The organism is Wolbachia endosymbiont strain TRS of Brugia malayi (assembly GCF_000008385.1).
Taxonomy (GTDB): Bacteria; Pseudomonadota; Alphaproteobacteria; order Rickettsiales; family Anaplasmataceae; genus Wolbachia.
In genome coordinates, this window is record NC_006833.1 from 346029 (window position 1) to 576714 (window position 230686).

At 34.0% G+C, this 230686-nt stretch carries 211 protein-coding genes, 6 tRNA genes, 2 other RNA genes and 11 pseudogenes (1 of these 230 running past the window's edge); 82 read left to right on the plus strand and 148 right to left on the minus strand.

What is annotated here, in order from left to right; genetic code table 11:
• On the minus strand, nucleotides 1-6 hold the 5' end (the start) of the coding sequence (locus WBM_RS01570; RefSeq protein ID WP_041571420.1) for a hypothetical protein. It extends 228 nt beyond the left edge of the window; 6 of the gene's 234 nt are visible here — the first part of the coding sequence; it begins with the start codon at nucleotides 4-6; the stop codon falls past the left edge of the window.
• 425 nt (nucleotides 7-431) lie between these two features.
• Nucleotides 432-1427, minus strand: a complete 996-nt coding sequence (locus WBM_RS01575) for a ribonucleotide-diphosphate reductase subunit beta (RefSeq protein WP_011256466.1) — start codon at nucleotides 1425-1427, stop codon at nucleotides 432-434.
• Between the two features lie 132 nt (nucleotides 1428-1559).
• Here WBM_RS01575 and WBM_RS01580 point away from each other — a divergent pair, with 132 nt between their 5' ends.
• The gene (locus WBM_RS01580; RefSeq protein WP_011256467.1) at nucleotides 1560-1895 is read left to right on the plus strand and encodes an outer membrane protein assembly factor BamE; all 336 of its coding nucleotides are present in this window, start codon (nucleotides 1560-1562) and stop codon (nucleotides 1893-1895) included.
• A gap of 1220 nt (nucleotides 1896-3115) precedes the next feature.
• On the opposite strand, the gene WBM_RS06825 is transcribed toward WBM_RS01580, so the two are convergent.
• Together WBM_RS06825 and WBM_RS01595 are read right to left on the minus strand one after the other, a co-directional pair.
• Complete coding sequence (locus WBM_RS06825) at nucleotides 3116-3322, minus strand: hypothetical protein (RefSeq protein ID WP_011256469.1); 207 nt, start codon at nucleotides 3320-3322, stop codon at nucleotides 3116-3118.
• Between the two features lie 951 nt (nucleotides 3323-4273).
• Nucleotides 4274-7411 (minus strand): AIR synthase-related protein, encoded by a 3138-nt coding sequence (locus WBM_RS01595; RefSeq protein ID WP_011256470.1) that lies wholly within the window; start codon nucleotides 7409-7411, stop codon nucleotides 4274-4276.
• Between the two features lie 97 nt (nucleotides 7412-7508).
• On the opposite strand from WBM_RS01595, the gene WBM_RS01600 reads away from it, so the two are divergent.
• The 3 genes from WBM_RS01600 (at nucleotide 7509) to WBM_RS01610 (ending at nucleotide 13669) form a co-directional block, all read left to right on the plus strand.
• Nucleotides 7509-10175: a PD-(D/E)XK nuclease family protein gene (locus tag WBM_RS01600; protein WP_011256471.1), complete on the plus strand. Its 2667-nt coding sequence runs from the start codon at nucleotides 7509-7511 to the stop codon at nucleotides 10173-10175.
• 807 nt (nucleotides 10176-10982) lie between these two features.
• Entirely contained in the window at nucleotides 10983-12290 is a 1308-nt protein-coding gene (locus WBM_RS01605) for an adenylosuccinate synthase (protein WP_011256472.1), read from the plus strand.
• A gap of 1184 nt (nucleotides 12291-13474) precedes the next feature.
• Nucleotides 13475-13669, plus strand: coding sequence for a hypothetical protein (locus tag WBM_RS01610; RefSeq protein ID WP_011256473.1), 195 nt, complete (start codon nucleotides 13475-13477; stop codon nucleotides 13667-13669).
• A 424-nt stretch (nucleotides 13670-14093) separates the two neighbouring features.
• Here the strand turns inward: WBM_RS01610 and WBM_RS01615 are convergent, their stop codons facing one another.
• Nucleotides 14094-14822 carry a glutamine synthetase gene (locus WBM_RS01615; RefSeq protein WP_011256474.1) on the minus strand — a complete coding sequence of 243 codons (729 nt, stop codon included), beginning with the start codon at nucleotides 14820-14822 and terminating at the stop codon, nucleotides 14094-14096.
• A 306-nt stretch (nucleotides 14823-15128) separates the two neighbouring features.
• Between WBM_RS01615 and dnaA the strand changes: the two genes are divergently transcribed.
• A complete protein-coding gene (gene dnaA, locus WBM_RS01620; protein WP_011256475.1) occupies nucleotides 15129-16511 on the plus strand; it encodes a chromosomal replication initiator protein DnaA in 1383 nt (460 codons plus the stop codon).
• A gap of 23 nt (nucleotides 16512-16534) precedes the next feature.
• Here the strand turns inward: dnaA and WBM_RS01625 are convergent, their stop codons facing one another.
• Entirely contained in the window at nucleotides 16535-17785 is a 1251-nt protein-coding gene (locus WBM_RS01625) for a metallophosphoesterase family protein (protein WP_011256476.1), read from the minus strand.
• Between the two features lie 191 nt (nucleotides 17786-17976).
• Here WBM_RS01625 and WBM_RS01630 point away from each other — a divergent pair.
• The 8 genes from WBM_RS01630 to WBM_RS01665 all read left to right on the plus strand — a co-directional run bounded on the left by WBM_RS01630 (nucleotide 17977) and on the right by WBM_RS01665 (nucleotide 26255).
• A tRNA-Leu gene (locus WBM_RS01630) sits at nucleotides 17977-18064 on the plus strand.
• 29 nt (nucleotides 18065-18093) lie between these two features.
• Complete coding sequence (locus WBM_RS01635; protein ID WP_011256477.1) at nucleotides 18094-19176, plus strand: GTP cyclohydrolase II; 1083 nt, start codon at nucleotides 18094-18096, stop codon at nucleotides 19174-19176.
• Between the two features lie 72 nt (nucleotides 19177-19248).
• Entirely contained in the window at nucleotides 19249-19932 is a 684-nt protein-coding gene (locus WBM_RS01640) for a virB8 family protein (protein ID WP_011256478.1), read from the plus strand.
• The gene (virB9, locus tag WBM_RS01645) at nucleotides 19919-20725 is read left to right on the plus strand and encodes a P-type conjugative transfer protein VirB9 (protein WP_011256479.1); all 807 of its coding nucleotides are present in this window, start codon (nucleotides 19919-19921) and stop codon (nucleotides 20723-20725) included. Before WBM_RS01640 ends, virB9 begins: the two co-directional genes overlap by 14 nt.
• 16 nt (nucleotides 20726-20741) lie before the next feature.
• A complete protein-coding gene (locus WBM_RS01650; protein WP_011256480.1) occupies nucleotides 20742-22238 on the plus strand; it encodes a TrbI/VirB10 family protein in 1497 nt (498 codons plus the stop codon).
• Between the two features lies 1 nt (nucleotide 22239).
• Nucleotides 22240-23247, plus strand: a complete 1008-nt coding sequence (gene virB11, locus WBM_RS01655) for a P-type DNA transfer ATPase VirB11 (protein WP_011256481.1) — start codon at nucleotides 22240-22242, stop codon at nucleotides 23245-23247.
• Nucleotides 23248-23260: 13 nt separating this feature from the next.
• Nucleotides 23261-25291 (plus strand): type IV secretory system conjugative DNA transfer family protein, encoded by a 2031-nt coding sequence (locus WBM_RS01660; RefSeq protein ID WP_011256482.1) that lies wholly within the window; start codon nucleotides 23261-23263, stop codon nucleotides 25289-25291.
• Nucleotides 25292-25412: 121 nt separating this feature from the next.
• Entirely contained in the window at nucleotides 25413-26255 is an 843-nt protein-coding gene (locus WBM_RS01665) for a P44/Msp2 family outer membrane protein (protein WP_041571428.1), read from the plus strand.
• Nucleotides 26256-26441: 186 nt separating this feature from the next.
• Here WBM_RS01665 and prmC read toward each other — a convergent pair whose 3' ends face one another.
• Nucleotides 26442-27281, minus strand: coding sequence for a peptide chain release factor N(5)-glutamine methyltransferase (prmC, locus tag WBM_RS01670; RefSeq protein WP_041571551.1), 840 nt, complete (start codon nucleotides 27279-27281; stop codon nucleotides 26442-26444).
• Between the two features lie 1304 nt (nucleotides 27282-28585).
• Here prmC and WBM_RS01675 point away from each other — a divergent pair.
• The 5 genes from WBM_RS01675 to WBM_RS05720 all read left to right on the plus strand — a co-directional run bounded on the left by WBM_RS01675 (nucleotide 28586) and on the right by WBM_RS05720 (nucleotide 31670).
• On the plus strand, nucleotides 28586-30574 hold the full coding sequence (locus WBM_RS01675) for a heme lyase CcmF/NrfE family subunit (RefSeq protein WP_011256485.1): 1989 nt from the start codon (nucleotides 28586-28588) through the stop codon (nucleotides 30572-30574).
• Between the two features lie 183 nt (nucleotides 30575-30757).
• Entirely contained in the window at nucleotides 30758-30880 is a 123-nt protein-coding gene (locus WBM_RS06925; protein WP_225416158.1) for an ankyrin repeat domain-containing protein, read from the plus strand.
• Nucleotides 30870-31160 carry an ankyrin repeat domain-containing protein gene (locus WBM_RS01680; protein WP_225416159.1) on the plus strand — a complete coding sequence of 97 codons (291 nt, stop codon included), beginning with the start codon at nucleotides 30870-30872 and terminating at the stop codon, nucleotides 31158-31160. Before WBM_RS06925 ends, WBM_RS01680 begins: the two co-directional genes overlap by 11 nt.
• A gap of 72 nt (nucleotides 31161-31232) precedes the next feature.
• Nucleotides 31233-31379 carry an ankyrin repeat domain-containing protein gene (locus WBM_RS05715; protein WP_136132037.1) on the plus strand — a complete coding sequence of 49 codons (147 nt, stop codon included), beginning with the start codon at nucleotides 31233-31235 and terminating at the stop codon, nucleotides 31377-31379.
• A 120-nt stretch (nucleotides 31380-31499) separates the two neighbouring features.
• Nucleotides 31500-31670: a hypothetical protein gene (locus WBM_RS05720; RefSeq protein ID WP_158676326.1), complete on the plus strand. Its 171-nt coding sequence runs from the start codon at nucleotides 31500-31502 to the stop codon at nucleotides 31668-31670.
• A gap of 52 nt (nucleotides 31671-31722) precedes the next feature.
• Here WBM_RS05720 and recO read toward each other — a convergent pair whose 3' ends face one another.
• The gene (gene recO / locus WBM_RS01685) at nucleotides 31723-32445 is read right to left on the minus strand and encodes a DNA repair protein RecO (RefSeq protein ID WP_011256487.1); all 723 of its coding nucleotides are present in this window, start codon (nucleotides 32443-32445) and stop codon (nucleotides 31723-31725) included.
• Between the two features lie 28 nt (nucleotides 32446-32473).
• Complete coding sequence (locus tag WBM_RS01690) at nucleotides 32474-33004, minus strand: gamma carbonic anhydrase family protein (protein WP_011256488.1); 531 nt, start codon at nucleotides 33002-33004, stop codon at nucleotides 32474-32476.
• 125 nt (nucleotides 33005-33129) lie between these two features.
• On the opposite strand from WBM_RS01690, the gene WBM_RS01695 reads away from it, so the two are divergent.
• The 3 genes and pseudogenes from WBM_RS01695 (at nucleotide 33130) to WBM_RS01700 (ending at nucleotide 35929) form a co-directional block, all read left to right on the plus strand.
• Entirely contained in the window at nucleotides 33130-34236 is a 1107-nt protein-coding gene (locus tag WBM_RS01695) for a D-alanyl-D-alanine carboxypeptidase family protein (protein ID WP_041571552.1), read from the plus strand.
• A 318-nt stretch (nucleotides 34237-34554) separates the two neighbouring features.
• Nucleotides 34555-34671 (plus strand): annotated as a pseudogene (locus WBM_RS06220) (type II toxin-antitoxin system RelE family toxin); the annotation flags it as partial.
• Nucleotides 34672-34900: 229 nt separating this feature from the next.
• Entirely contained in the window at nucleotides 34901-35929 is a 1029-nt protein-coding gene (locus tag WBM_RS01700; RefSeq protein WP_011256490.1) for a hypothetical protein, read from the plus strand.
• A 6-nt stretch (nucleotides 35930-35935) separates the two neighbouring features.
• Here the strand turns inward: WBM_RS01700 and dcd are convergent, their stop codons facing one another.
• From dcd to mgtE, 4 genes are all read right to left on the minus strand, one after another.
• A complete protein-coding gene (dcd, locus tag WBM_RS01705; protein WP_011256491.1) occupies nucleotides 35936-36493 on the minus strand; it encodes a dCTP deaminase in 558 nt (185 codons plus the stop codon).
• Between the two features lie 249 nt (nucleotides 36494-36742).
• Complete coding sequence (locus WBM_RS05355) at nucleotides 36743-37084, minus strand: hypothetical protein (RefSeq protein ID WP_083750412.1); 342 nt, start codon at nucleotides 37082-37084, stop codon at nucleotides 36743-36745.
• A gap of 1030 nt (nucleotides 37085-38114) precedes the next feature.
• On the minus strand, nucleotides 38115-39131 hold the full coding sequence (locus WBM_RS01715) for a substrate-binding domain-containing protein (protein ID WP_011256492.1): 1017 nt from the start codon (nucleotides 39129-39131) through the stop codon (nucleotides 38115-38117).
• Between the two features lie 174 nt (nucleotides 39132-39305).
• Nucleotides 39306-40676: a magnesium transporter gene (gene mgtE, locus WBM_RS01720; RefSeq protein ID WP_011256493.1), complete on the minus strand. Its 1371-nt coding sequence runs from the start codon at nucleotides 40674-40676 to the stop codon at nucleotides 39306-39308.
• 154 nt (nucleotides 40677-40830) lie between these two features.
• Here mgtE and prfB point away from each other — a divergent pair.
• Both prfB and WBM_RS01730 read left to right on the plus strand, forming a co-directional pair.
• Nucleotides 40831-41935, plus strand: a protein-coding gene (prfB, locus tag WBM_RS01725) for a peptide chain release factor 2 (protein WP_179943610.1) whose coding sequence is annotated in 2 segments (ribosomal slippage) — nucleotides 40831-40905 and nucleotides 40907-41935 — 1104 coding nt in all. Because the reading frame shifts where the segments join, the coding sequence is not laid out codon by codon here.
• A gap of 523 nt (nucleotides 41936-42458) precedes the next feature.
• Nucleotides 42459-43781, plus strand: a complete 1323-nt coding sequence (locus WBM_RS01730; protein ID WP_011256495.1) for an ankyrin repeat domain-containing protein — start codon at nucleotides 42459-42461, stop codon at nucleotides 43779-43781.
• 1789 nt (nucleotides 43782-45570) lie between these two features.
• Here the strand turns inward: WBM_RS01730 and tatC are convergent.
• Nucleotides 45571-46338 (minus strand): twin-arginine translocase subunit TatC, encoded by a 768-nt coding sequence (gene tatC, locus WBM_RS01750; protein ID WP_011256496.1) that lies wholly within the window; start codon nucleotides 46336-46338, stop codon nucleotides 45571-45573.
• Nucleotides 46335-47321: a type I glyceraldehyde-3-phosphate dehydrogenase gene (gene gap, locus WBM_RS01755; protein WP_011256497.1), complete on the minus strand. Its 987-nt coding sequence runs from the start codon at nucleotides 47319-47321 to the stop codon at nucleotides 46335-46337. Before gap ends, tatC begins: the two co-directional genes overlap by 4 nt.
• Before the next feature lie 372 nt (nucleotides 47322-47693).
• Between gap and WBM_RS06225 the strand changes: the two are divergent.
• Nucleotides 47694-47896: pseudogene (locus WBM_RS06225) on the plus strand (hypothetical protein); the annotation flags it as partial.
• A gap of 194 nt (nucleotides 47897-48090) precedes the next feature.
• Here WBM_RS06225 and WBM_RS01760 read toward each other — a convergent pair.
• Both WBM_RS01760 and WBM_RS01765 read right to left on the minus strand, forming a co-directional pair.
• A complete protein-coding gene (locus tag WBM_RS01760; protein WP_041571436.1) occupies nucleotides 48091-48333 on the minus strand; it encodes a hypothetical protein in 243 nt (80 codons plus the stop codon).
• A 109-nt stretch (nucleotides 48334-48442) separates the two neighbouring features.
• Nucleotides 48443-49894, minus strand: a complete 1452-nt coding sequence (locus WBM_RS01765) for a replicative DNA helicase (RefSeq protein WP_011256498.1) — start codon at nucleotides 49892-49894, stop codon at nucleotides 48443-48445.
• 111 nt (nucleotides 49895-50005) lie between these two features.
• Between WBM_RS01765 and WBM_RS01770 the strand changes: the two genes are divergently transcribed.
• The 6 genes from WBM_RS01770 (at nucleotide 50006) to WBM_RS01800 (ending at nucleotide 53752) form a co-directional block, all read left to right on the plus strand.
• Nucleotides 50006-50088: transfer RNA gene (locus WBM_RS01770), tRNA-Leu, on the plus strand.
• A 22-nt stretch (nucleotides 50089-50110) separates the two neighbouring features.
• Nucleotides 50111-50734, plus strand: a complete 624-nt coding sequence (locus WBM_RS01775) for an RDD family protein (RefSeq protein ID WP_011256499.1) — start codon at nucleotides 50111-50113, stop codon at nucleotides 50732-50734.
• Nucleotides 50735-51764: 1030 nt separating this feature from the next.
• Nucleotides 51765-52106 carry a DUF721 domain-containing protein gene (locus WBM_RS01785; protein WP_011256500.1) on the plus strand — a complete coding sequence of 114 codons (342 nt, stop codon included), beginning with the start codon at nucleotides 51765-51767 and terminating at the stop codon, nucleotides 52104-52106.
• Nucleotides 52107-52143: 37 nt separating this feature from the next.
• Nucleotides 52144-52458, plus strand: coding sequence for a 50S ribosomal protein L28 (gene rpmB, locus WBM_RS01790; RefSeq protein ID WP_011256501.1), 315 nt, complete (start codon nucleotides 52144-52146; stop codon nucleotides 52456-52458).
• Nucleotides 52451-53314, plus strand: a complete 864-nt coding sequence (gene lipA / locus WBM_RS01795; RefSeq protein ID WP_011256502.1) for a lipoyl synthase — start codon at nucleotides 52451-52453, stop codon at nucleotides 53312-53314. Before rpmB ends, lipA begins: the two co-directional genes overlap by 8 nt.
• 201 nt (nucleotides 53315-53515) lie before the next feature.
• Entirely contained in the window at nucleotides 53516-53752 is a 237-nt protein-coding gene (locus WBM_RS01800; protein WP_041571440.1) for a phage tail baseplate protein, read from the plus strand.
• A gap of 1369 nt (nucleotides 53753-55121) precedes the next feature.
• On the opposite strand, the gene WBM_RS01815 is transcribed toward WBM_RS01800, so the two are convergent.
• The 6 genes from WBM_RS01815 to WBM_RS01840 all read right to left on the minus strand — a co-directional run bounded on the left by WBM_RS01815 (nucleotide 55122) and on the right by WBM_RS01840 (nucleotide 65016).
• On the minus strand, nucleotides 55122-58073 hold the full coding sequence (locus tag WBM_RS01815) for a DUF3971 domain-containing protein (RefSeq protein ID WP_011256503.1): 2952 nt from the start codon (nucleotides 58071-58073) through the stop codon (nucleotides 55122-55124).
• Nucleotides 58066-58503, minus strand: coding sequence for a ribonuclease HI (rnhA, locus tag WBM_RS01820; protein WP_041571443.1), 438 nt, complete (start codon nucleotides 58501-58503; stop codon nucleotides 58066-58068). The genes WBM_RS01815 and rnhA overlap by 8 nt, the downstream gene beginning before the upstream one ends.
• A gap of 193 nt (nucleotides 58504-58696) precedes the next feature.
• Entirely contained in the window at nucleotides 58697-59584 is an 888-nt protein-coding gene (locus WBM_RS01825) for a heme o synthase (protein ID WP_011256505.1), read from the minus strand.
• Nucleotide 59585: 1 nt separating this feature from the next.
• Complete coding sequence (gene ctaD / locus WBM_RS01830) at nucleotides 59586-61136, minus strand: cytochrome c oxidase subunit I (RefSeq protein WP_011256506.1); 1551 nt, start codon at nucleotides 61134-61136, stop codon at nucleotides 59586-59588.
• 16 nt (nucleotides 61137-61152) lie between these two features.
• Complete coding sequence (coxB, locus tag WBM_RS01835; protein WP_011256507.1) at nucleotides 61153-61917, minus strand: cytochrome c oxidase subunit II; 765 nt, start codon at nucleotides 61915-61917, stop codon at nucleotides 61153-61155.
• A gap of 1653 nt (nucleotides 61918-63570) precedes the next feature.
• Nucleotides 63571-65016, minus strand: coding sequence for an HlyD family type I secretion periplasmic adaptor subunit (locus WBM_RS01840; RefSeq protein ID WP_011256508.1), 1446 nt, complete (start codon nucleotides 65014-65016; stop codon nucleotides 63571-63573).
• A 302-nt stretch (nucleotides 65017-65318) separates the two neighbouring features.
• Here WBM_RS01840 and fabG point away from each other — a divergent pair, with 302 nt between their 5' ends.
• Together fabG and WBM_RS01850 are read left to right on the plus strand one after the other, a co-directional pair.
• Nucleotides 65319-66053: a 3-oxoacyl-[acyl-carrier-protein] reductase gene (gene fabG / locus WBM_RS01845; protein WP_011256509.1), complete on the plus strand. Its 735-nt coding sequence runs from the start codon at nucleotides 65319-65321 to the stop codon at nucleotides 66051-66053.
• Nucleotides 66054-66155: 102 nt separating this feature from the next.
• Nucleotides 66156-66497, plus strand: a complete 342-nt coding sequence (locus WBM_RS01850; protein ID WP_041571444.1) for a TrbC/VirB2 family protein — start codon at nucleotides 66156-66158, stop codon at nucleotides 66495-66497.
• Between the two features lie 25 nt (nucleotides 66498-66522).
• Here WBM_RS01850 and WBM_RS01855 read toward each other — a convergent pair whose 3' ends face one another.
• The 41 genes and pseudogenes from WBM_RS01855 to WBM_RS02050 all read right to left on the minus strand — a co-directional run bounded on the left by WBM_RS01855 (nucleotide 66523) and on the right by WBM_RS02050 (nucleotide 92861).
• A complete protein-coding gene (locus tag WBM_RS01855; protein WP_041571445.1) occupies nucleotides 66523-67803 on the minus strand; it encodes a M48 family metalloprotease in 1281 nt (426 codons plus the stop codon).
• Between the two features lie 71 nt (nucleotides 67804-67874).
• Nucleotides 67875-68528, minus strand: a complete 654-nt coding sequence (gene ribB / locus WBM_RS01860) for a 3,4-dihydroxy-2-butanone-4-phosphate synthase (protein WP_011256511.1) — start codon at nucleotides 68526-68528, stop codon at nucleotides 67875-67877.
• Between the two features lie 3 nt (nucleotides 68529-68531).
• On the minus strand, nucleotides 68532-69026 hold the full coding sequence (greA, locus tag WBM_RS01865) for a transcription elongation factor GreA (RefSeq protein ID WP_011256512.1): 495 nt from the start codon (nucleotides 69024-69026) through the stop codon (nucleotides 68532-68534).
• Between the two features lie 8 nt (nucleotides 69027-69034).
• Nucleotides 69035-70576: a F0F1 ATP synthase subunit alpha gene (gene atpA, locus WBM_RS01870; protein WP_011256513.1), complete on the minus strand. Its 1542-nt coding sequence runs from the start codon at nucleotides 70574-70576 to the stop codon at nucleotides 69035-69037.
• A complete protein-coding gene (atpH, locus tag WBM_RS01875) occupies nucleotides 70573-71133 on the minus strand; it encodes an ATP synthase F1 subunit delta (RefSeq protein WP_011256514.1) in 561 nt (186 codons plus the stop codon). Before atpH ends, atpA begins: the two co-directional genes overlap by 4 nt.
• Nucleotides 71134-71162: 29 nt before the next feature.
• Nucleotides 71163-71507, minus strand: a complete 345-nt coding sequence (locus WBM_RS01880) for a YraN family protein (protein WP_011256515.1) — start codon at nucleotides 71505-71507, stop codon at nucleotides 71163-71165.
• Between the two features lie 18 nt (nucleotides 71508-71525).
• Nucleotides 71526-71954 (minus strand): 50S ribosomal protein L17, encoded by a 429-nt coding sequence (gene rplQ, locus WBM_RS01885; protein WP_011256516.1) that lies wholly within the window; start codon nucleotides 71952-71954, stop codon nucleotides 71526-71528.
• Nucleotides 71955-71961: 7 nt separating this feature from the next.
• Nucleotides 71962-73029 (minus strand): DNA-directed RNA polymerase subunit alpha, encoded by a 1068-nt coding sequence (locus WBM_RS01890; protein ID WP_011256517.1) that lies wholly within the window; start codon nucleotides 73027-73029, stop codon nucleotides 71962-71964.
• 21 nt (nucleotides 73030-73050) lie between these two features.
• Complete coding sequence (gene rpsK / locus WBM_RS01895; protein ID WP_011256518.1) at nucleotides 73051-73437, minus strand: 30S ribosomal protein S11; 387 nt, start codon at nucleotides 73435-73437, stop codon at nucleotides 73051-73053.
• 21 nt (nucleotides 73438-73458) lie between these two features.
• The gene (gene rpsM, locus WBM_RS01900) at nucleotides 73459-73827 is read right to left on the minus strand and encodes a 30S ribosomal protein S13 (protein ID WP_011256519.1); all 369 of its coding nucleotides are present in this window, start codon (nucleotides 73825-73827) and stop codon (nucleotides 73459-73461) included.
• A 58-nt stretch (nucleotides 73828-73885) separates the two neighbouring features.
• Nucleotides 73886-74536, minus strand: coding sequence for an adenylate kinase family protein (locus tag WBM_RS01905; protein WP_011256520.1), 651 nt, complete (start codon nucleotides 74534-74536; stop codon nucleotides 73886-73888).
• A complete protein-coding gene (gene secY, locus WBM_RS01910; RefSeq protein WP_011256521.1) occupies nucleotides 74533-75861 on the minus strand; it encodes a preprotein translocase subunit SecY in 1329 nt (442 codons plus the stop codon). The genes WBM_RS01905 and secY overlap by 4 nt, the downstream gene beginning before the upstream one ends.
• A 3-nt stretch (nucleotides 75862-75864) precedes the next feature.
• Nucleotides 75865-76335, minus strand: coding sequence for a 50S ribosomal protein L15 (gene rplO, locus WBM_RS01915; RefSeq protein WP_011256522.1), 471 nt, complete (start codon nucleotides 76333-76335; stop codon nucleotides 75865-75867).
• Between the two features lie 3 nt (nucleotides 76336-76338).
• Nucleotides 76339-76851 (minus strand): 30S ribosomal protein S5, encoded by a 513-nt coding sequence (gene rpsE / locus WBM_RS01920; protein WP_011256523.1) that lies wholly within the window; start codon nucleotides 76849-76851, stop codon nucleotides 76339-76341.
• Between the two features lie 12 nt (nucleotides 76852-76863).
• Nucleotides 76864-77235: a 50S ribosomal protein L18 gene (gene rplR, locus WBM_RS01925; protein ID WP_011256524.1), complete on the minus strand. Its 372-nt coding sequence runs from the start codon at nucleotides 77233-77235 to the stop codon at nucleotides 76864-76866.
• Between the two features lie 5 nt (nucleotides 77236-77240).
• Nucleotides 77241-77786 (minus strand): 50S ribosomal protein L6, encoded by a 546-nt coding sequence (rplF, locus tag WBM_RS01930; RefSeq protein WP_011256525.1) that lies wholly within the window; start codon nucleotides 77784-77786, stop codon nucleotides 77241-77243.
• Nucleotides 77787-77802: 16 nt separating this feature from the next.
• Entirely contained in the window at nucleotides 77803-78198 is a 396-nt protein-coding gene (gene rpsH / locus WBM_RS01935; RefSeq protein ID WP_011256526.1) for a 30S ribosomal protein S8, read from the minus strand.
• A gap of 21 nt (nucleotides 78199-78219) precedes the next feature.
• The gene (gene rpsN, locus WBM_RS01940) at nucleotides 78220-78528 is read right to left on the minus strand and encodes a 30S ribosomal protein S14 (RefSeq protein WP_011256527.1); all 309 of its coding nucleotides are present in this window, start codon (nucleotides 78526-78528) and stop codon (nucleotides 78220-78222) included.
• 16 nt (nucleotides 78529-78544) lie between these two features.
• On the minus strand, nucleotides 78545-79078 hold the full coding sequence (rplE, locus tag WBM_RS01945; RefSeq protein ID WP_011256528.1) for a 50S ribosomal protein L5: 534 nt from the start codon (nucleotides 79076-79078) through the stop codon (nucleotides 78545-78547).
• 6 nt (nucleotides 79079-79084) lie between these two features.
• Nucleotides 79085-79402, minus strand: a complete 318-nt coding sequence (gene rplX, locus WBM_RS01950; RefSeq protein ID WP_011256529.1) for a 50S ribosomal protein L24 — start codon at nucleotides 79400-79402, stop codon at nucleotides 79085-79087.
• Nucleotides 79402-79761, minus strand: coding sequence for a 50S ribosomal protein L14 (rplN, locus tag WBM_RS01955; RefSeq protein WP_011256530.1), 360 nt, complete (start codon nucleotides 79759-79761; stop codon nucleotides 79402-79404). The genes rplX and rplN overlap by 1 nt, the downstream gene beginning before the upstream one ends.
• Nucleotides 79762-79770: 9 nt before the next feature.
• Complete coding sequence (gene rpsQ, locus WBM_RS01960; RefSeq protein ID WP_011256531.1) at nucleotides 79771-80004, minus strand: 30S ribosomal protein S17; 234 nt, start codon at nucleotides 80002-80004, stop codon at nucleotides 79771-79773.
• Complete coding sequence (rpmC, locus tag WBM_RS01965; RefSeq protein ID WP_041571446.1) at nucleotides 79997-80200, minus strand: 50S ribosomal protein L29; 204 nt, start codon at nucleotides 80198-80200, stop codon at nucleotides 79997-79999. The genes rpsQ and rpmC overlap by 8 nt, the downstream gene beginning before the upstream one ends.
• An 11-nt stretch (nucleotides 80201-80211) precedes the next feature.
• Nucleotides 80212-80625 carry a 50S ribosomal protein L16 gene (rplP, locus tag WBM_RS01970; RefSeq protein WP_011256533.1) on the minus strand — a complete coding sequence of 138 codons (414 nt, stop codon included), beginning with the start codon at nucleotides 80623-80625 and terminating at the stop codon, nucleotides 80212-80214.
• Nucleotides 80626-80636: 11 nt separating this feature from the next.
• Nucleotides 80637-81257 carry a 30S ribosomal protein S3 gene (gene rpsC, locus WBM_RS01975; protein WP_011256534.1) on the minus strand — a complete coding sequence of 207 codons (621 nt, stop codon included), beginning with the start codon at nucleotides 81255-81257 and terminating at the stop codon, nucleotides 80637-80639.
• A gap of 38 nt (nucleotides 81258-81295) precedes the next feature.
• A complete protein-coding gene (rplV, locus tag WBM_RS01980) occupies nucleotides 81296-81646 on the minus strand; it encodes a 50S ribosomal protein L22 (protein WP_011256535.1) in 351 nt (116 codons plus the stop codon).
• A 5-nt stretch (nucleotides 81647-81651) separates the two neighbouring features.
• Nucleotides 81652-81936 (minus strand): 30S ribosomal protein S19, encoded by a 285-nt coding sequence (gene rpsS, locus WBM_RS01985; protein ID WP_011256536.1) that lies wholly within the window; start codon nucleotides 81934-81936, stop codon nucleotides 81652-81654.
• A gap of 3 nt (nucleotides 81937-81939) precedes the next feature.
• Nucleotides 81940-82764 carry a 50S ribosomal protein L2 gene (gene rplB / locus WBM_RS01990; protein WP_011256537.1) on the minus strand — a complete coding sequence of 275 codons (825 nt, stop codon included), beginning with the start codon at nucleotides 82762-82764 and terminating at the stop codon, nucleotides 81940-81942.
• A gap of 1 nt (nucleotide 82765) precedes the next feature.
• Complete coding sequence (locus WBM_RS01995; RefSeq protein ID WP_011256538.1) at nucleotides 82766-83053, minus strand: 50S ribosomal protein L23; 288 nt, start codon at nucleotides 83051-83053, stop codon at nucleotides 82766-82768.
• Nucleotides 83050-83664 carry a 50S ribosomal protein L4 gene (gene rplD, locus WBM_RS02000; protein WP_011256539.1) on the minus strand — a complete coding sequence of 205 codons (615 nt, stop codon included), beginning with the start codon at nucleotides 83662-83664 and terminating at the stop codon, nucleotides 83050-83052. Before rplD ends, WBM_RS01995 begins: the two co-directional genes overlap by 4 nt.
• Before the next feature lie 2 nt (nucleotides 83665-83666).
• On the minus strand, nucleotides 83667-84392 hold the full coding sequence (gene rplC, locus WBM_RS02005) for a 50S ribosomal protein L3 (protein WP_011256540.1): 726 nt from the start codon (nucleotides 84390-84392) through the stop codon (nucleotides 83667-83669).
• Nucleotides 84389-84754: a 30S ribosomal protein S10 gene (rpsJ, locus tag WBM_RS02010; protein WP_011256541.1), complete on the minus strand. Its 366-nt coding sequence runs from the start codon at nucleotides 84752-84754 to the stop codon at nucleotides 84389-84391. The genes rplC and rpsJ overlap by 4 nt, the downstream gene beginning before the upstream one ends.
• Complete coding sequence (gene tuf, locus WBM_RS02015; RefSeq protein WP_011256542.1) at nucleotides 84754-85953, minus strand: elongation factor Tu; 1200 nt, start codon at nucleotides 85951-85953, stop codon at nucleotides 84754-84756. Before tuf ends, rpsJ begins: the two co-directional genes overlap by 1 nt.
• An 11-nt stretch (nucleotides 85954-85964) precedes the next feature.
• Nucleotides 85965-88031, minus strand: coding sequence for an elongation factor G (gene fusA, locus WBM_RS02020; protein WP_011256543.1), 2067 nt, complete (start codon nucleotides 88029-88031; stop codon nucleotides 85965-85967).
• Between the two features lie 21 nt (nucleotides 88032-88052).
• Nucleotides 88053-88532: a 30S ribosomal protein S7 gene (rpsG, locus tag WBM_RS02025; RefSeq protein ID WP_011256544.1), complete on the minus strand. Its 480-nt coding sequence runs from the start codon at nucleotides 88530-88532 to the stop codon at nucleotides 88053-88055.
• A gap of 6 nt (nucleotides 88533-88538) precedes the next feature.
• Nucleotides 88539-88913 carry a 30S ribosomal protein S12 gene (gene rpsL / locus WBM_RS02030; RefSeq protein ID WP_011256545.1) on the minus strand — a complete coding sequence of 125 codons (375 nt, stop codon included), beginning with the start codon at nucleotides 88911-88913 and terminating at the stop codon, nucleotides 88539-88541.
• Between the two features lie 207 nt (nucleotides 88914-89120).
• Nucleotides 89121-89264 (minus strand): hypothetical protein, encoded by a 144-nt coding sequence (locus WBM_RS06230; RefSeq protein WP_225416070.1) that lies wholly within the window; start codon nucleotides 89262-89264, stop codon nucleotides 89121-89123.
• 100 nt (nucleotides 89265-89364) lie between these two features.
• Nucleotides 89365-89553: a hypothetical protein gene (locus tag WBM_RS06235; RefSeq protein ID WP_225416071.1), complete on the minus strand. Its 189-nt coding sequence runs from the start codon at nucleotides 89551-89553 to the stop codon at nucleotides 89365-89367.
• Between the two features lie 766 nt (nucleotides 89554-90319).
• Nucleotides 90320-90727, minus strand: a pseudogene (locus WBM_RS06830) (DUF3168 domain-containing protein).
• Between the two features lie 359 nt (nucleotides 90728-91086).
• The gene (locus WBM_RS06245) at nucleotides 91087-91269 is read right to left on the minus strand and encodes a phage head-tail connector protein (protein WP_011256546.1); all 183 of its coding nucleotides are present in this window, start codon (nucleotides 91267-91269) and stop codon (nucleotides 91087-91089) included.
• Between the two features lie 794 nt (nucleotides 91270-92063).
• The gene (locus tag WBM_RS02050; RefSeq protein ID WP_011256547.1) at nucleotides 92064-92861 is read right to left on the minus strand and encodes a YgfZ/GcvT domain-containing protein; all 798 of its coding nucleotides are present in this window, start codon (nucleotides 92859-92861) and stop codon (nucleotides 92064-92066) included.
• A 156-nt stretch (nucleotides 92862-93017) separates the two neighbouring features.
• Between WBM_RS02050 and WBM_RS02055 the strand changes: the two genes are divergently transcribed.
• From WBM_RS02055 to WBM_RS02065, 3 genes are all read left to right on the plus strand, one after another.
• The gene (locus WBM_RS02055) at nucleotides 93018-93299 is read left to right on the plus strand and encodes a co-chaperone GroES (protein WP_202943180.1); all 282 of its coding nucleotides are present in this window, start codon (nucleotides 93018-93020) and stop codon (nucleotides 93297-93299) included.
• Between the two features lie 101 nt (nucleotides 93300-93400).
• Complete coding sequence (gene groL, locus WBM_RS02060; RefSeq protein WP_011256549.1) at nucleotides 93401-95053, plus strand: chaperonin GroEL; 1653 nt, start codon at nucleotides 93401-93403, stop codon at nucleotides 95051-95053.
• A 264-nt stretch (nucleotides 95054-95317) separates the two neighbouring features.
• Complete coding sequence (locus WBM_RS02065; protein ID WP_011256550.1) at nucleotides 95318-95821, plus strand: protein-disulfide reductase DsbD domain-containing protein; 504 nt, start codon at nucleotides 95318-95320, stop codon at nucleotides 95819-95821.
• A 177-nt stretch (nucleotides 95822-95998) separates the two neighbouring features.
• Here WBM_RS02065 and terL read toward each other — a convergent pair.
• The 7 genes and pseudogenes from terL to yihA all read right to left on the minus strand — a co-directional run bounded on the left by terL (nucleotide 95999) and on the right by yihA (nucleotide 102981).
• Nucleotides 95999-97364, minus strand: a pseudogene (gene terL, locus WBM_RS06835) (phage terminase large subunit).
• Between the two features lie 530 nt (nucleotides 97365-97894).
• Nucleotides 97895-99067: a porin gene (locus tag WBM_RS02085; protein WP_041571447.1), complete on the minus strand. Its 1173-nt coding sequence runs from the start codon at nucleotides 99065-99067 to the stop codon at nucleotides 97895-97897.
• Nucleotides 99068-99795: 728 nt separating this feature from the next.
• Nucleotides 99796-99951 carry a hypothetical protein gene (locus WBM_RS06270; RefSeq protein WP_225416074.1) on the minus strand — a complete coding sequence of 52 codons (156 nt, stop codon included), beginning with the start codon at nucleotides 99949-99951 and terminating at the stop codon, nucleotides 99796-99798.
• Between the two features lie 285 nt (nucleotides 99952-100236).
• Entirely contained in the window at nucleotides 100237-100611 is a 375-nt protein-coding gene (locus WBM_RS02095; protein WP_041571448.1) for a hypothetical protein, read from the minus strand.
• Nucleotides 100612-100934: 323 nt separating this feature from the next.
• The gene (gene dut / locus WBM_RS02100) at nucleotides 100935-101396 is read right to left on the minus strand and encodes a dUTP diphosphatase (protein ID WP_041571555.1); all 462 of its coding nucleotides are present in this window, start codon (nucleotides 101394-101396) and stop codon (nucleotides 100935-100937) included.
• 75 nt (nucleotides 101397-101471) lie between these two features.
• Nucleotides 101472-102383, minus strand: a complete 912-nt coding sequence (gene argB, locus WBM_RS02105; RefSeq protein WP_041571556.1) for an acetylglutamate kinase — start codon at nucleotides 102381-102383, stop codon at nucleotides 101472-101474.
• A 4-nt stretch (nucleotides 102384-102387) separates the two neighbouring features.
• A complete protein-coding gene (gene yihA, locus WBM_RS02110; protein WP_041571449.1) occupies nucleotides 102388-102981 on the minus strand; it encodes a ribosome biogenesis GTP-binding protein YihA/YsxC in 594 nt (197 codons plus the stop codon).
• Between the two features lie 122 nt (nucleotides 102982-103103).
• Between yihA and prfA the strand changes: the two genes are divergently transcribed.
• On the plus strand, nucleotides 103104-104183 hold the full coding sequence (gene prfA, locus WBM_RS02115) for a peptide chain release factor 1 (protein ID WP_011256556.1): 1080 nt from the start codon (nucleotides 103104-103106) through the stop codon (nucleotides 104181-104183).
• A gap of 16 nt (nucleotides 104184-104199) precedes the next feature.
• On the opposite strand, the gene WBM_RS02120 is transcribed toward prfA, so the two are convergent.
• Entirely contained in the window at nucleotides 104200-105366 is a 1167-nt protein-coding gene (locus WBM_RS02120; protein ID WP_011256557.1) for a multidrug effflux MFS transporter, read from the minus strand.
• A gap of 1205 nt (nucleotides 105367-106571) precedes the next feature.
• Here WBM_RS02120 and WBM_RS06275 point away from each other — a divergent pair.
• Complete coding sequence (locus tag WBM_RS06275; RefSeq protein WP_011256558.1) at nucleotides 106572-106952, plus strand: SGNH/GDSL hydrolase family protein; 381 nt, start codon at nucleotides 106572-106574, stop codon at nucleotides 106950-106952.
• A 129-nt stretch (nucleotides 106953-107081) separates the two neighbouring features.
• On the plus strand, nucleotides 107082-109709 hold the full coding sequence (alaS, locus tag WBM_RS02135; RefSeq protein WP_011256559.1) for an alanine--tRNA ligase: 2628 nt from the start codon (nucleotides 107082-107084) through the stop codon (nucleotides 109707-109709).
• A 4-nt stretch (nucleotides 109710-109713) separates the two neighbouring features.
• Here the strand turns inward: alaS and WBM_RS02140 are convergent, their stop codons facing one another.
• The 7 genes from WBM_RS02140 to icd form a co-directional block, all read right to left on the minus strand.
• Complete coding sequence (locus WBM_RS02140; RefSeq protein WP_011256560.1) at nucleotides 109714-112371, minus strand: hypothetical protein; 2658 nt, start codon at nucleotides 112369-112371, stop codon at nucleotides 109714-109716.
• 60 nt (nucleotides 112372-112431) lie between these two features.
• Nucleotides 112432-115836: a class I tRNA ligase family protein gene (locus WBM_RS02145; RefSeq protein ID WP_011256561.1), complete on the minus strand. Its 3405-nt coding sequence runs from the start codon at nucleotides 115834-115836 to the stop codon at nucleotides 112432-112434.
• A 64-nt stretch (nucleotides 115837-115900) separates the two neighbouring features.
• Nucleotides 115901-117229: a tRNA (N6-isopentenyl adenosine(37)-C2)-methylthiotransferase MiaB gene (gene miaB / locus WBM_RS02150; RefSeq protein ID WP_041571560.1), complete on the minus strand. Its 1329-nt coding sequence runs from the start codon at nucleotides 117227-117229 to the stop codon at nucleotides 115901-115903.
• Between the two features lie 620 nt (nucleotides 117230-117849).
• Complete coding sequence (nth, locus tag WBM_RS02155; RefSeq protein ID WP_011256563.1) at nucleotides 117850-118488, minus strand: endonuclease III; 639 nt, start codon at nucleotides 118486-118488, stop codon at nucleotides 117850-117852.
• Nucleotides 118489-118679: 191 nt separating this feature from the next.
• A complete protein-coding gene (locus WBM_RS05395; protein WP_011256564.1) occupies nucleotides 118680-119183 on the minus strand; it encodes a hypothetical protein in 504 nt (167 codons plus the stop codon).
• A 431-nt stretch (nucleotides 119184-119614) separates the two neighbouring features.
• Complete coding sequence (locus WBM_RS05730; protein ID WP_158676327.1) at nucleotides 119615-119758, minus strand: hypothetical protein; 144 nt, start codon at nucleotides 119756-119758, stop codon at nucleotides 119615-119617.
• A gap of 131 nt (nucleotides 119759-119889) precedes the next feature.
• Entirely contained in the window at nucleotides 119890-121317 is a 1428-nt protein-coding gene (gene icd / locus WBM_RS02165) for an isocitrate dehydrogenase (RefSeq protein ID WP_011256565.1), read from the minus strand.
• A 280-nt stretch (nucleotides 121318-121597) separates the two neighbouring features.
• Here icd and WBM_RS02170 point away from each other — a divergent pair, with 280 nt between their 5' ends.
• The 5 genes from WBM_RS02170 (at nucleotide 121598) to uvrC (ending at nucleotide 127617) form a co-directional block, all read left to right on the plus strand.
• Nucleotides 121598-121828 carry a hypothetical protein gene (locus WBM_RS02170; protein WP_011256566.1) on the plus strand — a complete coding sequence of 77 codons (231 nt, stop codon included), beginning with the start codon at nucleotides 121598-121600 and terminating at the stop codon, nucleotides 121826-121828.
• 229 nt (nucleotides 121829-122057) lie between these two features.
• On the plus strand, nucleotides 122058-122816 hold the full coding sequence (locus tag WBM_RS02175) for a hypothetical protein (protein ID WP_011256567.1): 759 nt from the start codon (nucleotides 122058-122060) through the stop codon (nucleotides 122814-122816).
• Nucleotides 122817-122860: 44 nt separating this feature from the next.
• Nucleotides 122861-123700, plus strand: coding sequence for a glycine--tRNA ligase subunit alpha (locus WBM_RS02180; protein WP_011256568.1), 840 nt, complete (start codon nucleotides 122861-122863; stop codon nucleotides 123698-123700).
• A gap of 3 nt (nucleotides 123701-123703) precedes the next feature.
• On the plus strand, nucleotides 123704-125812 hold the full coding sequence (gene glyS, locus WBM_RS02185; protein WP_011256569.1) for a glycine--tRNA ligase subunit beta: 2109 nt from the start codon (nucleotides 123704-123706) through the stop codon (nucleotides 125810-125812).
• Entirely contained in the window at nucleotides 125797-127617 is a 1821-nt protein-coding gene (gene uvrC / locus WBM_RS02190) for an excinuclease ABC subunit UvrC (protein ID WP_011256570.1), read from the plus strand. The genes glyS and uvrC overlap by 16 nt, the downstream gene beginning before the upstream one ends.
• 669 nt (nucleotides 127618-128286) lie before the next feature.
• On the opposite strand, the gene WBM_RS06930 is transcribed toward uvrC, so the two are convergent.
• The 15 genes and pseudogenes from WBM_RS06930 to WBM_RS06295 form a co-directional block, all read right to left on the minus strand.
• Nucleotides 128287-128508, minus strand: coding sequence for a recombinase zinc beta ribbon domain-containing protein (locus WBM_RS06930; RefSeq protein ID WP_083750415.1), 222 nt, complete (start codon nucleotides 128506-128508; stop codon nucleotides 128287-128289).
• The gene (locus tag WBM_RS05735) at nucleotides 128466-128678 is read right to left on the minus strand and encodes a hypothetical protein (RefSeq protein ID WP_041571451.1); all 213 of its coding nucleotides are present in this window, start codon (nucleotides 128676-128678) and stop codon (nucleotides 128466-128468) included. The genes WBM_RS06930 and WBM_RS05735 overlap by 43 nt, the downstream gene beginning before the upstream one ends.
• Nucleotides 128679-128681: 3 nt before the next feature.
• Nucleotides 128682-128846 (minus strand): annotated as a pseudogene (locus tag WBM_RS05405) (recombinase family protein); the annotation flags it as partial.
• A gap of 359 nt (nucleotides 128847-129205) precedes the next feature.
• Nucleotides 129206-129343, minus strand: coding sequence for a hypothetical protein (locus WBM_RS05740; RefSeq protein ID WP_158676328.1), 138 nt, complete (start codon nucleotides 129341-129343; stop codon nucleotides 129206-129208).
• 680 nt (nucleotides 129344-130023) lie between these two features.
• The gene (gene hemB / locus WBM_RS02200; RefSeq protein ID WP_041571452.1) at nucleotides 130024-131016 is read right to left on the minus strand and encodes a porphobilinogen synthase; all 993 of its coding nucleotides are present in this window, start codon (nucleotides 131014-131016) and stop codon (nucleotides 130024-130026) included.
• Between the two features lie 111 nt (nucleotides 131017-131127).
• Complete coding sequence (locus tag WBM_RS02205; RefSeq protein ID WP_011256572.1) at nucleotides 131128-132081, minus strand: Rpn family recombination-promoting nuclease/putative transposase; 954 nt, start codon at nucleotides 132079-132081, stop codon at nucleotides 131128-131130.
• A gap of 87 nt (nucleotides 132082-132168) precedes the next feature.
• Nucleotides 132169-133194: an NADH-quinone oxidoreductase subunit NuoH gene (gene nuoH / locus WBM_RS02210; protein ID WP_011256573.1), complete on the minus strand. Its 1026-nt coding sequence runs from the start codon at nucleotides 133192-133194 to the stop codon at nucleotides 132169-132171.
• Nucleotides 133178-135226 carry an NADH-quinone oxidoreductase subunit NuoG gene (nuoG, locus tag WBM_RS02215; RefSeq protein ID WP_011256574.1) on the minus strand — a complete coding sequence of 683 codons (2049 nt, stop codon included), beginning with the start codon at nucleotides 135224-135226 and terminating at the stop codon, nucleotides 133178-133180. The genes nuoH and nuoG overlap by 17 nt, the downstream gene beginning before the upstream one ends.
• Nucleotides 135227-135239: 13 nt before the next feature.
• A complete protein-coding gene (locus WBM_RS02220) occupies nucleotides 135240-135452 on the minus strand; it encodes a hypothetical protein (protein WP_011256575.1) in 213 nt (70 codons plus the stop codon).
• 967 nt (nucleotides 135453-136419) lie between these two features.
• Entirely contained in the window at nucleotides 136420-136599 is a 180-nt protein-coding gene (locus tag WBM_RS06280) for a hypothetical protein (RefSeq protein WP_225416075.1), read from the minus strand.
• A 191-nt stretch (nucleotides 136600-136790) separates the two neighbouring features.
• Nucleotides 136791-137318 (minus strand): phospholipase D family protein, encoded by a 528-nt coding sequence (locus tag WBM_RS02230; protein ID WP_041571453.1) that lies wholly within the window; start codon nucleotides 137316-137318, stop codon nucleotides 136791-136793.
• Between the two features lie 40 nt (nucleotides 137319-137358).
• The gene (locus WBM_RS02235; protein WP_011256578.1) at nucleotides 137359-138846 is read right to left on the minus strand and encodes a UbiD family decarboxylase; all 1488 of its coding nucleotides are present in this window, start codon (nucleotides 138844-138846) and stop codon (nucleotides 137359-137361) included.
• Between the two features lie 26 nt (nucleotides 138847-138872).
• Nucleotides 138873-139214: a hypothetical protein gene (locus tag WBM_RS06285; RefSeq protein ID WP_011256579.1), complete on the minus strand. Its 342-nt coding sequence runs from the start codon at nucleotides 139212-139214 to the stop codon at nucleotides 138873-138875.
• Nucleotides 139215-139468: 254 nt separating this feature from the next.
• Nucleotides 139469-139690, minus strand: a complete 222-nt coding sequence (locus tag WBM_RS06290; RefSeq protein ID WP_225416077.1) for a hypothetical protein — start codon at nucleotides 139688-139690, stop codon at nucleotides 139469-139471.
• 423 nt (nucleotides 139691-140113) lie between these two features.
• Nucleotides 140114-140320 carry an ATP-binding protein gene (locus WBM_RS06295; RefSeq protein WP_225416078.1) on the minus strand — a complete coding sequence of 69 codons (207 nt, stop codon included), beginning with the start codon at nucleotides 140318-140320 and terminating at the stop codon, nucleotides 140114-140116.
• A 328-nt stretch (nucleotides 140321-140648) separates the two neighbouring features.
• On the opposite strand from WBM_RS06295, the gene WBM_RS02245 reads away from it, so the two are divergent.
• Both WBM_RS02245 and WBM_RS06300 read left to right on the plus strand, forming a co-directional pair.
• Entirely contained in the window at nucleotides 140649-141407 is a 759-nt protein-coding gene (locus WBM_RS02245) for a DsbA family protein (protein WP_011256580.1), read from the plus strand.
• A gap of 414 nt (nucleotides 141408-141821) precedes the next feature.
• Nucleotides 141822-142055 (plus strand): annotated as a pseudogene (locus WBM_RS06300) (DUF2460 domain-containing protein); the annotation flags it as partial.
• Nucleotides 142056-142123: 68 nt separating this feature from the next.
• Here WBM_RS06300 and WBM_RS02255 read toward each other — a convergent pair.
• The 4 genes and pseudogenes from WBM_RS02255 to WBM_RS02270 form a co-directional block, all read right to left on the minus strand.
• Nucleotides 142124-143033 (minus strand): annotated as a pseudogene (locus WBM_RS02255) (Rpn family recombination-promoting nuclease/putative transposase).
• Between the two features lie 122 nt (nucleotides 143034-143155).
• Nucleotides 143156-143809: pseudogene (gene sucA, locus WBM_RS02260) on the minus strand (2-oxoglutarate dehydrogenase E1 component); the annotation flags it as partial.
• Nucleotides 143810-144190: 381 nt separating this feature from the next.
• Nucleotides 144191-145087 (minus strand): cation diffusion facilitator family transporter, encoded by an 897-nt coding sequence (locus WBM_RS02265; RefSeq protein WP_011256581.1) that lies wholly within the window; start codon nucleotides 145085-145087, stop codon nucleotides 144191-144193.
• 27 nt (nucleotides 145088-145114) lie between these two features.
• Nucleotides 145115-145187, minus strand: a tRNA-Val gene (locus WBM_RS02270).
• Between the two features lie 271 nt (nucleotides 145188-145458).
• Between WBM_RS02270 and WBM_RS06305 the strand changes: the two genes are divergently transcribed.
• Entirely contained in the window at nucleotides 145459-147900 is a 2442-nt protein-coding gene (locus WBM_RS06305; RefSeq protein ID WP_011256582.1) for a metallopeptidase, read from the plus strand.
• 109 nt (nucleotides 147901-148009) lie between these two features.
• Here WBM_RS06305 and WBM_RS02280 read toward each other — a convergent pair whose 3' ends face one another.
• Complete coding sequence (locus WBM_RS02280; RefSeq protein WP_011256583.1) at nucleotides 148010-148906, minus strand: aspartate carbamoyltransferase catalytic subunit; 897 nt, start codon at nucleotides 148904-148906, stop codon at nucleotides 148010-148012.
• Between the two features lie 1495 nt (nucleotides 148907-150401).
• Here WBM_RS02280 and WBM_RS02285 point away from each other — a divergent pair.
• The 8 genes from WBM_RS02285 to rpoD all read left to right on the plus strand — a co-directional run bounded on the left by WBM_RS02285 (nucleotide 150402) and on the right by rpoD (nucleotide 155102).
• Nucleotides 150402-150701, plus strand: a complete 300-nt coding sequence (locus WBM_RS02285) for a helix-turn-helix domain-containing protein (RefSeq protein ID WP_011256584.1) — start codon at nucleotides 150402-150404, stop codon at nucleotides 150699-150701.
• A 62-nt stretch (nucleotides 150702-150763) separates the two neighbouring features.
• Nucleotides 150764-151192: a DNA-directed RNA polymerase subunit omega gene (gene rpoZ, locus WBM_RS02290; RefSeq protein ID WP_011256585.1), complete on the plus strand. Its 429-nt coding sequence runs from the start codon at nucleotides 150764-150766 to the stop codon at nucleotides 151190-151192.
• Between the two features lie 37 nt (nucleotides 151193-151229).
• Nucleotides 151230-151472, plus strand: a complete 243-nt coding sequence (locus WBM_RS02295; RefSeq protein ID WP_011256586.1) for a monovalent cation/H+ antiporter complex subunit F — start codon at nucleotides 151230-151232, stop codon at nucleotides 151470-151472.
• 6 nt (nucleotides 151473-151478) lie between these two features.
• Nucleotides 151479-151766 (plus strand): monovalent cation/H(+) antiporter subunit G, encoded by a 288-nt coding sequence (gene mnhG, locus WBM_RS02300; RefSeq protein WP_011256587.1) that lies wholly within the window; start codon nucleotides 151479-151481, stop codon nucleotides 151764-151766.
• A 1-nt stretch (nucleotide 151767) separates the two neighbouring features.
• Nucleotides 151768-152295 carry a DUF4040 domain-containing protein gene (locus tag WBM_RS02305; RefSeq protein WP_011256588.1) on the plus strand — a complete coding sequence of 176 codons (528 nt, stop codon included), beginning with the start codon at nucleotides 151768-151770 and terminating at the stop codon, nucleotides 152293-152295.
• Nucleotides 152288-152704 carry a Na(+)/H(+) antiporter subunit B gene (locus WBM_RS02310; RefSeq protein ID WP_011256589.1) on the plus strand — a complete coding sequence of 139 codons (417 nt, stop codon included), beginning with the start codon at nucleotides 152288-152290 and terminating at the stop codon, nucleotides 152702-152704. The genes WBM_RS02305 and WBM_RS02310 overlap by 8 nt, the downstream gene beginning before the upstream one ends.
• A complete protein-coding gene (locus tag WBM_RS02315; RefSeq protein WP_011256590.1) occupies nucleotides 152704-153030 on the plus strand; it encodes a cation:proton antiporter subunit C in 327 nt (108 codons plus the stop codon). The genes WBM_RS02310 and WBM_RS02315 overlap by 1 nt, the downstream gene beginning before the upstream one ends.
• Before the next feature lie 122 nt (nucleotides 153031-153152).
• Nucleotides 153153-155102 carry an RNA polymerase sigma factor RpoD gene (gene rpoD, locus WBM_RS02320; RefSeq protein ID WP_011256591.1) on the plus strand — a complete coding sequence of 650 codons (1950 nt, stop codon included), beginning with the start codon at nucleotides 153153-153155 and terminating at the stop codon, nucleotides 155100-155102.
• 424 nt (nucleotides 155103-155526) lie between these two features.
• Here rpoD and WBM_RS02325 read toward each other — a convergent pair whose 3' ends face one another.
• The 10 genes from WBM_RS02325 to rpmE form a co-directional block, all read right to left on the minus strand.
• Entirely contained in the window at nucleotides 155527-155985 is a 459-nt protein-coding gene (locus tag WBM_RS02325; protein WP_011256592.1) for an ankyrin repeat domain-containing protein, read from the minus strand.
• Nucleotides 155986-157337: 1352 nt separating this feature from the next.
• Complete coding sequence (locus WBM_RS02330; RefSeq protein ID WP_041571561.1) at nucleotides 157338-159986, minus strand: 2-oxoglutarate dehydrogenase E1 component; 2649 nt, start codon at nucleotides 159984-159986, stop codon at nucleotides 157338-157340.
• A 110-nt stretch (nucleotides 159987-160096) separates the two neighbouring features.
• The gene (locus WBM_RS06310; RefSeq protein ID WP_225416080.1) at nucleotides 160097-160288 is read right to left on the minus strand and encodes a hypothetical protein; all 192 of its coding nucleotides are present in this window, start codon (nucleotides 160286-160288) and stop codon (nucleotides 160097-160099) included.
• Nucleotides 160289-160469: 181 nt separating this feature from the next.
• Entirely contained in the window at nucleotides 160470-160709 is a 240-nt protein-coding gene (locus WBM_RS06315; RefSeq protein WP_225416164.1) for an ankyrin repeat domain-containing protein, read from the minus strand.
• 978 nt (nucleotides 160710-161687) lie between these two features.
• Entirely contained in the window at nucleotides 161688-163574 is a 1887-nt protein-coding gene (gene mutL / locus WBM_RS02340; protein ID WP_011256594.1) for a DNA mismatch repair endonuclease MutL, read from the minus strand.
• 4 nt (nucleotides 163575-163578) lie between these two features.
• Nucleotides 163579-164073, minus strand: a complete 495-nt coding sequence (purE, locus tag WBM_RS02345; protein WP_369799983.1) for a 5-(carboxyamino)imidazole ribonucleotide mutase — start codon at nucleotides 164071-164073, stop codon at nucleotides 163579-163581.
• 992 nt (nucleotides 164074-165065) lie between these two features.
• Nucleotides 165066-166097: a Fe(3+) ABC transporter substrate-binding protein gene (locus WBM_RS02350; protein WP_011256596.1), complete on the minus strand. Its 1032-nt coding sequence runs from the start codon at nucleotides 166095-166097 to the stop codon at nucleotides 165066-165068.
• A 129-nt stretch (nucleotides 166098-166226) separates the two neighbouring features.
• Nucleotides 166227-167504, minus strand: coding sequence for a hypothetical protein (locus WBM_RS02355; protein ID WP_011256597.1), 1278 nt, complete (start codon nucleotides 167502-167504; stop codon nucleotides 166227-166229).
• A gap of 95 nt (nucleotides 167505-167599) precedes the next feature.
• Entirely contained in the window at nucleotides 167600-168394 is a 795-nt protein-coding gene (locus WBM_RS02360; RefSeq protein ID WP_011256598.1) for an NAD kinase, read from the minus strand.
• Between the two features lie 31 nt (nucleotides 168395-168425).
• Nucleotides 168426-168638 (minus strand): 50S ribosomal protein L31, encoded by a 213-nt coding sequence (gene rpmE, locus WBM_RS02365; RefSeq protein ID WP_011256599.1) that lies wholly within the window; start codon nucleotides 168636-168638, stop codon nucleotides 168426-168428.
• A gap of 128 nt (nucleotides 168639-168766) precedes the next feature.
• On the opposite strand from rpmE, the gene fabD reads away from it, so the two are divergent.
• Nucleotides 168767-169747 (plus strand): ACP S-malonyltransferase, encoded by a 981-nt coding sequence (gene fabD, locus WBM_RS02370; RefSeq protein WP_011256600.1) that lies wholly within the window; start codon nucleotides 168767-168769, stop codon nucleotides 169745-169747.
• 58 nt (nucleotides 169748-169805) lie between these two features.
• On the opposite strand, the pseudogene gpmI reads toward fabD, so the two are convergent.
• From gpmI to WBM_RS06935, 6 genes and pseudogenes are all read right to left on the minus strand, one after another.
• Nucleotides 169806-171308: pseudogene (gene gpmI, locus WBM_RS02375) on the minus strand (2,3-bisphosphoglycerate-independent phosphoglycerate mutase); the annotation flags it as partial.
• A gap of 21 nt (nucleotides 171309-171329) precedes the next feature.
• Nucleotides 171330-171401 (minus strand) — tRNA-Asn (locus WBM_RS02380).
• A 1212-nt stretch (nucleotides 171402-172613) separates the two neighbouring features.
• Nucleotides 172614-172937 (minus strand): ankyrin repeat domain-containing protein, encoded by a 324-nt coding sequence (locus WBM_RS02385; protein ID WP_041571455.1) that lies wholly within the window; start codon nucleotides 172935-172937, stop codon nucleotides 172614-172616.
• Nucleotides 172938-173318: 381 nt separating this feature from the next.
• On the minus strand, nucleotides 173319-173507 hold the full coding sequence (locus tag WBM_RS02390; RefSeq protein ID WP_041571456.1) for a hypothetical protein: 189 nt from the start codon (nucleotides 173505-173507) through the stop codon (nucleotides 173319-173321).
• A gap of 114 nt (nucleotides 173508-173621) precedes the next feature.
• Nucleotides 173622-173807: pseudogene (locus tag WBM_RS05420) on the minus strand (ankyrin repeat domain-containing protein); the annotation flags it as partial.
• Nucleotides 173774-173929 (minus strand): hypothetical protein, encoded by a 156-nt coding sequence (locus WBM_RS06935; protein WP_369799986.1) that lies wholly within the window; start codon nucleotides 173927-173929, stop codon nucleotides 173774-173776. The pseudogene WBM_RS05420 and the gene WBM_RS06935, both read right to left, overlap by 34 nt.
• 49 nt (nucleotides 173930-173978) lie before the next feature.
• On the opposite strand from WBM_RS06935, the gene WBM_RS05075 reads away from it, so the two are divergent.
• Both WBM_RS05075 and WBM_RS05080 read left to right on the plus strand, forming a co-directional pair.
• Nucleotides 173979-174224 (plus strand): hypothetical protein, encoded by a 246-nt coding sequence (locus tag WBM_RS05075; RefSeq protein ID WP_050707667.1) that lies wholly within the window; start codon nucleotides 173979-173981, stop codon nucleotides 174222-174224.
• A gap of 680 nt (nucleotides 174225-174904) precedes the next feature.
• Nucleotides 174905-175228 (plus strand): hypothetical protein, encoded by a 324-nt coding sequence (locus WBM_RS05080; RefSeq protein ID WP_011256602.1) that lies wholly within the window; start codon nucleotides 174905-174907, stop codon nucleotides 175226-175228.
• A gap of 1383 nt (nucleotides 175229-176611) precedes the next feature.
• On the opposite strand, the gene WBM_RS06725 is transcribed toward WBM_RS05080, so the two are convergent.
• The 3 genes from WBM_RS06725 to WBM_RS02405 all read right to left on the minus strand — a co-directional run bounded on the left by WBM_RS06725 (nucleotide 176612) and on the right by WBM_RS02405 (nucleotide 177742).
• Complete coding sequence (locus WBM_RS06725) at nucleotides 176612-176746, minus strand: hypothetical protein (protein ID WP_255324097.1); 135 nt, start codon at nucleotides 176744-176746, stop codon at nucleotides 176612-176614.
• A 371-nt stretch (nucleotides 176747-177117) separates the two neighbouring features.
• Nucleotides 177118-177276, minus strand: coding sequence for a hypothetical protein (locus WBM_RS05750; protein WP_158676329.1), 159 nt, complete (start codon nucleotides 177274-177276; stop codon nucleotides 177118-177120).
• Between the two features lie 393 nt (nucleotides 177277-177669).
• Nucleotides 177670-177742 (minus strand) — tRNA-Val (locus WBM_RS02405).
• Nucleotides 177743-177875: 133 nt separating this feature from the next.
• On the opposite strand from WBM_RS02405, the gene gyrA reads away from it, so the two are divergent.
• Both gyrA and petA read left to right on the plus strand, forming a co-directional pair.
• The gene (gene gyrA, locus WBM_RS02410; RefSeq protein WP_011256603.1) at nucleotides 177876-180578 is read left to right on the plus strand and encodes a DNA gyrase subunit A; all 2703 of its coding nucleotides are present in this window, start codon (nucleotides 177876-177878) and stop codon (nucleotides 180576-180578) included.
• Nucleotides 180579-180682: 104 nt separating this feature from the next.
• The gene (gene petA, locus WBM_RS02415) at nucleotides 180683-181285 is read left to right on the plus strand and encodes a ubiquinol-cytochrome c reductase iron-sulfur subunit (protein ID WP_011256604.1); all 603 of its coding nucleotides are present in this window, start codon (nucleotides 180683-180685) and stop codon (nucleotides 181283-181285) included.
• Between the two features lie 527 nt (nucleotides 181286-181812).
• Here petA and rsmA read toward each other — a convergent pair.
• A complete protein-coding gene (gene rsmA, locus WBM_RS02420) occupies nucleotides 181813-182598 on the minus strand; it encodes a 16S rRNA (adenine(1518)-N(6)/adenine(1519)-N(6))-dimethyltransferase RsmA (RefSeq protein WP_011256605.1) in 786 nt (261 codons plus the stop codon).
• Between the two features lie 85 nt (nucleotides 182599-182683).
• Here rsmA and WBM_RS02425 point away from each other — a divergent pair.
• The 3 genes from WBM_RS02425 to ispF all read left to right on the plus strand — a co-directional run bounded on the left by WBM_RS02425 (nucleotide 182684) and on the right by ispF (nucleotide 185471).
• A tRNA-Thr gene (locus WBM_RS02425) sits at nucleotides 182684-182756 on the plus strand.
• A gap of 664 nt (nucleotides 182757-183420) precedes the next feature.
• Nucleotides 183421-184122 carry a triosephosphate isomerase gene (locus WBM_RS02430; protein ID WP_011256606.1) on the plus strand — a complete coding sequence of 234 codons (702 nt, stop codon included), beginning with the start codon at nucleotides 183421-183423 and terminating at the stop codon, nucleotides 184120-184122.
• 35 nt (nucleotides 184123-184157) lie between these two features.
• The gene (gene ispF / locus WBM_RS02435; protein WP_410543183.1) at nucleotides 184158-185471 is read left to right on the plus strand and encodes a 2-C-methyl-D-erythritol 2,4-cyclodiphosphate synthase; all 1314 of its coding nucleotides are present in this window, start codon (nucleotides 184158-184160) and stop codon (nucleotides 185469-185471) included.
• Between the two features lie 445 nt (nucleotides 185472-185916).
• Here ispF and WBM_RS05755 read toward each other — a convergent pair whose 3' ends face one another.
• The 3 genes from WBM_RS05755 to WBM_RS06320 all read right to left on the minus strand — a co-directional run bounded on the left by WBM_RS05755 (nucleotide 185917) and on the right by WBM_RS06320 (nucleotide 189165).
• A complete protein-coding gene (locus tag WBM_RS05755; protein WP_158676330.1) occupies nucleotides 185917-186093 on the minus strand; it encodes a hypothetical protein in 177 nt (58 codons plus the stop codon).
• Nucleotides 186094-187333: 1240 nt separating this feature from the next.
• A complete protein-coding gene (locus WBM_RS02445) occupies nucleotides 187334-188617 on the minus strand; it encodes an ABC transporter ATP-binding protein (RefSeq protein WP_233417537.1) in 1284 nt (427 codons plus the stop codon).
• A 50-nt stretch (nucleotides 188618-188667) separates the two neighbouring features.
• Entirely contained in the window at nucleotides 188668-189165 is a 498-nt protein-coding gene (locus WBM_RS06320; RefSeq protein ID WP_011256608.1) for an ABC transporter ATP-binding protein, read from the minus strand.
• A gap of 1149 nt (nucleotides 189166-190314) precedes the next feature.
• Between WBM_RS06320 and WBM_RS06325 the strand changes: the two genes are divergently transcribed.
• The gene (locus WBM_RS06325) at nucleotides 190315-190506 is read left to right on the plus strand and encodes a hypothetical protein (protein ID WP_225416082.1); all 192 of its coding nucleotides are present in this window, start codon (nucleotides 190315-190317) and stop codon (nucleotides 190504-190506) included.
• A gap of 679 nt (nucleotides 190507-191185) precedes the next feature.
• Here the strand turns inward: WBM_RS06325 and purH are convergent.
• The 5 genes from purH to WBM_RS02475 all read right to left on the minus strand — a co-directional run bounded on the left by purH (nucleotide 191186) and on the right by WBM_RS02475 (nucleotide 196500).
• The gene (purH, locus tag WBM_RS02455; protein WP_041571563.1) at nucleotides 191186-192706 is read right to left on the minus strand and encodes a bifunctional phosphoribosylaminoimidazolecarboxamide formyltransferase/IMP cyclohydrolase; all 1521 of its coding nucleotides are present in this window, start codon (nucleotides 192704-192706) and stop codon (nucleotides 191186-191188) included.
• 139 nt (nucleotides 192707-192845) lie between these two features.
• On the minus strand, nucleotides 192846-194087 hold the full coding sequence (hisS, locus tag WBM_RS02460; protein WP_011256610.1) for a histidine--tRNA ligase: 1242 nt from the start codon (nucleotides 194085-194087) through the stop codon (nucleotides 192846-192848).
• The gene (locus WBM_RS02465; protein WP_011256611.1) at nucleotides 194084-194656 is read right to left on the minus strand and encodes a NifU family protein; all 573 of its coding nucleotides are present in this window, start codon (nucleotides 194654-194656) and stop codon (nucleotides 194084-194086) included. Before WBM_RS02465 ends, hisS begins: the two co-directional genes overlap by 4 nt.
• Before the next feature lie 486 nt (nucleotides 194657-195142).
• A complete protein-coding gene (locus WBM_RS02470) occupies nucleotides 195143-196015 on the minus strand; it encodes a hypothetical protein (protein WP_041571457.1) in 873 nt (290 codons plus the stop codon).
• Between the two features lie 116 nt (nucleotides 196016-196131).
• Nucleotides 196132-196500 (minus strand): glutaredoxin, encoded by a 369-nt coding sequence (locus WBM_RS02475; RefSeq protein ID WP_011256613.1) that lies wholly within the window; start codon nucleotides 196498-196500, stop codon nucleotides 196132-196134.
• Between the two features lie 70 nt (nucleotides 196501-196570).
• Here WBM_RS02475 and ribF point away from each other — a divergent pair, with 70 nt between their 5' ends.
• The 5 genes from ribF to WBM_RS05760 all read left to right on the plus strand — a co-directional run bounded on the left by ribF (nucleotide 196571) and on the right by WBM_RS05760 (nucleotide 201481).
• Nucleotides 196571-197599: a bifunctional riboflavin kinase/FMN adenylyltransferase gene (ribF, locus tag WBM_RS02480; RefSeq protein WP_011256614.1), complete on the plus strand. Its 1029-nt coding sequence runs from the start codon at nucleotides 196571-196573 to the stop codon at nucleotides 197597-197599.
• Nucleotides 197596-198060: a signal peptidase II gene (lspA, locus tag WBM_RS02485; protein WP_011256615.1), complete on the plus strand. Its 465-nt coding sequence runs from the start codon at nucleotides 197596-197598 to the stop codon at nucleotides 198058-198060. The genes ribF and lspA overlap by 4 nt, the downstream gene beginning before the upstream one ends.
• Before the next feature lie 48 nt (nucleotides 198061-198108).
• Nucleotides 198109-199449, plus strand: a complete 1341-nt coding sequence (locus WBM_RS02490; protein WP_011256616.1) for a M16 family metallopeptidase — start codon at nucleotides 198109-198111, stop codon at nucleotides 199447-199449.
• The gene (locus WBM_RS02495; protein WP_011256617.1) at nucleotides 199436-200746 is read left to right on the plus strand and encodes a M16 family metallopeptidase; all 1311 of its coding nucleotides are present in this window, start codon (nucleotides 199436-199438) and stop codon (nucleotides 200744-200746) included. Before WBM_RS02490 ends, WBM_RS02495 begins: the two co-directional genes overlap by 14 nt.
• 585 nt (nucleotides 200747-201331) lie before the next feature.
• Nucleotides 201332-201481 (plus strand): hypothetical protein, encoded by a 150-nt coding sequence (locus WBM_RS05760; protein WP_158676332.1) that lies wholly within the window; start codon nucleotides 201332-201334, stop codon nucleotides 201479-201481.
• Nucleotides 201482-201643: 162 nt separating this feature from the next.
• Here WBM_RS05760 and purN read toward each other — a convergent pair whose 3' ends face one another.
• Entirely contained in the window at nucleotides 201644-202222 is a 579-nt protein-coding gene (gene purN, locus WBM_RS02505; RefSeq protein ID WP_041571458.1) for a phosphoribosylglycinamide formyltransferase, read from the minus strand.
• Nucleotides 202223-202801: 579 nt separating this feature from the next.
• Here purN and WBM_RS06330 point away from each other — a divergent pair.
• The gene (locus WBM_RS06330; protein ID WP_225416084.1) at nucleotides 202802-202957 is read left to right on the plus strand and encodes a hypothetical protein; all 156 of its coding nucleotides are present in this window, start codon (nucleotides 202802-202804) and stop codon (nucleotides 202955-202957) included.
• A 253-nt stretch (nucleotides 202958-203210) separates the two neighbouring features.
• Here WBM_RS06330 and WBM_RS02510 read toward each other — a convergent pair whose 3' ends face one another.
• On the minus strand, nucleotides 203211-203732 hold the full coding sequence (locus WBM_RS02510; RefSeq protein WP_011256619.1) for a Na+/H+ antiporter subunit E: 522 nt from the start codon (nucleotides 203730-203732) through the stop codon (nucleotides 203211-203213).
• A 639-nt stretch (nucleotides 203733-204371) separates the two neighbouring features.
• Between WBM_RS02510 and WBM_RS06335 the strand changes: the two genes are divergently transcribed.
• The 3 genes from WBM_RS06335 (at nucleotide 204372) to WBM_RS06345 (ending at nucleotide 205644) form a co-directional block, all read left to right on the plus strand.
• Nucleotides 204372-204545 (plus strand): hypothetical protein, encoded by a 174-nt coding sequence (locus WBM_RS06335; RefSeq protein ID WP_225416085.1) that lies wholly within the window; start codon nucleotides 204372-204374, stop codon nucleotides 204543-204545.
• Nucleotides 204546-205237: 692 nt separating this feature from the next.
• A complete protein-coding gene (locus tag WBM_RS06340) occupies nucleotides 205238-205507 on the plus strand; it encodes a hypothetical protein (protein ID WP_011256620.1) in 270 nt (89 codons plus the stop codon).
• Entirely contained in the window at nucleotides 205504-205644 is a 141-nt protein-coding gene (locus tag WBM_RS06345; RefSeq protein ID WP_225416086.1) for a hypothetical protein, read from the plus strand. Before WBM_RS06340 ends, WBM_RS06345 begins: the two co-directional genes overlap by 4 nt.
• Nucleotides 205645-205732: 88 nt before the next feature.
• Here WBM_RS06345 and plsY read toward each other — a convergent pair whose 3' ends face one another.
• From plsY to WBM_RS06940, 3 genes are all read right to left on the minus strand, one after another.
• Entirely contained in the window at nucleotides 205733-206308 is a 576-nt protein-coding gene (gene plsY, locus WBM_RS02520) for a glycerol-3-phosphate 1-O-acyltransferase PlsY (protein ID WP_011256621.1), read from the minus strand.
• Between the two features lie 239 nt (nucleotides 206309-206547).
• Nucleotides 206548-208014 (minus strand): alanine/glycine:cation symporter family protein, encoded by a 1467-nt coding sequence (locus WBM_RS02525; RefSeq protein ID WP_041571459.1) that lies wholly within the window; start codon nucleotides 208012-208014, stop codon nucleotides 206548-206550.
• An 898-nt stretch (nucleotides 208015-208912) separates the two neighbouring features.
• On the minus strand, nucleotides 208913-209044 hold the full coding sequence (locus WBM_RS06940) for an alanine:cation symporter family protein (protein WP_410543180.1): 132 nt from the start codon (nucleotides 209042-209044) through the stop codon (nucleotides 208913-208915).
• Here WBM_RS06940 and WBM_RS06945 point away from each other — a divergent pair.
• Entirely contained in the window at nucleotides 208992-209123 is a 132-nt protein-coding gene (locus tag WBM_RS06945; RefSeq protein WP_410543184.1) for a hypothetical protein, read from the plus strand. The genes WBM_RS06940 and WBM_RS06945 overlap by 53 nt on opposite strands.
• A 227-nt stretch (nucleotides 209124-209350) precedes the next feature.
• Here the strand turns inward: WBM_RS06945 and WBM_RS02535 are convergent, their stop codons facing one another.
• The 3 genes from WBM_RS02535 to recA all read right to left on the minus strand — a co-directional run bounded on the left by WBM_RS02535 (nucleotide 209351) and on the right by recA (nucleotide 212119).
• A complete protein-coding gene (locus WBM_RS02535) occupies nucleotides 209351-210121 on the minus strand; it encodes a CDP-alcohol phosphatidyltransferase family protein (protein ID WP_011256623.1) in 771 nt (256 codons plus the stop codon).
• Nucleotides 210118-210810 (minus strand): phosphatidylserine decarboxylase, encoded by a 693-nt coding sequence (locus WBM_RS02540; RefSeq protein ID WP_041571460.1) that lies wholly within the window; start codon nucleotides 210808-210810, stop codon nucleotides 210118-210120. Before WBM_RS02540 ends, WBM_RS02535 begins: the two co-directional genes overlap by 4 nt.
• 241 nt (nucleotides 210811-211051) lie before the next feature.
• Nucleotides 211052-212119: a recombinase RecA gene (gene recA, locus WBM_RS02545; protein ID WP_011256625.1), complete on the minus strand. Its 1068-nt coding sequence runs from the start codon at nucleotides 212117-212119 to the stop codon at nucleotides 211052-211054.
• A gap of 231 nt (nucleotides 212120-212350) precedes the next feature.
• Between recA and truA the strand changes: the two genes are divergently transcribed.
• A complete protein-coding gene (gene truA / locus WBM_RS02550; protein WP_041571564.1) occupies nucleotides 212351-213088 on the plus strand; it encodes a tRNA pseudouridine(38-40) synthase TruA in 738 nt (245 codons plus the stop codon).
• Between the two features lie 9 nt (nucleotides 213089-213097).
• On the opposite strand, the gene dnaN is transcribed toward truA, so the two are convergent.
• From dnaN to ffs, 7 genes are all read right to left on the minus strand, one after another.
• Nucleotides 213098-214195: a DNA polymerase III subunit beta gene (gene dnaN / locus WBM_RS02555; RefSeq protein WP_050707686.1), complete on the minus strand. Its 1098-nt coding sequence runs from the start codon at nucleotides 214193-214195 to the stop codon at nucleotides 213098-213100.
• A 179-nt stretch (nucleotides 214196-214374) separates the two neighbouring features.
• Nucleotides 214375-214872 carry an invasion associated locus B family protein gene (locus tag WBM_RS02560; RefSeq protein ID WP_011256628.1) on the minus strand — a complete coding sequence of 166 codons (498 nt, stop codon included), beginning with the start codon at nucleotides 214870-214872 and terminating at the stop codon, nucleotides 214375-214377.
• Entirely contained in the window at nucleotides 214865-215758 is an 894-nt protein-coding gene (locus WBM_RS02565) for an RNA polymerase factor sigma-32 (protein WP_011256629.1), read from the minus strand. Before WBM_RS02565 ends, WBM_RS02560 begins: the two co-directional genes overlap by 8 nt.
• Nucleotides 215759-216042: 284 nt before the next feature.
• A complete protein-coding gene (locus WBM_RS02570; protein WP_011256630.1) occupies nucleotides 216043-216765 on the minus strand; it encodes a P44/Msp2 family outer membrane protein in 723 nt (240 codons plus the stop codon).
• Between the two features lie 829 nt (nucleotides 216766-217594).
• Complete coding sequence (locus tag WBM_RS02575) at nucleotides 217595-217909, minus strand: YbaB/EbfC family nucleoid-associated protein (RefSeq protein ID WP_041571566.1); 315 nt, start codon at nucleotides 217907-217909, stop codon at nucleotides 217595-217597.
• Between the two features lie 21 nt (nucleotides 217910-217930).
• A complete protein-coding gene (dnaX, locus tag WBM_RS02580) occupies nucleotides 217931-219415 on the minus strand; it encodes a DNA polymerase III subunit gamma/tau (protein ID WP_011256632.1) in 1485 nt (494 codons plus the stop codon).
• Between the two features lie 15 nt (nucleotides 219416-219430).
• An RNA gene (ffs, locus tag WBM_RS05440) (signal recognition particle sRNA small type) lies at nucleotides 219431-219530 on the minus strand.
• 58 nt (nucleotides 219531-219588) lie between these two features.
• Between ffs and WBM_RS05765 the strand changes: the two genes are divergently transcribed.
• Complete coding sequence (locus tag WBM_RS05765) at nucleotides 219589-219861, plus strand: hypothetical protein (RefSeq protein WP_148669374.1); 273 nt, start codon at nucleotides 219589-219591, stop codon at nucleotides 219859-219861.
• Nucleotides 219858-220511 (plus strand): glutathione S-transferase family protein, encoded by a 654-nt coding sequence (locus WBM_RS02585; protein ID WP_011256633.1) that lies wholly within the window; start codon nucleotides 219858-219860, stop codon nucleotides 220509-220511. The genes WBM_RS05765 and WBM_RS02585 overlap by 4 nt, the downstream gene beginning before the upstream one ends.
• Before the next feature lies 1 nt (nucleotide 220512).
• Here the strand turns inward: WBM_RS02585 and WBM_RS02590 are convergent, their stop codons facing one another.
• Entirely contained in the window at nucleotides 220513-221163 is a 651-nt protein-coding gene (locus WBM_RS02590) for an O-methyltransferase (RefSeq protein WP_011256634.1), read from the minus strand.
• A 249-nt stretch (nucleotides 221164-221412) separates the two neighbouring features.
• Between WBM_RS02590 and WBM_RS02595 the strand changes: the two genes are divergently transcribed.
• Nucleotides 221413-221691 carry a DUF2671 domain-containing protein gene (locus tag WBM_RS02595; protein ID WP_011256635.1) on the plus strand — a complete coding sequence of 93 codons (279 nt, stop codon included), beginning with the start codon at nucleotides 221413-221415 and terminating at the stop codon, nucleotides 221689-221691.
• Nucleotides 221692-221719: 28 nt separating this feature from the next.
• On the opposite strand, the gene WBM_RS02600 is transcribed toward WBM_RS02595, so the two are convergent.
• The 3 genes from WBM_RS02600 to ssrS form a co-directional block, all read right to left on the minus strand.
• Nucleotides 221720-222421 carry a thioredoxin domain-containing protein gene (locus WBM_RS02600; RefSeq protein ID WP_041571567.1) on the minus strand — a complete coding sequence of 234 codons (702 nt, stop codon included), beginning with the start codon at nucleotides 222419-222421 and terminating at the stop codon, nucleotides 221720-221722.
• 52 nt (nucleotides 222422-222473) lie between these two features.
• Complete coding sequence (locus WBM_RS02605; protein ID WP_041571461.1) at nucleotides 222474-222935, minus strand: type II toxin-antitoxin system RatA family toxin; 462 nt, start codon at nucleotides 222933-222935, stop codon at nucleotides 222474-222476.
• Between the two features lie 18 nt (nucleotides 222936-222953).
• Nucleotides 222954-223115: non-coding RNA, 6S RNA (gene ssrS / locus WBM_RS05445), on the minus strand.
• Between the two features lie 121 nt (nucleotides 223116-223236).
• On the opposite strand from ssrS, the gene WBM_RS02610 reads away from it, so the two are divergent.
• The 5 genes and pseudogenes from WBM_RS02610 to WBM_RS02630 all read left to right on the plus strand — a co-directional run bounded on the left by WBM_RS02610 (nucleotide 223237) and on the right by WBM_RS02630 (nucleotide 228361).
• Nucleotides 223237-223827, plus strand: coding sequence for an MlaC/ttg2D family ABC transporter substrate-binding protein (locus WBM_RS02610; RefSeq protein ID WP_011256638.1), 591 nt, complete (start codon nucleotides 223237-223239; stop codon nucleotides 223825-223827).
• A 62-nt stretch (nucleotides 223828-223889) separates the two neighbouring features.
• Nucleotides 223890-225074, plus strand: a pseudogene (locus WBM_RS06840) (bifunctional folylpolyglutamate synthase/dihydrofolate synthase).
• Between the two features lie 62 nt (nucleotides 225075-225136).
• A complete protein-coding gene (locus tag WBM_RS02620) occupies nucleotides 225137-226294 on the plus strand; it encodes an aspartate kinase (protein ID WP_041571569.1) in 1158 nt (385 codons plus the stop codon).
• A gap of 814 nt (nucleotides 226295-227108) precedes the next feature.
• A complete protein-coding gene (locus WBM_RS06845; protein WP_338062943.1) occupies nucleotides 227109-227324 on the plus strand; it encodes a hypothetical protein in 216 nt (71 codons plus the stop codon).
• Nucleotides 227325-227644: 320 nt separating this feature from the next.
• On the plus strand, nucleotides 227645-228361 hold the full coding sequence (locus WBM_RS02630; RefSeq protein ID WP_011256640.1) for a TerC family protein: 717 nt from the start codon (nucleotides 227645-227647) through the stop codon (nucleotides 228359-228361).
• A 1-nt stretch (nucleotide 228362) separates the two neighbouring features.
• Here WBM_RS02630 and guaA read toward each other — a convergent pair whose 3' ends face one another.
• Nucleotides 228363-229925 carry a glutamine-hydrolyzing GMP synthase gene (guaA, locus tag WBM_RS02635; RefSeq protein ID WP_011256641.1) on the minus strand — a complete coding sequence of 521 codons (1563 nt, stop codon included), beginning with the start codon at nucleotides 229923-229925 and terminating at the stop codon, nucleotides 228363-228365.
• 339 nt (nucleotides 229926-230264) lie between these two features.
• Nucleotides 230265-230456: a hypothetical protein gene (locus tag WBM_RS02640; RefSeq protein ID WP_011256642.1), complete on the minus strand. Its 192-nt coding sequence runs from the start codon at nucleotides 230454-230456 to the stop codon at nucleotides 230265-230267.
• Between the last annotated feature and the right edge of the window lie 230 nt (nucleotides 230457-230686).

Consider the following 230686-nt stretch of genomic DNA (forward strand, 5'->3'; position numbering starts at 1 on the left):
AGGCATATAACGACTTTTATGGTTCGCTTAATTGCAATTATGTGGACCTTGGGGTGAGTGAGTTTGTTATGAGAGCTGCAATTAACGTTACTACAGAGATGCTATCAACGATCCACCTTTATCAAAGGTGAAAGACTGATCAAGGTACTTAGTGTAAGACCTATTAAGATGCTTACTATAGCTTCTATTATTTCTGCTATTCCCACTATCATTAAATAATTCGAACTAAACACTTTGCTCCTTTTTTATACTTACAGTTTTTTAGGTTTATCTTGTATTCTAAAATTTATATAAGTATTTTGCATGCTATAAACAGTATTTCATCAGTTTATTTTATAGAACTGTTAGTTCTCAGTTTAGTGCTATTTGCGTAAGTTCCAAGTGCAAGTGTCAAGCTAATCAGATTATAGTAGGTAATGCAAAAAGACTAATTAGCGCTCTTTATTATTGGTATCGTCTTCAGTAAAAGCTTCCTCCCATGTGCCTTGGGTTGCTGCACGGCTATATTCTGTTACTCTATTTTCAAAGAAATTCGTATGTTCAACACCATTTAGTATTTCATCAAGCCAAGGAAGAGGGTTGTCATTAATATCATATATGGGCTTCAGGCCCAATTGCATTAACCGTCTGTTTGCTATATAGCGTATGTAATTACGTACTTCTTCTGCAGATAGTCCTTCAACGTCTCCTAGGTCAAAGGCAAGCTTTATGAATTCATCTTCAAGTCCAACGATAGTGCGACATGCAGAATATAGTCCCTCTTTGAACTCATCATTCCAAATTTCATTATTCTCTTTAATAAACGTATTGAATAAATTGATAATTGAGTTGGTATGCAAGGTTTCATCACGTGCTGACCAGGCGATTATTTGTCCCATGCCTTTCATTTTTCCAAAGCGTTGGAAATTGAGCAAAATTGCAAATGATGCAAATAACTGCAATCCTTCGGTGAATGCACCAAATACTGCCAGAGTTTTGGCCACATGCTTTTTATCGTGTTTTTTACTTTCCTCAAATTCTAGCATATATTCATATTTCTTTCTCATAGCATCATATTTTAAAAATGCTTGATATTCACTTTCTGGCATACCAATTGTGTCTAAAAGATAAGAATAAGCTGCAATGTGTATGGTTTCCATGTTGGAAAAGCTTGCGAGCATCATACATATTTCTGTTGGTTTAAATATGTTTGAATAATGCCTCATGTAGCAGTTGTTTACTTCAATGTCTGCTTGAGTGAAGAACCTAAAAATCTGAGTCAGTAAATTTTTTTCCACATTCAAGAGTTTAATTTTCCAATCTTTCACGTCATCAGCAAGCGGAACTTCTTCGGGTATCCAATGTATTCTTTGCTGCTGTAACCAAGCATCATACGCCCAAGGGTAATTAAAAGGTTTATATATTGGATCTGCTTCTAACAATGACATAGAACACCTATTATTTTCTGAAGTAAATAATTATATTAAGCGATATCAAAAATCAGTCAATTTAACTTTTACAAAATTTGACGACAGATAATTTATTAGTGTATTGTAACTTTAAGCTATTTATTAATAGAGATGCGAGTACTAATATTTCTTGTTTTGTTGTTTTTAGTAAGCTGTCACACTATTCACAATCACGGAGCTCCAGGCATTAGTATTGAATTGTGGAACAAGATAAAAGTAGGTGATGATAAAGAAAAAGTGATTCACACTTTAGGATCACCGACATTGATATCTAAATTCGATGAACATATCTGGTACTATATCTCATATAAAATTAAACAGATTAATTTCTTAGGAAAGAGAAAATATAGTAGTAAATCTCTGCAAATTTCATTCGATCAGGATGATAAAGTTACAAGTGTAGAAGAAATTGACGTTTTAGAGAGGTCTTTGGCTGTTGTTGATTGAAAATTTGCTGCTGTGGAGTTTCTTTATAAAAAATGAAATTTTACTGTGCACTACTGATGTTATTCCAGTGTATGACACACAACTGCACGAATATTGTGATTTGATATAGACCAGATAGCTCATAGAAATGCAAAAATTTGCTTGACAGGTTTAATAGTCTTCTTATCATAGTATTAAAGCTATTTATTTATCTTCATAATCTGTGCAGGTCAATGACAAAAAATTTAGGGTATTAGGTGTATTATATTTAATTTTTTGTACTATATGTACCTTATGTCTTTGTAAATCTGGGTTTTTATCTATATAAGCATGAAATATGCTTATATAGCGTTTAAGATAGTAGAAAATGTCAAATTGATAAGGGAATACTTGAATACTAGCTATCTTAGGGTTTTTTGCCTTTTTTCCTGCTTAGATAAGTTTCTTAACATTAGGTTAGATAAAAATAGCCGAATCACAGCGTTTAGAATAGAAAACGCCAATATTTGAGGTACATATGGATAACTAGCCAACCACAGGGGTTTCTTTTACCTTCTTTTCTATTTGTTAAATTTCTTAGTATTTGTAGCTGAAGCAATTTAGGAACAAACGAAAATAGTGTCACGCACTAGTATGACAAGAAGAGGGTACTGGAATGACAGGAGAAGGAAGCACTGAGGTAACAAATAAAGAGATATTAGAATTACACTCTTCCCCTTTAGACGGTTAAATCACGACATTTATGTAGTCATGTGTCAGCTATTTTCATGACAGGAAGAAAGTGCTGAATTACGTATCCATTCAGCGGAGTAGCTATTTTGTAGCTACCATCATTCAGCTACTTGTCAGCAAGATCTAGAGATACCGCGAATGAATCGCGGTATGATGAACTATGCCCAGTGCGTGACGCTATAAAAGAAAACAGTGTTACTGCTTGGATGATATGTGTGTTACAAGATTTTACCCGTTTAAAATAAAGTCTAGTATTACTTCATGCTAAATGTGGTAGTATTCAATGGGCAAGTCGGTTATAGGGCTGCATTTTATATGCTGCACGCATTGCGTTATCGCTATTGACCTAAAAAGTGGATTATTTTTATAGGAACTACTGTCTGCTACATCAGCCATGATTATTTCGCCTTGATTGGATAATAATAAGTTAATTTTTATACTAAAATTCTCTTTGTAAGCTATGCTTTCAGGAAAGTTCCAGTATTTTGTAAGCTTGTTTCTTAATAGAGTCAATAAATTTTTGCTATGACTAACTCATTCTTTTTATTGTCGATACTTTTTTCGCTTTTTATTTCTCTAGGCTTTGCAATATCTCTCGATTTTTCATCTACGCTTTTTTTTTCTTCTTGGAACCTGAGTAGATTCTTCACTTTTGTCAATAGTGACTTCTTCTTGCATTTCAATGATTTGCCTAAGTTGTACTGTTTTTGTTTCATAGTAGCAGTACTGAGTTGCTCAACTATCTTTTTTTTCTTTGTGTGTAGGAACAAATTCTGTTATTGACGTATCATTTGTATGGCCTTTTGCTGAAAGTAATGAAAAAAGCAAAACACAACATAAGGATAGAAAAGGAACATAGTTAGAACAAAGAAAACGCATATGTTGAAATCTACTTTACTGGTTTAAAGCTAATATTGTGCATAAAGTTAATATATTTCAGTTAGTTTGCTGTGAAATACCCTACCACCAAAGCAAACAAAAGACCCTGGTGTTGTAAAATTATTATAGCTGATTTAAACTTGCAGTGGCTGCACCTTGCTAGTATGAAATAATCAACTTTAGGAACATGAAGCTACTGTTAGGAAACAGGTTAGGTATAAAGCTTAATATATTTTCTTTTTGCTAGGTAAAATAAATGTGCTGCTATAAATAAGCAGATGCTTAATATTGATGCGTAGGAAAATTTAAGAGTTAAGTCTCTGATATATATTAATAGACACTTATCTGCAGAAAATTTGTATAATAGCCCAAAATACGTAACGGTACTATCAATTACTGATACTGTAATTAAGGTGATGAAATTTGTTATATGGAACCCGAACTTGGATTTCAATTTTTCAAAAATGATTATACTTGAGAAGAGGGATACTAAAATTGCAATGTATGAAATGAATATCATCAAGCTAAAATTTTGCCATTTAAGAACACAACATAACACTGTATACGTTATTAGGCTGTACATAGCTTTTCTCTTACCATAAAACTCAACTATTGAATTTACAACTAAAGCAGCTCCTATGACTAAGGCAGCACATATTATCAATTTATTTGAACTGTTGAGTAAAGAAAGAATAATAAACAAAAGAATTGATAAAATAAACATAATTACCTACCCAAATGTAACAATATACATTTATTCTAAGTAAATATTACACATAGTGAAAGAATTATTTATCATAATCAAAAATATTTATATTAGTATACCATGATCTTAAGTCTTTTAAATCTACTTTTAAGATATCCCTGATACTTAGAACTTTCTCCTCTGTTACTCTACCAATACATGAATAAACTGTACCTTTTAACAATTCTTCAAACCTCTTCTGGTTTTGTGGTGCGATGGTAACTAAAATTCTACTTTGTGATTCAGAAAACATTATTATTTTGTTTATTGTATCTGTGTTTTGTGTTTTCCCTACTGGCACTAATGGAAAATCAATTTCGGCACCGAGATCTCCTGCAATTAGCGATTTTACTAAAGCAATAGCCAGCCCTCCCAGGTTTAGTGCAATTGCGGAAGCAACGATGCTTTCTTTTATTGCCTGGTTGAAACACTTGTATAACTTTCTGGCGTTCTTTGCATCAACTTTTGGTACATTGTTATTGTCTATTCCACTATATAATTGATATTCAGATCTACCAAGCTCATCATGGGTTATACCAAGCATATATATCAAGTCCCCTGGCATTTTCACGTCAAGCGATACTGCATTTTCAATATTTTCTATAATCCCAATTGCTGAGATGAGTAATGAAGGTGGTGCAGAGATTATCACTTTCTTGCCATTTTCATCATATCCCTTAAAGTCATTAAACATACTATCTTTTCCTGATATGAATGGTGTTTTAAATGCGATTGCATAATCATAGCAAGCTTCTGCAGCTCTCTTTAGTTGCCACAGCCTTTCTGGATTGTAAGCATCACACCAGCAAAAATTGTCGAGCAACGCTAGATGTTCTATATTTCCTCCTGCAGCTACATAATTACGTATAGCAGTGTCAATTGCACATGCTGCCATATGATAAGTGTCGATTTCTCCATAACTTGAGCCAAATCCTTGAGATTTCACAACGCCTTTATTTGAAGAAAGAATTGGCCTTAAGACAACAGCTTCGCTGCACACTCTTCCCTTGCCCTGCAATGGTTTCAACACTGACGACCCTTGAACTTCATGGTCATATTGCACCACTATAAACTCTTTGCTGCATATGTTTGGTCTGCTCAGCATTTCTTTTAGTTCGACTTCTTGGCTTAGTGTTATTCCAGCACGTGACGCTAAGGTAGCAGTAGTCTCCTTAAACCATGGTTTTGTTTTTAAGTGCATCTTAGGGTTACCATCATGCAAAAACTCAGTTTCGATATTCATTATTGGTGAGGCAGAGTGGATTCGAACTGTCGACATACCTGTACTATTGAACTCTCCGATTACGCTGACCTCCACGTCATGTTTTTTCATGATTTGCTTAAACATAGGCAGATTTTCTTCTGGCACTGCTAAGGTCATTCTCTCTTGTGATTCTGATATCCATATTTCCCATGGAGCCATACCATCACTTTTGAGTAGAACCTTGCTTAAATCAACCTCAAATCCATCCTTTCCCATTTCACCAATGGACGATGATAGGCCACCTGCTCCGTTGTCTGTTATTGCATTGTAAAGACCGAGGTCTCTTGCTTCTATGACGGCATTGGATAATTTTTTTTGTGTTATGGGATCTCCGATTTGCACGACTGTTGAGGGGCTGTTTCCTGATAATGCCTCTGAAGAAAACGTTGCACCATGAATTCCATCTCTTCCAACTCTTCCACCAATAATTACAATTTTATCGCCATTTTGGGGCTTTTTGATGTGTGAAGGTGCGTTGTTTATATTGCGTGGGATAATTCCTACACTTCCAACAAAGACTAATGGCTTTCCACAAAATCTGTTATCGAAGTATACCGATCCAAGTTGTGTTGGAATGCCAGAGCAATTACCAGCAACATTAACGCCGTGAATCACTTCTTTCATGATATATTTTGGTAGTAAAATCTCATCAGTACGCTCCTTGTCCCTATAAAATTTACCTTTTGCTTCTTTGGCAAAGCAAAAATAGTAGGTATTCATTATAGGCTCCGCACCTTTGCCAAAACCCACTATATCACGATTAACTCCAAGCACTCCAGTCATTGCTCCACCAAATGGATCAAGAGCTGAAGGGCTATTGTGAGTTTCAACTTTATCTACAATCAAGTAATCGTCATCAAAGATTATTCCTCCTGCATTATCAGAGAAGACTGACATGCATATGTTGGAGTTTATCTCACGCGTTGCACGCTTAATATAATGCGCATATAAGCCGTCTTTTATTTCATCAATGGGAGAGCAGAAAATGTTGTGCTTGCAGTGTTCAGACCAGGTCTGTGCTAGAGACTCAAGTTCAATATCGTATGGGTTTCTACCGAGTTTGTTGAAATAATCCTTTATGGCTTTCATTGCTGTGAGAGAAAGTCCTAAGGTGCCATTACCATCGATTCCATCTCTACTGATTTTTTCAAGCTCTTGATCACTTACATTGAGGTCAATAGGCTTAGCTACGACTTCCGTGCAAAGTGCTTTAGTATGTGAATCTTGTAATTTACAGATAGTTGGTATAGAGGATAGTGTCATTCCAGTGCTTGACACTGAAATCCAGTTTTCATTATACAATTGCTTGGTTGCAGTTAAGTTTTCTGGATCCCAATGTCTGGGCACTGGGATGATATCTTTTAATTTACCATAATGCCTACAATAGCAATTGCCGTTTTCTTTATAAATAAGTGTGCAATACTCAGTGATTGGGTTGAATTCTATGTTGTCTTCAGTTGGCAAATTTCCTTGCCCTAGAATCAATTTTGAACTTCTTGCTTTTATCTCAATTGATATCATTCCAGCGTTTGACGCTGGAATCTGCGCCCTCCCTTTCTGGATCCCAGTGCTTGATACTGGGATGACAGATGGGTCGACATAGCCCTTACTTATTAGGTACTCTCTAACAATTTGCCTTGCTGTGTTACCGATATTATCGGTCATGCCAGGTAAGAAGCTTACTTCTAAGCCCCACTCAGCTTGTGGTTCTATGAAATCATATCGAATTTCTTCGAAGTTTTTACTGTAGGAGTAATAACGGCAGTCTTGTATGGTTTCATTATAAAATAGCTTACAAATTTCTTTATATAGTTTTGATGGTAATTCTTTACTTATGTAGATCGAATAAACGTTGACTAACCATCTGTTACCAACTTGTTCGCATTTATTTAAAACTTCTATTCTGATGTTTGTCATATAATGTTAAAAGATTTTAACGTATAATAACATAAGAAATTGTGAGCACATTTATATTTTGCTATACAATAAAGCATCGTGTTAATTGCTATCTTTCGTGGGAAGAATTTTTACTGTTAGTGTGGATGAATCCTTTTTCGATACGCTGGTCCAGCACATATTTTTTGAATATGAGAAAGAAAAAATTTCCAAGATAAAAATAATACTTCCTTGCAGAAGCGATGTGATAGCAATGCTGAGTGCGTTCAAGAATTATGATTCTAAAAAATGTATAATTTTGCCAGAGATAGTTTCACTAGAGAATATTGATGAGAAAGATTTAATATTAAATCTTGATAGGATTAAATTTATCAAACCAACAAAAAGGATACTACTATTGATTCAATTCATATTGGAATGGAATAAAAAAAATAACGACTATTTTCCCATAGATTTAGCTTATAGCTTGCCATCCTTGCTTGATAAGGTTCAATGTATTCAAATAACGGATGATTATCAACTCAATGACCATTCAAAGAAAATGGAGAATTTCATAAACTTGCTTGTTGAAGCTTGGAGTAAAACTTTAAAAAATCTAGGAGTAATGGATATATTAAAATATAAGAGTGACTATATAAACAATATGGTAATCTCTTTGCAGGAAGATCAACATATAATCTTTGTTGGAATTGGAAAGGGTGAAATCTATAAGTTATTGATTAAGGCTATATATGAATTGCCGTTTGGGAAGATAATTTTGCCTAATCTTAATTTGAAAATTAAAGAGAAAGATTGGAAATCGCTTGATAAAAGACACTATCAATACTGCCTAAAAAATCTGCTGGATTATTTAAGTGTAAGCAGAGAGGATATAAGTTTCCTACCAGAAGCACTCCCTCCAGCACATGGTGCTAGAATCTGTGACCAGAGGACTGGGATGACTGCAGAATATCTGGATTACATCTTTGATACCACCGCTGACCTAAGCAAGGTTAGTAATGGGTACATCGAAAATATTGAAGTTATCACTTGTGATTCTAGGGAAGAAGAATCACAAGTGATGTCATTAATTATAGAGAATGAAGGTTATGAAAACGTTTCTTTAGTTGTCTTTGATAAATTGCTTGCAGCTCGCATAACATGTTCCGCATCAGAAAATTACCCTTATGTAACGCTCTTGCTCTATAGTATCGAAGTTTTGACTTCGAATTGGAACAGTGTAGCATTGCTTTCGCTCCTTAAGCATAGGCTAGTGACTTTTGGTTACGCTCAAGAAGAGTACAGTAAAATTTTATCTGAGTTTGAAATAGAAATATTACGTAGCTTTAATACAAGCGGCCTTGATGACATTGTAAAAGTTATTAATATCCATAAAAAGTTAAGATATAAAGAAGATATATTAATCATTATCAATAAGTTAGAAACTATACTTAATCCTTTACTCAATTCTACGAATTGTCCTATTTCTGATGTAGTAACAGCTCATTTGCGGTGTGTTAGTATACTCTCTAGTGTGGATTTTTTAGAATTGAGTAATGAAATGGGTAATTTTACCCATGATTTCTTAAATGCGTGTGAGGGCGTTGCAATTGAATGCTCCTTGGAGTTATATAGCCAGATTCTGACCTTATTTTTAAGAAAAGAGTTTTTTCTTGCAGTAAGTGACTTAAGTAAATTTAGTTTATATCACAATAAAGTTGTAATACTTGCTGGATTCAATGATATACCGAGTTTTCAAAGTCCATTTTTGAATGCACTGACAAGAAAAAGATTCAGTCTTCCTTCCGTGCGAGAGGAGCAGGGGTATTTTTTGTATAATTTACGCAATTTGTTTTGTGCGAGTAAAGTTTATATTATAAACTTGCTGAGCAATAGAAAGACGATTCTATTGCGTCGTCTGGAAATTCTATTACAGAAGTCAAAATATCCTTATCGCGATTGGCTAAGAGTATTAAATATGCCTGAATATGTTACTCCGTGTATTCAACCTATGCCGAAACCTCAAACTAAAATCAGAGAAGAAAAAATGCAAGTGATGCCTTGTAGTGCGGTAGAGAAACTGATCCGCGATCCTTACTCATTTTACATTGAATATGTACTAAACCTTAAGCAATTAAAAGACTTAAATTTCAAGCCGTCGATATTAGAATTTGGCAATATGGTGCACAGCATTCTTGAGAGGTATTTACGTAACAGAAAATCGCCAATGAGCATTGCACAGGAGGTGTTCTCAACTAGTCGGTTTAATTTTTCAAATATGTGGTGGGTAAGGCTGCAAGGGATAATTCAATCTTTTGTTGAATTTGATAAGGCTAGAAGCAATCGTGTTGAGTTGGAGAAGAGCTTTTCCTATCGCGTTCCTGTGCATAATGTTAAAGCTACTTGGAAGCTGCAAGAAGTTTCTCTGACAGCAAGATGCGATAGAGTTGAGTATCTGCCAAATGGACAAGCGGTAATTATAGACTATAAGCTTGGTTCGCCGCCATCCAATGAGGAAGTTATGTCAGGATTTTTTCCGCAATTAATTTTACAAGCTTTAGCGGTGGAATACACAACCGGAAAAGAAGTTTCAGAACTTGCTTATTGGAAACTTGACTATGATAAAATAAAAGTTATTTCTCTAAAAAATTACAGACAGAAAGTACAGGAATTTCAGAGTGATTTACCGGATTTTTTATCTAATTATTTAAAAAATACTACTCCTTTTATTGCATCTCCATATTTTGATAAATTCCTAAGGTTTAACAGCTATAAACAACTAGAAAGGATAGGAGAGTGGTTATAAAGTTCTCAATGCCCCTTGTCCCAAATTTCTTATCAAATAGCTGGCACTGGTTTGCCCTACAATGGTGTCATGTAAATCTGGTATGACAACAACTGCTCTCCCTCGTCATACCGCGATTCATTTGCGGTATCTCTAGATTCCGCTAACAAGCAGCTGTTGTCAGTAAATTTTCAGCTACAAATATTTAAGAAATCCACCAAGTAAGAAAAAGACAAAAGAAGCCCTAGTTAATATCTATTTAAAAACACTAGCGTTTTTTTATGTTTTAAATACTTAGTAATCGCGACTTAGTTGTTTTTTATTGCAACTAACCTTTAGTCATAAATGTTTTAGAAATTTACTAGGCAAAAAAAAGGCAAAAGATATATTATGGTGATAGTATTTACTCTCTAATCCTGCAAATTAGTATATTATACTGTCCTAAACGCTTTATAAGCGAGTTTCAACTTATATAGGTAAAAAATTAGAAATATTGTGAAGACATAAGGTACATATAGTGCAAAAAATTAAACATAAGATGCTAACTATATAACACTTTATTATTTTAATCTGCACAGATTGAAGGTAACTTAATACCTCCAGTATCGGGATAAGGGGGCTAGCGAGGTTTGTCAAGTAGTTTTTTGTGTTTCTGTGAGCTACTTGAATTTCTAAAATCACAATATTCATACAGATGTGGGCTAAGTATCACTAAAATTATTTAAACAATTGTTTAAAGAATTACAAAAATCTAGAAGCTCAGAACATTACTCCTTGTCATTTGTAGAGTACTACATTAATATTTATATGTTAATTCAGAAGATATTTATGAATAATATTGTAATTGTTGGTCTACAATGGGGCGATGAAGGCAAAGGTAAAATAGTAGATTATCTTTCCGAAAATGCGGACACAGTCGTAAGATTCCAGGGAGGAAATAATGCAGGACATACTATAGTAGTAGATGATGAGGTTTATAAGTTAAATTTGCTACCTTCCGCTGTTTTAAGGACAGGCAAAATATCTATAATAGGAAACGGCGTTGCCCTTGATCCATATGCTCTAATTTCAGAAATAGAGTCATTGAGAGTTAAAGGAATGGATATCAATCCTAACAATTTGATGGTATCGGAAAGCTGCCCATTAATACTCAGCGTGCACAAGGAAAAAGAAAAGCTGTTTGAAGATCTAAATGGAAATCACAAAATTGGCACGACAAACAAAGGAATAGGGCCATGTTATGAAGATAAAGTTGGAAGAAGGGCTATACGCCTTTGTGACTTAGAAAACGCAGATGAGCTCAACAAAAGGTTAGATACTCTTTTGAATTACCATAATGCTATCAGGAAAGGCCTAAGCTATCGAGTGATAAAGAAAGAAGAAATGTTAAGGGAAATTGAAGAGATTGCAGAAAAGATCATTCCATATAGAAAACCAGTGTGGAAAATATTGAATGACTTTGTGAAAGAAGGTAAGAAAATAATATTTGAAGGCGCCCAAGGGACATTTTTAGACATTGACCATGGAACGTACCCTTTCGTTACTTCAAGTAATACCATAGCATCACAAGTAATGACAGGCTCAGGATTATCCTCCAATGCTTATGTTATTGGTGTAGCAAAAGCTTACACAACAAGAGTAGGCAATGGCCCATTCCCTACTGAGCAAAGAAATGAAGTAGGAAATAGCTTATTCACTATAGGCAAGGAGCTTGGAACAGTAAGCAATAGAAAAAGACGCTGTGGGTGGTTTGATGCAGTTTTAGTACGCCAGGCAGTACAACTCTCTGGAGTTTCAAGTATTATATTAACTAAATTAGATGTCCTCGATTCTTTTGATAAAATTAAAATATGTACTGGTTATCAGTACAGTGGAAAAATATATGATTATTTACCCGCATCACGTTCAATACAAGAAGAATTAGAGCCAATATATGAAGAATTTCCTGGCTGGAAAGAAAATACTCAGGGTGAAAAGTTAGCTGAGAAGTTACCTGTTAACTTGATAAAATATGTAAAAAGAGTAGAAGAATTAATAGGTATACCGATTCATCTGATTTCGGCCGGTCCAAAAAGAGAGGATGTCATTAAACTTAAAGATTTTAAATTTTCTGAGAGCGTTCTTGTATCTTATTGACTGTTACCTAATAAAAAACACTTAATTTACAAAAAGACACTCGCATAACTTTAAATGTGAGTTTATTACACAAAACGGCATTGTATTATGAATGTATGGTAAGGATAAATTCAGCGTATAATGAAAAGCAAAGAAGTTAAATTCAAGTCCAACACTTGCAGTTATTTTCAATACTTCATCATCAAAGTTAGTGTAAAGCAAGGCTTTAATAGCTTGGTTGTTTTTAAAGGGGAAACATATTGTTAGAGTAATGTATAGATAGGAAGTGTGATATGCTGAATGCAATTAATAGTTATTTTAAGAGTTTCTTTAAAGAAAATAAAGCAACAAAAGTAGAAGAAATAAATAATCAGCTATAGATACTGGACGAGCTGTAGGATTAGAAAAGAATATATCTTTACAGATGTCTGTTCTTTAGTAGACGATTTATATGTATTGCAAGAATCTTGTTTTTCATAATGAAAAAGAACTAGGCGAATACGTCAATTCTATTGTGCTGCCTACATTTACATGTCTTGAAGAAAAGGTCAAAAAAGTAAAAGAAAGTTCTTCCAGTAAAAACCTTGCGCTCTAGAGCTTTGCTGCCTAATCATAGAAAATAACAACTTTCATAAAAAGTTAAATAATTTTGCTAAAAATTTTAGCAGCATACCTGGTTATGTCCATTCTCAATTAAAAAAATAATGACAAGTTTTAGACTAGGAAATCTGGGAAACAAAATATGTTTTTTAGGATTTTTAAGAGAAAGAACGAGCTTCGATGTTGTATTGTCGAATTTTTGAAAAAGCTCTGGATGGTGTGTTTATAGCCTAATAACTGATACAGACTTTAAACAAACTCATATGGAAAAAGCAGTGGATGAAGAAGGTGAACCTTTTAGTGAAAACTTTAGAAGAGGTATAAATAAAATTAATACAGGAGGGAAAAAGTATTGCAAATAGGTATTTTGAAGAAAAAGAAGTAGCTTTTCAAGTCTACTGTGAAGAAACTGATAATGCTAGTAGAGCCTTAAACGTTAATCTTATTAACCATAATGGAAATGAGCCAATAAGAATCAGTGATATTTTACAGTAAGAGAAAAATGTTGGCGAGTTGAAGATTTATTGCAATAAAAAGTATGACATACGCGCTCGTTAAGAAGATAAAAAAAGATATTATGAATTTGAGAAGGTGCGTGCTATGAAATGACAAGCAAGTGGTCCATAAAAGATGAGTCTGGGAGGGTGGTTTTAATTTTTACCATGGTTATGGGTGTGAGTAGTGAAGGCATAACTAAAATAGCAAAGTTTGGTGGTGAGAAACCTAATGGAGAAAATTCTGAACTATCGCTAGAGAAAAATAAAGAATTAATAGAACGAAATGAGGAGTTGTACATTTAAGGTCTTTTTTTACATAACGCTGCAGGGAAATTCCTAGGATCTCAATGTGGAAAAAGTTTAATAGATAAGAAGCACAATCCTGCATCATTGCCTGGTATGATACCTACTAGAGGGAATACTAACAGTAACCCTACCACTTTTCTTCTATTGGATAGTAGTACATCAACACCTAATGACAGTGTGGTACAGTAAGCTGCAGCTCAAGTTAATCGACGAGATGAAACTACTTTACAGGATAAAGAATTACCAAATTCAATAAGTGAAGTTATAAAAGATTTGGAGGGCATCACTTACGTACCAAATAATAATATAAGCTTGATTATATCAACCAAGTTAATAATAGCTGTAATGGACGTGAGCCAGGGGTATGATAAAAGTAAGCAGTGCAACTTCCGTTGTTAGATGTATATCTGGTGGTTGGAGCTTATACTAAATTCTCCATCTTATATTGAGGGTCAGATGCGATACCATATACTCTATTTGGTGGGGCAATTTTGTTTTCTATACCAAAAGTAATACCTTCAATTATTGCTATAAGTACTTTTTCAAGGTTACAATCTGCCCCGGGAACACGGTGTTCTAGACGGCACTTGCTGCCGAGACAGGGAATCCTTATTGCGGCAGTTCTATTGTTCACGCCCCAACTAATTGTAGTTGGTGTGTGAATATCTGGATATTGAAACCTTAAATACGAATCGTCACTTGGAGCGAAGAATGACATATGTTCTTTCATCATAGCACATAACCCACCAATACCATAAATCAAGTAATCACTGTACTTTTGTTCATTACAGTAAAATAAATTACTGTTGTTTGAATCCACTAAATTAACATGCACATTTAATGCACTGCCTGCTCTATCTAAATAGGGCTTTGCTTTGAAAGAAGTATTCCCGCCAAGTTTTTGTGCTGTTTCAGTAAGTAATTCTTTTGCTAAATCAAAATGCTTGATTAAGTTATTAGAATCATTATAACAACCACTTTTTATCTCATATTGATGTGTAGAACTCTCTTTCTTGCAGGAAAAACCAAGCAAAGCTATTTTATTTTTAACACTATTAAGAAATAAATGCTCTCTCTCTATTCCTTCAGTATAAAATTCTAATTCAATACCAAATTTAGTACAACAATTCAAATTATTTAATGTAATCATAGATTTGTTTCAGTAAATTCGCATTAAGTTAGCTATATTTATATGAATACTTTACTTTTTTATCAATAAATTTAATATCTCATTTATACATAATATATTATAATTTTTTAACATACTGCTAATCCTTGACACGAGCGACGTTTTATTTATTGAAATAAAAATGATCAATTTTAGTGCTTTTATACCCTTTACAACTCATTAAAAATCACCATAATTTTTAGTGTGTATTAAGTAGTATTAGCTTTTCGCAGTAGGCTATTGATTATCTTATATTTTTCTAGTATTGCTTTTGTCTTGGTGTAGTGTATGAGCTTAATTAATCCTAAGGTTTCTGCTATGTTTTTCGATCAAATTGTTACAGCAACAGATCATAATATTGCTTGGGAAAAAATCCAAAATCTCCTTTATAACCTTTATGGGGAAGCAACATATAACAGTTGGTTAAGTTCACTTAAATTTGTTAGTAGTAGCAATGGGGAAGTTTTGTTATCTGTGCCAACAAGATTTATAAAAGAGTGGATTACAGTTCACTACATGGAAAAAATATTATTATTATGGCAGAATGAAGATAAAAGTATATGTTCTATTGATATTCAAGTAACCGAAGAAAAGAATTCAAGTTCTAGCATCATATCAAAAAATAAAGAGGAAAGTGTTAATAATCTTGGTTCGCCACTAGATCCAAGATTTACCTTTGATAACTTCGTAGTGGGAAAGCCAAATGAATTAGCATTTACAGCCGCAAAGCGTGTAGCAGAGTCCATAGATCCAATACCTGGTAGCAATCCTCTGTTTCTATATGGCGGAGTGGGGCTTGGTAAAACACATTTAATGCATGCTATAGCTTGGCACATAGTTAATTCTCCATCAGCAAAAAGAAAAGTGGTATATTTATCAGCAGAGAAATTCATGTATCAATATATTACAGCACTACGAAGCAAAGACATTATGTTATTTAAAGAACAGTTTAGATCGGTAGATGTACTGATGGTAGATGATGTGCAATTTATCAGTGGTAAAGATAGTACACAAGAAGAATTTTTTCACACTTTTAATGCATTGATAGATCAAAATAAACAATTGGTTATATCAGCTGATAGATCTCCTAGTGATCTTGATGGAGTAGAAGAAAGAATAAAATCACGGCTAGGTTGGGGATTAGTAGCAGACATTAATGAAACAACTTTCGAATTAAGACTTGGTATACTGCAAGCCAAAGTGGAGCAAATGAATATGTATGTTCCACAGGATGTCCTAGAATTCTTAGCAAGGAACATAAGATCTAATATAAGAGAATTAGAAGGGGCATTAAATAAAGTTGCTCATACTTCACTGATTGGAAGGAGTATGACAGTAGAATCGGCTAGTGAAACTCTAATGGACCTTCTTAGATCAAATCATAGGTCAATTACAATAGCAGAAATACAAAAGAAAATAGCTGAGTTTTTTAATATAAAGGTTACAGATATGCATTCCAATAGAAGACTCCGCAGTCTTGTAAGACCAAGGCAAATAGCTATGTACTTTGCTAAGAAATTTACACATAAAAGCCTGCCAGATATTGGAAGGAGCTTTGGTGGCAGAGATCACGCTACTGTTATACATGCAGTGAAACAAATAGAAAATTTCATAAAAACTGACTCAGAATTTGCTGATGAAATCAATCAATTAAGAAAAATGTTTAAGTAGAGTTCTTGAGGTTGTAGCTTCACTCAATTTATCTCAAGCTTAAAGTCTTCCGTTAGCTTTGCAGAATACATTTCCTCATTATTTTGATCATAGAAAGTAAATTCATGATTATCTAAGTTTAATATTGAAAAACCGAAGCCAAAAAAGTTTTTAATTTCATGTGCTAAGTAGTTTTTACCATTTGAGTAACTAAACTCTATGTTTTGGTAAACAGGTTCCTGATCTTGAGCGTGTAATAACGCACCACCATTTCCAACTATAATCTGGTCTGGCACATTGTTCATTAATAAAATCTGAGCTATATGAATATGTCCAGAAACTATGGTAGCGACATTGTTGGGAAATTTATCCCCAAAAGCTTCAATCTGTGTAAGATTGCCATGGCTTTTTAATGTCAGAAATTCCTTTTTTGGAGATCTCCAAAGCGGTCTGTGAGTTAAAAACCACGTAGGCTTATCAGAACTATCTTGTGTTAATTTATCGAATTGTTTCTCAAAAGCATCAATTGTACTTTGAGTTGTAAAAATATCTTCACCAGACGAAGAGTCAAAGATAAAAAACTTCATCGGTCCAATATCTAAAAACCAGCCAGGAACAAAGTTTTCACATTTTTCAGACGAGAAAGGGTGTGAATCTAGGTACCTAAACCATCCTTCATAAGCTCTATCACAATTCTCATGGTTTCCTCTAACAAAAAGAAAGGAGGATTGTAATAAAATGTCTTTCGCAGGCTCAAACCAATCGGCGTACCAAGCTTCTTTATTGTACCCATAAATATTGCCACACTTCTGTGCATTTCTACATTTCGTTTTTCTATAATGATAATCGCCAACGTGAACAATTAAGTCTGGCTCATGAAGAGCAATAGAATCTAAATTTTTTTTAAAAGGCCAGCTATCTACTGAATTACATTCCTGTTGAAATAACGCATTTATTCTGCAGCCTGTATCACCAATAAAAGCAATTCTGCTAATCTTTTCTGGTAATATAGGAACTTGTATACCGTCAATACTAATGTTTTGAGCACCCGTTTCTACTATCATTTCACAAATTGTTTCAGTATGATCACCATTATTAATTGAGCTGCGATTTAACATCTCTACTCCTTTGCCATCAACATAAGCAACAGGACAAGTATTACTGTCTATGATTGCACGTACGCTTAATTTATTGTCTGGAATAACCTGAGACCACGTGTATAATATTTGTGCCTGGATAGAATTAAAGCTGGTTACAAAAGATAAAGCTAAAAAAACAAAGATATTAATATTCATTTGTATAGAAGCTCAAATTAAAAATTAGTGATAAAATCATCTTAAATAATTGAAATTTATGATCACAAAATTCACAAACTGAATTATACAGGCAATTCTTAAATTATTCTAGTATCAGATTGACACTTTAGATGAAAAATTCTAAAATGATTAAGTAATTTAAAATGATTATATAAAAACTAGAATAAAATGCGGTCGTGGTGAAATTGGTAGACACGCAGCGTTGAGGTCGCTGTGGCTCATAAGGCCTTGGAAGTTCAAGTCTTCTCGGCCGCACCATATTTTCGTCGTTGTTTAATGTAGGTGAAATGTTTATAGGAAACCGAAATAGAAATAAAGTAGAAAGGGCCATCAGCGAAATTAGGCGCGGCCTACCAATTATAATATATGATAAAAGTAATTATCTATTGGTTGCTGCTGCCGAGACTTTAGAAAAAGACTTGTTTAATCAGTACGGGCTTATCTCAGGTAAGATATATGTTATTCTACCTTCAAGTAAGGTAACGTGCATATCTCAAAACGTGGAGCATAGTAGCAAACGCTTATTGATAAACAATTTTGATGAACTATTTCATTTAGTAAACTGTTCAAAAGAAGATCATACGAAGGAATTACAACGTTCAAAGGCAATAGATGAATGCGCTATTACTTTGCTAAAATCTTCAGAATTGTTGCCATACGCATTAGTGGTTGACGTGAACTTCAAAGATGAATATGAAATGCGAGGCTGGTGTGAAAAAAGTGATGTAATTGCACTAGACGTGCTATTTATAAATAACTTTCAACAAAATCAGGATATATATGAAGTATGCAAAACACCATTATTTTTAAAACAGACTCAAAAAGTAAACATCATATCTTATAGGACCTGTAATGGCAGAAAAGAACATTACGCAATTATTATTGGCAATCCAGGTAAAAATAGTGAACCATTAGTAAGAGTTCATTCTTCATGCTATACAGGCGACTTATTAGATAGCTTATCATGCGATTGCAGAAGTCAGTTACATCAAGCAATTCAAATAATGACTGACTCTGGGAATGGTATTATACTATACCTGATGCAAGATGGTAGAGGCATTGGTTTAACTAACAAGTTAAGGGCATATGATATGCAAAGAAAATATAACCTTGATACTGTGGATGCAAATAGAATATTGGGTTTTGAAGATGATGAGAGGAGTTTCGCTGTTGCAGCTGAAATGCTCAAGAAATTAGGCATCAAAAAAATCCAGCTACTTACAAATAATGGTAGAAAGCTATCAGAGTTGAAAAATAATGGTATAGAGGTCACAAGATGTCTACCACTTATTATGGAACGTAACAAGTATAACGATTCGTATATAGAAACAAAATTTAGCAGGTTAGGTCACAGATTAAGAACTTTTTAGCTTTTTTGTTGTAAATACTTTGTTAATTTACTATGTTCGTTAATATAGGTTAAGATTTTTAAGAATATTAAGATGCTAAAATTCTTTAAACGCGAAAAAAGTAATGATTCATTAGATAAGGATATAGATTGGAATTCAAGTCGCTACAGCACAATTATTGCTCAGAGAAATATTTTACTTCTATTTACACTAATATTATTAGTGGCTATTTTTATAGGCATATTAGCTATATTTAAGATTAGCACTAGCAGCACTATTGAACCGTTCGTTATAGAAATTGAAAAAAAATCAGGAATAGTGCAATTAGTTGACCCTGTCACAGTAAAACAATATTCTGCGGATGAGGTACTAAACAATCATTTTATTGCAGAATACATAAAAGCAAGAGAAGTTTTTGATCCATATAACTACAATTATAACTATTATACAAAAGTGAGATTATTTTCCTCGCCTAATGTATATAATGAATTTAAGAATTACATAAGATTACAAAATATGGATGACCTTTTGAATTTATATTCAGGCTTCGTCAAAAATGATTTTAAGATTCGCTCAACTCAGAAATTAGATGACGATACTTTTCAGGTGAGATTTACTGTAGAATTTACACGAGAAGATGGAAGTTCTATAAGGAAAAACAAGATAGTTATCATGTCATACAGGTATGCACCACTTGAAATGAATGATCAGCAAAGATATGTTAACCCATTAGGGTTTCAAGTTACTTCTTATAGGGTAGATGATGAATATGTATAGAGTATTATTAGTTTTAGCTTTACTGACAAGTAGCAATTTAAATGCATTAATCAACTACAGTAAGCCCATTTCCGTAGACAGTAGAATAAAAACTTTTGTGTACAGCCCTAACGAAGTGTTCACGGTTATTTTTAGTCAAGGTTACTATTCTTATATTGAGTTTGCAGAAGGAGAGAAAGTTAAAAATATTGCTGTTGGAGACGCATCAAGTTGGAGGATTAGTCCTTATGACAACAAATTGCTTATTATGCCATTTGAAGTTAGTAGCCGCACTAATATGATTATTACGACAACTAAAAAAAGGAATTATATTTTTGATTTAATCTCAAGGCCAAACTACGATAAATACCCAGATACTGATGCTGAGAAAGTGAGTCATGATTATTCTGCTGAAAAAGATATATCTTACGTAGTACGTTTTTATTACCCTAAAGAAGAAGATGAATTTGATATTGATTTAGATGAAATATCAGCACCTACTCAAATGCAATATGTTGTAGATAGGCCAGAGAAGATAATACAGGAAAATGATACGAAATACAATTATACATATATCGATGAAGGTGGCAATGCGGATATGATACCGATTGAGTTATTTGATGATGGCTATTTAACCTATTTTAAATTCAGGGATAGTAATAAGATACCTCAGATTTTTGCAAAAGATGGTAAAACTAGACTGCCTTGTAAAAGGTTGTTGTTTGATGGTTATGTTATAATAAAAGGGGTACATAAGAAGTTGTTCATGCGTTATGAAAATGATGAAGTTGAGATCATAAACAGGTCACTTTAGTTGTGGTACGTGTAATATGAATAAAGAAGGGCGTAATAATTCAGAAGATGAATCAGAAATAGAAAGCAAGGTAGTAACAGTTGGCTCTAATCAAGGTCACAGAGCATTAATGGTTATTATTTTAGTGATTCTGGTCGTCGGGGTATATTATTTCTATTTTAGACCTTCTCGCAACGAAGAGAATGTAGAGATCATTAAAAAAGAAGAAATAAAGCAAAATATTCAAGAGTTGAAAGGAAAGTTGGAACAAGTTCCAGAAAATACAATAGTTCCTGAAAGGACGATTACTGATTCATTGCCACCTTTACCTCCTCTTACTATGCCACAAGTTATACCAGAAGTAAAGCAGACTAAAAAAGAAGGAGTAGTAAAAAAAGAAGAAAAATCAAAAGAAGCCTCTGTATCCAATATACCAGTCTTGCCAAAGCAAAACTTTCCTTATGGTAGTACTACTAGCAACTTACCTACCTCATTTCCTACGATAGGAAGCGGTGGTTACCCTAAAGATAGGCGTAGCACACAAATGTTAGCAATTTCAGCTAGTGATAACAAAGAAGACAAGACTGCCGATACCATTTTATCCAACACCTCGGCACAGGCAAGCATAGCTACCAGAGTGGGAAAACTCGTGTTTATGATCACTCAAGGCAAAATTATTGATGCTGTTCTTGAAACTGCAATAGATTCTGATCTACAAGGAGTGCTGCGTGCCGTAGTTAGTAGCAACGTTTATGCAGAAACTGGTGATACAGTTTTAATACCCAAAGGTTCAAGATTAATAGGCGGTTATTCATTTGACTCGGATGTTACAAGAGCCCGCATAAACATAAATTGGAATAGGATCATTCTTCCTCATGGAATAGATATTGCTATTTCATCACCTGGTACCGATGAGCTTGGTAGAGCGGGTATAGCTGGAATAGTTGATAACAAAATAACAAGTGCATTATTTTCTTCAATATTGCTTGCAGGTGTCTCAATTGGTTCAGCTGTTATAGGGCAAAAGGCCCCTAATCTTATCGATACGTTAACTGCCATAGATGCAATACAATCCATCACTGCAACTGAAATAGATACTTTTCCACTCAAAGGTACTGTTATTAAGGGTCTACAGGACGATAGTACAGCTAAAAGTATAGTCGAGAACGCACTAGGAGAAAAGTGGAAACTGGACCTTGGGGCTATTGGAAGAGTTCGTAATGCTCAAAACGAGCAAGATTTGTTGAGGATATTTAAAAAGGAAATAGCAGAGTTGCTAGGAATTGGGGAAGACAAGGTGAACATAGGCCTAGAAGATGTAAGCCAACTGTTAAGACCTATTCAGAGAAAAAACAAGTCTGTTTATGAAGAAGCAATTGGAAAATCAATCGATGATTTCTCTAAAGATATGCGAGATATAGTCAACAGATCTACAGATAAAAAACCAACTGTTTACGTTGATCAAGGCACCGCATTAAAAGTATTCGTTAACCAAGATATAGTATTTCCTCCACAAACAATATTAAATCAGTGAAATGAACTATGCTGCACTTGACACATATTTAGAGCCATTACAAGGCATATTTCAAGAGGAAGGCGTAAATGAAATATCAATAAATAAGCCAAAGGAAGTCTGGATTGAAAATCGCAGTGAAATAAGGTGTGAAAAACTAGAAATATTCGATCTTAACCATCTAAAATCTCTTGGCAGACTAATTGCTCAAGCTACAGAACAAAAGCTTAGCGAAGAAGCACCATTACTTTCAGCCACACTACCAAATGGTTATCGTATACAGATAGTATTCCCGCCAGCATGTGAGCCTGATAAAGTAGTCATGTCAATTCGTAAACCCTCTGGTCTACAATTAGCATTGGACGATTATGAAAAAATGGGAGCTTTTTCTGAAACTGCTATAGAAGTAATTGATAGTCCAGTGAATCGCCACCTGAATTTGCTGTTAAAGCAAAAGAAAATAAAAGAGTTTTTAGAATATGCTGTAATGAACAAGAAAAATATCATAATTAGTGGTGGAACTTCTACCGGTAAAACCACTTTTACTAATGCTACTTTACGTGCTATTCCGGCTGAAGAAAGAATTATCACTGTTGAGGATGCAAGGGAAATCGTTTTGAATGATCATCCAAACAGAGTGCACCTCATTGCCTCCAAAGGAGGGCAGGGTAGGGCAAAAGTGACCACTCAGGACTTAATAGAAGCGTGCTTACGTTTAAGGCCAGATAGAATAATAGTTGGTGAGCTCCGTGGAGCGGAAGCTTTTAGTTTTCTTAGGGCAATAAATACTGGCCACCCTGGGTCAATATCGACCCTTCATGCGGATAGTCCAACAATGGCCCTCGAGCAAATAAAATTGATGGTCATGCAAGCAAATCTTGGTATTCCTCCAGATCAGATTATACCATATATTAGAAATGTGATTGATATTGTTATCCAGCTAAAAAGAACTAGTGGGGGAAAAAGAAGCGTTTCTGAGATATTATTTACTAAATCTTCGATGAAAATGCTTAAATTTACACATAATTAAGAAAAAGTAGTTTATGAGTCATAGCGGGAATCATCTACGCAATATTTTAATAGGGGGTGTTGTGGCTTTTAGTATACTAGAATTTTGTTTCTATTTATCTGGTATACTGTTTTATCTATTTGTTGATGGTCCAGATGGTTTAGACTTTAAGGCAATTCGCCCTGGATTGACGCCTTTTCCTCAAGCTCTTTGGCCAACAATTTTTGATCATATACAAAATTGTTGGCATCATCCAGAGTTATATAGTCTCGAGCTTAAGATCAAATTAATTATATCTTCTGCATTGCCTGTTGTTGTTTTAATGATTATTTTGTGGAATTTAAGAGAAAGAATAATCGAGTGGCGGCCGTTTAGAAAGAAAGAATCACTCCACGGAGACTCAAAATGGGCGTCAGAAAAAGAAATACGAAAGGCAGGATTAAGAAGTAAAAAGGGGCTATTGCTTGGTAAGGATAAAAGAGGCTACTTCATTGCTGATGGATATCAACACGCGTTGCTATTTGCGCCTACAGGTTCTGGTAAGGGTGTTGGTTTTGTAATTCCTAATTTATTATTTTGGACTGACTCAGTAATTGTACACGACATAAAATTAGAAAATTATGAAATAACAAGTGGTTGGCGAGAACGACAAGGGCAAAAGGTATACGTATGGAACCCAGCGCAGCCAGATGGAATAAGCCACTGCTATAATCCATTAGAATGGATTAGCGAAAAACCTGGACAAATGGTTGATGATGTGCAAAAAATAGCCAACTTGATTATGCCTGAACAAGACTTTTGGCAAAATGAAGCAAGAAGCTTATTTGTTGGAGTAGTATTATACCTACTTGCTGCACCAGAAAAAGTTAAATCTTTTGGTGAAGTTGTGCGTACGATGCGTAGCGATGACGTAGTTTACAATCTTGCTGTTGTTTTGGACACAATGGGCAAAATAATACATCCTGTGGCATATATGAACATTGCTGCTTTTTTGCAGAAAGCTGACAAAGAAAGGTCAGGTGTCGTCTCAACCATGAACTCATCTCTTGAGCTATGGGCAAACCCATTGATTGATACTGCAACTGCATCAAGTGACTTTAATATTCTAGATTTTAAGAGGAAGAAAGTTACAGTTTATGTTGGGTTAACTCCAGACAACTTAAACAGGTTAAAACCTTTAATGCAAGTTTTTTACCAGCAAGCAACTGAGTTCTTGTGTAGAAAATTGCCGTCGGATGATGAGCCTTATGGCGTGTTGTTCTTAATGGATGAGTTTCCTACACTTGGAAAAATGGAGCAATTTCAAACAGGTATTGCATATTTTCGTGGCTATAGAGTTAGATTATTCTTAATTGTTCAAGATACTGAGCAACTTAAAGGAATATACGAAGAAGCAGGAATGAACTCCTTTTTATCAAACTCAACTTATAGAATAACTTTTGCAGCTAATAACATTGAGACAGCTAACTTAATATCGCAACTTATAGGGAACAAAACTGTACAACAAGAATCATTGAACAAACCTAAATTTTTAGACTTGAATCCTGCATCAAGATCGTTGCATATCTCTGAAACGCAAAGAGCATTGTTGTTACCTCAAGAAATTATTATGTTGCCACGTGATGAACAGATAATTTTGATAGAATCGACTTACCCAATTAAATCAAAGAAGATCTTATACTACAGTGATAACACTTTCACAAGAAAACTACTCAAGCAGACTTATGTACCTACACAGGAGCCATATGACCCAAACAAAGTTTTTTCTGGTGCTAACAAAAGTAAGGTTGATAACAAAGAAAACGACGCTACTGAAGGGCCTAACGCTGCTGATTATCTTGTTGAGGCTCAAACTAAAGATGCAGTATACGATGAATCAGAGATCGATGATGAGCTTAAAGAAGAAGAGATCGATGATGAAGATGTTGACGGGTTTGATGATGAGGAAGATTATGGCAAACTTAAAGGCGACGGTAAACCTAAAGAAGAAAAATATGATGATGAATTCGATAACGAATTTGAAGATGAAGATGATGGTGATAAACCAAAAAGTAATGGAAAGTAAAGTCAATTTTGTCTTATTCTTTTAGCTTAGAAAACAGGTTATGTAAATCGTTAAGCTTTTCACATTAAGCCATTTTTAATTAATTAGTATTAAATTAGCTAATTTAAATTAGGGGAGTATGATGAGCAATAAAAAAACATTAGCGGTTACAGCATTTACTTTACTGTTGTTACAACAGTCTTTTGCAAGTGAAACAGAAGGATTCTACTTTGGTGGTGGATACCATGGTCAATTTTTTAATAGCATGAGTGAACTACAAGCAAAAGGTGATAAGATATCTGTAAATGATGTGGGTAATTTGAGAACAAAAGGTCAGTTTTTAAGCAAATACCAGCGAAGTTATAACCCTCTTTTTGCTGCAAACATGGCATTTGGTTATGAAAGAAAATTAGGGAACAACAGCTATAGAACTGAATTAGAAGGAATGTATTCTTCTATAAAAGTGGATAATATTGGCTTAGAAGGCAACAGAATAAGTATATCACACTTAAAAGATATTGGTGAAGGCAATAACAAAAAAACTTATGGGTACGGTATTCAAGTCAATAATGACAAAGTTGAGAATGCATCTGTAATGGCTAATGCTTATTACTATTGGAAAAATGATGGTCTCTCTTTTTCACCTTATGTTGGAGCTGGGGTTGGTGCAACAAGGATGAAGATGTTTGAAACAACATCAATAAGGCCTGCATACCAAGTGAAAGCTGGCTTAGGTTACAGCATAAATGAAAGTGTAAATATGCACATCGGGTATAGACATTTTGGCGTTATTGGCAGTAATTTTGACCTTACAACACAAGTATTGAACCAATTAAACAACGATGGTAGCCGTGTAAGCCAGGTATTCAATAAGAATCACCCAGCATCAGATAATCAGACAGGTAGCATAAATATAGGTAGTACATTATTTGCCACACACGGTATAGAAGCTGGTCTTACTTTTCATTTTGCTAGCAAGGTTTAAACATGTTGTTCTTCTAGAGAAGATGATAGCTTTTCTTGGTGTTATTTCCAGTCCCCTCTTCTTGTTATCCAAATAACCGACCTGGAATCTAGAAAAAAGGAAATATGAATGCCAGTGTCAAACACTGGCACAGCAAAGTAAGGGATGACAGTACAGGGTGACAGAGATAATACAAGAAAACATTAGCTATGTTCTTTTTATAACAATGCACCTTTTCATTCCTGCTAAATCATACATGTATTCCTGAAAAGCTAGCTCATAAGAGGGAACTATTTTGTCAATATCATTTTGATCTTCACCTATTTCCAGTATTGCAAACCCATTTTTCTTAAGGCACCTTTTCAATATTGGAAAAATACTCAAGTAACAGCTTAAGCCGTCAATTCCACCATCAAGAGCAATTTTTGGCTCTTTTTGCACTTCAGCTTGCAGGTCTTTTAATTTGTCTCTTCTAATATATGGAGGATTGCTGATTATAAGATCGAATAAGCCTTTGCACTCTGTCCAAGAACTTGGGAACATTTTAGCTCTGCCAAGCAGATTATGTTTTTCCATGTTCTGACAGGCAACTTTATATGCTTTTAAGCTTTTTTCAAAACCGACACCAACAGCATGTTCATATTCACTAAGTACGGATATCAATAAACAACCTGTGCCTGTACCAAAATCTGCAATTTCCATTTCCTGCTTCTTGTTTGGATAATATTTTAACGCTGCTGAGACTAGTATTTCACTATCTGCTCTTGGGTCCAAAACGTGCCGATTGACTATAAAATTCTTACTCCAGAATTCACGGTTGCCTATTATTTGCGATATTGGGTACCTTTCTGCTCTTTTTTTCGTCAATTTCCAAAATAGCTGTTCTTTTTTTATCGATACTTGATCAGCGTAGTTCATAATTATGAACGATCTTTCTACGTCAAGAACATGCTGCATAATAATTTCGCAGTCCAAATACGGTGATTCAACTTTATGAGATGATAATAGCTTTGATCCCTCTTGAATTAGAGTACCGATTGTTTTCATTATTTCAAAATTTTGCCTTTTAATCGTATGGTTGTAGTTTGAGTCTACTGAAGAAAAGCATTGCTTTTCTCTCTTGTCACCACCAGTATAGCGCATACAATGTGATGATACCCTATGAGAAATATAAAACCTAGGTTAGAGTAACTGCATCAGATCTCAGTGTCAAACAGGTTACAATCTAGTCACTTCAGTTTTACCATTAATGTGCGAAGTTTCTTCCAGCTCTGTTAAAGGATTTTCCATTTTTCCCAGCTAAGTGTCTAATTTGTTCTGTATGTTCGACAAGCAAATCAAAGCCAAGTCACAATTTTATCAAATTGTTTTGCTTCAGCACATTATACGGCTAATTCCTCGAATTCTTCTATACCACATGAGCTTCTTATTTCTTGCTGCATGCTTTTGAATATCTCTCTTATTTAGGTTAAATTGTAACAAATCTTCTCCTGATATCCAGCAATTCTCTTTTGATATATATCAATCATTTTTTGGCATGAGTTACCCCTAAGTGAATGCTCCTTTTTCTCCTGTATACAAAAACTTTGAAAATCTTTGCAGTTAAGTATTGCCTCTCTATTTTTTTATGTCATTAATTATGCTGACTATTGACCCACCTGTTTCCCTTAGGTTTTTTTCCGTTCTCTTCCTTCAAGTGCATACTTGGGTTTACTTTTTGCCTGGGATGCTATTTATATAATGCTTCTATCTCTACGTCTCTATTATAAACATTTCTTCACTCATCATTTGATAGTATTGCTATAGCATCTTCTCTTTTACCATGCGATTTAGGTACTTTTTTTGAACGAACTAACATGACTTAGTAAAAAGTCCTTTATGAGCTCTTCTTTTTTTACTTTAGATAATTTCTCTAGGGCAAACTGGTATTTTAAAAATTCCAAATGCTAGATACTTTTTTGCTTTAGTTATAAACTCTTAAGAAATTTACCAAGCGGGAAAAAAGGCAAGAAAAACTCATTAGCTAGTTATTCACTATCTATTTTATAATGTTGGAATTTTTAAGTTTAAGTCCCCAGTAGGTGCAATTTACAGCATTAGCTAACAATGTAGACAACAATGTAAAAGACATAAGGCACACATAGTGCAAAAAGTTAAACATGAGATGCTAAATACATTAAGTTTTTTTGTCATTTTATCTGCATAGACTGAAGATAAATAAGTATCTTCAATACTATGGTAAGGAGGCTGACGAAGTTTGCCAAGTAAATTTCTTATACTTTGTTCCTATATTAAAACTTTAACTTCTAACTTATTATTAGTAATATTATTTATACAAATAACTATGATTTATGCCTGAGCTTGGGAATATATTACTACTGTTGTCCTGCTTATTGTCCTTAACATATCTATTTCTACCGTTCAATTCTTACCGATTCATTACCACTGCCATATTCTTCTGTATATCAGTATCAATGGCTATTTTGATCTACTGCCACATTATAAACGATTTCTCACTCGAAAACGTATATTACCACTCTCATACGACAAAACCTTTGATCTATAAAATCTGTGGCGTTTGGGGAAATAAAGAAGGGTCTATGTTGCTTTGGACCTTAGTGCTTACTTTTTACCTATTTCTAATGGATATTTTTATTGGTGATAACAGTGAATTAAAGAAAGTATCCTTGATCACTCAAGGCTTAATCTGCTTTTGTTTTTCGCTGTTTACTTTACTTAAGTCCGATCCTTTTACTAAAATGCCAAGCATAGAAACAGATGGCCTTGGTTTTCATCCGATATTGCAGGACATAGGCCTTGCCATTCATCCACCAATATTATATTTGGGGTACCTTGGATTTAGCGTTCCCTTTTCGCTCTCTATAGCTGGGTTAATTATAAACATCGAAGGAGACATTTGGGCTAAAATTGTCAGGCCATGGGTACTTGTTTCTTGGTCGCTACTTACCTTGGGTATTAGCCTTGGCAGTTGGTGGGCATACCGCGAACTTGGGTGGGGTGGATTTTGGTTTTGGGATCCAGTAGAAAACGTTTCTTTAATGCCATGGTTAATTGCAGTAGCACTGACGCATCTGTTACTCGTGGTACGAAATTTCAATATTTTAAGGAACTTTGCCATTTTGCTTACGCTCACAACTTTCATATTGAGTGTAACTGGAACATTTTTAGTCCGCTCTGGAATACTTTCTTCAGTTCACACGTTTGCAGATGATCCAGGATATGGGCTGTATATACTGGCTTTACTTGGTGTAATTACAGCCAGTAGCTTAGCAATATTTGTGGCATTTACGAAAAAGAGTGGATCTCTTATTACATTACCATCTATCATCCAATTAGCTGATATTGGGATCCAGGGAAAAAGTATGCAGTCACATGCTGGCATGACACCAAAGAATACACCAAAGCAAAACTTTCCTATTTTGTCCCGCTTTACAATGATACTGATGAACAATTTATTATTAATTACTGCCTTTTTCATCGTGTTTATTGGCACTTTATACCCTACAATGCTTAAATATTTAACCGGTGAACTCATTTCAGTTGGAGCACCGTACTACAATTCCTTATTTAATCCTATTGCACTGGCTACTCTAGTGCTTACCATGGTAGGACAATACTGCCGTTGGCAGGGGAATAGCTTGTTACCAATATTCCATGAATATAGACTCTCATTCTGTAGTGCTGCAGCCATCTTACCGTTTATCTTTCATATGGAGCTAATGATTGTGCTATCAATTACAATCTCCATGGCACTATTAGCCTTTGTTTTAGAAGCATATAGCAAAAGAATTCGTTTATTTAAAGTGGCATTTAGTGAATCAATTTCATTAGTAAGAGGAGTTTCCAAGTCTTACTATGCTATGATGTTAGCTCATGCTGGGGTAGCAATTCTAGTACTTGGTATAGCCTATTCAGTCGGTTGGCAAGAAAAAAAAGAAAATTACCTAAAAATAGGAGATAGCATAACAGTCAACAAATTCAAAGTTACTTTACGAAATACTGAATTTATAAAAAAGAAGAATTTCCATGCAGTGAGAGGCACAATGGATATTAGAAATTTGTTGAACAACAAGATACTAGGTGAAGTAACCCCTGAATATAGATTTTATCTTGTGGAGGGTCAGAAAAATATTGAAAGCAGTATTTACCACAATTTATTTTCTGATATTTATATTGTAATTGGCGAGATTGATAAAAATAAAAACAAGATCGCCACTAAAGTACACTACAAACCTGGAATGCCTATAATCTGGTTTGGATCCTGCCTTATCGCTTTTGGTTCGCTCCTTGTTGCTTTGCCCTTATTGAGAAGATTTTGATGGGGCTCCTTTATACTACCACAAAAAGCACTTGACAAACCTCGTTAGCCCCCTTATCCTGATACTGAAGGTATTAAGTTACCTCCAATCTGTGCAGATTAAAATAATAAAGTATTATATAGTTAGCATCTTATGTTTAATTTTTTGCCATGTAAATGCTGTTGATTTTCTGGGATTACCATAATTACGGACCGAGGAGTAAGTGTTGATAGTGCTAGTACAGATGGTCATACACCGCTACACTACGCTTACCATTATAGCGAGTTGGAGGTTGTAAAATTTCTTGTAACAAAATATTTATGCTGAATGCAATGGGTTTAAGGCTTTAAATCTTGCTGCTATGCATGTTCACAAGAATGTTGTAGAGTTTTTCCTCAACCAAGAACTGAATATTAGTGACCCTGATAAAGATGGTTGGACATCATTGCATTACGCTGTTCAAAGAGGATGCTTAGAAGTTGTGAAATTTCTTGCCAGAAAGGGAAAAAGCATTAACGTTGAAAATGCTTATGGAAGTAAGCCAGTGCATAGGGCCGCTTCCGGTGGGCACAAAAACGTTGTAGAATTTTTCTTAATCAAGGAATAAGCATTAATGATACTGGAGAAATAGGTAATACACTATTACGTTTTGCTGCTCAAGAAGATTATCCAGAAAGTTATGAAGTTTCTTCTAGGTAGAGGTGCTAATGCTAGTATAAAAAACGATTGTGGTGAAAAGCCAATTGATACTGCCAGGAGGAAAGGTCATTCAAATGTTATGGAATTGCTTACTTGGAACTGTGTCCATACTATCAACATACTCTAAGAAAAAGGGCAAGAAAAGTTTTTACGTAGAATTTTTAATGCAGATGTAAAATAAAGTCTTTATTTACCTTCTCTTGAAGCAAGGAATATTAAAATTAACGTAAGTGTACTGCAATTACTCGTGGCTACCCCCAGGCTTTTATCACAGAGTGACAAGCCATTTTTAAGCAACTTAGAGGCTTCAGCTAAGATTTATGGAGCGTATAAGCACGGGGTAAGCAAGTATCTAAAAGAGAAGAAAGAGAAGTTTTTTCCTTTAGCAAGTTACTCAATAACTTTGAAAGACAGCTAGATCCTGCTACGAATAATCTACCTTCAAGCTTAATTCTGATGAAGATATAAGGTTAAAGTGATAGTATAAGGTTTCTTGATTCTGGAAATCTCATATTTAGCTGCGAAAATAGATACTTATTTAAAAAATATCCTGTAACTTTTAATCCTAATTGAAATTCTTGATATGAGTAGCTGTTTTGTAGGTTATTATTATACACGTCATGCAGCATTTGTGGAAAAGGTAATAGTTTATCCGCATAATAATCTCCTACTTTCTTTGACACCGCTCTGCCAGTTTTTGGAGAAATAAATTGTAAATTTTCCTTAACACCCGTTACAGCGCATTTAGATAGATCTAACTTAAACCCCAACTGTGCAAGAAGCAAAAGCTCTAAGTTAAGGTAATGGCCTTGCCAAGGTTCACTACCATGCTTAATTACATCAATGAAATACTGAAAGTTATCATATAGCACGGCACAAGGCTCGCTCTCTGGAAGTACTTTTTCCAAGATAGAAGAAAAAGAAACAATAGTGATGCTTTTTAAGCTATCCTGAAAGAAGTGGTGAAATGGAGATTCTATCAATTCACACTTAAAAAATCCTAGATTTTCAGGTAGCTTAGCACTCCATTCTGCATGTAATAGATTACTCACCTGAAATTTATAACTGCTATCGTTTGTCAACCGAGTTAGTCCTCTGCACTTTCCATGGTTTTTCATGAACAGAGAAAGAATTAAGCTTTTATCACCGTACTTTTTAGCAGCTATAATAATGCCTTCATCTTTCCATCTCATTTTAACTTGACGCATATGTTTTTAATCTTTAATTCTTATATTTCTTCATTAACATAATATAATTTTGTGCTGATTGTGTAATATATTTAACTTCTTCATCTGAAATCTTTTTAAAGAATTTTGCTGGCCTGCCAGCCCACATTTCTCCACTTTTTATCACTTTTCTATGTGTTACTAGTGAACCAGCAGCTACCATAGCTTCAGATTCTACAATTGCATGATCCATTACAATAGAACCCATACCAATAAGTGCTTTGTCATGCACCGTGCATGCGTGTAACATACAAAAATGTCCCACTGTTACCATATCGCCAATAATTGTATCGCCACCAGGATTTCTATCTACATGAATTACTGTGCCATCTTGAATGTTCGTTCCATCACCTATTTTGATTGACCCAATATCTCCCCTGATCACACAATTAAACCAAATGCTCGCCTCTCTTCCTATTTCAACCTTGCCTACAATATGCGAATCTCCTGCAATGAAAGCACTCTCGTCTATTTTTGGCTCACAGTTCTTATATTTTAAAATGTTTGAGCTTACAATTCTATACATTAATATCTGCAGCAGCTATACAAAATCTATTATACCGTACATATAAAAGTTTTACCTTAATTTCATTGAAATGCGCATACAAAATTATATATTAATTAGTGTATTACACATTTGAAATTATGAGTATATTAGACAAATTGGTAATCCTGCTGTTAGTTTCTACGCTTCCTTTTTCTTCATATTCATACCAATTTAGAACTAAAGCAAAGCAAGCAGTAGTTTTAGATTTAGCCTCAGACTTGTTCATTTTTGAGCATAATTCCGACGAAAAGATGTCTCCATCTTCAATGAGCAAGCTAATGACTTTATATGTAGCCTTCGATTATTTAAAAGCTGGAATAATAGACATGAAGGATAAATTTCGAGTAAGTAGAAAAGCGTGGGAAAGAAAAGGCTCTTCTATGTTTTTAAAGGAAGGTCAATCTGTTTCGGTGAAAGAATTGCTTGAAGGAGTTACAACGGTCTCGGGTAACGATGCCTGCATAACGTTAGCTGAGGGCATTGCCGGGTCAGAAGAGAATTTCGTGGTTGAAATGAACGAAGTTGCACAAAATTTGAACCTAAGCGACAGTTACTTTGTCAATTCAAGCGGGTGGCCAGATAAAGATCATTTCATGAGTGCAAAAGATTTGGTAGTACTAGCAAAAAGGATTTTTACTGATTTCCCTGAATATTATGATTTATTTTCTAAACAATATCTAACATATAACGATATCATACAAAAAAATAAAAATCTTTTACTTTTTCATGATATTGGAGTTGATGGCTTAAAGACCGGTTATACAAACGCTGGTGGTTACGGCATTGTAATTTCTGCAAAACGAAACGATAGGAGAATTTTCGCTGTTGTAAATGGCTTAAACACTGAAAAAGAGCGAATAGAAGAAGCAAAAAGACTGATACAATATTCCTTCAATCATTTTAATACTAAGAAGATATTTGCTAAGGATAGTGTAGTTGAGGAAATAAATGTTCTATACGGAAAGGAGAGAAAAGTATCTGCCACAGTTGCAAATGATGTCACCATAACTTATAACCGCAATCTACGTGATAAAATTAAGGTGCGTGTTGAATATAAAGATATGATACCTGCACCTATTAAAAAAGGGCAAGAAGTAGGTAAAATTTTTATAGAAATACCAGGTATAGAGCAGCAAACTATACCACTTTATGCAGTGAATGATGTACAGGAATTAAATTACGTAGAAAAGTTTTTTAGAATATTGTTTTAAGTCTAAATAGCATCTGCGTTGAAAATACCAATTTTAATATTATTAAGAGAATTCAGAGATAAGATTAATTGAAAGAATTTAAAATTTTCAACTAATGGATAAAATATCACATTTAAAGTGCTAAGCGAAGAATATTTTTTACTACTACCCTAAAATGGCTAGCAAGCACTTGAGGAGATAGAAAATATTGGATTGTCTAAAATTATTGAGGAATGTGATGGTGAGGAGGAAATAGAGATTAATGAAAAAGCCTGGAGAAAAGCCCTACTGAGTTAAATGTACTAAGCGTGCCCTCAAAAAAGATATTCCAGCTTTACCCCAGCAAACGTAAGGAAAGTAGTAGTTAAAAATTATCGCATCGTCTACCGCGTAAACACTGCAGAACATAAAGCAACTGTTGTTTCAGTAGGACATAGGCAAGGCATTTATAAATAACCAATATTGAAGTTACAAGAACACTAAAGGGTTACATATTTTTTATACACTCACTCTTTCTGATCCATTCTATAACTTAAATGGCTTTGCTCAGCTCAAAAAATCGAAACTTTTTTGTCCCTCTAATGATTAGAGACTTTAGAAACGGGAAAGTGCAAAGTAAAAATTTGGCTTGACAAGACGAAAGAAGATCAATATATAAAATATATTGATTATTAACTTAACTAGTATGCCAGCAAGAGTAAACGCAATAGCCAATACACAAGAACCATCAAAAGTAAAAAAAGTTTTGCTAGCTCCTGTAAGGTGGCTAGCTGTTGGTCTAATCATAGCATCTGTTATAGTATTTGTTATTTCTCTTCTAGTACTTTTTGTGATTGTTACAATATTGCGTAAACTATATTGCCTTGCAGGAGGCAAATTGCCAGAATGGCTAGAGCAAAGAGCTGCAGCATTTGAAGAAATAATACACGTCCCACAAACAACACATAATACCGACATAAACGATGCAATAAATATTAATATTAAAAAGCTAAAGGAAAACTATGGTGAACCTGATATTGAAGACGGGTTTACAAAAGAAATAGAAAATTTTATTAATAAACTAAAGTGTATAACAAATGACACAGAAAAAGCTGCAGATAAATATCAACTTAAAGAAGATGAGAAAAAACATGCACTTGAATGCTTGGAACGTATACAAAATAATCCTGATATACATAGTGGAAGTGGGTTAACATTAAAGCAAGTTTTAAATTTGGTTTGGAAAGCTTGTAATGACAAAGGTAAAAAAAGTGCTGGTTCTAACATAGATATTGATACACGAATGCTCCAGAGAAAATACCAACTAGTTCAGCATCTAATAGAATCGCAAACGGAATACGGGGTGTATGGTGATCATGGTTCAAGTGCATGCTTCACTGGGACTTTCAATAGCATCGTCTCTTCCTTATATATCTTTGAAGAGTTTTCCTTCTTGCAAAGAGTAAATAAGGACAATATAAAACAGGAATTTGAAGATGAGTTGCAAACAAAGGGCGAAGAATTATTTAATCAACTTTCCAATAAAGAGAAAGAAGAAGTTGCAAAAGCTTTAAGTAGTGCTCCTTCTACAAGGTTCTTTTCAGACTATGTAGAGTCGTTTAAAAATCACCCTGCACGTGCAGTTTTAGGCGATAAAGAATGTAATGAATTAGTAAGAGCACATCTTTATAATCTTCAGTACAATGAAGTAATATCAAACTTTTCTAAACAATAAAAGTCATTATTTCACCAACGGTAAGGTAATACCATGTTGGTTCATATACTTTCCTTTTATATCGTCGTATGATTTTTCACACTCACTTTCACCACTTAAAAACACAAATTGGCATGCTCCTTCATTGGCATAAATTTTTGCAGGAAGCGGAGTAGTGTTCGAGAATTCAAGTGTAACATGACCTTTCCATCCAGGTTCCAAGGGAGTAACGTTTACTATAATCCCGCACCTCGCATAAGTTGATTTACCAACACAAATAGCCAATACATCCCTTGGTATGTGAAAATATTCTACTGTACTTGCAAGTGCGAAGCTATTCGGTGGAATTATGCACACATCTGTTTCCTTATCTATAAAACTGTTCTTAGAAAAATCCTTAGGATCAACCACAGCTGAATTAACATTAGTAAAAATCTTAAATTTATTATCTACTCTTGCATCATACCCGTAAGATGATAGTCCAAAAGACATGACACCCTTACTGCTTTTATGATCCACAAAGGGCTCTATCATTCCAAAGCTTTCAGCTTTTTCCCTTATCCATTTATCAGGCATCACTGCCATAACTGCTCCCTAAAGTTGTATAATACTTACAATAATATAAAATAAAATTTAAATGTAAACTATAGACCTAACAGCTTTTTACGGCTCAACTGTATGACGATTTTCGAATCGTCAGGTACCATTCCAGCATTCCCTCCTGTCACAATCTCAGTGCCCATTTTTTACCATCCTTGTATCCTTTCTTTGTCATCTAAGTAGCCTCTTTTTTGTCATCCCAGTGTGCAGACACTGGAATCCAAGAAAGTTTGCTTATTTATATAAGCAAACTGATTTGTTGAGCATAGAAAGTAGCTTTTTTTGTAGCTTTGCTTCAAGCAGCATTAAAAACGACAGAGATAGTTTCACTTCTCCGCTAAAAAAAGAATAATTACCTGAATATCCTATTAAGTTACTGAATTCTGGGCCAGAGTTTGTGAGTGTTGTATAGGCTGAGCTAATGCTGGTTATAAAGTCTGTATTACTTAAGTAAGACATCACTACTGATAAAATAGTGAATATTAATATATAAATTGTAAAAAATGTAAAGAAAGAGTGAACCTCATCACTTTCTAGGGTTTTATCATCAAATTTTACTATATCGCTTATAGTCAATGGTTTAATAAAAGGCGAAACTGGTTTTCTATAGACCTTAGAAAAACGATCAAACGGAAGATTTTTATGCTACTGGGGCAGAGAGGCTGCATCTACCAACAAAAGTTAGAAAAAAACTAAGACTAAAATAAAGCCCTAACCTATATAATTACAAGTTGTATAGCCAGTTGATGTAATAAAGAGGTGATGGTAAATGTGCTGCATCTAAATGATAATGATACTTCTAAATCAACATTTTTATATAACCAAGAGCAAGTGAACAAAGATGAAACAATAGCTATTCAATAAAATAGGAAACCTGTTCGTCATGACAAATGTCTAACCGCCTTATGATCTTTAAATAGCTTAGAAAGGGATAGATAATCCAAGATTATAAAAATAATTGTTATGACTTCTAGTAAGGGATCGTTATAGTACCCTATGGAATAGTTATAATTAGCAAATCTACCAGTTAACATAGCAGACATAGTAAAATTAAGCCAATAATATATTGCCGTATAGCATGAATCACTTACACTTTGCGTGTGTTCAGTAACCTTCTCTTTATAGCATTTTTAAGTATTCAGAATAGAGTAGATTGTTTAGGCTCAGAACTTTAAATATAGGAAAAAACGCAATTCCTATAGTAATTAGGACGAAATTGCCTATCAACATCATTAAATACAGTTGCTCCTGTAGTTGTAATACCAGATATCGTTTCAAACAATGAACCGGCATAGCTGCTCAGATTATCAAGATAAAATAGAGTAGCTCCAAACAGAGAGAAAGCAGTCTAGGTACGAGTTGGTAATCGCAAAACTACCAGCATTTCATACAATCTACTTAAATCACCTAATAAAATAAAAATTTTGTGCCAGATGGCAAGTAGTTATAAACCTAGCCAGAAGTTTTTCCATTAGTAACCCAGATACTTATAGTAATAGCAGGAATAACCATTGTTAAGCTAAGTAGTAATAGGAGTATCTTAACAATAAATGCAATTGAACACAAAGTTTTACAAGTGCTGATTGATTTTCTAGAACAAAAGGTATTACACTATATCATGAACTTTTGCTAAAACTCTCTTTATATCTTCATTCGAAAGTGGAATCAGACCGAGCCTAGATAGGTACCCACCTTCAGTACTGATTGAATCTATAACTTCTCTAATGAATTCTCTTAGTCCATCAACTGTATTTAAGTGTTCTTTCTTTATGTAAAGATATAGAGGCCTTGCTAATATATATTTTCCTGATGATATATTTTCATAAGTTGGCTCAATTCCTGCAATCGTGCTCCCTTGTATCTTATCTTGGTTCCTCATTAAAAAGCTGAAACTAAATATTCCTAAGGCATTCTTGTTACTTTTCAATTTTTGTATTACTATGTTCTCATTGATTCCAACTTCTATATACCTTCCATCATCTCTTATATTACTGCATGCTTTCTTTCTTTCTTCTGGATCCTTATAACTTTCTTTAAAAATTCTTGAATTCATGCATGAGTATTGATCAGTCATAACAAAATTAACCAAAGTTTCGTATGTGCCTGTATTCTGATGTGGACCATAAATTTCAATTCCCGTTTTTGGTAAGGTTTGATTTACATCAGACCAAAACTTCTTGTTATTTTTTACTAGCTTACCATTATCTTGAGAATATGCAGATAAAGTTTCAAATAAATCCTTTTTTGTAAAATCAAATTTATGGCTTTGATTCGAATTTGCAACGACAATTCCATCATAGCCAATAATGACCTCTACCACTTCATTAACTTTGTTCCTTTTACATAGCTCTATTTCTGCCTCTTTTACAGGACGAGATGAAGTGGCAATATCTGGTGTATTTTCTCCTATTCCTGAACAAAACATTTTAAATCCCGGCCCGCTTCCTATTGATTCTACAACTGGAGTCTTAAAGGAGAATATACGATTAAAGTCCTCAGCTATAAATGAGATAAAAGGAAAAACGGTTGAAGACCCAACAATTCTGACATATTTCCTCGCATCAGCATTTGACAGAGGGATAAGTACTGTAAATACAAAAATTAAGAGAAAGCTTCTAAACATCATTTTCAATCAAGAACATAAACCTATAGTTATTATAATAAAAAGATCAAACTGAAAAGCCTTAATTTTCTCTTAACGGTTGATAATTCATTGGAAAAAATACTGTAATCCTTTAAAGGGCTAGGTGTGAAAGAAACACAAAAGTTGAAGCAGGATTTTTATAGCGCAATCTTTTTAGCTATTTAATAAAAAGAGTGTAGCTAAACCGAGAAATATAAAAGCTGAAAGAATATCAGTTGTTGCTGATGTTAGAATTGAAGAAGAAACTGCAGGATCAGATTTTAAACGGTGAAGCATTATAGGAATGAAAGTTCCGATAAACGTTGCAATGATTGACATCATAACCATGGAAGCCACAAAAATTATCTCCACTTTGAAACTATGAAATCTTATTGCCAATACCATTAATGAAATAGTAGATAAAATTATCCCATTTATAAGACCTATGAAAAATTCTTTTATCAGTATTCTGTTTGCATTTTGTTCAGTCAAATATTTTGTTGCAATTGCCCTAATGGTTAGCGTTACTGTTTGGGATCCAGCGTTTCCACTCATTGATGTAATTATTGGCATAACTATTGGTAGCACTACAAAACTTTTTATTATATCATCGAAGAAGCCAACTACTACAGAACATATTGTTGCAGCTAAGAGATTAAATAATAACCAAGGTAGCCTTTGAATTATAGTTTTATGTATAGGAGCATTTATATCGGCTTTAGACGACACACCACTTATTTTGAGTACATCTTCTTCTGTTTCTTGTTGAACAACTTTTATTACATCTTCAATCAAGATCACACCAATGATTTTACCACGCTTATTTACTACTGGAGCTGACAATAGAGAATAATCTTTAAATACCCTTGCTACTTCCTCTTGATCTACTCCGGTTTTAATAATCTTTATGTCTTGACTCATTATCTCTTTTATTATTGTTTCTCCTGAGTGAGATATTACCTTGTTCAAATTAACACTACCTATAGGCTCTAATTTTGAGTCAATAATAAAGATCTGATGAAATTTTTCTGGTATTTTTTTATAACTGCGCAAAAATTCTGTTAATTGGTTTATCGTCCAATAATATGGAGCTATAACCATATCTTTATGTATCAATCTTCCTGCACTTTCTTCTGGGTACGATAATAATTCCTCTACTGATTTTTGAGTTTCGTTGGGCAGGTATTTAAGTATATTTTCTATGGATTTTCTGTCCAAATCTTTCACTATGGCTACTATATCTTCCACATCGAGGAGTGTCAGTAACTTTGCCGCATTTTCTATTCCCAATGTTTCTATGATCTCCACTTGTAAGTCTGGTACTACATGCACTAGAGCATTACTTAATGAATATTGATCGAGGACACTAACTAACTGCTCTCTGTGATCACTGATTGAGGTGGATAAAAAATAGGCTAGCTGAACGCTATCTATTGTTTTTATAATATTATGAATGTTTTCTAATTTCTGATTATTGAGTGACTCTACCAAGCTATCAATAGCCTTTTTATCTAAATCATAGTGAAATTTTGTCTCAACACTCATTATTTTACCTTATTTTCTAACAAACGTATATGCTTGATTCCTTTAAACATTAGAGTATAATAAGATTGTTTTAAATTAACTATTATATGGTTAAATTTCTATTTTGTGTACTGTTATTGCTGTTAATAATAAATATATTAAAATCTAAAGCATAATGAAAACCTATCTAGAGATTCTTGAGTATTTTCAGAACTTAGATAAAAGTATTTCTGTTATCAGGAGGTGTCTTTGACGTAGAAAAACTAAAATTGCGCCTCGAAAAGTTGGAGTCTCAGACTGCGGATGGTAACCTATGGCAAGACAACCAAAAGGCACAAGAAGTTTTAAAAGAATATTCTAAAATTAAGAATGATGTAGAGTCGTTTTCAAAGCTAGAAAGTGATTATAATGATGCTATCAGTTTAATGAAATCCGCTATTGATGAAAACGATGAAGAGTTTTTCTCTGAAGTTGAAAATGAATTAGTAAAACTGGAGAAATTAATCAAGCGTAAAGAAACAGATTTCTTATTTACTGATGAAGCGGATAATAATGATTGCTTCTTAGAAATACACTCAGGAGCTGGTGGAACAGAGAGCAATGATTGGGCTGAAATGTTAATGCGCATGTATATAAGGTGGGCAGAGATTTATCACAATTTTAAAGTTGAAGTTGTAGAAAAGTTAGAAGGAGACTCAATTGGTATAAAATCTGCAATAATAAAAATCATTGGAGAGAAGGCATATGGATGGGCAAAAAGCGAAAGTGGCATTCACAGACTTGTTAGAATATCACCATTTGACGCAAACAGTAAACGTCATACCAGTTTTGTAAGCATAGGAGTGACTCCAGTGATAGAGGATTCAATTGATATTGCTGTGGATGAGGGAACTCTAAAGATTGACACTTACCGCGCTTCAGGGGCAGGCGGCCAGCACGTGAACAAAACTGAAAGTGCGGTGCGTGTTACACACATTCCAACAGGTGTTATAGTTCAGTGCCAAAATAACCGTTCCCAGCATCAGAATAAAAATGAGGCATTGAAATTACTTAAAGGGCGTTTATACCAAATTAAACTGGAGAAAAAAGAGCAGAAAATGGCTGAAGAGTACGGCAAAAAATGCGGCATAGGTTGGGGCAATCAAATCAGGTCATACGTTATGCATCCGTATCAAATGGTAAAGGATTTAAGGACCGGATATGAGGTGGGTAACATAAATTCCATCTTCGATGGCAATATAGACTGTTTCATAGTTAATGTGCTCACTAATAAAAATTAGGAATTTCACCTAGATAATGACAAAGTATTATATAGTTAGCATCTTATGTTTAATTTTTTGCACTATATGTACCTTATGTCTTCACAATATTTCTAATTTTTTACCTATATAAGTTGAAACTCGCTTATAAAGCGTTTAGGACAGTATAATATACTAATTTGCAGGATTAGAGAGTAAATACTATCACCATAATATATCTTTTGCCTTTTTTTTGCCTAGTAAATTTCTAAAACATTTATGACTAAAGGTTAGTTGCAATAAAAAACAACTAAGTCGCGATTACTAAGTATTTAAAACATAAAAAAACGCTAGTGTTTTTAAATAGATATTAACTAGGGCTTCTTTTGCTTTTTTTATTTAGTTAAAAATTTAACTAATTTTATCATGATGCTTATCTCCCATTCATTCAAGTAGCGTAACAATTCACCAACGAAAGAGTTTCAAGCTTTCCTCTCAAAAAAATGAATTGACTTTTTTTGCCGTAATCTACGATAATTAAAACATTATTTAAAAAGGGGTGACAATGGAATATGAACAGTGGAAAGAAATATTAAGTGCAATCGATAAGGAAACAGATTTAAGTAAAGATAACGTAATTGCAAAAATAAAAGAGAAGTTAAAAGCACTAGATTCAAGTACATATGAAGAGTGGAAGGAAACTAATTTTGATGTAAATCACTTATTTGCAGTAAAATATGGATTATTGCATTTAGCTGTTCACAATAATCTAAAAAATGTGGTGAATGCTTTATTTGGGGTAGAAGGAATTGATGTTAATGCAGTGGACAAAGATAAACATACTTCTTTACATTTGGCTGTTGAGAAGGGTCATATTGGTATAGTGAATAGTCTGTTAGAAGTAAAAGCAGATGTCAATGTAGAAGATGAAAATGGAAAGACTCCTTTGTACACAGCTGTTCAATTTGGTTGTAAAGGGGAAATAGAAGTTCTAATCGGAAAAATGATGATAGGAGCTCTGATAAGAGCAGGGGCAAATGTTAATGCAGAAGATAAAGATAAATGCACTCCCTTACACTTTGCTGCTCGATGTGGCCGTAAAGAGATAGTACAAACTCTAATAGAAGCAGGAGCAAATGTTAATGCAGCAAATGAAGATAAACGCACTCCTTCACATATAGCTACTCAGTTCTGTCGTAAAGAGATAGTAAAAGTTCTAGTAGAAGCAGGAGCAGATGTTCGTGCAGCAGATAAATATGGAATAACTCCTTTACATTTTGCTGACGGTGCAGAGACAGTAAAAACTTTAATAGGAGCGGGAGCAAATGTTAATGTAGTAGATAAAGATAAACGCACTCCTTTACATTGGGTCAAGGGTGCAGAGACAGCAGAAACTCTAATAGAAGCAGGAGTAAATGTTAATACAATAGATAAAGGTAAGCGTAATCCTTTACATATGGCTGCTCGATGTAGCTGCGAAGGGGTAATTAAGACTTTAATAGGAAAAAGAGCAGATCTTTTGTCAAAGAATAATGATAGTAAAATCCCGAGCAATTTTAACAAAAGTCACTATATAATTCGGCGTGTGAAATCACTTTGGTCTGAAGAGAGGATGAAGCGACTTGACCAACAGAGTAAAGTGTCTTTTGTTGTTTTTGGTTTAACAATATTATTTGGTACTGCTACAGCAACAACGCTTTTTGTAACTGAAACAATCGCATTCGGGCCATATCCTATAATAGGAACAGTAGTTATAGTTGCAGCGGCAGCATGGGTAGTGTCTTGTGCTGCGGATAAAATATTAGAACCTAGTACTAAAATAGATGAAATGAAAGCAGTACAAGTAGATGAAAATATGCAGAAAGCACCTCTTAACTTGAGCACATAGTTATAAAGCCTCACTATTACTAAAAGCTTTCTCTAGAGTTATATTTTATCTTCTTTGTGTGCCGCTGTGTTGCTCTATGGACAATATGCCATCATTGCCAAAGAGCAAAATTTATGCAAGCTCACTTTCTCTCAAAGTTTCATTGCTTGCTCCTTGTTAGCTCCAGTCCATGCATTAAGACCACATTACAAGTCTATACCACCCTCTTTAACAAGACTACACTGCAAGCCAAAGCTAGAAGCAAAACCTTCTGTTTGATCAGGGAGATTTTCAGCAATGATTCCTTTATAGCAACACTTTGGTCATTTGCGGTTGGTTCGTATCACCCCTTTACTGTCCTTTATATCATGATTTACAATCCTTGCTATAACAGTCTGATCTATAGCTCGTTTATCTTTCATCTCTCAAGATATTACTTTTATATCTGATTGATCCTAATCTGCGTCATTCTATTGCCCTAATTTATCAACTTCTTTATTTACCTTAATTTTCTCCACTGCTTGACCTTCTATACTCGTATTTTTTGGTCAAAGAAATCTTTATTGATGTAATAAAAAATAAGACCAGGTATTAGTGAAGTCATTAGATTTGATATAGTATGCGGAACTAAAACCATAGCAGCAACAATATGGATGAAGATTTTTACTAAAATTTTTGCTGTTTTAGCTAGTTTAGAATCGCCATCTTTAATACTGATAGCATCCAAAAAAAGGTAGACACACACAATTGATGCTATTGTTACAGCAGTGGGTACGATGATTGGAATAAGCAAAAAAGTATTAATTGAATTTTTCCCAAAACTAGTTGGCTTAACACTATTATTCAGTGATGTAAGATATTGCTATTGCCAAGCAAAACTTTTCTTTAAATGCTTCATAGTCAGTCTTAATATCTGTGTTTCTATTTGGTTTTGTTCCTGCTTAAGTAAGTCATTGCATTTTATAGTATAAATTTATATACCTGTGCTTAACGGTAAAACTGTTGGCAATCATTTGCACAATCATGATGATTTCTTGTTCCTTTCGTTCCTCACATCTCACTATTAAATCTTAACTATATTAGTATCTTAGTAAAAATTATAATAGTCTGTTAACTTGCGTTTCAGACTTATGAACTATCAAACGTTAGTAGGTAATAGAACCTATGGCTTTGTTATTTTAATTATTATGTAATTCTATTGTGTCTGTTCAGTGCAAATACCTATTTCTTGCGAGTGTGTGTGCTGTAGCTGCTGCTTTGGTAGTTGGATTTGCTGCTGGTGGTATTACATATGCAATATCAAAACCTAGTGATAAAAACTTGATGGAGTCTCATCACCAGCACCTGCTCCTGCTGCTAATAAACCCTGTAGTTAATTTAAAAAACAAGTAGGAAGAAAAAGGAAAGACAGTATCCATGAATGGATAATTCCATTATACTTAAACATGGGAAACAAAGGGGCTAAAAACCCTTTCCACGATCTTCTATCTATTGTCTTTCACACTGCTTAGCTGAACGGATACGGAAAGAAAATCTTTTTCCTTTAAGATCTTCTTGCTTATTTCTCAACCATTTTCTCGAACTAATACCAAAACACCAACTTTCTTATTTAAGTATATGTTGAGGTATTCACAGTATTCTGAATACCTCAGTTGATAATCCAGTAGAATACATAGTTTTATGCATTTGAGTACTTTGGAGACTTACATATATAAAGAACAAAAATTGCATTTTCTCTTGCTAAGTAACTGTGTTTATTTTCCATAATATATATTATGTAATTTTTATAGATGCCAATGGATAGAGTTTTTCATCTATTAGAATCCTTTGCTTTCTTCTCAATATATCTACACATTAGGATGGATAGCTCGTATAGAATTAACATTGGTACAGCAAGCCCTACTTGGCTTAACACATCAGGTGGAGTTAAGATCGCAGCAATAATGAAAATTGCTACTATCGCAACTCTGCGCTTATTCGACAAACTTTGCGTAGTAAGTAATCCAACCCTAACCATTAATGTAAGTATGACTGGAATTTGAAATGCAGTGCCAAATGCAAACATGAATTGGAGAACAAGGTCTAGATACTCGCTAACTGACGGCATAAACTCTATCGGTATGCCGAAGGATTTACCACTGTGTTCAAAGGCGATAAAAAACTTCCAGGCTAGAGGGAATATGTAGTAATAAACTACAGCAGCTCCTGTTATAAATAAAATCGGTGTTGCAATTAAGTATGGCAACAACACTGCCCTTTCGCTTTTGTATAATCCTGGTGCTAAAAACATATAGAATTGCCATGCAAATACAGGAAAAGAAAACAAAAACGCGCTCATTATTGCAACCCTGAGATACACAAAGAATGCTTCTGTTAGATCTGTATAGATTAGAGAAAAGTCGTTGCTATTTTTTGTAACTTCTATTAAGGGTGTAAGTAAAAAATAATATATATTTTCTTTAAAATAGTAGCAAAGACCAAAGACGATGAGAAAAAATAGAAAGCAAAAAATAACCCTTTTTCTGAGTTCTGTGAGGTGTTCATAAAAGGAAGCATATTTGTTAGGGTTTCTATTCATATTCTATTATAGCACAATAATGCTATGTCCAACATCCTTAGTGAAAAAGCCCATTCATTATCGTACCAAGCTGCAACTCTACAGATATCACCTGTAACATATGTGCCAGCTAAATCCACGATTGCACTATAAGGGTTATGCACGAAATCTATTGAGACTAAAGGTTCCTTACATATGGAAAGCACATCATTTACTGAGTTTTTAAATATTTCGTTTATTTCTTTAGCTGTTACTTTCTTGTCAGTGGTGAATTTAAGGTCAACCATAGAAACGTTAGCAACTGGAACTCTAATGGCAGTGCCGTCTAGCTTTCCCTTTAATTCAGGAATGACAGAACCTATTGTCTTTGCTGCTCCAGTTGTGGTTGGCACTATAGATAACCCACAGGCCCTTGCCCTGCGTAAGTCTCTATGGTTACCATCGAGAACATTTTGGTCATTCGTGTAGGCATGTACAGTGGTCATAAAACCGCTTTTCATATCTAAATTGAAGTGCAGAACCTTTACAACTGGAGCGAGACAATTTGTGGTACAAGAACCTGCTGATATTACTTTATGCTCTTTTTTGAGCATATCATTATTCACACCATAAACTATAGTTATATCAGCATCTGAAACTGGAGCAGAGACAATAACTTTTCCTGTATTATGCTTTGCTGCTTCTGCGCGCTTGTTAAATGCACCAGTGCATTCAAGTACTACATCAACATCCCAAGGAATATTTTCAGGGTTCCGTTCTCTGTATAAAGAAAACTTTTTGCCATTTGTAGAAATCCAATTTTCGGACTCATTAAACCCAATATCACCGTTAAATTTGCCGTGAACAGAATCATACCTAATTAAATGTGCATGCTGCTCAGTACTGAGTGATCCATTCACAGCTACAACTTCTATTTGTTCATTATATTTTCCTACTTCATGGATAGCACGCAATACACTTCTTCCTATTCTACCAAGACCGTTAATTCCTACGCGAATCTTCATTTCTTCATCTAAAAAATTTAATTATAGAAAATGTTGTTCAATTTTGCATTCTATTCTTTCGTTTTTTAGTCGGTAACTAACTAGAGCAAAATAGGTAGGCTTTTCCCTACTCTTTCCTTTGTTAGATCTTTCTTATATTGTCATCCCAGTATATAACGCATAGCTATACAAACATTGTAATTTTAGTCCACCAGAGGTGGTGTCATTCCAGCGCGTGACACTAGGCGCGGTTCGTCATCCGCGGATTCGTTCGCGGTATCCCTAGATCCCGCTAACAAGCGGCAGAATGACTGTAGTTACAATATTTAAGAAATTTACTAAACAGCACCAAACAGAAGAAATCTGTCAAACCAGGAAGAAATTCCTTAATTTAAGTTTTTAGGAGCCCCAAAGGCAATTATTGCTACTGCAAGAAAATTAGCACGTATCTTTTATCAAATGTTGAAATATGGACAAGAATATGCGAAAAGAAATATAGACTACTATGAAACACATTATTTAAAGAGAAAGTTGTAAAAAATTTGATCAAAAGGGTACGGAAATTTGGTTATTATTGGTTTAACAAGAAGAGTTGATTGAGGAGTTTTTTAGGAGAAAAAAAAGGCAAATGAGTCCTGGTTAATATCTATTTAAAAACATTGGCATTTTTTTATGTTTTAAACACTTAATAACTACGACTCGACTGCTTTTAAACCGCAACCAATCTAGACTATAATCGTTAAGAAATTTACTAAGCAGAAAAAAGGACAAAAGAAACCCCGTTAGCTAGTTATTCACTATCTATTTTATAATGTTGGAATTTTTTAATGTTTAAGTGCCCAGCAGGAAGATTTGCAGCACTAGCTGACAATGTAGACAACAATGTAAAAGATATGAGGTGCACATAGTGTAAAAAATAAAACACAGATACATTAAGTTTTTCTGTTATTTTATCTGCACAGACTGAAGATAAACAAATAGCTTCAGTACCATTATAAGGGGACCGGCAAAGTTTGTCAAGTAGTTTTTGCATTTCTGTAAGCTACTTTGAATTCTGTTTATCAAATCACAATGTTTGTGCAGTTCATTGATAAATCAAGAAGTCATAGTAAAGATAGACGTTGGCAAAAGATTACTGAAAGCTACAAACTATGCCTTTTCGTGTAATCTTTAAATGCACCTTGGTTAGAGTCAAAATATAGCTTTACACTGCCAATTGGCCCGTTTCTTTGTTTTGCAATAATGAGCTCTGCAACATTTCTAATTTTCTCCATTTTTTCTTGCCACTCTCGATGTTTATTGCTTCCCTCACTTGGCTGCCTTCTCAGTTCGTAATATTCTTCTCTATAGAGGAACATTACTATGTCTGCATCCTGCTCTATGCTTCCTGAATCACGTAAATCAGCAAGTTGTGGTTTTTTGTCGTCTCTTTGCTCAACAGAACGGGAGAGCTGCGACAATGCAACGACAGGAATATTTAGTTCCTTTGCAATTGCCTTTAAGCCTTGTGTCACTTCCGAAATCTCTTGCACTCTATTTTCATTACTTCTCTTTGTTGTTCCTCTGATTAACTGCAAATAATCAATAAATACTGCTTCTACGTTGTATAATTGATATAACAAACGTATTCTGGTACGAAGAGCGCTGATTGATAGCGCAGGAGTATCGTCTATGATGAAAGGCAACTCAGATAATTCCGCACTAGCATTGATGAATTCATGCAATTCAAAATCACTAATCCTTCCAGTTAATGCTTTATAATAGCTAATTCCTGAGTCTATAGTGATCAATCTTGTAGTTAGTTGTTCTGCTGACATTTCAAGTGAAAAAAACGCTACATAGTGTTGCTCATCCGCTCTTTTTTGCAAGACCTTACAAGCATTAAGCGCAATATTTAGTGCCAATGCTGTCTTACCCATAGAAGGCCTTGCAGCCAAAATTAATAGATCAGACTTCTGCAAACCACCAAGGAGCTGATTTAGATCTTGAAGTCCGGTTGTAATGCCTAGAGCCTCTGGATTATTTTTTAGCGTACTAATTTTTTTAACTACATCTTTAACTGAACTTGCAAGCTTTATATATGTTTTCTCACCTAGCCTTTTTACTGCTAAATTGAATAACTTAGTCATCACTTGCTCAATTTGCACCTGTGCAGAATTTTCGATGTCATAGTTGTAACTATCATTAACCATCTCCTGTCCGAGCTTGATTAAGCACCTTCTTAAGTAGGTATCGCGGATTATTCTAGTCAAACTATAGATATCGAGTGCAATACTTGCCTTTGCTGCAAGCTTTGCAAGATATTCAACTCCACCACATTCGATAAAAGCTTGGTCGTTTTCAAAAAACATTTTAAGGCTCAGTTCATTGGCAACTATACCGTGTTTTCTGGTTTTAGATATCTGTGTGAAAATACTTTGATGCAGTGGATCATAGAAATTCTCTGCAGTGATTGTGTCTTCAACCGCATCACAGATTCTATTATCACGAATCATTGCGCCAATAAGCATTTGTTCTGCTTCTAAATTATGCGGCAATTTACATATTTCCTTATCTACACTTTTTGAATTGATGAGACTAGCTAGTTTATTCATTTTAAGTTTTTAGAGTAACTGTCGATTATTGTAGAATATTTAGTATTCATTTGAAAGATGTAAGAGCAAAAAAATTTGACTAATCCTGTATTGTCTATACCATTTAAAAAGGCCCCCGTGGTGGAATGGTAGACACGGCAGACTCAAAATCTGCTGCTTGCAAAAGCATGCTGGTTCAAGTCCGGCCAGGGGCACTCAAATATCGGAAAGTGCATTATGTTACACAAATTTTTTGGTCGTTTATTTTCTGTTCTCTCTTCTATAAATATTATTCAAAGGGTAAAAAATGATGAAAATGGGGTATGTTATGTTACAGGACTTAGGCGCTATATCTCGGTATTGCTTGATTTTATTATTATCATTTTATTCTTGTTATTCTTTGGATTTTTTAGCCGAGTCTTAAATCATCTTTTAAACTCAAAAAATGAGACAACATTCAGCCAAATTGCTGCAAAATATCAAATGCAAGTGCCACTGTCTGTAGAAGAAAAAGCGGTGCAGAATAGGTTCATTAAATTATGGATCCTGAGTCAAATAGTCCAATTCATCATGCTCTTTAGCTATGTTGCATATATGTGGATAAAGTTCACTGCTACACCTGGAAAATTATTGCTTGGGCTCAGAGTTGTAGATGCGCAAACTTTTGGAAAAATGACCATAAGACAGGCAACTAAGAGGTTTTTTTCCTTTATATTGTCGGTTGCACCATTATTTTTAGGCTTCATATGGTCAAATTTCAACAAGCGCTGCCAAACTTGGCATGATAAGATCGCAGGCACAGTGGTTGTTACGAGTAAAAGCCTTAGAAGGCAAAGTAAGAAACTGCTTGACAAAATTTAACAACTTCCTTACCATAAATAGTAAAGGTATTTCTGACTCACAGCCGAATGGGTTCAATGGCAAAATTTAGTAAAAAAAAATTAAGGTGTTTTTTGGTGGTTACACCAAATTATAGTAGTTGTATATCTTTTAAGTTTTTCTGCACTCAGCCAAACAGCGCTTAAACTAAGCGTCAGCAAATTATTACAGTATCAATTTAAATTATTATAGGGTCAAAACCAGCACTACGGTATTTCTTTTGCCTTTTTTATTTAGTAAGTTTCTTAAATATTCGTAGCTAAAAGTTAATTGCACAAGATCTACCTTAAGGGTCCATTAAGCCAAGTAGCTGAAACTGAAATAGCATCTAGTTCAAAAATTCACTTAGGTTAATGATAGTTAAATATCCCTAATTAAAAACAAAGAGAGGTCAGTTAATTATAAAATGGAGGTGGTGGCACAAAAATTTGGTGAATGGAGCAATTGCGGTTTATCTGACAAGTGCTATTTTGACATGATTTTTTTATAAAAATGCTGCTTTTTGCGGTGTAAGACCGAAGGGTAGAGCTGCTATTCCAGCATGTAACGCTGGAATGCAGAGATTTAATCTATGGTAAGTAACAGAGTAACAAAAAATTGATTTTATAATGCAGGATATCTTGCTAATATATTTGTATGGCTTTTAGATTAAGGAATATCTTATTAATATCACTTGTAACTGGTTTACTTACTGGTTGTTTTACAACACTATTCTCTGATTCTGCATAAGCAATTCGAATGAAGGTAGTAGGTAGTGAAGGCGACTTAATAGAAAAAGTTGAATGCGTTATAAATGACCCACCTGGGGTGAGCCTTTTTATTACAGTTTGTTGATTGTGAAAAGGTAGATTAAAACAACTAAATATGATGATAGGTGAAAGTTTTAATAAGGTTGTTTTATTAAATCTACTATGGTGGTCTGGTTTTATTATCGACACAGCTACCGGATCTTATAAATAATATCTATCACACTATGTTGTAACCATGGAGAAATCTAGTTCATAGTGAAAAAATGCTTAAACGCAGTGGCCCGAAAAAATTAAAGTCTATAGTGGAAAGTTGTGCATTGAAATGCATAAAGAATAGAATAAGCAGAAATGAAATACGTCTTATTTTAAACTGGAAGAATATAGTTGGAATAGAAATAGCAGAATGTACAAAACCGAAAAAGATCTCATATGCACAAAATATAAATTCAGGTGTATTGCATCTGGTGGTAATAAATGGTAGTAAAGCATTGGAAATTCAGCATATGGTCTCTCTTATGATAGAGAAAATCACGATATTTTTTGGCTACAAAGCAGTATATGGTATAAAAATTAAGCAAGAGAGTATTGACTATTTCACTATATAAGGTAACCTAAATACATAGAATAACTTGGTATATCAAAGTGAGTAGAGTTTGCGAATTAACAAATAGAAAGAAATCTTTTGGTAATAAGGTATCACATTCAAATCGTAAAGCAAAACGCATCTTTCTTTTAAATTTACATAATGTTACATTGATAAGTAATATATTAAATAAAAAATTTAAGTTTCGTGTAGCAATAAGGACCTTAAGGACTATAGATTATAAAGGTAATCTTGACGCTTTTTTGCTCAATACAAGAACAGTTAAACTAAGCAAAAAAGCACAAAAAATAAAAAGAAAGTTGAAGAAAGTTTTAGCAAAACAAGAGGTAGAATTAGGCATCTCAGATGCATAGCAAGCCTCCATGGCTCAGAGCAAAAGCTCCGACTGGTGAAATATTCAATGAGACCTTAAATACTGTTAAACTGCATGGTCTACATACAGTGTGCGAAGAGGCTGCATGTCCAAATATTGGTGAATGTTGGAACAAACGTCATGCTACTGTGATGATTCTTGGTTCTGTTTGCACTCGTGCTTGTGCATTTTGCAACGTTGCAACTGGTATCCCTAATAAGTTAGATCCTCACGAACCAGAAAATTTAGCAAAAGCAATAAAAAAGTTAAACTTAAAATATGTTGTCATTACCTCCGTCGACCGTGATGATTTACCAGATGGCGGAGCAAGTCAGTTTATAAAGTGTATAGAAGAAATTAGAAAAATAACTCCAGAAACAACAGTAGAAATTTTAACTCCTGATTTTTTAAATAAGAAAGGAGCGTTTGAAGCAATCGCTGTTGCATCACCTGATGTCTATAACCACAATATTGAAATGGTGCCAAGATTATATGCAAGAATAAGACCGCGTGCTCGTTATTTTCATTCACTATATTTGTTGAAGATGGTGAAGCAAATTAATCCTAAACTCCTCACAAAGTCAGGGCTCATGGTTGGTCTTGGAGAAACGAAAGAAGAAGTACTTCAAGTTATGGACGATTTACGAAGTGCTGAAGTTGACTTTATCACAATCGGTCAATATCTTCAACCAACTCCAAAGCATGCAAAGATTGATAGGTATGTTACCCCAGAAGAATTTGAGCATTATAAATATATTGCTTATTCTAAAGGTTTCTTAGTGGTTGCATCTAGTCCACTAACTAGATCATCATACCATGCTGAAGAGGATTTTAATAGGCTCAAGGCTTGTCGTTAATACTAGATTTCTTCAAGATCTGAAACACGATTGTGTAAATCATATGTAGTTAAGTTAAGCAAGGTTGAAGAATTGAGAGATAAGCTTCAAGTTAAAGCGGCAGATTTAAGCTAGTAAAGTTGTTTTTTTACTTTTTTATGAATCCTGAGTGCAAGATGCACTTGTTTCACTTACCACTTTTAGCGGTTTATCACCTAAACTATGTTCCACTTTTGTCTCACATTACGTTTTGGTAAGCTACCAGACACGAGTCTAATTGCAAATTCAAATCTAGCACTAATTGGAAAAGAGGTGGTAGAATTCCAAAGTGCTGAACTTGCAGATAAAAATAAATATAAGATGAGTAATCTAATTAGAGGGCAAGAAGGTACCGAAGAATATGAGTATACTGCAGGTGAGAAACTCACTCTGCTTGATGATTCAATAGTACCTTTTTGAAGCTCCAAGGGGAAAAGAATTTTACCTTAAAGCAGTTACTTATGGTGATTCATTGTGCAATACGTGGGCAAAGGCATTTCTATAGTAATTAAAATTTAACAAATATATACTTAAATTAGTATTAATGATAGAGGTATGACATATTAAAGAAAATATTTAGTAAGTTAAAAGGTAAAGTGAGGAAGTATTAGTATACTAATCTAAGGCCTACAGAAGAAACGCTCAATTTTGGTTATAAATACATAAGGACCTAGATATTGATTTTAACAGCGAATATAAATTTGCTCATAATCTTATTATTAATGGAAAGATAATAACTAACAACTTTATTAAAAATCTATATTCAAAATATGAAAATCTAACTCCAAAGGATGGATAGGGGTGAAAAGGGGAATTACCGTCTATTCCTTAAAGAGGTTTTCACAGAAATGTTTGTGCGTGCTGGTGCAACAGCTCTCAATAACTCTATTATGGAAGAATTGATAACCTATTATAACAGATCTGGGTACATGAGATTTACCTCTTTACAGAATTTATTTTATCCTTTTGGATTATGCATGTACTCCTTAAAATTTCTAACTCCCTTCTACAAAGAAAGGATTTATATGGATTATAAAGGCCCTAATTGTTGGAATTTAGTTTTAGCGTAAACGAGTGTGTATACAATAACCAACAGGTTCTAGTATGCGATCTACAAAACTCAATGGAGTTTAAATTAAAAAGTAAAGATGAAAATGTAGCGTATGACATGGTAACGTATCTCTTACTATCCTAAAGAGTTAAAAAAACTACAAAGCAAATGTGTTCGGTATTATTGTTGAATATTTTCAGAAGTTTTGCAAAAAATTGGGCTTTAAATTTGAAAATAATTCCCTCTTTAGTAGACTCCATCGCATATCCATAGGTAGACTATTTACTTGTACTTGCAATAGGTTTATAATCCTTATCGTTTTCAGAAATAATAGAGTATTGCTCTTCTTCAACTCTTCTCTTCACTAGCCAAGTAAAACTTGCAATATTATCTTAATATGCGGTAAGTCAATCATTTCCATGGCGGTTTTGCCGATGTGAGAAGGAGGGTATTCTTTAAGCATAAGTGACCTCATTGAAGGAAAAGAAAGCTTATATATAACCAACACTACTTACTTGAACGGACATGCTTTCAAATTTTGTCTTTGTGATTCTTATAGTACATTTTTTCTCACTATCTGAAATAGCTATAATATTGCTTGGTGTAAGCCACACATATTTTAGCAGTACATTGCCTCGGCAGTTCATCATATTTGGCGTCAATTGGATAGCCAAAATAGAGAATTATCCTGAAATTCTTGCCATTTTTGATCTTGCAGAGAAGTAACTTTCCCTTTGGTTACACCGAGCTAAACTTCTTCTTCATACCACCTTTCAAACTGTTGGTAATAGCTTCGTTAGCCTTGGTCATAGCGCGATCAAATACTCCCAACAACCTCTTTAATAAGCTTGGAGTTAGCGAAGAGATAAAATTAACAAATATATTACTATTTTTATCATCTCCGCTTGCTTTGTAGTCTATCGAAATAATTCCCCTACTTTTCCCGCCAGTTAGAAGTTTCCCAACTATAGGAATTTTTAACAGAGACTTATTAATCGAATATGCCGGTATTACTTGTCCTTCAACTTGAAATTTATAACCTCTAATATCAAGCTTGCCACTAGTACTAATACCTAACTCCGCTCCTTCAAGCCAAGATTCTTCAATTTCAACAGTACCATCTTTATGTGAAAAAGGCGCGTTATACTTATAAAAGTATACACCTTCATTCTTTATAGTATTCACAATCCCAGGAAGCGAAGACATCGATAATAAAGTAGTGAGTAGTGGAGCATCTTTAATATAGAAATTACCAATAGATAGCATACCATAATGTTCTCCACTTTCCCTCTGAGGAGATAGGTAAAAAGATAATTTACCATTTTTGACTGATTTACTAATGCCTAAAGAACGCAAAAGCATACCTGAATTATCCGCATGTATTTCCAGTCCTATTTCACTGTACTCTGCTAGTATATTACTGTTATCTTCTAGAAACTGCCCTGTAAATTGACTTCCATTGCAATTACCTTTAGTGCAGCTTATATTTAAGCTAGCATCTTTTATAACAATGCCTTCCTTCATAATTACATTGTCAACATTCATACTAACTTCCACATTATTGCTTAATCCACTATCATTTTTGCCAAGTAAATCTAAAACATCACTTAAGTTAATTTTCTCACCACAAACGTTTATGATATTTTTTCCCTTACTTGACTTAATTTCTATACTAAGATCATTATTAGGCAACTTAAAGCTACTAGTATTTAAATACAAATCCCCATTTTCTACTCTTCCGCTAAATTTTATATCTAAATCGCTCCCTATAACATCTAACCTGTCTATTAACAACCTATTGGCCCCTTTTAACTTCACAGAGAACAAAATTTTATTGTGATCCTCAAAACGATTTTTCCACCCTAAATAACTTGAACGCAATTCAAACTCTGATAAATCTACATTACCATTAACATATCCAGTCTTATCTTGATTTATCACTGATTCTATATTCGCATTGAAGTAACCACCATTGAAATTAAGTATTTGAGCAGGTAAATCTCCGGTCAAACTCCAGGTAAAACTTTCATTTTTGTTACTACTTTTTAGGTCAAATAGCAGCTGTGTATTATTTACTATACCACTACCATTCAGATCTATAAAGTCACTGCCAAAATCAAGCTTAATATCATACCTACCAAGATTTGCATCATAGATAACTAGATTGTCAATTTCAGAATGAAATTTGGCAGAAAAGTTCACTTCTTTATCATCAGCGTTTATGTTAAAGACGCGAAAATTGAATACAGACTTTGCTGCTCCCCCTATTTTGTTCTTTTCAACCTTAATCACATCATCCAGCTTAAATTTTATAGGCTCATACAATCCATAAGCATCACTTACAGCTTGGCCATTAATGGTTAAAACTGAATCTTCCCTGTCAAGAGAATTCATTTCAATATTACAACCATTAATAGTGAAATTCTGAAACTTAGCGCTATTTACAGTAATTTTGAGACTGTCATTCTTAAGAACCAAGTCACCGCTTAATTCCCTTACTTGCTCAAAATCTTCATCAAATTTTACGCTGCCATTTTCTATATCAGCAACTACAATGACGTCTGACAGATCATTATTAATCAAATTGTTAATTTTGCCATTAAAACTTACAATTACATTTAAAATGTTTCCATCAATGTTATCACAATACCAGCTTTTAAATTCACTATTTATTATGTAATCTGGTACGTAAGTGCATAAATCCTTTGCAGCAAATTTACTAATATTAACTCTAAACAAAGCATGATTTGCACTAAAGTTCATCTTGCCCATTAAAGAGAGATACGTACCATTTAGATTAAAATGAAAGTTTTTTACACCAATGACCCCATCACTATATGTTAAATTTATATTCACATTAGTTATGGCTAAGTTTTTATTCACACGATTTTCTGTATTTAAAATATATACATTCCCATCTATAATCTCATTCTTTCCACTAATTCTCATCGAGAAGTTTCCCTTAAACCCTATATTTTTGCCTAAATTGTAATTTTTAATTAACGTGGAAAACTCACTAAATAGTTTCAATTTTAGGTTATAAAATATCCCATACACATTTAGCAAACCGTTGCGATTTTTTATCGTAATAGACAAATCATCCAAAAACCCCTTTTCATCTTTTGTATGAACACGAATATCTAAAACATTAAAATCTTCCCTTTTCCCTATATATAATTCATCAATAAATAATTCACCTTCCGTGCTTTTATTGATCGCAATGTTAGTAATTTCAATCCTCGAACCTGTATTTAAGTCAAAAAAGAATTCCCTTACTGCTTTTAAAGAATTTTTCAAATCAAAATCAACCACTTTAAAACCAGCTTTTTCCTGATCGACATACGCACACACACTATCAGCTAGAACTTGAGAAATTTTTACATTAGCTCTAAACAGGGAACTTAATTTGAAATGTACAAAAAGATTAGGAGCTTCTATAATAAAACCAGAATTTACTATTTTCAAATTTGTAATAACCAAATAGGGGTCCTTGCCGTCTTTCTGCAAAATAACTGAAGTACTCCCAATATCAACATCTGAGTTGGCAAATGTTTTCGATATTTTACTCTTTACATAAAAATTGATATAACTAATATTGATTTCTAAAGGACTTTCACCTTTAAAAAAAATAAAGAAGCAGAATATCAACAATAAAGCTATAGAAAATGATATAATAATCTTTTTAAGCATCGATTATCGCTTTTCTTGCTAAATTATTAGCCTCCTCATTATGTTTATCACCATTGTGAGCTTTAACCCACTTCCAATTAATTTTGTGTTGTGAAGCAATATTATCCAATTCTTTCCACAACTCTATATTTTTTACTGATCTTTTACTACTTGTCTTCCAGCCATTCACTTTCCACTTACTTACCCACTCTGTTATACCAGATTTAACATAGAGACTATCCGTATACAAATTAATATTACAAGAAAATTTTAACGCCTTTAGTCCATTGATCACTGCTGTTAACTCCATCTTATTGCTTGTAGTATTTTCTTCTCTACCATAAACATCTTTTCTATAATCTTGAAATAATATAATAGCCGCCCATCCTCCTGTGCCAGGATTACCAGAACATGCTCCATCCATGTATATTGTTACTTCCTTTCTATTCACCTTTAACCATAACAAATTAATAAAGTATATAATTGCTCCTATGAAAGTACAATTTTAATGAAACCTATAAATGCACAGGCAGTTTAAGCTGCACCTTTAAATTTTATTATAGAAACAAAGAAAAGTGCTACAATGAGCGTTATTAGAAGAAAAAGTAAAAAATAGTTTTTATATTTCTGCTGTTCTTTCATAGTTAAAACAAATCAATAGAACACAAAATAATACTAGCAAACAGAAAAAATAGATAAGAGATTGAGTAAGAAAACATTCTTTTCTGTGAGCTGTGATCCTTCAACTTCATAATGGACACAGCATGCCAAATAAAAATGCAACCTCCAAAGATTGCCATACCTAGATAAAATGGAGCCCTTTTCAAGAATAGAGCTGGAAGTAAGCTAGTTAACACCAGCAACACACTATAAACTAATATATATTTTCTTGTTTTCTCTGGGCCGTAAACAACATTGAACATTGGAACTGATGCTTTCTCATAGTCTTCAGACTTATTCAAAGACAAGGCCCAAAAGTGTGGTGGAGTCCACATAAAAATTATTAAGAATAGAACAAAACCCCTCCAACTCACAGAATCAGTCACAACTGCCCAGCCAATTACTGGAGGAAAAGCACCTGATGCACCACCGATAACGATATTCTGCGGAGTACGCCTTTTGAGCCAAATCGTATATATGAAAATGTAAAATAATATGCCAATTGCAAGCAAAATAGCAGAAATATAGTTTACTGCTATTGCCATAATAAATACTGATAATACCCCAATGGTTACACCAAATTCAAGTGCACTTTCCGCAGAAACCCTACCAGAGGGTATAGGACGAGCTTTTGTCCTCTTCATGAGCAGATCTATGTCCCTATCATACCACATATTTATAGCACCTGCAGATCCTGAGCCAAGAGCAATACATATAAGGGATATTAGTGCCAGAAAAGGGTGAATACTACCTGGAGCAGCAACCATTCCAGCAACTGCAGTAAATACTACAAGGTACATTATCCTTGGCTTCAGCAAACGCCAAAAATCCAGTACTGTCGATTCAACGTTTAACAAAGTATTTGCGTGCATTCTATTTTATCACTGGTGGTTTTTCGAAAGCATGAAAAGGCGGTGGTGAAGATATTGTCCACTCTAAAGTATCACCTCCCCAAGGACTATTTCCAACTTCCTTACCCCATTTGAAGAGGTGTATAACTATAAACACGAAAAACATAACTGAAGTAAAGGACATGTATGAACCAATTGAGGATATGTAATTCCAAGGTATGAACGCATCAGGATAATCAGGTATACGTCTTGGCATGCCAGCTAACCCCAGAAAATGCTGAGGTAAAAAAGTGATATTGGTACCAATAAAAGTAAGCCAAAAGTGTATTTTCCCCAGGCATTCATTATATTGTTTACCTGACATTTTGCCTATCCAATAATAAAAGCCAGCAAAAGCTCCGAATAAAGCAGCCAGCGACATGACATAATGAAAATGAGCAACAACATAATAGGTATCGTGCAAAAGCTTGTCTATTCCACCATGAGACAGAATTATTCCGGTTATACCGCCACCAACAAACATGAAAATAAAACCCAGTGCAAAAAGCATAGGTGTTTTAAACTCAATTGCTCCACCCCACATAGTTGCAATCCAGCTAAAGACTTTCACGCCAGTTATAACACCGATAAAAATTGTAGTGGTGCTAAAAAATATAGCAGCATCTTCACTAAGCCCAACAGTGAACATATGATGAGCCCAAACCATGAAGCCAAATATTGTTATACCTATCATAACATAAACCATTCCCATATAACCAAATACAGGCCTATGAGAAAAAGTTGACACAACCTGGCTTATGATGCCAAATGCAGGAAAAATAATTATGTAAACTTCAGGATGACCAAAAAACCAAAATAGATGCTGAAATAACACAGGATCACCGCCACCAGCAGGATCAAAAAAGGAAGTACCAATATTGCGATCAGTAAGCAGCATAGTGATAGCACCAGCAAGCACTGGTAAGGCGACAATTAGCATGAATGACGTTAACAAGATAGACCAAACAAACAATGGCATCTTAGTTAATGACATTCCTTTTGTACGCATGTTAAATATAGTAACTATAAAGTTGATCGCTCCAACAACCGACGACACACCAGCAACATGAAGTGCAAATATAGCAAGGTCAACTCCTGCACTTGGATGGGACATGACTTGTGATAAAGGTGGGTATAAAGTCCAACCTGTTCCAGGACCCTCACCAACAAACACTGAAAGGATAAGCAAAATAAAAGATGATACTAATAACCAAAAACTTAAATTATTCATACGAGGAAATGCCATATCTGGTGCACCAATCATAAGAGGCACAAACCAATTACCAAATCCCCCTATTAGAGCTGGCATTATCATAAAAAACACCATTATCAACGCATGTCCTGTAACCATTACGTTATATAATTGGTAGTTGTTGTTGAATATATTAATGTGCATTAGCTGAGTGCGAATAACTACAGATAATAATCCACCAATGATTCCAGATAATATGGAAAAAATGATATACAGAGTTCCTATGTCTTTATGATTAGTAGAAAATAGCCAACGTCTTATACCTTTTGGTATGCCACTCATAATCTGTACCCCAAATTTAACTTACTAATTTTTTATTTTCAATCCACTTATTAAAATCTTCCTTGCTTACTGCTTCAATAACAATTGGCATAAATCCATGACCTTGACCGCACAATTCATAGCATTGCCCATAATAAACACCAGGTTTTTTGACGTTAAACCATGCTTCATTAAGCCTACCTGGTATTGCATCGATTTTTATGCCGAAAGCTGGTACTCCCCAGCTGTGTATCACATCTCCTGCCGTCACTTGCAAACGAACGTTAGTATTAACTGGCAAAACTACGTTATTATCAACAGAAAATAGCTTCAAATCTCCTTTGACAAAATCATCTTTTTCCTTAATATAGCTATCAAACGACACACCTTGATATTCCGGATATCGATAGCTCCAATACCATTGATGACCAATAACTTTTAGTGTTATGTCAGCCTTCGGTATTTTTTCTTGTAGCTTAAGTAATTTAGCATTCTCAAAAGCCAATATACCAACAATAATCGTTGGTATAACAAACCAAACAATTTCTAAAAGAATACTATGATGAGTTTTACTTATATTTGTTACTTTGCTTTTACGAAAGCGAAACATTACATAAGCTAGTAATGCCCATACAAAAAGCATTATTGTAACCATCACACTCATCACAAACAAATGTGACTTAACTATAACCTCCATTATCTCAGTTGCAGGGGCAGGAAACCCAAATTGCCAAGAAGTAGGAGCAGAGGCAACTGATATGCCTGAATAAAACATTATCAACAGTGCTAATAACTTCACCATATTTGTTTACTGTAAAACTAAGTGACATACTGTATAATAGTATATATAAACTTACTATGCAAACAGAGATTAGTGATGGCTAATAATTTTTTAGCATTCAATAGCTATAATAACACAATACTAATTTGAGGAAAAAAGCATTTACATGAATCTATTTTAGGTTAAAATATTATAATATTTTAAATTAAGTATTTACTTTAAGTAAATTCTATAATAAGTTTAATAGTGTCTGTTACTGCTAATAACCCTCTAGCCTCACACCTAAAAGCAGTAACAGACACTATTAAACTTTATAGAAAATAATCATAGAACATACTATATATCAATACAAAATTTTCTATTCAGCATTGTTTCTATTATTTTAAAGAGTTGAAACACTGAAACTTTAAGCAAATGCGTTGCAGCTTTGTTTCAGTAGTAATTTAAACACATTCAGGACATTTCTTTATTTTGTAGGACATGTATAGTTTCTGATCATGATTTTTGTATAATCATGCAAATTTAGATTTTCTGAGCGCTGTATTTTTTTAAGACAACAAGCAAGGGTGTATAACCATGTAGATCTTAGCTTGTAATATTGCTCCACTCCTTTCCTTATGAACATATTAATAGCATCTTTATTTCCTCCAATAGCAACTGTGTTAAAGCTAAAGCAATATCTTCTTCTGTACTTGCCTTTATATACTTCTTAAATATATTATTTTCTTCATGAAGCGCAGCAAAAAATAGTGTTAACAGCTAAATAATTTCCTACATCACCATGATCTGGAATGCGAACTATGAAATCCTAAAAATTACGACAAATACGCACCTATTTCTTCAAATTTCTTAGCGTAAGAACATACTCCATAATATTTTTTATTAACTCAAAGCTACCCCTTCTAGGTCACTATCACTTATTAGCATAATTACCTTTTCTTTAATTGAAATACGTGGCAATTATGTAGCGCTGGGTTCACTATGTCAAATATATAGTGCTACATATTATTAATATTAGACTTCTTACATAACCTAAACTAAAGGGTAGCTGCAGTATTTATGCCCCTTTTAGGTTTTTTTATTCTGAATGCTATCTACTTTTTTGCAACTAGTCCTTAGCCATAAATATTTAAGGAATTCACTAAATAGCACCGAACAGAAGAAATCTGTCAAATCAGGAAGAAATTCCTTAATTTAAGTTTTTAGTAATTTTTTAGTATAGTTGATAGTAAAAGTGCATTAGATGCATATCATAGAAGATAAAAAAACAACTAGGAACCCCAAAGGCAATTGCTGCTACTGTAAGAAAGTTACTAGGCAGAAAAAAAAGGCAAAAGATATTCCGTGTAGATAGTGTTTACTCTCTAATCCTGCAAATTGGCATATTATACTATCTTAAACGCTTTATAAGCGAGTTTCAGCCTATATAGGTAAAAAATCTAGAAATGTTGTGAAGACATAAGGTACATATAGTGCAAAAAATTAAACATAAGGCGCCAACTACATAATACTTTGTCATTTAATCTGCATAGATTGAAGATAGCTGAACATCTTTAGGGCTATGGGGGACTGGCAAGGCTTGTTAAGTAATTTCTTCGTTTCTATATGTCAACGTGCTGTCAAAAGTTCAGAAGTTTACTATGAAAAAAAGTCCTCTCAGCTTTAATGAATTAGCTACCTTTCTATAAAAGACCTATCGACTGTTGCAATTATAGGCATAAATAAGAACGATAAGAGAGTACGGGATTGAGTAACTATATACACCTCAGCTGGCATACCAGGATACAGGTACACATTTTTAAACTGGACAAGCTCTGACTTTGGTATCACTACACGTACTGAATAATAACGTCCTAATCTTGGATCGTCGAGAGCATCAGGAGAAATATGGCTTACTATACCATTAATTAAGCTTAAACGACGTGAACTGTAAGCACTTAACCGAACTTTAACCTTCAGCCCTTTTAAACCGTCAATAGAGACTATATTACTATCTTTTTTTTGTGCAGAAATTATCTCCTCTATATTTCTAGTCTGGATTTTGGCGTCTATTATTAAGTCATCATTTGATGGCACTATACTCATAATCGGAACACCAGACTGTATTACACCACCTTCTGTATGGTACCTTATATCTGTGACTATTCCATCTTGAGGCGATCTAATTACTGTACGCGCTAATGCATCTTCTGCAACCATTAGTCTTTCTTTCAAATCAGCAATAGATGTGTCAACTTCTTTAAGTTCAGTATTTGCTCTTTCCTGAGAATCATTTTTTACATTTATAATTTCTAATTCGTTCTCTCCAATTTTTTGCTGCACTTGAGATATTGCAGCACGGTAATAACCGACTTTACCTTCAATTTCGGCAAACTGTTTTTCTAAAGCTAAAATGTGTGGTTTGCCTATGTGACCATTGATAAGAAGCTTTCTTTTTGTTTCCAGTTCCTCAGCTATTAAATTATATTGTTTGAATACTGCACCCAACTGAGAATTTAGTCCCACTAACTCATTATGCAACTGCTTTATACGTTGTTGTAGTATGTCAGTTTTCCCTAATATACTCTTGCGCTGAGAGTTTAACAATTTTATCTGATTTTTCATCACTTTATTTGCAAGTTCATCATTGGATAATTTTTTAACTTCATCAGGAAATTCAACTGTGTCAAAATCTCCCCTAATCGCAATAAGTCTTGCTTCAGTTACCAAAAGTGATAAGAGTTTTTCTTTGATTATGCTTAAATTTGCCCTCTCATTAACATCACTTAACAAAACTAAAGGCTCACCTTTTTTAACTACCTGGCCCTCTTTGACCAAAATTTTGCTTATTATTCCCCCACCTAAGTGTTGAATTACCTTCCTATTTGAAGATACAATCACCTCTCCACTTGCATGTACTGCCCCATCAATTGGAGCTACAGCCGACCAAATACCGCCTATTCCAAAAAAGATGAGTATCACTGCTAAACCAAAAAATAGAGGCCCCCATGTTACCCTCAGGACCTCATTTACATTATTACCCTCACGCTTTAAAATAAAATTTACCATTGCATCAATTAATGCAAACGTTTTATCTAAAAATTTTGGATACTTCTTTTTTTTATTTTTTGTTCCTTGCATGCTTACGTTATCACTATGGCCAAGTAGACCTGTAAAAAAAACAGCACTAAAATTTTTTTAACTTACTTATCATATACTACTGCAAACTTGCGTTAACGCAAGATAACACATAAAAACAAAGGATCCATGACTTAAGTACTTAATTTAGGCCGTGTAATATCAGAATAAACCATTTAGTAACAATCCCTGTGTTGTATTTTGATCAACTTAAGCTTTTGCGGATATCCAAGCTGCTCAATTTATGCAGAGATCTATTGCCAATCAGTCAATATTCTGTTAGTAGTCAGGAAAATAAAATTACCATGTTTAGATTAGAAGGCAGAAAATTCCTAGTTACCGGTGCATCAGGTGGAATAGGGCAGGCAATTGTAAAAACTATGCATAAAGCTGGAGCAATTCTATGCGTTTCTGGTACAAAAAAAGAAACCCTAGAAGGAGTTGCTAAACTATATGAAAAAAATATTTATATACTTCCTTGTAATTTATTAAATACTGAGGAAGTAAACCAGCTAATAAATAGAGCAAGTAAGTTGATGGGAGGCTTAGATGGGCTTGTATGTAATGCAGGCGTTACACAGGATAGTTTATTACTGAGAATGACAGATGAAGCATGGCAAAAAGTGGTTGATATTAACTTAAGTTCTACATTTAAACTCAACAGAGAAGCATATAAGAAACTAACTAAAAATAATTGGGGAAGAATTATAAATATTTCCTCAATAATAGGGCTGACAGGAAATGCTGGGCAAGCAAATTATGCAGCGTCTAAGGCTGGCATCATAGCTATGAGCAAATCTATAGCAAAAGAAGTTGCAAGCCGCAATATAACAGTAAATTGCATTGCTCCTGGGTTTATGGACACTAAGATGACTAAAATTTTAACTGAAGAACAAAAGAAAAAAATATTAGATAATATTCCAATGAAAAGAATGGGAACAGGAGAAGAAATAGCAGCAGGAGTTCTGTTTTTAGCAAGTGATGAGGCAAAATACATCACAGGACATGTGCTTAATATTAATGGTGGTTTATTTATGTAGTAACACCTTATGTATAGACAAGCCATAAATTTTACTTTAAAATAAATATATGTAAACTAAAATTGTCTTTATTAAGCTAGTTTATTATTTGAAGGGAAAAAAATGAACTCTATAACAAAAAAATTTTTTAGTGTTTTATGTGTAGTATTGCTTTTCTCTTTCTCAGGCTATGCAGTTACCACTGGCTCTGGTGTAGATGATACAACTGCCCAAGTAATATGTAACATTATTGGGTATGTTTGGGGGATAGGTGGTCCACTCATGACAGTAGTAATAATTGGTGCGTCTTTGCTTGCAATATTTGGCAGAATGCCTTGGCCAGCTCTCTTTGCTTTAGGTATGTTTTGCGGTGTATTTTTTGGTGCTAAGGCAATCATAATGAACATCATGCCTAATGTAAGTGATAATGTAAAAGTCATGTTGGAAAAGTGCGGAACAAAGTAACCTCTAAAAGTAAAGGCGGCTTTTACTATTCATTGAACCGTTTCATATCTTCAATTTGCAACAAGTAGGGGCTATCTTTTGGTAAATTTCTAACAGCTAACTCAGCATACTTTACAAATTGCTTTAAATTACCTTCAATACAAGCCTTCTTTGTTAAAGCAAAATAATGCATTGCTATATTAGCATCGCACTTATATGCAATGCCTAAATGTTTCCAGACAAAAGCATTGTTCGGTTCTACGCTTACAATTTGCTCTAGATGAAAAATTGCTTTCTTTATATCACCATACAATAATAAAGCATGGGATAATGCAAGTTTTACTAAGTAACTGTTTTTCTCAGATAAATACTTGAGTGATTCTTCATACATTTTTACTGCTTCATTTAAATTTCCAGTCTTGTACAGCATTTCTGCTTTTAATTCATATAAGTACGGATCATTGCTTGACTCTTGAATCAGCGAATTAACTTTAGCAATAGCCTTTTTTATCTTTCCTTGCCTGTAGTAAATTACAGCACTCACATACTCAGAATTATCTTCATACTTATTAGATAACACATGGATAGGAGAAAAGAACGAGTCTAGCTTTGCAACCATACGTTTAAACCTTAATAATTTGTCTACAAGAATTGGTTTTACTTCGTTCTTAACCTTATAATTCTGTACAGCAAATATGCGCTTACTACTAAGTGGATGAGTGCGGAAATACCCTTCAGCATTTTCATGTTCAATACCTCTAAAGTAGTCAAAAACCTCTTTCATACCTAAATTATCATAGCCAGATTCATCAAGGTACTTCAAAGCATAGCTATCTGCTACACTCTCTTGCTCTTGAGAATAGTTAAAAAACAGCCTTGAACTTAGCGTCATACCACTAAGCAAAATTGCGCTAGCAATCTGAGGATTAATGATAATAGTAGAAATCAGCCCTACCATATAACTAACTATTGCTATCGATTGAAAGTAACCCACAGCACTACTCATTTGTGATATATGACCAGCAGATATATGAGCAATCTCGTGTGCCAATATGCTAAGCAGAGCGTAAGGTTCGGTCGAATATTGCAAAAGCCCCAAGTGAATAAAAATACTATTATTATTAATTACGAAAGCATTGATCGAATTATCATTAATTATAAAAACTCTTATCCAGTTATCATCAATACCTGCAGCAGAAAATAAGGGGTGTGCTAGCTCTTTCACCACTGCCTCCACTTCACTATCTCTAATAACACTAATAGAGTAAGCGCTATTGCAATATACAAAAAAGAATAATAGGATAAAAAACTTAGCAACTTTAAACATGAGAATTCTGTACTTGTATAGTTAGCAGGAATCTTATATTTTAACACTTAAATTATACAAATTTATAAACGCTAGCTTAGTTTTTTAATGTAGCGTATAAGTTTATCGATGGTAGTTAACTTAATATTATGTTGTTCAGCAAATTTAAGCAATTCAGGCAAGCGCATCATAGAACCGTCATCATTTACTAATTCACACCCTACAGCTGCATGATTATAGCCAATTAACTTTGCTATTTCAACACTTGCCTCAGTATGACCATTACGTGCTAAAACCCCACCATCGTTTGCAATAATAGGAAAAACATGACCAGGAGTAATAATATCATCTTGAGTACTCTTCCCGTCAATAGCAGTAAGTATCGTATGCGTTCTATCATGAGCAGAAACACCAGTTGCAATACCATAACGTGCATCGATCGATGTAGTGAATGCAGTATGAGGAGTAAGCTTTTCATCTATATTACTTCTTCTCATAAACTCAAGACCAAGCCTACCCATATGAAGCCTTGTCATAGCTAGAAATACAATACCAGTACCATACCTAACCATAAAAGCCACATGCTCTGGCTTTAGTTTTTCAGCTAAGACGATCAGATCACCTTCATTTTCTCTATTCTCATCATCAACTAAAATAAACAACTTACCAAAACGAGCATCTTCTAACACATCTTCCACAGAAGAAATGCCGGGTAGACTTATTGATGCATACGTGGCCTGTACCATAATTTACTTAAATTCAATCTTAACTATTTTATACAATTTCTCTCCGCTTGGCACTGTCACTTCCACGTATTCACCAACTTTTTTGCCGATTAAAGCACTACCCAAAGGTGAACTAGTAGATATCAACTGTTTTGAAACATCAGCCTCGTACTCACCTACAATTTTATAAATATATTCTACTTCACTATCATCGTCATTTAACATGCTCAATGTTACGGTTGCACCAAACATTACTGAATCACCGGACAAGTTTTTCACTTCTATTATTTCTGCATGTGAAAGCTTGTTTTCTAATTCCATTATACGACCTTCAATAAAACCTAACCTTTCCCGTGCAGCATGATACTCCGCATTTTCGGATAAATCACCTTGATCACGAGCATCAGAAATAGCTTGTATAATGGAAGGTTTTTCTTCCTTTAATTTCTCAAGTTCAGCTTGTATATGTTCAAAACCTTCTCTTGTTATAGGAAACTTTTTAATAATGGATGAAGACATAACACTACCTAAACGCCATTAAATTGAGCAACAAAATTACTCACAATATTGAAAATATCATCTTTTATATCATCACTCATACTGTCTGACAACTTTTTTAAAACTTCAGGGTACGTAGTATGAAAATAATTAATAAGGTCATATTTGAATTTATTGATGTCACTTATTTGTATTCTACTTAACTGATCATACAGGTTAGAAAAAATGTACATCAGAACTACTTGCTCTTCCACTGGCATAGGTAAATGCTGTTTCTGCTTTAATAGCTCAACAAGATATTTACCCTTATTTAAAGACAATTGAACACTAGCATCAAGATCAGAACCAAACTTTGCAAAATCTTCTAATTCTCTATATTGAGCTAAACTTAACTTTATAGAACCAGCAACTTTTTTGACGGATTTCAATTGCGCAGCAGAACCAACCCGTGAAACTGATAAACCTATATTTACCGCAGGGCGAAATCCTTTATGAAACAATTCAGACTCAAGAAAGATTTGTCCATCGGTGATCGAAATCACGTTAGTTGGAACATATGCAGATACATCACCAGCTTGAGTCTCAATAATTGGCAAAGCAGTTAGAGATCCTCGTCCTTTCTCATCAGACATTTTAGCAGCCCTTTCAAGCAAACGGGAATGCACATAGAATATATCTCCAGGATAAGCTTCACGACCAGGAGGACGTCTCAGCAGTAAAGACATTTGCCTATATGCTACAGCATGCTTAGATAAATCATCATATACCACCAAGCAATGCATCCCATTATCACGGAAAAATTCTCCAATAGTGCAACCAGCATAAGGCGCCAAAAACTGCATAGGTGCACAGTCAGATGCACTAGCCACAACTACAGTGGTATATTCTAATGCTCCACTTTCTTTTAGCTTATTTACTACTTTTGCCACAGTTGAAATTTTTTGTCCAATAGCAACATAAACGCAGTAAACTTTCTGATTTTCGTCTACTTCATCATTAATCTTCTTTTGATTAACAATAGTATCAAGCGCAATAGTAGTTTTACCGATTTGTCTATCGCCGATAACTAATTCACGCTGCCCTCTACCTATTGGAATCAGCAAATCTATAATTTTAATTCCTGTTTGCAGGGGCTCATGTACAGATTTACGGTCAATGATACCCGGTGCTTTAGATTCCATATCCATTCTGTTCTTAGATCTAATCTCCCCACTGTTATCTATAGAATGGCCCAATGCATTTACAACTCTTCCCAATAACTCATGCCCTACAGGCACTTGCATAACATCACCACTGCATTTTACAGTATCCCCTTCTTTCACGTCACGGTCATTACCAAGTACCACTATTCCAGCTGTATCATGATCCAAATCAAGCACTATTCCTTCTACACCACTTGTAAAAAATACCTTTTCACCGAATTTTGCTTTTTCAAGCCCATAAACCAATGCAATACCATCAGTCACTGAAATCACTTCACCTATATTTTCCTTTTTTATAGGGTTATCAAATGCCTCAACCTTCTCTCTTATTATATTTACTATCTCAGAAGTATTTATACTATTTTTCATATAAAATTCCTTGTTTTTAATATTTCCACTTTACTTAAATCAACTAACCTATCTAAGTAACTTTTCAACGAAGCATCAATTAAATTAAAACCATACTTGACTATAAAACCACCTAGTATAGAAGGGTCAACCGCATTGTCCACTCTTACTATTTTACCAAGAAAGCTCAAAGATTCAGTAATTATTTTTATATTGGATTCGCTTAAAGTTTCCGCTGACTTTATAGTAATTTCTAATTCATTCTCACTTTCTCTTACAAGAGTTAAGAACTTTTCTAATACAGAGATTAATAAATTAGAGCGCTTATTTGCAAATATAACTGCAATAAATTTCACTAAACTCTCACTCAAGTGTTCATTTACAGAAAATATTACTTCTTTTTTGCGTGCAAAAGAAATCATAGGATGGGATAGATATATAAAGACATCATGTTGACTTTTAAAAAAAGCTAACAAAAATTCCACTTCTTTTCTCACAACACTTAGCTTATTCTCTGAGACAAGAAACAGCGCTCTAGCGTAAGATGAAACTAAATTATTGTATTGGGTCCTTTTCATACTAAATTATCTATATAAACCTTTCACTCTTAAGCCAAGCATTTTTTATATAGGCAGGCCCTCTTTGTTAAGGAAAGGAAGCATAAATCATATCTGATTGGATAATCTAAAAAACTAAGCTTCTCACTTAGGAAATATTTAGAGGAGTTTACAATAGATTGATACTGAAGATAAGATATTAATATATCTTCTCCAAGCAGGCTTGCTTTAACTTCTATAAAAATCAGCTCTTTTTTTTTAGATACAATTAAGTCAATTTCACTAAACTTACAACAATAACAGTATTTTATAACATAATACCATTTCAACTTCAAATATAATAAAATTAATAACTCATCAAAATAACCTACAAAACAGTGCAATCTACTCACCATAAGAAACTATGATAATAATTAACTTTTCGTCGCTACTTCATTTTTCTCTTTATTTTTATCACAAACCTTACCTTTTGCTGTAACATCCCTATTAACTAGTTCTATTACTGCCATTGAAGCACAATCACCCTTTCGAGTACTAAATTTCATTACTCTAGAATAACCACCTTTACAACCTTGATAACGGCTAGCTAAAACATTTAGCAACTTATCAACTACCAATTTATTATTATGAAGGCGCGAAAGTAGTAGCCTTCTACCATGTAAAGTATTCTTATTCTTAGCAATCGTAATAAACTTTTCCACATACGGACGAAGCTCCTTAGCCTTCGGTAAAGTAGTTATAATCTGCTCATGATTAATTAATGAAATAGATAAATTCTTTAACATCGATAATCTATGTTCAGTACAACGAGATAGCTTACGTTTTTTTATTTTATGTTTCATATATCACCTAATCTTCATCAGTATGTTGCCTAGCCAATTCATCTATGTCCTTAGGTGGCCAATCTGGTATATCCATACCCAAAGATAAGCCAAAATTATTTAAAACCGCCTTAATTTCATTTAAAGACTTTCTCCCAAAATTAGCAGTTCTTAACATTTCACTTTCTGTCTTTTGTACAAGATCACCTATATAAGTAATATTTTCATTCTTTAAGCAATTATGAGACCTGACAGATAACTCCATTTCATCTACTTTACGCAATAAGATAGGGTCATAACCCAAATCTTTATAACCACTAGGCGAAGAAACCTGTGATTTTTTATAACTTATATCAGAGCTAATAAAAGGCTGAAGTTGCTCCTGCAATATCCTTGCAGCAGAGTCAACAGCTTGACTCGGAGAAATTGTACCATCAGTTTCAACTGACAATATCAATTTATCCTTATCAGTAACTTGACCAACACGACTATTTTCTACTCTATACGAAACTCTGTTTATAGGACTATATAAAGCATTAACCGGAATAAAACTAATTAGATCCTGCTCATTCATAGGCTTCAAAAATTCATTTTCCTTATATTTAGTTACGGGAAGGTAACCTTTTCCGCTAGCCACATATATAGTCATGTTGAGCTCTACATCCTGTCCCAGTGTACATATCAGCAGATCTTTATTAACAATAGAGCACTGATCATCAGTTTCTATCATCCCAGCTAATACCTGACAAGGCCCTTTAGCACTCAAGCTTAGGCATTTATTAGAAGTGCCATTTAATTTACACCTCAACATACCCATATTCAATACTATATCAGTCACATCTTCTCTTACTCCTTGAATTGAAGTAAATTCATGAGTTATACCATCAATTTTTATCCCATAAACAGCACTACCTATAAGAGAAGACAACATTACACGCCTTAATGCATTACCTAATGTTAAAGCAAAACCACTTTCCAATGGTTCTAGCACTATATCACCCTTTTCACTTGAGTCACTTGATACTACTTTCATTGAATTAGGCTTAGTTAATTTATCTAAACTGTCAAAAACAGGAATACCGTCGTCATAATACATAAAATAACCTTTTCAAATATCTTATACCCTTCTTTTTTTTCTTAACCTACATCCATTATGAGAAATCGCAGTCTTATCCGCAATTGAGGTAACTGTTAACCCGCAGCTCTGAAGTGCTTTAACTGCAGCCTCGGTACCAAAACCAGGGCCACGAATTATTACAGAAACAACCTTCATACCAAATTTCTCTATCGCAGTTTTTGCAGCAACCTCTGAGGCTTTACCCGCAGCATAAGGTGTAGACTTTCTTGAGCCTGAAAAACCATGTGCACCTACGGAAGTTTGGTACAGAGTGTTACCTTGAACATCAGTCACATTTATGAAAGTATTATTAAAAGTTGCACGAATGTGAATAACCCCAGTAACAAACTTCTTTGCGCTTTTACCAACCGTTCTGACCTTTTTCATTAAAACTCACAATAATAAATTTCATTCTTTTCCAGCAATAGGCAAACGAGATTTACCTTTACGAGTTTTAGCATTGGTATGAGTCCTTTGCCCCCTTACAGGTAAACCTTTTCTGTGTCTCACTCCCCTATAGCACCCCATCTCTACTAAAGACTTTATATTCATAGCCACTTCTTTTCTGAGATCACCCTCTATGGAATAATTTTGCCTAATGAAGCTGTTAATTTTTTCTATATCTTTATCTCGCAATTCCGAAACACGTTTACTCTTGTCAATCCCGCAAGCATGGCAAATTATATTTGCAGTAGAAATACCTATACCATATATATAAGTTAATCCAAAAGGAATACATTTCTTTACTGGAACATTTACACCTGCAATACGCGTCACGATACTCCGATATTTTATTAATAATAATTCTTAATTTATATCATAAAACAACTCAGAGTCAAACTAAACTGCAAGAAATTTTACTTTCAATCTCTTGTTTTACCTGATCAACATTAAGATTAGCGTCAATCATTAATAATTTATCTCTGTAATACTCACGTAGACTCTTTACTTGGACGTGATATTCGCCTATTCTTCTATCAATTGCAGATAAGTCAGAATCATCAATTCTCTTTTCTAGTCTTGCACTTTTACATCTCGTACAAACAAGATTATTATCATCTTTGAAAGAAGATGTACTGTATACACTTTTACAGTCCAGGCACACGAGACGATTTTTTAATCTGTCAATTGCTACCTTATCGTTAAGCTGCAATTCAATTACGATATCCACATCTCTATTATATCTCTCCCGCAAAATCTGAGTTAAGAAATGAGCTTGATTTAGATTTCTTGGAAAACCGTCGAACAAAAAATTATCATCCATCAATGCAAGCTGGTCATATAATAATTCACATATAACTCCATCTTGAATTAAATTACCAGATTCTACAGTATCTTTTATTTTTTTGCCTAATTCACTACCACTAGATATAATATTCCTCAATAAATCCCCTACTGAAATTAACTTTAAGTTATACCTTTCTATTAACAAGCTTGACTGAGTACCTTTACCGGAACCAGGAGGACCAAAAATTGTAATAATCATCTTAATTTCTTTGTTTTAGACTCATATTTTTTTATCCAGCTATCATATCTATTCGAAAAGATATAGGATTGTATTTGCATAATAGTATCAGTAGTAACATTAACTATAATCAACAAGCTCGTCCCACCAAAAATAAATGGCATATCATAATAATATCTCATAACTTCAGGCACAGTACATATGACCACCAGATATGCGGAACCAATAAAAGTTAATTTAAAAACTATATCTTGAAGGTAATCAGAAGTGTGTTTTCCTGGTCTTCTACCAGGTATAAAACCACCATTTTTTTTAAGAAAATCTGCATTTTCTTCTGGATTAAATATAAAATTAGTATAGAAAAAGTTAAAAAACACTATAAGCGCTAAGTAAGCTGCAATATAAACTACTTTGTTTGCCATAAAGTAGTTTAAAATAAAATCAGAAAAAGCATGCCCCTTATAGAAGTTTGCAATTGAAACAGGCGTTAATAAAATCGCATTGGCAAAAATAGTAGGTATTACACCAGATAAATTAATCTTTAACGGGATATAAGTAAAGTCATCACTATGCAATCTTTTAAACTGCTTTTTAGGATACTGAACAGTGACTTTCCTATAAGAAGATTCTACAAAAATAATTAAAAGTAGCAGTAAAAAAAATAACACAAAAACAAAAAGGATAATAAGCAACGACATGCTACCGTTTTTATTTAATGTTAACAGGAAGGAAAAAGCATTGTGCAACTCTGATATTATACCTGTGAAGATGATTAATGAGATACCATTACCTATACCACTAGCGCTGATTTGCTCACCAAGCCATATTAGAAACATTGTTCCACCCAAAAGGCTGAAAATACCCACTGTACGAAACATAACACCAGGCTCGATTACAACTAATGTTCCTTCCCTGTTCATTCTTTCTAACCCAATCAGAATAGTAACTGATTGAAATATACAAAACACTATGGTCATATAACGTATGTAGGAATTCATCCTTCGACGTCCTAATTCTCCGTCATTTTTAACTTCATTAATTCCTTTAACGGCAGAAGATAATAATTGCATAACTATAGATGCAACTATATATGGCATAACATTCAATACTAAAATGGTCATCCTAGCTAATGCCCCACCCGAAAATAGATTAAATACTCCAAAAATACCAGCACCTTCTTTAGGGAATATATCATTAATTATATCAAGATTAATTCCAGGAATAGGTACATAAGTACCTAAACGATAACAAATTAAAGCTATTAGCGTAAAAAGCATACGCCTTAATAAATCACCTTTATATAATAAAGCAGGATCTAAACTATTAAACGCTGACTTGCTGCCCATTACTTATGATAGTATTTCCACACTACCACCAATTGAAGTTACAGATTTCTTTGCAGCTTCTGACGCAAAGTCAACATGAAATACACATCTCTCATTTAGCTTACCTTTATTAAGAAGCTTAATTTTATCTTTGATAGATTTTATAAAACCTAATTTATGCAGTATCTCCTTATCTATAACAGAGTTTTTTTCTATTTTTTTAGCCTCTATTAAGCGCTGCACATCACCAACATTAATTATAGAACATATGTTTCTACGTATGGGATTAAAACCTCTTTTAGGTAAACGTGTATATATAGACTGTTGTCCACCTTCAAATCCATTTATAGAGGTACCGCTTCTAGCCTTCTGCCCTTTATGTCCCCTACCAGATGTTTTACCTTTACCACAACCAATACCTCTACCTATTAATTTAGGCTTTTTTTTCTTCGATAATTCAGTAAATATAGAGTTTAACTTTATAGCATTATTCATACTTTACCTATTTCCGACTACCTCGCTAATCTTTTTACCCCTTTTGCTCGCCACTTGACGAGGAGATAACATATTATCAAAGGCCTTAAATACTGCACATATAACGTTATGAGGATTATTCGATCTAGTAGATTTAGCTACTACATCTTTTATGCCCAACACCTCAAAAACCGACCTAATCGCTCCCCCAGCAATAATGCCTGTTCCAGCTCTAGCTGCTCTTAAAACTATTTCACCAGAGCAAAATTTAGCCTTAATATCATGGTGCAAAGTTCTACCTTCACGTAAATACACTCTAATCATCGATTTTTTTGCAGCATTTACAGCTTTTATCCTTGCTTCAGCAACTTCTGCATGCTTACCCATTCCACATCCCACTCTACCCTTCTCATCTCCAACAACAACCAAAATTGAAAATGAGAACCTCCTACCACCTTTGGTGACTGTTGTTACTCTCCGTACTGAAACTAAAAGCTCTGACCAATCATTATTATTTTGGAAATTCTTTATAGTCATATTTAAAATATTCTAAAATTTAAATCCAGAGCTTCGTAAGGCTTCAGCAAACTGAGAAACCAACCCTGTATATTTATATGCTCCACGGTCAAATACCAATTTTTGTTCTAACTTCATATTAGATAGGCGTTCAATCATTAAAGAAGAAACCTGCTTTATAGTTTCAGTATTGATCCCCCTTTTACATACATCCTTAATTTTAGCATCCAAAGTAGAAACAGAAGTGAGAGTTACTCCTTTTTCATCATTGATTAACTGAGCATAAAAATGCCTATTAGATTTAAATATGGATATACGTAAACGCTTAACACCACTGTTGAGCTTCTTTCTATTACGTAAATTCCTCTTCTCAGAATTACTTAAAAAATTATACAATCTTCTCATCTTAATTACTTCTTTTTACTCACAACTTTACGCAACATAAACTTGCCTTTTATTACAATACCTTTACCTTTATAGGGGTCATATTTTCTAATTTTGCATATATCAGATGCTATCACATAGACCTTTTGCTTGTCCATACCATTAACCACCAAGTGAGTTGGCTTTATACACTTAATCTCAACATCTTTAGGCACTTTATACTTAATATTATGGCTATAACCAAGATATAGAGTCAAATACTTACCATCACACTCTGCTTTGTATCCAATACCGTTAATCTCAAGATCAACAGAAAAACCATTAACTATACCATTAATAATATTATTAATATTACTTCTATAAGTGCCCCATATAGGTTTTATCTCATTGTAACTATCTTTGCCTTGATCAACAGAAAGCACTAACTGGTTATCAGTAACCTGACACACAATATCACTACATAGCCTAAGCTCTTTTTCCGCCTTAGCACTTTTTATTAACACCTTACCATCATTACATTCAACTGAAACACCAGCAGGAATATTGATAGGTGCTGCACCTATACGAGACATAAATTTCTCCTATTACTTAAAATACACGACACAAAATTTCTCCACCAAACTTTAACTTATGTGCATCGTAATCAGTCATCACTCCCTTGGATGTAGATATAATAAAAATACCAAGTCCATTATATGCTTTAGAAATATCCTTGTACTTAGAATAACAACGACACCCTGGCTTCGATACTCTAACTATATCACTAATTACAGGTGATCTCTCATAATACTTTAATTTTACAACGAAAGATGGTATATTACCCACAACCTCTTTTTGGTAATCAAGAATATATCCTTCATCCTTTAAGATCTTTAGTATAGAAGAATTTACCTTAGAGAACAAAACTCTTGTCGTCTTATGCATCGCCAATTGAGCATTACGTATCCTTGCTAAAAAATCGCCAATACTATCAGATAATGCCACAATATACTCCCTATATTATACTTACCAACTAGACTTTGTGATCCCTGGAATTTTCCCAAAAGAACACAAACCACGTAAAACAATTCTACATAAACCAAATTTTCTATATACTCCTCTTGGCCTTCCAGTTAAAGCACATCTATTTCTAATTCTGATTTTAGAAGAATCTCTAGGTAATTCTTTTATTAACTTATTTTGAGCTGCAAACCTCTCGCCAATAGGTATATTCTTATTGTTTATTATAGACTTCAATCTTTCTCTTTTCTCTCCATATTGATCACATAATTTTATTCTACGAAGATTTCTCTGTACTATAGATTTTTTTGCCATATACCTCTTCTCTTAACTAATCAAAAAAGGGAAACTTAAAAGCTAGCAATAATTCTTTCGCTTCTTTATCACTGGCTGCACTTGTTACAATATTGATGTCCATACCTCTAATTTTACTTATTTTATCGTAATCTATTTCCAAAAATGAGATATGTTCTTTTATACCAAAAGAGAAATTACCATTACCATCAAATTGTTTCACACTAAACCCTCTAAAATCTTTTTCTCTCGGTAAAGCAACATATATCAACCTTTCTAAAAATTCATACATTTTATCTCTACGTAAAGTTACTTTACAACCTACTGTAGCACCTTTTCTTATCTTGAAACCAGAAATGGACTTCTTTGCAAATGTCGATACAGGTTTTTGTCCTGCAATTAAATATAGATCATCAAATGGTTCATTTATTGCTTTATTGTCTGTAGCAGCACCTCCAACACCCATATTAATACACACTTTGACAAGCTTAGGTACCTGCATTATATTGCCATAGTTGAACTTATCCTTTAAGGATTTTACTATGCTATCTCTATACAATTCCTTAAACATACCAACCTAGCCTATTACTTCTCCAGAAACTTTTGCAAAACGTACTTTTTTACTATCTATAACTTTAAACCCTACTCTAGTTGGAGCTTTATACTTAGGATCCAATATTGCAATGTTAGATATATCAATAGCTAATTCTTTATTTATTATACCGCCACTACTACCAGCTTTTGGCTTAGCATGTTTCTTGTGCACATTTATTCCAGAAACAACTGCCTTTCTTTTAGCACTACATGTTACAATTTTGATTACTTTACCAATTTTGCCTCTATCTCTACCAGTTAAAACTATAACATCATCACCACTTCTTATTTTTGCACTCATTATAAAACCTCAACAGCTAATGACATTATCTTCATAAAAGAACCAGAAGGCAGCTTCTTTACCGGGCCAAATACTCGAGTACCAAGCGGTTCACCTTGATTATTAACTAAAACTACAGCATTGCTAGAAAAACGAATTACAGAGTTATCAGACTTTCTAATACAGTTTTTCACTCTAACAACAACCGCTCTATATACTTTTCCCTTTTCGACCTTCCCCTTTGGGTTAACAGACTTAGTGGACACAACAATTGTATCACCTATGGATGCAGATTTTCTACCACCCAACAAGCCAATACAGAGCACTTCACGCGCACCAGAATTATCAGCTACTTCTAATAATGTATTTTTTTGAATCATGCAAATACCTTATTCCACTCGAACAATAACCCATTTTTTAGTAGCAGAAATGGGCCTATGCTCTTGTATAAAAACCTTATCTCCTTCTTTACAACTATTATTTTCATCATGCACTGTGTACTCTTTATACCTCTTTATAACTTTCTTGTACAGTTTATCTTTATACACCCGTAATACTGAAACCTTCACAGTTTTATCACATTTAGCTTTAGTTACAACACCACAAAAAACCTTCTTAGGCACTCTTTCCCTCTATTCTTCTTTCATTTAATACAGTTAAAATACGGGCTATACTCTTTCTTATCAAGCTAAAACGAGAAATATTATTACACTGCCCCAACTTTTTTTGAAAAATCAAATTAACAAATTCCTTCCTCAAATTTACAAGAATTTCATACAACTCTTGTGAGGACTTTGATCTAATATCAGCTATATCCACTGTAACTCCGCTTAACTATAATTAGATATAAACTTACACTTTACAGGAAGCTTAGCCATTGCCTTTTCAAGTGCTAGCTTTGCTAAATGCATGGGAACGTCGCTGCTAATTTCAAATAATACCCTACCAGGCTTAGCTTTAAACACCCAAAATTCAACACTACCTTTTCCTTTACCCATCCGCACATCTGTTGGCTTTTTACTAATAGGAGTATCAGGAAAAATTCTTATCCATATTTTACCAGAACGTTTCAATGTTCTAGATATCACACGTCTCACAGTCTCAATATGCTTAGACTGAACCCTACCTGCTTCTATAGTTTTTAAGCCATAATCTCCAAAAGACAATGTGCTACCACCCTTTGTATTACCCTTAATTCGCCCTTTAAATACCTTTCTATATTTACTCTTTTTTGGTACAAACATTTCAACACACCTTAATTAACAATATAAACCCAAACTTTAACTCCTATAATACCATATATAGTTTTCGCTTCACAAAAAGCATAATCTATATTAGCACGTAAAGTATGCAAAGGCAAACGACCTTCTTTATACCATTCAGTACGAGCTATCTCAGCTCCACCAAGACGCCCAGAACAACCTACTTTAATACCCCCACCTCCCATTCTTAAACAACTTTGAATGGCCTTTTTCATTGCCCTTCTAAACGAAACCCTTTTTTCTAGCTGTTGTGCGATGCTGCTTGATATTAAAGCCGCATCTATCTCAGGCCTTTTGATTCCCACTACATTTACTTCCACACTATTTTTTACTTTTTCAGCTATTTTTTGTTTTACCTTTTCAATATCCAAGCCTTTTTTACCTATGATCACCCCAGGTCTAGAAGAATGTATCGTCACAGACAATAAATCAACTTTGCGCTCTATAATTATTTTGGAAAGACCAGCATGCTTAAAAGACTCATTTATGTAACTGCGAATAAATAAATCCTGATGCAATTTCTCTTTGTAATCTTTATTAGCATACCAAACAGAATCCCAGGTATTATTATTTATTTTTAACCTGAACCCTATAGGGTTAACCTTTTGTCCCATATTTTACACTTTCTTCACTAATTTTTTACTCTTATAAATCATACTATTTGCCTTAATTTTATAGTTATATTACTATAATGCTTACTAACTCTATTAGCTCTACCCATAGCTTTTGGACATACTCTATGTAAAGTAAAAGACTTGCCTATTAAAATTTCTTTTATATACAAATTATCGATATCCAATCCATAATTGTATTGAGCATTGGCAATTGCAGAATTTAGTACCTTTCCTATAAGGCCAGCAGCCTTTTTTTCGCAAAATCTTAATTGCACAGTAGCAAAAGAAACTTTTTTATTACGTACCAAATCAGCAACCAAATTTAACTTACGAGGAGTCGACCTTAAAATCCTAGAACTAGCTCCAATTATTGGATCCATGCTCTTCATATCAACTACCTTCTTACCGCCTTTTTATCACCATTATGCCCAGCAAATTTACGAGTAGGTGAAAACTCACCAAACTTGTGGCCTATCATATTCTGATCATTAACACTGACAGGGATGTAATCCTTGCCATTATAAACAGCAAATTTTAAACCCAAACAATTGGGAAGAATTACAGAAGCCCTAGAATGAATTTTTATCACCTTATTAATAGAGCCCTGTTTTAAAGCTCTGTTTACCAACCTTAACACAGAAGGATGACAAAAAGGCGGTTTCCATGCAGATCTACTCATAAACTAACCTTTTAATTGCTTTATATACTTATCACTAAACTTATTTTTTTTTCGAGTTTTCTTTCCTTTTGTTGCAACACCCCAAGGAGTAACAGGATGACGCCCACCAGAAGTTTTTCCTTCTCCACCACCATGAGGATGATCTACCGGATTCATAGCAACTCCACGAACAGTAGGCCTAACTCCCAACCACCTACTTCTCCCAGCTTTACCCAATTTTCTATTTTTACGATCAGGATTAGACACTACACCAATAGTAGCCTTACAAGAAGACAAAACTAACCTAACTTGACCAGACCTTAACCGCAACAAAACATAATTGCCATCACGACCAACAACTTGTGCATAACAACCGGCAGCTCGAGCAATTACAGCACCACTACCTGGCTTCAACTCAACACCGTGAACAAAAGAACCAATAGGTATACCCTTCAACGGCAAACAATTGCCTGGCAATATGTCAATGCCACTTCCTGACATTACAATATCACCGGGCTTTATGCCTTGTGGAGCTAATATATAAGATTTGGTGTCATCACACTTATATGACACCAACGCTAAAAACCCACTTCTATTTGGGTCATATTCTATTTTTTCAACTACACCCTGATCATTTCTATTACGTTTAAAATCTATAATCCTATACTTCTTTTTGTGACCACCACCTTTATGACGAATTGTTATTCTACCATTATTATTTCTTCCACCACTAGACTTTTTACCAAACGCAAGAGACTTTTCTGGCTTACCTCTTGATAAACCTATCTTACTTACTAATACAGTTCCACGAGACGATGGAGTAACAGGATTAAGAAATTTTATACCCATATTAAACACTCATTATATCCAATTTTTGACCATCCATTAAAGAAAAATATACTTTCTTTTTTTTTTTTTCATAACCAACCACACCCTTAAAGCGTCTATACTTAGGCTTAACTCTAACAACGTTTATAGAGGAAACTTTAACATTAAACAAAGACTCTATTGCCGACTTTATTTTATGCTTATTCACATTTACAAAAACATACAAAGAATATTTATTAAATTTCTCCCTCAAAAAAGAAGCCTTTTCTGTGATTATAGGACACTTTACTATATTATTATATTTAATCATAACAACCTACCTTCAAGATATCTTAAAGCATCACTCGTTAACATTATGCATTCATGATTTAATATATCAAAAACATTCAATCCGATAGGCTTGATCAAGTTTACATAGTGCAGATTTCTAGCAGCACGCAGCAAACTATCTTCATAATCGCCGACTATCAAAAAAGAAGAAAATTTAAAATTTTGAATATACTTACACATTTCAGACGTTTTCTTCACATTAATATTTAAATTATTAAGAATAATTACTTGATTATTTAAGTATTTTAGAGATAAAGCAACTTTTAAACCAAATTTACGTACTTTTTTATTAAGAGAATAAGCATGACTTCTAACAATAGGGCCGAAAATAACTCCACCACCTCTAAACTGAGGAGACCGTAAACTTCCTTGTCTTGCCCTACCGGTGCGTTTTTGACTATAAGGCTTAGCTGTTGTACCAGAAACATCACTAATGCCTTTTACTTTATGAGTACCAGCTCTTCTTTTTGCTAATTGCCACCTGACTATATCATGCAAAATACTCAATTTTTGCTCAACAGAAAATATTAAAGGGTTAAGCTGAGTAGTACCCACGTCATTATTAGATAGATTTACTAATTTACATTCCATAACTAACTTACCAAACTACTAGCATTATCGTTACTTACATCTAACAGCAGACCTACCGGAAAAGGAACATCCTTATGTAAAGGCTTTTTAATTGCATCTTTAACAAAAACGTAAGAATTTTTAAATCCAGGAACATTATTACCTTTCACAACAATTGTACTATTTCCATGATCAATGGATAATATTTCCATATTCTGCACAGTTACTCTACTACTACCTAAATGACCAGCCATTCTCTTTCCTTTAAACACTCTACCAGGATCCTGACATTGACCAGTGGAACCTTGTGACCTATGAGCAATAGAAACGCCATGAGATGCCCTGAGCCCACAAAAATTATGTCGCTTCATTACACCAGCAAATCCCTTGCCTATGGAATAACTTGTAATATCAAGATATTGACCAACTACAAAATGATTAACACCAACTTTTTTACCACATTCTATTCCTGAAAGGTCGCTTAATCTGCTCTCATACAATTTACATCTATTACTTATTCCCATCTTCTTTAAATATTCTAACTGTGGTTTTGCAATATTTTTAAAATTCCCAATACCTAAAATAACTGAATTATAGCCACACTTATCTTGCCTTCTCACATCAACAATATAAGTTTCGCTGAGATGTAATAAAGTCACAGCTACGCGACTATTATTAGAATATATAGCAGTATGACCAATATTTGTCATTAACAAACCAATTCTCCTTAGCAAACTTATTCTCTTCATTTCTCTTTCCTAAATTTAACTCTCTTGATCTTTAAATAAATTTCTACGCCAGGAGGAGGAGGAGGAAAAAAAGATGAATCTCCAAGCATCTGCATCATAGCAGGAGTAAGACCATGTAAAACAATCAACCGCCCAGAAGTCCTCTGTTCAAATTGCTCACGAGATTTTTTATCAACATGAGGAGATCTATTAAAGTCAAATTTAGAATTCCTTCTTCGTAATGCAACAGGACCTGACAACTCTGCACTAGAATGCTTAAACTTGTCTTTAAATCTACGAACAAACTCTTTAACATACTTCTCTAACTTTAAACAATCAAAAGCTCTACTTATAATATATGCAACTTGCTCTACTTCAGCCACTATACCCACTCCAAAATTTCAGAAACAACACCAGAACCAACAGTTCTACCTCCTTCTCTTATTGCAAAGCGCAATCCCTTATCCATCGCTATCGGTACTTGCAATTCTACCTCTATACTTACATTATCTCCAGGCATTACCATCTCTTTCCCTTCTAGCAATTTTATACTTCCCGTCACATCTGTCGTCCTTAAATAAAATTGTGGCTGATAATTCGCAAAAAATGGTGTATGCCTTCCTCCCTCTTCTTTCTTTAATATGTAAACTTCTGCCTTGAACTTCCTGTGCGGCGTTATTGTTCCTGGTTTTGCTAATACTTGTCCCCTCTCTACTTCTTCCCTCTTCGTCCCTCTTAGCAATATCCCCACATTTAACCCTGCACTTCCTTTTTCTAGCAATTTCTTAAACATTTCCACACCAGTGCATGTTGTCTTCTGTGTAGCTTTCAGACCTATTATCTCTATCTCATCACCTATCTTTATCTCCCCTTTTTCTATTCTTCCTGTTACTACCGTTCCACGTCCCGATATCGAAAATACATCTTCAATCGGCAATAGGAACGGTAAATCTACAGATCTTGGTGGCACTTCTACATAGTCATCCAACCTCTCCATCAATTTGTCTATTGACTTCTTCCCATATTCACCGTCATCATCCTCCAGCGCTTTCAATGCAGATCCAATTACCACTGGAACTTCATCACCTGGAAACCCATATTTACTCAGCAATTCTCTCACTTCCATTTCTACCAAACCTATCATATCAGGATCGGATACATCAGCTTTATTTATATATACTACAATATACCCAACACCAACTTGCTTCGCGAGTAATATGTGCTCTCTCGTCTGCGGCATAGGTCCATCAACTCCCGATACTACCAATATCGCCGCATCCATCTGCGCTGCACCTACTATCATGTTCTTCACATAGTCAGCGTGCCCAGGACAATCAACATGTGCATAATGTCTCTTCTCCGTTTGATATTCAACATGTGCTGTTGCAATCGTTATTCCTCTTTTCCTCTCTTCTGGTGCCTTATCTATTTGATCATACGCTACAAAATTTCCATAATGCTTTGTTATTGCTGCTGTCAATGTTGTCTTCCCATGGTCCACATGTCCTATCGTTCCTACATTGACATGCGGCTTCCCAAATGCTTCCACTACTTGCGCTGTAGCTTCTACTGCTGTTGTCATAATCGTTACCCTTAATTATACTTTAACTCATTGACCACATACTGTGGTACTTGTTCATAACAAGAAAAATGCATGCTATATTGAGCTCTTCCTTGAGACATAGAACGCAAAACATTTATATAACCAAACATACTTGCAAGAGGCACTAAAGCAAGAATTATAGTGCTATTATTATGTGTCTCCATACTTAAAACCTGTCCCCTCCTACTATTTACATCGCCCATAATATCGCCCATATATTCCTCAGGTGTAATAATCTCAACTTTCATTATAGGCTCTAACATTTTTGGGCCAGCCTTACTTGCCATTTCTTTAAAAGCACCCTTAGCAGCTAGCTCAAAAGCCAAAGGGCTTGAATCAACTTCGTGAAAAGCACCATCAATAAGAGTAGCCTTAAAATCGATAACCGGAAAGCCAGAAACCATACCTCCTTCTTTTATCAATTCCAGACCATTTTGTACACCAGGAATATATTCTTTTGGAATTGCACCACCTACAATTTTACTTTCAAATTGAAATCCAGAACCAGCCTCAAGAGGCTCAAACAAAATCTTTACTTTAGCAAATTGACCAGCACCTCCTGATTGCTTCTTATGCGTGTAATCAATTTCAACAGATTTAGTAATAGTCTCACGATATGCAACTTGAGGAGCGCCAATATTGACATCAACGTTAAATTCACGCTTTACTCTATCAGTAATGATTTCAAGATGTAACTCGCCCATACCTTTTAATATAGTCTGACCATTTTCTGCATTCACTGACATTCTTAAAGAAGGATCTTCTGCAACTAACCTACTTAAAGCAATACCCAACTTCTCCTGATCTGAAGTAGTTCTAGGTTCTACAGCAATTTCAATAACAGGTTCAGGAAATTCCATACGTTCTAACAATATAGGAAAATCAGATGAACATAAAGTATCACCAGTGATTGCTTTCTTCAATCCCACTAAAGCAACTATATCCCCAACTTTAGCTTCGTTTATATCTTCCCTATTGTTTGCATGCATAAGTAACATTCTACCAATTCCTTCAGTCTCATTTTTTCCTGCATTTAACACAGTAGATTTAGACTTTAACTTACCGGAATAAATACGAATAAACGTTAAGCTACCCACAAATTTATCTGTCATCACCTTAAATGCAAGAGCAACAAATTTCTCTTTTTCTGAAGGTTTAACCTTAATTTTCTTTTCTAAATCCTTAGGATCGGTTCCAACAACTTCATCAACATCAACAGGAGAAGGTAAAAAATCAACTATACTGTCTAAAAGTGGTTGCACGCCTTTATTTTTAAATGCTGATCCACACAACACAGGAACAAATGCTCCTTTGATAGCTCCACTTCTCACGCATCTTTTCAACAAATCTACTGGCAAGTCGTTAGATTCAAAGTAAGCATTCATTGCTTCATCATCCATTCCAGCAGCAGTGTCTAATAAAAGATTTCGATACTCTTGAGCCTTATCAAGTAAATCAGAAGGAATATCTTCATAAGAAAATTTAGCACCTAATGTCTCTTCTTCCCATATAATGGCTTTCATAGAAATTAGATCAACTACACCTTTAAAATCTTTTTCACTCCCTATTGGTAGCTGAATGACTAAAGGTACTACCCCAAGCTTACTCTTTATCATATTAACACATCGATAAAAATCGACTCCTATTCTATCCATCTTGTTAATAAAACAGACACGAGGAACACTATACTTATCAGCTTGACGCCAAACAGTCTCAGATTGAGGTTCAACTCCCGCAACTCCATCAAATACAGCAACTGCACCATCTAAAACTCTTAAAGACCTTTCGACTTCAATAGTAAAGTCAACATGCCCGGGAGTGTCTATTATATTGATTCTATAACCATTCCAAAAACAAGTTGTTGCAGCAGACGTGATTGTAATACCACGTTCTTTTTCTTGCTCCATCCAATCCATAGAAGCTGCACCATCATGCACTTCACCAATTCTATTTTGCTTACCAGTATAAAATAAAATACGCTCTGTTGTGGTAGTCTTACCAGCATCTATATGAGCCATTATACCTATATTTCTGTATTTGGATATATCAATTTCCATATTACCATCAATTAGCTAATGTTAAAAACGAAGATGAGAAAAAGCCTTGTTAGCTTCAGCCATTTTATATTTTTCTTCACACATCTTAAATGCACCGCCGCGTTTATTATATGCATCCAATATTTCAGAGCACAAACACTTAAAAAACCCTTTTCCACTTTTTTTTCGCATAGCAGAAGCTGATTTAACAATCCACCTCAACGCCAAAGAAACAGCTCTATCTTTTTTAACTTCAACAGGCACTTGATAAGTTGCACCACCAATACGACGGGAACGCACTTCTACAGAAGGTGTAACATTCTCCACTGCCGTTTCAAAAATTGACACTCCTCTTTCATTCACCTCTTTTTCAGCTGAAGACAAAGCATTATAGACAATTTTTTCTGCAACGGATTTTTTACCATATTTCATGATTACATTAATGAAACGCATCAGTAAAACACTATCGTAACGCGAATCGGGACTTATTTTTCTCTTCCTTGCTTTATTTCGACGAGCCATAAAACCTTAACTAGATTTTTTTACACCATATTTTGAACGAGCCTTTTTGCGATTTTGTACACCACGCAGATCAAGAGCACCTCTTATTATATGATAACGCACACCTGGTAAATCTTTAACCCGACCACCACGTATTAAAACAACAGAGTGCTCTTGTAAATTATGGCCTTCACCAGGTATATAAGCTGTCACTTCACCATACCCACTAATTCTTACTCTAGCCACTTTACGTAGTGCTGAGTTAGGCTTCCTAGGAGTTGTAGTGTACACTTTAGTGCAAACACCTCTTCTCTGGGGGTTGCTTTTCCCCAAGGCTGGTACCTTCTTCTTACAGGACAATTTCAATCTGCCCTTACGTACCAATTGATTTATCGTAGGCATATGTTAAAAACCCAAGCTCATTAAAATAACTTAAGTTCTAGTTTTAAAATAATAAACCTCAATAGTCAATATAAAAATAAACATTACTATTCTAATAATTCGAGCTTACTAAATTCTTAATAACAATAGATTCCTTGTGTAATTATTATTTGAGAAAAAAGCTTAGCGTATGATCAGAAAAAAAGAACCTGCTCAGATAACAGAGTTCTATATAGATCGACCCTGTTGTGAATCTGCATCCTTGCTCCTTTCAACTTGTTCTGCAAAAGATGTCTCCTGCTCACTAGTATACTGAAGTGGCTTAGCAATTTCATGCACAACAGCAGTAACTGCAGTCAAGAACGCTTTCAATAACGCACCTAGACTCCTCCAAATTGCTTCCCTACCATATATACGAGCTTATTTTCATTGTCATCAGCGATTTCCCCCTGCCCTTCTTTTTGGACCCATTCTATGAGCAATAACTGAAGACAACACTTCCCTTAAAAGACTTCATTCGTTTCTTTGCTTTATGAACATCTCCATCGCTTGCTGCCTCATGTCCATGGCTTAAGTGCTTAGCGTTCATTAGCTCCTTTTGTTGCTGAGCAAACATACCACTTAACACTTCTCCCATTATTTGTTTCCTTCGTTTTTCCATGACTCTTTCTCATAGACTCTAATTTATCACGAGTATGCTTTGCAGTTTAATTCTATATCAATAATCTTCAGATGCTGCCTAACTATACAAAGTTTCTATTAGCCTACCTACACTTCGCTTTACTTGCATAGTCCTTTTGTAACTATCTAAATTATTGATTCCTTCATCAATTTGATCTAAAATGTCCCTAAAAGTTTTTAAATAGCCTTAGATATACTGTGCTATATCTTTCTCTTTGTGTTGCTCTTCTTGGTTTAGCTGACTTCATTTTTTAAACCCCTCTCTATCTATAATCTTTATTTTCTCTACTATTATTGTTTCCTTTTCTAAAAGATAATCGCCATTCATAATTTGATTAAAATTTCCACCAACTACTATTGTATATGAAAAGATTAAATTGATGTTAATGGAGGGTATTTACAACTTCAGCTCTAGCTAAAACCATAGTGAAGCTGTCAAAGCAGCGGGGTCATATAACCTCTCATACAGTTCAATAAACATCTGAGCCTAACCTTCTCTCTAGCATTAAAATTAATTTTATAAATCATTATTAGAGTTCAATATAGCAGAATTACATGACAATTCATCAGCCAATATGGAGTCTAAAATTCCGTTAATTTTTATTGTAATGTGTCTGCTTTCTAGCACAACCTAATACTTTTCCCCAGCTAAAAGAAGAAATATCTTTTATTTTCTCTATGTATTATGCAAAGTAAACCTCAAATTTCGTATATTATTTAATACGACAAAATTATTATCATGACCTTTAATCTTTAGCTGCAACTTGCTCATTATCACCCCCTTTTATAAAAATATCAAAGTTAATTGTCGATGTGAGACTTCATCATGCTGATCTATAGCACAATCACTCTCTAAAATGGTTTCATTATCAAGACCTCTAATACCCTCAAGTATCAAGTTAATAAGTTTTGTAACGGCAAACGCACTACTTATATGATAAGTATATAAGTCGCATAAGAATCTTGCCTTCGTAGCAAAATTGGATAGCGTATGAAGGTTGTTATGATTTACCATGTGAAATCTCAAGTAGGGAATAGTGATCCGCTTAGGCAAGTAATTATAAATTTAGTAACGTGTTTCCTTAAATTAGAGTCCGTTTTAGTGCTGCATAAATGCTATTGTACAACTCATTTATAACCTGAATTTTCTCTATAATTGACCCATTTGTCCACGCTTATTTAAAAAACAACCCATGGTTTACGGAATGGGGAATACACCTCCTTCACTTCAGACAAATATCTACTCACCTCCAATTTCACGATTTTTATAAAGAGCAGAAACATGCTGCATAATGCCTAGCTTTATCCGTCCAGGAACACTGTCATAGCCGGCTTCATATACAACATCAACCCTTATTGCATAAGAATAATTGAAAAATTCAACGTAGTCTCCTGCATAACTGAAACGATATTTAAGTGTTCTCTTCTCTTAACTTTTAGATATTGTGCAGTAGCAGATATTATTACCTTAATAGTATCATAGCTTAAATAGATTCTATGAAGTACATAACCTTCACAATAAAACTTGCCACGTTTGTTTTACTAGCGAATTTTTCATATACCATCCAGCGTAATCGGTTGCTATAAAAATTAGATTTGAAATCAACTTATCATCTTGAGCATTTTCAATGCGCAAAAAAGATTTAACTTCCTTCAAAGTCACTGGAAGAGATCCAGGCTTAGATTTATGCTGCAATATATTCTTGCTGAAATAGACATAATAACCCTCCTTATATGTGTGTATAGCGTAAGTAAGATTTCCCCTGCTAATAGGATCTATGGCTTTGAGATACCATAAGAATGTCGAGAAACTACACCTATTTCAGCTAAACTTCTCGCATTCAATATTAAGTTAAATCTGTATAGCAGCAATTCTAAATGCTTGAAAATTTTGAACTTTTTACTATAAATTCCTTACTGTTGTCCTACTACATTAAGGAGAAAACGTATTAAAGCTATTTCTCCCTTTTTGTTAATAAAAATCAAACTTACAGCGTATTCAACTAGGCTAGGTTTCAGCAAATTAACATTTTGAGGATAAATATTATTGAAGATGAAGTTTAACTCCCTAGCAAGCAAATTGCGAAATTTTTGTACACTATTATATGCGATATTTTTAAGCTTATGCGCAAATTCGTCTTGAGCAACAGCTGTTAATTCTTAATTTCTTCATAAAATTATTTCAGCTCCTTTCTCTTACTCTTAAAAATTTTTGTGAAAGTTTTCATATTTATTTAACTTAACCACTATTGCAGTTATAATGATGATGAAAAACTACCAAAGTAAAAAATTTATACTCCACCTATAACTGTACAAACATCTGATTGGAAGGTAAGCTCTTCTTCCATAATTCGAATAGCTGACACTGATTACGGATATTGTTTTCTACTCATTCTCTCAGAACATGTTATTTACTGAATAACTTGCAAATACTCTTTACTAGATTCCAGCATCAAGCACTATCTTAAGGCTTTAACCTCTTACAATACTCTAACGCACAAATACCCCAATCCCATCAGCGTATAAGTTTGTATGGCTTTTTCCAGTGTTGAGCAGTGCTAGCCCGATGTTGTCTATGCTAGAGCGCAGTTCCCCTACTTCCTCATTATTTTCATTCGTTACTTTGGTGCCAATATTGGGCAGTGCATTATCCCCCTCAACAAGGTAAAGCTTTTTTCTGAATATTTCTTGTCTGCTCATTCGACTTACAACTTCCTGACCTATATAACATCCCTTGTTAAAGCTTATACCGTTTATCTTATCGATTAAATATTGCAGCGGAAACGACAAATTTTGCACCATATCTTTCGCTCCATCTGGAACAAGATTTTGGATTCTCACTCTTTCATATTGAGCAAAATCTCCAACTAGTTCCTTTATTTCATTTTTGTGTATTATCCTCATTTCCAATAACTTATGCCTTGGGTCTTGAAAAATAACCTGTGACTCATTGCTACACTCCGTTGACTTAGTATCAAACAAAATCCCAACCTTATATAGTGCACTAATGTCCTTAATCTTCACTCTTAAATAAGTTTTGAGCAAATCTAGTTTCTCAATTATTTGTTGCAAGTACATGTTTTCACATTCCAAGAGGATACATTTACCATATTCAATGAGAAAAAAATCGTATAGGTATTTTCCCTGAGGACTAAGTAATAAAGAATAAATAGCCTTTTGGCTATTTAACTTATTGATATCATTTGTTATAACACCCTGCAGGAAATCCCTCGTATCTGGGCCGTATAAAACTATTACACCACGGCTTGGCAATGGTATATAACCCATAAAATTTCTACTAATAATGAACCTAAATTTCACTATACAGCATCGAGCACTTCTCGTCTTCTCATATTTTACAAGTTCCAGCCCTTGAAATCTAACTTACAAATGCATATATAGATTTATAGGTTAATTTGTTGATGAGGAAAACGAATGTCAAGTATAAGCTTAAGTGTATTGGATGATAGTGTTCTGATTAAACCTATCAATGAAGAAAAGCAAGGTGGGATTGTACTTCCATCAAGTGCTGAAAAGAAACCTACTAAAGGTGAAGTTATAGCAATCGGTGAAGGTTCACGCAATTCAAGTGGCGAACGCATAGCTTTGACTGTAAAAGCTGGTGATAAAGTGTTTTATCGCCAATGGGCTGGTACAGAAATAGAACACGGTAGTGAAAAGCTTATCGTAATGAAGGAGTCAGATATACTTGCTATTATTAAGTAGCAGTCTTTATTTTTACTAAATTAAAACAAAGCACAATATAGTGCATTACAAATAATTTTATTATAGTTTTCTAAGTTTTTTATTAACAAGAGGTGATAAAAATGACTAATGTAGTAGTGTCAGGTGAACAGTTGCAAGAAGCTTTTCGTGAAGTTGCAGTGATGGTGGACTCAACGGTAGCAATAACTGCTGGACCTAGAGGAAAAACAGTAGGGATTAATAAGCCCTATGGAGCACCAGAAATTACAAAAGATGGTTATAAGGTAATGAAGGGTATTAAGCCTGAAAAACCTTTACATGCTGCAATAACAAGCATCTTTGCTCAAAGTTGTTTTCAATGTAATGATAAAGTTGGTGATGGTACAACAACGTGTTCAATACTAACTAGCAACATGATAATGGAAGCTTTAAAGTCAATTGCCGCTGGAAACGATCGTGTTAGCATCAAAAACGGGATGCAAAAGGCAAAAGATGCAGTATTAGAAGGGATTACATCAATGTCCCGCACAATTCCTTTGGAAAAAATGGATGAAGTAGCACAAGTTGCAATAATTTCTGCAAATGGTGATAAGGATATTGGTAATAGCATTGCTGATGCTGTTAAAAAAGTTGGAAAAGAAGGTGTGATTACCGTTGAAGAAAGTAAGGGCTCAAAAGAGTTAGAAGTTGAGCTTACTACTGGTATGCAATTTGATCGCGGTTATCTTTCTCCATACTTTATCACAAGTAATGAGAAAATGATTGTAGAATTTGATGATCCATATCTCTTAATTACAGAGAAAAAATTGAGTATTATACAGCCATTGCTTCCTATTCTTGAAGCTGTTGTTAAGTCTGGTAAACCTTTACTTATTATTGCAGAAGATATTGAAGGTGAAGCATTAAGTACTTTGGTTATCAACAAATTGCGTGGTGGTCTAAAAGTTACTGCAGTGAAAGCTCCAGGTTTTGGAGATAGAAGAAAAGAGATGCTTGAAGATATAGCAGCTTTAACTGGTGCTAAATATGTAATAAAAGACGAGCTTGGAATCAAGATGGAAGACCTAACTCTTGAAGATCTTGGTACTGCTAAAAATGTTAAAGTTACTAAAGATAATACTACAATTGTCAGCGGAAGCAGTGACTCTGATAGAGTAAAAGCTAGAGTCGAGCAGATCAAATCTCAAATTGAAACCTCAACTTCTGATTATGATAAAGAAAAGCTAAGGGAGCGTTTAGCAAAGCTATCAGGTGGCGTTGCTGTGCTTAAAGTCGGTGGAGTAACTGAAGTAGAAGTTAAAGAGCGTAGAGATAGAGTTGAGGATGCATTACATGCAACAAGAGCTGCAATTGAAGAAGGTATAGTTCCAGGTGGTGGAGTTGCACTTCTTTATGCTTCGTCTGCTCTCGATAAGCTAAAAGGTGGAAGTGATGAAGAACAGATAGGTATAAATATTATCAAGAAAGTTCTCAGTGCCCCAATCAAGAGATTAGTTAAAAATGCTGGCCTTGAGTCCGCTGTTATAATTGATCATTTGACTAAGCAGAATGATAAAGAGCTTATATATAATGTCGAGGCTATGAATTATGCTAATGCATTTACTGCCGGTGTCATTGATCCAGCAAAGGTAGTACGTATTGCTTTTGAAACAGCGATATCCGTTGCAAGTGTGCTGATTACTACTGAATCTATGATAGTTGATGTACCAAACAAGGAAGAAAACGCTTCATCTTCTATGGGTGCAGGCGGCATGGGTGGAATGAATGGATTCTAAGTAAACGAAACCTTGGAGCAAATTGCTCCAAGGATATCTTTTAGTTCTCAAAATTTCATATTTTACTGTTTATTAAAGATAATACGAATAAATTGTAATACAGTTGCTTTGTACAAAAAGGTACTATTGTATTGCTGTTTATTTTCTATAGTGATTTATTCTTTTCACTCCTTAGTGCTATATTAATAAATTATTAGTATAATGTTGTTAAATATAGTAATAAAAATCTAAATACCTCCTTTACAAAAGGATAGAATTATCTTTATGAAAATAAGCATATATTTAATATTGTTTTTGCTTTTCTCTTGCACTCAACTGTATGCTAACGAAGAAGTTGCAAAATTTGATTTGCTTATTGGTAAGGTAAATGAAGCAAACCTCACCTTTGAAGGTGCAATAAAGGTTACAATAAAACCAGGCTGGCATATATATTACAAAGATCCTGGAGATTTCGGTCTCCCCACTTCTTTTGATTGCAAGGGTAATACATCAAATATAGATATTCACTGGCCTACTCCAAAAGAGCATAGAGATAATTTAGGAAGAGAGATATTTATCAGTAACGTATATGAGAACATGGTGTTATTTCCCTTTAGGGTGAATATGTTTTCAAGTCAAGAGTATGTTGATCTTAACTTTCATATAAAATATGCGATATGTAAAGATAAGTGCATTCCTAAAAATGCTGAGATAAAAGTCAGACAGCCACTGAAGAATTTTGTAGATTCTGATGTCAATGAACTCATAAATGAGTGGTATAAAAAATAGAGCTCCAGAGAGGTAATCTAGTTAAGCTGCCAAATTTCAGTGCGTGCTGTACAAACGTTACAATTTACAGGTAATTTATGCAATAAATAGTATTAAGTGTGCTGATTTTACCATGAATATCTCAAATAAAGTTGTGGGAAAAACTCCTGATTCTGAAGGTATTGGTGTTAGTTTTTCTTATTCACTGTGCAGGTATTGTATGGTGCTGTCCACTTGGTCATCATGACGGATTCCTGGAAACATTAAAATCTCATACTCAAAATCTTCTAGCCATACTGCTTGATGCAGTAGAAAAACCTTGCCAGACTCTATAGTAGGAACTAATTTAATGAAATCAAGTGAGCTTATCATTATGTGGCATTATTTCGACAATGGCTAAATCACTGCTTACCTTCAGATCTTGTACTAATTGTTGACCACTTGTTTCTGCTTCAATCAAAATTGCATGTGGCATCCATCTTTCTGCTAAGGACAAAACTAAGTTTTGGATATTCAAATTTTGCACGTTATACATCAAGTAAATAGAATTTTTTACCTACTTTTGCCCAGGTAGTGCGGACGCTAAAGTTGCTAGCGTCGCCTATTAAAACTGCAGTATTCTAGCTTTAAGCTATAGGCAAAGAGATCATCAAGAAAACTTCTATAGCGCTTCCAGCCCACTCTTGTTTAATTATATCACTTAAAAGCGACAGAGGGTTTTTGTTGATATTGTACAGCAAAAGCGTAATTCCCAAGTCAATTTTTATCGTTTCAATCTCTTCTTTTCCTCCATCTAGAAGATATAGCAACTGACCTTCTTCCCTCGAGGGTAATATTACGATGGCGTTATTTTAGCACTTGATGCTGTAATTCAGCTCTTGTAATTATTTGTAGTTACTCTGATTACAGGAATAAGAGAAGGAGACATTGGCTTTTCAATTGAATAGATAGACTCCTTATTTTTAGCTATTGTTGGCAAACAAATTTAATGCAACATATTTTTCGGTTTGGAGAGAAGGTGTCAGGCTAAATCTTCCTGATGTAGCCTATGCATCACAAGCACAATTATTCCTTTTTTCTATTGTTGAGCCTAGTTACTAAAGTCTGATCAAACCAGCTTGTGGCACGCTTTCTAAGCGTTTCGCTTAAAGCTTGAGCGGAACTCAGTTGGTCGTTGACAATAATAAAATCACCTTCTTTGCTGGTTAATGTTCCCCCAACAGACGTTGCAATTTTGTATTCTCTCCGCACTGTTTGAAATTTATACTTAGTATTTTGTTCTATGGATAGTTCTACTTCTAGAAATAGCTTTTTATACCAATCAGACTACATTACGCACCTAGTATCGAGCGAGTGCTTTTCGCTGGGAATAGCTCACAATTATTACTCTTACGCATATGGGCTTCTTCGAGCGTGAAGGCATACTAAATATTATTCGTCTCACTGCACCAGTGCCTGCCGCTTCAAGTCTGTTCGCTATGACTTTTATATATTAGTAATCATTATATTCACATCCCGTACTACCGTTTTGAAAGCATAACTCAATGAGTTTGAGAAAGTTTATATTTTCTATGTTAGTGAGCGTTCTTGCTGTTTATTCCACTCCCCTCTTTTTGTCATTCCAGTGCTCCGACATTGGGATTCAACACACTGGAATGGCAATTCCTCATCATACTCCACAGTATCTTTAGATCTCGCTAAGGAACGACGGTAGTTACAAATATTTAAGAAATTTTTTAAATAGAAAAAAAGGCAAAAAATCACGTGGTGCGAGTTTTAACCCTATAATAGTTTAAATTGGCGCTGTAATAATTTGTTGACGCTTAGTTTAAACGCGATTTAGCTGAATGTAGAAAAAATTTAAAAGACATACAGCTACGATAACTTGATGTAATAAGCCAAAAAATACCTTAAGTTCTTTACTGAACTTTGTTATTGAACCTGTGCAGGTCAAAAACAAGTTACGAGTCAGAAATACCCTTAATGCCATGGCCATGAGGTTTTTGAAATTTATTAAAGTAGTTTTTTACATTTCTGTGAGCTATTTGGATAATAGAGAAGAGTGTTGAAGTGAAAGAAAGTAATACAACTTTATTAAAAAATTAACTTCAATCCAGCTAAGAGTATGTAACCTGAGTTGTTATTCATTACTTTAGGTTCTTCGGTATTAAATTTTACAATATCGAAATAGTATGAAGTGCCCATAAAAAGAGGATATTCAAGACTCAAAGCATATGAAGTTAATTTGTTTATACCCTTGCCTATAATATCCTGGCCACCACTAAAATATGTTAAGCTCAACTTGCGGGAATCAGAGCGGTAAGCAACACCTGCATTCATGTAATATGTGCTACTTACTTCAGAATCAAGCTTTTTACCAGATTTACCGCTATTACCATATGAAAAAATGCAATCAAGATTGAAAAACTTCAGTTTCAAACCAAAATTCCAGTGCAGTAATTGATTGTGACACTGGAGATTGCTAGGATTTTTGTTGGTACAATCAGCTAAATCTCCCCTTGCAAATTCACCAGTCAAAGTAGTAGTAAAGCTTATATCATCTGATAGGCCGTTTTTATAGGAAAGGCCAGAAGCAACCAGGTTGTTGTACTGTAAGTTATTTTTTCCTGGAACATAACTGAGCCCCAATTGAAAATTATAAATCTCAGGAGAGATATAGCTTACCACTGGCTGCTTTAACTTTAGTTTAAGTCCACTGTAATTACTATAAATACTGGGCTTTACCCAGAACACCTCATCTTTATCATATCCAGCACCATCATCTTTTTTTTCATTACCAAGCAAGTTTGCATAGTTTGCCCAGTAACCATTTGCCCCTCCAGCAGCTACATAAATCTTTGAAGTGTTAATCAGCATACTTTGGCTAACCAAATTTCTTTTACCATATTCAATTGATCCAAGCCCCTGGTTTTTAATGATAAAATACCATTCCTCCATGTTTAACTTCTCTATGTCTAACGCTTTTAGATTAGAGATATTGGAAACCTCTGCCTTTATATTAAACCCCATTTGAGTATTTGGATAAACACGTTGTAAATAAAAAAGGCGCAGGTATGAATAACTTGAAGTCTTATCTTTAGGCTTAATATTGAAAGAATCTTTGTTGAAGGTATAGCTAAATCTCAAATCCATTTTCCCGTCTAGCTCTGTATAAAATATTTCCTTGTCCAAAATTACTCTAGCGCCAGTATTACTTTGTGAAAACAACAATGAAAACAGTATCACTAGGCAGTACCTTAATTTCATGAATAAACTCAAAGTCTTTATAAAAGTCTAAGTTTAAACTCAATATAGGCAAAAGACAACTTTCCAGAAGGCGCCTCCGATTTTTACGCTAAACCTAAACCTTAGGCCAGCTTTTGAGCTACTTTTCCATAAATTACTGATATACTGGGTAATTTCCGCTTTAATAACTGCTTATTAATAGCAAAATGTTATACGATCAATTATTTGAGGTGTGTTGTATGCATTATAGTTAATCAAGATAAAAAGCACTTTATTTTTATCAGCATATCTGAGTAAATCGTCACTACGGCAATTTTTGTAGAAATGCTCTATAACAACTTTCAGTGCATCATTTATCTCATCACAGTTACTATCAAAACTGAATGATTCCCGTAGCCACATTCATTTAGTGCCGCAGGGTAAAGCTTGATACAACACATAATTCTAAAGTAGAAGACTCATTTATCTGGTATATCAAATAAGTCGTGGTTTTTATATTTCTTACCCATTAGATATTCATCAATTTATGAGGCAGGCTTACGTCATGTATCAATAGCTCATAATTAATCTTGTAACTAGTGAACCGCATGGTACGAAAAACTTCACTTTTTTCTTTATATCTTCTCCTTTAGCGTCAATTAAGGAAAAAATCTATCACTTTATAGGCAATATATCAAGTAAATCGTGTCTATCTTCGTTATACTCCAAATAATCCTCCACATCATCAGCTGTTCTTGTGTTAATATTAATTAACGGCTTGTTAAGTAAATTCTCCCCTTTTCATATTTTAACAAATCCCTTACAGCTTGACTTAGCCTTAAAATTGATAAAGTTCTTTTCTTATTATCCTGATAAACAGATATCATAGCATCATCTTTCCTTCTTGCAGTTATAAAATCTTCCATACTTTTACTCTATACAGAGTATTTATAAGTATAATAAGATTGCATTAAAATTTATTTACCTATAATAGGCTTGATTGGATATAATAGAAGTGGACTAACGTCATATTTTGTTTTATAGCTAGCTACGCTTGATGGTGATAAAGATAAAATAACTTTTGTCGTTCCAGTGTGGCGCCTGAAATCCATGAACTCTTCAGAAAAAAATAGGCAAATTTAGCCTACCTCCTTACTTTATAAGTATTACTCCTTTCTTTGTGTGTCTTGTTGAGCTTGTTCAACAACAACTTATCCTAAATAAGTGTTAACTTCAGCACCCTGTTTGTCTAATTTATTTGTCACCTCACTTTCATCTGCTGAGGTGTACTCACCGTCTTTGTTTTTCGCTTCTAGTGAAGCTATACCTAGTAATAAGATATTAACTTCCTGCTGGAAAAGCTGATCATCTATAGTAATACGGTAATCCTTATCTTCTAAGCTGAAGTATAAACAATATTCATCATCTATCATGCTTACTTTCTTCATCCTTGTTTTGTTACTTTCTTTTATTTTATTATATACATCTTCTATCATTTGTATCACTACTTTACCATCATTAGTAACAACAATCTTCGGAGCTTTTAACTCAGATATTTTATTGTTTTTGTTGATTGCATATACCATTAAACCTGCGATTGTTAAAAATAGTATAACTTAAGCTATTAAAACTGGTAGAGTTACTATAGAAACCAGCCCTATAGTTCCCAGTAAAGTTGGTTTAATAAATGCAACTATTGCTATTAATGTAGTTATAGAAGCTAAGCAGCGCCTACCGTAAGAGTAGTGTTCATTTTGCAGAATTAACCATAATGGTTTTTGAGAGTTTTGAAAACCGATATAATTACCTCTTTAATGAACTATTAATATATCTAAAATTATATATAAAAAATTACCTCGGTTCGAAACTTTTAACAAAAATTTTAGCTGATGGGTAACTTTTTCATAAACTATCTACCACTTGAACCAAAACCTCCTGCACTTCTTTCAGTTTCTTCAGTGCATAATCGTTCTGCATCATCCCAAATTACCCGGAACACAGGAGCAATAAGGATTTGTGCAATTCTATCTCCCCTTTTTATTTCATATGGCTGATTACTGAGATTAATTAGGCAAACTTTAACCTCACCGCGATAATCAGAGTCTATAGTGCCAGGAGAATTTAAGACAGTGATTCCATATTTTGCAGCAAGACCAGAACGTGGGCGAATTTGTCCCTCAAAACCATTTGGTATTACAATTACAATTCCAGTTGGAATAAGTAATCTTTCAAGTGGATTTAAAACAATAGAGTTACCCAGTGCAGCATAAAGATCCATACCAGCACTCTGCATAGTTGCATAACACGGAAGAGGCAAATCTTTCCCATGAGACAACTTTTTTATTTCTACTTTAATTTTATTTCTTTGTATCCTACCCACCAAAGCTCAAGTTATAGCATGTAAACTACATCTGCAAAAATGATATGCCACGGCAATCACGTTTAGCTATAAATCATTTACAATTGATACACTAGAATTGCTCTCAGTAAATAAATCAATCATAATATTAGGTATTCTCCCATTAACTATATGAGCAATTCCAGCACATTCTTCTACCATTTTAGCACATGCTGTAAGTTTTTCAACAAATCTTTCTCCCTTAATTTTACCACAATTAATCGATGCATTTAAATTTTTAACAGATATCTTCCTACCATCAATTTTATCCATTTCTTCACATACGTCGCTAAAGATTATCATTTTAGATGCAGAAACTGCAACTGCTATTGCACCCGCAGCGCCATCGGCATCAATGTGATATGTTTCTCCATTTTTTCCATGACCGATAGGCGCAATAACTGGTATAAAATCTGATTCTTCAATGAAAAACAATATATCAGGATTGATCTCAGTTGGTATGCCAATAAATCCCATATCTAATATCTTTTCTACATTATTCGATCCATTTTCTCTAAGTGTAGTACTTATTTTTTCGGCTTTTATTAGGTTGCCATCTTTTCCACATAACCCAATAGCTGAACCACCAGCAGAATTTATATGCTGAACAATTTTTTTATTAATTGAACCACATAACACCATTTCAATGATTCTCATAGTATCCTTATCTGTAAGTCTGATATCATTTACAAACTTACTATTGATACCCAAGATTTTTAGTACGGAATCAATTTCATACTCTCCATCATGGACTATAACCGGATTTATACCAAGCTGCTTCAACAAGACAACATTATGCACAAAGGTATTGAACAGTGTTTCATCCGATATTGTTATACCGCCACATTTGATAACAAAGGTTTCGCCTACAAAGTTGGGTATGCTAGACAGCGCTTCAAGTAATATTTTTGCTTTTTGCTCAAATGATACCTCACCCTTTAAAAATTCACTGTTCTTCATTCCCTTATCTTGTAAACTTGAAAAACTCATCTCTCACCTTGGTCATTTCATACTTAACACGGACGCTTATTTGACGAATTGACACACTTTCGTTATTAATCCATTTTCGAGTACTTTCTATAATAGCATCAAGATTCTCTCGATCTACTTTGTCTATTTTTGTTAGCACGACATCAAAGTTAATATTATTATATGTTAACCAATAAATAAAGTCTTTGTCTATTTCTTTTAGTCTTACTTTGCTATCTATCAGTACAAACACTCTTCTCAGGTTTCTTCTATGAATCAAATAGTATTCAACTAAGCCTAAGTACTGTATTGTTTCATCCTTGCTTGCATGAGAACAGCCATACCCTGGTAGGTCAACAAGTCTGAATTTATCATTGTACATAGAATAAAAATTTATTTGTCTAGTGCATCCAGGTTTAGAAGAAACTCTGGCAGCTTTTTTGCTGTTTATCAGTAAGTTAATTAAACTAGATTTTCCTACATTCGATCTGCCAGCAAACGCAATTTCTGGTGCTGATTCATTTGGTAATGACTTTATGTCTGAAGCCCCAAACATAAAATTGCTGTTTAATGTTATCCGCCTTACCATTATATTATATAGAAATACCTAAAGTAGTAGGTATATTATAATGTCATTACTTGATGTAAAAAATTTTTTATTTCAAGTATATATTGCTCACTTAAACAGTTGAAATATTAGACCAGAGCTGTATGGATATAGAAAACAACTTACAAGATTTAAAGAGAAAATTCAACTATATAGAAAGGAAATTAGAAAACCCTACCAATTTAAGTCAAAAAGAATTTATCAACCTTTCAAAAGAATATTCTGAACTCAGGCCGATTATCAAGATAATCAATGAATATGACACGTTAAAAAAGGAAATTTTAGACTTAGAGGAAATAATAAAAGATGAAAATAGTGAATATGATATAAAGGAGCTGGCCAAAGAAGAATTTTTCGAAAAGCAAAAGGTATTATTACCACAAGTAAAAGCTAAATTAAAATTGGCACTACTGCCTAAAGATGAAGATGATTCAAGAAATGCAATACTAGAAATTAGAGCAGGTACAGGAGGAGAAGAAGCAGCATTATTTGCAGCAATGTTATTCCGAATGTACCAAAAATATGCAGAAAGAAGAAATTGGAAATTTGAGCCAATAAGTATTTCCAGCACAGGTATAGGTGGTTATAAGGAAGCTTCTGCACTTATCAATGGAACAGAAGTTTTTGCAAGGCTGAAATTTGAATCAGGAGTACATAGGGTACAGCGAGTGCCAGAAACTGAATCTTCGGGAAGGTTACATACTTCTGCAGCTACTGTTGCAATATTACCTGAAGTTGAGGAGGTTGATTTTAAAATAGAAGAAAAAGATTTACGGATAGATGTTTATAGATCCAGCGGCCCTGGAGGACAATCAGTGAATACAACTGACAGTGCAGTGAGAGTTACTCACTTACCAACAGAAATGGTTGTAATACAGCAAGACGAAAAATCGCAGCACAAAAACAAAGCTAAAGCGCTCAAAGTATTGAGGGCAAGGCTATATGAAATTGAAAGGCAAAAAAAAGAAATAGAAAGATCAACAATGAGAAAGAGTCAAATTGGCTCTGGAGATCGTTCTGAACGTATAAGAACTTATAACTTCCCACAATCAAGAATAACAGATCACAGAATCAATCTAACTTCACATCAGCTAGAGCAGATTATAAAAGAAGGCGAGCTAGATGAATTTATTGAGGTATTAATTTCACGTAATGAAGCAGAAAGATTGGCTGGGGAAAGTTAATACATATACACCTACATTAATGTAATGTATTTTTTAAAAGCAACAAATAGATAGTAAAAATAAGTTCTAACACTACCGCAGAAAGAACAAGGAGAGATACACTGATTGCCTGACCATTGTAAACGTAGCTTGTTAAACCGATAAAAATAGCTATGATAAAAGACCTGATAAACGAAACTGCAGAAGAAGCTGTACCTTTGATATCAGGGAAAATATTCAATGATGCATTGAAGATGACTGGCTGGCAAATTGCACAACCAACCACGAAAATAATCATAGACAGTGTTACTAAGCAAGACAAATGGGGCATAGTTAAACTGAATATTACAAGCGATAGAGACCCTATGATAATCATGCCTGTACCAGAAATTACACATCTTATTGCCCCAAGTTTCTGCAAAATTTTGCCAGTAAATAGACTGACAAGTGAGAAACATCCAACTATTGCACCTTGATGCAGCGCGTAAATAGTGCTAGATAAACCAAAAGTTTTCATATATAAAAAAGGTCCACAAGTGATGAACGACATATAAGCAGCAGAAAAAAAGCTTGGTACCAAAGACAACGCCATAAATTTTGAACTCGATAATAACTTTCTATAATCTTTCATCATTTTTTTCAAATTGAAAATATCGCGGTCCTTTTTTGTTTCCGGTAACGCTAAAAGCAGTAAAATCCAAGAGATCAAACAAATTATTGCAACACTTGCATAATTGCCACGCCACCCAATAATTCCATTAATAAAACTACCTAAGACTGGTGCAATTGCCATGACAACTGTGAGAACAGAATTCATGATTCCAATAAATTTTATAGCTTTGTTTCCTTGATAACTATCTGCAATAATTGTAAATACAACTACAGATGTGCTAACACCAATACCTTGAATAAAGCGGGAGGTTAAAAGCCAAAAAACTGACGGTGCAAAAACACAACCAATAGCGCCAATTAACAGTAAAGTATTACCTATGATCATAATTTTCCTTCTGCCATAACATTCAGATAACGGACCAAAAAATAGCCCTCCTATACAAAGGCCCAGGAAATTATAAGCAATAGTTAACTGAATTGTACCTTCCAATATATTGAAATAGCGTGCTATATCTGGAAAGCCAGGTACAGAAATATCAATTTCAATGAATTGGGCAATCAGAGATAGAATCAACAGAAAGGGTAGTAACATTTAAAATTTCTAATTAATGGATAAAGGTAGCACATTTAAAGAGCTTAGCAAAGAACACTTTTATTATTACAAAAATGGCCCCCATTTTAAAATACTCTACATATTACAAAAAGAAGTTTACATTAGATCTCTTGCATAACAAGCTAGCAGCGATATATAAACCTCAGGAACGAAAAAATTACTTGACAAGCCCCGTCAGTCTCTTTATCATGTACAGTAAGGTTGTTTTATATAACTTCCTAACCTGGGTAGGTTAAAACGGCAAGAAAGTTTTGTATTTGATGTACTGTTATTTAAATTTTTACACTTGTACACCTTATGTCTTTATAAAACTAGGTTTTTACCTATAAAGCGTTTAAGGCTAAAAAACACCAAATATAGAAAATAGATAGTAATTAGGGCTTTTTTACCTTTTTCCCTATTTTAGTAAGTTTTTTAAATATTTGTAGCTAAGGATTTATATCAAACCTAAAATATAAGTTTTTAGTTATGAAAAGCAAAGTTTTTATAAGATTGACCTCACAGAAAGAAAAAGAGGAGGGAAAGTTAGGCTATTTTGAAATAAAATGAAACGCCTGTTTGCAAGGGTTGAGATAGAGGGAACACACAACAAAGTTTAAAGTGGAAGTATAAAAAATTACACATCAACATTTTCTACTCTTTTTCACGAATTTCATGTTAAATAACATGATTGCATATACCTTATAGAAGGTATAAAAGTTTTTATGTTCTGGGTAACAGTTTACTCGATAATAGCACATTTTGTGGAATCTTAGAAACATTCTCTTTGCAAAAAGCGTAAAATTTGATGACCCTTTTTATCAAGGCAGGTCTTTCAGAGTAATAGTCCTACTGCTGTTGAATACGTAGCGAAATTTAGATTTAGAATAGTTTAAATCTGGACGGAGTTATTTACCCTTTAGCAGGCACCATGGAAGGCAAGATCAAAACTACGTAGTTTCGTATGTAGCAGTATCCAAAATTCCCGCCTCCATTTATTCCTATTTCTTCAACAAATTTCGTTTAGCTAACCAACAATGATATTATGGGTTGCTACCACCTTGGCAATACTAGAGCTGAGGAGATACTGGAGCAGGCAGTTAGTGAAATATGTAATGCACTTAATGTTCTAAACAAACGGGGTGCTTAGTATGTAGTTGTTACAAGTGCTTCTGACATTGACTTAATACTAGCTTTTAACAAAAATGGAAAAGCCAAAGGTACTAGCTACAAAACTCACAGAGAGTTTCAATGTAAAATTAGCTAACAGTTTAGATGATATGAGGGAAAGTACAGATCTTGAAACAAAAGTATTTGACCTTAACTCTAAAATGAAAAATATGCTTAGCGAATATAAGAGCAAAGGTTTAAATTATCAAGATGTGTGTATATTGAATGTTGCAGATCAATTTAGAGGATTTAAGGAAAACATAAAAATACTTTTAAAGTTGATCCTAAAAGGAAAACTTGACGCTCACTATAATCCTGGGTGTAGTAAAGAAACACTAAAGAACTATTTCTTTTTTGACTGTTTCCACTCAACTGCGGAACCTCACCATAAAGTTGGTAATGAAATATACGCTTGATTAAAAGCGATGAATGTGAGTTAATTTACACTAAATAACAAGAGAGTGTGCTCTTGTAACCAGATTGATTGATAAATTGATTTTACTATCATTGCAGCTTATTATGCATAGATAATCTCAGTAAAAATAATGAAGCTAAATGAAATTAGAGAAAGATTTATAAAATTTTTTGTACGTAATAACCACAAGCAGGTTTTTTCTTCTCCTTTAATTCCAGAACATGACCCAACGCTTATGTTCACAAATGCTGGCATGGTGCAGTTTAAAAACATCTTTACCGGTATACAAAAAACTGACATAAAACGTGCTGTCTCGAGTCAAAAGTGTCTGAGAGTAGGCGGTAAACATAACGATCTTGAAAATGTCGGCTATACGACTCGGCACCACACATTTTTTGAAATGCTCGGAAATTTTAGTTTCGGTGATTACTTCAAAGAAACTGCGATAGAATTTGCGTGGAAATTTATCACTGAAGAATTGTCTCTTGATAAAAACAGATTGTCCATAACCATCTACCATACTGATGATAAGTCATACGAAATTTGGCGTAAGGTAAGTGGCTTTTCAAACGATAAAATCATCAGGATTGCAACAGATGACAATTTTTGGAGTATGGGCAATATTGGCCCATGTGGGCCATGTTCTGAAATTTTTTACGACTATGCAAAGCCTAATCTACAGAACGATGACAGAATTGTTGAAATCTGGAATCTAGTATTCATGGAATTTAATAAAGATGAGGAAGGCAATTTGCAAAAATTGCCAAAAAAATGCATCGATACTGGTATGGGCCTTGAGAGAGTAGCTGCTGTAATGCAAAACGTCTATGATAACTATGACATTGATCTATTTTCCGCTCTGATAAGTAAATCACAGGAATATTGTGGAAATGTAGAGAATAAAGCAGCACATAAGATCATTGCAGATCACCTTCGTGCAGCTGCATTTCTCATTGCAGAAGGGGTACTCCCTGGAAATGAAGGTAGAAATTATATATTACGCAGATTAATCAGGAGAGCCGTGCGTTACATTCATCAACTTGGATATAATGATCCCCTACTCCATCGCATTTTTCCAGTGCTGATAGATAGCACAAGTTCAGCTTATATGGGAGGTGTCTATCCTGAATTAATCAGAGCTAAAAGCTTAATAGAAACGACATTAAAATCAGAGGAAGAAAACTTTAAAGACACTCTGATAAAAGGTATTAATCTTTTGAAGAAATTCACTACAGATTTGAAACCAGGCGATACTTTATCGGGAGAGTCAGCGTTTAAACTATATGATACTTACGGATTTCCTTTAGATATCACACTCGATATTTTAAAAGAAAGAAAAATAAATTTCGATCAAAAGGGTTTTGATAATGCAATGGAAGAACAGAAAGAAAGAGCACGTGCTAAATGGACCGGATCTGGTGAAAAATCCATTGAGCAAATATGGTTTAATTTGATTGATAAATTTGGCAAAACAGAGTTTGTTGGTTATGAGTTTAGTGAGGTAAAGGATGCGAAAGTACTAGTCATACTTTCCTCTAAAAATGAAGTAATTGATTCTGCAAAAGAGGGAGAGAAGATAACCATTATACTTGATAAAACACCTTTTTATGGCGAATCAGGTGGACAGGTGGGAGATACTGGTAGTTTCATTATCCCTTCTATCACCCCAGTGCTTGATACTAAGATCCAGAAAAAAAATGATAGGTCATGCGATCGTATTACTGAAGGTATAGCTATAGTAGAGAATACCAATAAAGTTAATGACCTATACTTACACAGATGCATAGTTAAATCTGGCTCAATTTGTAAAGATGACATAGTTACAGCAAGCACTGACAAGGAAAGAAGGCAAAACCTAAGAAGAAATCACTCAGCTACACATCTTCTGCACTTTGCATTAAGAAAAATCTTGGGTGATCATGTCACTCAAAAAGGTTCCCTAATTGCACCAGATAGATTACGATTTGACTTCAGTCATAACACTCAAGTTACTCGCGATCAGCTGTCTTTGATAGAAGATATGGTAAACTCTTTAATCAGAGAAAATCTTTCCGCATTCACAAAAATTCAGAGCATGAATCAGGCAATAGGTGAAGGGGCTATGGCACTATTCGGTAAAAAATATGGCGATCAAGTTAGAGTTGTAAACATTGGAGATTCAAAAGAGTTATGTGGTGGCACACACGTGGAGCGTACTGGAGAAATTGGTTTATTTAAGATAATAACAGAATGTTCCATTGCATCTGGAGTAAGAAGAATCGAAGCTTTAACCGGTCAAGAAGCAATTGATTATGCACGTGATAATGAAATCAACTTAAGAAAAATTGCAGAACTCGTAAAAGCGCCAGTAAATGAAATAACAAGCCGGTTAAGTATTTTAAACCAAGAGCGCAAAGAGTCCGAAACTAAAATAAAAAGCCTCTACAAAAAGCTTGTAAGCGCAGAAAACATAAAAAGCATTGAAATAAATGGAATGAATTTCGTAAGCCACTCTTTTACTGACATTCCAGCAAATATAGTAAGGGAATTCACTTTACAGCAACAAAAACCAAAAACGGTAATAGCTTTTACGGCAATGGAGAAAAATAAAACAGTGTTGATCGTTAAAGTAAGTAAAGATTTAGTCGATAAAATTAGCACGAAAGAACTGGTATCTACTGTAACTGGGGGAGTTTGTGGTGAAAATGCTGAGCTCACTCAAACAGGCTGTGATAGTAGTGATATTTTCACAGCTATTTACAGTTACTTAACAAGATAGTGTATTATGCCCCTGCTGCTGAGCAAAGCTCGTTAACGGAATTCTTATGTTCCTGTGTTACAAGCTCATTCAATTTAGTGCTTACTGTTCTTTCTGTTCCTTGACAGATGTTTTTATCTTTGCTGATTAATGTGAATTCAATATCCTTAAAAAATCTATCCCACATTCCACACAGATGATCTTTTATTTTAGGCCATATATCCTTTTTAAATGTTTCACCATCATCAGAAAATACATCACCTACTAAAGCTCCCATTTCTTCATAACTCAACTCAAAATATTTAAGCAATGTCTCTACTTCCTTATAAGTATCATGTGCCATATCTAATGCTCTTCCTTCTGTACTTTCATTCTTTTTTGTAGCTGACCAGCCCATTTTAATATAGCCTAAACCAACTTTGCAAGAGCCCCAAAACCGTGAAAGTCCACTTTTATTATCCTTTGGTACATTATTTATTATATTTCCTGCCAAATTACCTATCAAAGGAGACAATAAAACTTGACAAAAATGTTTGACATTATCTTTCGTTTTAATCACAGGATATTTGATGCATTTCTCTGCTAAATAATACTCAAGTTCTGCTTTTTCTAATAATTTTTTGATTGCCTCCCCATCAAAGGCTTCATTCCTCTTGAATATATCTAGCAACTCATCTTCTATTATTGCAAATTTTATTTTTTCTCGAGACGTTAGCTCTTCTTTGTAATCATTTTTTGTTTTTTCATTTATTAATAACCATTCTTTACATAACTCCAGTTGTTCTAATGCTTTTAGAATTCTTTCATTCCTTTCTAAGAGCACTTTTATTGATTTTGTACACGGATGCCCTTTTTCCCTACCATTTAGTTTGGTTTTTAAACGCTCATTTTGACCTTTTAGTGCTTGTTCTACTTCTAAATTTTCTTGTTCCTGCTTGCGGGAAGCCTCAATCATTTCTGCCAGATCTGGTTCATATTCTTTCAATATCCTGCATAAATCCAGAACACCTCTCTTTTGTTCTTGAAGTAATCTTTGCATTTCATATTGTTTTATCTCTAAATACGTCTTTTCTACAAAGCCATTTACTTCACCTGAAGTTTTTGCTTTCAGCCCATCAATCTCTTCCTCTAAGGACTGCTTTACCCTATCATCTAATCTACTCAGTAGAGTCCGAATAGCTTTTATTCTTGATTCTATTAACCTTTGCTCAATCTCTTGATCATCGTGTTCTAATTTAAAAAGATCTTCTAATCTCCTTTTTAAGGCACCACCTTTTAAGTTGCTGTTTCTCCAATTCTCATGTATTTCTTCCAATTCTTTACATATATCATTATACCTTTTCAATACTACCTCTTTTAAATATCGAATTTCTTCTTTTGCATTATCTAGAGCTGTCCTTGTTTCTTGAAGATACTTATTCTCAGAAACCTCAATAAATGTTCTTTTACGTACTTCTTTGTTGTACTTCCATTCCGCTTCATACACAGAAAACTCACATTCTTTTAAGTCTTTTGGTACTTCTACCCCTGCATTTTCCAAATCTTCTATTATAATATCTTTTTTACTTGATAACTCTTTACCTTGGTTTTTTAATTCTTGCTTTACTAATACTTCTTTCAGCCTTTCCTCTAAGGAAAAACCTTCCTTTCTTATTCCCTCTCCCTGTGCAATCTTGATTGCCTGTATAAAGGCAACTCCGTAAGCATCCTGTATTAAGTGACTTGTCAATTTAGGACCTACACTATTCACTACTTTTAGTCTGAATCCGTTCAACAGTTCCTTCAGCTTATCATAAGTAATATCTTTCTTTTCTATTTTTATCAGCTCCTCCATAGTTCTTGCGAACTCCTGAATTGAAGTCTCGAGCACCTCCTTGATCTCATTACGCAAAGGCACGAGACCATTTCTTAAATGGATATTAGCTGATAATTTCAGTACGGTATTATGTTCTGAATCCCGTATAACAAATGGTTTATCATTTTTATCTTCACACAAATCTCTAAGCAACTGCTCAAATTGTGACGGAAATTTCATTTCCATATTCCATGTAATGTTTGGCCCAGTAACTTCTGTTTCATGAAAAGATATCTCAACATTTTGGTGTTCATTATAATATAACCCCATACTTACTTTAAGAGCAGCAATCAAAGAGTAAGATAATTCTTTATTCAAAAGATAAAAAGTAGCCAAGGCGAGCGTTGCAGGAATAATTAATACCACAAGCACAGCTATATTAACAAGAATTGCTATTGCGGCAAGAACACCACATGCTAATCTTTTTATTGTACTTTCACTTACTTCACTCTTTTTTATTTTATTTTCCTCTGAACTATTCTGTGTTTCATCGTTTATTTTAAACCTGTTATATATAACTAACCCTAATGCAGTAAAAGCGATATAAGGAAGCATTAAAACAGATAGAGCTAAATTCAACACCCGTTTTTCCGTGCAAGCTCTGTTTATCTCCTTAAATATTTCACTTGATACATTACACCAGGAAGTAAAGAAGTCAGAGTCATAACTTTTATAATGAAATATACTCAGTGGAATATCAAACCCAGCTAACAATTTCTTCTTTTCTTCCAAACTAGAAACAGATTGTTGTTCTCCTAAAGTAACAATAGGCTCTTCTTTATTGTTATTTGAGCTAAAAACTTTTTCACAAACTACAACAGTATTCATATTATATCACTTTACCTCAATTACCTTAAGTATAGCATAAATGCTGACAATTTACAACTGTTAACAATTTAGCTCAATACCAACAATTAAATCTTGGTATTCTTTAGAATAAAAATTGTCTCCAATTTCTATATTAATTTCTAAAGATAAGGAAAGAGTCTGCTCTCTTATATACTCACCCCACGTATTTATTGCTCTTTTAATTTTCTCATCTTCGGTTTTGATTATTACTCTGATTCTATCGGATATATGAAAGTCAGCTTGCTTTCTGGCTTCCTGAATAAGCCTTACAACATCTCTTGCAAGCCCCTCTAGAACCAGAGCATCATCTAAGGCAGTATTCAGGATAACAATCCCTTTGTTGTCACCAAACACAGAAGAGTATTCACTGTTCGTCTTTAATAATAGCTCATATTCGTCTTTCTCTATAATGTAGCTTTCTGACTCATTGCCTAAAAATACTTGCTCATTATCAACTTGCTTCCATTTCCCCTCCTTGACATATTGAACTAGTTTCTTGACCTTGTCTGGAATTCTTTTCCCAAGCATAGGGAAGTTTAGTTTCAACTCCAATGATGCAATACCTTCAAGGCTATTTACTAATTTTAGCTCTTTCACGTTTACTTCATCTTTTATCATCTCTTGGTATTCATTCATGCTCGTTTTCATCTCGGCGTTTGACCATTTCTTCTCTTTCTGGGTCCCGGTGTCACGCATTGGGATGACAGGAGAGAATTTTGGAATAACAACAGAAAGTGGCTTACTTTCAAGAAAACTGCAGGAGGACTGATGATAAACGGTCATACTACCAAGTGGCTGTCTGACACGTATATTGAAAGTGTTTCTAATAGATAATGCAGAGTTGCATATTTCTCTTACCAAATCCATCTTGGCAATGAGTTCACTATCATACCTCTCTAACTGTGGAAAATCAGCCAAATGAACAGATATTTCTTTATACTTAAGCCCCTGCCATATAGTCTCTGTTATAAGTGGCAACAAAGGAACTGCGGCTCTTAATATGTAATAAAAAACCGTATATAGAACATTGTAAGCATCAGTTTTATCTTGGTCCAAGTTACTTTTCCAAAAACGCTCACGACTGCGACGAATATACCAATTATTTAGTACTTCAAAAAAATCTATCAGAATTTTACAAGCTTCTTGGGAATTATAGTTGCTCATAGAAGCTTGGATACTTTCCACAGCCTCAAAGCATTTGAAAATCATGTAGGAATCAATAGTACTTTTATAGTCCTTACAAACTTCAGCTTTAATTCCGTCTGCGTTTGCGTACATGGTAAAAAAGTGATAACTATTCCAAATAGGTTTCATTACGTTTTTCAGAACGTCCCGTATTGAGCTTCCTTCTTTATTAAGGAATAAATTGCCACCACAAACAATAGATCCAGAAAGCATAAGAAAACGCAGTGCATCAGAACCATATTTATCAAAAACCTCCATCGGGTCTGCATAATTATTTAAACGTTTGGATAATTTTTGTCCTTTTACATCGAGAACTACACCGTGACATATGCAGTTCTTAAATGGTTCACTGTCAAATAAAGCAGTGGATAACACAAAAAGCGTATAGAACCACCCTCTTGTTTGTGCTATATATTCAGTAATAAAATCTGCGGGGAAGTTACTCTCAAACCACTCTTTATTTTCGAACGGATAGTGAACTTGTGCAAATGGCACCGAGCCAGATTCAAACCAACAGTCAAACACGTCAGGTACACGACGCATAATCGATTTTCCTGTTGGGTCATCAGGATTTGGTCTTGTTAAAGAATCAATAAATGGTCTGTGTAAATCATTCACTTTAACATTAAAATCTCTTTCTAATTCTGCTATTGAACCATATACATCCACCCTTGGATATCTTGCATTATCTGATTTCCATATAGGAATTGGCGTACCCCAAAACCGGTTGCGAGAAATCGACCAATCATGTGCTCTTTCAAGCCACTTTCCAAATTGACCATCTCTTATGTGAGTTGGTATCCAATTAACTCTCTTATTCAGCTCAATCATTCTCTCCTTGAACTTTGTTACAGCAACGTACCAAGAAGGCATAGCGCGATAAATCAAAGGAGTGTCAGTCCTCCAGCAGTGAGGATAATTGTGTATATATTGTTCAGTTTTGAACCAATTTCCTTGCTCTTTTAACTTCTTTATTATCGCATCATTGGTATCAAAAACGTGAATTCCTGTTAAATCTGAAACTTCAGCAGTAAATCTTCCACTGTTATCAATTGGACAAATGGCTGGAATATCATGGCTTTGACATAAGTAAAAATCTTCTTCACCAAACCCAGGAGCAGTGTGTACAACACCAGTACCATCTTCTCCTGTAACATAATCAGCAATGAAAACACGAAATGCATTCTTCGTACCTTTAAAATAATTAAACAGTGGCTTATAAGAAAGACCTGCTAGGTCATCTGCTTTAAGTTTTGTATTGCAGTTTTCATATGGAATATTGTTTTGTTCACAATGACCGATAAATTTTTCCAGGTAGTCTTCAGCAAAGATATATATCTCATTATTTACTAGACTTACTTCATTGTCCTCTGTTACCGTCTCAGTGCCTTCTTCTGTCATCCCAGTTCTTGACAGTGGGATCCAGGTTTCTTTTTCTCTAGATTCCAGTGTCACGTGCTGGAATGACACTGAAGAGTGAACTGACACTGCACAATACTCAATATCTTTTCCTATCGCTAAAGCCAAGTTACTCGGCAACGTCCAAGGAGTTGTAGTCCAGGCAAGTAATTTACATTTTTGTTTAAACTGCTGTGGATTTTCTAAAAGCTCAAATGCAACAGTTACAGCTTTGCTAGTCTTTTTCCTATATGCAGTATCAAGCCTTGTTTCAAAATTAGATAACGGAGTTTCACATGCCCAACTGTATGGAACAACGCGCACCGATTCATATACCAGACCTTTATCATAAAGCTGCTTAAACGCCCATATGACCGACTCCATGAATGACCTATCCATGGTCTTATAGTCATTATGAAAATCTACCCACCTTGCCTGCCTATTTACATACTTTTCCCATTCTGATGAAAATTTCATCACAGAAGTACGGCAATAGTTATTGAATTTTTCAATGCCAAATTTTTCTATCTCAGTTCTGCCAGATATTCCAAGTTCCTTTTCTGCCCCCATCTCAGCTGGCAGCCCATGACAATCCCAACCAAATCTACGTTCAACCTTTTTTTGAAGCATAGTTTGATATCTCGCAAATGCATCCTTTATGAAGCCAGTGAGTAAGTGCCCATAATGTGGAAGTCCATTTGCAAATGGAGGTCCATCGTAAAAGACAAAACAATTATCCTTAGAACGTTTCTCAACTGACTGCTCAAAAATTTTGTTTTCCTGCCAAAATTTTATGATTTCCTTTTCTAATGATGAAAAATCAGGGCTGCTTATTGTATCAGGGTAATGCTTTGGCTTCATGTTCACTATTTAAAACTAAAAGGTATATAACTTTCTGGAAAATTACAAATTCAAAAAAACAAATTCATTCCTGTAGTTCACGCCCTAATAGGCTATTTTGCCAAGCTTCCAATATCCTTACATTCACTATCTTATCTCTACATTTATCTTCAGGATCATCAATGCACACCGATTGCATATATGGGCTTTTACCAATAATTTGGTTTTGGTGTTTACCTTTTTTATTGCTAAATAGAACAGGTATAGTTTTACCTACCATACTCTGGTTAAACTCAAGTTGTTGCTTATTAATCAACTTCTGTAAATGAAGGAGGCGTTCTGTTTTAACCTTTTCTGGTACCTGATCTTTTCTTTCTGCCCCTGGCGTACCTGGCCTTGTGCTGTATTTAAAGCTATAAGCCTGAGCATACCTAACTCTTTCCACTAATTTTATAGTCCCTTCAAAGTCTTTTTCGGTTTCTCCAGGAAAACCAACGATAAAGTCAGAGGAAAATTCGATTTTGGGTTTCAATTTGCGAAATCTTTCTATTATTTCTAAATATTCCTCTGTAGTGTATTTTCTGTTCATTGCACGCAATATCTTATTCGAACCTGACTGCACAGGCAGGTGAATAAATGGCATAAGTTTTGGTGCCTCCGCATGTGCCAAGTAAAGAGACTCATGCATATCCCTTGGGTGAGAAGTCGTATAGCGAATTCTTTCTAGTTTTTCAATTTTAGCAATATGACTAATTAATTTTCCTAAATCCCACACTTCCCCTTCGTATTCGCCATGATAAGCATTAACGTTCTGACCAAGTAAATTGATTTCTTTTGCCCCATTTGCAACTAATTTCAATGCTTCACGGAATATTTCATTTACTGGACGTGAATATTCAGCTCCGCGAGTATATGGCACCACACAAAATGTACAAAACTTATCGCAACCCTCTTGTATAGAAAGAAATGCAGAAGATCCTTGGCTATTACCATAGCATTCATCTGATAATCTATCAAACTTCATAACCTTAGGAAAATCAGTGTTTATCACATGACCTTTACTTCTGCTTGCTTTAACTATCAGCTCTGGCAGGGTAGTTATGCTCTGTGGGCCAACAACAATATCAACAAAAGGTGCTCTTCTAAATATTTCTTCTCCCTCTGCTTGTGCAACACATCCCGCTGCCACTATAGTAATTTCTTTATTTTTTCTTGATGAATGAATTTTCCCAAGCTCAGAATAAAGCTTTTCTGCTGCTTTCTCTCTAATATGACAGGTATTAAGTATTACCAAATCAGCTTTTTCTACATCATTAACAACGTTAAACCCCAAAGGTTTAATTATATTTTCCATTAAAATGGAGTCATAAACGTTCATTTGACAGCCATAAGTTTTGATATATAAGCTTTTCATGCTTTTATTATTTGGCATGTTTTTTAATCTTTTCACTCTATACGTAAATGTCTAAACACATGCACCGATATCGTTCCAGCACATGGCGCTGGTGTACTTATCACAAGTATGTATAATAGATTTTTATGGAATAATACAAAAAACTCGATTCTAGTGTCAAGCACATAGCTGTACGAATATTGTAATTTTAGTCCACCAAGGTGGTGTCATTCTAGTGCCCCTTCTTGTCATTTAAGCAGTTGACACTGGGATCTCACTTTTACACATTGGACCACAAATATTAAGAAATTTATCAAGTAAAGAAAAAAGGTAAAAGGACTCCATATAGAAGTTGCTCACTCTCTAATCCTGTAAATTGCCGTACTATGCTGTCTTAAACGTTTTATAGGTGCGTTTCGATTTGTATAGGTAAAAACCTGAAATCTAGGTAAGATTTATAAAGGCATGAGGTGTACATAGTGCAAAAGTTAAAAAATAAGAAGCCAGCCCCGTTATACTCTTGTCGTTTAATCTGTACAGGTTGAGGATAAATAAACACCTTCAATCTCATGATAAAGGATTGGTAAGGTTTATCAAGTAGTTTTTTAGCCACATTTCTATAAACTACAAGAGAAGAAATACTAGACTTTATACCTTTTGCACTCAAACTCACATAAATCATGAATTATGCATGTTTTACACGAGGGTTTTTGTGCTTTGCAAACATATCTACCATGTAAAACTAGCCAATGATGAGCATAGAGTAGGTATTTTTTTGGAACTACATTTAAAAGAGATTTCTCTGTTTTGAACACGTCTTTTTCTTTCACAAGGCCAATTTTATTGCTCACTCTAAAAACATGAGTATCAACTGCCAATGTTGGAATGCCAAGTCCCGAATTTAAAAATACATTAGCACTCTTTCTTCCAACTCCTGGCAAAGACACCAAGTCGTCAAAATTGGTAGGCACTTTACTAGTGTGCCGCTCAACTAATATTCTGCTGAGCTCAATTATGTTTTTTGCTTTGGAATTATATAAACCAATACTGCTTATGTGTTTCTTAAGCTCGCTCTGCCCAAGATTCAGCATCTTTTCTGGCGTATTAGCGATGCTAAATAGCTCTTTTGTAATTTTATTAACACTTACATCAGTTGTACGTGCAGATAGAACTATCGCAACCAGTAATGTAAAATGATTGGTATAACTTAGCTCTATTTTCGGTATAGGATTCGATTGCTTTAATTTCTCAAATATCAATTCTATTTTTTCTGAATCCATGCATAGAGCTAAAACTTATACTATACTGTAATATCCTACCATATAAATCCAATTGTTCCATGGTTATGGTACTTAGTGTTAACACCAGATACATTATGTTTACTTCATCAAAATTCCCTTTCAGCAAACTTGTTTGCCACTTCTGCAAAACACTTCCTAACAAGGGATATAATTATTGACATTAACAGTTTTCATGTACCATACTCCCCTAACAGATCAGTTTCCTTTTGTACTCTATCTTTTGGACCTTCATCAAGTAAGTCTCTTGTATGCTTTTCAGCATATATTTTACAACCTCTTGAGAAGACAGGAGCTAGCACTTCAATTAATATTGCTAATGCAAGCAGAGAACCAAGTATACCTACACCAACAGTTAATCCATTAGCAATAAAATTTGTTGTAAGTAAATAAACAGAAAAAGCAGCAATAAGATAGGTAAAAAGAGGTTTACTGCCTAGCGCAATATAGTTCATTTTGTTCATAAACCCATAAGTAGAAATTTCACTATTTCCATACTTAGCCATATAATGGCTCGCTAACTTATAAACAACGTATTCACAAACAATATTAAATGCTACTATCCACCATGACAAGTAACAGCCTACAGTAATGGTAGTTAATAGAGCTAAAGGTAAAGTGCTTTCTTTTCCGATATTTAGTAAAGCATTTTTACGCACTATAAATTCTAACGTCAAGGCCTTTTTATCCTCTTCAACTGAACTTCCACCTTTTTCTAGGGAAACAATATAATTGGATAATTGTATATCTGGCTTTACTTAACATTGATTCAGTTCTTGTGTCAACTTTTTAATTTCTATCTCTTTTTTGAAGATACCTAAACTTGGATCTTGTAAAACTTTTCCATTTAACTTATAAGCTTAATCCAGTTTTTTAGTTTTCTTCAAACAAAAGGCCTTTACTCTTTAATATAGACATTAATTTTACGTAATTTTTCCAACTGCTTCTTCTTCAGTGATATTCAATTTTTCAAATAATTTCTTTCTATAATGAAATTCACGTACTGTTGAACGCCCATCACCTTCAGCACTAACGTTAACTTTAACACAAGGATTTCCTAACTCTAAAGATTTAATATATTTTTCAGCTCTTCATAAGCCTGATAAATCTATATAAATCTATTTCCTTCTCCACCTTTATCAGAATGATCTACAAGTATCAATTTCCTATGCTGCTTCTTTAAAATTCTGCTAAGCTCTTCGTAATTCTTATCTACAACTTGCTCAGCCTTTATTTTCAATAAGCTAAACAAATCAGCTTTATCGCGAAACTACTGATTAGTTAATTTAAAATGTTCACTCACTACTATATCCTATACAAACATTACGTGCTCTTAACATAATAAATTAAATATTGCATGGAGCTAAAACTCTCAACAATAACTTAAGAAAAGAACCCTTCTTTCTCATCATACAAATACAACTTATCCATTCTCACCACATCAAAGCTATTTCTTTCAAGTTTGATTAGCAGGTTGTTTACATCAATGTTTGTGATAGTTTTCTTTTCGTTATTTGCAATAAACCTGCAAGTTACTTGGTCACTCAAAGATTTTGAGTCTCCAGGCCAGATCGCCAGCCCTTTTGAGTATATTGCTATAACCTTTGGATTACTTGACTCAAATAATTTCACTATTTGATTAAAATTGCTGGATTTGTCCCAAGCGAGCGTTATGTCGCTACCAACCAGTTTCCTAACTTTATAGTCTTGTTCACAGTTACCTTGTATTTTACTAATTTTACTACTTACACCATTGCTAATTATAAGCTCAGGCAATATTCCAGGTTTCTTTCCTATATTATCTATAACAGCCTCTGCAAACTCTTTCGTACCAACTTTCTGTTTACTCTTCTTCTCTTTATACAAATCAGCAGTGTGTATCCCATCCTCCAAAGTCTTTAGCCATGCATCGTGAACTAATTTTGCAACATCTGCCTGACCTATATAGATCAACATATGCACCGCGGCATTTAAAAGGCCAGAAGGATTAGCTATGTTTTTTCCTGCAATATTAGGAGCAGAACCATGAACTGCTTCAAACATTGCATATTCACTACCTATATTACTACTTCCAGCAAGCCCTACAGAACCTGAGGTTTGTGCTACTATGTCTGACAATATATCGCCATATAGGTTCTCAGTTACTATAACATCGAAATTTTCAGGTTCTGTGGCAACACGTGCCATTCCAATGTCAACTATATAATGTTCTGCCTTTATATCTGGATATTCTTTTGCAATAGAATCAAATGCTGTATGGAAAATGCCATCAGTCATTTTCATTATGTTATCTTTAGTTAGGCAAGTTACTTTCTTCCTATTGTGTCTTTTTGCATAATTAAAAGCGTATCTGCATATTTTCTCTGAGCCAGATCTAGTAATAATTTTAGTGCACTGGTAGGAATTACCAGTAAGCCTATGCTCTATTCCTGTATAAACGTCCTCTTCATTTTCGCGTATCACTACAATATCAAACCTATCGAATTTATTTTCTATAACAGGATGATATGAAGTGCATGGCCTGATGTTTGCATATAACCCTAGACTTTTTCTGAGTGCAACATTTAAGCTTTTGTGCCCTTTACCTTGTGAAGTTGTTGTCGGAGACTTGAGCAATACCTTTGTTCTTTCAATAGACTCCCAACCACTTGGAGAAATTCCGTAAGACCATTCCTTATTATAAACACGCTCTCCTATTTCAATAACATCTATTGAAATCTTTGCCTCTGCTTCGCGCAGCATCGACAGCACCGCTTCCATAATTTCTGGCCCGATACCGTCACCATATGCAACTGTGATTGGTGTTGACATAACTTCCCTAACTATAAGTGATTTTATATTAGTTCAAATAATAGGGCGGGTCAATATTATACAAATTAGTATATTTATAATTATTTAATAATGTGCTTTCATACTAATTATAACATCAGGAAACACGGGCAGTGCATGGATACTAAAATAAGTTATGCAAGAACTATAAGACGTATCCTTACATTTGCCATTGATTACATCTTAGCACAGGGAATAGGATTTGTCATTGGATTTACTATTCGATTACCTTAGCGCCTTCTCTATTACTCAATGTGACTGAATGATTTTAGATAAAGCAGTAATTATACAAGTAATAGGGGTAATATTGGAATTAACATTTTATGTATTTACGATAATAGAATTTGGTGGTACTCCAGAACAATTATTACTTTGCATGCGTGTAAAAGACGAGAATACACTTGAAAAATACTCTAACACAAGCAATAAACAGAACAGCAACTTTTGGAGTGTCGTATTTTATAATCTATCACACACTACTCAATATTTCTAATCTATTCATAGTTGTACCAATCTTAATTATATTATTTGCAATCTTTAGCCAGCGTAAGCAATTTCTTTACGGTAAAATTGCAAAAACAGTAGTAATAGATTATAAACTTAGTTGATATTTTTCTTTAGCTGTCGATATCACGCAAAACCCTTCAATCGTGTTTTGAACTATTGATAAGTCTATTACAATAAAGTATTATAGTCTTGTTAGCTGAACATTACTTAAGTATATGGGAATTTTGTGGACAATTCTGGGGAAGATATTAGGCAAGATTTTTCCTGCTAAAACAGTAAGCTCTTTTCTAGGAATAGGATATTTACCAGGTTGGCAGAACTATTGGTCTTCTTTTTTAATATTACTTGTTGCCGACATTACATTAATTCTCACATATGGAGGCGATTTTATACTATATAAGATGCCAAGTTCCGGCATAGTCGTGGCTGCTATTTTTATGAAGCTGGCGGTAGTTATGTTAATACTGCAATTAGTTGGAATATCTATTTTTCACGCCCAGGACCCTTCAGCAAGCAGTGATGAAAACATAGTAATACAAATAGCGTCAGGACAGGTACTGACTGTTGCACTTTCAATGCCAGCAATAATGTCAATTTATTATACTGTGAGTAACCTCTATGGAAATGTATGCAAGCAGATACTTCAATGTCCGTTTTGGTTTAATGATTTCATGCACTTATTCTTCTTTTTTATAATACCTTATATATTTTTTAACTTTGTAGAAGTGATAAAACCTTGGCCAATAGGTTCAATACAGCTCAGTTATAACAATGCAATATCAATCACATTTGAAGGGATTTTCCATACCTTTTATGCGGTAATTTTGCTATATTTAACTGCATTTATATTCTGCGACCTCATTATGCATAATGCAATTATCCTAAACAAGAGCATAATTCAGTATATGAAAGAAAGTTCAGCGGTTTTAGGCGACTATTTACATAACACTGTTAAAAAAATAAGTATTGAATAGTACTTATTTGTTTATATATTCAGTATAAAAAGTGTGTAGTTTGCGTGAATCTACAAAGCATAATAAAAGAATTACAAGATTTTTGGATTGGTGAAGGATGTACCATACTCCACCCATATACGTCTGAAGTTGGGGCTGGAACATTGCATCCTGCAACAATCATGTCAGCAATTGACGTAAAACCAACAAAAATTGCATATCTACAACCAGTAGTTAGGCCAGCAGATGGACGCTATGGTGACAATCCTAATCGCTTATATCAACATCATCAATACCAGGTTATAATAAAGCCATCTGGTAATAATTTGCAAGATGTCTATTTAAGTAGCTTGAGGGCTCTTGGCATATCCACAGAAAAATATGATATTAAGTTTATCGAAGATGATTGGGAGAATCCAAGTGTTGGCGCATCAGGCCTTGGGTGGGAGGTGACATGCAACGGAATGGAAGTAACACAACTTACTTATATACAGCAAATAGGAAGTATTAATTGCAGAATAATCCCTGGTGAAGTGGCGTACGGGTTGGAACGTTTAGCAATGTGCATACAAGGTGTAAATAATGTTTATGATATAATATGGAATGACAATGGTATAACTTACGGAGATATTTTTAAGCAAAGAGAGTATGAACTTTCTTATCTGGCATTAGACTATTATAATACCGAAGTAGTACAACAGCAATTTGAAGATACAGAAAAACTGTGTAAATTTCTTATCGAAAAAGAGTTACCGGTAGCAGCTTATGACCAATGTGTTAAAACTAGTCATCTGCTTAATCTGCTCGATGCAAGAGGTATACTTGGCGTAAATGAACGCACAGCATATATTGGTAGAGTGAGAGAGCTGACAAAAAAATGTTGTGAGTTATATATGAGTAAGTAACATATGTCATCACAATTATTGTTTGAATGCCTTTCAGAAGAAATACCATCAAGAATGCAGAACTCAGCTGCAGCTCAAGTTAAGAATTATATCACTAATGCTTTCAATAAAAATAATGTGAAATTTGCATCTATAGAAGTTTTTATAACGGCACGTCGCATCACTCTTTTTGTTGACAATATAAGCATTTCTGGGCTAAAAGGTTCTAACGATGAAATTAAAGGACCAAATGTCAACGCATCAAAAAGTGCCATCGAAGGTTTTTTAAGGAAGAATAAAAAAAGTGAAACAGATCTACTTGTTCGCAAGGTGAATAATGTAGACTTTTACTACCTTAAAAAGGACGTTTACTCATTTAACATCAAAGAATTCCTCAAAAGTCAACTAGAGGAAATGCTCAAAAATTTCTCTTGGCCAAAAAGTATGAGGTGGAGTGAAAGAAAAGAAAGATGGGTTAGGCCAATTAAGAATATTTTATGTACTTTAAATAACGAGATAATACCTATATCTTTTGCAGGGATAACAGTATGCAACATAACATATGGCCATAGGTTTCTCTCAAGTGGCACAGCATTAACTGTTAAAACACCTAAAGACTACTTTGAATTGCTAGAGAAAAACAACGTAATCCTTCAGCCGGGCAAAAGAAAGCAATTTATATTGGATCAGATTAACAAATTTACGAAGGAGCAGAATTTACAACTTGAAAAAAATGATTATTTACTAAATGAACTGACAGGACTTATAGAGTGGCCAATCGTATTATTTGGTGAAGTGAACCAAGAGAAATTATTGGGGTTACCAAAGGAAGTAATTCTTAGCATAATTAATACACAGCAAAAGTACCTTGCTTTGAGCAATGGACAGAAAATTTCACATTTTATTACTGTTGTGAATGTTAACAATGATGAAGTTGTTAAAGGACACGCAAGAATATTGGAAGCGCGTCTTGCTGACGCCCAATTTTTGATATCTCAGGACAAAAAGGAAAATCTGGATTATTATGTCAAAAAATTAGATTCTATATTATTCCATGCTTCTCTTGGTAGTGTTGGAGAAAAAGTAAAGCGCATTATAACTTTATCAAAGTACATAGCAATATATGTTCCACGTGTTTCACTAATTAAAATTGGGCGTGCCGCATATTTAGCAAAAGCTGATCTAGCAACATTGATAGTAAAAGAATTTCCAGAATTGCAAGGAATAATGGGTGGATATTATGCTTCTTATTTCCAAGAAGATAGGGAGATAGTAGAAGCTATAACTGAACATTATAAGCCAATTGGGCCAGAGCAAGAGTGCCCTAAGTCTTCTGCCGCAATTGTTATGTCCATTGCTGATAAGATAGATAGTTTGGTTGGTTTAATTGCAGCAGGTGAAAAGATTTCCGGCTCGTATGATCAGTTTGGTTTACGGAGAATGGCAATAGGTATAATTAGAATGATACTTGAAAATAATTTGCACATTCCGATCAGGCTATTGATAGATAAATCAGTATCTTTATACCCCAAGCTTGTATTTACTAAAGATGTAACGTCAGTTGATCACCCCCATAAGTTAAGTAGAGCAGAACTGGTGCTTAAGTTTTGCTTAGAAAGATTCAGGGTTATTTTAAAAAACAGAGATATAAGGCAAGATATTGTAGATTCAATATTGTGTAAAGATGATATTAATGATCTGCTCACAGCAGAAAGGCAAACTGTTATATTGGATCGTTACCTTAATACGCCTGAAGGCAAGCAGATCCTGAGCACTTATAAAAGGGTCAGTAACATAGTTAACAAAGCAGAAAAAAATGATAATACTGCTTACAGTGCACCCTATAATAAGAAGTTTTTAATTGAAAGCGAAGAAATGGTATTATCAGATTATGCTATAACTGCTTGTAGAAACATTAAACAAGCAATGCAAAGTGGCAACTTTAACGCAGCGCTTGATGAGCTTATCCGTTTTACCCCATTTATTAATCAATTTATGAACAGTGTAAAGATCAACTGCGATTCTGATAAGCTAAGAAGAAATAGATTGTCTTTGCTTGCTAATGTAGCTTCCACGTTTCATTTAGTAGCATGTTTTAACCTTATACAAGTTAAACAATGGGCTATGTCATAAATATTCAAGCAATAAAGAAACAAATCGAGTTATCTCCACAATCTTGTGGTGTGTATCAAATGATTGGAGATAAGGACAAAGTTTTATATGTTGGAAAGGCAAAAAACTTAAAATCAAGGTTATCTAACTACCTTCGATACGAAAATCTTTCTGAACGAACTAAATTTATGCTCTCGCAAGTTATTAAGGTTGAAGTACTCGTCACTGAAAATGAAATAGATGCACTACTTCTTGAAGCACGACTAATCAAATCATTGAAGCCACCTTACAATATTATATTCAAGGATGGAAGATCTTATCCTTATATAGTGATTTCCAAGCACAATTACCCAAGAATAGCGCAATATAGAGGAAAATTCAAAAAAGGTGAATTTCACTATTATGGTCCCTTTATATCTGTCGCTGCTGTTAAGCAAACTATGTTGTCATTGCAAAAAACTTTTCTTTTGAGAGTATGTTCAGATCAATATTTTGCCTCAACAAAAAGGCCATGTATTGAATATCAAATTAAGCGCTGCTCAGCACCATGCGTTGGTAAAATTACAAAAGATGATTACTGTCAATCAGTAAAACAAACACGAGACACGTTGCTTGGAAGGAATGAGAAAGTGAAAAAACAGTTATCCTCTACAATGGAAAAGTGTAGCAAAGAAGAGAACTATGAGCTTGCTGCTATATATAGAGATCGGTTAAAATTCCTTGAACAAATTCAAATGCAGTCAATGGATTTTTCTTTTGAAAAAGATGCAGATTTTTTCGGCATTGCACGTAAAGAGGATCTGGCGTGTATTGGTGTGTTATCATTCAGAAATAAAGATAACTATGGAAGCACTCCTTACTTTGTCGAAAACTGTAGTGATCATCCAGATGATGAAATTTTATCCACCTTTTTAATCAAATTGTATAATTCAGCTAACATACCTCCAGCACAAATTTATGTTTCTGACTTTGTTACGGGTAAGGAAATTATAGAGCAAGCACTGCATAATGTTACTCACAAACCAATAAAAGCCTTGCATGCAAAAAGTAAAAAAGAACATAATTTGTTAAAATTTGTTTATGATAACTCACAGCGTAGCCTAGAGCAAAAGCTCACTGATTATAAAAACAACCTAGAAAAATTTGAAGAGCTTAGCAAAATTTTCCTGTTACCCAATATTCCAAAACGTGTCGAAGTTTATGATAATAGCCATACATCTGGAAATCAACAAGTTGGTGTCATGGTTGTTGCAGGAAAGGAAGGTTTTTTAAAAAGTGAATACAGAAAATTTACTATCAAAGGAGAAATTTTAGGAGATGACTATGAAATGATGAGGGAAGTGCTAACCAGACGTTTCTCCAACAATACAAAGGACGTGGTTCCTGATTTTCTACTGATTGACGGTGGTCCAGGGCATATTTCCGTAGTGCAGAATGTGTTGAACACATTAAATATAAATGTTCCTTTTGCTTGTATGGCAAAAGGCTCTTACCGCAATGCAGGGAATGAGAGATTTTATATGCCAAACAGAGAGGATTTTACTTTGAAAAATGATAGCAAAGTCATGCTTTACCTACAATCGCTACGCAACGAAGCTCATCGTTTTGCAATAACCTCGCACAGAAAAAAACGTGATAAGCAGTTTTTTGTTTCACCGTTAAGCAAAATAACCAGCATCGGTGATAAAAGAAAAAATGCGTTGATGTCTCATTTTGGTTCGGTAGAAAACATAAGCAAAGCTTCTCTAGCTGAAATTCAAAATGTAGCTAGAATTAGTAAGGAGTTAGCAGAAGTTATCCTTAAACACGTAGATAATAAAGAATAGATGCAGAGGTGTAGTTAAGATACAAGCGAAAAGACTTTAAATTTTTGCCTCAAACCACATTGCACCTTATTGAGCCCATCTCATTTTAAGAACCTGTTTATAATCTTTTGAGGAGCGAGATAATGAAAGCAACAGTTTTTAGGGTTTATATTGAGTCAAAACTCCTGTGATAACGTTATATATTTTGACTTCATCCATTTTGGGTAAGGTTAGACAAACTTTTTTATTTGAAACGCTATGTTATGGGATCAAGGCTAACCTTAATTCTCTTTGACTAATTTCTTTATTACACTACGTCTGTCTATCCAATGCAATTGGTCAAGCTCTGACTTAACACTAGGGGAAAACCTCTTTAAGCTGTTTGTGATACACTAGCCAACTCCCGTTGTACTGCTTCCTGATTTTTTATCTTTTCCTTTTGCTTTTTAACCTTCTCCAAATCTTGCTCTCTCTTTTTTATTATCCACTCAAACTCTCCCTTGTTTATATATCCCCTTTATTATAACTGTAAGTGAGCCTTTCAATACTTTGACTTAATCTCCTCTCTTCCTACTCAAGATTATGTTTTGTGATATAGCCATCAATGAGTATCTCAATATCTCTATTCAATCTACCTTTCTGTTTTTCAAACGCTTTATCCAGTGGCTTTTTATGCTCTGGAATTCTATGTTAGTACTCCTTTATAATTCTATTTGGCTCTTTTAATAAGTTTTCCACTTCTTCCCAGATAGGAGTTTCCAATATTTCTGCACGAATTGGCTTACCACTACATCTTCTGATTTCACTATAACAATAATAAAGGTTAGGAGCACTACAACAATAGTAGCTTCTTTTAATATCGCCACTTTTTACACTGCGATAGGTACATCTACAACGCCAACATATAACCAATCCTTGAAGTAAAGACGTTCCTTTACCCTTCCGTACTCTTGCTCTTTCCCTATTTCAGCTAGTTGTTCTTGTACTGCATCAAATAATTTTTCTCCAATTATATTTGGTATTGTTATATTAATCCAACTTTCTCGGTCATTATGATAGACGGAATAGCTTTTTTTGCGCATTTCCTACTCCACTTCTTTTTTTATTGGACCTAACTTTGTTTTACCAAACGCTGCTTGCCCTTTGTATGTGAGATCCCTCAAGATTCTATTAATTGCACTTTGATGCCAATCTCTTTTGCCCTTTGGTATAATAATACACATCTTTTTCAGTCGTTGTACAGCTTCTCTTAAAGTCGCTCTTTCTTGATCTACTCACGCAAACAGTTTGCGCACTATTTCGGCTTCCTCTTAATTAACTTCAAACCTTGCCTCTCCCCTCACTATATACTTTATATAACGGTAACCATAAGGAATATTACTCATTACACGACCTTCTCTTGCTGCATAGATTTTCTCCTCGGCGATTTCGTTCTTTCATCTTCTGCTGCTATTCCCTACACATCTAGTAAAGTAATTCAGACCCTGGACTATCGTCTATCTGACAGTTCAAAAGAATTACCTTTGCTCCTGCTTTTTGGAACTCTTTAGATAAGAATTTCAGACCTGTACATTTACGTAAAAAATGGCTAGGCAGATGAACGTAAATTTCACAATTTTACTTCTACTACTTTGCCACGTAAACTGTGTAAACCAGGATGCTTTAAATTTGATTCACTATAACCATTATCGATGAATTTATATTCATCTAGCAGCTCATATCTACCCCTATCAATTCTACTTTCCAAGTTAGCAAATTAGCTACCTATTATATCCTCTTGTACTTGCCTTTTCAATGAAGCTCTCACATATAAATTTACTACTTTCATTTTACCGTACTTCGTAAAGTTTGCTATTATTAATGGTTTATCTCCATTTTACAAATATATTAACCTTTTATGTCTAATGAGTTAAGCTTACTGTATGCCAATCTCAAGCATACATCTGTACGAACATCTGTTTGCGAGAGCAGTGTGCTAAATATTACAAACAGATTTTACCTAAAACACAAGGTGTCTTTGAAGTAGCAAACATTGAAATCTGAGATACTACTTTAGTAATAAATATTTTAGAAATTTACCAGATAAAAAAAGGCAAAAGAAGCTTCTCTGATGGCTAGTTATTTATATTAACTTTGTAAATTGGTGTTTTTTGTTGTCTTAAACACTTTAACAAGTGTATTTTACACTTATACTAAGTAAAAACCTTGAAAGTTTATAAAGACACGAGGTGCACATAGTACAAAAAATAAAATACAAGACGCCAAGCATGTTAAGTTTTTTACCGTTTAGCCTACACAGACTGAAGACAAATAACAACCCCAGTACTATAGTAAAGGGGTCAGCAGACTTATCAAGTAGTTTTTTTTTCATTGGGCTGGGATGCTACTAAAAGTTTGTTATGTAGGAGAACTTTTTACAGGGTGTATTTACCTCAAATTTTTTGCAACATCAAGTGCTGCATAAGTGAATATTGCACTTGCACCTGCACGTTTAAAACCAACCAAAGACTCATAAATTACTTTGTCATAATCTAGCCAACCATTGTTCGTTGCAGCTTTTATCATTGCATATTCACCACTTACTTGGTAAGCAAAAATCGGAAAATTAAACTCATCACTTGCCATTTTTATTATATCTAAATATGGCATACCCGGCTTTACCATAATAAAATCTGCACCTTCATTTAAATCCATTTCAATTTCACAAATTGCTTCTCTTGCATTTCTGTAATCCATTTGATAGCCACTTTTATCAATAGAATTTGATGATACGCATGAACCAACAATTTGCCTGAATGGTGCATAAAAGCTGGAACAATATTTCACTGCATAAGACAATATTGACACATCCTGAAGGTTATTATCATCTAATACTTTTCTTATCCTTCCTACTCTGCCATCCATCATATCAGAAGACGCAACTATATTACACCCCGCCTTTGCTAAAGCAAGCGCTTGCTTGCACAATATTGATACCGTTTTATCGTTTTCTACATCTATCTGATTGCTTTTTAAGATTCCATCATGACCATGAGTAGTGTATGGATCCAGCGCAACGTCTGCGATAATACCAATACCCGGTACCTTTAATTTTATAGCACGAATTGCCTTGCAGATTAAGTTATCAGAATTGTATGCTTCCTCAGCATTCTCAGATTTTAATTTACTATCAACTACAGGAAAAATTGCAACAGCATTAATTCCTAAATCCTCAGCTTCCTGAGCTATGGAAACCAATCCATCTATTGAGTAACATTTCATGCCAGGTAAGCTAGAAACTAGCTCAGTTGTTTCTTCTCTGTCATGAACAAACAGAGGAAAAATCAAATCATTTACTGATAAAGCGCTTTCACTTGTTAAATTACGAACCCATTTGCTTGAGCGCCTGCGTCTTAACCGTGTGTTTGGAAAATTAAACATCATACCCCTTCTAAAACTACCCTAACAGAAGTAAACATCAATGGCATTTTTGCGATTTCTCCTCAAATTTCATTTTTATGAATAAAATATATAGTTTGTCTTTCTTATCAATCAATTCACTTCTATTTCATGCAACTTTTTTATTTTACCAACAGAAAGACCTATTATTTCAGCTATAGCACCTATAGACATACCTGCCTTAAGTGAATTTTTCGCTACTGCTATTTTAGCTTTCTTCACACCTTCCTCCCTACCCTTCTCTGCTCCAACTTTGATGCCTCTCTCTTTGCTGATTTTGACACCTTCTTCTCTACCTTTTTCAGTAGCAAGATCAAGTCTGTATTCAAGGATGGCTTTTTCTTTCTGTAGATTCATTACTCTTTCTTCATACGCTATTATATCTTCTTCATTCCAATGAAACTCATCTAACCCATCGTATGCTAGCTTTATTATTAGTACTTTTTTGGCAACCCTTTTTAGATCTGTTTCAGTGGTATCCTCTGCATTCTTAAAAAAGAAGCACCAATGCTCTACTATATTTATTAATTGCTCTACTTTACTCTTAGAAAATTTAGGTAGTTCAATAAAGATAAATTGAAAATCTTTCAAGTAATGGCCATTGGTTTTTGTATCATGTATATTATGAGTAGATATATAATCAACCTTTTCAGAGAGTAAGTTACAATTGGAAATTGCAATAAAGAAAACTTTCTTTAAATCAACAATGTAATTACCAGATTTATCTAATTGCCTTGAGTAAGCCTTAACAGCATAAGGTTGAACACGTTTTTCAAAGCCTTTGTTTATAGCGAGCTGCACTTCAATTACACGCCTAGTTCCAGTGGCATCCTTGCAGAAAACATCAACTATTATGCTTTGTTTGTTAGAGGCAATTTCAGGATCGATTATAGCGCTTAAGAATTCTACCTCTTGTATAGCATTTATTTCAGCGAATCCTAAAATATTATTGAGAAAGCAAATAATAATCTTCTTATTCTTTTCAGTGCCAAAGATTTTCTTAAATATTAGGTCAAATTTCAGATCAAGAAATTTTGATAAAGCCATGACACAATAACCTTTAAAACTTTAATATTATATACTATGATACAAAATTTATCAAAAATTTTTTAATATAGTAATCAGCATATATATTTATAACCCTCGACCCGGCAAATTTCCAGTAAAGAGTAGTACTCCTGAAATGAGTATTACCCAAAGCACAGATATTGGTAGAAACACTTTCCAACCAAGACGCATTAACTGATCATATCGATAACGAGGTATTGTTGCCCTAGTCCAAACAAATATAAATAGTAGCAAAACTATTTTTAAAACGAACCAAATTAATCCTGGTATTTTATACAGTAAACTAAGCTTTAGTGGAGGATACCATCCTCCTAAAAAGAATATTGTCATCATAGCACTTCCTAAAATCATGTTTGCATATTCCCCTAAGAAAAAGAGAGCAAAAGGCATTGACGAATACTCGACATTATATCCAGAAACAAGTTCTGCCTCGGCTTCTGGTAAATCAAATGGGTGACGGTTAGTTTCTGCAAGTAGAGAAATAAAAAACACTACTCCTATGGGCATCATTAGCAAATCAATCCAAAACGGCATACTGTGTTTTGTAGCTACCATCTCTCCAAGATTCAGCGTACCAGTCGTAATCACAACTGTGGCCACTATTAAGCCCATTGAGACCTCATATGAAATCATCTGGGCAGCTGACCTTATGCTACCCAAAAATGCATAATTGGAATTACTTGACCAGCCTGCAACAATAATGCCATATATCCCTAGAGAGGATATAGCTAACACATAGAGTACTCCAATATTAACATTTGCTATCACTTTAGGAATCACTATCTGCTGTCCGTTTTCCGTAATTACTTCAGCGCCAAATGGTATTACTGCCCAAACAATTAATGCTAAAATAAAAGTAAGCATCGGAGCCATTATGAACAATATGGTATTTGCTCTAAACGGTATTATCGGTTCTTTGACTAGTAGCTTAATAGCATCTGCAAATGGCTGTAATAGTCCAAAAGGCCCAACCACGCTTGGACCATGTCTCAGTTGAATTGCACCAATGACTTTACGCTCAAAGTACACTAAATATGCAACCGAGAACAGTAGCGGTATCATAATAAATAAGATATTAACTAGCGTGTTCATAAAAAGCCTTAGTACAATTTGCCATTATTTTCGAAGCACGACTTATTGAATCTGTCATATAGAAATTACACTCTTTTAGGAAGAAAGGTACACTACTTAATTTTATCTCGTTGCAGGTAATTGACATCCATTTGTTTTTTACCACTTGATCAGTGTTTCTAAATTGTGGGCCAATAGCATCTAACTTTTTTCTCACGTCAAATAAACTATCATATGGTAAGGAAAGACCCAAATACTGGGATAAATTCTTAATAATCGACCAATCCTCCTTTGCTTCACCAGGGGGAGATACAGCTAACTTTGCCCTCTGCACTCGCCCTTCAGTGTTTACATAAGTTGCATATTTCTCTGTATATGCAGCTCCAGGTAAGATAATGTCTGCCATGTGTGCCCCTCTGTCTCCATGATGGCCTTGGTAAATCACAAAAGCATTTTCTAATTTTAATGTGTTAATTTCATCTGCACCGAGAAGATAAACAACTTCTATCTCGCCACTTTCTGCTTGTTCCAGTATTTGGTTAATATTTTTTCCATCTTTTTTAGGAACGAACCCAATATCTAGTCCACCAACTCTTGCTGCAGCTTTATGCAGCACATTAAAGCCATTCCAGTCATTTCTAACCATGTTAAACTTTTCTGCGATTGCACCAGCTAGAGCTAAAATTGATTCAGAATCATCCCTTGTCAATGCATCTTGACCGATAATGAGCATAGGGTTCTGAGCAGCGCTAAGCAGCTTGCAAAATTTATGATTCCCTTTTGCTATTTCATTTAAAACACCAGGATTATTACCCAACTTTTCAACGTGATATAAGTATTCAATGTCAGGACCGATGCTTGCAATAGGAAAATTACCTTGTAAATATCTTTTTCTTATACGCGCATTAATAATAGGTGCCTCTACTTTGGGATTTGTGTTTATAAGTAGGCATAGATCTACATTTTCTATACCTTCGATAGTGGTATTGAACACATATGACCCACGATTATTTGGTATAAGTTTTGCTCCATCCTGTCTGCAATCTATATTTGATGAACCGAGCTTCTGCATAATTTCTTTCAGTAGAAGCATAGACTCACAATCCGCTAAATCGCCTGCAATGGCAGCTATTTTGTTCGGTTTTGTACTCCTTAGTTTTTTTGCAGCAACAGTTAGTGCTTCATTCCAATCAGCTGGAACTAACCTATTGTCTCTCTTTATATATGGTTGATCGAGGCGTTGCACTTTGAGTCCATCATAAGCAAAACGAGTTTTATCTGATATCCATTCCTCGTTTACTTCTTCATTGAGTCTTGGCAGTATTCGCATAACTTCTGGACCACGATAATCAACTCTAATACTGCTTCCCACAGCATCAAGTACATCTATAGTTTCACAGTGTGATAGCTCCCATGGACGTGCTGTAAAAGAGTAAGGTTTTGAAGTTAAAGCCCCTACAGGACAAAGATCTATTATATTTCCAGATAATTCAGAGCTAATGTGTTTTTTTATGTAAGTGCTGATTTCCATATTCTCTCCTCTTCCAATTCCTCCAAGTTCGTTTGTACCTGCAACGTCAGACAAGAATCTAATACACCGAGTACAATGAATGCATCGATTCATCGCAGCTTCAATCAGTTGCCCAAAATGTTTTTTTGGTATAGCTCTTTTATGCTCATCAAACCTGCTGTTTCCTTTTCCATAGACCACAGTTATATCTTGCAAATCGCACTCACCACCTTGATCACAAATTGGACAATCAAGCGGATGGTTGATTAGTAAAAACTCGAGCACTCCTTCACGTGCCTTTTTGACTTTAGGGGTGTCAGTGTAAATAACCATACCTTCTGCAACTGGCATTGCACAGGAGGCTACTGGTTTTGGAGGTCCACCTTTCACTTCAACCAGACACATTCTGCAGTTACCTGCAATTGCTAAACGCTCATGGTAACAGAAGCGTGGAATTTCAACGCCCACGGTTTCACAAGCTTGAATTATAGTAAGCCCAGGCTTTACTTCACATTCCTGAGAATTAATAGTAATTTTAACCACAAGTTTAAACCTACTATACAGCTTCCCACTTTATAGGGTTACCGCTCACTTCATCTTCAACTAGATTGCCATTATCATATTGAGCAGATATATAATTCATGCGTGAATCACGGTCTATATATCTGACCGGTTTTACTGGCTTATTTTTATACATTTTTTGTTCTGCTTTTTTACGTTGAGTAGGGTTATTTTTACTAGCTGTTTTCGCTTTTCCGTCTGCTGCCATATGAACTCCTAAAAACTTCTTATTTTATTTTAAGACTTAAGTGTATAGCGTCAATATTAAATAACTTTAAAGTTTTAATGAATAGCTAGAAATGCAAAAAGCTACTTGACAAATCTTGCCAACCACTATAGCACTGAAGTATTCAGTCATCTTTAATCTGTGCAGATTAAATAACAAAGTATCACGTAGTTAGCATCTTATGTTTAATTTTTTGCACTATGTGCACCCTTACTTCTTTACAATATTTCTTAGGTTTTTACCTATATAAGCTGGAACGCGCTTATAAAGCATTTAAGACAGTATAGTACGCCAATTTGCAAGATTAGAGAGTAAACACTATCTGCTCGAGATATCTTTTGCCTTTTTTTCTATTTAATAAATCTCTTAATGTTTGTAGCTACTGTCATCCCGCTACTTGTTAGCAGGACCTAGAGATGCCACAAATGAATTGCGAGATAACGTAGGGCTGCGATACCCCAGCGCGTGATGCTGGTTTCTCATACTGAAAAACCATAGGATGATAGAAAATGGTAAATAAACTTACTAGATTCCAGTGTCACGCACTGGAATAATAGGAGAAGAAGGTGCTGGTATGACACCATTTGCTATGTACATATTGTAACATTCGTACAGTTTTAGCAGATCGTTTTAAAAAGCAAACATTCATCATTCTCCTGCAAAATCCCCCACTGAGAAGTAACGCTACTTTAGCTAAAATATGTTTTAAACTTCTGCTAAAACCAAGGCCATTATTATTAACTTTCGTAAAGGTTACACTCAAACTGCATCTCTGATGTTTGGCATATCATATTTAATGTTAAGCATTGAAATTTTGCTATTACCACAAGTATGAACATCGTTATATGATAACTTTATTGTGTAGCACTCTATATGCTTTTGCTACCGTACACTAAATCACCGGACTCTCCTTCTAATTCTACAAACTTCGTTTTTTTCTGATATTTCTTTATTTTATCAAATCCTTATCCAGTGATATCAAAATAGGCAGCGTATTTCCAACATATCCTTTAGCTAAGAGTTCACTTTGAGGATACATGTTTATCTCCCTGCCATAATGAGAGTCTATAAAATAGTTAGAATAGAACTTATCTCCAGCATGTACGTACTCATTAGTGGCATAATACACACAACCGTAACTGAATTGAACTTTATAGTTCCCTACCTCGTTATTAAAAAAAATCATGAATGGCAGTGTAACTACCAGAAACATCATTTATGTAACCCACTACTTAACTCTTAAAGTCCTGAACTTACCATACCATACATAATTATACCAATCAACTAAAAAACCCTTTTTAACTATCCTTTAGCAAGTATCTAGGAAGCGTATTTGTAAGATTGCGACTTTCGTATCTCCCAGTTTTTCACATACTGCTGAACTAACTCAGGATAGTTTTTAATAATTAATAAATTCTCAGCATTCCCTTTTTTAGCTGTCTTAGTAAGGTTAAATGATCCTGTGATGACCTTTTGATTATCAACAATTATTACCTTATTATGGGCGATTTTTGGCTTATCGTCAATCCAAACTGGTATTCCATTTGAAAATAATTTATTGATAACACTATATTTTGAGTGAAGTTGTGATTTATCTAAAATGACTTCAACATCAACGCTACGTTCTTTAGCATTAATCAAAGCCCTTGCAATTGTTTCAAGAGTAAACGTATATTCTTGAACTAAGACAGATTCTTTAGATTGGTCTATTTCACTGATTATCAGTACAGCACAGTCTTCTCCAGGTGAAAAGCAAACCTTAGCTCTTGGACAAGGTGAAAGCACACGACCCGTACAGCAATACAGAAAAAAACATACTAACATAAATAAAAGGTATAAAAGCCTCACAACCTACACCTGAATATATGGTGACAAGCTACATCATAGCTTAATCATCTGTCAATCCATATTCGTCCCACTTCTCTGTAACCTTTTTTACTATTTCTTCACTCATTTCAATCTTCTTTCCCCATTCCCGTTTAGTTTCAGGTGGCATTTTGTTTGTTGCATCAAATCCCATTTTACCTCCAAGCCCACTTTCAGGAGAGGCAAAATCTAAATAATCAATTGGGGCATTCTCTATCATGACCGTATCACGTACAGGATCCATTCTCGTCGATATTGCCCACATAACTTCCTTCCAATCACGTATATTTATGTCGTCATCAACAACTATAATAAATTTTGTGTATAAAAACTGCTTGAGAAAAGAAAATATGCCCATAATAATTCTTTTCGCATGTCCAGGATAAGATTTTTTTACCGACACTACTGCTATTCTGTAGGAACAACCCTCTGGCGGCAGATAAAAATCCACTATCTCCGGAAATTGGTTGATAAGAATCGGCACAAAAATTTCGTTGAGTGCTTCACCAAGAATTGATGGTTCATCTGGTGGCTTACCAGTGAAAGTGCTAAGATAAATCGGGTTCTTGCGCATTGTAATTGCAGTAATATTAAACTCAGGAAACTGCTCAACAGAATTATAGTAACCTGTATGATCTCCGTATGGCCCTTCATTTCGATAGCTATCTAAACTCACATAGCCTTCCAGAACAATTTCCGCGTGAGCTGGCACTTGAAGTGATATAGTCTTACAATTTACAAGTTCAAGGGGCTTCTTTCGCAGCAGTCCAGCGAATTGGTATTCCGACAATGTTTCTGGCACCGGAGTTACTGCAGCAATAAGTGTTGCAGGATCACTACCGATTACAGCAGCAGCAGGAAACTTTATACTTCGCCCATTCTCTTTCCATCGTTTATGGTGGCTTGCCCCACCACGGTGCGCAAGCCAGCGCATTAGAGTCGTTTTTTTATCCATGACCTGCATACGATATATTCCAAGATTAAAATTATCCTGTTTGTCTTCCGTTGGCCCTTTTGTTATCACAATCGGCCAAGTGATAAGTGGTGCAGGTTCATTTGGCCAGCATGTCTGAATGGGCAGCAAACTGAGATCCACATCATCCCCAGTTAACACCACTTCTTGACATGGAGCTTTGTTCACGATTTTACTTCGCATCGACAACACAACTTTTAGCAGAGGAAACATTTTTATGACATCTTTGAGGTTTTTTGGCGGCTCAGGTGATTGCAAAAATGCCAAAAGTTTACCAAGATCTCTTAGTTCACCAGGGCTTATGTTCAACCCAAAAGCGATTCTCTCAATAGTACCAAATAAATTTACCAAAACCGGAATCACACTTTTGCCATTTTCCGTGACAACATTTTCAAAAATGATAGCTGGTCCTTTGTTTAACGAAACTCTGCGGTGAATTTCTGTCATTTCAAGAATCGTTGAAACCTCTTTCTTAATCCTAATCAAATCCCTTTTTTTCTCTAAGGCTTCAATGAAGTCGCGTAAATTGTTGTACATAACTTAAAACAAATCTTCTAGTGTAATCACTGATATACCATATTTTTTAGATATTGGTTCTCAGAAGCTCTATTTGCAGCAATTAACACCCAGAATATCTGCTTCTTTGGCCTCTTTTTTTCTCTATAAACTGCTTTCTTTCTCTTTAACTGTTCAACAAATTCTTTTGTTACCACATAAAGTTTATCATTATACTTTATTTCACAGAGCATTGTACATCCATCTTCTCGATCAAAAACTAAGTCAATCTGAGCACCATTTCCTTTACTGTTTTTTTCTAGTTGATACTGCCAATCTCCACATATGACTGCTATATACTCTATATTTAATTTTCTTCTAATCTTATTAGCATGTTTAAAACACACCACTTTAAATGTTTGCCCTGTCCATGTTTGCCAGGCTGGCTTCTTTATCGCTAATTCCCAATAGTGAGCATCACTTATTATTGCTCTTTTTATTACTTCCTTAAATAGTTCAATCCATGTTAGATAAATAATATATATTCGTCAATTACTCTATAACATACCCCTCTCTTTCCTTTGTTTAGCAGCAAAAACCACTAATAAATCCTACTTCTTCTAAACTCCTTAATTTAGTGGTTAAGCGACCACCCTCAGCAATTTTAGTTGTTTCCGTAAATTCTTTTCTGCTGATTCCTTATTGTTTTTTTTGCAATCGCACGAATAATATTTAGACATGTCTTTGGCTCTTCATACAAAGAATGGAATAGAATATCAAATTCATCAAATAATAAACTATCCCTCTGAAAACAGATTACATTAATATTTTGTGCTGCTGATAGTCCTTTGCTTATTTCCTTAAGATAATACGGTATTTCTCCCATAGCTATATAAATCTGTAATATCTGTTGGTGATTAAGGCTGACTCCTAAATATCTTAGGTACTCTTTAGTTTCACATAAGTTAAAAGGTTGCAAAGAGGTATTCTTGCAGTAATACAATTATGCAATTCTCCTTTGGTATAAATTATACTTTCTAACATCCAAGAAGCCGCTGAACCACATACAACCAAAATAAGTTCCTTTCCTGGTATGTCAACTTATATTCCAAAAATATTCTAATTCTTTTAGAAAATCAGATCTTCTTATAGCTAGCCACAACAATTCATCAAAAAATAAGACAACTTGATCATTTTTACTTGTGTTATTAATAGTAAGTGTTAATTGATATAATGCACACATCCAGTTTTCAGGCACAGCCTTTTTGCACCTCTGTAGAAAGCTCTAGACAATGATTCTGCAAAGATTTCAAGCCTGCTCACTTAGATTACCTTTGTTAAGGCCTGTCTGCTCAAATATGATTACACAATAATATTGGATAAAAAATCGTTTTATTAAATATGTTTTTCCTACACGATGCCGACCATAAACAGCAATAAATTCAGCAGATTGGAAACGAAGCCTATTTTCTAAAATGGCTATTTCCTTTTTTCTACCAATTATTAGTCCGTTCATATAACTTAACGTCGTGCTTGTTAGCATTATACAGGCGGTTATAAGATAATTGACTTTCTTTACCGCCGTATTTACAATCGCTATACGTGGCAGTAAAAGATAGAGCACTTTATAATTGGCCATTCTAACACGCTTTGTCCACCTGATCATCAAGTCCTTTGATGAATTCTATGATTGAGTTCCTCTGCGTAAAGTTTGCACTTGTGGCAAAATTAGCTATAACATACACTTGATATAAATATTTTTATATATTAATATAAAATTTTTTTTTTAGTATAGAAGTAAATGTATATTAAAAATTTTATATTGTAGGTCCTTTAATAAGTTTATGTCTAGAATACCATTTTTATTGATTTTAATAATAGTGATAGCAAGTTTACCAGTAATAAACAATTGGCTTTCATATCACAATCAAACTCTAAACGATGATTATATAGGTGAGAGACTAGATAACTATATAAGTAGAAATTTTGACAAGATTATCAAAATTCTCCGTGAAGAATCAATCAAAAGCAATTACGCTGCTCGGGATAACGCAACTAAAGGTAAAATTTTACAGTACGAAAATAAAATATTTGACCTCGCTTATCCTTATTTAGGAAATGAAAATAGCAATATTATAGCTGTAGGATTTTTTGACTATTCTTGTGGATATTGCAAAGCCATAAAAGATGACATAAAACAGTTAATCAATGACGGCAAAATTAAGTACATCTTTAGGGATACTCCAATACTTGGTAACAACTCTTTAAAGGCAGCAAAAAGTGCTTTAGCTGTCTATTTTATTGATAAAGGAAAATATTTCGATTTTCACTATGCCATCTTAGATCACAAAGGAGAATTTTCAGATGAAAATATATTGGACATAGTAAAAAGCATAGGAATCAATGAGGATAACTTCAATAATTCTATGAAAAATAATGCAGGCAAAATTGAGCAAATGATAAATGATAGCAAATTTTTAGTCAGGGAACTAGGAGCAGGTGGTACACCTTTTTTAATAATCGGAGACAGTCTGTTTATAGGAGCAACCGATTTGGATGTATTACGCAAAAAAGTAGACGAATTAAGCCACAAACAAAACTAATTGTTATAAAATTTTATTTCTTTACTTGACAACCTAAGCAAGTTTGAGTATAGTAATTATAGATGTGATATACTATATAAGTAATGACACGTAGTATTAGTCTAATGTACTATTTTAGCAGGGTTTTAGGCTATTTTCATGTTACCCATTTAGCTACATAAAGTGCTCTCAAGCTATAACGTTTATATAACTTCTTTAATTAAACTATTTAAATTTTTTTCCACAAAAGAATATATGTCATTTACAGAAAATTAGATTTTCAGAAAATATATCCTATGGGTTCACTAAAGGACTGGAATCTTCTACCGACATTGTAATTACCCATAATGGTTATGAACAGCACAACATTTCAATTGACCAAAACCTATGCAAGTGAAAAGACAAGCATATATGCACAATTAAAAGCCAGTACATGGCATAGTAAAAATTTACCTGAACGGTAAAGAAGAGAGCGAATATTCAGTAAATTATTCAACGGGAGAAATAACGTTTATGAAACCACCAGTGAAAGGTATAATAATTATGGCAGGTTTTGAATTTGATGCGCCTACACACTTTGATACAGATTACTTAAACGCTTCTATTGATAACTACGGCAGCAACAGCTGGAACAATATTCCCTTAGTGGAAGTGAAACATCAGTCATAGAGCATAGACCTACATCATATTACAAGCTTAAAGGCAACTGCTAACCTTATGTTTTGTATCCGCTCAGCTCAGCGGTTTAAGAGAGATACTACTTCTTCTTTAAGTTGTACAATTTCATCTTGAGAAAGATCAATAGTTCGAGATATGATATCAATTGATACACCTGCTTTAAGTAGATTCTTTACTACTTCAATTTTTCTTTCCTCCTTACTCTTTTCCTTACCAATTTTTAACCTTAATCTCTAGCATCATCAAGCTTCTGTGCAAGAATAGCTTTTTCATCATGAATACGCTTTATCTCTTGCTCATAAGCTATGAATTCTTTTTCTGACTAATTGAATTTATTTAGTTCTTCATATACTTTCTTGATTATTATATCACTTCCTATTATTCTTTCCAACTCCCTTTTACTGGTTTCCTCTGCATAATTGAAAAAGTAGACCCACTTTTCGACTATACTTTCTAGTTGGTCTTCCTTCGTTTTGGAAAATTTTGGCAATTTAACAAATGTAGAATAAAAATCTTTCAAGTCATGCTCATTAGTCTTTTTATCTCTGATAGTGTGCTTTAATTTATACTCAGACTTATTAGGAAATAGGATACAATCTGCTATAATAGTAAAGATCATTTCTTTAAGATCTTGGTATTGGTTGCCTTTATCAGCTTGTCTCGAATAGGCCCTAGCAGCATAGTATTGGGCACGTTTCTCAAAGCCTTTAGTTTTAGCAACTTACATTTTGACAACTACTTGCACCTCATTTTCATCTCTACAAGTACACCAACAATACTTTGCTTTTTAGAGGTAATCTCAGCATCTATTATAGTGCTTAAAGCACTCTATGTTCTTTATTTAACTTTTGCCAGTAAAGACTAGGATATCATTGAGAAAGTGAATGAGAATATCCTTATTTTTTTCAGTATCAAAGATACGTTAAAAGCTACATCATTTTTTGGATCGAGAAATTTAGAAAAAGCCATAATAAATACAATCAAGAGGTGTTAATAATTATATATTACTCTATATAAATTTTAACTTTCTTATGTTTTAAATTGTTGTCTCACGATTCTTTCGAGAAAATAAGATGTGTTAAACGTAGAAAAGCAGCAGGTCTTGTGATGCACTTAAGCCTTTTTGCTTGAATATTGAGGCCAAGTAATACCTCCTCTATTAATGGGTTGACAAAAAACCATCCTCCCATATTTTTTGGCTCTTCTTGACACCATATAATTTCAGCGTTTTCATATTTTTCAAGTTCAATGCTTAGCTTATCAGCAGGAAATGGATAAAATTGCTCCAATCGTACCACTGCTATATCGTTTATTTTTTGTACTTCACATGCCTCAATTATGTCGTAATAAACTTTACCACCGCATATTATAACTTTACGCATTTTGTCATCTAAAACTAAATTCTTCCTATATTCTGGAATTATCGTAAGGAATCCACCTTTAAAGTCAGATAGATTAGAAACTGCTCTTTTATGACGCAATAGCGATTTAGGTGTAAACACTATCAAAGGTTTACGGAAGTCTCGATGAATTTGCCTGCGTAAAACATGAAAGTAATTCGCTGGAGTAGAGCAATTAACTACTTGCATATTATCTTCCGCGCAGAGTTGTAAAAACCTCTCTATACGCGCAGAGCTATGCTCAGGTCCCTGACCTTCATAGCCATGAGGCAGCAATAAAACCAAACCACTTGATCGTAACCACTTTGTTTCTGCAGACGCAATAAACTGGTCGATCATAATTTTCGTTTGCTCCTAAATTGCTTCAGCTACAAATATTTAGAAAATTTGCCAAGCAAAAAAAGATAAAAAACCCGTAGTAGCTAGTTACTAACTCTTTATTTTAAAAATTTGACGTTGGTTGATGTCTTAACGCTTTATAAGTACGTCTCAGCTTATATAGGTAAGAACTTAGATTTATAAAGACATAAGGTGCACGTGCAAAAATACAAGACTCTCTTGTCATTTTAACCTGCACAGGTTGGAAATTATATAAAACAGCTCTAATGCCATGATAAGAGAGCTGGTAAAGTGTGTCAAGTAATTTTTTGTATTTCTTATAAGCTACTTGAATCTTGGTTTATCAAATCGCAACATTCGTGCAGCTGTTGTTGATAGCCTACAATGTCAATGTTTAAGTATCTTGTTATCTGCACACTCATCATGTTCAATCTCAACTGTGGAGTGCGCTATTTCAAACCTATCTAGTAGTATTTTTTTTATTTCATACAAAATATCAGTGCGTTGTGTATTTTCCTTTACCTTGGCATGCATAGTAATTATAAAATAATTATCAGAAAGTGACCACGCATGTATATGGTGTACATCTACCACTTCAGGTAGTTCAGATATGATCTTACTTTTTATCTCCTCAGTAGATATACCTTCAGGTGCACCTTCAAGAAGTATATGACAAGAATTCTTTAGGATTTTATAGCCGCTATTTAGGATTATCACACTGACAAATATCGATAAAATTGGATCCACTATTTGCCATCCAGTAAGCATGATAATTATTGATGCAAGTATAGCAGCCACAGAACCTAAAATATCTCCTATAACGTGCAGTACAGCACTCCTTATGTTTATATTATTTTCGCATTTACCATGTAATATGAAAAAGACTACGATATTAGCAACCAGTCCAAGTGTGGCTATTATTAACATAATTTTCCACTCAATATTGATTGGAAAAATAAATCTCTTTACCGACTCAATTATAATGATCACTGCAATGAGGAATAAAGTTAAACCATTAACAAACGCTGCAATTATCTGCAGTCTGTGATATCCATATGACCTTTGCAAATCAGATTTCTTGGCTGAAAATTTATGCGCTATCCAGCTTAAGGCCAAGGCAAAGAGGTCAGTAAGCATATGCCCTGCATCTGATAACAGAGCTAGTGAATGTGAAATTATTCCGCCTGCTATTTCCGTAAACATTGTTATTGCAACTATTATTATGGAATAGATTAAGCGCTTAGACTCTGCTGCTGAATGTTTGCCGTTGTGCACTGCTGTCATGTGAAATCTTTTCATGAACAAAAAACGTGGGTAACACTGGGTTCGAACCAGCGACCGCTTGCACGTCAAGCAAGTGCTCTACCAACTGAGCTAATTACCCATCATGGTTTTAGTATAGTGCTTCAGCGGGACAAAAGTCAATTTGCTTTTAAATTTTTGTCCTTGTCACTTTATCCAATACAATGCCAGAATTTAGCTGTAGCTAAATCATAAAGCTTTAGTTATACTCCATATTTTACATATCAAATTAACTACTTATATCTTTTTGTTAAGATGAAAATTATACCAGTATGGAAATTTACTCTTTTTTAGAGAGATCACGTTAAGATTGAAACATACATTTAAAAATCAAACATGAAATGGAGGGTAAAATGTCCAATTATATACAAAATAGCGGAACTAGAGTTATAAGAGACGAATTACAAGCAACAGGTAAGGTCAGAGAAAACGAAGATCAACCTGTTGAAAATATAAAGATCACAAATGACCATGCTTTCTACAAACTCATTTGTGAAAAACTAGTCCAAGGGGACTTTTCGGTGGAGCAGTTTAATTTGCTACACTATGATATCTCTGAGAAGATGATAGAAAAACCTTTTACTATTAAGGAAATAAATGACTTCTGTGAGAAAAATGATATTCCTTTGTTCACGGTAAACGAGTTACTTACTCTTGTGCCAAAAGACGACATAAAGTGTTACGTAGACTATGAAACAGATTCAGTAAGAAATCATGATCACGGATATATTGCTGATCAGATTAATATCAAAGCTTCATATATAAAGGCAGATTTAGTTAACCATCAAAGTTATCAAGATTATATTACGGACTCAGATACGTATTATGGATTTATATATAAAAAGCTTATTGTATCAGATGCTCTTGAAAAGCTCGAGAGAGGCGAAACTGAGGCACAAATAAGAGAAAGTCTTGGTAATATCAATAGAAAAGAAATCAAGGAGTTGTTAGAAAAGGTTCCTCAAGGGAGCCTCAAAGAATGGCTCAGTGATCCAGCGAATAAAGGATATACAGACGTGGAATATCATGTGTTATACGAAAAAATCTCTGAAGAGCTTGTGCATACTAGTATGAGTATTAATCGGATTAAGGAGATATATGATAAGTATGGTATAGTACCTCCAACAGAGAGTGAATTCGAAAGTCTGAAAAAAGTACAGGGAGAAAAGAGATCTATTGAATATCATGAGCAAAAAACAGGTTTAACATTCCAGGGTAGGATAAATCTAAACGTTACTGATAATAATGCTGATAATGAGTTTAGCCTAAACATTGACCTATTTCAGAACAAAAATTTTGAAGATCTTACCGATCAAAATGGTGATGGTGTTATTAATAATGAAGGTCTCCTAAAATCATTAGAAGACACTGTGAAGACGTTCAATGAAGTCTTTGGAATAAAAAAAGATAATAATCCACTTCTAGTATATGGAAACATTGCTAACTTTAGACTGTTCTTGTTTGAAAGTAAGGAAAGCTACCAAAAATATTTAAGTGGCGATCATGATGCTCATATACCAGGCGGTGGTGTAGCACAATTCTCTGACAATAACTATATTAGTAATATGTATTCTCATGCTGAAAACGCTAGAAGTGATTTTAACGGTGATAAAGAAGGGAATTGCAAGGATTATAACTACGTCATCAAGCATGAACTTGTCCATGCGTTAACGTTCTATTTAACTTCTAAGCTGGATCTTGGCAAAGTTTTAATGGAAGGGTTAGCAGAATACGTAACACACTTAACAGAAGGAGAAAAACCAGCTGATTTTGCAAAACTCGTTGGTGAGGAATATAAGGAACATACCTTAGAGGAGATAATCAAAGGAGCTGTTGATCCTTATCAGACAGGAGCAGCAATTATTGCATATATTGAAGAGACTTATCCAAATTTTATTGATAACCTGCTCTATGCAGCAACAGAAGATAGGAAAACTCTGAATGGTCGTTTTTACTTCAAGGAAATGATGCAAAAGATTTACCAAAGCGAAGAAGACAAAATTCAAAAAGGAGAAGGGTTTTCTAATTGGGTAAAAACCTACTCAAGCGCGGAAAATATAACTATTGAGCCTGGCCATGCTCAACATGAGCAACAAGCAGTAGGTAACGAAAAAGATGAAGCGCAGTCTTATAGTTCAAAAGGACAAGTAAGTGAAGATAGAACTGAAGTCCATCCTACTGGTTCATTTCGTGGCTTAGAAGTACCTAAGAAACCAGTAATACATGAACAAAATAAAGGGCAAGAAAACATTGTTCTAAAAGACACAATCCTCAAAATAGAAAAAAGTTATGAGCGAGATTCAGAGGGAAAGCATAAGGCAAATGTAATCATAGATTATTATGACATGAAAGCCTTGTATGATAGAGTTGCTGGAGCGAAAAAGCAATCTGTGTTAAAGTTTTGGAATAAATTGGCTGAATCAGAATATAAGGTTGGTGCTTTGTCAGAAGACAAATACTACTTTAAAGATGGTAAGTTCGTAATTCATGATAGTAACGAGAAAAAGCTTGTAGTGTTACCTGAAGATAAAGTATCGATCAAGATAATGAAGGATGGGAACCATTATGATTTAGCTATATCTAATAAGGAGGGTAAGGTAATAAGTAGTATTACTAAAATAGACAACTTAAACTATGAGTTGCTATTAGATATAAGTGATTTCAGCTTGGAAGCACAAGATAGCACTACGTTTTCAGATCAACACAATGAATATGATCTTTACCTAGAAAATGGCTTAGTGAAAATGTTTGATTGTGCGAGCGATCATATTTACCATGATCATAGCTTAATCTAACAAACACATAAAGAGTTGCTGCTTGAATGCAGTAGCTCTTTGATGTATATGAAGTTTACTATGTAATATTAGATATAAATTATTATAAAACCACACACTTTTTTTGATACTAGCAAGGCCTATAATAGTGCAGCACTGCTTTGCGTATTGCCAGTCCAAATTCCACCTGTTGTAAAATAATATGATCTGTTATATCACTGCTAATTTCAATCCCTCTATTTATTGGCCCTGGGTGCATAACAATTGCATTTGATTTTGCACATAACAACTTTTGTGAATCAAGCCCATACAAATAGAAATATTCCCTATTTGAAGGAATAAAACAACCACTATTCATGCGCTCTTTCTGTAATCTCAGAAGCATAATTACATCGGCATCTTTTATACCCTCAATTAATGAATAATAGATTGAATCTACCTCAGGAAAATGTTTGCAAATTAAAGTTGGCGGTGCAACCAAGCATATTTTTGCTCCAAACATTTTTAGCAATCTTATATTTGATCTTGCAACTCTGCTGTGCAAAATATCTCCACATATAACAATTTTGAGATTTTTTATTTGCTTTTTATGACTACTGATTACAAAATAATCTGCAAGAGCCTGAGTTGGGTGTTCACTGCTTCCATCACCTGCATTAATTAGCAAACAACTAACATGCTTAGCCAGCATGTTCACAATGCCGCTGCTTTTTTGCCTAACCACTATATAGTCAGGGTTCATTGCATTTAACGTTTTTATCATATCCGTCAAATCCTCCCCTTTATTAATAGAAGAAGATTTTACTGGCAAGGTTACAACGTTTGCTCCAAGGCTTTTGGCTGCCATTTCAAAAGACGTAAGTGTACGTGTTGAATCTTCAAAGAATAAATTTATTACTGTTTTATTTTCCAAGATACGACCATTTGCAGCCTTATTTTCTAGATATTGTCCAGCCAATTCAATTATATTTCCCACATCATTGACTGTGAAATCTAGAACACTTAGCAAATCCTTTCTATTACTCATAGTTTCTTTTAATATACAATTGCGATTTAATCTATTCTACTTTTTTACTACTTTTTTTTCAATAAGCTTCTTGCGCAACAATTGTTTTAGCTCAGCCTATAGATATTGCATTAAAACAAAAACTGGTATTAATCGATAGTTAGTACTCTACTTTTATCATAGTCATTATACCAGTAGTGAGTGAGGCTCAAAATGGTCAAAAAAAACTGAAGAAAAAGGTGAACAACTCGATCTAAAAAGCAAAATACTAAACTACCTGCCATGAAAAACAACGCCAACAGAGGAAAAGTAAAAAAGAAAGTATACAACCAGATCGTTTAGAGAAATTTTTGGTCGAAGCTGGCATTATTGCAATAAGAATTAGTGTTATTGCAGTTGGTTTTCTCCTCAGAAGACCAATTGGTGGTGCAGTCGCTATCGGTCTTATAGTTGTTCGATTCTATATCAAATGGCAAGCTTATTACAAGGAATAGCAAAAGAATTGAGTGTAGGTTATTATGCACTCAATTGGGTAAAAGATAAAATACTAGATGCAGGAAAATGAGGAGTAGACAAGGTAAGAAATTCTGAAAAAATAATTGAGAAAAAGTCAATATATAACTTTAAAAATCCTGCCTATTCTCCTAACATAAAGTCAAAGAGTGGTGAAAAAGAAGTTGATTATAAAACAAGAATACTGAAAGACAGATTGTAGGTGCTTTTATTAAAAAAGAGGTAGAAAAAGCTTTTTAAACAATATTAAAATTTAAGTAGATGCTATGCTGTAGATTAAATAAAACCACTTAATAAACCTCGCTAGCCCATCCTATTAATCATGATGCTGAAGGTATTCAGTTATCTTCAATCTGTGCAGATTAAAATGACAAAGTATTACATAGTTGGCGTCTTGTGTTTTATTTTTTGCACTATATGTACCTTATGTCTTCATAACATTTTTAAGTTTTTACCTATATAAGCTGAAACTCGCTTGTAAAGCGTTTAAGACAGTATAATATGCCAATTTGCAGGATTAGAGGGTAAACACTATCTACCACTGGATATCTTTTGCTTTTTTTATTTATTAAATTTTTTAATATTTATAGCTACCGTCATTTTGCTGCTTGTTAGCGGGATCTAGAGATGCCTAGAATGAATTGCAGTATGATAAACTGCGCCCAGCGTCACGCAATGGAATAACACCTTCTTGGTGGATTAAAATCACAGTGTTTATACAGGTGTATTAGAGCATAGAGATACAAAACCCTTTTATGTAAAATCAATCTACAGAATTTATATCTTAAGCCTTATGGTTATTTTTTTACTATGAATGACCTTTTCATGTATAATAATATTTGAAATTGATATTAATTAAATTAAAATATTGGTAAATAATCAACCTAAAGCCTTAATATACTAATATCATATAATTATTTAGTACAACTTATATGATATTAATACTTTGAGATATCAAATTTATGTTGTAATGTTTTACAAAGCTTTTGATAGGTGAGTGTATATGGAAATAATATCATTAAACAATAACTCGTGCAGTGTAGAAATAAAAAAGAAGCTGCTCAGTATAATAACTAAAGTTATAGAAAAAAACACTTGGACTCAAGCTCATGCCGCCGAGAGACTAGGTGTTGATCAGCCAAAGATATCGCAAATTAAAAATGGCAAAACAGATGGTTTTTCTTTAGAACGACTGTTAGGGTTTCTCAAGAAATTCGACCATGAGATAACAATTACGATAACAGAAAGTCAAGCAGTAAAACCTGAAACAGAAAAGGTTAAACGTGAAGTTGGATCTCCATAGGCACAAAGTTGACACTTTGTTTTTTTTGTAGTATAATGTAAAGTTTATCGAGGTAGTATTTTATGGCTGAGTCTGTTATAGAAAAATGTACAGAGCAGGTGAGTAACCGTTTTAAATTAGCCCTACTGGCAAGTCAGAGGACACATGATTTAAATACAGGGGCGAGTAATCCTGTTCAATCAGCTAGATTTAAAGGCCATAAAAACACCATCATTTCTCTGTACGAAATAGCAGAAAGGCAGGTGGATACTCATGAGCTGTTTAGCCTTTTGGTAAGCAGATGCAAGGAGTATATGAAAGGAAATCTGAGTAATACCTACAGCAGTAATACGAGTAAGCTAGAAAAACTACTAAACTTTTCTAATGATCAGTTTAACACAGATGCTGATGTAGATCAAGAAAGTACTGATATTCAGGATGACGAGGTAGAAAATGAAATGAGCAATCAAGATAGTGAGGATATAGATGATGAAGTAGACAATGAAGAGTAAACTAAGTAGAGTCCTATTGGAGTTGTGTAACCTATAAATGATTCATGTTGCTATTTACATGTTACTGCTTTGTATGAGTGCAATGTTGTACCGTATAGCAAAGTTAAGTGACATTTACAATAAGGCTCTAGCGTTTAATCATTTCTCAACACAAGTAATTTTACTCATAACAGCAGTATCGATCATTTTGGATAGTTTTTTTTTGGTTGATATAGCATTGTTGTATGCTAGTGTCAGTTTTATATCAACTATAGCACTAATGAGGTTAATGTTGCTTTGATAATTTATGATAGGGTCTATTTTCATATTTTTAGGTATTTGTTTAGTAACTATTTCAACCATAGGGGTAATTAGATTTACTGATTTCTACACCAGATTACACGCAGCAGGTATTACAGATTCTAGCGGTGCAATGTTATTATTAATTGGTCTCGCTTTGCAGAATGAATTTTCAGTCAATACTGTTAAAATAGTACTATTAATTTTTATAATATGGGTAGCTAACTCAACTAATAGTTATATTTTAGCACGCACTCATTATAAAAGTAAGGAAAAAGCTATTAAGGAAAGTTAAGATGTTAGAAATACTGAATGTAACATTACTTTTACTGCTACTTATAGTTGCTATTTTTATAGTTCTCTCAAATCATTTAGTCACAAGTGGTGTTCTAATGTGTGCATTTAGCTCACTCATCGCACTTATATATCTAATTATGAATGCACCTGATGTTGCAATTACTGAAGCTTCTGTTGGTGCAGGGCTCAGTACAGTTTTTACATTTGCTGCACTCTCTTTAATAAAGAACCATAAAGTAGATTTATCTCACAACCCTATAATACTTTTTTTTATGTTATTTCTAGCTATATGTTTATCACACTTTATGACCCAATTACCAGATTTTGGCAGCTATGATGCTCCCATTCACTCACATGTTGCTCCTTACTATATAGAAAATACTAAAAAAGCCGTTGGCATTCCCAATATAGTAACAGCTGTTTTAGCAGGCTTCCGTGGCTATGACACATTTGGAGAAACTATAGTAGTTTTCACCGCCGCACTTTGCATAACATTAATATTAAAAGAAGAAAAAGAAAATGATTAAAGATCCAGTATTAAATGCAGTAACGTTTTTGATGGTACCTCTTATTATTTTATTTGCTTTATATATACAATTTCATGGTGACTATACCCCAGGTGGAGGGTTTCAAGCAGGAATAATCATTGCCTCTGGGATAATATTATACTCAATGCTATTTGGTGTATCCACAACTCTAAAAGCAATACCTTACTCTGCAATTAAATTCACTAGCATGCTAGGCATTTTTATTTATGGGGGAACGGGTATTGCAACAGTTTTACTTGGCCAAAATTTTTTATCTTACGATATATTGTTAGCTAACAACGTTGCAGGTCAAAAATTGGGTATTTTCTTGGTGGAATTGGGTGTAGCACTTACTGTTTGTTCCTCCATGCTAATCATATATATAGATTTTGCTCGCAGAAAAAAATAATGACTTTATACAATTATACAATTATTACTATATTAATGACGCTAGGTTTATATACCATCATAAATGACAAAAACTTAATTAAGAAAATGATAGGGGTAAGCATTTTCCAAGCATCTGTTCTGTTATTTTACATATCTCTTGGGTATATAAAAAGCTCCTTACCCCCTATATTAGTTTCAAATTCTCACTTATATAGCAATCCTGTACCACACGTTCTAATGCTCACTGCCATAGTAGTCGGAATTGCAACATTTTCAGTTGGATTATCCATAGCAGTAAGAATAGAAGAAAGATATGGAATAATTGATCAAGACAAGCGTATGTGAGTTAACAATGTCTTAAACTATATGAAGTAATAAGTAGCCACAAGCTAAAAATAAAGTCATAGGCTTACTTATTGTAAGCCTATTTACTAATAAGAAATAGATTTTAAACTATAAGGGTAATGATGTCAACTATTAACAACTCAGAAGATAAGAAAAAAATCATCAGGGATCTTGTAACCAAAAGTATTAAAAAGGGTGGCTTTATCACTTTTGATGATATAAATGATAAACTGTCAGACGAAAATTTATCATCTGACTTTATAGATGATACTATATCTCTATTGCAAGACTCAGGAATCAACATACTTGAAAGTAGCGAAGACGAAGAAGAGGCTCCTTCCAATAGTGATGATAGCAAACTTGATGATGACGACGCACTGTCGAATACCACCACAACCTTAGTACAAAATGACGACCCGGTAAGAGTTTATTTACAAGATATGAGCTCCGTAAAGCTTTTATCAAGAACAGATGAAATTGAGATAGCAAAAAAAATTGAATCTGAAAAGCATAACATGTTGCGTGCAATCATTGAAACATCAGTAACACTAAAGATGATAAAAGCATGGCGCGATGATTTGAGCAGTGGATCTCTCTTACTGAGAGAAATTATAGACCTAGATGCAATTTATAACTCCGATTTTAATGCGATACCCAAAGAAGAGAGTGAAGAAAGTATTGAAGATGATAAGGATTCTGAGAACGTTTCTGAAGGCACCAAAGATGACGAATATTGTGAAGATGATGAGATAGACAGTAAAAAAGGTAACGATGAGAAAGAAAATAGTAATGAAGATATAAATTCAGCAAATTTAAATGTTTCTATTCTTGAAATGGAAAACGACTTATTGCCCAAGGTCATAGTTGCACTAGATGAGATAATTACTTTAGCAGATGAAGCATTGACATTAAGAAAAGATCCCTCTGGTGGATTAAGATATCAAAATTTATATGACCAAATATGGTCTATAGTGCTACAAATTAAGTTAAGTGACACTGCTGTCGCTAAAATCACACAAAAACTTTATAACATAAATAGGTCTATCATGCTTGAGGAAGCTAATCTTATTTCTGAAGCTAAAAAATACAATATTGATAGAGAAAGCTTCCTCAAAGTTTATGCTGACGTACTTTTAAGGTACAAGTTAGAAGAAATTAGTTCTTTAAAATCCAGTGAAAACCAATTTTGTTTTACAGGTGAACTAAAAAACAAGTTTGTAAAGTTTATAGACGACAATTTTGAACATATAGCTGATACCTTGAACAATATTAAGCAACATATACAAGAAGATAATGTGCAAGAGTTTAAAGAGCTAATCAAGAGAACACAAAAACATGAACGAGAAGTCTCTGAAGCAAAGCAGGGAATGATTAAAGCCAATTTGAGGTTAGTAGTTTCCATAGCTAAAAAATATTCAAACAGAGGTCTCGCTCTGCTTGATTTGATACAAGAAGGTAATATTGGTCTTATGAAGGCTGTGGATAAATTTGATTACAAACGTGGATACAAATTTTCAACCTATGGAACTTGGTGGGTAAGGCAATCAATTACTAGAGCAATACCTGAGCAATCTAAAGTAGTCAGAATACCAGTTCACATGGTAGAAATTATTAGCAAGATCAACAGAGCATTGAGAAAGTTAACTCATGAGATGGGAAGAGAGCCTACATTAGAGGAATTAAGTATGGAACTTGGAATGCCGCTGGAAAGAATACGCAAAGTTATGAAAATAGCAAGGGATCCGGTAAGCCTTGACGCTCCAACAGGAAAAGACGATAGTAGTACTTTCGGTGACTGTATAGAAGATAAGCGAGTCTCAAAACCAGAAGATGCTGCAATACTCACTGACTTGCGCTGCATTACGACTAACCTCCTTGCAACTTTAACACCGAAGGAAGAGAGAATTATTAGAATGCGCTTTGGCCTTGGTAAAGATTGCAAGGAACATACCTTAGAAGAAATAGGATGCATTTTTAAGGTAACACGTGAGAGAATTAGGCAAGTCGAGTCAAAAGCATTGCGCAAACTAAAACATCCATGCCGTGCTAGAAAGTTGAGAGGGTTCTTTTAGAGAAATGTCAAATAATATAATGTGATCATTTTGGCACGAAGTAAAGAGAAGATGTAAGAGCTAGAAAACAATAGATGGAAGATTTTGAACAGATACATTGTTTATCTACTTTTCCAGTGCCAACTTCCTACACTCTTACAGGTTCCAATTATAATGGAAAAGTCATATCGCTTATAATATAAAATATTTTTCTTGCAATTTTATTATTACCGCTCATTGTGCTTCTTTCATTTCTGCAGTAAACAAATCAATAATATTGGTACTCTACTTGTATAAGAACTTACCTAAGTAATCCATCTTACCTAAGAGATTTCTTCCTTCTTCTCATTTTTTGTAGTTGCAGCATCGTTTAACAAAGCAGAGAACTGATTTAATAGAGTTTCAGGTTTTGCCCCACATTCTAACAATAAACGTGATATTTCTTTTAGTTATTGACGACAGCAAAATATAAAGGAGAAATGTCACTTCTGCTTAAAATATTAGAGTTTGCATGACTATCAAAAAGTAATTTTACTATATAAACCCTATTGTTTAAAACAGCATTATGCAGTGGAGTTGTTAGATTCATCCAGCTTCTGATATTAGGTTCTGCGCCCCCATCTAACAATAACTTTACAATGTTAACATTGCCACCTTTAACAGTGAGATGTAATGCTGAAAGACCATCTTTATCCCTTATATTAACTCGATCTAGTATTTTAGATAAAGAACTACCTTTTATCGCATTAAGTATATGATTGTTTTCATTTACATATAAGGCAACACTTGTTCGAAATTGACTAATTAGTAAAGTTTTTTTGCGCCAAAACGACAATTTACTGAGCCATGATGGACTTGGTCTTATGTTTGTTATAAGCCCATAGCTAGTACTATGATCTAACAATGACTTAAATATTCTAACAGTTCTCTATCTGGGAGTTTAGCAAAAACATCTTATAAGTTTTTATTTTTAAATTCAAAACAGTTCAAGTATTTTGCAAGATAATTAATCTTTAAATATTAAGCGCTACCCTTAATGGACTGACTACCCTAGAGGTGCACATCTTGGCTATAAGATTTGCATCACTATTCAGCAAAAGTTCAGCTATATTTTCTGACCATATTGTACTATGATAAATAACGATTAAGCCATATAAGGCAGTATAGAGCCTAGTTTTTCGTTAAGTTGACGTTAAAACTCTCCAATATAGCCGTTGTTTACCTTAATGACTTGTTCTGCTAAATCTATAATTTTACCTCACATGTTTTAAAACTATTATCAACTATTAATATCCACTAATTCTGCTTGGCTGCTTACTATACTTATGTTACCCTGAAGAGCAGGATTTGGATATGCTTATCCTCTTTTATGTATCTTAATACCATACTTTCATGTGCACCTTTAGAAGCTAATAGAGTTTAAGTGTAATCTCAATAATATATGTAAGTCAATAGACCTTTTTCGAAGCTTAAATTGACAATTTATGATCGCAAATTCTTATCAGTATAAGAATGCAAAAAATTACTTGACAAGCTTTATCAGCCTCCTTATTATAGCACTTAAGCTATTTATTTATCTTTGTAATCATGCAGGTTAGTGACAAAAGGCTTAGGGTATTTAGTATCTTATGTTTAATTTTTTGCACTATATGTACCTTGTGTCTTCACAATATTTCTAAGTTTTTACCCATATAAGCTGAAATACGCTTACAAAGTATTTAAGACAGTATAAAATGCCAATTTGCATGATTAGAGAGTAAACACTATTTACTATAGAATATCTTTTCCCTTTTTTTACTTAGTAAATTTCTTAGATATTTGTAGCTGAAGCGTTTAAGGGCAAACAAAATGGTGTTATGCCAACCATGACGTTGGAATGACTTTGTTAATCACCAGCTATGGTGATTAAAGACAAGAAAGGTGAAGAATATTAGTAACTTGTCATTCTCTTAATTTATAATAAGAATGCTCAGTAAATACCTAATTTGAGTAAAAGAAATTTCACTATCATTCACTAATTTGGCTAAAATTCAATAATTTCAACACTTTAGCTATTTTAAATAGAATCAAATTTATTAATATAAATAATAAATTACTATTCTTAAATTTGATCAGATTGATTGCAAAAAAAATAAGATTTTTAATAATTTGCTTATAATTCTAACTATAGTTAATCTTTCATAGATAGTGATGCAACAAAGCTATTCCACTAGCGGAGGTAAAATTGAGCTAGCTCTCCACTAAGTACTTGTGAGGCTATTTAATAACTTGCTTTAAAATCTCCTCTTGTTGCTGAGCATGGACACTAGCGTAACCACATGCAGGAGATGCAGCAGCAGGTCTTGTGATGCACTTAAGCCTTTTTGCTTGAATATTGAGGCCAAGTAATACCTCCTCTATTAATGGGTTGACAAAAAACCATCCTCCCATATTTTTTGGCTCTTCTTGACACCATATAATTTCAGCGTTTTCATATTTTTCAAGTTCAATGCTTAGCTTATCAGCAGGAAATGGATAAAATTGCTCCAATCGTACCACTGCTATATCGTTTATTTTTTGTACTTCACATGCCTCAATTATGTCGTAATAAACTTTACCACCGCATATTATAACTTTACGCATTTTGTCATCTAAAACTAAATTCTTCCTATATTCTGGAATTATCGTAAGGAATCCACCTTTAAAGTCAGATAGATTAGAAACTGCTCTTTTATGACGCAATAGCGATTTAGGTGTAAACACTATCAAAGGTTTACGGAAGTCTCGATGAATTTGCCTGCGTAAAACATGAAAGTAATTCGCTGGAGTAGAGCAATTAACTACTTGCATATTATCTTCCGCGCAGAGTTGTAAAAACCTCTCTATACGCGCAGAGCTATGCTCAGGTCCCTGACCTTCATAGCCATGAGGCAGCAATAAAACCAAACCACTTGATCGTAACCACTTTGTTTCTGCAGACGCAATAAACTGGTCGATCATAATTTGTGCACCATTCGCAAAATCACCAAACTGTCCTTCCCAAAGCACCAGTGAATATGGAGAATCAAGGCTATATCCATACTCAAAGCCCATCACAGCATACTCTGATAAAGCGCTATCTATGACTTCAAAGTGAGCTTGCTCTTTATTTATATTGTTCAGTGGAATAAATGCTTCTTCTGTCACCTGATCAACAAGCCTTGAATGGCGGTGTGAGAAAGTACCTCGACCGGAGTCCTGTCCTGACAGACGCACACCTATTCCTTCTGTGAGCAATGATGCAAATGCAAGACTTTCAGCCGTTGCCCAGTCTATATTGTTACCGGAATTTATATTCTCTATTCTTCCATCAAGTATTTTTCTTACTTTATTGTTGATATTAAAACTGCTTGGAATATTGCTATTTATGAGTACACCTAGCTTTTTCAGCTCACTTTGTGAGGCACCAGAATCTGTATAATATTCGTTCAGATTATTCAACTTTGCCCTTCTTAATTTTGACCACACTCCATTGAACCAGTCAGCTTTTTTGGGAGCGTAAGCCACTGATTCAGTAAGACTTTTATCCAATCTTGCCCTGAACTTACTGCGTAATTTATCTACTTCGTCACCACTTAGTACTTTATCTGCAGTCAACTTTTCTTCATATAGCGTTCCTGGAGTTTTATGATTTGATATTATTTTATACATGAGCGGCTGGGTAAAATTAGGCTCATCTCCTTCATTATGGCCATATTTGCGGTAGCATATTATGTCAATCACCACGTCTTTCTTAAATTTCTGCCTATATTCCATTGCCAGACCTGCAACAAAATTTACAGCTTCAGGACTATCTCCACTTACGTGAAACACTGGGGCTTCTATAGATTTAATTACGTCAGTGCAATAAGAAGATGACCGTGCACAGCATGGATTAGCAGTAAAACCAACTTGGTTATTAATGACAACGTGTACAATACCATCTACTTTATATCCTTCAATATTGCTCAAGGTCAGGGTTTCGCCAACCACCCCTTGACCGATAAAAGCTGCATCACCATGAATTGATATTCCAAGTACAGATCTTATTTTTTGTTTTGCTCTGATTCTTCCAATCAGAACTGGATTGATCGCTTCAAGGTGAGATGGATTAGGGCACAAACTTAAATGTATTGTCTTACCATCAGCAAGCGTTCGATCAGAAGAATAACCAAGGTGATATTTAACATCACCAGACACTTCAAGATCACTTGGATATGCAAGATTACCTTGAAATTCAGATAACATTGCTGCATATTCTTTTTCCATAACTTTGGTTAGAACGTTAAGCCGTCCGCGATGAGCCATACCAAGAACTATTTCCTCAATACCAAAAGTCGTGGAATCACTAATAATTCTCTCAATTGCAACAATAGCTGACTCCCCACCTTCAATAGAAAAACGCTTATGTCCAGGAAATTTCGTATGGAGAAATTGTTCGAACATCTCAGATTCGATTAAGTGTCTGAGTATTTCCTTTTTATCTTGCAAGCTCAGCTTGTAAGTTTGATTTTCGATCTTTTCCTGCAGCCATATTCTCTCCTCATAAGAGGAAATATGCATAAATTCAAAACCGATGTCTTTGCAGTAAATATCTCTATAGATTCCGGCATCATGCGCTGTAGAGAGATTTGAATATTTCTGATAATTTATTTCTTCACTTACATTTGACGACAATGGATTAAGATCTGCAAAAAAGTGACCATAAGATCTAAAAAAATTTGCCACCGAATCATCTGCCTTGGCCACATGCTGCACAGCACAGGGTTCTGCTTTATTAACTTCTAAATTGCTTGAAAAAATTCTGTACCAATCCTCCCCGATTGACTTGTCACCCTGCAGATAACGGTTATACATTTCTTCTACAAATTCCACATTATCACCATAAAGGCAGGAGCTACTTCTCAAATCTAGCATAATCACTATAAAAGGTATCAAATACTTATAAGTATAACTTAAGTTTTTTAAAAAAGAACTTTTTTGATACCCGCGAATTAAGTCATTACATTATCAGTTCTTTAAGGATTGCCTTCAGCATTTAGCTTAACATTATTTACTAATTTTTCAGTAATAACTTCAGCAAACTCAGGAGAAGGTTCTTTTATTTTTGCAAAAAATGCAGCCTGTATGGCATTTTTAACAAAGAAATACGCGGCAAATGCAAATACTACTGTCGGTATATAGCACCAGGGAGGAGCTATACTAAACAAAGTAGCAGAAGCTCTACCATTAAGCAACAACGAGAAAGACCAGCTTAGCTAATAATATAGCGTCTATCCACACTACCATATTCAGCCATCAACTTTTTAACTTTGTCATTGTTGCTGTGCGACAAAACAAGTGCCTTAATGCAATTTATTATCTCACTATTAGCGAAATATGGAGTGTGTTCTATGACCTCCTCACGTAGTAACCTTTTGCATGATGATCGGCTGTATTAGGATCATCACCATATTTTAAAAGTAATTTTGCAATTTCATAGAACTTATCATGTGCAGCTACATCTAATGGAGCAAGACTATATACTCGTGTATTAGGGTCAGCACCGTACTCTAAAAGTAGTTTTATAATATTACCATATATGATAATTCCGTGATAACATAATAAAGTATACTCACGAAATATTTTTATGTTAGGGTTAGCGCCATTCTCTAATGCAGGTTTGCAAGATCAATATTATATGAATTGATAGCAGCATCCGACGGCAAGTGATCCTGTATACACATTTCGTTAATGTAATTACTAAATTTTTCATCTTTACTGCTCTTGAAATTAAAAAGAGCTTTTTAAGAAATCCTGTATCTTGATTGAAGAGAGGCGTATGTAAGCAAAATTTTAGACTTAGATAGAGCTAACTCTATCTAAGTCTTCGTCATGGAGTAGCATGACCTCTTTTGCACCTGTTCCAGCAAGAAGCTTATATGCGCTTGTAACTGTTAAAATTTCTCTTCGACTTTTTTAAGTTCTTCCTGTTCTTTATCTGAGTTTTTGTCTCGATGATACTGAAGAGCTAGTGTATTACGTACTTTTCTGATGTCTTCTTCACTGGGGTTACTTTAAGCCTAATATTTTTAAAGCTTCTTCTTCATTCATAATAACTACCTCTACTAATAGTGAATTATACTCTAGTATAACTAAAAAGTCCAAGAAAGTCTAATCTTTTATGTTAACACTGCTATAACTATTTAAGTCTACCAGGGAGGCAAGTAGTTCCTAGTAAAAATTGATTAATTTCTTAACCAAATTAAAAAAGACAAAAGAAATCCCGCAGCAGCTATTTATCCACTATCATTTTACCAGTTGGCGTTTTTTAATGTTTTTAAGCACCTAGTAGGCGCGATTTACAGCACTAGTTGGTAATGTGAACAACAATGTAAAAGACATGAGGTACATGTAATGCAAGAAATTAAACATGAGATGTCAGATATGTTAAGTTTTTTTGTTGTTTAATCTGTAAAGAGAAGATAAATAATTAGCTTTAGTGCTATTGATAAAAGGGCTAGCGAGGTTTATCAAGTAATTTCAGTCCCGTTTCTATGGCTTAAAAAATTCGTCACGTGCTGGAATGACGAGAAGAACACTAAAAATTTCCATGTTTATGGCAACTTCTTACCTACGCTCAAACAATTTTTCTATATCACTTAGTTTCATTTCTATATGAGTTGGTCTTCCGTGGTTGCATTGCCCAGAATATGGTGTTTCTTCCATTTGCCTCAGCAACACATTCATCTCTTCCAATTTCATTGTCCTGCCTGCTCTAATTGACCCATGACAAGCAATAGTGGCCAATATTTTGTTCACTTTATCTTCTATTGGCAACATATCTTCTATTTCCATCAATCTATCGACTATATCAATTAGCATCTCTTTTACATCTATTGTTCCCAAAATTGCAGGGATTTCTTTTACTATAACCTTGTTTTCTGAGTTGATTTGAATATCAAAACCCATTTCGAAAAGCTTATCCTTATAGACTTCAACCATCTCCATTCCAGCTTGATTTTTGATTTCAACTACCTCAGAAAGAAGTAGTTTTTGTCTTTTTATACTTGATTTTTGTTTTAAGCATTCATACACTAACCTTTCATGGGCTGCATGCTGGTCAACTATAATCAATTTGCCTCTAGCCTCAGCAATAATATAAGTGTTATAGACCTGACAGCGTGCAAACCCTAGAGGATGGTTTTCTATTAAATCAATTTGCTCTCTCTCTAGAACCACAGTTTTCGCTTGTGACAAGGATTTTTGTATACCTGAATCAAACAATACTGATCGTTCTGACAAGTCTTTCTTTCCTACACTTGGTGAGTTGGATTCTTTCATTAGCCGATTTTCAAAAGGATTTGGTCTCCTTTCATACAATTCTCTTTCACTTTTTGTTTCTCTGCTTTTTCCATTATTAATATGGTTATCATTTCCTTGACTTTCACTAACATCAAAAGGTAAACCACTCGTTTCCTTTCCAATACCTTGACACCTAGACCTATCAATATTACTCACTGCAGAGTTACCTGTTCTTGTTGATAATGCCTTAATTAACCCTCTTCTCACTATTTCATATATCAGCCTCTTATTTTGAAATCTCACTTCCGATTTATTTGGGTGCACATTCACATCTATTTGATCGTATGGTATTTCTAAATGCAACGTTGCAAAAGGATACCTATTGCTTGGAATAAAGTCGTGATATGCGTAACGAATCGCACTAACAAGTAAATTATCTTTTATCGGCCTTCCATTTACAAATGTATAGATCATATCAGACTTACCTCGATTGACCGTCGGTTTACAGATGTGTCCTGTTAGTCTGACACCGTCCTCTTCTTCATTAATTTCTAGAGAATTGTCTTGAAATTCTTCTTCTACTTCACATAATCTACTAAATAACGAAGTCTGCTTAGCATATTTTAGAGGTTTCTTACTACCAGAAGTGAGAGTAAACCCAATACTATAATTGATCATAGCTAAGTTATTCACAATGTCAACAATGCTTTGAATTTCTGCCCTTTCGGTTTTTAGAAATTTTAGTCTATTGGGAGTGGCAAAAAACAGATCACGGACCTCAATATGTGTACCTTGTGGTAAAGAGTAAGGAATAAGTTCACCTATTTTTTCTCCACCTTCATAACTTATAGACCAAGCTTCACTTGCTCCATTTGCCTTAGATGATAGCTTAATTCTACTCACTGCTGCAATTGAAGACAGAGCTTCTCCTCTGAAGCCAAGATGCTTGATTTCTATTAATTCACTATCACTCAATTTTGAAGTAGCATGGCGCATAAAAGCAAGCTCTAAATCGCTCTTTTCTATTCCACCTCCATCATCCGTGATAGTAATAAGGTTACACCCACCACTTTCTATTTTTATCTCTATTTCCGAGCTTCCAGCATCTATTGCATTCTCAACTAATTCCTTGACTACACTAGCTGGCCTTTCTATAACCTCCCCTGCAGCTATACGATTTATGGTTTTTGTATCTAAAAGAATTATTGCCATAAATTTACTGTGATGCTGGTTTTTCCTTTACTACTTCGGTCTGTTCCTTTCTCCATTTTTTTAACCTATCAGCAATTTCACTGTTAGAAATTGACAGTACAGATGCAGCAGCAATTGCTGCATTATAAGCCCCACTTTCTCCTATAGACATTGTTGCAACCGGCACACCCTTTGGCATTTGTACTATAGATAACAGACTATCCAGCCCATTTAACTGTTTACTATGTACAGGAACACCGATAACGGGTAAACAAGTGAGCGATGCAACCATACCAGGTAAATGAGCTGCTCCTCCCGCACCGGCTATAATAACTCTAAAGCCTTTTTCTTGTGCAGACTGAGCAAAATTGAAGAGCCTTTCTGGTGTTCTATGTGCAGATATTATAAACACGTCATGCAAAATTCCTAATTCTGTTAACATATCAACAGCATGAATCATAGTGCTATAGTCTGATTCACTTCCCATAATTACAGCAACATCTTTTTTTATTTCCGCCATATTCAACATAACTTTCTTACTAACTAAATAGTGTTTCAGCTAAAAAGCAACAAATATTTGAATCATACTGTGAATATAGTGTATGACATAAAACCCTCCCTTTAAATAGAAATTTCAAATAAGCATTCGCATTAGAGCACACAAATGTGCAAACATTGTAATTTTAGGGACCAGTAGCTCACAGAAACACAAAAAACTACCTAACAAACCTCGCTAGCCCCCTTATCCCGATACTGGAGGTATTAAGTTACCTTCAATCTGTGCAGATTAAAATAATAAAGTGTTATATAGTTAGCATCTTATGTTTAATTTTTTGCACTATATGTACCTTATGTCTTCACAATATTTCTAATTTTTTACCTATATAAGTTGAAACTCGCTTATAAAGCGTTTAGGACAGTATAATATACTAATTTGCAGGATTAGAGAGTAAATACTATCACCATAATATATCTTTTGCCTTTTTTTTGCCTAGTAAATTTCTAAAACATTTATGACTAAAGGTTAGTTGCAATAAAAAACAACTAAGTCGCGATTACTAAGTATTTAAAACATAAAAAAACGCTAGTGTTTTTAAATAGATATTAACTAGGGCTTCTTTTGTCTTTTTCTTACTTGGTGGATTTCTTAAATATTTGTAGCTGAAGATTTACTGACAACAGCTGCTTGTTAGCGGAATCTAGAGATACCGCAAATGAATCGCGGTATGACGTAGGGGTTACTGATATTCCAGAGCGTGATGCTGCCTTCTCATACTGGAAAACCATAGGATGATAAAAAATAGTAAATAAATTCACTAAATAACAGTGTCACATACTGGAGTGATATTATAGATGCGCTAGGATTAGGAGAAGGAGACACCGGAATGACACCCCCTGGATGGAAAGCTGAATGCTAATATCAACATTAAAACAATACCCTTTCCTAGTGAAAATCATTACCAAATTATAATGTTCGTACAGTTGTACTTTTTACCCTAGAAGCGCTAGGTATTATTTCCATTTACATTCGTCTGCTATCATAACAGCCTCAAAAAGATGCTTTTCAAGCTCACTTAGAGGTAAATCACTTTGTGGGTAGTCTCCCCAAAATTTTAGTATATTGGAAACCTCAACGCCTTCAATAATAGGATATTCTTGATTTTTCTTAGCATATAGTTCCTGGGCCTGCTTGCTTACTAAAAACTCCAATAAAGCTATAGCATTTTCTCTATTTTTTGCATTTTTTGTTACTGCTGCACCACTAATGTTTACCATTACACCATTACTATCGTGATTAGGGAAGAAAACTCCTAGTTTGTTTGCAACATTCTTTTTATTCTCACGTTCTGATGAAAGGATTCTCGCAAAGTAATAGCTATTTACTATTGCAATATCTCCTTCACCAGCAGCTACAGCATAAATTTGGTTAGTATCACCACCGCTTGGCTTTCTTGCCATATTGCTTACAATCCCACTGACCCATTCTTTCGTCTTTTCAAAACCATTATTTGCAATCATAAAAGCAATCAGCGATCGATTATATGGACTTGTAGAAGAACGTACTAATATTTTTCCTTTCCATTTTTTATTTGCTAAATCCTCATAGGTACTTAAGTCTTTAGGATCTACTGATTCTTTATTGTAAACCAATATTCTCGTTCTTTTTGTGAGACCAAACCAGTAACCTTCACTATCCCTAAACTTTTCAGGTATAGCTCTTTTCAAAATCTCTGAGTTTACCTGAGACAAAAGCCCTCTTTTTTTTGCCAAAATTAGGTTCACTGCATCTGCAGTTAAAAATACATCAGTCCCACTGCCATTTTCCATGCGTGAGAGCAGCTGGGAGTAATCGTCAATAATATAACGTACTTTAATACCTGTATTTCTTGTAAATTCATCAAATAGAGTACGTACCAATTCCTCTTTACGCGATGAATAAACGTTTACCACTTGTAGGTCATTAGTCTCGTTGTTTTTATATAAAAAAGTAACGACGATTAATACAACTACTACTAAGGAAGTGAATATTAAAGCTTTTTTCATATAAATAAAACAATTTCCTTCAACTTAGGATACCAAAACGCAAAGTTTTAGTAAATGTAAAATTTACTCAGACCTATTTTGCTCCAATTAAGGGGCATCAAAATTATGTAAGAGATTTTACTACGTACTTTATTCACCAATACTATAAACAATATCTTTACAATTATGAGATTGAACTACAACTTGTTCAAGCGTTAGGCTGATGCATTTAGCGTCTTTACCATGATTATCCTTAAGAACATTTGTTCTTTCTTGTTCTATTTTCTTAATGAATTTCTTGTTAACACTTTCTGTATTAATCTTTTCCTGAGAATATATAAGATTAGTGCAATTCGTTTTCCTGTAGTAATGTACACCAAGACATATGATTGATAATGCAAGTATACCTGAACCTATGAATAACGACAACCCTACGTTATGAGTCAAAGGGTTCTGGTAAAATTTTTGCACATTATTAATGCCATCTATTGCAAGTAGCCCTAAGGGAAACGCTATATTTGCAGCAACTACACTAGTTAATAATGCAATGAATAGCGGCCTATTATTAATTATTGATTCTATTTTGTTAGCTCTACTAATTACTTTTTCGCCAATATTAATGAAGTTATCTTTAGCTTCCCAAGCATTAAGTGCAAAATTTGAATGAGTGTCATTGCTATATTCCAGTCTTACAGATTTTATCACCTTGTCCCTTGGCTGGCACTCTAACACTTTATCTAAAATTTCATTTGCATTCCCTTTTTGGATTTGATATTCTTCAGCGTCTCTAAATTGCTTTATTATATGAAATATAGGACTAACCGCAAACAATGAAGCAGATGCAATGACCAGTATAGTAATATAGAACGGGCTATTTGCAAAAAAAACAATAAATTTTGCTTTATCTTGTAAGTACACTAAAGCTAAAGATGTGCATAATATAATAGTATTTGCACCAAAAATTATAACGCCCTTCTGCTGCATGGCATATTTTACCCTTGGCCAGACTCTGTTTGTTTTCTTGCCTGAGCTGATTAAAGGAGTTGTTGAATCTGTTTCACTGTTTTCAATGTAAGAATCGTCTTTCGGTGTAAAAGGAGTTGGAGGTGTGTCTGAACCATCACCGGGCTTGTTATCTAATAATCTTTTCCAATCTCCTGATGTTTTTTTACTATCCCAAGATTCGCTAAACAACGTTCCTTCAGAAGCTGATTTTTTTATCCCTGAGCTTTGATTATTTATTCCGCTATCCCTAGTATGATCCATTTCTTCATTATTTGATTCTTTTTTATACAACTCCGCCTGTACACGCAGTGGCTTTGATGGTACTGCACCTAGTACATCTAAGATAGCATTTGCTGCCACTCCAGCCAATGATGGATCTGTTTTTGGTGCTTCTGCTGATATTTTATTTTTCAATTCTAGCATACTTACCCTCCGAAATTAATTACTACTGTTATATTGATTATACTATAGTTATTAAGATACAGTAAATACTAATTTGAGAATAATTCTAGAAAAGCTTAATATAAGAATTGTCTGTCAAAAATTCTTTCATCTAGGGAATAATCCTTGTCAAAGAGCAGAGTAACTGTGTTCTCATGGTCTTTCTGCATTTTTATCTGTGATATGTTGTGAAGCTCCTTGTAATCTGATACTACAAGTGCTGGACGATTTTGTGCGTTGTTAATGTCAATTTGCACAATTGTATCATTTGAGATCAACGCTCCATTCCAATGCCTTGGGTAGTAGCTATTAATAGAGGTCAGTGCAAATAAGTTTGAATTGAGTGGTAAGATTGGGCCACCAGCAGAGAAATTATATGCAGTACTGCCTGTGGGAGTAGACAATATTATTCCATCTCCTCTAAACTTTTCCATTTTTAGTTTACTATTGATAGCAACATTCATCTCTACTATCTGATTTGCCTTTCTAAAGACATACACTTCGTTTACCGCTACATGGTGATATTTTTTACCACTCAGATCTATAGCTTCCATCTTTAGCAAAGTTAGCTGAGCTGAAGTTGCGTGCTCTATGTTATCAATCAAATCTTCGCTGCTACTGAAGTATTTATTCATCAAAAATCCAACACTACCAGTGTTTACCCCATATACATGTATATCTTTGTTTCCTACGACGTAATTATGCAAGGTGTGTAGCATTAAACCATCGCCGCCAACAACTACCAGTAGATCAACTTCAGATTTATTTTCCTCTGTTATATTGATAAAATTAAGCTTCTGTAATAATTTAGATACTTCCTGTGATTTTGGTGACTCAGAAGCAACATAGCCTATATTTTTGTATTTATGCATGCTCCAGTCTAAAACTTAAAGAGAAAGAAAATTAGAAAATATTTCCGTACTTATCGTTAAACTTAGCTATTTTGCTAGTTTTATTTGTTGACCCACTTGTCAAACTTCCAGTCCATGCAGGGTGAGTAAGAGGATCTCTATCAAGCTTTATCTTATCTCCCTCCTTTCCATAGGTTGAACGAGTTTCAAACTCTTGACCATTTGTCATGACTATAGTAATTTTATGGTAATCAATTTCTGCCATTGCCGCTTATAAACTCTTAGTCAGTTACCATTCTAGTGTATTCAATTCGTTAAGTCAATTATTATTATTGGACATTGACAAAAGATAAATAAAGTAGTACTTTTAATAAAGAATCAAGAATTATCGTTATGATTTTTGCTTTCCCTGGTCAGGGTTCACAGTTTGTAGGAATGGGAAGAGACCTATATAGTCAATTTTCCGTTGCAAAACAAGTATTTGATGAAGTAGATAGCATACTAGGTAGGAAGTTGTCTCATTTGATTTTCAATGGTCCTGTCGAGGAGTTAACCATTACAGAAAACGCTCAGCCAGCTATAACGGCAGTATCAATTGCAACACTACGTGTTATGGAGCATGTGTTTGGTAAGTCTCTCCTCTCTGATCACGATGTTAAATATGTTTGTGGGCATTCAGTTGGTGAATATACAGCACTATGTGCTGCAGGAGCGTTGACACTCGAGTCCACAGTCAAGTTGCTGAAAGCTCGCAGCGAAGCAATGCATAAAGCTTCTTTAAAATGTAAAGGTGGAATGGTTGCGTTGCTTGGAGCAGAGATAAGTGAAGTAGAAGATATATTGGAATCAGCTCAAATTGATGAAATTTATGGAATTGCAAACGATAATGGTGGTGGACAGGTAGTGGTAAGTGGTACTGCAGAGGCCCTTGAAATATTACCTGGTTTGTTCAAAAACTCGAGTGTGAGAAAATTAATTAAATTGCAAGTTAGTGGGCCTTTTCACTCATCTCTTATGAGACCTGCTGATGAAAAGATCTTGGAATTTCTAGAGAGCATTGACATAACTCATCCTTCAATTCCTTTTGTATCAAACGTCACAGCTAAAGAAGAAAGCAATCCAGAAACTATAAAAATCTTACTTGCTAAGCAAATTGTAAGTAGAGTGAAATGGAGAGAAATGGTTTTACATATGGCAAGTAGTGGCATTAACGAATTCGTTGAAATTGGACCTAATAAAGTTTTATCTAATTTAGTCAAAAGAATTGATCAATCCATTAGTACAAAAAATATAGGTAGTATCAGTGATATTGACAGCTTCTTTAATAGGTCACCAGTACTGACGGTGGAAAATTTAGAAGTTAGCTTAAGTTAAAGCACACCTGTTTGATGTTATCACAACTTGGAATAACATAGGGCGATACAGGAAATTACACAATCAGTGAACTACCTGTCATTTCATCTGGTTTTTTAATTCCAAGTAACTGTAAAATAGTAGGAGCGATATCAGATAATCTTCCATCTTTCAACTTTAGGTTGTTACAAGAATTAGGGTATATAATAAACGGAACTTTATTTAGAGTGTGTGCTGTGTGAGGTGTATTATTTTTTTCATCAAACATACATTCCACATTTCCATGGTCTGCAGTAACAATTAACACAGCGTCGTTTATTTCCTTAACAGTATTCAATACTTTTGCAAGGCAATCATCAACAGCCAGCACAGCTTTTTTGGCTGCTTCCATGTTACCTGTGTGTCCCACCATGTCAGGGTTAGCGTAATTTGCAACTATCAGCGTAAATTCTTGGGAACGAATTTTTCCTACGAGTTTTTCTGTAAGTTCAAAGGCTGACATTTCAGGCTGCAGGTCATAAGTTTCAACTTTTGGTGAAGGAATGAGTATTCTTTCTTCATTGGAGAAAGGCTCTTCCTTTCCACAATTGAAGAAAAAAGTCACATGGGCGTATTTCTCAGTTTCAGCAATGCGTAATTGCCGTAATTTATTATCTGCTATTATCTCTCCTAAAGTGTTGGTAAAAAATGCAGGGGGAAAAAGACAAGGAATCTGAAGGTCTTCCTTATACTTCATCATACTTAAAATTGAGGAAAATTTTGCTACCTCAGTGTAACCTGTTTTGCCTAGCAAAATACTTGCCAATTGTATCATTCGATCAGCACGAAAGTTGGCTAATAACACCCCATCTTTTAGTTCTATGCCTTTGTAGTCACCTATTACTGTAGGCCTAATAAATTCATCAGTTATATTATTTTGATAGTTATTATCAATCAACGACATCACATTATTGTGACACGTTGCCCTTGCAAATGCGATAGCCTCGTAAGTTTCTATTGTTCTTTCCCACCTATTATCGCGATCCATAGCATAGTAACGCCCAGAGACAGTAGCAATTCTTATGTCATTGCCTTTTATATTCTCTTCAAATTCTTGAACGCACTTTTTTCCTGAATTTGGCAGTGTATCTCTGCCGTCCAAAAATGCATGTATCACTACTTTGATTTCGTGCTGTGATATTTTATTTGCTAAAGTTGAAATATGTTTTTGATGCGAATGAACACCACCATCTGATACCAACCCCATTATGTGGCACACGCCGTTCTTATCCTTTAGATCACTAATAAAACTTCGTAAATTCTTGTTATTCTCTATTGTTTTGATTTCTCGATCAATGCGCTGCAGGCTTTGCATTACCACTCTACCACTGCAGATGTTCATATGACCAACCTCTGAGTTGCCTATCTGACCATCTGGTAATCCAACATCAGTCCCACAGGCAGATAAACTGCATCTTGGATAATTAGAGCTAATATATTGCCAACAGGGTGGATTTGCGTTGCTAATGGCATTGTATTTACTATCTCCTATTCCATTCCCCCAACCATCTAGTATACATAAAACAACTGACTTAAAGTTCATACAAAATAACAGACAAAAACGCTCCCCGGGCCGGATTCGAACCAGCGACCAATTGGTTAACAGCCAACTGCTCTACCACTGAGCTACCGAGGAATAAACTGTTTTCAACTTATCATGTTGAGCATTAATTGTAAACGTTTTTTGTACTTTATAAGACTTTAGTGATGTTATCTAAGCAGTTCATAGAAATGTAGAAAACTACTTTGACAAGCTTCACCAGCCTCCTTACCATATCACTGAAGTTAGTTGTTTATCTTCTCTGTAGAGATAAACTACAAAAAAACTTAACCTCATGTCTCTTATATTGTTGCCTACATTACCAACTAGTGCTGTAAATTACGTTTGCTGAGCGCTTAAAAAAAATGCCAACTGATAAAATGTAGTGAATAACTAGCTGCTCTAGATTTCTTTTGTCTTTTTTCTGTTTAGTAAATTTCTTAACGTTTATAATTTAGACTAATTGCAAAAGCAATTGATTTGCAATTATTAAGCGTTTAGAAAGAGAATGCTATATTTGAAGTCAAATGTAAATAACTAGCCATCCACAGGGGTTTTTTTGCCTTTTTTCCATTTGATAAACTTGTTAATGTTTATAACTAAGTGACGACCGTCATTCTGTCACTCATTAGCAGAATCTATGGTGAGGTACCACGAATGAATCGTGATATGACGTGATAGTTGCCGACGTCTCAGCGCTTGACACTAACTTCTCATACTGGAAAACCATAGGATGACAGAAATAGTAAATAAAATTTACTAAATATCAGTATTAGCTACTTTCATGATACTTCTTGGATGGAAATTGAAGCCCAGTTCTAGGCATGTGCACTTGTTTACACTTAATACCCTGAACTTTTTTTTGCCCAGTTACGTTTGGTTTATCTAGGCTGTTACTAGGTTGTAATACTGCATATGTGATACCACCAATAGCTCCAGCTGCCAATCCAGCAGCTATAGCTATACCGATTATAGCTAGTACTGGTAATATAGGACCAGCAAATACAAGTCCTGCAACTACCGCTATTCTGTTATGGTACTTAAAATAACACCAATCCCAACTGCTTTAGCAATTCGTTCATTTTCTGCATTGTTTTCGCCTTCTGAAGACTGTACCACATCTTTTACCACTAGCAGTATTATTGATTATGTCTTCAACTTTTAGTCCCTCAATAATTACTAGAAGCCGTTCTTTTATGTTTTCATTACCAATTTTAGGTCTACTGGAGTTTTACCCCATCATTTTCTAATGGAGGATTAGCCTTCCATTTTTGGAATAGATCTAATACTATTTTTATGTAACCATTTTCAGCAAGCATAATGTAAAGGAGTACATCCATTATTATCTTGCAATAAATGATTAGCCCTTTTGTCTAATAGAGCTTGAACTACATCTGTATCTGAGTTACCATAAGAAATAGCCAAATGCAAGGCAGTGAAGTCAGTATTATTCTGCGCGTCAACTTTAACATTGCCATTTTTTAATAGACACCGAACTATATCTAGGTAACCATTTTTAGTAGAAAAATGCAAAGCAGTATCACCACCACTGTCGTTTATAATTAACGTTATCCTTATGTCTAATAGAGCTTTAACTATATTTAAGCAACCATACAAAGCAGGCAAATGCAACGATGTAACTTTTCAATTATGACTGCCTTATTGTAAGGTAAATTAATAATTTATATTAAATTTTTCTTTCCATTTCTAGCATACACCTTTATGTTTTGCTTCTAGTTTACTTTTTATTAAAGCAATGACATTGTTGTAAGTGTTTAGTGATATTACTAATAGTTTTAAGTCTTCCAACTCTAAAGCTATAATTTTCTCCTATCAAAAATAATAACATAGTTTAATTATTATGTTTTTAATAAAAAAGTCAAGGATTTATATTTTTCCCTCTACATACACTTTTTTAAACTCTTCCTTAAGATATCGAAAATATCTATAAATCACTACTTCCTTTCTCAATCCAGTTCTAGATTAGTAGAACGTTATTCAATGTTTAGATTGTTAAGGCGTGTGCTTAACGTGTTTTTTTACAGCTTCTGCAAATACATATAGCTCTAATCTAGGAATGTGTATCTCTTTCGCATCTTCAAAATCTACAAAGTCAATCAGATGCCTTTCTATTCCTGCAAGCTCTATTATGATGTCACTCCTGTGTTCCTGAAAGAAAGTTTTTACTTCAGCAAATGTCATCTTCTAAAAATCACACTCATAGCGTTCTGATAAAACATCAATTAACGGCTGATAATTATATAGCAATATTTTCCTTCTACCTCAGGTTTAAGTTGTAAATCTTTTTGATTAACATTAAAACCAAAAGCGTCGCTCTATTATCTTATTCATCATGTACGCACAAACACCTACTTTGCTTTCACTGAAAGTACGACTTAAAGGAGTTAATCCATCAGAATTCACTGCATTAATATCTGCTCCGTTATCAATTAGAAGCTTTACCACACTTATGTTGCCATATGCTGGATGAAAAGGTGTTCTACCACTGTCGTTTTTGCATTAACCTCTACCCCGTTGTTGATTAGAAGCCTTACTACATCTATAGTATCATTGTCAACATCATCATGTAAAGGAGTGTCACCATACTCATCCTTTGCATAAATATTTGCTCAGTTTTCAACTAGAAACTTTGCCATATCTCTATTATTTTCCATGATAGCCAAACACAAAAAAGTAGATCCGGTTTCATTCGCTGCATTAGCACTTCTTTCCTCTTTTATTAATTTCTCAATCTTATCTAAATCTCCATATAAAGTTGATGTAAATTACATTGACAACGCAGTATTACTACCAACTTTATTTTCTGACTCTAGAGTAATTAGTGCCCAGCGTGTTGATTATTTAAAAAATTTTTTAACTAAGCACACTCAATTGCAGAAATCGATTAACGCACTATAAACATTGATGCAATAAGGCCGTTGGTACAGGTTTGTATACCTTTAAAATTAAAGAACGGAAAGGAGCTAAGTGCACGCTATATATTTACTTACAGGTGACGCGACAATAAATAGCTAATATCATCACATCATTCTTCATTACCACCTATGGATTAGAAGCAAGAAAAATGAATATTCATAGAAGAGGAACACAAGCTATATTTTTTATTGACTTATCTATATTCTATAACTTACATTAATAAGCAAGTAAATGAGTGTTGTTAATATATGACCAATGAAATGATATTTTATACAGAATAGCCAGTAGTTTGTTATTGGGAAAATAAAAATGAAGAGCATAGTTCACATGAAGATAAAGAACTTATGATGAAATGAAAAAAAGAGTCTGCGTAATTCAAGTACCGATTATGTAGAAGACTACTTTAGAAGGTATTAAACGGATAGTAGATAAACACCTAAACAAGGACTGAGGCTAAATTTATGTTACAGAGGTAAGAACGATAATTAGGATGAAACTTTCACAAATTTTACATTTGGAAAAATATTAAATACTCTTTCTAAAATATCCTGTTGCCCTGTAGATAGTAGAAGATGTGAATTTCCTTTCATTTCAGATGAACAAGACTACGATAACAAATATGGTGATGATGAGGATGAATTATCTGAAAAAGTTCAGACATCATGAAATATATCATTAGCAAGTTAGTGCTACAAGATGGAAAAATAAGACACAGTTTTTACCATGATAATGGTATGATAGAACAAGAAATTAGTAGGTTTGTGGACGATCTTAATGCGCAATGTAAGAAGATTAAAAGCGATCTAGAAAAAATAGCATATGAAAGTATTGTAAGCAGAAGCAAGCAAATTCAAAACAGATTGGAGGTAGAAAGAGATAATAAATATCTTTATGTAAAATATATAAAAGATAGTGTTGTTAAACCTGCAAAAATCATAAACAATCAGGAAGTAGAAAAGCTAGGATTAAGAGTTTACATATTATAGATCGGAGAAAGTACAGCAAAAATTGAAAAAGATAAAGATGGAAAAAGAAATTATACTGATATCTTAGGCAGCACTGAAATGTCTTTTACTACTAGAAAAGGGGAGATCAGTATTCATCTACATCCTAGTGAATAAGATAGTAATAAAATAAAAGTAGTGTTTGCTAACGAGGAAAGCAAAGCAAGGTTTAATAACTTAGAAGACAAACAAGTTTAGAACTAAGCTGTCTCTTAGAGAGGAAAAGTGTTGCAAAAGTCATAGGTAAGAGTTTTGAAAGAAATGGTAATGTACCTACAGAATTAACTGAGGCTATTAAGCAACAGAATGTTTCATCTACTTTCACGCATGTTTATTTGTTACTACAACAGGAAATAAGAATAGCTCCAGGAGGGTAAAAATTGATATTATTTTAGAATAAAAACTAAAAAGTTAATTACAGATGTTCATATATGCTAAGTCAAGGAGGCAGAAGGGGTAGTATAAATGCTCATTAAAAATTCTAATAATTTAGAAGCTTTTCTAATGCTAAGTATACTAACTGAATTTAATGAAGCCAAAAGTCTTGCATTAGTTTTGACTATATCAATTCTTCTGTCAGTTACTCTTGTCTTTTATAGCAAAGTTGCGCGGACTACCTACTTATTTCATCTATATTTCTACTTTGTATTACTCTTTACCTTATGATTCTTAGAAGGCAAAAGCGGTGCCTATTTCTTGGCCGGCTTTCTGCTCTTACAGAGTTTGAGTTTACTATTCTCCTTTTGCAAATCAGTATTCAATAACTTTGATACCTCTCATTCAGCTATTCACCTTTATAGTACTTCTCAAGATCTTCAAATTGCTCTTTACTTTCTATTGTTACTTTAGTTAGAGAATCAGCAATATCTTTGTGTATTTTTTGATTATCTATTGGCTTATCATCGTTAATAGTAACTTTATCCTTTTCTTGTCCACTACTTACTTATAGCCCTGTCCTTTGATTCTTGTTGCTGCTTTTCTTTTAAATAAGCTGTAAATAGCATCTATTGTTTTTTGACTATACTCCTTAAAAAGAAGTTTGATTGTCCTAAGTTTCTATGCTAGGGAGATGGGTTTAGAGTATGTTTTTGTTTTTTACTCTCACCACCAACAATCATATCATCGCTCAATCTTCTCTTTATTAGAAGGCAAAAGTGGCGATTCTTGAGTACTCCTATGTACAGATTTTTCTTGTGTTTTCAATAATGTATTTCGAATATCTTAAGATTCTGGTGTATATGTTCCTCTAGTGCTATTTCTGATACTTTAAACCCTTGTATTACCCTATCAGGAGCATTCTATACTATCTCCTTAACCCTCTGAAATATCTATTAATTTACTCCTCTTGACAATAATTTCTTTCCCTTACCTACGGCTCACACCGTAACTCTGCTCTTTAATTGCCTTTATTGCCTCTTCTTTAAACAAGTCTTGAACATTATGTACTTCCTTTTTGAATCTATGACTGTCTTCAATAAAAACAAATTTAATTATTTTCATTTTTTCTCTAAAAAAATGGTGCGTTTATTAACTGTAGAATATACGGGTTTTTTTATTCAAGTTTTCATAATTGGCCTTTATACTAAACTGGTATCTATAAATTTTTGTACTTTTTCTAGATAATCAACACTTTTGTTCTCTTTAAGCACTTGAACGCCCTCAAATTTGATATTTTTACGCCTTCAATACTCAGTCCATTTCCTTCAAGCCATTCCTTTCTCTTGCTTATTGATTCAACAAACCCATTAACCCTTTTAACATTGTCTGCACTATAACTAATCAGCGTATTACAATTTTTGGTAGCTAACTATTGTGGTTGTTTTATACTCTACAATTGCCTTATAAATGTGCAAATTCTTCCCAACTTGATTTTATTGTCCCTTAACAGTTAACCTATGCAACTGAGTATTGTAGTTTTCTAGAAATTCACCAAATACAGAAATACGTTCTCCAAATAAATCCAAACGATCTTCCACAACTCTTCTTACAGCATTTGAATATCCCGTGTACGATACAATATTAACTTCCACTCCGTTTAAAAGTGCAGACTACAATACGGATTTTAATGTCTACTCACTTTTACTCTGCCTGTATTCTCTAGAAAATTTCTTATATCGGTATCAGTAACTGAATACCCCACCTTAGAATTAAAATCGCTTCTTTTTATTCCAGAATATTTACCAGCAAAAGCATTACACGTGTACCCATTAGTAATAGTGGTATCAAAGTCAGATATTAATAGGGCATATTTCCTGTAGCCATACCTTTACCTCTCAACTCTCACAAATCAATAGATAAAGGATAATACTAGCAGGCTAACTATTTATAAAAACACTAAAATAGTTAAATATACAAGCAATATGCACAGCTGGTTAAAAGTAGGCTATTTTGCGAGTTTTTCGATATGTTAAATAAAATACCCATGGGCAATGACAGACTTGAACTGTCGACCTCCTCGGTGTAAACGAGATGCTCTACCAGCTGAGCTAATTGCCCCTTTGAAAGGTAATTCTATAACTCAATAGTATTATTGTAAACAAAAAGTAGAATCAAATGCAGCCTAATTTCTAATTGACCATTTGCTTAACTAAATGTTAATATTAAAATCACTTCGGTCAAAGTACAGAAAATGCAAGACAATATAGTACCAATTTCAATAGTGAAAGAACTGGAAGATTCTTATCTCTCCTACGCAATGAGTGTGATTATAAGCCGTGCTATACCTGACGTGCGAGATGGATTTAAACCTGTTCATAGGCGCATATTATATGCAATGTCGAAGGCTGGATACGATGCTGGCAAGCCATATAAAAAGGCAGCTCGTATAGTTGGGGATGTAATGGGGAAATATCATCCACACGGTGATGCAGCTATTTATGATTCCTTAGTCAGAATGGCTCAAGATTTTTCTCTTCTTCTACCACTTATTGATGGGCAAGGTAACTTTGGTTCGGTAGATGGAGATCCACCAGCTTCAATGCGATACACAGAAGCAAGACTTCAAGGAGTGTCACACTTCTTATTGAATGACATTGATGAAAATACAGTTGACTTTAGACCAAACTACGACGGAAACGAATCTGAGCCTGTTGTACTGCCTGCAGAATTTCCGAATTTGTTAGTAAATGGTGCAAGTGGTGTTGCAGTTGGTATGGCAACCAATATTCCTCCTCATAATCTTGGAGAAATAATTGACGCCTGCGTGTTATACATAGACAACCATGAAGTAACCTTAGATGAATTGCTTAAAGTAGTACCAGGGCCAGATTTTCCGACAGGAGGAACAATTCTTGGTAGGTCTGGAATAAGATCAGCGTTTGCTACAGGTCGAGGCTCAATTGTTATACAAGGTAAAACTCATATAGAAGACCTGCCACAAGATAGGCAAGCAATAGTTATTGATGAAATACCTTACCAAGTAAATAAAGTGAAATTAATTGAGAAAATCGGTGAACTTGTAAAAGAAGAGAAAATTAATGGCATAACAGAAATTAGGGATGAGTCTGATAAGTCTGGTATTAGGGTAGTGATTGACCTTAGAAAAAATGCTGCAGCAGATTTTATACTGAATCAAATACTAGGACTTACTCCTCTAAGAAGTAGCTTTAGCGTTAATACTTTAGTTCTCAACAACAATAGACCTGTTTTGATGTCATTAAAAGAAATCATAGTTGCTTTTGTTGACTTTAGAAAAGAAGTATTAATCAGGAGGACAGAATTTCGTTTGAGAAAAACGAGAGAAAAAGCCCACATATATATAGGACTTTATATTGCGGTCTTGAGCATAGATGAAGTGATAAAAATCGTCCGAGGTACAAAAGACCCTGAGGAAGCAAACAAGAAGCTCTTAAATAAAGAGTGGAAAACCTCAGCTGAAATAAACACAATTATTGGCTTGATTTCAGATAGCATGAGCTTTTTGAAAGATGGAGTGTATAGATTAACCGAGTTACAGACGAAAGCCATTCTTGACATAAAATTGCAACGTTTAACGGGTCTCGAAAGAGATAAATTAGAAGCTGAGCTAAATTCAATGGTTAACCTGGTAAAAGAATATATCGCTTTTCTTGGTTCAGAAGAGAAATTAATGAAAGAAATAAAAAATAATTTACAAGAAGTAAGGAACAGATTTGCCGTACCACGCAAAACTGTAATAGAAGAATCAGATGCAGACATTGAGGTAGAAGATCTAATCCCACAAGAGGATATGGTGGTAACAGTGACCATGAATGGTTACATTAAGCGCGTGAAGCTCTCTCACTATAGGACTCAGCGTCGTGGTGGAAAAGGAAAGTTAGGACAGGGGCTAAAAGAAGAGGATGTAATCACAAAATTGTTTGTTGGGAACACCCACACTAGCCTTTTATTCTTTTCCAATATTGGCAGAGTTTATAGATTAAAAGTTTATAAATTACCTCTTGCGGAGCCAACTGCACGTGGAAGAGCACTTGTTAACATATTCCCTCTTGCTGATGGTGAAACAATTACCAATATAATGCCACTGCCAAGTGAGAGTGATGAAAGTCAAAATATAGTTTTTGCTACTGCTCATGGAAACATAAGGCGTAACTCTTTAGCTGACTTTCACTATATTCCAAGCAATGGGAAAATAGCAATAAAGCTCGATGAAGGAGATAAATTAGTATCGGTCAAAGTATGCAACGAAACTGATCATGTTTTACTTTCAACAATGCTTGGGAAAAGTATTAGATTTATTGTAAGCGACGTGCGTCAATTCAAAAGCCGCAATTCGGATGGCGTAAGAGGTATCAAACTTGCAAAAAACGATAGTGTGATATCTATGACCATACTAAACGGTATAGGCGTTACAACAGAAACAAAAGAGCTTTATCTAAAAGTTCCACTAGCAAAAAGACTAGAAACTGCAGTTAATAACTCCATTGATTCTAAATTAGAAAAAGTTTTGAACGATTTAGGAATAGATAACAAATTATTCTTAAAACTTGCAGCGAATGAAGAGTTTATACTAACTATTACTGAAAATGGCTTTGGTAAAAGAACTTCTGCATATGAGTACAGAGTAACCAACAGGGGCGGTATTGGTATTACCAATATTCTTACTACCAACAGAAACGGCAATGTCGTTGCTAGCTTTCCAGTTGAGCAGGATGACAATATAATGCTTATTACAGATAAAGGAAAGTTAATCCGCATTTCAGTCAACGGAATTAGAATAGCAGGACGTAGTACTCAGGGGGTCACTCTATTTAAAACAGAGAGTAGAGAAAAGGTAGTGTCAGCGGCAAAAATTGAAGATCCTGGTTCTACTGAAGAAAATATGCCTGAGATTGGAGATTCTGCGTCTTCTTAGCTGTAGTATTATAAAAACATACTAAGAGTAAAAAGTGCAAGTTTTTGTTGATTAATCTATAGTATTTAAATTAAAATGTATACTACATAGCTGAGTAGAGGTTGATGAACAAGAAATTAACTGAGAATAAAAAACCGCTGGTAGACAAGGAAGATAAAAAAACACCTCCTGTTAAAGGTTTTACTAAAAAAAATAAGAGCAGGAGAGATTTTATAACATTAACTACATGCGCTATGGCAAGTATAGGAACTGTAAGTGGGCTTTGGCCACTGATTAAGTCTATGAACCCTTCCGCCGAAGTCTTGGCAATGTCTACAGTTGAAGTTAATTTATCTGGAATCCAAGAAGGACACGGAATAAAAGTAAAATGGCAAGGTAAACCAGTATTTATTCGCAGACGTACAAAGCAAGAAATTAAAGCTGCAAGAGTTGTGAATGTAGAGGATTTGAGGGATCCTCAGTCAGATGAGCAAAGAGTACACAAAGGAAAAGATGAATGGCTAATTATGGTTGGAGTATGTACACACCTTGGATGTGTACCAGTTGAACATGCTACAAAAGATGGAAATGGTTGGTTTTGCCCTTGCCACGGTTCATATTACGATACATCTGGTCGAGTAATTGGAGGCCCTGCACCAAAAAATATGGTTGTACCTGATTATTTTTTTCCAAATGAAAATGTTGTGGTAATTGGCAAAAAGGCTTAATTAATAACTGTACTTAAGTTACTATAGCCTTAGTTCTTATTTAATTAACTAAACTAAACCTTGCTCTTTTTAGGAAGCACAAACAAAGGAACTACTTGACAAGTTTCAACAACTTCATTATCATAGAGTTAAGGGTATCTCTGATTCACAACTTATTTTTGACCTGCAAGTTCAATAACAAAATTCGGTAAAAATTTTAGGTATTTATTGGCAGATTGCATCGAGTTATTGCGGTTGTATATCTTTAAAATTTTTCTACATTCAGCTAAGTCATGCTTAAACTAAGCGTCAGCAAATTATTACAGCGCCAGTTTAAATTATTATAGGGTCAAAACTTGCTATCCGGGGGTTTTTCACCTTTTTTTATATGGTAAATTTCTTAAATATTTGTAGCTAAGGATTTACCGACAACCTCTGCCTGTTAGCGAGACCTATGCTAAGAGACCGCATTGGTATAACATAGAACTGTGCTAGCCATAGCAAACTGAAAATACTTTTTTAATATTTTTATCAACAAATTAAGTAATTTACATATTATTCGCTAGTAGACAAAATTGTTCAACAGTTAAGTTTTTTGGACGCTCGTTTCCACTTAATTTAGCATTTTCAAGAGCGGTTTCAGTACGATTCGTTACATTTTGCAAGCTATTCCTTAGCATTTTTCTTCTTTGAGCAAAAACAGCACGTGTTAATTTTGTTAAGGCTTCCAAATTTACTGCAAATCTTTGTGTAGGTAAAGGCTTCACTGTAATGACCGAAGAGTATACTTTCGGTCTTGGAAAAAACTCTTTAGGTTCGATATCAAATTCCCTTCTTATATCACATAGTAACTGACTTAGCACTGATAGGGAACCATAATCTTTAGAATTGGGTCTTGCTATAATACGATCTGCTACCTCTTTCTGAAACATTAATGTAAAAGTTGTAAAAAGTTTTATTTTATTTAACCACTTTAAAAATAACGCTAACGAAATATTGTAAGGCAAGTTTGCAATAACTTTTACTGGGCGTTCTATTAGCTCCTCTTCTACAACATAAAGCGCATCTGCTTCTACAATTCTAAACTTTCCCTGGTGTTCATTAAGCAATTGGTCATGACATTTTACTAAATTGCTATCCTTTTCTATAGCCAGCAGAGACTTTGGATTATGTGCTAATATCTCCTTTGTCAGGGCACCATATCCAGGGCCAATTTCAATGACGTTAAAATCTTCCAGATTACCAGCTAAAACAACTATTCTTTTTGTTATCTCACTTGATAAGATAAAATTTTGCCCTAGACTTTTTTTTGGCTTCAATAAAAATTTTTTCATACTACTTCATTATGCAATGCTTTGATAATTATAAAAATAGTTGACTGAAATTCATTAGTAATTATATATTATTAACGTATTTAATGCCGGCTTAGCTCAATTGGTAGAGCAACTGACTTGTAATCAGTAGGTTGTCAGTTCAAGTCCGACAGCCGGCACGTGTAGTAATGTCATACTTGACCTGAAAGACAAGAATTAACTGGCAAAAGAATGGCTTTGTTGCATTGCTACTTATGAAAGGCTAACTATAGTTAGGGTTATAAGCAACATATTGAAAATCTTGTTCTTTTGCAATCAATCTGATCAAATTTAAGAATAGTAATTTATTATTTATATTAATAAATTTGATTCTATTTAAAATAGCTAAAGTGTTGAAATTATTGAATTTTAGCCAAATTAGTGAATGATAGTGAAATTTCTTTTACTCAAATTAGGTATTTACTGACCATTCTTATTATAAATTAAGAGAATGACAAGTTACTAATATTCTTCACCTTTCTTGTCTTTAATCACCATAGCTGGCATACAACAAAAGCCAAACGGAAGCTGAAGGAATCAGATTGAGTAAGGAAAATTCAAGAAAGCTATAATTTAAAGAGAAAATTTAGTAGAGGCGAGTAATGGTAAAAAACTTTTTATTGACTTAATTTTGTTTTATTCTATAAACTTAATTTATTTTTTATTAGTTCTCATCTAGGTATATACCTTTATGTAAACAAAGGTTAGTAAAATGATAGCTAATCTTGTTAAACTAACAAGCAAGCGTGAGAGGAGTTCGTTTTAGTGTTGTTTGGGATACTCTCATCCATATAAGTAAAGTTGATGTCTTTTTTAATAGTCGCAAATTGGAAGATGAATGGAACACGCTCTTTATTCGTCAACTTTATAGGTAAACTCAATGACAAGAGTAATGAAATTACTTCTAAGCTCGTGATTTGCCCACCTTTTACATCACTTCCAGGTAATATAGAGCTGAATAGTAATATTAGTATAGGAGCACAGAATTGCCATTATAAAAAGTCTGGTTCTTATACAGGTGAAATTAGCGCAGAGATGCTAAAAGAGTTAGGATGTACTTACGTAATACTTGGGCATTCCGAAAGAACTCACGAAACAAATGGTGAAATAAAGCTTAAATCAGAAACAGCTATAGAATCGGGCTTACACCCAATTATTTGTGTAGGTGAAAATTTAGAAGACCGTGAGAGTAGTAAAACAAAGGAAGTAGTAGAGTATCAATGCAAAAGCCGCTTGCCAATACATGGTGAATATACCGTAGCATATGAACCAATATGGGCAATAGGTACAGGACATGTACCAAGTAATAATGCAATTGCTGAGGTAATAGAAGTGATACAATCTTATACTAGCAAAAAACACGTTATATATGGCGGCTCAGTCAGTTTAGAAAATATAGAAAATTTATCGAATATCTTGAATTTATCAGGAGTTTTAATTGGCAGTGCAAGCTTAGATTTTGATCGCTTTCATAAAATTGTACAGCAAGTTGAAAAAGCCTATTAATTCTGAAATTGTAATTAAAGAACCCTGTGATAGATATATACACTAACAGACCTAAGAAATACAAAATAGCAGCATTAATAGTTGCAGCAGGAGTAGGAAGCCGATGCAGCAATACAATTCCTAAGCAGTATATGACACTAGCAGATAAACCTGTTTTATCGCATGCAGTCAAAAAACTTTTAACCAACCAGTATATAGATTACGTAAGGGTTATAATTAACAGAAATCATGAAGATTTTTATAGAGAAACGATAGATTCTCTACATAACTATTATTTAAGCGAAGCGGTACACTCTTTCCAGTATGTGACGCTGAAATCTAGAAAAAAAGAAGAATGGATTCCAGTGTCAAGCACTGGAATGAAAGGAAGAGTAGATACTAAGTTACTAAGTCCAGTATATGGAGGAAAAAGTAGGCAAAACTCAGTTAAGCTGGGACTTGAAAGCTTGCAAAAAATTAACCCAGATTTTGTAGTTATACACGATGCTTGTAGGCCTTTTGTGTCAAATACTTTGATAAATAACTTAGCTCGGTCCATGATTAATAACCAACATACAGGAGTAGTACCAGCAATAGAAGTAGAAGATACTATATCATTAGTAAATGATGATCTCATTGAATCCACAATTCCAAGAGAAAGACTTAGAGCTATACAGACCCCTCAAATTTTCAATTTTAAAGAATTATTATCATATCATCGGTCAAATAAAGAATTTACTGATGATTCATCACTAATGGTAGAACACAAAAAACGTGTTGTAGTTACTAGAGGTGAGAAAATCAATTTTAAGTTAACCACAAAAGAGGATATTAATATGGCAAAGCTTCTTCTTGATGAACCAAAATATCGCGTTGGAACTGGCTATGACATACATAGGTTCATTAAAGCTCAAGGTAAGGCTAAAAGTTTTATAAAGATTTGCGGCGTAGAAATCGAGTATGACATGAAAATAGAAGCACATTCCGACGGTGATGTTGCAATACATGCAGTTGTTGATGCAATACTGGGAGCACTAGGATGTGGCGACATAGGAGCACATTTTCCTCCGAGTTTTCCTGAGTGGAAAGATCGCAATTCATCTCACTTTCTCGATTTTGCTGCTAAAAAAGCAAAAGAAAAAGGATACAGCGTATCTAATTTAGATATTACTATAGTTTGCGAGGAGCCTAAAATATCGCCTTACAAAGTAGCAATGAAGAAGTTCATATCAAAAACATTAGAGATTGATAGTGAATTTGTAAATGTTAAAGCAACCACTACAGAAAAATTAGGTTCTATTGGGAGAAATGAAGGAATACTAGCACATGCTTCTGTATTATTATATAAAATAGCTCCACTGCATAATTAATTTTTATAAATACAATAAACATTGTCTGAATCAGAATATCTTACGTTCGTTCTTCAACATACTTCTTGGAATACGCATCCAATTTCTTCGTTTTCCTTTTTATCTGGTAAAAACTCACCGACTCGCGCATTTCATATGGCCTTATACATTCCATTTTTATTAAAAAGTTCTTAGTGTGTGTTATCTTCTACAATTTTCCCTGATCAAGAGAACTAGAATGCAATCCATGTGCAGAAGCGTAGGCAAAACGATGTGCGATGACAATAGTTGTAGCATTGCTTATTTCAAGTATTTCGCTTAGTGATTGTTGTACTAACTGTTCTATTGGAGCATCAAGTGTAAAAGTTGCCTCATTTTAAATTAATATAGGAGCACTTTTTTAAATAGCCCTTACAATTGCGATGCGTTCTCTTTGTCCACTAACTTACTTTAACGCCTCTCTCACCTACATAATGGAATGATATCCATTGGTCATTTGTATAATATTATTATGAACCCTCGCCTTTTCACATGCTTCAACAATTTCGTCGAAGCTTGCATCGTATTTAGCAAGTTGTAAATTTTCCAGAACAGTCCTATCAAATATACCAACATCTGTGGAATCACCGATAAGTTTGCCCATAAAGACTCTTGTGTAATACCTGCAATGTCATGACTGTCGATATAAGAATTCATCTACTTTGCACGTCAAAGTACCTGAGCAAACACTTGATAAGTGTTGTTTTATCTGCCTCAGACATTCCTATCTTCTGACCTGCATAAATATGTAAGTTAAAATCGTGGATTATAACTCTATTTTGATCATACGCGAAGCATACATTTTCGAACCTAATTTCTCTCCATACATCTATAAGCAACTTGCACCTTCTTTATACTTAACGCCATAACTATGATTGACAAATGAAAACGATGCCTTCATTAATGCAATTTCTGGGTTTATGTTAAATAGCAGATTTGTTAAAATACCATCTACTTCTCCATGCATATCAAGTGTAACCATCGAAATAAAGGCAAAACTACCTGCAGTGATGTGTCCGTTCTGATATAAATAGGCAAGTAAACAAATTTACATAGTATACATAATAGTTACCGTGATTGTATTAGCACTATCTATTCAATAAGCATCAAACTTACGGACTCCTTTATCTCAATTCTCCAGTGTAACTTAGCTTAAACTCTGTCCACATATTATCAATAACTTTTATGCCAATATATTTGCTATAGAATCATTTATAATTCCTAAAGTTGCTTATCCTGCGTAACACATTGTTCTTGAAGTTTCATTTATTTTTTTAGCAAAAAAGTTATGACAGATGCATAAATCATCATAAGTATAAGTATCATGGCAGCTGATGCTAAATTAATACCTAACAGAAAAATATACTCATAGCAATAGTTGCTATATTAACCAAAGCCTGAAAGCAGTGAGTTACTAACATAGTTACACTATTTTAACAATCCTTAATATTACTTAAAACTTCACCTGATAAACGAGAATTAAACCAGTGCAAAGAATGCCCAAGTGTTCTTGTGTACATTTAGTTATAGTCTCAGCCAGAATTATAGGTTTATATTTTATATCTAATGATCGACTGACAAAAAACATCCTATAATGTATGATTGTGTAAAAATAAATAGTATTAATAATGTTGTTATATCATTGTATGATTGGATTACATCAATGATTTCTTTTACATTATAAGCTTTAACTATTTTAAACACAGATGCAGGATTGCTATTGTACATAACAAGCAAAGATATGTTCTGCATTTCTAAAAAATAGGCTTGAGGTAGGTTAAAAGTTTAGTGACTTCAATCATATTAAAGCCTTCGGATGATCGTAATAAAATATACAGTGAAAATCAGTTCCAACATTCAATTTTCTCATTTTCCTTTTTATCTGGTAAAAATCCACCAACTCGTGCACTCCATAGAGTCTTATACATTCCACTTTTATCAAGCAACTCTTGATGCGTGCCATCTTCTACAATTTTACCTCGATCGAATACTAGAATACGATCCATATGCAAAAGTGTAGACAGGCAATGGGCTATTACTATAGTAGTTTTACCTTGCATTAACTCCCACAGAGACTTTTGAATATTACTCTCAGTCACAGAATCAAGTTGTGAAGTTGCCTCATCCAAGATTAAAATAGGAGCATTTTTTAAAATAGCCCTTGCAATTGCAATACGCTGCCTCTGTCCTCCAGAAAGTTTCATACCTCTCTCTCCAACAAGTGACTCATAACCTTGGGGCAATTTTGAAATAAACTCATGAGCATGTGCACGTTTAGCAGCTTCTACAACTTCATCATCACTAGCATCTGCTTTACCATAACGAATATTTTCCATCAGAGTTCTATGAAAAAGCGATGGATCTTGTGGAATCACTCCAATATTTTTATGCAAAGAATCTTGGGTTACATTGCGAACGTCTTGTCCGTCAATTAAAATCTTTCCAGATTTTACATCATAAAGCCGGAGAATCAGGTTTACAAATGTTGACTCACCGCCATCCGAATAACCAACAAGTCCTACTTTTTGACCGGATCCAATTATTATGGATTTGTTTTCAAATATTGGTTCTGAATCTTTATAATGAAAATGAACTTTATCAAAAGTAATTTCACCTTTTTTAATGACAAGATCTGCTACATTTGGTTGATCTTGGATTTCAGGAGTTACAGTAATTATTCTCAAAGTCTGAGTAATCTTTCCCCATAATTTAGAAAGTTGCGAAAAGCCTTTTGCTATCATCCAAAGAAAACTAGCTATTGCTATATTAACAGTCATAACAAAAGCAAAATCTCCAGTAGTAATTGATCCTTGCTCTCTTCCTTTAATTAAGAAATATAAATTGAGTATTTGCATGACCATAAATGAGAAGCCATAGAAAGTGAAAATCCACATATATAACCACTGAAGCCTCTGTTCTGCTTTAACAGCTTCACTATGAGTAGATTGCAAAAATAATCTTTCCTGGTATTTGCTCGCAAACAATCTTACAGACATGATATTTGAGAATACGTCTATCATTTTGCTAGTAATGCTCGAACCAAGTTCTGACCATGCGTCTGCGAGACGTGTTATCCTTCTTGCAAGAAATAAGGAAGATAAAACAAACAATGCAGACCAAGCCAACATCAATAAGGCGAAGTTAATATTTACTTGCCATAAAAAATAAATTCCAATACCTAGGCTAATGCGCGACCCATGATCCTGTCAGTCATAATTTGTGCAATATCTGGAATATAATTTGTCAAATCGTTAATCTTGTTGGCGAAACTGCCGGAAAAGCTATTTTGGTAATAGCTATTATCTTGATCTAATAAGATAGCAATACTCGATTCAACAATGTTTTTACGGAGATTAGGAACCATCTTAATTTCAAAAAAATAATTATACAATCTATTAATACACTCAAGTAAAAGTAACATGAGTACATAGGATATGGCGGGAGTTGCTATGTCACGGAAAAGATTATCTGCAGCTGATATTGAAACACGGTCTATAATAATTTTTATTAAGTATGGACTAAAGGAAATATCGACAGCCCAGACTAATGCTGTCAACAATACTATTGTAACATGAAAAGAGAATGGACGTAGTACTTTTAGGATGAAAGATACAATCTGCTTTGTTGTGATGTCGTTCATATTTTTTGAACTACGCACGAAGTAAACTAACGCCAACCAGTTTGAAAAATTTATGCTGCTTTATATTATAATACTTTATAAACCAAAAATAAAAAGAGAAAATAGCCGTGCTTAATATACAAGGTAATACTCTACCTCTGTAGACAATGGATATTCTTGGCATTATGTGCTTTTGTTTGATCTAGGTTACTGTCGATAATTGTTATTTTTCTACAATTGCCTTTATCTCCTCTCTCATTCATTCCGTACAATATATTTTTGATGATGCGCCAGTAATACATGTGAACTTGTCAATTTTGGTGTGGATGTCTCTATAATGTCTTTGCTCTTTACCATAAATTTATAAAACACCAACAATTGGTTTAACTTTTCATGAGTTCTATCAACTTTCTCGATGCCGTTTATATTTATATTAGCATTTATTCCAAACACTGGAGTTATTAAAAGTAACTATATTCCTGTATTATAAAACAAATTATTTTCGCTTGGACTTAGTTTATTTATTGCCAGCATATCAGCAAATGCAGTCCTTATCTACATGTCGAATAAATTAGACTAGTTATTATACTCTTATCGTCATTTCTTTATGTTGTTTTAGTATATAATAATATGCTGACAGACATATATCACTCGGATAAGAATTTATTTTACAAATATCTCTTTTTGGGAAGCAGGCATTTATTGCAATTAGCTTTTGTTCAAGCAATGTTTTTAGTCTACTTAATAATGCCAAGTTCTAGTGACCGTTAGTTTAGCTTCAAATAACAAGACTACTATTTTACCACTATTTATAAACATAATTTTGGCTATAGGTGCACCATTTATATATTTTGCCTATTCAGTGGATAGTGTTGAATTGATACAATTTTCCATTTGGAATATGAGAATTGCTGGAGCAAGTTCTACCGTGTTTTTAAAATTAGTGTGCTTTAATATCAGGACTTTTATTAATGATAAGGGTAACTATCTATTACATTCATTTCTGTTATTTACCTAAGGAGGTGTACTTGAAATACTGACTATTGAAGGAAATGTTACTATCCATGCCCATTATCATGGTTCTGTAGCCGGTATCACTATAGCTTTTATAAATTTTGTCTACTGGCTATTACCAAAATTAGGCTGTAAAAAGATAAAAAGTCCATAGTAAGATTACAGATCTATGCCTATAGTGTAGAATATTCTTTGCATATTACCGGATTTGTATGGCTTGGTGGATATGGTGCTTTAAGAAAATCTGTAGATTTGTCAAATATTCTATTAAAATTAGCATATACTTGTTCTGTCGTAGGTAGAGCTATATCAGTTGTTGGCGAAATGTTGTTCATAATAACTGTGCTTTCATCTTTGTTAAAAAAGGCAAAGCGCGTAACTTAAACTTTCAAATGGCTAATAACACACAACTGTAAGAATATTGTACTACCAGGCGAGTCGTTCAAGTAGCCCTCTTTTTGTCATCCCAGTGCGTGACACTGTTATTTAGTAAATTTATTTACTACTTCTATCATCCTATGGTCTTTTAGTGCGAGGAGCAAGCGTCAAGTGGCCGGGAATATTGGCAACCCCACGTCATACCACGATTCGTTTGCGGTATCTCACCATAGATTCTGCTAACGAGTAGCAGAATGAAGGTTGTCATTTAGCTATAAATATTAAAAAATTTTACTAAATAGAAAAAAAGGCAAAAAAACTCCAGGTAGCGAGTTTTGACCATATAATAATTTAAACTGGCACTGTAATAATTTGCTAACGCCTAGTTTAAGCGCAATTTAGCTGAATATAGAAAAATTTAAAAGACATGTAGCCGCAATAATCTGATGTAATCCACCAATAAATACTTGAGTTTTTTTACTAAATTTTGTTATTAAACCTGCAGGTCAAAAACAGGTCGTAAGTCAAAAATACCCTTGCTATCATGATAAGGAGGTTAGTAAAGTTTATCAAGAAGTAGTTTTTTGCATTTCTATTTCATAAGCTATTTGAATCTTGGTTTATCAAATCACAACATCTATATAGTTACAGTGATATAATTTAGATCTAGCTACAAAACACAAAACTAATGAAAGAAGCTACGAATACCAGTGAAAAACATAGCAATTTCATTTTCATTTGCAGCTTTTATCACATCTTGATCTTTCAGCGAACCACCAGGCTGAACTATGGCTGTGATTCCATGTTTTGCACTTTCCACTATGCTATCTGGAAATGGAAAAAATGCATCTGAAGCAAGCACAGCACCCTTACACTTTTCATCCGCATTTTTCACTGCGATGTTCACACTATCTATTCTGCTTGTTTGTCCTGCACCAATGCCAATAGCACAACCGCCTTTTGCTATAACTATTGCATTGGATTTTACATGTTTACATATTTTCCAAGCAAAAATGAGATCTTCTTTTTCTTCTTCCGTTGCAGTGTGTTCTGTTACTTGACTCATTTCTTCTGCTTTTATTGCGTAGCTATTATTTTCCTGTACTAAAAACCCACCAATAATATTTTTAATCTGATATTTCGCATTTTGCTGAAGAGATCTATAAATAATCACTCTTAGATTTTTCTTTCTTTGCAAAGTTTTTAGTGCTTCATCGCTGACTGATGGTGCTACCACTACCTCCAAAAATATTTCGCTCAATTTTTCTGCTAGCTTTAAATCTATCTCCCGATTTAAAGCAACTATGCCACCAAAACTGCTTATTTCATCACACGATAGAGCTTTTTTATATGCTTCCAAAACACTATTACCAACAGCAGCGCCACATGGGTTATTGTGCTTAATTATCACTGCTACAGGCTCTTTAAACTCAGAAACTATATTAAGCGCAGATTCTATGTCTACTATATTATTATAACTCAACTCTTTTCCATGTATTTTTTCCAGTGGATACTTAGTAAATTGATTACTATAAAATGCAGCTTTTTGATGAGGATTCTCACCATACCTTAATTCTTGTACTTTACTTCCATATAGAACAAAAAACTCTGGTAATTCACTACTTTTACTCTTGGATAAAAACCAGCTGTAAATATTAGAATCGTAGTGTGCAGTAAGAGCAAACGCCTTAGTTGCTAGATATTTTCTATATTCTAATGTTGTCTTATTGTTATTTTTCATCATTTCAGCTTTCAGTGCTTCATAGTCCTGAACACTAGAAATGACCGAAGTAAAATGAAAAATTTTTGCTGCAGCTCTAATTAGCGCTACTCCACCAATATCTATTTGCTCTACGATTTGTTCTTCACTTGAGCCGCTACTGACTGTTTCCCAAAATGGATATAAATTAATTACAAGCAGATCTATAGGTTCAATTCCTAGATCCTGCATCTCCTTTTTGTGTTTTTCCCGATCAAAGAGTATTCCTGCGTGAATTTTAGGATGCAAAGTTTTCACTCTACCACCTAATATCTCTGGGAATTGCGTGTAATTGGAGACTTCTTGTGTTTTTATTCCCGCATCGGACAGCACTTTATATGTATTTCCTGTTGAGAGAATCTCTACTTGTTGCTGTATTAAAAACGATGCAAGATCAATTATATTTGTCTTATCATATACTGATATTAAAGCTCTCTTAATCTTCACTTTTATGTAGAAAGTTTTTTTAAGATTATACATAAAAAAAGTGATTTGGCTATAGTCACATTGCTCACAAATGAACAGACCTCTTACCTTTTTACATACAGACCCTGTATTTTGACATGAAGCTTAATGTTTATTGTACTTACACAAGCAAAGTTTGATGGATATTTTCCATTATATTACCGTAAGCAATTATCTTTTCTTCACCTGTATCCATATTTTTAATCTTTAAAGTTTTACTGCCCAGTTCTTCATTACCAAAAATTAATGCAGCCTTAGCATTTGCCTGACTTGCTTTTTTCATTCGGTTTTTAAGCGCCCCGTTATACTCATAGATTACATATAAGCCATTCCTGCGCAATTCATTCGCAAGTGTCAAAGCATGCTCTTCAGCTTCTCTGCCAATAGGAACTAAGCAAATAGGTCTATCTCCCTTCATGGAATAGTTAATTAATTCCATTATGCGTTCAATACCCCCTGCAAATCCTATTGCTGGAGTATATTTTCCACCTACTGAAGATACCAGATTGTCATATCTTCCACCTGCAAAGACCGCCCCTTGTGCACCAAAATCCTCTATAACAAATTCAAACACTGTATGGCAATAATAATCCAGCCCTCGAACTAATTTACTATTTACAGTACAAGGTATATTGAGAGCTGTTAATCCATTTAGTATTTGCTCAAAGAAATCTGAGGATTCTCTTGTATAATAATCACTGATTTTGGGTGCATCAGAGATTATCAATTTATCTTTCTCATCCTTGGAATCTAATATTCTGAGTGGGTTTTTAGTCAATCTATTTTGGCTGTCCTCTGATAGGTCATTTTGAAACTTTTTAAAGTACGGTATCAAAACTTCTTTGTACTTAGCAATTGTTTCACTATCACCCAAAGAGTTAATTTCTAGTCTTACATTCTTGCTGATATTAAATTCAGTTAATAAATGATGAGCAAGCGATATCAATTCAATATCAGCTTTTGGATTTTCTACACCAAAAACCTCAAAATTTATTTGGTGAAATTGTCTCTGCCGTCCCTTTTGTGGTCTTTCATAGCGAAATGCAGGTCCTGTTGAAAATAATTTTATCGGTATTTGCAGTTTTTTTTCAACCAATAGCCTAACAATCGCTGCGGTGAACTCAGGACGTAAAGTTATGCTCTTTCCTCCCTTATCATAAAAAGTATACATCTCTTTATTAATAATGTCGGAACCATCACCTAAAGTTTTCATGAAGACTTCTGTATATTCAAATATCGGAGTTTGGGCAGGTAAAAAGCCGTAAAGACTTGAGATCCTATTTGCTATTTGCTGAATGTATTTAAACCTATACCATTCATCAAATAGAAGATCCTTTGTTCCTCTAACTGTTTGATTAGTCATAACGTAGTCTCTATACCTGAAACCTCTGGTATGTGGTAACACAGCATATTTTGCACTCCTTGTTTTAGGGTAATTGCAGCACTTGGGCATCCAGAGCAGGCTCCTTGCAGTTCAACATAAACTATTCCATCTTTATAGCCGCGGAATTTGATGTCGCCGCCGTCTTGAGCAACTGCAGGTTTGATGTAATTTTCCATCAACTCCTTTATTCTATTTACAATTTCTATATCATTTTCATCGAAAAATTCCTCATCCGGTATGTTGTTGTCATTCACTCCTTTTCTATCTAGTGCCTTCCCACCAGAGGTAAAGTGATCCATAACCGTAGTTAAAATTTCCACTTTTAATATGTCCCAACTAATCCCATCCGATTTTGTTACTGAAATAAAATCATGGCCAAAAAATACTCTTATCACATGTTCTATTTGGAAAAGGTCTGCTGCTAATTTAGAATTTTTTATTTCATCTGGATTTGAAAAATCAGCAGTTTCCCTTTCGTTTAAAATCGCAAACCCAGGAAGAAATTTTAGCGTATTGGGGTTTGGTGTTTCTTCAATTTGAATGAACATGTTATTTACCTGACGATTATAATATTACTATTTAATCACAAAATGAAAAAAATATACACGTCATTCCTTTTTTGGCACTCATGGTAGGTTAAATTTACCCTACCTAAGGTAGTTGTGTCTTTCCTCAGAAGTCACACTAAAAATTATACTGGCAATAACATGTATATAGATGAGGCATTAAAAATACCGGAGCTAAATCCTGAAGCAAGTTAAAATAAAATCAATAAAACATATCAAAATTTAATTAAGTTAGTTCATCCAGACAAAGGAGGCTTAGAATATTTTGTGCAAAAGTTAAATGCAGCACGTGATAAGTTGCTAAAAAGATAATAACTGTCTATTACATAGTAACCATTAAAAATTTTTTCGGTTTCCCATATAAATTCTACTGCTGCAGACTTAAGTTATGAATCTAAATAAGCACTCAAATTTGAGTGCTTATTTCTTGAAAAAAACAGATATATACAGACATTAGTTTGTATTATCTCAGTGGAACTTAACAAGTTTATCTATAGTTTTAGTAATGATTCTTGGAGTATCCGGAGAAACCTTTGAATTAAGCCTATTTAGTTGCTCTATAGCAAATTCACTATTCTCATTGGCTATAAAATTACACAAAATGTCTTCTATACTCTTAGTAATATTTTCATACTTTCTCAAAGGATGATTTTGTGGATACCTATTGATGGTTTTAATACTGGAATACTCGACAAAAGCTTGATCCTTAAAAGCAAGTTCTCTCAATTGTTCTTTAAGTTTTAATTCTTCCTCTTTTGCCAATAGGCAAGATTGTATCAGTGATTTTATGATTGAATTTATTGTTTGATGTATCTCATAATTTACTACAATATTAATAATATTCTCTTTTACCACACAATCATACATACTTTTTTCGCTCTTTAACAACTCTATCAATGTTTCGCTATTTTGCGAATTTAATTCTAAATTTTCTTCGCTCATAGGAGTCATGATGAAGGTGTTTTTATTCACTCTAATGTTGAACTGTGGAGAGCCACCAAAAAATGAAAGCACTATGCCCTTAGATTCAAGTGCATGATTACATGCAGAAAAGAGAGTGTGCGCTATAACACTGCTTGGCACCTTCATTCCGTGTTTACTCAAGTGATGCAGTATATTTTCAACGTCATAATACGTGAAGTCTGAACTTTTTAGTAAATCAACAATCTCTATGCTATCTTGTTGTTTATACCTTATCCTTACCTCCTCTGTAAAAAGAGTTTTGGCTGCTACATGTTTATCAAGCACCGTGAAAATTTTGATGAAATTCTCTAAATCCTGTTTGTCAATTAATTCAATAGTAATTAAGTTCCTGCTAACAATTGAAATATTTTTTGTCATTTTTCCCACTAAAAAAACTCACTAAATAAATTGTATTTTTAATCCATTAAAATTTGTTTAAAGCAAATATGCTAATTCTTCATTCGTGCATTGCACAACAGTAAAAGCAAGAAAAATTACATAAAATCGTCATGTGATGCTACATATTCTTCATATTCATCACTATTGCTTGTGTAAGTTGTTACATCAGTTTTATCATAATTGGTACTTAACATATCATCTAACTTCCCTTCCCTTTCAAGGTCCATCAATTTGTCACATCCAGCAATATGGTGTACATAATTGCCATTTTTATCAGCAATAAAAATTTGCGGAACTGTTCTAACATTATACTTTAACTTTATGTTACTAAACAAATCTGAATTTTTAAACACATCAATTTCTTCATATTTCACACCTTTCTCATCTAGCAGCTCCTTTGCTCTCTTACAGAACGGACAGTACTGCTTTATATATATAACAACCTTTCTTTTAGCATTTTTCACAATTTATCTCCGTAATTTATAAAATACAGTTATTATATATTAAGAAAGCATGTATAAAATATCAAATTGTATGAAAATTATTTATGATTACGAGAGAGGAATAGAAAATAACGTAGCATTAACCTTTGGAAACTTCGACGGCATTCACTTAGGACATGAGTTAGCAATTTCTACTCTAAAGAAGATAGCGCAAGAAAGAGGATTTCCCTCCGCAATCTTAACTTTTGAGCCTCATCCATCAACTATTTTATTTAACAGAAATAATTTTAGATTAATAAATCAAGAACAAAAAAAGGAACTAATCAGCAGCTATGGTATAGATTACTTATACATTATCAATTTCAATAAAGGTTTTTCTCAAATCAGCTGTGATGACTTCATTAGCAAGATTTTGATAGATAGGTATAACACTAAACACATAATTGTCGGAGAAAGTTGTACTTTTGGTCATAAACGATTGGGTAATACACTAATCTTAAGGAAACATTCTGAAACATATGGATATTCCTTGACTAAATTAGAACCATTAACAGTTAATGGAAAAATTTGCTCTTCTTCTTCAATTAGAGAGCACATACAAAAGGGCGAAATAGAAATTGCTAATAAGTTGCTTGGCAGATCTTATCAAGTTTCTGGTACTGTAATGAAAGGTGCACTTAGAGGTAGAGAAATAGGATTTCCAACCATAAACATTCCTATAGAAGATTGTATGATAAAACCTAAGTTTGGTACATATTATGCTAAAGTGGCATTTACCTCCTTAGATGTCATTCCAGCACGTGATGCTGGAATCTATAGATCCCAATATCAAAGCAATGAAACAACAGAAGGTTCCGCAAAAGGCTCATTCTCTGGCAGTGGTCCAAGTTGGCTATACGGAGTAGTCAACATTGGTATGAGGCCTACGTTTAATGACTTAAAAAAACCCATAGTAGAGATGCACATATTTGATTTCAATGAAGATATATATGACCGTAAGGTTAATATACAACTTTTAAAGTTCATAAGATCAGAAAAAAGGTTCCTTAGTGTTGACGAATTAACAAAACAGATAAATCATGATATACTTGAAGCTTATCAGTTAAGGACAGACTTATGAAAAAACTATGCTTGATTATTACACTCATAATAGTATTGACAGATCAGGCGAGCAAGCTTTACATAAATTTATTGATTGATGAAGGAGAGTCAATTGAGGTTTCCAGCTTTATAAGATTAGTTGAAGTATGGAACTCAGGTATTAGTTTTGGAATGTTCAGCACCTTACCATATAGCGATCTTTTTTTTTCAGCATTTTCAACATTGATAATTGGTGTACTTGCATACTTAGTTTATAAGTCTAATGAGCAATTAACCTGTCTTGGTTTTTCTTTGATGATTGGTGGAGCAATCGGAAATGTAGTTGACAGGATCTACTGGGGAGCTGTATATGACTTCATATATTTTCATATTGGTGATTGGTATTGGCCAGCTTTCAATTTAGCAGATTTATATATAGTTTGCGGAATGTTTACATTGTTATATAAATGGTACATATATGATAGGTTTATTTCTAAGTGAAATGAGGAAAAATCATTGTTTTGAGTTCAATTATATTAGGTCAGAATAATGCTTAACAAGTTCTTTAGTTTTTTTATATTACCTGTATTTTTTTTCATTTATCCAATTGTTCTGAAAACTGAAAGTGTAGAACACAACATAAAATATGCTAAACTCAGCAATGGGTTAGATGTTTATGTCGTCCCTAATTATCGAATTCCTGCTGCTCTACACGCAATAATATATAAAGTTGGAGGAATGGATGACCCGATTGGCAAAGCAGGATTGGCTCACTATTTTGAACATTTAATGTTTGAAACTACAGGAAGGTTTAAAGACATAGAATCTACTATGAGCAGTATTGGGGCTCAATTTAACGCTGGTACAACTAAAGAATATACCATTTACTACGAATTGGTCCTCAAAAAAGATTTACCACTAGCAATGGAAGTCGAAGCAGACAGAATGGGCAACTTTAATGTTACTCAAGACAAAATAGACAGGGAAAAAAACATCGTGCTAGAAGAAAGGAAGATGAGATTTGACAATCATCCTAACAATTTATTATGGGAAGAAATGAATAGTGTATTTTACCGTACTGGCTATGGCAGATCCGTTATTGGCTGGGAAAGCGATATTAAAACTTACAATCAGGATGATATAACGAGATTTCACGATAACTATTATCACCCGAACAATGCAATACTGTTGGTTGTTGGTGATGTGGAATTTGATGCAGTAGTGAAATTAGCGGAGGAAAAGTATGGAAAAATCAAAGCCAAGCCAGTAATTAGGTATTACCCAAATCAGGATCCAGTATACAATGCAAATCTATCAGTAACTTTAGAAAGCGCCGAGGTAAAAGAACCAGTGTTATATTTTCGTTATCGTGTTCCTTTATTCAAGCATATAAGTGAAATTTCTGCTGTTGATTTGGCAGTTAACATTTTAGGAAGTGGCAAATCTAGTAAACTATATAAAGATTTGGTTCTAGATAAAGACATAGCAGTGTCAGTGTCTGCTTATTATGATAGTTTAACTTTTAGTGATGGTTATATTGATATCAAGGTAACTCCAAAAAACGGAGTGAGTTTAGATATCGTTGAAAGAGAGCTAAATAGCGCTATCAATCACTTTACCTCGGAAGGAATAACGAATGAGGAGTTGCAAAGCACAAAGTATAGGTACAAGGCGGCACAACTTGATAATCTATCGAGCCTAACCAATATAGCATTTTTCTATGGCTCACATCTAGCACTTGGTATTCCACTTGATGAAATAGATATTTCATATAGTAAAATTGGTGATGTTAATTTAGAAGATGTAAATAGTAAAATTCGTACCATCTTTTCTGCTAATAAGTTAGTTGGTTGTTTGCTACCAAAAGGAGGTAATAATGAAGATAAGTAAATTTGTATTTCTATTTCTTTTCTGTCTAGGCTTTAATTTACAAGCAAGCGGTACCCTAAATATAGAAGAGGTCATTACCCGTAAAGGGTTTAAATTTTTATTCGTTGAAAACTGTGATTTACCAAAGGTCTCACTGAACATATCGTTCAAAGATGCAGGTTACGCATATGAGAATGTAGAAAAACAGGGACTTACTTGGTTCACTTCCCTTGCAATTCAAGAAGGAGCGGGAAAAAATGATGCCAAAGATTTTGCAAAAAAGCTTGAAGATAAAGGGATTAGCTTAAATTTTATTGCTGGTTTAGAAGCATTTAGGGCTTCGTTAAATACTTTGTCTGAGAATCTAGAGGAAGCAGTTTCGTTACTAAGCGATGCTATAATGCACCCTAAAGTTGACCTCGAAGGATTGAATAGAGCTTTTGAGAAAGCCAAAGTTAATTTTAATAATCTTGAAAAAGATCCTTATTTTATTGCTGGAAAAGAATTAAATACGTTGTTGTTTAAGAAACATCCTTACTCAAAAAGTGAGTATGGAATTCTTGATACTATAATGAGCATTACTAGAGATGATGTTCTAGCGTACGTAAAGCGTAATTTCACTAAAGATAATATAGTTATTAGTGTTGTTGGTTGCACAACAAAGGAAGAAGTTAGTGCACTACTGGATAAATATTTATCAAAACTACCATTAAAAAGATCAAAAGTCAGAAAAATACCTGTAAAAAATAACTTTGGCCCTGCAGAAAGTAAAAACATTTTTATGGATATACCGCAGAGTGTAATATTTTTTGCCCAAAAAGGTATAGCTTATGAAGATCCTGATTATTATAGCGCCAGCGTCTTAATTAATGCGCTTGGCGGCATGGGACTAAATTCAATATTAATGAAAGAATTGAGGCAAAACTTGGGTATTACTTACGGTGTTTTTGCACATATTATCCCCAATAAACATGGGAATGCTATAGTTGGAAATATGAGTACTGATAGCTCTACTGCTGGCAAAGCTATATTAGCAGTAAAAGATACATTGAGCAGAATAAAAAGGGAAGGAATTGATGAACAATTGTTCAAGGATGCAAAAACCATTTTAGTAAATAACCTTACCTTTTTTCTATCTAATAACACAAATACAGCAATGCTATTAGATGATATGCAGATAAATGATCGTGACGTTAACCGCATAAATAATTATGCGGATATCATTAATGACGTTAAATTAGAGAAAGTAAATGAACTGGCAAGTTCTTTATTAGATCCTGAAAATTTATTCTTTGTTAAAGTCGGAAGAAACACTTAAAGCAAACGGTCACTATAATATGGATAAATTTTGAACTATATATCCTTATTTCAGGTGAAGGATAATACAAAAAGCGCTAAAACAGGAAACAAAAAGTCTTAGTAGACTCATTAATAATGACATTGTCCGCATCAACACAGGTATATTCATCATTGTTAATTTGATACATATTACAAGCTGACAAGTAGGCATAACAAGTATGCTCTCAGTAATATTAGCACAGGTGTTTTTTTGTTTAATTTCCCTGATTTCAAATGTATACTCTTTTTTTGATTATTTCAGAGAAAAAAGCCTATATAAAAAATGTAACTACAAGAAAACACTAGAAGCAAAAAGAAGGAACGAATATAGAATTCAAGGTATTTGTTTGGACATTCTATGCGATGTACTATTTTTAACTGGTGCTTGCAGTTTCTATTGCTTTATTTAGTAGTCCTGTAGTTCTTTTCATTACTATACCACTCATTACATTAGGTTGTGTAGTGATGGTTGAACATAACTCACTCTATTTACCGTCAAGTTAAAAACTTTAAAAACCACTCTTCACAACTTTCAAAAGAGAAACAGTAAGAGCTGCACACAGAGATGAAAAAAGAAATAAATTCATCACGCCTTTACAAAATTGCAGCAAAAGTCCTGCCTAACATAATAGTACTAGCAAGATTGCACACTAATAAGGAGAACAAAGAAAAACGAAAAAGGTTAACTTTTAAAAGAAATGCTGAAATGAGGTAACAGGAAATAAGTTAACAGTAATACAGTGAGTAAAAAGATAAAGTTGTCGAAGCACCAAGTAAAGATAACAAAAAGGAAAATATTAAACGCAATTCTGAAGTTTCATCAATCATACCTTTTTTGAGTGAAAATGTAGTTGATAAAGAGAAAGACAGCAATACTTCATGGTCTCTCTAGTTTTCTACTTAGCATTGCTATTAACCTTACTGCTTCTACGTAACATTTATGCTCTTCAGACAAGATGCGTTTTGAGAGGCTATGAATATCATCATTTGGTAACACTGGTACAGCAGCTTGAGCAATTATAGCTCCAGCATCAACTTCAGAAGTGACGTAATGCACGGTACAACCCGTAACTTTTACACCTGCTTTCAGGGCTTGCTCCTGGGCATTTAGGCCCTTGAAAGAAGGAAGTAAAGAGGGATGGACATTTATAACTTTGCCATGCCATTTATTAAGAAAGTCAGCTTTGAGAATTCTCATAAACCCCGCAAGGCAAACTAAATTAACCTCATGTTGAACAAGTATTTCATGAATTTTATCAACATCAAGTGGTTTGTTTTCAACAACAAATGTTGGCATTCCTGCTTGCTCTGCTACTTTTAAACCAGCAGCTTTATTATTGTTGGAGATAACACATGCCATTTCTGCAGGAAAGCCGTAATTTTGACATGCTTTCATTAATGCTTGCATGTTCGATCCCCTACCTGAAATTAGTATTCCGAGTTTTACCTTTTTCATCATGTATAGTTAATTTATAGTCTAGTGTGAGAATTAATATTAGCAGAATAGCCCAAAAGGAAAACTTATTTTATGGCGAAGAAGTAACTTACTTAGACTTTTTTGCATAGCTTTAGCAACATGCATGGGTATCCAGCCGCCATTTAGGTAGCTCAAAAACTACTTAATAAGCTTTACCAGTCTCGTTATTACTAACAATAAAGCTGTTTTATAATTCTAAGTCTATTGGAAGCCTGGATCTAGGGGTTCTATTCTTTTAGTGTGTTGCATTTAATTTCTATAAGGTTTTTTGCTACATTCTTTTTGAACTTTTTATAGTGTGGTTGTTATACCCAATGTCATAAATTATACTTAATTAAGTGTTTAAAAATACTAAAAAAACGCCAATAAATAATATAGGCTATGCAAAACCTAATAATGAACTGCCTCACGCATCTAGCTTAAATTGGCTTTAACGCTTAGATATTTTGCTGTTTTTATTTAGTATATAATTATAAGTATATATTTTTGTAATTGAGTTATTATTTATTTAACAAAGTATTAGTATAATCTATTGACTGGATTAATGGAGAAATTTGAATGAGCAAATTACCGAACAATGCTAAAATAAGTAAGTCTCAGGTTACCCAGTGGGAAGTAATAAAAAGTTGTGAATATGATGATAACTGCTTGTCAAAAATACTAACTTTATACGTTATCAAAATGGTTCAGCTATCAGACCTATATAAGCGATGAACCTGAAATCAACACTATTCTGACAAGAGTAAGTGTGACAAGTGAAAATGTATTTTTAAATAAGGCTGCTACTATTGAAATCATGGAAGACATTTTTCCATGTAAATTTAACAGTAAGAAGAAAATATAACATATTAAGACTAGAAGACTTGTACAATCATTTATGCTCTATTGTTGGCAATATAGTCTTCTAAAAGAAATGCTTGAAAGTCTAGTAATGAAATATAAGGACACTGTTAACTTATTTAAGCAATTACCTAATTGAGCACAGTATTTTCAAAACTTCGTTCTCTATTTCAGAAACGCCACTTTCAAGGCTTTCATCTATCAAACACATGATAGACAGATATATCTGTCGTTTTTTTGCAACATCAATAGTTAAAGTACCAGGGGTAATTGTGACTGAATTGGCAAATAATGCAATACTCCCATCGTTATGCCCTTTGCACTTCTTTAGGATAATTATCGGCTCAAGTTTAAGTTTAGCTTGCAGTACCTTTTTTATTACGTAAATACTCGATAGAATGACTTGATATATCAACCATGATATATAACTTAACAATTTATAAAACTCCAGTCTATTTGTACCATTTAAGATCTGGCTAAGAGCGTTTTCAGCATCCATCAACCGCTTAAAGACAAACAGCGTAAACATAGAGGAAAATATTCCACAAGAAACAAAAAATGGTTCAAAATAACCAGACAATATAGTCCATAGAGAAAATAAAATTATAAAGGACAGAGAAAAAAACTTGATTTTTTGCCTAAGGTTCATGGTCTACAGTATAACTAGAATGATTTTTTAAGGAAAGATAATAATGACTCTACTTCAGAAAAATTGAAGAGAAAGTTGACCACTCTTATGAATTGAAGACAATAAAATACTTAAATATTAACATTAATGGACCATATACATATTATTAAAGCATAATAATAATTAGTAAGGTAGGCTATGATAGATATTTCTCAAATACAATTTCCTTCAAGAGAGCTTAGTAAACTAAAATCTGTTAATTGCTTTGCAATTTTTATTTCTTTAAGCATTTTAGTTAACCCTGCTACTCTTTATTTTCACCTTGCTACCATATTCTTCAGATCTGAAATTAAAACCTTTTACACTTATAAAGAAATCAGAACTGCAAAGCAGCACAAAATAAGCAAAAAAAGAGTATTGGAAAATGTTTTTTAAGAACAATACTATAAAATAGCAGCTTCTCCCTTGCTTGCTGCTTTTTTGATCTACCTGACTTTCACCCACCACTTTCTTATTGATCCCGTTACTGGAAACAACACCACCTACAATGCCATTAACTTTATTGCAGAGTGAACTCAGACAAAAAGATTCTAATTCTATTATGTTATTTAAAATTTCTATGAATTTCTTTTTAGAGAGTATAAAGGAAAATTTACAGGCATGATCAATAGTTTTGATGCTGATCTCGAACACTTGCTTCCTCATCAGTTAAATGATGGTATTCACTACAATATCAACAAGCTAAGAAGTAAGTACGGTAATAAAGTATCAGAAGATGTTATTAATGATGGTGAATTTAAGCAGCTTGTTAAATATATAAATGATTCATATTAACTTAACCTAATAATCGTCAATTTAGTAATGGAGACAAAGGAAGGTGATTGGGATTTTTAAATGACTTCTGCGAAAATGATCAAAAACATAGCTCTGGCTTTACAGGTGGGTAAATTTTACTTTTAGTTTTGAGAGCCTGCAATGATGGAGGCATAGAAGGTGTAAAAAATAAAAAAGACACATTAATTATAAATCTGCTGATAGTCAAACCTTCTCTAGAAAAGAACGAATTCCTAACACCTACTTCACCGGTGTTGTCTACAGAATGTTGAGTACACTAGAGGGTATTTATCCAGATCTAGAAACTAGATTTACTGTTCCACATCAAATATCAACTTTAGAGCAGAAAATGAAGCGCATAAGTTCATGTTAGATATGCTAAAGAACAAGAAAAAAACGACAAAAAAATCTTTAATGCTTGGCATAAGATTCAGGACAACCCAGATGATAATGAAAGTCAAAAAGTAGTTGATGATTTTACCTCAGAAGTAAGTATTCCTTTAATGAGAAAGTTATTGAGTTTTACTTCTCAATAGTGAATAAGTTATGCTGATGTTAATGAAAAATATTAACTCTATAAATTTAAATAAATTATGATGTTTTGAGCTAGGTTAGCACATAAAAAATGAATCGAATAAGTATAGCTTAGATGACTAAGGAAGTTTACTTGAAAGCATAAAAAAAAAGTATTCTTGGAACTATTAAACCGAGATTTGCTTAAGGCAGATTTTTCTCTCAAAGGTTCATCTTTAAATGAAGCTAAGAAAGTAGCTGACACAATAACAGAGAAAGAGGTTAAGGCATTTAAACTGAAAGCTGAAAAAGCCAGTAAAGTTAACCCCATTGAAGTTCAAGTAGATACTACACTGCAAAATCTTGCAAAAAAATCGCTAAAAGAAAAGTGCTGCCTCGCGTATAAACATCTTAGCAATAAATATCAAGGTAATAAAAAAAGGAAATGATAGAAATTTTACTTAAAAAACTAGAAATAACAAAGGAACAAATGAAGTCTCTATTAGAAGAGAATAATATACGCAAGCTAAAATTAGCACTTGATAATATATGCAGAAGAAGCGGAAAAAATATGGAGGAACGATAAAAGAAGCAGAAGAAATAGTCGCAAAAGTCGTTTCTCGCATGAAGTATCTGCTAGTAATGCAGCAGAAGGGACTGGGATGGGACGTAGCTTATGAAAATTTACGTTCCCTACCTTGTAGAAGATTCACTATATTTCTATAGTGTTTAAAAAAAATTAATATTGCTACAGTTAATAGCGTAAAAAATAAGTCTCTTTGAAAAAAGAAAGATGATAATACGGCAGCTATAGTAGAAGTCAAAGAAGCAAGAGAGGAGTATCGAAAAGCAAAAAATACTGCTAACCAAACAAATACAAATGCTAATACTAAAGAGATATTAAGCGCTATCAAAATTCCTAAAGTTGTTGCAACTCCCTTTCCTCCACTAAACTTCAGCCATACAGGAAACATATGTCCTAAAACTACTAAAATTGCAGATGCATACATGTGAAAACTACCATCATCGAAAAATTGTTTTGCTATATAAACCGCAATAAACCCTTTTAAAGAATCCAGAAGTAATGCTAAAGCAGCAATACATTTACTTCCTGTTCTTGCAACATTTGTAGCACCAATGTTCCCTGAACCTACTTCTCTTAAATTTATTCCTTTTATTTTCGTAATAACTAAGCTAAATGGTATTGAACCTAATATATAGGATAATACAAAAACTATATATTTCTCCATTATATCCACGCCCTCAGTGTCATTCTAGCGTGTGACATATAACTGTACAATATTGTGACTTGAGAATAGTCTTTACCAAGAAAGGTATTACCCCAGTGCTCAGACACTGTAACTTAATTGTAAATAAGTACACCAGAGAGTTATATAAGAGCTGGATTCTAGTGTCATGCACTGGAACGACGTCAAAGATTAGTATCCTCATTTATTTTTTTTCGTTTAACTGACATTTGCACTAGAACCTAATTGATTTTATTATTTCTTAGCCTTTTCGAATAGCACTGAACTTCATCGTTAATTTGACTGCTAAATAGTATAAGCGCTGTCATATTAATAAGGGCCAAACAAGAGAATAAAGTTCCACCAATATTAGCAATAGCCATTATATCTTTAGACAAACCTGAGAAAAATGCAACCACTACTACCGCTATGCGATATATTACAATACTTTTTGCACCAAATAAATATAGCCATCCCATTTCACAACAATATACAAACGAGATTACCGAAGAAAACGCAAACAAAGGTGCAGCTATAATTAAAAATATAGGAAACCAAGAAGAAACTGTCTCAAAAGCTTTTTGGGTAACCAATATTCCTTCGCCAATGCCAGTCTGGTACGCACCTGTTATCACTATTGTTATTCCTGTTAAACAACAAATTAACATTGTATCAAAGCATGGCTCTATCATCGCAACTAGTCCAGTTCTAACTGGTTCCTCATCTTTAGCTACTGCGTGAGTAATTGAAGCAGAGCCAACACCTGCTTCACTGGCAAAAATAGCCCTTTGAATTCCAGCAACAAATGCCCCTACTACTCCTCCACCAACAGCATTGAAGTCTATCATATTAGAAAATAATATTTTAAATACATTACTAAAATTGTGAATATTAAACGTAATTATTGTAATACAACTAAAAATATATATGAGTGACATAACAGGTACTAGCGCGGAAGATACTCTCGCTATCCTTCTAATTCCCCCGATAATCACTAGAGCAAGCAATGCAGAGATTATAGAAGACAGAAACCAAGGATGACTATCCACCCAATTTGAATAGCCAGATAATATTGAAACCATTTGATTAGTTTGAAATGCTACACTTCCCCCCAAACCTGATAATACAAAAAATACCGCATATACTGCAGCTAAGATAATACCAAGTTTCTTAAACCCAAATTCCTCCAGCCCATTTCTTATGTATTGAAATGGACCACTAAACAATTGTTCCTGACCTTCTGTTCTGTGCCTGAATGCTAAAGTCACTTCAGCGAATTTTGCTGACATACCAAAAAAGCCTGTAATCATCATCCAAGGTATTGCTCCTGGCCCTCCCATTGAAACTGCAATTGCAACACCAGCAACAGTTCCAAGGCCTACTGTGCTTGAAAGTGCAATTACAAATGCCTGAAAATGCGTAATGTGGCCATCGTGATGATCCGTATCATATTTTCCACACAAAATAGTAAACGCATGTTTAAACATCCTTATGTTGAGAAATTTAAAACGTAATGTTAGAAAGATATAACCAAAAGCCACTAAAAGAATTATAAATGGCACGTAGAAAATCTTGAAAAACAACACTTCATTCATGAAGTTATTTATTCCACTTAACATAGCGTCATAGCTCTCATAAAAATCTGAAGCAGCGTACACATTATTAAACAATAGGCAAAATAATACTATATAAAGCAACCTATAAATCATCTCTAATACCCTCTAGAATTGTAATAAGAATCTATTGTATTTAAGACTTCCCTTCTCAGTAGATATATCGTAACAGCGCTTGGAACCATAAGGCACATAAACAAACCGTCGCCTAGATAAGATATAAATTCTATATTTTTTGACATACAACCAATATACACCGAAACCGCTATAAGAACTTGGAACAATATCAGTACTTTTTTGTTACCAAATAAGTACAACAAGAGCAACTTCTCAGTAGTAATAATAAGTTATTATTGTATAAAGTGCAAAGGAAAACATTATTAGCGGAAAAACTAGCTTGCTGAATAAAGGCAAGGCTGTTGAAAATGCTGAGCTAACTAATGTAATACATCTATGTTGTTAGTACTATGTATACCAGCGATAACTATATAATATCAGTCAAAAATGAGATTAATATTATGCCTACAAGTGGTGCAATATTGCAACACTCCCAACTTTAATTGGATCTTCTTCTTTTACAGCTGAATACACTATAGCTGCTGTTCCTGTACTGCCTCGTTAGCAAAAAACGATCTTCTCACTTTTCAGCTATTAACCTACTCAGTACCCCACCTCCTGTAGCTGATTTACAGCAGATTATTTCCATCTACACAGATTGATATACATATATGCTTACATATAACACTATCAAAATCGGCGCTAAACCTGTCGCAACGAAAGCAATGCATTTTATTCTTCTCTTAGTATTACAATTAAAATAAGCAGTGATATAATGATAGATGCGTTGTATTTGAAGAGGTTACTTGATAAACGCTGCAATTTAATTCGCCTGAGTGATATGTCACCAAAAATCATTGCAACAAGCGACATAATTGCATAAGCTCATACAAGAAATCTACCAGTCTTATAAATCTAATCTTTGCAAGCCCGTACTTCATATAATAAAAAACTCCACCAGTTGGGTTTCAGAGCAATAAGTAAACGCAAGCACTACTTCAACAAACTTTATCGACATGTCAAGTATTTTGGTAATTACCATCCAAAAAATTGCACTTGGACCCCACATTGTAGTAGCTATTGCAACCCTGGATACTGCTCAAAGGCTAACCGTTCCTGAAATTACCGTTGCAAACGCTTGGATATGAGTGATTATGCCGTCGCTATGATTACATTCTAGGTTGAATAGCATTTGTATTCCACGCTTGAATAAGTTAAAGTTAGTAAACCTGAACTGAACTGTGCAAAAAAATTCCAGTTGCAATTACCCAAATGATTACAAATGGAACGTAAAATATCTTTACATACAGAAATGAATTTAATAATTCACTTATTTTCCAGTTATATTGCCACTAATTTTTATTACGATCTATAGCTAACAAGTTTTATATGTGTAATATATATAAAGCCCGACGCTTATTGGAATAGTAATAGTATACACTACACCCAAAATTGGTAGAGTGATCCATGGCTTACTGACGAAGAATACGATAAATACTCCGAAAAGCGATACAAATATATAAGACAGGCTCCTGGGAATATAAATGTACTTTGCAGAGAAAGTTGGAATATGACTGACTGAAAAAAATGAAATAGTTAAAAAGTAACAAGCCGTATTTCTTACGTTAAAAAATCGTTCTATAAGAAGTAAATATTCACTTTCCTGAGAATGAAAGGTAACAATTATTGGCAACAAAGAAAGCAGAGCACATATTGGTGCTGGAACTCCAGAAAAGAAAAATTTTTCCCAGTCAAGTTGTTCTACGTTTAACGACACATTAAACCTAGCAAGCCTTATTGAGATGCAAATTACGTATATCATTACTAATATCCACCCTACAACTTTAATTTCTTTTAACTTCCAAAAATATAAAAGAAATGCAGGTGCTGCACCAAAATTTAGAAAATCCGCAAAAGAATCAAGCTGCGCTCCAAAATCACTAGTTGATCTTAGAATTCTGGCTATTCTGCCATCCATCCCATCTATAATTGCTGCAATGATAATGAAAATCACTGCAAATTCCCACTGTTCATTAAATGTAAACTTAAGTGAAGTAAGACCAGAGCACAAACCCAATAAAGTTATAAAATTTGGGAACAACTTAGCAATAGGTAGAGATCTACTGTTACTGCTATTGTTATTCATACAAGGTCAAAAGTAAGCTTTTCTTGAGTATTTTCCTTATTCAAGTTTGCTATAATTGTTTCACCACCAACAACAGTTTGCCCTTCTGAAACCCTTATTTCTACATCAGTAGGAACATAAATGTTCACTCTACTGCCAAATCTTATAATTCCAAATCTCTCACCTGCTTTGACGCTCTGAGATACTCTTAAATTACAAACGATACGACGTGCAATTAATCCAGCTATTTGTTCTACAATAATCTCTTTTCCCTTTGTGTATTCAATCACAATAACCTGCTTTTCATTTTCATTGCTAGATCTATCGCTCATTGCAGATACAAACTTACCTTTTTTATAGTGCATTTCTTTCACTGTACCGGATATTGGTATACGATTCACATGCACGTTCAAAACACTCAAGAATATGCTAACAAGTGTAAATTTCTTCTCCTCTCCATTGTTTGTTGATAAAGGGTAACTAACTTCTTCAATTTTTGAAATTACACCATCGGCAGGACTTAGTACAAGATCCTTATTGCCTGGTATAATTCTTGCTGGGTCACGAAAGAAATAAGTGCACAATAATGTTGGAAACAAACATGTAACACCAAATCCCCAAGATATAGAGAATGCTATGCACGTCACTATAAAAGAAACTACTATAAACAAATAACCCTCCTTGTTTATACTAGGTAAACTAAAACACATAACCTTATTGACAATAATCTGTTATTAACAACTTATCATCTATCACTCTTCATGAAAAGCTTTTTTTTAAGTACGTGCTGCTTCAACAAAATCCTTCTGATAAAAGGTAACATCACAAATTACCATAATTATAGCTAAAAGATTTAATAAATTATTATTCCATAATGGAATTATACTGAAACCGCAGTAGTACGACAAATGTACAATACAACAACCCACCCAACACAAATTTTAGTTAAAGTTAGAAAACTGCTTCTTCTAAAAGCTGCCTGCTTTCCTCTTCCATTGTAATAGAATTATCACTATTTCCAAGTAAATCTCTGATTTTTGCTTCTACTTCATTCGCAACTTCCTTGTTTGCTTTGAAATAGTTTTTCACATTCTCTCTTCCTTGTCCAAGGCGTGTATTGTTATACGAATAATAAGCACCCGCTTTTTCAAGGACACCAAGTTTTGCTCCTATATCTATTATTTCTCCAAGCTTCGATACACCCTCATTGTACATTATATCAAATTTTGCTTCTCTAAACGGAGGAGCAACTTTATTTTTTACAACTTTAACTCTTGTTTCATTGCCTTTAATACTCTCTTTATCTTTTATTGCACCAACTTTTCTTATATCAAGTCTTACAGAAGTATAGAATTTTAATGCATTTCCACCCGTAGTAGTTTCAGGGTTTCCATATACTACCCCTATTTTCATACGAATTTGATTGATAAATATCAATATACAGTTCGCTTTTGAAACCGCGGAGGTAAGTTTTCGCAGTCCATGACTTAAAAGCCTTGCTTGTAATCCCACGTGCTGATCACCCATATCTCCTTCAATTTCAGCTCTTGGAGTTAATGCTGCAACAGAGTCAACGACTATCACATCAACTGCACTAGAACATACTAAATACTCAACGATATGCAAAGCCTGCTCTCCAGTATCCGGTTGTGAGATCACTAAGTTATCGGTGTTTACTCCAAGTTTACGAGCATACATGACATCCAATGCATGTTCTGCATCGATAAATGCACACAGTCCTCCTTTTTTCTGTGCTTCAGCAATTACATGCAAAGCAAGAGTAGTCTTACCAGAGCTTTCTGGACCAAATATTTCAACTATACGTCCTTTGGGCAATCCCCCAACACCTAGGGCTGAATCAAGTGCAATTGATCCTGTAGATATTGTATCTATTTTCTCTACAGGGTTTTGCTTTAGCTTCATTATTGCACCTTTACCGAATGCTTTTTCAATCTGGCTTATTGCATTATCTAGCGCTTTTTGTCTATCATTACTTTTTTCTTCTGGGTTGCTTGCCATAGATTACTTATGAATTTGTATAATTTCTATGATAATCAAACGTGAACAACCTGCCAAGGCTTTTTTAGGCTCATATATTATTTAGCGAAAAAATTAATATTTTGAGGAGATAAGCCATATGATTTAAAAGATATGGTACATACTGTTTCAAATGCAGAACCTTGTAGTCCAATTGACTTTATTAATTATACACCAAATTATGTTAAGATAGAAAATTAGATGGACTTTGCAGTGCGATACAAAATAACGATAGAATACAACGGCAGTAGTTTTTCTGGTTGGCAGAAGCAGCAACATTCTGCTAACTCAATTCAAGAGACCATAGAAAATGCCATATTTAATTTCAGCGGTGAGAAAGTTACTCTCCACTGTGGCGGCAGAACCGACGCAGGGGTTCATGCTTTAGGACAAGTTGCTCATTTCGATATGGAAAGAAAATTTGAGCTTTATAAAATAAGAAACGCCATAAATTATCACTTAAAATCAATTCCTATAGTTGTACTGAATGCAGAAACTGTAGATAATACATTTCACTCACGATTTTCAGCAAAAAAAAGATACTACGAATATAGAATAATTAATCGCTACGCTCCTGCAGCTTTGGAAGCTGGTTACGCGTGGCAAGTGTTTAATCCACTTGATGTAAACATTATGCGTGAAGCTGCTAAATATCTGCTTGGAAAGCATAATCTTTTAAGTTTCCGCTCAAAAGATTGCCAAGCTACAAATCCGATAAGAACAATTGATGATATCGATATAGTACAAAACGGGAGTCACATATACATTAAAATATCTGCTATTTCTTTTTTACATAACCAAGTGAGGATCATTGTAGGTACTTTAGTTGAATTTGGAAAAAGTAGAACTAATCCACAAAAAATGCTGAATATATTAAACCAATGCAAAAGAAACGCTGCTGGAGTTACTGCACCGCCTTTTGGTTTATATTTGGCAAAGATAGATTACTAATTAATAGCCTTAAGTTCTTACTGGCATCACTATATATAATACATTCGGATCATTCTCATCAGTAATAACCGTAGCACTACTACTATCTGATAAGCTAAACTTACATTTGCTCTTTATACAGGATAAAGCATCAAGCAAATAACGTGAATTAAAACCTATTTCTATAGGTGCTCCATTGTAATCCACCTCTATAAATTCAGTTGCATCACTGCATTCTTGAGAGTTTGAGTGTAGAGTTAATGATTTTTCTTGCAATGAAAATTCAATAGATTTTATTCTATCAGATACAACAACGGAAACTCGATCTATAACGCTAGCAAGTTTGCTACTCTCAACGACCATTTGTTTATCTTGAGATGCTGGAATAACGCATTTGTAATCTGGAAAAGCCCCATCTATTAATTTTGATATTATAATATACTTACCACATGTAAATTTGATCTTCCTGTCTGAAAGTTTTATATTAATTTCATCACAATCATCTAGTACTTTTAATAGCTCTATCACAGTTTTGCGCGGTATGATTACACCAAATTCGCTATTGATATTTTGAGGCTTTGGCTTTTTTACACATGATAAACGGTGACCATCAGTTGCAACACAATATAAAAACTGCTCATCTGTATGTAGATATATCCCATTCAAATTATATCTTGTATCATCTAGCGATACAGCAAATTTTGTTTTATTTAATAAGTCTATCAAGTCTGTATTCAGTAGAGTAAAATCATACTTATGATCACCTTCTTCAAGAACAGGAAGCTTGTTTAAGACTACATTTGGTAAAGAAAAATTTGCATTTCCATAAGATATTAATAATTTCCCTTGATCGTTTACCTCAAAATTGACATCCAAATCAGCTGGCAACTTCTTCACTATATCGTGTAAAGTATGTGCTGAAACTTTTACTTCTCCTTCTGTTAACACATCTGCAGCAAGTGAAGCAAATATTGAAATATCAAGATCAGTAGCCATTAATTTTATGCTGCCATGTTGTGCTTTAATATTTATACACGCCAAGATATCTATTGCATTACGCCTTTCGACCACTCCACTTACTCTGGACAGCGTACTTAAAAGACTCGTACGGCCTATGCGAAAACGCATTTGCTCACATACAGAACTTTGTTTTTTGATTTCTACATCTATACCCACAACTCTGACATTATCTATTCTTAAAAAATATTTCAAATGATATCCACATTCTACGTAAAGTAAAGTGCTTATTTATATTTTTACCGGAAGAGTGTTTTTTATACTATGGTTTAGCCTGAGATTATAACAGTTCACTTTACGTAGCATAAATCATGCATTTTTTGATATGCCTTTTGAAACCCAAGTAGGGAATAAGTATCATCAATGGTTGTCGCTTTTATTCTTCCACTAACCACCATTGATAATCCCTGCTTCATTTTTAGAATTAGATCTCGATCTGTTTTTGTATGCTCTGTCCACGCAAGATCTCCTTGTATTATGTATAATGCATATTTTATTTTTTTATCGATATTGAGAACTATAGGCTCCTTATCATACTGAAAACCAGAAGTAACACTTACCTCATCTGCTTTTTTATCGACATAACTGACCATTACATATGGCTTGCGGTTGGTTGTATAATGTTCGCTCTTTTTCTTAGGGTAAGACACGATATAACATACTTTCTCTCCATCTTCCAATGCAGTATACACAAGCCAGTCTCTATATTTTTCCTTCAATTGTACATCACTAACCGATGCAAGAGCACTTACTGAAAAAAATATTAGAAATACAAAAAAACTACGCATGTAAGCTAAATTTCAAGCTTTCCGACTGTATATGTTGTTTTACCTTACTCATCGCTTGTTCAGCTAGCTGTCTTATTCTTTCTCTTGAAACACAATATTTTTTACTAAGCTCATCTAGGGTCTGAGTATTCTCAGACAAATACCTACTAATAAAAATATCCCTTGATCTTTCGTTAAGGCTTGCTAATGCATTGTTTAAAATTGTTTCTTTTAATTCTTTCTCTTCACGATTCTGATAAGTTACTTCTTGATTAACTGAGTTACATGGGATCATATCTTGTAGCTCTTTTTTAGAGTCACCACCTACTTTTATGCAATTATTTAGCGACTGATCCTTACAAGCTAAACGGTAATTCATCTGTATAACATCCCCTTCAGATACAGATAGTTCATTAGATATTGCTTTTATTTCTTCATTATTTAAAGTTTCCCTGTTTGTATATTGCAAAATTCTTTTTTTTATTTTACGCAAACTAAAAAATAATCTCCTTTGTGCTTGTGTTGTGCCTATTTTTACAAATGACCAAGATTTCAATATAAAGTCTTTTATTGAAGCTTCAATCCACCACACCGCATAAGTTGAAAAACGAAATCCCAAATCAGGATTAAACTTTTTCACTGCATGGATTAAACCCATATTTCCTTCCATAATTAGGTCCATTAACAATAGCCCATAATTTTTGAACTTCATTGCAATTTTTACTACCAAATTCAAATGGCTAGTAATCAATTTATGAGCAGAAGAAATATCCTTGCACTGGTTCCAACTTTTCGCCAACCGTACCTCTTCCTCTTGAGATAGCATAGGAAATTTTCGCACTTCAGTAATATACTGTGTGAGATTAGTGCTACCGTTAATACATAAGCTCACCTTTGGGATCAACATAACAACTTAAATTAAAACTCCAAATATACAATGTATTGACTTTCCAGTAAAAATTCAAGCTTTAATTTAGAAAAAGCATAACTTATTGTGTACCACTGCACCCAACTTGAACCTTAAGTGCTTTAATACTTACTGCTAAAATATGCAATACAAAACAGTCTACATAGTAAACAGTGCCATTCCAGTGCTTAAGAGACACTGGAATCCACATTTCTTTCCTCTAAGTTCCAGTACCAGCTACTTGAATAACAAGACTGAGATAACAAGAAGACCACTAAGATAGATTAGAAATTAAACGCTATTCCAGCTTCTGCACCAATAGTGCTATAAAGAACTTTATATGCACCCGCAGTAACTTTTGTTTCTTTATCCTCACTAGTTCCTTTATTTACTTCTTCACTTTTATCAAAGTTAGCGCCATAAGAACCAAAGTAGCGAGCTCCAGCAAAGAGTTTAATTTCTGGGGTTACATCATAGCTAATACCAGCTTTCGCCTGGTAAGCAAAACCAAACCCATGTTTTTGATCAGCAATAACTTGTGCCTTTGCAGGGTTGCTGATATATGCTACACCAAGACCAACACCAACATATGGAGTAATAGGTATATCTTCAATTACTACATCATAATACACATTAACTAGTCCTGAAATTGCTGTTAAATTATCTACAATATCTGGAGTAGGAGCTCGTGAAAGAGTACTTTTACTTAATTGTGAATAAAGTCCTTCAATGTCCACTCTGATATCATCCATTCTATAACCAAATGCACTACCACCAGCCATGAAAGAAGGCTTATAAAGGTCATTAGTGTCTTTACTATCCTTTTGAGCTCCTGTGATACCATCAACCTTTGTATTCAAAGGTGAAAACTCACTATTGTACTGCAAGCGAATGTAGTAACTAGTTTCCTCATCAGCTATTGGACCAACAGGATCTGAAAAAGCAGAGTTTGATAAACTTAGCAACATTACTAAAGCGGTTGCTGAAAAAAACTTTTTATAATGCATAATTACCCTCGTTAAAAAAATTAAAATTTCACTTTAGCAATTTAAGTAAAAACTAAAGTTAAGTCAAGTACTAACTTAATAACACAAAATATTTGACATTTAAACTAATTTTTAGAGAAAGGTAAAGATTTTACTAACGAAAAGACCGAATCTGTACTAACATTGCAATATTTGAGAGCAATGTATATCAAGAATACAAAGCCCATTTTACAGGCCTTAAGAACCCTTATATGGGGATGTTTTAGACCTAAAATTTATCCTTAATCTTTATTTAAGTGACAAAAGCACATTATTAAACTAGGTGTGTTATGTTTAATTTTTCTTATATAGACACTCCATGTCTTTATAAATTTTTATCTACGTTAGCTGAATCTCGCTTATTAAGTAATGTAATAAGCGCCAAGTTTTTGAGAGAACAGTAAACAACTCACATTGCATTGTTCTTTTTGTCTTTATTTAAGAATTAGTTCAAAAATCAACTAATCTTCTTTTTTTATAAAGAAATTATTTGAAAAACTTCTGCATTACCCTTATCGTGACGTTATGGATATTTATAATTCCAAGGTTGACTACTTACCAAGCATATAAGACATTAATGTCAAGTTCCTACAAGAGATGAGACGAGAAAGAAACATTGGAATGACACCATTTATTGCATAAATAACCTGAAAATTGCTATGTTCATACAGTCGTGTCACTAGCTTAGCATTTCTTTATTCCCCACATCATTTCCACTACTGCGGTTTCTTCCACCTTTATACAATGTTATAGGTGCACTAGCGAAGAAGCGTTAGCATTAGAAATACCAGAAATTTTATGTAGAAAAAACTTAAAAGGGAAGTTTAAATCCAGGTAGTAAACCCATCATACCTGCAAGATCAGAGGTTACATTTGCCATATCCTCCTCTGCCTTCTTAATAGCATCATTGAATGCTGCTGTTACTAAATCTTCTACTATATCCTTCTCTTCATTTCTCATAAGCTCTAAGTCTATGCTTACCTTTTTAGCCTTATAACTACCTATTTTTATGATTCCTACCAACACAGAAACTTTACCGCCACCAGAGATACCTTGAAATTCTTTACCAATATACTTCTCTTGAGCTTCTGTAAGTTTCTTTTGCATCTCTTGTGCTTGCTTCATTATCTGATTAAAATCCACGACTTACTCCTTATTCTCTATGTTGACCACCTTTGCACCCTTAAATGTATCAAGTATACCCTTGACTGCAGGTGCATAACTTAAACTACTCGCCCCCTTTTTTATATAACCTGCATCAATTGTAATAACCCACTCCTGCTGAGTTATCTGACTTAAATAGTTTTTCAAGTCATTACAAAAATTACTATCCAACTGAGATACAGCCTTTAGTTTTAAATACCCAGGTTTACAATTCACTAATTGTAGATTACTACATAGCTGCTTGTAAAGATAAATTTGGTTATTCTGTTGTAATAGTTGCAAAATCTTATCAAAATCATAACTTTTCTGTTGTATGTTTTCTGCGCTGCGTGTATTCCTCTGCTGCGTACTTTGCGCAAGAACTTTCTTGACCACCTGCTCAGGAGAAGGTAGATCAGAAAGATAACAGAGGCTAATTAATATCATCTCAGCAGCAACATCACTGCATGTCGAAGCTTTTATATCTTGAACTCCTTTGAGCAACATCCTCCACAATCTCGAGAAAAATATTAAAGACTTTTTTACACCCAAGTCTTTTATCCTGTTCTTCTCACATTCTGTAACTGAACTATCAATCTCTTTTGTAACCAAAAAACGGCATATTAACTGAATTGTTTGCAATAGACCTTCAAAAATACTAAGTGGGTTTGCCGTTTCTACTGCTTTGTCAAATAACGATAGAGCTTTCTGTAAATCACTGCCCAATATTGCTTCCATTAGATCAAATATGATATCTTTATCCACTAGGCCAAGTATATCCATCACACTTTTAGTAGATATTACACCACCTTTATTATACAGCACTGCTTGATTCATTAAAAACAAGGCGTTACGCATTGAATTGCCAGAGTGGCGCGCAATTAACTCTGATGCTTCCTTTTCAATGAAATAACTTTCTCTCTGTGCAATATCATTTAAACGCTCTACTATTTTAGCTACAGGAATGTTGTACAAATCAAATCTTTGACAACGTGCAATGATAGTGATTGGTATCTTTTTTATCTCTGTAGTTGCCAAGATAAACTTTACACTTGGTGGTGGCTCTTCTAGGGTTTTAAGCAATGCATTAAATGCACTGCTGGATAACATATGTACTTCGTCTATAATGTAAACTTTGAATTTAGAACTTATAGGTGAATAGCAAATATCTCCTAGGATTACTTTGATATCATCAACACTAGTATGACTTGCTGCATCGATTTCAATTACATCTGGATGGCTTGAATTTTTTATCGTCAGGCAATTTTTACATGACCCACACGGTTCAAAAGTCGGTCCCAAGGAACAATTTAAACATAAGGCTATTATTCTTGCTGTGGTAGTTTTACCTACCCCACTAGCACCTGAAAGCAGTATAGATTGTGGAATTCTGTTGAGAGTAAAAGCGTTTTCTAATATACGCACTAGTATATCTTGACCTACTAGATCTTTAAAGCTACCAGGACGATATTTTAATGCTATGTTCATGGTTTATGATAAAATAAATAATGAAATAGGTATGCAACCCAAAAAGATTCTGGTGTGGCTGCTTCATTTCTGACCTGACCAAGTTACAGAGTTTTTGCCTGCATACCTTATAAAAGATTATACTTTTTTTTTTATTTAGCAAGATATATTCTATATTAGCCCTATAACTTGATATGCTAAATTTTTTACAGTGCTACTTTGAAGTAAATAAAAAGTTAGTTATTATGCAAGTCACTACAAGATTATCACTTCAATGTTTATTTATGTCATCCCAGTGCGTGACACTGGGGCTCAGAAATCTCCTCAACAACTGGACCATATGGTCAAGCTATAGAATGATAAGTGCTGGAGCAATAAGAGATTATGCAAGAGACCTATTAAAATCCACACCTTTTCCTCTGGATCCCAGTGCCACGCACTGGGATAACGAAGGAGAGGTGTTATGATTTTATATCATTTTCCTCTTTGTCCGTTCTCACGAAAAGTTAGAGCCCTTCTTAAGGAAAAAAAGCTGAGCTGCAATTTAGTACATGAAAACCCGTGGGAAAAGCGGAATGAATTTATGAAGATTAATCCAACTGGACAGGTACCAGTGCTTATAGATAACAACTTTATTATAACAGACAGCAACGCTATTTGTGAATATCTAGAAGAAACTTATAATAGCGATATCAAATTGCTTGACTCGTCTACTGTTATTAAATCTCAAATACGTGCTTTAATTAATTGGTTTGATAATAAATTTTATAATGAAGTTACTAAATATATTATAAATGAGAAAGTAATAATTAACCGCAGTCCTGACTCTAGATTTCTCCATGCAGCTCAACATAATCTATCTTGCCATATAGAGTACATTGAGTACTTAATTAACAAAAACGTTTGTCTCGTAACTGATAAGTTCACTTTAGCTGACATTACTTTAGCATCACATATTTCTGTAATGGATTATGTAAATAGTTTTCCATGGGAAAAAAGTAAAATTCTAAAAGAATGGTATTCCATTGTTAAGTCAAGGCCTTGTTTTCGTGAGATGTTATTAGAAAGAGTTCCTGGGTTAACTCCTCCTCTGCACTATGCCAACTTTGATTTTTAGTCTACGTAAGCTTTAAAGCTATAGTCATTCCTTCATCAGTTGGAATTAATATAGAGCAATATTTTTTTTCGTCCGATAACCTATAATTGAATTCCCTCATAGCACGCCATGATTTCTCTAACACTTCTTTTGGAGGTGATTTCAAAAATACTGTGTTAAGTAATAGAGTATTATCCGCAACAATCAGCCCGTCTTGTTTAATGTATGACTCTGCCCAATCTAAATATTTAGGATAACCAGCCTTATCAGCATCAATGAATATCATGTCATATGGTGCTTTTGCTGATAATTCAGCCAATTTTTCTAATGCATTGCCTACTATTAAAGTAATTTTATTACTCATATTAAAAGCATTAAAATTCTTTTTTGCTATTTTAAAGTGCTTGGGATTGTTTTCTATTGTGTATATATGGCCATATTCAGGCAGAGCTTTTGCCATACAAATTGATGAGTAACCGTACAATGTGCCAATTTCAACGATACTTCTCACCTTGTGAATCTTTATAAATAAACTTAATAACTTTCCTTCTTCAGGGCTAATTTGAATGTGTTGTTTTTTCCCAAGAATACAATACTCTTCTATTTCTTTACATTCTTTTGCAAATAAATCTCGTATATATAATAATTTTATGTTAGGGTTATTACGTGCCATGTTTTGTATTATAGGAAGGCTTAATTAATATAAAATTCATAAATAATTATATAGCCTAAAATGATATAAACATTTATTTTAGGCTATTATTTTATAGCATAAAATTTTAAGTGACAAAAATTGTGATATATAATATCATAGTTAACTAGTGCAACAGCTGATTGGCTGCCACACTAAAATTTAAAGAGACTGCTTACATGCAAATTTCTCTTTTAAATATAATTTTCATAATCAATTAGAGGGAGTTATATGTCTTATAATATTGCTGGTGAAGTTGAAACGTTAAGTAAAAGATCTAATAAAGATGAAGGGGTTACATTACTAAATAACCCAGCTTATCGTGAAAAGTATAGGGAACGTTTTGATGAAGCCCAGAAAAAAGTTATGGATATGGTTCAGTTTTATGATGGGACTATAATATTAATAGAAAATAAAATTGCTATGTATTATTACGCTTGGCACAGTAAAAAAAGAGAGTTTGAGCGTAAAAAACAACAAGCAGTGATGAAAGACGATGGGTCAGTATAGAGTCTTTGTATGATAGGCTACAGTGGTATCATTTCACTATAGCTTTTTCATATAGCCTGTCTATCACGTTAGTAAAGTATTCTTGCGCTTTGTACCCTTCGTGCCTAATTTTATTAGGCTCTGTGTGTGATCTATCGTTGTTAAGCTTGATAAAAAATATCGGAGTGGCCATAATGCCAAGCTTATTAATTGCTAGTGATTTATCATTTATAATTTTATCCATCACCTCCTTATCGTTAATACATCGGTTAAATGTGTCTTGCTTTAAGTTGCTTAGTGCCGCCACTTTCTGTAACACAGTTAAGTCACTTAAATTAGAGTAATTCCATGAGTCTATCGAATTAAAAACAGCTTTATTAAAATTAAAATAGTCTTCTTGCTTCTCATAACAATAACTTAGCATTGCAGCTTTTAGTCCTCTATAATCCAAAGGGAAATGACGGAATATATATAGCATCTTACCTGTATCTATATATTTCTTTTTAATTTCAGGAAAAACTTCTCTATGAAAAAGAGAACAATGATAACAAGTGAGCGAAGCATATTCTATCATTAGAATTGGTGCTTTGGAATCTCCTAATAATTTATCATCAGGCAACGGTAATAGTAGTTCTTTTGATGTTATTTCATTAATTTTTTGAATATAATGGTTGTTGGATAAGTCCTGCTTAATAACTGCATAAGAGTTAACACTTATAAAGACCAATAAAAATAATAATCTAAAAATCATCATAATACAAACATTTAACTTACTAAATAATTACGTATTTATATCAATAATGTCAAGATAACTTTTTCTTAGCAAGACTCTCAACTCTGTCTTTGAACGCAGCAATTATTTTACTTTGTGTATATTTATATATTGAATTTAATAAAATGGAAAACGAGCTGGATTTAAATTCAAACTCTATACAAAACTTCACCATAGTTTTCTTTTCATCTATAGAAATGAATCTCCATTCATTGTATAAATGTTTAAATATTCCATTTGATGATACTGCTTTTATCCAACCTTCATTAGTTCCACTCGGAGAAAGAAAGGTTACCTCCGAAGTATATCTTCCCTTAATTCCATGAAAAGCTGCTAAGAGATCCACAACCATCTGGTTATCAATTTTCTCCTTTAAGTAAACAGCTTTGCACCAAGGAACAAAATCAGAATACTTCTCAACATCAATTACAACCTGGAATACCTCATTAGGTAAACAGAGGAAAATACCTTGTTCTTTGTACTGGTGAAGCATAAGTTTAAACCAACTGGAACGGAATCCGTATCTACCGTTAGCCTTAGTAGATTCCTGAGACCTAAAGTTAAGGTGGGCATTACGTATCAATTTCAATGGAATTGATAGAGGCAATTCCCTTGACTAGAAATTATCGCTCGGGAAATTTAACTTAACTCATAACGTATAGAACAGACCCCTATCATTATAGCCGATTTACGTAAGGCGTGTCTATGTTTATATTGGAGTCAGTGATAAATAGCTATTATTTAGCTTTTGTTAAATTTCGCACTTTAAGTATCATAGTTAATAAACATATCTCATGAATGTTATTAAACTTTTAATTATTATTGTTTTCATTGTAATTTCTTCAAGAGCCTATACCAACTGCGCAGATCATAAAATTTTTGTGCATGCTATGAAGCAACAAGTAGGTAACATATCTACAAAGGAGAATAAAAAAGACCGGGAACATGTATATAAAAAGCTTCAGGAAATCATTCAAAATAATATTGACCTCAAAAAAATATCTCGATTTGTTATGGGAAAACATTGGACTTTGACTACTCAGGAAGAAAGAGAAGATTTCTTAAGAGAATATGAGATATATTTTACACGTCTGTGTATCGAAATTTTATATAAATATATGAATAATAGTGAAATGACTATAATGAGCTCAAGAGCAGTTGACAATGCAACTTGTTTGATTAGTACAAGATTTTTTTACAGCGATGAAGAATTCACAAATATTGATTTTAAAGTTACTAAAAATGTCAGTTCTTTCTTGATAAGTGATGTTGTAATGAATGGTATAAGCATTTCTATTAATCAACGTTCTCAATTCAGCGAAAAAATTGATGCATATAGCATAGCACGTGTCATAGATGAATTAAAATATAACAACAATCTATGATATACATACCTAATTAGGCTAAGCCACTTGGTAGAAGACCAAAAGATTTTTTTCTTGATCGTATAAAAGGTTTTCTTAACAAACTAGACAATCTTGAAAAAAAATACCGCCTATAATCCATATAGCTGGAGCTAATGGAAAAGGTTCAACATTATCATTTGTAAGATACACAATGCAGGCAGTAGGGTATGAGGTTCACATATACACTTCTCCACATTCAGTGAACTCTAATAAAAGAATAGTTGTTGTAGGTGGTTATATCGAAGATAATAAATTATATAATTTACTATAGAAGAATGCCACACTGCAACTGTTGTAGCTTTTTTAGCCTTTTCCCTTTATAAAGCTGATATCACCTTAATTGAAGTAGGTATGGGCGGAAGGCTTGACACAATAAATGTGACAGATAATCCAGTTTTAACAACTATTACTTCCATCGCACTTGATCATACAGAACACTTTGGCCCCACTGTAGAAACTACAGCGGTGAAAAGATCAAAATATGAAGCATAATGTTCCTTACGAATAGCACTACAAGAAAACTCTATAATAAATACACTAGAACACTACGCAATAAGTAATAAATCTCCTTTATACAGAGAAGGCATTGAGTGGAGTTGCAAAAAAAAAGAATAACAAAATGGTTTCTCAATCAGCTATTCAATCAATAGAATTTTTCCTACCCTTTTTAAAGGGCAATCATCAAATAATTAACTCAGGAAATGCCATTACGTCATGCAGCATTTTGAGTAGAAAGTATGGGTTTGATATTGGAGAAGATGATATCACCTCAGGTTTACAGCATACTATTGGCCTGCACAACTAGAGCTCATACAAGAGGGTAATTTAATTTCTTCATTACCGAAAGATTGGTAATTATTTTTAGATAGTGCACACAATAATAACGATGCCAAAGTATTAGCTAAGTGAGTAAAAGATAATTTTGCCGAAGGCATTTATATAATTTTTGATGTCACTCGTAATAGAAATGTGGAAAAATTTTTAGATACTTAAAATTGTATATCAAGCTACTATATGCGGGTTGTGTTAAATCTGAGCCAAAAGCAACAAATACAAATTTAATCAGGGAAGAAGCCAACAATATAAGAATAAATGTTATTGAATGTAAATCAATCGGCGATACTATACTAAATCACATGCCAAAAGCTCCTATCCAAAACGTTAAAATTATACTGATTTGTGGTTCATTATTTCTGACCGGAGATTTTGCCATGGGGAATGACTAAGTTTTTTAAAATTTATGTCAACTAGCGCTATATTTTTCTCTGAAGGAAGCTATATTGTAATTATGAACAACATAATCGTAAAAAAATTCGGTGGAACTTCATTAACCGATTTAACCAGAGTTGCAAATTTAATAAAAAAAGATGTTGATAAAGGTTATAGAATAATTGTTGTTGTTTCCGCCATTGCAGGACTTACCGACCAAATGGTTTTTCAGGCTAGACAAACCTTAAACTTAAGCCACAAACAAGCACTATCAGAATATGATGTTATGCTTTCAGCGGGAGAGCAAATTTCTTGTGGCCTATTAGCAATTACCCTCCTATCTATCGGAGTAAATGCCAAATCGTGGCTTGCTTGGCAGTTACCAATTATAACTGATAATTCTTATTCCGAGTCTAAAATAAAAACAATAAAGATTGATCATTTGAAAAGATCTTTTGCTGAAGGTTACACTGTGGCGATCATTGCCGGTTTTCAGGGCATATATGATGATAGAATCACTACTTTTGGAAGAGGAGGCTCTGATATATCAGCAGTTGCCCTTGCAGTAGCTTTTGGTGTCAGAGTTTGTGAGATTTTTACTGATATCGATGGAATATATACGGCTGATCCGAAAATTGTCCCAAAAGCACGCAAACTAAAATCCATCTCTTACGATGAAATGTTGGAGATGTCATCATCAGGTGCTAAAATATTGCATAACCGTTCAGTACAGCTCGCAATGAAACATAACATTAAAGTACAAGTGCTATCCACTTTTAAAGAGGTAGAAGGCACTGCAGTATTACACGAAAATGATGTACTAGAGAGACACACAATTACTGGAATAACTTATAGCACTAATGAAGCTCTTATAACTTTTACCAATTTTGCAAATACCTTGCGCACTCTAAAAGATATGGCAGGGGCAAATATTAAAATTGATATGATACATGGATCAAGTATTGTAATTTCCGAGTTCGATATCGACTTAATGAAAGAGCTACTGAACAAGAATGAAGATTATGTTATAAACAATAATGCAGCTAAAATTTCAATCATTGGTATTGGTGTTATGTCTGTGATGTACCATACACTCAAGTTCTTCAGTGAAAAAAAGATAGAAATACTTGCGATTACAGCATCTGAAATCAAAATTAGTATTATCGTTCAAAGAGAATGTGCTGAGGCTCTAGTTAGGGATTTACATACTGAGCTGATGTGCACAGAAGGTGGCTGATCTTATGTTTTTACTCTCCCTTTCTAATATTTCGCAGAAAGCAAGTATTCTATTCAGTAATGTAGCAGAAAGAAACACTATGAGAGGTTAAAAAGCCTACTTTCACCATTGGTACATCTTATTCTATAGATGGGGTAATGATTTCAAACGTAAGGAAGTTGAATATTTGTGAAAAATAATGTATAATTATCAATAATTTTTAAGTGAATTTCTTATAGCTTTTTTTTCTAGACCCAAAAAACAATTTAGCGCTTCGGCGCATCTTTGGCACTGAGAAAAATAAGGATATTCTCATTCATCTTCCCAATGATATTTTAGGTTGAACTGGTAAGGCTAAAATAGAGTATGTGAGTCTTCTAAGTTCCATTCAAAACCCTAATATTACCACTAAAAAGGAGAGTATTGTTGACGTATCATTAGAGATTCTACAGGTGTGCAATTCATTTGCAGGACACACAGACCGCTTAGAACCACTGGCTTTAAAAAACACGCAAATACTACGCTGCCAAAGCTTACTTAAGACAAGTTGACGTAGGTGCCAGGTTATCAAGACCTTAAAGAGGTTATCTTCATTGCTATAACTGATTTTGTTCTGTTTCTTGATAAACTAGAGTACAAATCCGATCACGTTACTCTTGATATGAAAACTTTCAAACGTGACCTGTAGAACTTTAGTTTTACTTTTATAAAACCACAAAAATTTCCAAAAACGCAAGAGGATCAATTAGAAAATATGGTCGAAAAGTAGTGTTATTTTTTTAAGTATGCAAATAAGACTAGCAAAGAGGGTGTAAAGAAAGTAGTAGGGAGTGATGTGATTATTGGCAGAGCTTATAATGAGTTGAACCAATATAATTGGGGTGAAGAAGAGCGTTTTATTTATAATCAAGATAAGAAACGTGAGAATGACAATTTATCCTCCCTTAACCAAAAATTTGATGAGAGTATGCAAAGCCGATACAGAGAAAAGAAAAATCGAAGTGGCAAGAAACTTACTCAAAGCTGGTATATCTGTCAACTTAATAGCTGAACTTACTTGTTTTCCTTAAGCTGAAATTACATAGCTCAAAGAAGAAGTCACTAGCTGATACTGTCTCTCAAACCGTTGGGCTGAATGGACAATGGCGTTAACTTAAGGAAAAATATCAGTGATTGTATATAAAATTTCTCCCTAAAATCCATTATGTCTTTAGGGAAGTTCACTAAGGGAGTCTTTTAAGTTGATGCAATTGGCTGAACGGATACGAGCATGGGCATTCTGAAGCAAAACCCCTCTATACTTTGCCTGAGTGAAGTTACTTAAATTTTACATATCTATTGTAGAGTAAAGAAGCTAAATCTGGAACAAAAATGCTAGCAGAAACTTGGGCTTTACTAATACTTACACTACTTGAAATAATACTTAGTATAGATAATTTAATCTTTATTTCTCTAGCAATAGATAGAGTACCAAACGCGTTGAGGGAGAGAGTACGCATCGTAGGTTTTGCACTAGCACTACAGATGCGCTTTGTAACACTATTTTTTACATCATATATATTATCAATGCAAAAACCTATATTTTACGCTGCATCGTTCAACATTTCAGTAAAAGACCTACTCATGATAGCAGGAGGATTATTCCTAATCATTAAAAGCTTCATAGAATTATGGAACGACATTTTCTCACGCAAGCAAGTTGAAAAAAAAATAGACATTAAATCACAACTGCTTCTAGCTGTACTACAAATTATATTAATAGATTTAGTTTTTTCAGTTGATTCTTTACTAACTGCTATAGCATTAACTCATAGCATGGTAATAATTGCTATAGCATGCGTATTTTCCATACTAGCAATGATATTTTTATCAAGTTATACTGCCCAGCTAATTAAATCTAGCTCGAGTTTAAAAATAATCGCCATCCTATTTATTGTACTTGTTGGTGTGCACCTGATGCTTGATGGACTTCATGTAGAATTACCAAAAGAATACTTGTATTCTTCATTGACGTTTGCATTATTTGTAGAAGTTACGAGTAGTATAAAGAAAAAAGTGCGGTGCATAAAGAAGAAAAAACAGTTCTAAATTATTCCCACTCAATAGTTGCCGGTGGTTTTGAAGTTAAGTCATACACAACTCTATTTACTCCGGAAACGTTATTAACGATTATACTGCTGACATTCTGCAAAAAATCCCAAAATATTAATGAATGCTGACTTTTATTCTCAAATGGAAATGCATCAGCCGTCATACCATCAAACGATGTCACAGCCCTCAAAGCACAAACATATCCGTATGTACGACCATCTCCCATGACACCTACAGTTCTTATCGGCAATAGTACAGCAAAAGCTTGCCATATTTTATCATATAGATCGTAATTTTTCATTGTATTGATATATATTTCATCTATTTCTTGCAATATTCGCACCCTTTCCTCATCAACTTCACCTATGACCCTTACCGCAAGTCCAGGTCCAGGAAACGGGTGTTGAAATATTATCTCGTTTGAAAGCCCAATTTCTTTCCCAAGCAGTCTTACCTCATCTTTAAAGAGGTAGCGCAAAGGCTCCACTAGCTTGAGATTCATCTTCTCTGGCAATCCACCAACATTATGATGAGATTTGATTGTACTAGCATTCCCCGAAGCATGCCCTGATTCGACCACATCAGAGTAAATAGTACCCTGCATTAAAAAATCTGCATTACCTATTTTTTTTGCCTCCTCTTCAAAGACTTCAATGAAAGTGTTACCAATAATTTTTCGCTTTTCTTCTGGATCAGTTATACCTTTTAATCTACTCAAAAACAAATTCGATTTATCAACATAATTTACTGGAATCTCTTCCAACAGAGCAATGGTCTGGTTCTTACGTAACAACCCAGTATCAATAAAAATACAGTTTAATTGTTTTCCTACGGCTTTATATGTAAGAGCCACTGCAACACTTGAATCAACCCCTCCACTTACCGCAGCAATTACTTTTTTCTCTCCTACCACATTTTTAATTTTCTCCTTTTGCTTTTCAATGATTGACTTCATTGTCCAGTCTCTTTTACAATTTGCAATGTCCAAGAAGTTAGAAAGCAATTTACTACCATTCGCTGTAGGCTTAACCTCAGGATGGAACTGAGTACAATATATCCTACGCTGTTCATTGGCAACTATCGCAATTGTTTGATTTATTACACCTGATGCAATAACAGTAAACCCTTGTGGTGCAGTTTCAACACTGTCCGCATGATTCATTAATACATCCACTTCAGAATTAACATTCCACACATCCTTTACAATGGAGGATTCCTTTAGTATCTTAATCTTAGTTTTGCAAAACTCCTGTTTGAACTCTTTTTTTACTTTCGCTCCAAAGTAATGACAAATAAGTTGCTGCCCATAGCATATCCCAAGTATAGGAACATTTGTTGCCTCATTAAATTTTATAATCTCATGTGCTACTCCACTTGCCTCAGAACAACCATCATGCACAGATTGTGGTCCTCCAGAGAGAATAAATCCATTGAATTTCGATATTGTTTCAAAACTGATGTTGCTAGGGAATATCTCACAATAAACGTCCATTTCTCTGATCTGTCTCGCGATAAGCTGCGTAAATTGTGAACCAAAATCAATAATGGCAATTGCTGACAACCTACTCCTCCATATTATTTAAAGCAATATTTAATAATAAAGAAAATAACAGAGCAAGTAAACTAAGACCTCTTTAAAAGCTTTAATATATGGCTTAAACATTAGCTGTGATCCATTTTGAGCTGACAAAAATTTGCAGGTGGTAGCCCAGAGTTTTTAGTCCTTTTTCGGAGTCAAGGCATACTCTAAAAAAATCCCAATCGTTACAACTTTTACCAATAATTTCTTTGCCTACTATAGAAGGAGAGTTATATTTTGCTTTATTATAGATTAACTTGCCCTCACTGCTGACCGCAACTTCATATATTCTCCCTTTATATTTTCCAATAAGCGTTTTTCCTATAAAAAGATCTTGATAAATTTTTGATTTTGTGTTGAACTGTCATCAACTTGTGTAATTTTGTCAGGTTTATTCACTTTGAGTATAGCTAGTGGCTTATTACCCAAGATATTATTTAACACCTTGCATACTACATATGTCACAATCTCATTTTTGACTTCTTCTACCCTTTTATCTACATATTTTTCCACTTTACTGCACACTGCCCTTTAAAACTGTCAAGAAAGTTTTGCAAGTTGAGTAAAGTTAATTCAGATATTTCTATCAAATCCTCTAGTTCTATTGTTACCTCAATAATGAATCTAGTATACTAAAACACTTTTAAGAAAAACGACCTAAAATTCCTGCCCTTTAGGCACAACTGTACAAACATTGTAATGACCTTGACCAAAAAAGTGATATCATTACAATGCTTGATATA

Excerpts from the sequence above, each read along its gene's own strand:
- WBM_RS01575 (WP_011256466.1), bottom strand. The coding sequence starts at position 1,427 with ATGTCATTGTTAGAAGCAGATCCAATATATAAACCTTTTAATTACCCT.
- WBM_RS01580 (WP_011256467.1), top strand. The coding sequence starts at position 1,560 with ATGCGAGTACTAATATTTCTTGTTTTGTTGTTTTTAGTAAGCTGTCAC.
- WBM_RS06825 (WP_011256469.1), bottom strand. The coding sequence starts at position 3,322 with ATGAAACAAAAACAGTACAACTTAGGCAAATCATTGAAATGCAAGAAG.
- WBM_RS01595 (WP_011256470.1), bottom strand. The coding sequence starts at position 7,411 with ATGACAAACATCAGAATAGAAGTTTTAAATAAATGCGAACAAGTTGGT.
- WBM_RS01605 (WP_011256472.1), top strand. The coding sequence starts at position 10,983 with ATGAATAATATTGTAATTGTTGGTCTACAATGGGGCGATGAAGGCAAA.
- WBM_RS01610 (WP_011256473.1), top strand. The coding sequence starts at position 13,475 with ATGACAAGCAAGTGGTCCATAAAAGATGAGTCTGGGAGGGTGGTTTTA.
- WBM_RS01615 (WP_011256474.1), bottom strand. The coding sequence starts at position 14,822 with ATGATTACATTAAATAATTTGAATTGTTGTACTAAATTTGGTATTGAA.
- dnaA (WP_011256475.1), top strand. The coding sequence starts at position 15,129 with ATGAGCTTAATTAATCCTAAGGTTTCTGCTATGTTTTTCGATCAAATT.
- WBM_RS01625 (WP_011256476.1), bottom strand. The coding sequence starts at position 17,785 with ATGAATATTAATATCTTTGTTTTTTTAGCTTTATCTTTTGTAACCAGC.
- WBM_RS01635 (WP_011256477.1), top strand. The coding sequence starts at position 18,094 with ATGTTTATAGGAAACCGAAATAGAAATAAAGTAGAAAGGGCCATCAGC.
- WBM_RS01640 (WP_011256478.1), top strand. The coding sequence starts at position 19,249 with ATGCTAAAATTCTTTAAACGCGAAAAAAGTAATGATTCATTAGATAAG.
- virB9 (WP_011256479.1), top strand. The coding sequence starts at position 19,919 with ATGAATATGTATAGAGTATTATTAGTTTTAGCTTTACTGACAAGTAGC.
- WBM_RS01650 (WP_011256480.1), top strand. The coding sequence starts at position 20,742 with ATGAATAAAGAAGGGCGTAATAATTCAGAAGATGAATCAGAAATAGAA.
- virB11 (WP_011256481.1), top strand. The coding sequence starts at position 22,240 with ATGAACTATGCTGCACTTGACACATATTTAGAGCCATTACAAGGCATA.
- WBM_RS01660 (WP_011256482.1), top strand. The coding sequence starts at position 23,261 with ATGAGTCATAGCGGGAATCATCTACGCAATATTTTAATAGGGGGTGTT.
- WBM_RS01665 (WP_041571428.1), top strand. The coding sequence starts at position 25,413 with ATGAGCAATAAAAAAACATTAGCGGTTACAGCATTTACTTTACTGTTG.
- prmC (WP_041571551.1), bottom strand. The coding sequence starts at position 27,281 with ATGAAAACAATCGGTACTCTAATTCAAGAGGGATCAAAGCTATTATCA.
- WBM_RS01675 (WP_011256485.1), top strand. The coding sequence starts at position 28,586 with ATGCCTGAGCTTGGGAATATATTACTACTGTTGTCCTGCTTATTGTCC.
- WBM_RS05715 (WP_136132037.1), top strand. The coding sequence starts at position 31,233 with ATGAAGTTTCTTCTAGGTAGAGGTGCTAATGCTAGTATAAAAAACGAT.
- recO (WP_011256487.1), bottom strand. The coding sequence starts at position 32,445 with ATGAGATGGAAAGATGAAGGCATTATTATAGCTGCTAAAAAGTACGGT.
- WBM_RS01690 (WP_011256488.1), bottom strand. The coding sequence starts at position 33,004 with ATGTATAGAATTGTAAGCTCAAACATTTTAAAATATAAGAACTGTGAG.
- WBM_RS01700 (WP_011256490.1), top strand. The coding sequence starts at position 34,901 with ATGCCAGCAAGAGTAAACGCAATAGCCAATACACAAGAACCATCAAAA.
- dcd (WP_011256491.1), bottom strand. The coding sequence starts at position 36,493 with ATGGCAGTGATGCCTGATAAATGGATAAGGGAAAAAGCTGAAAGCTTT.
- WBM_RS01715 (WP_011256492.1), bottom strand. The coding sequence starts at position 39,131 with ATGTTTAGAAGCTTTCTCTTAATTTTTGTATTTACAGTACTTATCCCT.
- mgtE (WP_011256493.1), bottom strand. The coding sequence starts at position 40,676 with ATGAGTGTTGAGACAAAATTTCACTATGATTTAGATAAAAAGGCTATT.
- WBM_RS01730 (WP_011256495.1), top strand. The coding sequence starts at position 42,459 with ATGGAATATGAACAGTGGAAAGAAATATTAAGTGCAATCGATAAGGAA.
- tatC (WP_011256496.1), bottom strand. The coding sequence starts at position 46,338 with ATGAATAGAAACCCTAACAAATATGCTTCCTTTTATGAACACCTCACA.
- gap (WP_011256497.1), bottom strand. The coding sequence starts at position 47,321 with ATGAAGATTCGCGTAGGAATTAACGGTCTTGGTAGAATAGGAAGAAGT.
- WBM_RS01760 (WP_041571436.1), bottom strand. The coding sequence starts at position 48,333 with ATGCAAAAACTACTTGACAAACTTTGCCGGTCCCCTTATAATGGTACT.
- WBM_RS01765 (WP_011256498.1), bottom strand. The coding sequence starts at position 49,894 with ATGAATAAACTAGCTAGTCTCATCAATTCAAAAAGTGTAGATAAGGAA.
- WBM_RS01775 (WP_011256499.1), top strand. The coding sequence starts at position 50,111 with ATGTTACACAAATTTTTTGGTCGTTTATTTTCTGTTCTCTCTTCTATA.
- WBM_RS01785 (WP_011256500.1), top strand. The coding sequence starts at position 51,765 with ATGCTTAAACGCAGTGGCCCGAAAAAATTAAAGTCTATAGTGGAAAGT.
- lipA (WP_011256502.1), top strand. The coding sequence starts at position 52,451 with ATGCATAGCAAGCCTCCATGGCTCAGAGCAAAAGCTCCGACTGGTGAA.
- WBM_RS01800 (WP_041571440.1), top strand. The coding sequence starts at position 53,516 with ATGTTCCACTTTTGTCTCACATTACGTTTTGGTAAGCTACCAGACACG.
- WBM_RS01815 (WP_011256503.1), bottom strand. The coding sequence starts at position 58,073 with ATGCTTAAAAAGATTATTATATCATTTTCTATAGCTTTATTGTTGATA.
- WBM_RS01825 (WP_011256505.1), bottom strand. The coding sequence starts at position 59,584 with ATGCACGCAAATACTTTGTTAAACGTTGAATCGACAGTACTGGATTTT.
- ctaD (WP_011256506.1), bottom strand. The coding sequence starts at position 61,136 with ATGAGTGGCATACCAAAAGGTATAAGACGTTGGCTATTTTCTACTAAT.
- coxB (WP_011256507.1), bottom strand. The coding sequence starts at position 61,917 with ATGGTGAAGTTATTAGCACTGTTGATAATGTTTTATTCAGGCATATCA.
- WBM_RS01840 (WP_011256508.1), bottom strand. The coding sequence starts at position 65,016 with ATGCAAGGAACAAAAAATAAAAAAAAGAAGTATCCAAAATTTTTAGAT.
- fabG (WP_011256509.1), top strand. The coding sequence starts at position 65,319 with ATGTTTAGATTAGAAGGCAGAAAATTCCTAGTTACCGGTGCATCAGGT.
- WBM_RS01850 (WP_041571444.1), top strand. The coding sequence starts at position 66,156 with ATGAACTCTATAACAAAAAAATTTTTTAGTGTTTTATGTGTAGTATTG.
- WBM_RS01855 (WP_041571445.1), bottom strand. The coding sequence starts at position 67,803 with ATGTTTAAAGTTGCTAAGTTTTTTATCCTATTATTCTTTTTTGTATAT.
- ribB (WP_011256511.1), bottom strand. The coding sequence starts at position 68,528 with ATGGTACAGGCCACGTATGCATCAATAAGTCTACCCGGCATTTCTTCT.
- greA (WP_011256512.1), bottom strand. The coding sequence starts at position 69,026 with ATGTCTTCATCCATTATTAAAAAGTTTCCTATAACAAGAGAAGGTTTT.
- atpA (WP_011256513.1), bottom strand. The coding sequence starts at position 70,576 with ATGAAAAATAGTATAAATACTTCTGAGATAGTAAATATAATAAGAGAG.
- atpH (WP_011256514.1), bottom strand. The coding sequence starts at position 71,133 with ATGAAAAGGACCCAATACAATAATTTAGTTTCATCTTACGCTAGAGCG.
- WBM_RS01880 (WP_011256515.1), bottom strand. The coding sequence starts at position 71,507 with ATGGTGAGTAGATTGCACTGTTTTGTAGGTTATTTTGATGAGTTATTA.
- rplQ (WP_011256516.1), bottom strand. The coding sequence starts at position 71,954 with ATGAAACATAAAATAAAAAAACGTAAGCTATCTCGTTGTACTGAACAT.
- WBM_RS01890 (WP_011256517.1), bottom strand. The coding sequence starts at position 73,029 with ATGTATTATGACGACGGTATTCCTGTTTTTGACAGTTTAGATAAATTA.
- rpsK (WP_011256518.1), bottom strand. The coding sequence starts at position 73,437 with ATGAAAAAGGTCAGAACGGTTGGTAAAAGCGCAAAGAAGTTTGTTACT.
- WBM_RS01905 (WP_011256520.1), bottom strand. The coding sequence starts at position 74,536 with ATGATTATTACAATTTTTGGTCCTCCTGGTTCCGGTAAAGGTACTCAG.
- secY (WP_011256521.1), bottom strand. The coding sequence starts at position 75,861 with ATGGGCAGCAAGTCAGCGTTTAATAGTTTAGATCCTGCTTTATTATAT.
- rplO (WP_011256522.1), bottom strand. The coding sequence starts at position 76,335 with ATGAATAATGCTATAAAGTTAAACTCTATATTTACTGAATTATCGAAG.
- rpsE (WP_011256523.1), bottom strand. The coding sequence starts at position 76,851 with ATGACTATAAAGAATTTCCAAAATAATAATGATTGGTCAGAGCTTTTA.
- rplR (WP_011256524.1), bottom strand. The coding sequence starts at position 77,235 with ATGAGAAGATTGTATAATTTTTTAAGTAATTCTGAGAAGAGGAATTTA.
- rplF (WP_011256525.1), bottom strand. The coding sequence starts at position 77,786 with ATGTCTCGTATAGGTGCAGCACCTATCAATATTCCTGCTGGTGTTTCA.
- rpsN (WP_011256527.1), bottom strand. The coding sequence starts at position 78,528 with ATGGCAAAAAAATCTATAGTACAGAGAAATCTTCGTAGAATAAAATTA.
- rplE (WP_011256528.1), bottom strand. The coding sequence starts at position 79,078 with ATGTTTAAGGAATTGTATAGAGATAGCATAGTAAAATCCTTAAAGGAT.
- rplX (WP_011256529.1), bottom strand. The coding sequence starts at position 79,402 with ATGAGTGCAAAAATAAGAAGTGGTGATGATGTTATAGTTTTAACTGGT.
- rplN (WP_011256530.1), bottom strand. The coding sequence starts at position 79,761 with ATGATTCAAAAAAATACATTATTAGAAGTAGCTGATAATTCTGGTGCG.
- rplP (WP_011256533.1), bottom strand. The coding sequence starts at position 80,625 with ATGTTTGTACCAAAAAAGAGTAAATATAGAAAGGTATTTAAAGGGCGA.
- rpsC (WP_011256534.1), bottom strand. The coding sequence starts at position 81,257 with ATGGGACAAAAGGTTAACCCTATAGGGTTCAGGTTAAAAATAAATAAT.
- rplV (WP_011256535.1), bottom strand. The coding sequence starts at position 81,646 with ATGAAGAGCATGGATCCAATAATTGGAGCTAGTTCTAGGATTTTAAGG.
- rpsS (WP_011256536.1), bottom strand. The coding sequence starts at position 81,936 with ATGAGTAGATCTGCATGGAAACCGCCTTTTTGTCATCCTTCTGTGTTA.
- rplB (WP_011256537.1), bottom strand. The coding sequence starts at position 82,764 with ATGGGTATAAAATTTCTTAATCCTGTTACTCCATCGTCTCGTGGAACT.
- WBM_RS01995 (WP_011256538.1), bottom strand. The coding sequence starts at position 83,053 with ATGATTAAATATAATAATATAGTAAAGTGTCCTATAATCACAGAAAAG.
- rplD (WP_011256539.1), bottom strand. The coding sequence starts at position 83,664 with ATGGAATGTAAATTAGTAAATCTATCTAATAATGACGTGGGTACTACT.
- rplC (WP_011256540.1), bottom strand. The coding sequence starts at position 84,392 with ATGAAGAGAATAAGTTTGCTAAGGAGAATTGGTTTGTTAATGACAAAT.
- tuf (WP_011256542.1), bottom strand. The coding sequence starts at position 85,953 with ATGACAACAGCAGTAGAAGCTACAGCGCAAGTAGTGGAAGCATTTGGG.
- fusA (WP_011256543.1), bottom strand. The coding sequence starts at position 88,031 with ATGGAAATTGATATATCCAAATACAGAAATATAGGTATAATGGCTCAT.
- rpsG (WP_011256544.1), bottom strand. The coding sequence starts at position 88,532 with ATGGCTCGTCGAAATAAAGCAAGGAAGAGAAAAATAAGTCCCGATTCG.
- rpsL (WP_011256545.1), bottom strand. The coding sequence starts at position 88,913 with ATGCCTACGATAAATCAATTGGTACGTAAGGGCAGATTGAAATTGTCC.
- WBM_RS06235 (WP_225416071.1), bottom strand. The coding sequence starts at position 89,553 with ATGGAAAAACGAAGGAAACAAATAATGGGAGAAGTGTTAAGTGGTATG.
- WBM_RS02050 (WP_011256547.1), bottom strand. The coding sequence starts at position 92,861 with ATGGGTTATATACCATTGCCAAGCCGTGGTGTAATAGTTTTATACGGC.
- groL (WP_011256549.1), top strand. The coding sequence starts at position 93,401 with ATGACTAATGTAGTAGTGTCAGGTGAACAGTTGCAAGAAGCTTTTCGT.
- WBM_RS02065 (WP_011256550.1), top strand. The coding sequence starts at position 95,318 with ATGAAAATAAGCATATATTTAATATTGTTTTTGCTTTTCTCTTGCACT.
- WBM_RS02085 (WP_041571447.1), bottom strand. The coding sequence starts at position 99,067 with ATGAAATTAAGGTACTGCCTAGTGATACTGTTTTCATTGTTGTTTTCA.
- WBM_RS06270 (WP_225416074.1), bottom strand. The coding sequence starts at position 99,951 with ATGGAAGATTTTATAACTGCAAGAAGGAAAGATGATGCTATGATATCT.
- WBM_RS02095 (WP_041571448.1), bottom strand. The coding sequence starts at position 100,611 with ATGGTATATGCAATCAACAAAAACAATAAAATATCTGAGTTAAAAGCT.
- argB (WP_041571556.1), bottom strand. The coding sequence starts at position 102,383 with ATGAAGAACAGTGAATTTTTAAAGGGTGAGGTATCATTTGAGCAAAAA.
- yihA (WP_041571449.1), bottom strand. The coding sequence starts at position 102,981 with ATGGTAAGGCGGATAACATTAAACAGCAATTTTATGTTTGGGGCTTCA.
- prfA (WP_011256556.1), top strand. The coding sequence starts at position 103,104 with ATGGATATAGAAAACAACTTACAAGATTTAAAGAGAAAATTCAACTAT.
- WBM_RS02120 (WP_011256557.1), bottom strand. The coding sequence starts at position 105,366 with ATGTTACTACCCTTTCTGTTGATTCTATCTCTGATTGCCCAATTCATT.
- WBM_RS06275 (WP_011256558.1), top strand. The coding sequence starts at position 106,572 with ATGGAAAAGCCAAAGGTACTAGCTACAAAACTCACAGAGAGTTTCAAT.
- alaS (WP_011256559.1), top strand. The coding sequence starts at position 107,082 with ATGAAGCTAAATGAAATTAGAGAAAGATTTATAAAATTTTTTGTACGT.
- WBM_RS02140 (WP_011256560.1), bottom strand. The coding sequence starts at position 112,371 with ATGAATACTGTTGTAGTTTGTGAAAAAGTTTTTAGCTCAAATAACAAT.
- WBM_RS02145 (WP_011256561.1), bottom strand. The coding sequence starts at position 115,836 with ATGAAGCCAAAGCATTACCCTGATACAATAAGCAGCCCTGATTTTTCA.
- miaB (WP_041571560.1), bottom strand. The coding sequence starts at position 117,229 with ATGAAAAGCTTATATATCAAAACTTATGGCTGTCAAATGAACGTTTAT.
- nth (WP_011256563.1), bottom strand. The coding sequence starts at position 118,488 with ATGGATTCAGAAAAAATAGAATTGATATTTGAGAAATTAAAGCAATCG.
- icd (WP_011256565.1), bottom strand. The coding sequence starts at position 121,317 with ATGTCAACACCAATCACAGTTGCATATGGTGACGGTATCGGGCCAGAA.
- WBM_RS02170 (WP_011256566.1), top strand. The coding sequence starts at position 121,598 with ATGATTTTAGATAAAGCAGTAATTATACAAGTAATAGGGGTAATATTG.
- WBM_RS02175 (WP_011256567.1), top strand. The coding sequence starts at position 122,058 with ATGGGAATTTTGTGGACAATTCTGGGGAAGATATTAGGCAAGATTTTT.
- glyS (WP_011256569.1), top strand. The coding sequence starts at position 123,704 with ATGTCATCACAATTATTGTTTGAATGCCTTTCAGAAGAAATACCATCA.
- uvrC (WP_011256570.1), top strand. The coding sequence starts at position 125,797 with ATGGGCTATGTCATAAATATTCAAGCAATAAAGAAACAAATCGAGTTA.
- WBM_RS05735 (WP_041571451.1), bottom strand. The coding sequence starts at position 128,678 with ATGCGCAAAAAAAGCTATTCCGTCTATCATAATGACCGAGAAAGTTGG.
- hemB (WP_041571452.1), bottom strand. The coding sequence starts at position 131,016 with ATGTTTAATTTTCCAAACACACGGTTAAGACGCAGGCGCTCAAGCAAA.
- WBM_RS02205 (WP_011256572.1), bottom strand. The coding sequence starts at position 132,081 with ATGGCTTTATCAAAATTTCTTGATCTGAAATTTGACCTAATATTTAAG.
- nuoH (WP_011256573.1), bottom strand. The coding sequence starts at position 133,194 with ATGAACACGCTAGTTAATATCTTATTTATTATGATACCGCTACTGTTC.
- WBM_RS02220 (WP_011256575.1), bottom strand. The coding sequence starts at position 135,452 with ATGGCAGCAGACGGAAAAGCGAAAACAGCTAGTAAAAATAACCCTACT.
- WBM_RS02235 (WP_011256578.1), bottom strand. The coding sequence starts at position 138,846 with ATGTACAACAATTTACGCGACTTCATTGAAGCCTTAGAGAAAAAAAGG.
- WBM_RS06290 (WP_225416077.1), bottom strand. The coding sequence starts at position 139,690 with ATGGGAGAAATACCGTATTATCTTAAGGAAATAAGCAAAGGACTATCA.
- WBM_RS06295 (WP_225416078.1), bottom strand. The coding sequence starts at position 140,320 with ATGAACGGACTAATAATTGGTAGAAAAAAGGAAATAGCCATTTTAGAA.
- WBM_RS02245 (WP_011256580.1), top strand. The coding sequence starts at position 140,649 with ATGTCTAGAATACCATTTTTATTGATTTTAATAATAGTGATAGCAAGT.
- WBM_RS02265 (WP_011256581.1), bottom strand. The coding sequence starts at position 145,087 with ATGACAGCAGTGCACAACGGCAAACATTCAGCAGCAGAGTCTAAGCGC.
- WBM_RS06305 (WP_011256582.1), top strand. The coding sequence starts at position 145,459 with ATGTCCAATTATATACAAAATAGCGGAACTAGAGTTATAAGAGACGAA.
- WBM_RS02280 (WP_011256583.1), bottom strand. The coding sequence starts at position 148,906 with ATGAGTAATAGAAAGGATTTGCTAAGTGTTCTAGATTTCACAGTCAAT.
- WBM_RS02285 (WP_011256584.1), top strand. The coding sequence starts at position 150,402 with ATGGAAATAATATCATTAAACAATAACTCGTGCAGTGTAGAAATAAAA.
- rpoZ (WP_011256585.1), top strand. The coding sequence starts at position 150,764 with ATGGCTGAGTCTGTTATAGAAAAATGTACAGAGCAGGTGAGTAACCGT.
- WBM_RS02295 (WP_011256586.1), top strand. The coding sequence starts at position 151,230 with ATGATTCATGTTGCTATTTACATGTTACTGCTTTGTATGAGTGCAATG.
- mnhG (WP_011256587.1), top strand. The coding sequence starts at position 151,479 with ATGATAGGGTCTATTTTCATATTTTTAGGTATTTGTTTAGTAACTATT.
- WBM_RS02305 (WP_011256588.1), top strand. The coding sequence starts at position 151,768 with ATGTTAGAAATACTGAATGTAACATTACTTTTACTGCTACTTATAGTT.
- WBM_RS02310 (WP_011256589.1), top strand. The coding sequence starts at position 152,288 with ATGATTAAAGATCCAGTATTAAATGCAGTAACGTTTTTGATGGTACCT.
- WBM_RS02315 (WP_011256590.1), top strand. The coding sequence starts at position 152,704 with ATGACTTTATACAATTATACAATTATTACTATATTAATGACGCTAGGT.
- rpoD (WP_011256591.1), top strand. The coding sequence starts at position 153,153 with ATGTCAACTATTAACAACTCAGAAGATAAGAAAAAAATCATCAGGGAT.
- mutL (WP_011256594.1), bottom strand. The coding sequence starts at position 163,574 with ATGGCAATAATTCTTTTAGATACAAAAACCATAAATCGTATAGCTGCA.
- purE (WP_369799983.1), bottom strand. The coding sequence starts at position 164,073 with ATGGCGGAAATAAAAAAAGATGTTGCTGTAATTATGGGAAGTGAATCA.
- WBM_RS02350 (WP_011256596.1), bottom strand. The coding sequence starts at position 166,097 with ATGAAAAAAGCTTTAATATTCACTTCCTTAGTAGTAGTTGTATTAATC.
- WBM_RS02355 (WP_011256597.1), bottom strand. The coding sequence starts at position 167,504 with ATGCTAGAATTGAAAAATAAAATATCAGCAGAAGCACCAAAAACAGAT.
- WBM_RS02360 (WP_011256598.1), bottom strand. The coding sequence starts at position 168,394 with ATGCATAAATACAAAAATATAGGCTATGTTGCTTCTGAGTCACCAAAA.
- rpmE (WP_011256599.1), bottom strand. The coding sequence starts at position 168,638 with ATGGCAGAAATTGATTACCATAAAATTACTATAGTCATGACAAATGGT.
- fabD (WP_011256600.1), top strand. The coding sequence starts at position 168,767 with ATGATTTTTGCTTTCCCTGGTCAGGGTTCACAGTTTGTAGGAATGGGA.
- WBM_RS02390 (WP_041571456.1), bottom strand. The coding sequence starts at position 173,507 with ATGACATTTGCTGAAGTAAAAACTTTCTTTCAGGAACACAGGAGTGAC.
- WBM_RS05075 (WP_050707667.1), top strand. The coding sequence starts at position 173,979 with ATGATAGCCAAACACAAAAAAGTAGATCCGGTTTCATTCGCTGCATTA.
- WBM_RS05080 (WP_011256602.1), top strand. The coding sequence starts at position 174,905 with ATGAAATATATCATTAGCAAGTTAGTGCTACAAGATGGAAAAATAAGA.
- WBM_RS06725 (WP_255324097.1), bottom strand. The coding sequence starts at position 176,746 with ATGAAAATAATTAAATTTGTTTTTATTGAAGACAGTCATAGATTCAAA.
- gyrA (WP_011256603.1), top strand. The coding sequence starts at position 177,876 with ATGCAAGACAATATAGTACCAATTTCAATAGTGAAAGAACTGGAAGAT.
- petA (WP_011256604.1), top strand. The coding sequence starts at position 180,683 with ATGAACAAGAAATTAACTGAGAATAAAAAACCGCTGGTAGACAAGGAA.
- rsmA (WP_011256605.1), bottom strand. The coding sequence starts at position 182,598 with ATGAAAAAATTTTTATTGAAGCCAAAAAAAAGTCTAGGGCAAAATTTT.
- WBM_RS02430 (WP_011256606.1), top strand. The coding sequence starts at position 183,421 with ATGTCTTTTTTAATAGTCGCAAATTGGAAGATGAATGGAACACGCTCT.
- WBM_RS05755 (WP_158676330.1), bottom strand. The coding sequence starts at position 186,093 with ATGGGCAAACTTATCGGTGATTCCACAGATGTTGGTATATTTGATAGG.
- WBM_RS02445 (WP_233417537.1), bottom strand. The coding sequence starts at position 188,617 with ATGTTGGCTTGGTCTGCATTGTTTGTTTTATCTTCCTTATTTCTTGCA.
- hisS (WP_011256610.1), bottom strand. The coding sequence starts at position 194,087 with ATGACTAATCAAACAGTTAGAGGAACAAAGGATCTTCTATTTGATGAA.
- WBM_RS02465 (WP_011256611.1), bottom strand. The coding sequence starts at position 194,656 with ATGTTCATTCAAATTGAAGAAACACCAAACCCCAATACGCTAAAATTT.
- WBM_RS02470 (WP_041571457.1), bottom strand. The coding sequence starts at position 196,015 with ATGACAAAAAATATTTCAATTGTTAGCAGGAACTTAATTACTATTGAA.
- ribF (WP_011256614.1), top strand. The coding sequence starts at position 196,571 with ATGAAAATTATTTATGATTACGAGAGAGGAATAGAAAATAACGTAGCA.
- lspA (WP_011256615.1), top strand. The coding sequence starts at position 197,596 with ATGAAAAAACTATGCTTGATTATTACACTCATAATAGTATTGACAGAT.
- WBM_RS02490 (WP_011256616.1), top strand. The coding sequence starts at position 198,109 with ATGCTTAACAAGTTCTTTAGTTTTTTTATATTACCTGTATTTTTTTTC.
- WBM_RS02495 (WP_011256617.1), top strand. The coding sequence starts at position 199,436 with ATGAAGATAAGTAAATTTGTATTTCTATTTCTTTTCTGTCTAGGCTTT.
- WBM_RS05760 (WP_158676332.1), top strand. The coding sequence starts at position 201,332 with ATGAAAAAAGAAATAAATTCATCACGCCTTTACAAAATTGCAGCAAAA.
- purN (WP_041571458.1), bottom strand. The coding sequence starts at position 202,222 with ATGAAAAAGGTAAAACTCGGAATACTAATTTCAGGTAGGGGATCGAAC.
- WBM_RS06330 (WP_225416084.1), top strand. The coding sequence starts at position 202,802 with ATGAGCAAATTACCGAACAATGCTAAAATAAGTAAGTCTCAGGTTACC.
- WBM_RS02510 (WP_011256619.1), bottom strand. The coding sequence starts at position 203,732 with ATGAACCTTAGGCAAAAAATCAAGTTTTTTTCTCTGTCCTTTATAATT.
- WBM_RS06335 (WP_225416085.1), top strand. The coding sequence starts at position 204,372 with ATGATCAATAGTTTTGATGCTGATCTCGAACACTTGCTTCCTCATCAG.
- WBM_RS06345 (WP_225416086.1), top strand. The coding sequence starts at position 205,504 with ATGATAGAAATTTTACTTAAAAAACTAGAAATAACAAAGGAACAAATG.
- plsY (WP_011256621.1), bottom strand. The coding sequence starts at position 206,308 with ATGGAGAAATATATAGTTTTTGTATTATCCTATATATTAGGTTCAATA.
- WBM_RS02525 (WP_041571459.1), bottom strand. The coding sequence starts at position 208,014 with ATGATTTATAGGTTGCTTTATATAGTATTATTTTGCCTATTGTTTAAT.
- WBM_RS06945 (WP_410543184.1), top strand. The coding sequence starts at position 208,992 with ATGTCAAGTATTTTGGTAATTACCATCCAAAAAATTGCACTTGGACCC.
- WBM_RS06940 (WP_410543180.1), bottom strand. The coding sequence starts at position 209,044 with ATGTGGGGTCCAAGTGCAATTTTTTGGATGGTAATTACCAAAATACTT.
- WBM_RS02535 (WP_011256623.1), bottom strand. The coding sequence starts at position 210,121 with ATGAATAACAATAGCAGTAACAGTAGATCTCTACCTATTGCTAAGTTG.
- WBM_RS02540 (WP_041571460.1), bottom strand. The coding sequence starts at position 210,810 with ATGTGTTTTAGTTTACCTAGTATAAACAAGGAGGGTTATTTGTTTATA.
- recA (WP_011256625.1), bottom strand. The coding sequence starts at position 212,119 with ATGGCAAGCAACCCAGAAGAAAAAAGTAATGATAGACAAAAAGCGCTA.
- dnaN (WP_050707686.1), bottom strand. The coding sequence starts at position 214,195 with ATGCGTTTTCGCATAGGCCGTACGAGTCTTTTAAGTACGCTGTCCAGA.
- WBM_RS02560 (WP_011256628.1), bottom strand. The coding sequence starts at position 214,872 with ATGCGTAGTTTTTTTGTATTTCTAATATTTTTTTCAGTAAGTGCTCTT.
- WBM_RS02565 (WP_011256629.1), bottom strand. The coding sequence starts at position 215,758 with ATGTTGATCCCAAAGGTGAGCTTATGTATTAACGGTAGCACTAATCTC.
- WBM_RS02570 (WP_011256630.1), bottom strand. The coding sequence starts at position 216,765 with ATGCATTATAAAAAGTTTTTTTCAGCAACCGCTTTAGTAATGTTGCTA.
- WBM_RS02575 (WP_041571566.1), bottom strand. The coding sequence starts at position 217,909 with ATGAAGCAAGCACAAGAGATGCAAAAGAAACTTACAGAAGCTCAAGAG.
- dnaX (WP_011256632.1), bottom strand. The coding sequence starts at position 219,415 with ATGAACATAGCATTAAAATATCGTCCTGGTAGCTTTAAAGATCTAGTA.
- WBM_RS05765 (WP_148669374.1), top strand. The coding sequence starts at position 219,589 with ATGCTAAATTTTTTACAGTGCTACTTTGAAGTAAATAAAAAGTTAGTT.
- WBM_RS02585 (WP_011256633.1), top strand. The coding sequence starts at position 219,858 with ATGATTTTATATCATTTTCCTCTTTGTCCGTTCTCACGAAAAGTTAGA.
- WBM_RS02590 (WP_011256634.1), bottom strand. The coding sequence starts at position 221,163 with ATGGCACGTAATAACCCTAACATAAAATTATTATATATACGAGATTTA.
- WBM_RS02595 (WP_011256635.1), top strand. The coding sequence starts at position 221,413 with ATGTCTTATAATATTGCTGGTGAAGTTGAAACGTTAAGTAAAAGATCT.
- WBM_RS02600 (WP_041571567.1), bottom strand. The coding sequence starts at position 222,421 with ATGATTTTTAGATTATTATTTTTATTGGTCTTTATAAGTGTTAACTCT.
- WBM_RS02605 (WP_041571461.1), bottom strand. The coding sequence starts at position 222,935 with ATGCTTCACCAGTACAAAGAACAAGGTATTTTCCTCTGTTTACCTAAT.
- WBM_RS02610 (WP_011256638.1), top strand. The coding sequence starts at position 223,237 with ATGAATGTTATTAAACTTTTAATTATTATTGTTTTCATTGTAATTTCT.
- WBM_RS02620 (WP_041571569.1), top strand. The coding sequence starts at position 225,137 with ATGAACAACATAATCGTAAAAAAATTCGGTGGAACTTCATTAACCGAT.
- WBM_RS02630 (WP_011256640.1), top strand. The coding sequence starts at position 227,645 with ATGCTAGCAGAAACTTGGGCTTTACTAATACTTACACTACTTGAAATA.